Source organism: Marinoscillum luteum (assembly GCF_044005705.1).
Taxonomy (GTDB): domain Bacteria; phylum Bacteroidota; class Bacteroidia; order Cytophagales; family Cyclobacteriaceae; genus Marinoscillum; species Marinoscillum luteum.
Genome location: NZ_JBIPKE010000018.1, coordinates 1 through 230,686 on the forward strand (window position 1 = coordinate 1; position 230,686 = coordinate 230,686).

Genomic DNA, 230,686 nt, shown 5'->3' on the forward strand with positions numbered 1-230,686 from the left:
TTCCATTCCGAACAGAGAAGTTAAGCCCACCAGCGCTGATGGTACTGCCGTAACAGGTGGGAGAGTAAGTCGTTGCCAGTCTTTTATTAACCCTTCTCATTTACTTGGTAAGGGTTTTTTTATGCCTAATTATGAGAAGCCGAGGAGAGGTTAAGAATCAGTCATAAAGTTCAGGGGAGATTGCATTCAAGATGGATGGGGAGGTAGTGATTGGTACTTTAGATGCCTCAATCCAATTGATTGACCACTTACCTTCATTTTCTTTGCTTGCCCCGGGCCGCGCAGGCAAAGAAGACAATTGGTGTCCCACAAAATGGCACCAACCTGGCCGGTCGAACCAAAAGCTTATCCTACATATTGTGTGAGGTCTTTCGGCGCCAACTCCTATTTCGCTAGCCCTTGTGCTTGTTTGGATTTGCAGGTATTCTAAAAGGTCAAGTGTTACTTTCTTGTGCTGCCACTAAAAGGGGCTCACTTTGCACCGAACTGACGTGGAATGCTATATTATGAATTTCGCGGCTTGTGAGGAGATCATCATAAAAAAAGCTGCTTCACATCGTGAAGCAGCTTGGATTTCGATAGGAGGTGTTTTCTTACTCTCCTTTTTTCTTGGTGCTAGACCCGCTTTTTTTGGTTCCTGATCCGGCAATGGATTCGCGCATATCAGTATCTGCCTGGATATTTTGGAACTTGTAATAGTCCATTACTCCAAGGTTTCCACTTCTAAAGGCTTCAGCTATGGCCTTAGGGATTTCTGCTTCGGCCAAAATCACTTTGGCTCTTGCTTCCTGCGCCTTAGCGACCATTTCTTGCTCTTCGGCAACAGCCATTGCTCTTCTTTCCTCCGCTTTTGCTTCCGCTACCTTTAAGTCAGCGGATGCTTGATCTGTTTGTAGCTTGGCACCGATGTTAGCTCCTACGTCTACGTCTGCAATGTCAATAGATAATATCTCAAATGCAGTACCTGCATCCAGACCTCTTGCAAGGACTAGTTTTGATATTTTATCTGGATTTTCCAGCACTTCTTTATGGCTGGCAGCAGAACCAACAGAGGTTACAATACCCTCTCCTACTCTGGCCAAGATAGTGTCTTCTCCGGCACCACCAACCAATTGTTGAATGTTGGCTCGAATAGTAACTCGGGCTTTAGCGACAAGCTGAATGCCATCTGCTGCAACAGCAGCGACCGATGGAGTGTTGATTACTTTTGGGTTCACTGAGATTTGAACAGCTTCAAACACATCTCTTCCAGCCAAATCGATGGCAGTGGCTTGTTTAAAAGTGAGATTGATGTTGGCTTTGTCCGCTGAGATCAATGCTCTGATTACCTGAGGAACATTTCCACCTGCCAGATAGTGTGTTTCCAGATCCTGAGTCTTCAGTTTTCTTTTTAGTCCAGATTCATCCTCAGTAATGGTTAACCCGGCCTTAGTAGCTGTGATCAAAGCATTTACGACGGCTGATGGTGGCACTTTCCGGATTCTCATAAAAACGAGCTCCAATAAGCCGACTCTAACGCCGGAGAAAATGGCTGTAATCCAGAGGTTGATTGGTACGAAATACAGAAAAACGAAGAAAGCTATTATACACGCAAATAGAATAATTACTGTGGTGATCATATGATACTAGTTAATGGGTTCTACAATTATTTTGTTAGGCTCAATACGAATGATTTTTATCTGTTGATTCTCATTAATGAATCCACCGTTTGATCTGACTTCCAGCTCTTTTTCATTAAACAATGCTTTTCCGCTTGGCTTTAGGGAGGAGATGGTTTGGCCCTGATCTCCTACCGAGAGGGTTACTTTAAAATCATCATTAAATCTCCCGGTATTTTCATCTTTCAGGGAGAAACGTTCCCACGCCCTGGATTTAAAGGCATAAATCATCACAACAAGCAAGAAACTGCTCGAGACTATGAGTATAGTAGTACCTGTGGTGCTGTCAAAGTAATCATACCCAAGGTATACACCGAATCCGGAACAAATGAACCCGGCGATACCAACGATGGTGGTTCCGGGTATAAATATCACCTCTATGATCAAAAGACCAATGCCAAATAATATTAATCCGATGACGGTGATCCACTCCATGATTTAGTACGCTTTTGCAAAGAGAACTCTTCCTTTGGAAGGTTTCCCACTATAGATGCAGGTTCCTTCTTCCTGGTTTGAATTTAGTGGAATACAGCGAATTGTGGCTTTGGTTTCTTCTTTTATTTTCTCTTCCGTTTCGGAAGTTCCATCCCAATGTGCATACACAAAGCCACCTTTTTTCTCAATTACCTCTTTGAACTCTTCGTAGGAATCTGCCTGATGGGTATTTGCTTCCTTGAAGGAAGCAGCTTTTTGGTAGATGTTTTTTTGAATGTCATCCAACAGCGTTACAATATGTTCGACGGTTTCACCCTGCGCAACAAATTGCTTCTCTTTGGTATCCCTTCTCGCAATTTCTACGGTGCCTTTTTCCAAATCTTTTGGCCCGATCGCAATTCGCACTGGAACACCTTTGAGTTCATATTCCGCAAATTTCCATCCAGGCTTGTGGGTGTCTCTTTTATCGTATTGAACTGAGATATTTCTGGCTCTTAGCTCTTTGGTAAACTTCTCAGCCACTTCTGATATTTTCTCCAATTCCTCATCCTTTCTATAGATAGGAACGATCACAACCTGAATAGGGGCCAGGTTTGGAGGGAGAACAAGACCTTCATCATCAGAATGAGCCATGATCAGGGCTCCCATGAGTCTGGTGGATACACCCCAGGAAGTTCCCCAGACATACTCTTCTTTACCTTCTTTATTGGCAAATTTTACATCAAAAGCTTTGGCAAAATTTTGACCCAAGAAGTGTGAAGTACCTGCTTGCAGTGCTTTGCCATCTTGCATCATTGCTTCGATGCAGTAGGTTTCCACAGCTCCCGCAAAACGTTCGTTTTCAGTTTTAATACCTTTGGTAACAGGAAGTGCCATGAAATTTTCAGCGAATTCTGCATACACGTTCAGCATCTGCACCGTTTCTTCTTCGGCTTCTTGTCTGGTGGCATGGGCTGTATGCCCTTCTTGCCACAAAAACTCAGCAGTTCTGAGGAAAAGTCTGGTACGCATCTCCCATCTCACAACGTTTGCCCACTGGTTGATCAACAACGGGAGGTCGCGATATGACTGAATCCAGTTTTTGTAGGAATCCCAGATTACCGTTTCCGAAGTGGGCCTAACGATCAATTCTTCTTCCAGTTTAGCATCCGGATCTACCATCACGCCACCATTCACTTCATCATTTTTCAAGCGATAGTGCGTCACCACAGCACACTCTTTTGCGAAGCCTTCTACGTGTGAAGCTTCTTTGCTAAAGAAGGATTTGGGGATAAAAAGTGGAAAGTAAGCATTAGAGTGGCCAGTCTCTTTGAACATTTTATCAAGCGTCTGCTGCATTTTTTCCCAGATAGCAAAACCATATGGTTTTATGACCATACAGCCTCTAACAGGGGAATTTTCGGCCAAACCGGCCTTCTTAACCAGCTCATTGTACCACAGAGAATAGTCTTCGGATCTGCTAGGTATTGCTTTACTCATGCTAGATTTAGTGTTTTGGTATAGTAATTGCTTATTTTTCTTCTGAAATCTGGGTCACAAATATAGGTGGACAAAGCGGAAACTCAGACCCGGGTTTCATTGTAATAGTAATAAAACGTAGGAATTATGGAAGCTTTTAAACAACTCTCTCGAATATCAGGCCTTTTGGTGATGATGGTAGTGTCTAGCGGGGCTTTAGCCCAGGAGTATGATGACCTGTACTTTACGTCCAAAGACAGAAAGCAGGTGAAGGAGGAGCCGAAGGTGGAGAACAAAAGCGCGAGCACCTATCAGTCCTACACCAACAACACCTACACAGATAACTATTCTGCTCATGAGGTGAATCCAGAATACATTGCGAGATATCAGGCTAGTAAGGACTATGGTACTGACAGTGACTATGTAGATCAGGTAGATGATAATGCCACCTACAGCGAGCCTTCCTATTCCAATATTTCCTATTACCCTGAATCTTATGTGGATGACCAGCCTGGTACCACAGTAATTAATAATTATTATAGCAACAGTGCCGGCTATGGCAATGGATGGAATAACAGGGGATGGAACTCTGGAGCTAGTCTATGGTATGATCCATGGTTTGGGTGGAACACCGGATTTAACATCTCATTTGGATATGGTAATGGGTGGGGAGGATACTATACCCCCTGGTATAATTCATGGGGGTACCCGGGCTATGCGGGTGGATTTTATGATCCGCGGTATGGATGGTCTAGCCCATACTATGGCGGATGGGGCTGGAGCAGATGGAATCGATACAATTACGCATACACATCAGGATTTTATCACGGTCTATATCATGGCGGGTATTACTCAGACAATGGATATGTATCGCCACGAGGCAGAGATGTAGTGGTGGGCAGCAGGTACTCCAGAGGTGGTACAGTGGCTAGTGGAACAAGAACCAACAGTAGAGTGAATGCGCCATCCTCGGCCAGTGGACGGGCTGACGTGTCAACTGCTGATCGCAGGGACTACAGCCGAACCCAAAATGAGTATTTCTCCAGGTCGAGAGCTGGTGTATCCGGTACTAATGTCTCCAATTCATCTGCAACTTCGAGCCGAAGTAGGGTCACTACCGTTACAAATGGGAATAGTCGAAGTACCCAGCCAACATATAGTTCTCGAAGTGGGAATAGTAACTCTGGAGGTACTTTGAGAAATTCGGGATCTACATCTGGCACAAGGAGGTATAACAGTGCTGCAGCGAGCAGCTCAAACAGTAACTCGAACTATAGCCGATCAAGATCATCTGGTAGTAGTTCATCGTCATCCTATTCCTCAGGCTCTACCAGAAGCAGAAGTTCGAGTAGTTATACTCCAAGCAGAAGTAGTAGCTCATCGAGCAGGTCGTCTTTTTCTGGCTCTAGCAGCAGCGGATCTTCGCGATCCAGCAGTGGGGGAAGTAGTAGTGGACGTTCGTCCGGTGGTGGCTCCAGTTCTTCTCGTTCGAGAGGTGGTGGCAGATAATACAGGCAGTTAAAAAAATCTAAATCTATGAATCAGTTCAAATATATCATGTTTGCCGGGATAGCTATATCCGCATGGTCAGCCAGCGCGCAGGTGGCAGATGGGTCATTGGGTTATTATCAGGATGCCAGAATCTTTAGCCAGACTAGTCCGGTTTATGGGAGCACTGCCAGGATGCAAGGGCTTGGAGGCACTCAAATTTCTTTAGGTGCAGATATGAGTTCCGCCGGATCTAATCCGGCCGGGTTGGGATTTTTCAATAGGAGCGTTCTTTCGTTCACCCCCAGCATGACCTTCAATAATTCGGATGCGAGCTATTTTGGGAACACCATTTCTACTTATAAGAATAATTTCAATTTTGCGAATCTCGGGATGGTATTTAATTCCAATAAGGGTGATTATACCAATGAGAAATTCAAAGGGGGATCTTTTGCGATTACGTTTAACAGGAGCAACAACTTCAACAGCGAGGTTTTTTATCAAGGAAGAAATACCTCCAATTCGATTGTGGATAGTTTTGTAGAGGGTGCAAACAACGATCTCTCTGATGCTTATATCGATTACGCCTTTGGTCAGTTTTTGATCGAAAATGCGGACGGATACCTCTACGAGAAGGGTGCTGATGGAAGAACATATATTTATCCTGATGGAGACTTTGATGGGTATACCTCCCTGGTGGGAGCCAATAGCTATGATGGGTATTTACCACGACAGATTGAGCGAATTACTACCAAAGGAGGACAAAGCGCCCTGAATTTCGCCTGGGGCGGAAACTATGATGATCGGGTTTATTTTGGAGCAGGCTTGTCCTTTGAGTCAGTACGGTATAGCAGAATCAGGACTTATACCGAAGATTCGTTTCGGGATGTAGATGGAAACCAGGATGATCTCCTTTACAAAATTCAAATCCAAGATGAACTCACCATAGATGGCAGTGGGGTGGGCTTCAATGGAGGGCTTATAGTTCGTCCGGTGGATTTTGTGACATTGGGGCTGAGTTATAAATCCCCCACGTACTATAGCCTGAACGATGAGAGTGGTTTCACTTTTGCTACTGACTGGAATGAGAATTACTCCTACTACAATGGTACCAATAGTGAGGGTGATTCAGTCTTTTATGACATGGGTTCTTATAAGGAAACCAGCGATCTTACCATGAGTCAATACAACTTGAAGACACCTGGAAAACTCTCTCTGGGAGCCACCTTCTTTCTGGGTAAAGTTGGTTTCATTTCCGGGGATGTGGAGTTTGTGGACTATACCAGGAGCCAGCTGAAATCCAATGATTTCTCTGTGGTAGCAGATAATCAGACCATTAAAAATTTATATACAAACACCATGAACTTTCGGATCGGATCAGAATTTCGGTACGATGATTTCAGGTTTAGGGCGGGATATGCCTTTTTCGGAGACGCCTTTGCCAACAATGATTCTTTTGATGGTAGAAGTCAAAACGTATCGTTTGGGTTAGGATACAGATCCCGAGATTATTTCATCGATCTGGCAGTAGTGAATCGAAAGTCTTTTGATGCCTACTCACCCTATCAGATCAGCACCGGTACTCCCATTGCAGATATAGAGCAGCGGACCAATACAGTCTCCGCAACGATTGGTTTCAACTTCTAAAGTGCCTTAATCGCAGCTAATAAAAGGTCTACATCTCTATGTTCAATAGAGATGTGGGCGCTTCTATATATGGGGAGCCGGGCTTTTAGCAGTTCGTCCACCCTATTTTCAACATCGCCCTGCATGAGCGGCCGATGGTCTTTCCTAGCTATTCTCTCTATGAGAAGATCCCTATCGGCTTCCAGAAAAATGGTGATTCCATGACCTTTCATGTATTCCATTCCCTTATGAAAACAAGGAGTACCTCCCCCCGTGGAGATGATTGCTCCAGGATATTTTTCCGAAAGCGAGACAAGCATTTTACTTTCTACTTTCCGAAAATGGGCCTCTCCTTTTTCGCTGAAAATAGCTGAAATCTCCCTGTCTTCCTGTACCTCTATTTCATGATCCAGGTCTACAAAAGGGAATTCTACGGAACTGGCCAGCTGCTTTCCAAAATAGGACTTTCCCGATCCGGGCATACCTATCAGATAGATTTTACCAAGCTTCATTATGGCAATAATCCGTTGATTTCAGAAACATCTGGAGTGTCGTTGTGATGCCATTTTCCTACTACGGTGCCATTGGAAAGGAGCATCACTCCGGGATTTGACCGGATCATGGTTTTCAGCACAGTGGCGTCCGCATAGAAATAAGGTGCCGCCAGCTGTACATCATGCCTGAAGGCTTCAAATTCTTCGTATCCTGATGCGGTGAGTACCCAAACATCAGCATTTTGAGTTTGAGAGCTTAGTGTCTTAATAGCTTCGATGTTTGTTCGTGAGGCTTTGGTGGCATCGTAAATGATGATCAACAGTTTGTTTCCTCGTAGCAATTCTTCAGTGAATTCTCCTTCATCATTCCATACACTCAGGTCGGTGATTTTGGGCTGGGCTTCGGGGTTGATCAGCTCCATGGCTTTGAAGGTGTAAGCTTTGTCAGTTGGGTATGTATCCAGGATTTCTTCCTTACCATCCTTCTCCATCACATACTGATAGCGCAACTCCTCAGAAGGCTCCATGAGTGAAGGCAGGTGGTTACCCACCGCATAGGCTCTAAAATCCAGAAATGGAAGATGGGCAATGGCATAGTAAGCCAAAAGTGTGAAAACTATGGCTGATCCGACCACTTTGAAGAAGCCAAATTTTTCAGAAAACCAGCTACCATATTGATGTCTGTTTTTGAAAATGGCAATGATCAGAACCAGCAGTATGAGGTCTTTGTAAAATGACTGCCATGGCGTAAGCTTAATGGCGTCACCAAAGCATCCGCAATCAGTCACTTTATTAAAATAGGCTGAGTAAAAGGTAAGAAAAGTGAAAAAGACAATCATTAGCAGAAGTGCCCAGCTGGTTCTTGGCATTTTGAAACCAATAATCAGTGCAATGCCGAGTACTACCTCAAGCACACTGAGCAGTACTGCCAAAAAGAGTGCTGCAGGCACAAACCACTCGAAAAATGGAGCAAAATCATAAGCGAAGACTTCAAAGTACTCCTGAAGTTTGATGGCTGTGCCAATGGGATCATTGACTTTGATGACACCAGAAAAAATAAATAGTGCACCTACCAGGTATCTGGCGATATCGAATAAAATTTTCATGCCTTTTCTTCTTTGAGTTTGATCATACAAAACACTGAGTAGTTTATCATATCCTGATAATTGGCGTCAATGCCCTCAGAGATAATTGTTTTACCCGCATTGTCCTCTATTTGTTTCACGCGGAGGAGCTTCATCAGGATGATGTCTGTGATGGAGCTGATCCTCATTTCCCTCCAGGCCTCTCCATAGTCATGATTTTTGTTGGCCAGTAGCTGAAGCGTGGCATCAGCCGCCTGGTCATACTTTGGCTCCAGCACCTCATAGCTGATTTCCATTGGGTCATCCTTGGACAGCTCCATTTGTATCAAGGCTATGATGCAGTAATTGATGATACCGATAAACTCTGATTGAATATCCTCCCCTACTTTCTGAGATCCCTTCTCCTGAATGGAACGGATGCGCTGGGCTTTGATGAAAATCTGATCAGTGATCGATGGAAGCCTGAGAATCCTCCAGGCAGTACCGTAATCTTTGGTCTTTTTTGCAAATATTTCTTTGCAGGATGCGATAATTTCGCGGTATTGATGGATCGTACGGTCTTTCAATTTCTGAAATAAGTTATATTGTATGCTGACGTTCGTTCGCGACAAATCTAACACATTGACTGCTCAAAAATCTATAAATATCAAGGGAACCCTGCTGGACTTGTCTGTGCCGAAAGTGATGGGAATTCTCAATGTAACGCCAGACTCTTTTTATGGGGGTAGCCGACAGCAGACAATGGCTGACTTGCTACATTCAGCGGACAAGATGCTCAATGAAGGTGCCACTTTTTTGGATATAGGTGGGTACTCCACACGGCCAGGAGCAGAGGATATTGACATAAAGGATGAGATCAAAAGGGTATTGGAACCTATCAGGCAGGTAGCATCCAGATTTCCGGAGGCGATTATTTCTATAGACACTTTTCGCTCAGAAGTAGCCAGTGAGGCCATCGGTGCCGGGGCACATATCGTTAATGATATTTCTGCGGGAATGCTGGATGATCGGATGTTGGAAAGAGTGGGCAGGATGGGAGTGCCTTATATTGCCATGCATATGCGGGGGACGCCCCAGAATATGAAGCAAAAGACCGGATATGAAGACCTGCTTGGAGAGATGACCCACTATTTTTCAGAGCGCATCTTAGCGGCAAAGACCGCCGGAATCAAGGACGTGATCATCGATCCTGGTTTTGGATTTGCCAAGACTGTGGAGCAGAATTTTTATCTATTGAATCGCGTTGAGTACTTAAAACATCTCGGCCATCCGCTTTTGATTGGGGTATCCCGCAAGTCGATGGTTTATAAAACACTAAATATTGAAGCAGAAGCCGCGTTAAATGGCACAACTGTATTAAATACCGTAGCTTTGTTGAAAGGCACTTCAATACTCCGAGTACATGATGTGAAGGAGGCGGTAGAAGCAGTAAAACTCGTTAATCAAATTATAAATTGATCTTAGGTTTTTATATCGGATTTCTGGAAATAGGCTGGGTGGATATCATCGATATCTTCCTGTTTGCCATTTTGCTATATCAGGTATACAAACTGATGAAGGGCAGCGTGGCTATCAAGGTTTTTTTGGGCTTTCTGGTGCTTTATCTTATTTACCTGATGGTAAAAGCCGCGGAGATGGAGCTGATCAGCAATGTGCTGGGACAGTTTATGGGTGTGGGAGTTTTGGCTGCCATCATTCTCTTTCAGCAGGAGATTCGAAAGTTCCTACTCTTGCTCGGGCGTACGTCCATTTTTAATGAAGGGAATTTATTCGATAATTTCAAGTCCATCTGGTCCAGCAAAGGGAATTATCAGAAGGCAGATGTAACCCCACTGATAGAAGCGGCTAAAACCCTTGGAGGTACAAATACCGGAGCGCTTATCGTGATTTCAAAAAACTCCGAGTTGAAATTTTTTGCAGAGTCCGGTGATCGGCTGGATGCTGTGATCTCGAAGCGACTGCTAATGGCTATTTTCAATAAGTATAGTCCGCTGCACGATGGTGCCGTGATTATTTATAACAATAAAATCATTGCAGCACGCTGTATTTTACCAGTGACAGAGCGGGAAGTTCCTGCTCAGTTTGGTCTGAGGCACCGCGCGGGTATTGGAATGTCCGAGAACACTGATGCCCTGGTAGTAGCGGTGTCTGAGGAGACAGGCCAGATTTCTACCATGCGAAATGGCGAGATTTTTCATAACCTCTCCACTCAGGAACTTCGTAAGACCATCAATGAATACCTATATGAGGATGCCAAGGAAACGACGAGCTCCGAGAGTGTATTGAAGAAGGCCAAACAAGAAGGCTCCACCAAAAAGGAGGAGCCCAAAAAAAAGGAAGATTCCAAGAAGGAAGAGCCAAAGCCCCCGGTGAAAGAATCAGCTAAGGCTAGCTGATTACTCCAAGTTCTTTTCCTACCTCCGTAAAAGCTTTGACTGCCTTATCGAGATGAGCCCTGTCATGTACCGCAGACATTTGCACTCTGATCCTGGCTTGTCCTTTGGGCACTACCGGGAAGTAAAAACCAATGACATAGATTCCTTTCTCGAGGAGTTTCCGAGCCATTTCCTGAGACAGCACAGCGTCGTACAGCATGATGGGTACTATGGCATGCTCCCCTGGCTTGATGTCAAAACCGGCAGCGGTCATTTGTTCTCTAAAATAGTGGGTATTGGCTTCCAGCTTATCTCGCAATTCGGTGGTTTCTGAGAGCATATCGATTACCGCTATCGATGCACCCACTATGGAAGGTGCCAGTGTGTTTGAAAACAGATATGGTCTGGATCTTTGTCTCAGGAGCTCGATGATTTCCTTTTTTCCTGAGGTGAAGCCTCCCGATGCACCACCCAGTGCTTTCCCCAGCGTGCCTGTGATAATATCTACCTCGCCCATGACACCTCTGTGTTCGTGCACTCCACGTCCGGTTTTGCCCATAAACCCGGTGGAGTGACATTCATCGGTCATGACCACAGCATCATATTTTTCTGCCAGCTCGCATATCTTGTCCAACTGGGCAATGGTACCGTCCATAGAGAACACGCCGTCCGTGACGATCACTTTCACCTTAGCCTCTGATGCCGCAATTAGCTGGGCCTCCAGGTCTGCCATGTCATTGTTTGCATAGCGATATCTTGCCGCCTTGCAGAGCCTTACACCATCGATGATCGAGGCATGGTTGAGCGCATCCGAGATGATGGCATCTTCTGGCCCCAAAAGAGGCTCGAATACGCCACCATTGGCATCAAAGGCTGCCGCATACAGGATGGTGTCCTCAGTGCCCAGAAAGGCGGAGATTTTTTCCTCCAACTCCTTGTGGATATCCTGAGTACCACAGATGAAACGCACTGAAGACATTCCAAATCCATGGGTATCAATGGTTTTTTTAGCGGCTTCTATGACCTTGGGGTGCGAAGACAGCCCCAGATAGTTGTTTGCGCAGAAATTGATGACTTCCTGCCCATTCTGGAGTTTGATGACGGCATCTTGTGGGGTAGTGATGATTCGCTCTTCTTTATAGAGCCCGGCTGCTTTTATTTCCGCTAGTTCGCTTTCGAGTTTAGTTTTGAGTGCGTTGTACATTGGGGTTGTTTATTTTAATCTAGGAACAATCTTTGGCTTCACCTTTTTCACCTGCTTTACGATGTTTTCTTCAGGTTCTTTTTCCAGCCTGTATTTTCTTCTCAATTTATTGATCAAAAAGAGCTTTTGCGCCGTGAAGCTATCTGGATGCATCTGCGAGAAAATGATGTTGAATGACTTATAAAGGTCACTTTCATTGCTTTTCAGGCGATCGGGATCTATTTTTTTGCTGATAAGGTAAGCTCTTAAATTCATGAGAAAACAAATTTAGAAGGATTCGAGGTTATAGTGGCGAGAAATATCAAATTACTACTTTTGCCCAGAATAAACGACATAACCCCCTTCGATGAAAAAAATACTTGTCATAGGTGCCTGTGGGCAGCTTGGTACGGAGTTGACCCTGAAACTCCGTGATCTGTTTGGTGTTGAAAATGTGATAGCATCTGATCTTCGCGAGGCGGTAGATCTGATCAAGGATGGACCTTATGAACAGCTGGACGTGATGGATAAGTCCCGGCTAGATGAGGTAATCTCTACCCACAATATTGATCAGATTTATCATTTAGCAGCTATTCTTTCGGCTCGGGGCGAGCAAAACCCAATGCTTGCCTGGGACTTGAACATGACTAGCCTGCTCAATGTACTGGAAACAGGAAGGGACAGGATTTCAAAGATTTATTGGCCAAGCTCCATTGCGGTATTTGGCCCGGATACACCGATGGTGCAGACGCCACAAACTACCGTCATGAACCCCAACACGGTTTATGGCATTAGTAAACTAGCGGGAGAGCGGTGGTGTGAGTATTACTTTCAAAAATACAAAGTAGACGTTCGTTCTATGAGATATCCCGGGCTCATAGGCTATAAGGCCAAGCCAGGAGGCGGTACCACCGACTATGCGGTGGATATTTTTTGGAAGGCTATCCTCGACAATAGCTATGAATGTTTTCTGAAGCCTGATACACTGCTACCGATGATGTATATGGATGATGCCGTGAAGGCGACCATTGACCTGATGCAGGCAGATCCCACCGCGCTGAAAGTGAGATCCAGCTACAATATCTCGGCTATGAGCTTTTCGCCGGATATGATCTATAGGGAGATATGTAAACGATATCCGGATTTTCAAATAGAATACAATCCCGATTTTAGACAACAGATAGCAGATAGCTGGCCTGATAGCATAGCTGATGATCAGGCACGTGAAGACTGGAATTGGAGCCCTTCATTTGATTTGGCAAAAATGACGGAGACCATGCTGGACAATCTTGAAGTACAATTGGTTTCCACAAAATAATATCGAAGCAAAATGGGCTTTAATAGAATAAGCATTCAAATGCCATTTGAAAATCGTCCTTATTGCGTAAATTGTTTGACTTAATCTGATTTTTAATTTTTCTTTCGACTTCATTAGAAATCAATCAACCTATGGCAGACCTGCAAAATCTTTCTCTATCGACCAACGGGAGTATTCTCACCGTGACCATCAATAGGGAAAGTAAACTCAACGCACTCAATACTGATACCATAGCCGAACTGAAAGAAGTGATTCAGTCGGTCTATGATGACAAGGATATTAGTGGTGTCATTATCACTGGTGCCGGAGAAAAGGCCTTTGTGGCCGGTGCGGATATTGGTGAATTCTCCGAACTGAATGAGATGAACGCCCGAAAGTTCTCCGAGGAGGGCCAGGAGGTCTTTCAACTGATCGAGAACTGTCATACTCCTGTCATTGCATTGGTGAATGGGTTCGCCCTTGGTGGGGGCTGTGAGCTGGCGATGGCCTGTCATATGCGTGTGGCCACGGCCAATGCCAGATTCGGGCAGCCAGAGGTGAATCTTGGCATTCTTCCGGGATATGGTGGTACACAGCGCCTTACACATCTTATTGGTAAGGGCAGAGCCTTTGAGTATCTCATGACCGGAGATATGATGGATGCCAACCAGGCCCTGAGCTATGGATTGGTGAATTATACGGAAGTGGATAAAGAAGCCGCGATGGCTAAGGCCAATGATATTTTAGAGAAGATTTCTTCAAAAGCCCCGATCGCTATAGGACTGGTAGTAGACTGTGTGAATGCGGTTTTCAATCAGGATGAAAATGGTTATCAGACAGAGGCTAATGCTTTTGCGAGATGTTGTGGCACAGACGATTTCAAGGAAGGTGCTGCCGCGTTCATGGAAAAAAGAAAACCTGAGTTTAAGGGAGAATAGTGGGGCAACTCAGGCAGCTTGCCAGCCAAACGGTGGTTTACGGAGCCAGCAGCGTGCTGGGGAGGGTGTTGAATTACCTTCTGGTACCACTTTACACAGCAGTTTTTTCACCAGAGGATTATGGAGTGGTAACAGAGCTATATGCTTTCGTGGCCTTTCTCAATATTGTGTACACCTATGGATTTGAAACTGCTTACTTCCGGTTTGCTACTAAAAGCAACGATGCCCGGCATTACTTCAATGTAGCCCAGACCTCTCTCATTATTACTTCTGTCCTGTTCAGTGCTACCCTTGTGCTGTTTTCGCAGAATATTGCCTCCCTTTTGGAATATCCTGGCCAGGGTAAATATGTGGTGTGGTTGGCACTGGTGCTGGCCATAGACGCGGTAGTAGCTGTACCTTTTGCACGCCTCAGATTGGAGGGAAAGGCGTTGAGGTTTGCCACATTCAAGCTGAGCAACATTGGGTTAAACATTGCTCTTAATATCTTTTTCCTGGTTTTTTGTCCCTGGTGGCTGGCTCAGTTTCCAGCATCATGGGTAGGGCTGGTATATTTTCCTGAGCTGGGTGTGGGGTATGTTTTTATATCCAATCTCATAGCCAATGGGTTTTACCTGCTGTTTTTCGCGCCGTGGCTGGTCCGGTTAAAGTTGTCGATGGGGCGGGACTGGAAGCTGATGATGCTCTATGCGACTCCACTTCTGGTGATGGGTTTTGCGGGGGTCACCAACGAAATGCTCTCGCGGGTGCTTTTGAAATACTCGCTACCAGAAAATTTCTATCCGGGACAGAGCAATCAGGAAATTTTGGGTGTTTTCGGGGCTTGCTATAAGCTTTCGGTATTCATGACGTTAGCTGTTCAGGCGTTCAGATATGCTTTTGAGCCTTTCTTTTTCTCGAAATCTGCCGACAAAAACTCACCGGAACTTTTTGCTAAGGTGATGCACGGCTTCATCATTTTCGGATCATTCTCCTGGTTGGTCATCTCTCTGGTCTTACAGGATTTGGCACCCATTTTTCTGAGGCAGCCAAGCTATTTATCTGCATTGGATATTGTCCCCTGGCTGTTGGGCGGAGGACTATTTCTTGGGGTCTACTTTAACCTTTCCGTATGGTACAAACTCACCGACCAGACTAAGTATGGGGCTTGGATCACGATCATCGGTTCTTTGGTCACTATCGGGCTCAACTTTGCGTTGATTCCTGTGCTAGGCTATATGGGGAGTGCTATGACCACTTTTTTTAGCTATCTGCTCATGGTATGCCTGAGCTATGTCATCGGTCAAAAGCATTACTTCGTCCCTTATAAAACCGGGAAAGGCCTTTTTTATATGGCTTTGGCTGGCCTTTCCATATTAGCGTTTTATTTTTGCGACCTTTGTCAGGAATATAAGTATTTCAGTGCCACTGGGTTAATCGCCTTGTATGTGGTGCTGGTATGGTTATTGGATTTCCGAAAACAGACTTTCAACAAGTAGAATATATGAACCTCATCGTACCCATGGCAGGTATGGGCAAGCGGCTTAGGCCACACACCCTTACCACCCCGAAACCGCTTATTCCGATCGCCGGTAAGCCCATCGTGCAGCGGCTGGTGGAGGATATTGCGGCGGTCACACCAGAGAAGATTGAGCACATTGGGTTTGTGGTTGGGGATTTTGGTCCGGAGACCGAAGTACAGCTTTTGCAAATAGCACAGGCTGTGGGAGCCACTGGTCACATTTTCTATCAGCAGGAAGCCCTGGGTACAGCTCATGCGGTGCACTGCGCACGTGAAGTGCTTCAAGGCCGGGTGACGGTAGCCTTTTCTGATACCTTGTTCAAGGCGAATTTCACACTGAACACTGAGGATGACGGGATTATCTGGGTGAAGCGTGTGGAAGATCCGAGTGCGTATGGAGTGGTCAATCTGGACATAGAGGGAGTAATCACGGAGTTTGTGGAGAAACCAAAGAACCCTGTTTCTGACCTGGCCATCATCGGCATTTACTACTTCAAGGAGGGCGAGAAGCTCCGGGATCAGCTGGATTACATCATCGAGCATGATATCCGAGCCTCGGGTGAATTTCAGCTTACAACTGCACTGGAAAATCTCAAAAAAGAAGGGGTGCGTTTTACCACAGGTGCTGTGGACGAATGGCTTGATTGTGGTAATAAAAAGGTCACCGTACAGTCTAATAGTCGCTATCTTGGTTTTCTGGACGAGAACATCATTTCAGATTCTGCTGTGATAGAAGGCACCGTGATCATACCACCTGTATATATAGGTGATGGGGTCAAAATAACCTCATCGGTCATTGGACCCAATGTCTCAGTAGGCGCTGGATCTGAGATTCGGGATAGTCGTATTAAGGATTCGTTGATCCAGAACCATGTCAATTTAAAAGACATTAATTTAGTTAACTCCATGATTGGAAACTGCGTTATCATGGAAGCAAAACCAGCTGAGGTTAGCCTGGGTGACTTTACGGAATGGAAGGGATAATATGAGAGCTCATTATTTTTTGTGGATAGGGATGTTGTTGTGCTCACTGGCGGGCTACAGTCAGAAAAACAATCAGGGTGGAGATTTTGCGCCACTTGATGTCACTGAGCTGTCAGAAGGAGAGGCGCTCAAAGCTGAGACCATGCTGATAGATGCTGAGCGCGAGCTCATCCTGGATAATGAATACAAAGCTTTGGAACTTTTCAAGGCTGTGCTGGAGATTGCCCCCAATAACCCTGTCGTCAATTTTAAAATAGCCGAAATACTCATAAAAAATGGAGAGAGTCGCGAGGCGCTTCCATACGCCACCAAAGCGATGAACCTCGACAAATCCAATAAATACTACATTCTGCTTGCCGCAGAGGTGCACAAAGCCCTGTCTGATTTTGACGAAGCAGCCCGGTTGTACCAGCAGATGATAGATGAGATACCCGGCACTGAAAGCTACTTGTTTGATCTGGCCATCATCTATCAATACCAGGGGAAAAACGAAAAGGCTTTAGCTACTTATCGGCAGGCCGAGGAGATTTTTGGCATGAATGAGATGGTGTTGCGCGAAAAACAGAAAATATATCTCAAGAAGCGTGACTACCCATCACTCATTGCGGACTGGGATAAGCTGATTAAAGAAAATGCAGATAACGACCGGTATGCCATCGAACTTTGTGAATTTTTGATCTCTCAGAACCTGATGGATGAGGCCAAGGAGCGACTGCAAAACCTGAAGAACAACAAGCACGCAGATTTGCTAATGAGCGAAATCGCACTGAGCGAAGGGAATACTGCATTGGCCATGGACCTGTCCGAAAGCACAATGGGCTCTTCGGATGTTGACTTTCAGGCAAAACTTCAGGTATTGAATCGATTTTTGGATTTTGTGATCACTTCTGAGGAGTTTGACAAGGTGAGCCAAATGGCAATGAGTCTGGCGACAGATTATCCTAATCAGTATGAAGTCCAAGCCTTCACCGGAGATGTGATGTATCGACTGGAGAAAAAAGAGGAGGCCAGAAAGTTTTACCTGAAAGCGATCAAATTGGATCCGACCAACTACGGTGTATGGCAAAATATCCTCAGTGTAGAATCGGACCTCAATCAGTTTGACAGTGTGATTGTACATGCTGAGCAGGCCATGGAGTACTTTCCAAATCAGGCAGCGCTCTATTATTTTGCTGGCACAGGATACCTCATTACCAAAAACTTCAAAAGATCGGTACAAGTGTTGGATCAGGGTAAGAAATATGCTACTGATCCTAAACTTCTAACCATTTTTTATGGGCAACTGGGCGATGCCTACAATGGCATGAAGCAGTTTGACAAGTCCTATAGTGCATATGATGACGCTCTGAAGGCCGATCCGCAAAATGATCATGTGCTGAATAACTACAGCTATTTTTTGAGCCTTCGCAATGAAAAACTGGACAAGGCACTTGCCATGTCCACCAGGCTGGCAACGATGCATCCGGATAATCCTACCTACCTCGATACTCACGGGTGGGTGCTGTATACCCTTGGACGATACGAGGAGGCACTGATTTATCTAAGAAAAGCGGCTAATTTGCAGGATGATGGGACGGTCATTGAGCACTATGGTGATGTATTGTATAAATTGGGACGGATAGATGAGGCCATCGACCAGTGGAAACGCGCCAGCCAGTATGAGGATGCCTCCAAAAACATTGAGAAGAAAATTGCAGACAGGAAACTATACGAATAGCTGGTTAGGTGTATTATTGATAGCACTCATTCTACTTACTGGCTGTAACAAGAAATTCTCAGGCATTTTTGATCGAAACAGCACCAGATTAGTGGTGAATGACGCCAAGTTTGATTTTTTGTCTTCCAAAGCAAAAATCAATTTTGAGTCCGAAAAGAACAATGTATCCGGTTCGGCAAACATCCGCATTCGGAAGGATAGTATTATATGGGTCTCCCTGTCTCCCGGCTTGGGCATAGAGGCTGCCAGGGTGCTTATTACCACCGATTCTGTGACCGTACTGGACAAAATCAATAAAGTATACATGAAGTATAGCTTTGCTGAATTGAGTAAAAAACTGGATTTTGATCTCAACTACAGCCTGGTAGAATCAGCCATGCTGGGCAATTTGGTGTACCCCTACGATCGGGAGCGGCTCGTCAGAACGGCAAGTACCTATGCCTATAGTCAGCAACACAGTAGCTATCTCTTCGAAAACTTCATTGGCACAGAGTCTATGAAGTTGGAAAAGATCCAGGTGTTGGATACGCTTTCGCGAAATACAATTTCTGTAAATTACACTGATTTTCAGCTCGTTGACCAGGAGGTTTTCCCCTTTCAGATCAGCGCTATTTTGGAATATGCCAAAAAGGGAACTGATCCGGTGAAGGTAATCATCGAGTTTAAGCAGACTGAAATCGAGAAAAAACCGTTAAAATTTCCCTTTAACATCCCACAGCGATATGATCGTAAGTAAGCGATTGGCATTTTTTAGCTTTTTTGTTTTGCTGTTGGCATCTGGAGTTCATGCTCAAAAAACCAAATCTCAGCTGGAGCAGGAAAAACGGGAGAACCTGAGCAAAATCGCTGAAGCAGAGAAAATCCTCAGCGATACTGAATCAGAGAAAAAAGCCACACTTGGTCAACTCAGAGCACTCAATCAGCAGATAGAAGCCCGTGAGGGGCTTATCAGTGCCTTAAATCAGGAGGTGGGACTCCTCAATGGAGAGATCAATGATTTGAGCATTGTGGTCAATGCCCTTCAGAGTGATTTGAAGAACCTGAAGCAAGAATACGCTGCGATGATCTACAGCAGCTACAAGGCTAATCATGGCTATTCCAAGCTGACTTTTCTGTTTTCTGCCCGCACCTTCAATCAGCTCTACATGCGATTGAAATACCTCGAACAATATGCCGATGCCAGGAAAATTCAGGCCCGGCAAATAGAGGAGGTCTCCAGGGAGTTGGATGCTCAAAGAAATCAGGTAGAGATCAAAAGGTCCGAACAAAAGACACTCCTCAATCAGCAGTTGGCCGAAAACCGAAAACTGATTAACCTGAAGACCAAACAAAGTGGCCTGGTGCAGGAGCTTACCAAAAAGGAAAAAGAGCTCAAAAAAGAGCTGGCAGACAGAAAACAGGCAGTTGACCGATTGGATAATCTAATTGCTGAAATTGTGCGCAAAGAACTGGAGCGATCCAAAACTCTTTCTTCCACGGCCATAGCCAACGAGGATGAAATTTCTGCTTCGTTTGAGTCCAATAAGAATAAACTGGCGTGGCCAGTTAGTTCAGGCTTTATTTCTTCGAAATTCGGAAAGCACCCACATCCGGTCATGAAAGGCATCATGCAGGACAATCCTGGCGTGGATATTCAAACCCAAAAAGATGAATCCGTCAAAAGTGTATACGATGGGAAAGTCATTCAAATTGCCTACGTACCCGGTATGTACAATGTGGTAATTCTACAGCATGGTGAGTACTATACCGTTTATTCTCGCCTGAAAGAAGTGAATGTAAAGAAAGGAACTCTTGTTAAAAGAGCACAACCATTGGGAGCAGTGCATACAGATACCAATGGTGTATCAGAAGTACATTTTGAAGTTTGGAAAAACTACGCGAAACTTAATCCGGAGCAATGGCTTTCTCCCAAATGATTTTTTGGTAGGCGGGTTTTATAGCTATCTTTGGAGTCAATTTTAAACACAACCACTATGAATACGGTGTTAGCATTTGGAATGCCAGGAGGATGGGAACTCATTGTGATCATTTTATTTGTGATCATATTTTTCGGAGCAAAGAAGATACCGGAGATTGCCAGAGGAATGGGAAAAGGGATCAGAGAATTTAAAGATGCCACCAAGGAGATCAAAAACGAGATCGACGAGAGCGCAAAAGCAAGCCCTAGCGAGAAGAAAACAGATTAAGATTTGCGTGCTCAATCCTCCTTTTCAGAAATTAGGCAGCAACTCGATGCGGGTAAAATATCTTGTGGTCAGATAGTTGACCATTACCTGAAGAACATCCGGGAGAAAAATGGCAAGTTGAATGCCCTCCTGTCTGTATATGATCAGGAAGCCAAGGAGCAAGCTCATCTGATCGATCAAAAGATCAAGTCCGGTAGTGCAGGCAAACTGGCCGGACTTGTCGTTACCATCAAAGACGTACTTTGCTACAAAGATCACCCGCTACAATGTGGGAGTAAGATTCTTGATGGATTTCAATCACAATTTACTGCCACCGCGGTACAGCGGCTGCTGGATGCCGATGCCATCATCATAGGGAGAAATAACTGTGATGAATTTGCTATGGGATCTTCCAACGAGAATTCGGCTTTCAGTCCGGCAGTTAATGCCGACGGACACAATCGGGTGCCGGGAGGCTCATCAGGAGGCTCTGCAGTGGCTGTGCAGGCAGATATGTGCGCAGTGTCCTTAGGCACCGACACAGGTGGATCTGTGAGGCAGCCCGCATCATTCTGTGGAATCGTCGGGCTCAAGCCCACTTACTCCAGAATATCAAGACATGGATTGGCAGCCTATGCCAGCACCTTCGATTGCATTGGTATTTTTTCCAACAACGTCAAAGACAGTGCCCTCGTGCTGGAAGTAATCTCCGGAGAGGATGAGTATGACAGTACTGTTTCCCAAAAGGAGGTCCCTGCTTATAGTGAGCATCTTGAGGCAGGTAAGAGATATAAGATTGGATACCTCAAAGAGACTATAGACAATGAGGCCCTAAACTCAGAGGTTAAGGCGGCGTTTGCACGGCAGATTGATGAGTTGAGAGCACAGGGACATCAGGTGGAAGAGATTTCTTTTCCATTGATGGAATACACTCTATCTACCTACTACATTCTCACAACTGCAGAGGCCAGTTCCAATCTATCCAGATATGATGGTGTGAGGTACGGTCACCGTACGTCCGAAGCCAGTAACCTGGAGGAAATGTACAAAAAGTCGCGCTCCGAAGGGTTCGGTGAGGAAGTCATCAAGCGAATATTGCTGGGGACTGCTGTTCTTTCTGCCAGTTATCATGATGCCTATTACATCAAGGCGCAAAAGGCGCGAAGAATGATTCAGAACGAATTGAATGAGCTTCTGGAGCGTTTTGACTTTATCATTATGCCCACGGCGCCTACCACAGCGTTTGAGCTCGGGTCGAAAACGGAGAACTCTATGGAGATGTATCTCGCGGACTTATTCACCGTACAGGCGTCTGTGGCCGGTGTTCCAGCTATATCCATACCTATGGGTAGAGATCGTCAAGGCATGTCTATTGGCTTGCAGATTTTGTCCAAAGCATTCGAAGAGCAAAAATTATTGGCCTTCTCAAATTACCTTTTAGATAATTAATCTGATAGATTTACCGTTATGAAGCGTATGAGGATATTTTTCCTTGGATTGTTTGTATTCAGTGTGGTAGTCGCCACGGCTCAGTCTGACTTTGGTTACGACTATATACCTGATGCCTCCTATGAGGAAGTTGCAGATCGTATTTCGTGTATTGAGTCGGAGGTTTCTCTTGAATATAATGAAAAGGTGAAGTCATTCATTGATTACTTCACCGTGCGCGACAGGCCGTACACCCAGGAGGTACTCAACAAAACAGCACTTTTCTTTCCCATTTTTGAAGAGACGTTGGCCAAATACAATCTGCCCGATGAACTAAAATTTTTGTCCATCGTAGAGTCCGGCTTGCGACCAAACGCCATTTCCCGGGCCAATGCTGTTGGTTTATGGCAGTTCATGTCCTCTACTGGAAAAATGTATGGTCTCAACAACGACTGGTATCTGGATGACCGGATGGATCCTTATGCTTCGACGGACGCTGCGGCCAGGCACCTGCGTGATCTTTACAGCATGTTTGATGACTGGGAGCTGGCTCTGGCAGCTTACAACTGCGGCCCCGGCAATGTACGGAAGGCCATTCGAAGAAGTGGATACAAGAAGAAATTTTGGGAGATTTATCCCTATCTCCCGAGAGAGACCAGGTCTTATGTCCCGCAGTTTGTGGCCATTTGTTATACTTTCAACTATGCACCGGAGCACAATCTTTTTCCAGAATCGCATCAGATTTTCCCTCGCTTCGACACCATCATGATCAGTCAGTACTTCCATCTGGAGACTTTTGCCAAGCAACTGAACGTTTGCCTCGATGATCTTCTAAACCTCAACCCTAACATCAAAAGGGGAGCCATACCCGAGGGGACCAAAAATTTTGCATTGAGAATTCCCGCTGACCTGAAAGATACGGTCGTTAGTAATCGTGCTTTTTTCTATGACGCAGCAGGAAAGGTGGGCAAGGAGCAGCTGGAATACCTGGCCAGAAATACTCCGGGGAGCACCTATGGTCGGGAAAAGCAAGTATATCGCGTTCGAAGTGGCGACGTGTTGGGGACCATCGCTAACAGGTATGGCGTGCGCGTGACTGATATTAAGTCCTGGAACAACCTGAACAGCAACATGATCCGAGTAGGTCAGTACCTTCAGATATGGGTATTGCCTACTTACAATAGCTCCACGAAAGATCTATATGCGAGCTCGGCACGAACTGAAAATAAAGCGGTCGTTCTGGAAGGAAAGAAGGTACATTATGTGCAGAATGGAGACACCCTCTGGGAAATAGCCAATACTTACGCTGGTCTTTCCATTGAAAAAATTAAGGCGCTGAATAACCTGACCTCCAATACCATCAAGCCCGGGCAGCAGCTCATCATATCTTCCGAATAGTTTCGTTAGTAGTGTAATCTTCTATTTTTGTAGGAGTCCCAAAACCTAAAAAGTTATGAGAACATTATTTCTATTTTTCCTTGCCCCAATCTTAATTTTTACCAGTTGCAAGAGCGCCACAGATAAGGTGAAGGAAGATTTTATGCCACTGGCACGAGGAGAAGCAGATGAGATCATCCTGGTCATAGACTCTGCACAGTGGGAAAGCGAACTTGGCAATACACTTCGGGACATGTATCAGCAGTATATGCGGGTACTCAATCAGGATGAGTATGAGTTTTCGCTCAATAAGGTGAATCCGAGAAAGCTCAATTCTGTGCTCAAGCATGCACGCAATATGATTTTTGTAATGACGTTGGACTCACGAACGCTTGAGAGCAAAACGATCAGGGAAAATTTTACAGACAATTCTCTGAAAATGATCCAGCAGGACAGTTCACTCTTTTATACAGTACGGAAAGATGAATTTGCCAAGGGGCAGATAGTGCTCTATCTCTTTGGTCAAAGTGAAGAGCAGCTGGTAGAGCAATTGAAGGATAATAAATCCAGTCTGGTTGCACTGTTTGAGTCAGCAGTGAGAGAAAGAACCCGTGAGAAAACACTCAAGAAAACCAAGCCTGAAATGATGGCTGCTATTACAGAGAATCATGGGTACAGCATTCAGGTACCTTTCGGTTGGGACCTTGCCAAGGATGTCAAAGATTTTATCTGGCTGAGGAGGCTGGAGGCAGATTCTGAGCTGAATGTCTTCGTCTACGAAGGAGATTATAAGGATCGCAAAGTATTTGAGCATGTGGATGAGCTAAGAGATGAGATTACAGGCACCTACCTCAGAGACTCTGAAAAACCGGACCTTTATATCCAGCGACAGGATATCATTCCCGTGTATACAGAACGGGTTACCTTCAATGGTAAATTTGCCGTGGAGGCTCGCGGGCTGTGGAAGATTAACAACAACTCAGCCGGAGGCCCCTTTGTCAGCTACACCTTTGTGGATGAGAAAACCCAAAAACTTTACTATATAGAGGGGTACGTGTATGCTCCCGGTACTAAAAAGAAACCATTGGTACGGGAAGTAGATGCGATCTTGTCTACCTTTAGGACTTCTTCCGAGGTGGGAGATCCAACCTAAAAAATTATCCCCAAGTAAAAACAACTACCGACCTATGTGTGCCAAAATAAGAAGACAAGAGGCGCTGGACTTTCATGAGTCGAAGCCTGCCGGAAAAATAGAAGTAACTCCCACCAAACCCCTCAGCAGCCAACATGATCTTGCGCTGGCTTATTCTCCCGGAGTGGCTGAGCCATGTCTGGAGATTGCTGCCAACAAAGAAGATGTATACCGCTATACAGCCAAAGGGAATCTGGTGGGTGTCATCTCCAATGGTACTGCGGTACTTGGGCTGGGAAATATCGGTCCGGAGGCTTCTAAGCCTGTGATGGAAGGGAAGGGTGTTTTATTCAAAAAATTTGCGGGGATCGATGTATTTGACATTGAAATAGACGAAACCGATCCTGATAAATTCATTCAGATTGTCAAAAGCCTTGAGCCGACATTTGGAGGGATCAACCTGGAAGACATCAAGGCTCCTGAAAGTTTCAAAATAGAAAAGGAGCTACGGGAAAAAATGAGCATCCCTGTGATGCATGATGATCAGCATGGTACTGCCATCATTTCCTCCGCAGCGCTTATCAACGCCCTGGAGGTCTGTGGTAAAAAGATAGAAGAGGTGACCATCGTGGTGAGTGGAGCGGGAGCAGCGGCTATTGCCTGTACAGATTTATATACCTCTCTTGGTGCGAGGAAGGAAAATATCCTGATGACTGACAGCAAGGGGGTCGTGAAGAAATCACGTGGTAATCTGGACGAAAGTAAGGCGCGCTATGCGACTGACCGTGAGGATGTGGATACCCTTGAGGATGCCCTTGTGGGAGCTGATGTTTTTCTCGGGCTCTCCATTGGTAACATTCTGAAACCCGCCACTTTGAAGAAGATGGCCAAAGATCCGATTGTTTTTGCTTTGGCCAATCCCGATCCGGAAATAGCCTACGACCTGGCTATGAAGACCCGGAAAGATATTCTGATGGCAACTGGCCGATCCGATCACCCCAATCAGGTGAACAATGTATTGGGCTTTCCCTACATTTTCCGGGGGGCACTGGATGTACGTGCCACAGCCATCAATGAAGAAATGAAATTGGCCGCCGTGAAAGCAATTGCCAACCTGGCTAAGCAAACGGTGCCAGAGATGGTGCTCAAGGCCTATGGCCAGAGCAACTTGAAATTTGGCAGAGAGTACCTGATACCCAAACCCCTTGATCCAAGACTGATCACCACCATCTCACCGGCTGTGGCAAAGGCAGCCATAGACAGTGGAGTCGCACGAATTGAGATTACGGATTGGGAGAAATATGAGTTGGAACTCCAGGAAAGAATAGGTATCGATCAGCGCCTGATTTCACGTATTGTGACAAGGGCCAGGAGAAACCCCAAAAAGGTGGTCTTTGCAGAAGCGGATGACGTGAACATTCTAAAAGCTGCTCAAATGTCCATGGACGAAGGAGTGGCCATCCCTATTCTCCTCGGCAACGAAGAAAAAATTATCTCCCTGATCAAAGAAAATGAGCTTGAGGGCTTACTGGATTGTAAAATTACTGATCCCTATAAGGAGGAACCCAGGGTAAATCAGTACGCGGAGGTTTTTTACAAAATGCGTCAGCGCAAGGGAATGACCCTGAAGATGGCCCAGAAATCCATGATGAGGAGCCGAAACCACTTTGGAGCCATGATGGTGCAGTTGGGTGAGGGTGATGCCCTTATCTCAGGGTTGTCCAATGACTACCCTAAAACGATCCTGCCTGCACTCCAGATCATCGGGGTAGAGCCTGGTATCAATCGGGTGGCGGGCATGTACATCATTAGCAATAACAAGGGTAATTTCTTTTTTGCTGACACCACAGTCAATCTCAACCCAACGGCAGAGGAGCTGGTAGACATCATCGGGCTTACTGCCAGGGTGGTGAAGTTTTTTGATACCGAGCCTCGTATTGCCATGTTATCCTACTCCAACTTTGGGTCCGCCCGTGGTGAGGTGCCCGAAAAGGCCGCCAAAGCGGTGAAACTGGCCAAGGAAAAATGGCCGCAGTTGGTCATTGACGGAGACATCCAGGCGAACGTTGCCTTAAATAAGGACCTGCTTCGTGAGAATTATCCTTTCAGTGAACTGGCTAAAAATCCAGCCAATACCCTTATTTTTCCTGATCTTGACTCAGGTAACATCGCTTATAAATTGTTGATGGAACTGGGAGGTGCTGAGGCCATTGGTCCTGTACTTATGGGAATGAATAAATCTGTACATGTATTGCAAGTAGGCAGCTCAGTCAGGGATATATTCAACATGGTGGCTATAGCGGTAGTGGATGCTCAGCTGAACGAAAAAAGAGAAAAAGTAAAATGATCAATTACCTGGAGGGCAAACTGGCTGTAAAAGACCCGACCTACGTGGTGGTGGATATCAACGGTATTGGCTACGAGGCAAAAATCAGCCTTATCACCTTTGCAGCAATCAAAAATCTTACGGAGACTAAGCTTTACACGCACCTGCACATCAAGGAGGATGCCCATACCCTGTTTGGGTTTTCTGAGGAGTCTGAGAAGCGCAGGTTTTTGGAACTCATCTCTATCTCTGGCGTGGGGCCAAGTACGGGGCTCATGATATTATCTTCGTTGTCTCCACAGGAACTACAGCAGGCCATTTTGAGTGACGATGTACGCACCATCCAGTCGGTAAAAGGAATCGGGCTGAAAACCGCCCAGCGGATTATTCTTGAGTTGAAAGACAAGATGAAGAAAGAAGGTCTTTTGGAAAAAGGTTTGGATTTTGTGCCTTCTGCGAGCAATAGTTTGAGGAGTGAGGCGTTATCCGCCTTGACCACATTGGGGATAGGCAAGCCCGCAGCAGAAAAAAGTATTGATTTAATTTTGAAACAAAACGGACAGCAAATTAAACTTGAAGAGTTGATTAAGCTGGCTCTGAAGAGAGCATAGGTATTATTCTTGTTTGAAGAGGAAAACGTATTTGAAGAGGAAAACTTACATAAAACATTTGGTAAGTGTGATATCGCTTTGCCTTTGGGTATCCCTACCTGAAGCAACGTTTGTATCAGCTTCTTCGAGCGTCCTTATTTTTCAGGATACCTCTCGTCAGGACACCGTCCGTACAGACACTATTCCTCCTTATACGCCAACAAAGGCTCCAACGTTTCAGCCAGCCTATCGTTTTGGTGATCCTTTTTCAAATAGAATAAGTCCGTCACCCCTGCTACTGGCCGATCCTTCTTCTATAGACCTGGAAGTTGATTTTGACTCCACAGTGAACTATTCGGTTTCAGAGCGGATCGGAGATGTTAATTTCCGACCCGTCACCACCATGACTTTTGAGGAGTATGACCGGTACAACGATAAGCAGATTACCAAGGAGTATTTTCAGGAGCGATCCGCAGGCCTGGATGGGGAGAGTGCCATTAGTGGGCGCTCACTGATCCCCAGGTTGTATATCAGTCCGGTATTTGACAGATTGTTTGGTGGGAGTTACGTAGATATTCAGCCCAATGGATTTGTCAATCTTGATTTTGGCGGTCGATTTCAGCGGGTAGACAACCCGGCCATCCCCATTCGGCAGCAGCGCAACGGAGGGTTCAATTTTGATCAGCAAATCTCACTCAATCTGGTGGGTAAAATTGGTGAGAAGCTGGCCGTGACGGCCAATTTTGACAACAACAACACCTTCGATTTTCAGAACAACCTTAAGGTAGAGTATACCGGGTATGAGGAGGATATTGTCAAGAAAATAGAGATAGGAAACGTAAGCATGCCCGTTTCCAATAGCCTCATGACGGGCGCACAGTCGCTGTTTGGGTTGAAAACCCAGCTTCAGTTTGGTAAGCTGTATTTAACAGGGGTGGTCTCACGTCAGCAGGGCAAAAGTGATGTCATCACGGTGGAAAGTGGCTTTCAGGGAAAAGAATTTGAAGTACGGGCCTCCAATTACGATGAGAACCGACATTTCTTCCTGGGACATTTCTTTCGTGAAAACTACGAAAAGTGGCTGAAGACTTTACCCCAGATTACCTCGGGGGTCAACGTAAACAGGGTGGAGGTCTATGTGATCAACAGAAACAATGATACCAAATCAACAAGAGAAGTTTTAGGACTGATGGATTTGGGAGAAGGTCAGCGGATATACCAAAAAGGCAATCCAAAAGTGGGGTCTGGAGACGGCAATGTGCCAACAGATAACGGAGCGAACGATCTGTTTCAGTCCATTACCAACACTCCTAATTTCAGAAGTAGCGACCAGGTAACCAATACCCTTGAAAATGACTTTGGATTTGTTAATAGCACTGATTTTGTAAAAGTGGGGACTGCCAGGCGGTTGGACCAGGATGAGTTTGTGATCAATACCCGCCTGGGGTATATCACCCTTCTGAGAAAGCTGCAGAATGATGAGATGCTCGGTGTGTCCTATACCTATAGCTACGATGGAAAGACCTACCGGGTAGGAGAGCTCACAGAAGACTATTCGGGTCTGGCAGATGATCAGGTGATTCTCCTGAAGATGCTCCGGCCCAATAAGATCAACACCAAGGTACCAACCTGGGACCTGATGATGAAAAACATTTACAACCTCAACGCAAGCCAGATCGAACGCGAGGGATTCACGCTGAGGGTGCACTATCGGGATGATGCCACGGGGATTGATAACCCCTCCCTGCATGAAGGCAGGTTTACCAAAGATCAACCTCTGGTTGAATTGCTGGGCTTAGACCAACTCAACCAAAACAACGACCGTCAGCGAGATGGAAATTTTGACTTTATCGATGGAGTCACAATCGACGTAAGGAATGGCAATATCATTTTTCCGGTACTTGAGCCTTTCGGAGCCACACTGGAGAGCAAGTTTGCAAGTGATGAAGTTTCACTAAAGGAGAAGTATGTCTACGATACACTGTATCACACCACCAAGGCAGATGCGGAGCAAGTAGCCTCTAAAAACAAGTTTTTCATCCTGGGTAAGTTCAACGCCGGATCATCCAACGAAATAGCCCTGCCAGGGATCAATATTGCCGAAAACTCGGTCATTGTTACTGCGGGAAATACACCCCTCACGGAAGGCCTTGACTACACGGTAGATTATAACCTGGGTCGGGTTCGCATTCTGAATGAAGGAATTTTAAGCTCGGGCAAGACCATCAACATTGCCTATGAGAAGGCGGACCTCTTCAACTTCCAGTCGCGATGGCTCTATGGTGCACGGGCAGATTATAAGTTCAGTGAAAACTTTAACATAGGAGCCACCATCCTTCAGCTGAATGAACAGCCAGGTGGTGTTTCCAGATACACGATCGGAGATGAACCCACACGAAACACTAAGTACGGGTTTGATCTCAACTTTCAGGATGAGGTTCCCTTTCTTACCAAATTCATGGATTTTCTCCCACTGGTGAGCACTAAGGCACCGTCTTCCATCACTGTGAATGCAGAGTTTGCCCAGATGATTCCTGGTACTTCCAATCTTGTGGATGGGAAGGGAACTTCCTACATCGATGATTTCGAAAGTGCCGTTACACCGATCAACCTGGGAGGCTGGGCGGGGTGGGACCTGGCCGCTACACCAAAGACTACCGATCGAAAGTTTGACAAGAGTACGGAAGCGGGTTCCACACTCGGATTGAACTATAAGCGGGCCAAAATAGCCTGGTATACAGTAGATCAATCTGTTTTTTACAGAACAGGAGGGCCCAATAAACCAACCAACATTACCGACGAAGATTTGCAAAATCACTATGTGCGTCCGGTTCTACCCCAGGAGATTTTCAGGCAGCAATCCAGAAACCTGATCGTCACCCCGGAAACGCTTTTTGATATTGCCTACTTCCCCAGCGAAAGAGGACAATATAACTATAACCCCAACCTGACAAGAGACGGTCTACTACCAGACCCAAAATCCAACTATGGGGGGATTACACGAGCCATTACCAATGAGGTGGATTTTGACAAGACCAACATCGAGTACCTTGAATTCTGGATGCTTGATCCTTTTATTGATACTCCCAGGGGTCGGGTGATGGATGGAAAATTCAATACCAATAATACTACGGGAGGTGATCTTGTTTTCAACCTTGGTAGTGTTTCTGAGGATGTGGTTCCTGATGGACGTCACGCTTTTGAAAGTGGCCTTCCGGCAAATGGTGACCATGCGCAGACCATTGCCAATGAGTGGGGCCGGGTACCTTCAGAGCCATTTCTTACCAATTACTTTGAGAATTCAGGATCAGCCAGGGCCAATCAGGATATTGGACTGGAGGGATTAAAGGATGAAGAAGAACTTACCTATTTTGCTGATTTCATCAATCGTGTATCTGTCTCCACAGAAGTATTGGATCAGCTAAAGAGCGACCCTTCGGGTGACAATTTTCAATATTTCCTGGGCAGTGATCTGGACAATCAGGATTTGAAGATACTGGAGCGATACAAGAACTATAATGGGCTGGACGGAAACTCGCCAGTGAATAGTGGTAATAGCATTACCAGAGCCTCTACTACCACCCCGGACAACGAAGATCTTAATCAGGACAATACCATTTCCGACCTGGAGGAGTATTATGAATACCGCCTTTCACTAAAGCCAGGGGAACTTGAGGTAGGCAAAAATCACATCGTGGATGCGGTGACTGATGATAGTAGAGAGGCCACCTGGTATCTCTTCAGAATCCCGATCAGAAATCCTGACAGGGTGTATGGAGGGATTAGTGGGTTCAAGACGGTAAGGTACCTGCGTATGTATGCTACCAATTTTCAGCAGCCCGTGGTTTTCAGGATGACCAAACTACAGCTGGTAGGCAGCCAATGGCGTAAGTATCAGGAAGCACTCAATGAGCCAGGGCTGAATGAAATTCCGGAAACCTCCTATTCTGATTTCAATGTATCGGTGGTCAATATAGAAGAGAATAGCATGGGTGGAGAGAATAAGTCACCGTACGTGGTACCCCCGGGAATCAACCGCGACAGAGATAATACTACCATAATCAATCGACAGCTCAACGAGCAATCTCTGCAGGTCTGTGTGGATAATCTTGAAGATAAGGATGCCCGGGCAGTCTACAAAAATGTCACCTTTGACCTGATCAACTACGGGCGTCTACAGATGTTTTTACATGCTGAGGCTCACAATGGGGAAATGCTGCTGGATAATGAGATCAATGCGTTTATAAGGTTTGGTACGGACTTCACAGAGCACTACTATGAGATAGAGGTGCCGATGAAAGTAACCCCTACGGGACTTGATGCAAATGGTGGCGATAATATCGCCCGTCTTGTATGGCCCCTCGAGAATGAGATTGATTTGTCCATTGATGAGTTACTGGGGATAAAATCCGAACGGAATAGAAATGATTTTGATGAAAACGTTCCTTACAGCACTCCTTCCAACAATGGACAATATAAGTTGACCATCAAAGGGCGGCCCGATATCAGTTCTGTGCAGGTTCTGATGCTGGGAGTTAGAAATCCGGAGTCCGACGACCGAGCTACAAAATCTGTTTGTCTTTGGGCTAATGAACTTCGGGTCACGGACTTTGATACCAAAAAAGGTTGGGCAGCCAATGCCCGGGTAAGTACTAAACTGGCCGATGTGGCTACCGTTTCCGCTTCCACGAGGTATACGTCTATTGGATTTGGAAATATCCAGCAAACGATCCAGCAGCGCACACGAAACGAGACTATCCAGTATGATATTTCAGCTAATGTCAACGTGGACAAGTTTCTCCTTCCAGAGAAAACAGGCCTAAAAGTGCCCATGTTCGTGAGTTATGAAAAATCCAGAATTACTCCGCAATTTGACCCACTGGATCCAGATGTGCCATTGGAGGCTTCCTTGGCTACCATGGATTCTGACGAAGAACGGGAGCGATACCGAAGGATCGTGGAAGATCGAACGGAAAGGCGCAGTATAAACTTCACCAATGTGCACAAGGAAAAAGTAAACCCTGAGGCCAACAGCCATTTCTTCGATGTGGAGAATCTCTCCTTTTCCTATGCCTATAGCGATGTGATGACCAGCAATGTGAATACAGAGACCTATTTGCAGAAAAAAGTAAGTGGTGGTGTGGCTTATAACTATGCACCCCGAACCATCTCTCTGGAGCCGTTTGCCAAAATGGAAGCCCTCAAAAGTCCCTATCTGAAATTGATCAAGGACGTTAACCTGTCACTTCTTCCGAGTAGTTTGGCATTTAGAGCCGATTTGGACCGGAGTTTCCGAATGACGCAGCTCTATAATGATAAACTTGAGGTGTCTCCCGATTTGGCCCCTTATTACGAGCGACTTTTCACCTTCAATAGAAACTATAACCTCCGCTGGAATCTTTTCAAAAGCCTGAACCTCGACTATACCGCCCGGGTGAATGCAGTGATTGATGAGCCCGATGGGATCATAGAGGGGGACATTACCACCCAGGAGGAGCGTCAGTATGTCTGGGAAGAAATCAAGGACCTTGGCAGGATGAAAAATTTTGCGCAGGACATATCCGCCACCTATAAAACGCCACTGGATAAACTACCACTGACCGACTGGCTGAGTGCAGATATCAAGTACGCTACAGGATATACCTGGACGGCCGGATCACAGGTGGAGCATGATTCCCTGTTTTTTGGAAATACGATTGAAAACAGAAGAGAGCAGGGACTTTCCGGTAAGGTGGATCTGGTGAAGCTGTACAACAAAGTTGCCTTTTTGAAGGAAATCAATTCACCACCACGAGCGAAGGCCGGAGAAGAGGCACCCGGATTCAACATTGGCAAGAGTTTTTTGAGGACGGTGATGTCCTTGCGTAATATCAATGTGACCTACAGCGTGAGAGAGGGCACAACCCTCTCCGGCTATTCGCCACGGGCCTTCCTGATGGGGATGGACAGTGGCTTCAATGCACCAGGTTGGGGGTTTATCCTGGGGAGTCAGGATCCCGATATTCGATTCAGGGCTGCTGACAATGACTGGCTCAATAAAAATCCGGATTTATCATCACCATTTATGCAGACCTACACCACCGACCTTGGTCTGAGAGCCTCCATCGAGCCCGCCAAGGATTTGAAAATCCAGCTAGATGCCAAGCGAACCAATAATGCCACATACGAGGAGCTTTTCAGGTATTCAGACGAACAAACAGAGAATAACGGATTCAGCTCTCTCACACCCTCCAGGAAAGGAAGTTACAATATCTCATTTATGTCTATCAGTACTGCATTTGACAAGCGGGGCCCTGGCAACACGTCAGAAGCCTTCGATACTTTTGCAGAAAATATCGAGAAAATCCGAATCAGACAGACCGCCCTGAACAATGAAATTGGTTTTTACGACTCCTTGTCTCAGGATGTGCTGATACCAGCATTTATCTCTGCTTATTCAGGTCAGAGTTCCTCAGAGGTGAGCCTTTCGCCGTTCCCCAAAATTCCATTGCCGGGATGGCGGGTGGATTATAACGGACTGTCCAAAATCCCAGTGTTGGCCGAACTCTTTTCGTCCATCACCCTTACCCATGGTTATCGTTCATTGTACAATGTGAATGATTACAACTTTGACAATGATACTTATGGGGACCTGCTGGGGAATGACTTAAGCGTGACCCTCAACAGCAACGTGCTGGACTATCCTCAGGCTACCGACACCACAGGTACCGGGCGATATGCACCGGTCTATATCCTCAACCAGGTGACCATTTCGGAGCAGTTTGCTCCGTTGATCGGAATCAATTTCAGGACCAAGAGTAATATTTCCACACGTCTGGAATATAAAAAGGACCGAAACCTTTCCCTGAGCCTGGCCAATGCTCAAATCACCGAGACCACCAGCAATGATGTGACACTGGATTTTGGATACACCAAGGAGGAGTTTAAGCTGCCTTTTAAAATACAAGGACGTACCATTACACTGGACAATGCCGTGACCATGCGCATAAGTATGACCATAAGAGATGCTGAGACGATCCAGCGTAAGCTGGAGGGTGAAAACAAGGTGACCACTGGTAATACTAACTTTCAGTTGCGGCCCTCATTTACCTATAAACTCAACGACCAACTGGATCTGACTATGTATTTTGAACGCAGTGTAACGGAACCAAAAGTCAGTTCATTCAAGACAGCTACCACAGCTTTCGGAACGCAGCTAAGATTTAGTCTTGCGCAATAGTGCAAAGTCTGAGTTTTAAGTATTTTTGGGCGTCAAAAAAATAACAACATGAACATTCCAGAAAATTTACGCTATACAGAAGATCACGAATGGGTGAGAATAGAGGGTGATGAAGCCATCATTGGCATCACTGATTTTGCCCAGGGTGAACTCGGAGATATCGTCTATGTAGAAATTGAGACCGAGGGGGAATCACTGAATTCAACAGATGTCTTCGGTTCTGTGGAGGCTGTTAAGACGGTTTCTGACCTTTTTATGCCACTTTCAGGCGAGATTATTGAAGTCAACCCCAAATTGGAAGCCAACCCCGAGCTCATTAATTCAGACCCTTATGGAGAGGGTTGGATGATCAAAGTGAAGATCAGCGATCAGGGAGATAGTTTGCTTTCGGCCGAATCTTATCAGGAACTAATCGGAGGTTAATCTGAAACCAGGAACCACTTTCATCAAGGCAATTTGTCTGATATGGTCAGGGGTGATGTTATTTCTTTTTCTCTCCCCTGGGAGCCCCAAGGCTGATACTTGGTTTTTTGTGGGGGAAGATAAGGTGGCACACTTGGGTATATTTCTGATTTGGAGCTTTCTGGTCGTGTGGAGTTTTGAACGCTCACATCTTAGTTTGAAGGCTTTTTTTTGGGTACTTTCGGGTGCTTTGATTTTTGGCCTTATGACCGAATGGATACAAGGATATGTCCCTTATCGGTCTTCAGATCTGATGGATTTTATGTTTGATGCAGCAGGTGCGGTATTGGGCTTATTTCTGGCTTATTTTATGAAAAAGGAACTAAACCTTGCTGATAAAAAGTTTGATAAGTAATATATTTGAGATTACTCTTGATTTAAGGATTAAAACATAATTTATGGAACCAAAGAAAAACCCTAATGTAGACTTGACCAGGAAGTCCGGATTGTTCATGAACATCGGATTCACTGTGAGTTTGCTGTTGGTTATCCTGGCGTTCGAGTGGAGAACATACGACGACTCTGGTCTTGTAGACCTTGGTCAAGTAACGGATGACTTTGAAGATATCATGGAGATACCTCCTACAGAGCAGCCACCGCCGCCGCCACCGAAAATTCAACTTCCTCAGATCATTGAGGTTCCCGATGAGGAAGAAATCGAAGAGGATATTGAGGTGGAGTTAGATGTGGAAGTAACGGAAGAAACTGTTATTGAAGACATTATTTTCGAAGAAGCACCTGAGGAAGAGGAGATCGAAGAGGTTTTCACCATTGTGGAAAACCAGCCTGAGTTTCCCGGAGGGATGGCAGCATTCTACAAGTATGTTGGAGATAACATGGACTACCCTTCTCAGGCCCGAAGAATGGGTATAGAAGGAAGAGTATACGTTCAGTTTGTGGTTGATAAAGACGGTACGGTTACAGAAGTAAAAGCTGTAAAAGGTATCGGTGCAGGATGTGATGAAGAAGCAGAACGAGTACTGAGACAAGCACCAAAATTCAAGCCGGGTAAGCAAAGAGGCCGGGCTGTGAAAGTAAGAATGGTGCTGCCTATTATCTTTAAATTGAGCAATTAATTAACAATCTTATTCTATAAGTGAAAGCCCTTCAAATTTTTTGAAGGGCTTTTTTTGTATCATTGAGGCGATATGCTATTGAGATCAGGGCTTATTGGGGCCATCACCTTTTGTATCGTCTGCTTTTTAGGTTGTCAGTCTGGGGACAAGCCGAAGGGTACAGTATCGGTGCCTGGTGAGGATGCCTGGACATTTGTCAGCATCCCTGATTTCCTGAATGTGGACACCGAGTACCCACAACCTGGCTGGGAAGAATCTCTCGGAATGATCCTAAATGAAGTGAAAAGTGAAAATCCTGATTTTGTGCTGGTGCCGGGCGATCTCGTGATGGGCCATTGGGACGCTCCTTCGTGGAATAGTACTGACTCAATCACGAAATATTCCGGGCTGTATTACTCTGCCTGGAAAGCCAGAATGCAAGCCCATGAGTTGAAATTTTATGCTGCCATCGGGGATCATGAAATAGGGGACAACCCCTGGATTGATTCGGCGAAAGTCGCTGTGATTCCGGCCTATAAGGAGGCTTTTGCTACCCATCTCCAGATGCCCCAAAATGGCCCTGCTCATATGCGGGGAACAGCCTACTGGTGGCGTCATAAAAATGTCTTGTTTGTATCGGTGGATGTTTTTGAAGAAGGCGAAAGTGATGAAGGCAGCATCAAACCCGGGGTGTCCGGAGAGCAGTTGGCCTGGTTGGAGAGTGTACTTCTGGAAAACAGAGATGCACGCCACAAAATCATCATGGGGCATACCCCCGTGCTCGGATCTGTCCGTAGGTGGAGTACCAGTGGTCTCAAAGTAGCTGAAGGGCGCCAGTCAGGATTTTGGCAAACCATGAGCAAACATGAGGTAGACCTGTACCTGTGTGGGGAGATGCATGCCATTACCTGCACCAGCCGCGATGGTGTGATGCAGGTGGTACATGGAGGCCTCATAGGGTATAACCGGCGCACTAGCTATCTGACGGTACAGGTGACTGATGATCAGCTGTATCTCACGCTCAAAGAGTTAGAAATGTACCCTTCAGGCGATCACCTATGGCAAACAGGTGATAACAGACCTTTGGAGAGCCTCTCTGTGGGTACGGATGGATTTGACGTGGTAGGTACGGTAGTAATAGATAAATCGAAGGGACGATCCCTTTTGGAACCCAGGGGATATTTTAAGAAGAAGTTTGAAAAGAGTGATGAGTGGGCCGCCGCAGTTTTTCGAGAGGGCGTATCTACCGAAATGACTAAAATTTCATTGGATGACTGATGTTATCGTAGCCATCAAGCGGATTGTCAAGCGCCTTATTACGAGACGTTCAGATCCTCAATTTAAAAGGACTGACCAACAGGATTACCTGGATGCCTATGCGGAATTCGTAAACAAGCGAGTGGCCAGGGATCCCCATGAAGCCATCGGCGGATATTGGGAAGAACTGGGCGCACTACAACTTCAGTTCTTGAAGGCCCAGGGACTACAGGCATCTCATACCGTACTGGATATAGGGTGTGGTACATTGAGAGGTGGTAGACTTCTGATTGATTTTTTGGAACCGAAAAAATACACGGGTTATGACATTTCTCAAGCTGCCGTATCCTTTGCGCGGGAATTGATAGCGAGTGAGGGACTTGAAAATAAGGACCCGAGGGTGTTTTGGAGTATGAAGGGATTAGCAGATCCCGAGCTGAGGAGGATGAAATTTGATGTGCTCTGGGCACAATCGGTTTTCACGCATTTGGAACCAGACTATATTGAGCAACACATGGCCCAGTGTGGCGCGCTTATGCATGAGGAGAGTAAGTTTTTCTTTACCTATGAGGAGGCTGATCAGTTCAGGGTAGAGCGGGAGGTAGACTTTGCCTATCCCTATTCATTCTTTGAAGAGTTGGCCAAACAGTATGGTTTCCAGCTCAGGGATTTATCAGCCCAATATCCCCACCCCAGAGGGCAGCGGATATTGGAGCTTAGACGATCTAAATGATCAACCCGAAATCTTCACCCACCTTAGTGGCTTCTTCATATCCGGCATCATGGTGTCTGAACACGCCCATGGCAGGATCATTGTACAACACCCGCTTCAGGCACTTTTCTGCTCTGCTAGAGCCATCTGCCAGTACCACCATACCTGCATGCTGTGAATAGCCCATACCTACCCCGCCACCATGATGGAAGGATACCCAAGTGGCACCACCAGAGGCATTGGACAGTAAATTGAGCAGTGGCCAATCAGAAACCGCATCGCTGCCATCCTTCATGCCTTCTGTTTCCCTGTTCGGTGAGGCCACTGAGCCACAGTCCAGATGGTCTCTGCCTATCACAATCGGGGCTTTTACTTTTCCTGTTTTGACCAGGTCATTGAAAATGAGGCCTGCTTTTTCGCGCTCGCCCATACCCAGCCAGCAGATCCTGCATGGCAGACCCTGGAAGGCGATTTTTTCACGGGCCTGAGTGAGCCAGTTGATCAGATGTGTGTTTTCAGGAAAGGCCTCCATCAATGCCTTGTCAGTGGTATAAATGTCCTCCGGGTCTCCGGAAAGTGCAGCCCATCTGAATGGGCCTTTGCCTTCGCAAAAGAGGGGCCGGATGTATTCGGGCACAAAACCTTTGAAGTCAAAAGCATTGGGCTCTCCCCCCTGACGGGCAAACTCACGAAGGTTGTTGCCATAGTCAAAGGTAATGGCGCCCTGTTTTTGCAGATCCAGCATCAGTCTTACGTGCCGGGCCATGCTCTTGAGCGATAGGTCTTTGTAGGTCACCGTATCGGACTTTCTAAGGGCCTCTGCCTCTGCCAGAGACATCCCGTTTGGTACGTATCCAAATACCGGGTCGTGTGCTGAGGTTTGATCGGTCAAGACATCCGGCACAATGCCATCTCTTTGTAGGTTGGCCAAAAGGTCACCTATGTCACTTACTAGTCCTATGGACAGGTTCTCGCCTTTCTCTTTGGCTTCCAATGCCCAATCTCGTGCCTCTTCATAGCTATGGGTCATCTTATCGATGTAGCGTGTCTGAAGTCTTTTTTCTATTCTTTTTGGGTCCACATCTGCGCCCAGGAAGGTGGCTCCGGCCATGGTAGCCGCCAGTGGCTGAGCGCCACCCATGCCTCCCAGCCCACCAGTTACCAGTAGCTTGTGTTTCAATGTGCCTCCAAAATGTTGCCTCGCACACTCTGCAAATGTTTCGTAGGTTCCCTGAAGTATTCCCTGGGATCCTATATAGATCCAACTACCGGCGGTCATCTGACCATACATCATCAGTCCGCGTGACTTGAGGTCCTCAAAATGCTCCCAATTGGCCCAGGCGGGTACCAGGTTCGAGTTGGCTATTAACACACGTGGTGCTTCGGCGTGCGTACGCACGATGCCTACGGGCTTGCCGGACTGCACGAGCAGGCTCTGGTCATTTTCCAGTTCCAGTAAAATCTTAATGATTTTCTCCAGGGATTCACGATTTCGGGCGGCCCGTCCGGTGCCTCCATACACCACCAGTTCGGCCGGGTCTTCCGCCACTTCGTCATCCAGGTTATTGAGGAGCATTCTCAGTGGCGCCTCTGTTTGCCAGGACTTAGCGTGAAGTTGTGACCCGGTTGGGGCTTTGTAATGGGGGTGTTTAGCGTACTTTTCAAGAAATTGAGAATAATTCATACAAATCTCCTTTAAGGTTAATGTTGTTTTGTTGGGCGGTTTGATAGGCAGCGTCAATGATCGATTCATTGACGATCATGTCATGGGCTTTTTCAATGTCATCGGCAAAAATCCGATCTTCCTCAGCATGGTCGATCCTGCCGCGAATGACCTCATGACAGGCGTCCAGAATTTTACTGGATTTCATGGGTTTGCGATAGTCAAAGGCCTGCGCAGCGCAGATAAGCTCTACAGCCAGGATATTTTCCAGGTTGTCGATGACCTGATTCAACTTGCGCCCACTGATGGAGCCCATACTGACATGATCTTCCTGACCCAGAGATGTTGGGATGCTATCGGCACTGGCCGGGAAACAAAGCGACTTATTCTCACTCACCAGAGCTGCTGAGGTGTATTGCGGAATCATAAACCCGGAATTGATCCCGGTATTTTTCATCAGGAGCTTTGGCAGCCCTTCAATATCTCCCTCCAGTAGCAGGTAAGTTCTTCGGTCAGAAATATTTCCTAACTCTGCCGCCGCCAGCGTGGCATAGTCCAGAGGCATGGCTAAGGGTTGTCCATGGAAATTTCCACCGCTGATGGTGTCCGTACTGCTAAACACGATAGGGTTGTCGGTCACACTGTTTAGTTCTACGTTCACCAACTCCTTCAGGTGATGCCAGGCGTTTCTGCTACTCCCGTGAACCTGCGGCATACATCGGATAGAATAAGGATCCTGCACCCGGCCACAGTTTTCGTGAGATTCTACCATCTGAGAATTTTTCAGCAAGGTTCTTAGCCGATGTGCTACATGAAGCGAACCCTGAAAAGGCCTTAATGCATGGAGTTTTTCCTGAAAAGGAGAAGCGGAACCCAAAATTCCCTCGAGTGACATGGCGCCGATGATATCGGCTAGCTCCAGGCAGTTGTGAAGCCTGACAAGCCCCCTTACAGCATAGGCCAGTATGAACTGTGTGCCATTAATCAGGGCCAGCCCTTCTTTGGGACCTAGTGCAATGGGTGCTTTACCAAGCTGCTGCAATACGTCACCTGAGTCTTGTATTTTACCTTTGTAAGTCACCTTTCCCAGACCGATCAGGGGAAGAAAAAGATGTGCTAATGGGGCCAGGTCACCAGATGCGCCGACCGAGCCCTGTGTGGGGACCATCGGAATGATGTCCATTTCCAAGTGCCATTTGATTCTTTCCAGGGTTTCCAGAGCGATGCCAGAGTAGCCAAAGCTCAATGCCTGCAATTTGGTCACGAGCATCAGTTTGGCGATTTCCAATGGCACATAAGCTCCAACCCCTACACTATGGCTTCTGAGGATGTTTTCCTGAAGCTTGCGGGTTTGTTCTTTGGAAATAATGGTGGTGCAAAGCGGGCCAAAACCAGTATTGATGCCATAGACCACCCGATCGCCATTGGCAATCTCAGCTACGTCGGCATGACTCTTTTTGATTTTGTTAATGGTGTCATCAGCAAATGTACTAGTTTGCTGGCCACGTGCTATTCTCAGTGCGATGCCCGGGGTGAGGGTATCCTTGCCGAATTGAAAGGGGTGTTTCATATCCATAAAAGCTCTTGCAGGGTTTAATCCTGCAAAATCTAAAAAATTATCCTACCAGGGACCGGAAGCCTCCAGTGCTTTTTTCTTATCCAGGTACTGCTGGTAGAAAAGCTGGTAGTCATTTTGGGTTGTTAATGTTGTTAGTTTCTGCAGGGCATCATTGGCATAATTTTCAAGTCCCATTTCCAGGGCTGCCATGATGTACTGCTGATGCAAAGCTACACTTCTTGGGTTGAAATTGATGGCATTGACCAATACATCATAGGATTCGGAGAGGTGTGTGGCGCTGAGAATCCTGCTGATGGCCAGCACCAGTGGTTCGTTCAGCGAGTTCATGCTTGCCAGGTTTACCAATGCAGCTGTCTGCTCGTTTTGGTCTTTGAGTGCCAAAATTTCTGAAAGATAATGACCATTCTGAGGCACCCCCCCATCCACCAGGGTCAACAAGGCATCTGGTTCTTCAAAATATTCCGACGGCAGAAGGGAATTGAAAACCGCGCGATAGGTCTTGAGCTGGTCATAGTTTTGTTCCTCCAGTTGCTCATTGGCTACTTTGGCCCATAGGGATCGTATATATTGTTCATCGGCTTGAGACAGCAAGGCGTTGATCTCTCCCGCACTGTAAGTTCGATAGAGGTAGTACAGGCGGAAAAGTTGCTGGTCAGGCGTGAGGCTTTCAGTGTTGTTGATGTTGGTGATATCCTTTTTGAGTGCAGCATAACCAGAATCCAGAGAGACCAGGTAAGTAGCCCACTCCGTGGCTTTTGAGAATTCACCCAGTTCCAGCAAGCAGGCGGCTTTGTTCAGCAGGGCATCTTCAAATCCAGCCTGTATGGCTTGATCAAAGTAATCAAGGGCTACCTTCGGAGCATGCTGAGAAAGGGCAATTAGCCCCATTTGGTTCAGGTATTTGCCAGACTCCCGGGTAGGCACTTCAGTCTTCAGGTAATCCAGTGCCTGCAGGGCACTGTTGATCTGGCCGGCTTTGAAGTAGCTCATGACCATGGCGTTTTTGCCAGCCCAGTACATGCGTTCATCCAGCTGACCTGAAAGTGAATGATCCAGCCATAGCGCTACTTTTGCATCTTCAAAATACCAGGCGGCATTAATAAGGAAGGCCAGCCTGTGAAGGGGGTAGGATGGGAAAAGACTGGCTGAATCAAAGGACAGTGAAGTCTGCACGTTCGCATCCATCAGGGCGCTGAGTATATTGGCTTTCACTGCCAGATTACCCGCTTCATAGTCTTGTTCGGCTTGCTCCGAATCGACTTCCCGTACTTTCCACAGGTTGACCAGGGCGGCGTTTGTCCATTGACTTTTGGGTTGCGCCTGTTGTAGCGTATTCACAGCCTCGTGGGTTTTGCCCATGTCTGCATAGGTAAGCCCCAGGTTATTGAGCAATTGATTGTTGTCGGGGAATGCCCTCAGTCCGTTTTGTAAGCTGATCAGGGAGGGCGTGGTTTCACTGCTCATGGCTGCCGTGGCAGATTGATTCACAAAGGTCTGAGGCGATGGGTACCGCAGCGCCGCTCTCCCAAACCGATAGTTGGCTTCTGAGATATCCCCTTTTTGGAGTTCCCGGTAGCCAATTTTGTAGTTGGAAAAATGGTTGTCATAGCCATAAATACTGCCTTCGCGATAGTACTCCGCAGCCAGTCTGTCCTGGCCCTGTGCTTCGGCTTGTGCACCCAGGTAGTTGTAATGGCCTGCCCTGAAGAGCAGGAAGGGCTCCTTATTGGCCAGGAAAAAGAAGGCCGCAATGGCGGCAAGTCCGGCAAGCCGGGCACTTACATATGGAAAGCTTTGCGATTTATAGGCGATTTTATAGACCTGCATTCCCTGACCCAGTGGTGAGACGAAGTTCCAGAGCAGGTAGAGGAAAAACATGGTGCCGAAGGCCAGGTGCGTATAGATGATAAAGTAGTGAAGTCCTTCATACACGGAATCATTGCCGCGAGAAAAAGCGAGCGTTATAAACCCGATCACCACCATCCCCAAGCTGCAATAGAGTATCTGAGCATATCCCACCGAGATGAACCCTTCGAAGAGCGATCTTTTATATTTCAAACTCCACAATGCGACCAGGGCACTGAGTGCCAGCAGCAGATAGGGACTGAAAAAGGCAATGTCCAGGTTCCAAAAGGCGGCTTTTTTACCATAGTGGGCAAGGAGAATACCCAAATAGACAAAAGAAAACACGGAGAAATGGACGTGATTGCTGCGCCCACCCTTGGACTGTGTGATCAGGAATAAAATGCCAAAAACATTCTCCTCTGCTATGAGAAACAGAAAAACAAGCGCCAGGGCGATCATACCAAAATAACTACCGGCAATAAATTGCTCCTGCAAGGCAACCGTTTCTACTCCGGAGAAAAAGACAATACCGGCGGATAGCAACACAAAGGATAGCAGGCGCCAGCCAAAATCTACACCTTTGATAAAGGCATGGAAAAGGTAGGCCGGAAGCAGGTAAATGATCAGCACGATCACTACAGCTACCGATGATCGCTCCCCAAACCCAAAGAGCCTTACTTCAGGCAGGTGTAGGGTCATGATGAAAAAAATGAACAGCCCCATGATACCGATAAACCACATTCTGGACAGGTAGGTGGTCACTGTAAGGATCAGGCACAAGCCCAATAAAATGACAGAAAGGATGATGGCATCCGTGGTAAAATGACGTTCAATAGGTCCTGCTGAGAAATTTTCAGCCAGCGTATATTTTTCACCCTGGAAGCTAAACTGGAAAGGGCCTTTTTTAAAGGGAAGGGTATAGAATGCTTCTGATTCGGCTGTGGTGGTCACATTCCACCCAATGCTGGAATCGTAGCCCTGAGAATAGGCGAAAATAAAAGCGAGGACAACAGCTATAAATAGCGCAACAAGTGCTTTGGGTAAATACTGAGTCATGCGATCCATGGGAATCAATCAAGCACTTTAGGTACTCTGAAATAATCATCATCCTTTTTCGGAGCATTTTTCAACGCACGCTCGTGATCCAGTGGCTCCTTTTTGACGTCTTCCCGCAGGGCATTCTCTTCAAAGGACATGTTGGTGAGTGGCTCCACTCCTTCGGTGTCCAGTTCATTGAGTTTTTCTACCCAGGTGAGGATTTCCTCCATGTCTTTGATGTAGCCATCGGCTTTGTCCGGGTGGATCTCCAGACGGGCCAGATGAGCGATTTTTTCAAGCGTTTGATGGTCTATTTTCATAGAAATTCTTTATTCAAAGCAATATTAGCCAACCGTCCTGACTTTATCGGGATGATGTGCCAGAAGTTCGGCCTGGATAATGGCAAAGGTTTCTGCCTTCAATCTTTTCACTTCCTCGTCATCACTTGTTTTAGGGAAAATGGGTTTGTGTACAATTATTTTGCACCTATGGTGATGAAACCGGACGGGGGTTTTGTCGGGAAGCAGCAAAAAATTGTAGGGCATGGTGACCGGGATGATGGGAATGCCTTTTTCGATGGCCAGTTTGAATGCGCCATCCTTGAAAGAAACCATATAAGGGAGGTTTTCTTCCTTTACAAGCACACCTCCTTCTGGAAAGAAACAAAGGTTGAAACCGTCATCAATAGCCTCTTTGGACATCTTCAAGCTTTCGGCACGGCTTCTCATGCTGGACCTGTTCACGGGGATGTGCATATTCCGGAAGAAAAACCCGAAGAGGGGGATTTTAGCCAGCGAGCTTTTTCCAATGAATTTGGCAGAATAGAGCAAACAGAAAGCGGGAATGTCGAAGAACGAGAAGTGATTGCAACAAAAGATGTATTGGTGATCTGATCTGAGGTGTTCTTTGCCCTCAATGACCACCCGGATGAATGCCATCCGGCAAAAACTCCAGGCCCAATACCAGTGAAGTTTCAGGGCCAGTCGATGACATTTTTTGTAAGGAGACAGCAGGGCGATGAGTGGCACAAACACCAGACTGGTCATCAGAAAAATGAAAAGCGCGTAGAGGGTATAAGGTAGAGGTGAATGCTTCAATAGGGTAGAATATTTATAATTTGGGGCAGAAACTTCTTATCAAGTGTAATAAATTCAGGTTAATAAAGACTAAATCACCGTAAACTAAAAAAGTTAAGAATATTGGAACTACTACGTGTTGATAACATCAGTAAATCCTACAGCAGTCACCAGGCCTTAAGCAATGTGAGCATTTCTATCCCGAAAGGGAGCATTTTTGGTCTTCTGGGCCCCAATGGAGCGGGCAAAACTACGCTGATCAGGATTATCACCAGAATCATCGAGCAGGACAGTGGCGAGGTGTATCTGGGCGGCGAGAAAATCACCCCGGAGCTCGTGCGTAAGATTGGATATCTGCCGGAAGAGCGGGGGCTTTACAAAAAAATGAAGGTGGGGGAGCAATTGCTTTACCTGGCCAGACTCAAAGGTCTCTCCAAGGCAGATGCCACTGCCAAAATCAAAGCCTGGCTGAAAAGACTGGAGCTGACCGGATGGAGTGGCAAAACCATAGAGGACTTGTCTAAAGGAATGGCCCAGAAGGTACAGTTCATTGCTACAGTGATGCATGAGCCGGAATTGATCATTTTGGATGAGCCTTTTTCCGGATTTGATCCGGTGAATGCCAACCTGATCAAGGATGAGATTTTCAGACTCAGAGAAGCCGGCGCTACGGTCATCTTCTCTACCCACCGAATGGAGTCTGTGGAGGAGCTGTGTGACCATATTGCGCTGATCAATAAGTCGGAGAAGATTTTGGACGGCCTGAAACTGGACATCAAAAATGACCACAAGGATGGCACTTACATCGTGACCCATGAGGGCCCGCTGGCCTCCACAGACCACTACGACCTGTTGAGCACGGGTACTACGGAGGATGGGCTTACCGAATCGATCCTCAAGGACAAAACGGAGGGTGGCCCCAATAACCTGCTGAAGGTGCTGATCGGGGCTGTGGAGATTCATTCGTTCATAGAAAAGATCCCCTCCATCAATGAAATATTCATCAGTAAAGTGAAAGGAGACAGCCATGCATAACATCGGATTGATCATTGCCAGAGAGTACTTATCCCGGGTAAAGAAGAAGTCGTTTATCGTAATGACCCTTTTGGCACCCTTGCTTTTCGGAGGCTTCTTTTTCTTCATTGCCTGGACCGCCACCAAGGATGTGGACACCAAAACCATACAGGTGGTGGACAAGAGCGGCATGTTCAGTGAGATATTCATCGATGACAGCCAGATGGAGTTTAGTTATTCTGACAAGTCGCTGGATGCGGCCAAAGAAGATGTGCTGAATGGGGACTTTGACGGGCTACTGTATATTCCTGATATCGATGTGGCTGCCCCGGCAGGGGTGGTGTTTTACTCCCCCAATAACCCCAGCGTTTCCATGGTGCATGACCTGAGTCGTAAGCTGGAAGGTGAGATTGAAAACATCAAACTGCGGCAGTCAGGGATTCAAAAGGAAGTGCTCGAAAGCCTGAAGGCCAATGTAGACATCAGCACCATCAACCTCTCCGGATCGGGTGACGAAAAGGAGAGCAGCTCCATAGGAGCAACCGTGGTGGGCTACGTGGCGTCATTCCTGATATACATTTTCATCTTCGTCTACGGTACCCAGTGTATGCGTGGCGTGGTGGAGGAGAAGACCAGCCGGATTGTGGAGGTGATTATCGCATCGGTGAAGCCTTTTGAGCTGATGATGGGCAAAGTGATAGGCATAGCCGGTGTGGGATTGTCGCAGTTTATCCTTTGGATCGTGCTCACTACCACCATCAGTACGGCTGTAGGTGGGATCTTCGCCAATCAGGCCATGGATGCACAAAAACAGCAGACTGAGCAGATGGATGCGATGAATTTACCTCAGGATGAAGCAGCCCAGCAGATGGAGGAGAGCCTTCTCGGCAGTATCAGCTCGGCGGTAGAGTCTATCAACATGCCCATGGTCATCGTGGCCTTCTTGTTTTTCTTCCTCACCGGGTACCTGCTGTACGGAGCGCTGTTTGCGGCCATCGGTTCGGCGGTGGATAGCGATGCAGATGCCCAGCAGTTCATGTTTCCGGTCACCATGCCGCTGATTCTGGCCATTGTCATGCTCAGCGCCGTGCTGAACGACCCCAACGGGTCACTGGCGTTTTGGATGTCCATGATCCCGTTCACCTCCCCGGTGGTGATGATGATGCGCGTGCCTTTTGGGGTGCCTGTATGGGAGCTGGCTCTTTCTATGGTGCTGATGATTGGCGGGTTTGTGTTCACCATCTGGTTTGCCAGCAGGATTTATAGGATTGGGATCCTGATGCACGGCACCAAAGTGAATTACAAGGTGCTGGCCAAGTGGATCATGATGAAGAATTGATTGGAAAAAGAAAGCCCACCCACCATATGATGGTGGGTGGTTGTTCTAAAAATGCGCAAAAAACACTTTCCTTCCCTGCTAAATTTGATTTTCTGCTAAATTACCGAATGGAACAACCTCGTTTCTGGCAGTGAGTGCATACCGAGAAGAACCTACCATCAGTCTTTATTCCAATCGCTCCAGCTTCAAGTGGGTGGTGCTGGGTGTGGCGCTGATCATCAGTGCCGGGTCTATCGTCTATACCAATGAGCTGGTGAAGCAAATCCGCGACCGGGAGCGGAAGCAGATAGACCTCTATGCCAGTACACTGGAGTACCTGGCCAATGAAAATGATGCGCCCAACCTCATCTTCGTCATGGAGGAGATCATCCAGGCCAATAACACCATCCCCGTGATCCTCACCGATGAGTTTGGCAAGCCGGAGCACTACCGCAATATCCCGGCAGCAGACAAAATAGACAATGACCGGGTCCGGAAGCGGTTTCTCCTCAATGAGATCAAGGACATGATGACTGAGCGGGAGCCCATCATGGTCACCCTGACCGATGACAACAACCAGATCTATGGTTACAAGAACATCTACTACCGCAATTCATTCCTGCTCACCCAGCTGAAGTATTATCCCTATGTGCAGTTGTCCATTATCGCCATCTTTGGGCTCATCATCTTCGCGGTGTTCAACTACTCCCGCACGGCAGAGCAAAACCGGGTGTGGGTGGGCCTGGCCAAAGAGACCGCTCATCAGCTGGGCACCCCTTTGTCCTCCCTGATCGCCTGGGTGGAGTATTTCAAGGAGACCTTCCCCGATCAGAAAGATGTATTTATAGAGCTGCAAAAGGATGTGGATCGGCTGGAGATGATCACCGAGCGCTTTTCGAATATCGGGAGTGTGCCGCAGTTGCGTCAGGAGCGGGTCTTTGATCTGGTGTCTGAGGTGGTGAAGTACCTGGAAAAAAGAATATCTACCAAAGTGAGCATGACGGTGCAGGCCTTCCCCAATGAGGAGATAACCTGTAGCATCAACCGGCCGCTGTTTGCCTGGGTGGTGGAGAATATTGTCAAAAACGCCGTGGACGCAATGGTGGGGAAAGGTGCCATCACCATCAAAATCATGAAAGTGAGTGACGGCAGGGTGGCCGTGGACATTTCCGATACCGGAAAAGGAATCGCGAAAAATCGCCTCACGCAGGTTTTCAAACCCGGGTACACCACCAAGAAGAGAGGCTGGGGGCTGGGACTGGCGCTCACCAAGCGAATTGTAGAGAATTACCATGGTGGAAGGATTTTTGTGAAGGACTCTGAGCTCAATAAAGGGACTACCTTCAGAATATTACTGAAATCGTGAGCAGTTTTCGACTACCTGCTTTTTCTCTTAACCAATTTTAGATTAATTTCGCACTCGATTCGAGATACGCTTATTTAAATCAAATTGAATAATGGCTAATAAAGGCAAAATCACCCAAGTAATCGGTCCAGTTGTGGACGTTAGTTTTGATGCTGAGGGCTCAAAACTCCCCAACATCATGGATGCGTTGAAAATCACTAAACTGGACGGTACTGACGTAATTTTGGAAGTACAGCAGCACCTGGGAGAAGATACCGTGCGTACCATTGCGATGGACGCTACCGACGGTATGATGAGGGGAATGGAAGTAGAGGACCTGGGTAGCCCCATACAGATGCCCATTGGAGACGACATCAAAGGTCGTCTTTTCAACGTTGTAGGGGCAGCGATTGACGGAATTCCACAGCCGAAAGGTGGTCAGGGATTACCAATTCACCGATTGGCTCCTAAATATGAAGATCTTTCTACCTCTACTGAGGTACTTTTCACAGGGATCAAAGTTATTGACCTGATTGAGCCTTACGCCAAAGGGGGTAAGATTGGATTGTTCGGTGGTGCCGGTGTTGGTAAAACCGTATTGATTCAGGAATTGATCAACAACATCGCCAAAGCGTATTCTGGTCTATCGGTATTTGCCGGTGTGGGTGAGCGTACTCGTGAGGGTAACGACCTTTTGAGAGAGATGATTGAGGCGGGCATCGTAAACTACGGTGAGAACTTTAAGAAGTCTATGGAAGAAGGCGGATGGGACTTGTCTCAAGTGACTCCTGAAGACCTTAAAGAATCTAAAGCAACTTTCGTATTCGGACAGATGAACGAGCCTCCGGGGGCACGTGCTCGAGTGGCACTTTCTGGTCTGACGATCGCAGAATATTTCCGTGACGGAGATGGCACTGGCAAGGGACGTGATATCCTTTTCTTCGTGGATAACATCTTCCGATTCACTCAGGCGGGTTCTGAGGTGTCTGCACTTCTTGGACGTATGCCATCAGCGGTGGGTTACCAGCCTACACTGGCCACTGAGATGGGTGCCATGCAGGAGCGAATCACCTCTACCAAGAATGGCTCGATCACTTCCGTACAGGCCGTATATGTACCTGCCGATGACTTGACTGACCCTGCTCCGGCGACTACTTTCTCTCACCTGGATGCTACCACCGTACTTTCCCGTAAGATTGCTGAGTTGGGTATCTACCCTGCCGTGGATCCTTTGGATAGTACTTCCCGAATCCTGAGCACAGAGATTCTGGGCGCTGAGCACTACGACTGTGCGCAGCGTGTGAAAGAGCTTTTGCAGCGATACAAAGAACTTCAGGACATCATTGCCATCCTGGGTATGGATGAGCTTTCTGATGAAGATAAAGAAGTGGTACACAGAGCCAGAAGGGTGCAGAGATTCTTGTCTCAGCCTTTCCACGTGGCAGAGCAGTTTACAGGCCTCAAAGGAGTACTTGTAGACATCAAAGACACGATCAAAGGATTCAATGCCATCATGGATGGTACATATGATCATTTGCCTGAGGCAGCATTTAACCTGGTAGGAACCATTGAAGATGCAGTGGCCAAAGGAGAAAAATTATTAGCAGAAGCTAACGCATAAGCGCATGTTTTTAGAAATAGTAACTCCAGACGAAAAGGTATTTGAAGGGGAAGTAGAAAGTGCTACTTTTCCGGGAAGCGACGGGTCATTTCAGGTGTTGAGTGATCATGCCGCTATGATTTCCACCTTGGGAGATGGAGACATCAAATTTACCAGAGAGGTCAACAAGAAGCCTGAGGAAACACACATCGCTGTAAGTGGCGGAGTGGTAGAAGTACTCAACAATAAGGTGACCGTACTGGCTGAGAAGATCATCAAGGAGTAATCCTTAGATATATGAAAATAGAAAAGGGAGCATGAGCTCCCTTTTTTTATTTTAGACCTCCAGTAGGATTCAAGAAATAGGATTAAGATCCACCCTTACCTTCACTCCTCCTTCAGATAATCCACCGGATTCATTCGGGAGGCTTTGAGGGTCTGAAAGCTCATGGTGATGACCGCAATTAGCAACATGAGCACGCCAGAGGCTACCAAGGTAAATACCGAAATAGTGGTGCGCATAGGGAAGCTCTCCAGCCATTGAGCCATCAGGTACCAGCTGAGTGGTGTAGCGATCACAAAACCAATCAGCAGCAGCCTGCCGAAGTTGCCCGAAAGGAGTATCCAGATGTTGGTAACCGAGGCGCCGAGGACTTTTCTGATCCCGATCTCCTTGTTTCGTTTCTCTATCACAAAAGCGACCAAACCGATCAGTCCCAGACAGGCAATGAATATGGCCAGGGAAGCCAGGGCTTTCAGGATGTGGCTAAACCGAATGGTTTCCTTGAAGAACTGGAGAAATTCCTGATCCATAAAGGTGTAGTCAAAAGGTGCAGATGACTGAATGAGGTTCCAGTTGGATTCAAAGTCTGATAATAAGTCCATGGTCTCATCTGCGGTGAGGTCTCTCACCAGGCTCACCGTAAGCTCCGTTGAGGGATCTCTGAAGATAGGCGCACTGGCATCGAAAATGGCCGTAGGATAGATCTGATCCGAAAGGTTGCTATTGAAATCGCGGACAATGCCAATGATCTTATAGTCCACCTCATTGTAAGTGATGGGCTGATTCAGGGCATCCTCGGGGGTGTCAAACCCAAAGGATTTGGTCAGGGATTCATTGACGATGATGTGATGTGTTTCGGTGAACTCACGTGAGAAGTTTCTGCCCATCATGAGACTGAGTCCGTACACCTCCAGAAAATGCTCGTCGCTGGTCAGGTAGTTGACGGAGATGTTTCTTTGCTCCTCTCCGTTCCGCACAAAGTTGTCAAAATCAAAGATCATGGGTGGGGTATCGGAGGAGTGTGAGACACGCTCCACCAGTGGGTGCTGCAATAGCATGTTTTCGTAAGCCTCCACTGAGGTGCCCAGTCGCTCGGCATGCTCAATGATGATTTTGTTTTCCCGATCGAAACCCAGATCAGCGTTTTTCCAGAACTCTACCTGGTCCCGCACGATCAGCGTGCAGGTGATCATGGCGATGGAGATGGCAAACTGAGCAGCCACCAATGTATTTCTTGTACGGGTACCACCGAGTCCCTGCATGTTTTTGCCTTTGAGTACCAGTGCGGGCCTGAAAGAAGACAGGTAAAAGGCAGGATAGAGTCCACTTAACAGACCGATCACCAGCGTGAGCACGAAGAGGACGAGAATAAAATCCGGGGAGAATAGCTGGGTAATGGAAATGCTTTTTTCGGTGATGCCATTGAAGGCAGGCAGGAGAAACTCTACCAGAAACAAAGAGACGATCACCGCACCTACCACGTAGATGAACGACTCTACCAGAAACTGAGCAATCAGCTGTTTTCTTGCCGAGCCGATGACTTTTCTTATTCCCACTTCCTTGGCCCTGGTGGTGGCCTTTGCGGTGGATAGGTTCACAAAATTGATCATGGACAGGGTGAGGATGAGCCCGGCGATCAACCACAGTATATAGAGGGTATTGATGTCTGAGACTTCATTTAACCTGGAATACACGTGCGTGGAGCGCAGGTGAGTATCCAGAAAAGGCTGGATGTAGAGGTTCCATTCCTCGCCAGAGGCCAGAAACTCCTCATAGCTGATCCCTCTGTATTTTTGTAGAAAAGCCTCCAGGTATTTGCCGGGTACGGCTGCCACTTTCTGAGCCACCACGTCCGGATCTGCATCTTCCCGGAGTAGCCCAAAGGTCACAAAGGTGGTCCACATCCAGGAGTCAGCTGATTTTTTAACCCTGGGAAAGGACGACATGGAGAGGAGGAAGTCAAACTGAATGTGTGAATTGGCAGGGACATCCGCTGCCACACCCGTGATCAGGTAAGACTGCTTATTGGGTTGCTCGCCGAGTTCCAGCTGCTTGCCAAGGGCGTTTTCATTACCAAAGTACTTCTGAGCCATGCTGGCTGTCAGCACAATGCTCTTAGGGTTGATGAGGGCAGTCTTTGGGTTACCCTGAAGCAGCGGGAAGGTAAAGATTTCCAGAAAATTGGAGTCTACAGCCAAAAGGTGTTCTTCTTCGAAGACCTGTTGCTCACCCAGGGCATTGCTATGTGAGATCAAAAAATTACCCGGCGTGTGCACTCGGGTCATGCTTTCAAACTCTGGCACCTCGCGCCAGAGCGCGCCCATCACCGCAGGGCCGGTGGAGCCGAAAAGCGCATCGTCATCTCCCCAGATAAAGGTCTGATTGATCCTGTAAATCCGATCTCCCTGCTCATGAAATTGATCAAAGCTAAGCTCCTCATTGGAGTAAAGCCATACGAATATGCAGGACATCAGGCCGATGGAGAGCCCCAGTATATGGAGTAGGGTGAGTGAGCGCTGTCTTTTCACTCGTCTGAGTGCAATAGTAAGCAGGTTACGGATCATAGGTTGTTCGGTTTGTGGCTATTGATGCCAAATGCTTGCCAGAAAGGGTAAGTTATTGAAAATAAGCAGATTGCTTTTGACCTGTACCTCAAAAATGGTCGGTGACGGACACTCTTTGTTCGCTTCTGGCTGTGTAGTCCACTCAGGAAGACCACACCGTTGCGTGTTTCACGCAAAGTTTAAAAATACGGATATCCCTCTGATATAACGGGATGATATTGAGCAAATTTGTAGTGCCATAAAAACTAAAGAAAGCAATGAAAACTTAAATCCAATAGGTGGCTAATGCCTGAAATATCTCCCACTGCCAGATTACAGCTATGATCTGGCAGCCAACTCACCGGAGGGTCAAGGGCTAAACGTCATCTTAACACTCACAAATTAATATTAAGAACATGATTACTCACTACGCTACAGACACCACTCACCTCCACGGGTTCATTCCCAAGTGGACCTCAAACCTGATGCTGGACTCCACAGGAACTACTCCCTTTGTGAGCTATGATAAGGAGACGAAATTCCTGATTATCAAGGGACATGCCAGCGATCCTCATATACAGGAGTTTTTTGATTCTATCTTCTCGGCTGTAAAAAGAGATACTGTTGACTCCAAAAACCTGAGGGTCTACTTCTACTTCAAGTCGATGAACACGGGTACGGTAAGGGTTTTATTTGACCTGTTCAAATATTTGCGGGTGCGAGTGGCAGCAGGCACCAAAGTACAGGTGGTTTGGGGTGCTGATGCCTGTGATCATGAAATGATGGAAACCGGGCGCGAGCTCTCAGAGCTATATGATTTGAATTTTAGATATTTGGCAGCCTAGGCGGTTAGGAAATTGGCGGCCAACAGGTGAAAGGTGACTCGGGATGGGTCACCTTTTTTTGTGTCTTTTAGAAAAAATCCTGCTAAACCGTTGCTCTGGAGATCGCCCAGTGCGTGATTCACAGAGTGACTCTACGCATATCTGACTCGAGCGGATCGCACTGTCCGAAATGCGCATAAAAGCTATTCCAATAGATCATAGGCCTTATTTTCACCAGATTGAAAAGGGTTTTTCCTCCCTGTTGACTGATGGCATATTGCGGATATCCGCAGAGATGGAAGGAGAATGTTGCGCAAAACACCCATTTTATCCAAATACTTGATTCCCTCTTATATGGGGTCAGCAGGTATGGCATCTTTGTATTGTAGTTATTTGATAAGCACCCTAAAATTAAAAGCCATGACAGTAAATCAGCATTCCTCTCGACCTTACAACCTGGACGCCCTTTCACTCATGGTGTCACACTTCGGCACACGGGTGATAGAGCCTACTTCCAAAACACCTTTCGTTTGTTACGATGAGTTCAATCAGGTGTTGATGGTGAAAGGAAATTCGACAAAGCCGGATATGCAGAAGTTTTATCATGAGATACTGACTGATGTGAAAGCCAACCTGGAGGAGACCGACCAACTGACCGTGAGCTTTTACTTTCAAAACATTAATACCAGTACGGCCAAAGTACTCTTTGATTTTTTCAAATACCTGAGAAGTATGCGCGCTTTGGGTAAGCGTATACACGTCATCTGGAGTGCCGAAGCTGATAATGAGATGATGGAGACAGGTAGAGACTTTGCGGAGATTTATGACATGGATTTTCACTACCTGGCTGCCTAAGGAATAACAGCCAGTTAATAGACCAACCAGCAAGGTGGCTCCTGTCAGGAGGCACTTTTTTTATGCATTTTGGCCAACAGTTACTACCAAACCGTTTGATGGGAAGAGAGCTGGCTACGTAATTCACGGAGACGAGATTCAACGACGCTCCTTTGCACTCACATTTCCATAAAGGCCCTTATTTGACTTTAATGGCGATTTATGTGCCAAATGAAGATTGAGCACTGAATTAATTTGATCCTGAATAGGTGCTGTCCGCCTGTCGAAAGTGAGCGCCTACGCAAAACACCTATTTTTCCCAATTGGTGGTTTCCCTCTTATATGACGGTAGGATGTATGGCATCTTTGTATGGTATTAGAAACCAAACAATAAAATGAAAACCTAAATCCATCAGATGACCAATGCCAGACGCCTCCCTTTGCAAAATCCAGCTATGATTGAGCACTCTGAAAGTATCACCAAAGGCATTGCATCACATAGATTTTAAAACATTAAGACATGATTACTCACTACGCCACAAATGCCACACTTGCCCACCAGTTCATCTCCAAAAGATCAGAACTAACCATTGAACCTACCGTCAATACTCCGTTTCTACGATACAGCTGCGCCCATCAACTGCTGATGATCAAAGGGAGCTCCGTGAAGCCAGACATGCACGAGTTTTACCATAATGCACTGGAGACTTTCAAAACCGAGCTTCGCGATAGCGGCAGACTCAAAGTATATCTGTGTTTCAAAGACCTGAACACCAGCACCGCCAAAGTATTATTTGACCTGTTTAAATACCTGAGAACGCGTGCCTTGCGAGGTACGGATGTACAGGTGGTGTGGGGTGCGGAAGTCACCAACCAAGAAATGATAGAAACAGGAAGAGACTTTTCAGAAATTTATGAATTGAAATTCAGGTTTCTGACGGATTTAGATTTTTAACCAGCGTGGACGAATAACAGCGAGGTGGCCCAAATGGGGTCATCTCAGCTGTTTATCCCACGGACTTCACTCACGGGAAGTTCACTTTCCCCCAGGTCTACCATAGCATTGACAAGACTTACCTTTTCAAATGACCTGAGGTCGTCTATGGTCATTTCTACCTCCTTTATTTTACCCATACTGATCAGCTGCTGCCTTCTCACCCCATTGAGTAAATACGTCTTGGGGGTCCACCAGGCCTCTCCATCCCAGAAGACCACATTGGCAAAGTAGCTGTCGGTCAGGGCTCCCTTTTTCACTATCAATATTTCGTCTGCTGATCCGCGCTGTTCAAAGAGCCTGGTCAGTGCCTTGCGGTTTTCGTACTTGTAGGTGTAGCTGATGGAGTCATCGTGCACGAGCTGAATGCGCTTCAGCGCGCGGAGTGTGTACTGAGAAAACTCCACTTCGGTCAGCTCGGCATCATACACCACGCGCACCTTGTAGCGCTCCTCAAACGACAGTGCCGGCAAGGTGTCGGTGAGCTGATGAGGGGGCATACCCGGAAAGTGTTGCTTGAATGTTCTGTCGACCCGCTGCTGGTGCCATGCCAGCAAGGGATAGGTTCCTTTTTCAAAACAGATGGTTTCAATGAATCGGCTCATTGGGTACAGCACATCGCGATTGGTTTGAGCGGGTTAATTTAAATGAAGATTGAGGAAAACTTGCGCAATGAGGCAACAAACACCCGGGCACCACCTCTGCGGAGGCAGAGGATGCATCCGGAAAGCGCTCCATCAAATAGGCAGATAGATCTTATCAATGATCTCCTGGTACTCCCGGGCTTCATCGCTAAAGGAGGTGATGCCGCCGCCACTTTTGTAGCAGAGTTGGTCGCCCTCTTTCTCAATAAACCGGATCATCACACCAGTGTCCAGGTCTTTGCCATCAAACAGGCCACACACCCCGGTGTAGAAGCCGCGATCATAAGTCTCAGCAGTCTCTATAATGTGGAGGGTCTCTTTCTTAGGAGCCCCGGAGATACTGCCAGCGGGTAGCAGCTGAAAGAGCATGCTCCCCAGAGATCGGTGATAGTCGGCAGGGAGCTTTCCGGTGATCTCGGAGCTCACCTGCAGGAGTTTCTTTTCGTGGGTTTTCACTTCTGAGATAAACCTAAACCGTGACACCTGCACCTCACTGGCAATCTGGCTGAGGTCGTTTCTGATCAGATCCACGATGGTCACATGCTCGGCCGTTTCTTTCGGGTCGTTGAGGATTTGCGCCTCGGCATTGGGTATGGAGGCGTCTATCGTTCCCTTCATGGGGTAGCTGTAGATGCGCCCGTCTGCTATTTTCACGAAAGTTTCGGGAGAAAAAACCACAAACTGGTCTTGATAAAGGAGTTTGTATTTGGCCCTGCTGAGTTCGTAGATGTCGGCAAGTGTGAGGTTGGTTGCTATGGGAGTTTTGAATGTCAGGTTCACCAGGTAGGAGTTGCCATAGTTGATCTGCTCCACCACATAGCGAAACGGCCCGTGAAACTGGGCCTGTGTCAGGGGGTGTTTTTTGAAATGAAAAGCCGGCTTCCGGTCTTTGGCGGCAGGTTGGTCGATGGCAAACCTCAACATCGATGGGTTGATTTCGTCCAATGGCTGGATGAGGCAGCGGTGACCCAGAAAGTCGGTGAAAAAGAAAAAGGGGATGCCACGGGCACCCAGTTCATTCATCCGCGCTATTGCTTCTTCCCGTTCAAGCATTGTCTTTTTTGCCAGTCAGTCGTCTAAACATGCGTTTTTCAAATGCCCAGAAAAAGCGGAACTGGCCGAATACAAATCCATAAAATAGCAGAATAAGATTGTAAATGGGCAGGATGAGGATGTAGTAAGCCAGCGAAAACCAGATGTTTTGCTCACCATCAGCAGTGAAAAAGGAAACCACAGGCCGCTTGAGGAAGAGCACCGTGAAGCCGGTGCAGGCAAAAACGATCAGCACGATGAACACCTGAAAGCTGCTTTTTAAGTTCCAGCGGGCTTGCAGTCGGTCAAGCCAACTCATGGATGATGGATTTGAATTCATTCCAATGGGGTAATGAAGTGAAAGTAACAGGCTCTTTTTTTACAGGGTGCACAAAACTAATCTGAAAGGCGTGTAAGTGAATGCTTTTGTCGGTATTTGGGTCAGCGTAGCCATATTTTAAATCTCCCTTGATGGGGCAGCCCATTTTGGAGAGCTGCACACGGATCTGGTGAGGTCGTCCGGTTTTGGGGAGTACTTTCAGCAGCGAATGTGCTTTTTCTTTGGCCAGGAGCTGATAGTCCAGCTCGGCTTCTTTGGCCCCTCCTTTGGCTTTGGTATAAGCTTTCACCATGTTTTTAGCCCCGTCTTTCTCCAGCCAGTGGATGAGCTTGCCGGATTCGTGTTCTGGCTTGCCTTGTACCACAGCGAGGTAGGTTTTTTGGATGTTATCCTCACGGAAAAGCTTATTCATGCGCTCCAGTGCTTTGGATGTACGCGCAAAAACGGTGATGCCGCTCACGGGCCTATCCAGCCGGTGACACGGGTGTAGAAAAACGTCCCCGGGCTTCTGGTATTTCTCCTTGATGTATTCACGCCCCCAATCCGTGAGCGTTTTATCCCCGGTTTTATCTTCCTGTACCAGCCAGCTGGTGGGTTTGCTGAGGATCAGCAGGTGATTGTCTTCAAATAATACGAATGGTTTACTCAAGTTCGTTAAGGTTTTTTACCAAAGGCATCCACCCAAAAGATGGACAAAATACAAACAATAGAGCCCCAGTAGGAAGAACCTCCCTTAAAACTCACTGATAAAGTGAAACTCTACCTCCGGGAAGTTATCCTGCACCATCTGCAACCAGGCTTTTGACTCGGCCATAAACACCAGTTTGCCTTCTTTGTCTTTGGCAATATGGCGGTACTTGTCCTTGATAAAGGCATCCAGCTTAGCTTCGTTTTTACTACTGATCCAGCAGGCTTTGTAGATGTTGACATGGTCAAACCGGGCCTTGGCGTTGTACTCATTGAGGAGACGGTACTGCAATACCTCAAACTGCAGTGCACCCACGGTGCCCACCACTTTTCGGGCACCCATCTCGAAGGTAAAGAGCTGAGCCACGCCCTCATCCATGAGCTGATTGAGACCTTTTTCCAATTGCTTGGACTTCATGGCATCCAGGTTGATCACCTCTCTGAAAAGCTCAGGCGAGAAGGAAGGAATTCCTTTGTACAGTCCTTTTTCCCCTTCGGTGAGGGTGTCCCCGATCTTCAGGTTGCCGGTATCGTAGAGTCCTACGATATCTCCCGGGAAGGCCTCATCCACGGTTTCCTTCTGCTGGGCCATGAAGGCCGTGGCATTGGAAAACCTAAATTGCTTGTCGTGGCGCACATTGTAGTAGCTGGTGCCGCGATGAAAGGTGCCTGAGCAGATTCGTGCAAAGGCGATACGGTTTCGGTGCTTGGGATCCATGTTGGCATGGATCTTAAAGATAAACCCTGAAAACTTGCGTTCGTTGGGCTCGATCTTTCGCTCCTCTGTTTCTCGTGCCACAGGCGGAGGAGCTATTTGTATGAAGCAATCAAGCAACTCACGCACCCCGAAGTTATTGACCGCACTACCAAAGAAAACAGGAGCTACTTCACCGTTGAGGTATTTTTGGACATCCAGCGGATCATACACACCATTCACCAGCTCTATTTCCTCACGCAGGGTTTTCACAGCTGAGGCTGGGAGTCGCTTGTCCAGTTCAGGATCATCGATGCCCTTGATTTCCACCACATCGGTGACTTTCTTGGTTTTGCTGGGTTCGTACAGGTTCAGGTTGTTTTCAAAAATATTGAATACGCCACGCAGGGATTTACCCATGCCTATGGGCCAGCTCATGGGCCGCACATTAATCCCCAGCTTTTCTTCTATTTCGTCCAGGAGTTCGAAGGCATCCCGGCCTTCACGGTCCAGCTTATTGATGAAACAGAGTACCGGGGTGTTTCGCATCCGGCATACTTCCATCAGCTTTTCTGTCTGGCGCTCCACACCCTTCACACAGTCTATCACCATGATCACACTGTCCACGGCAGTGAGCGTGCGGTAGGTGTCTTCTGCAAAATCCTCGTGACCAGGGGTGTCCAGGATGTTAATTTTTAAGTCTTTGTAATCAAAACCCATGACGGAAGTGGCTACCGAAATACCCCGTTGTTTTTCTATCTCCATCCAGTCGGAGCGGGTGCCCACATCAATCTTGTTGGATTTTACCGCCCCGGCTGTTTGTATGGCACCCCCAAAAAGGAGTAATTTCTCCGTAAGGGTGGTTTTTCCGGCATCCGGGTGAGCGATGATTCCAAAGGTGCGGCGTTTCTGTATTTCTTGTTCTAAGGTCATTCCCTGCGAGTATTTCAGGGCGCAAAGTTAGTGATCTTTAGCGGATGAACACATGCCCTGCTTTTGGCTTTTGCCTAACCCTTCAATATTCTGTTTTTCACTTCAGACTGGTAGTTGCGCCCGATGGGCAGGTGCTTGCCTCCGATCTCCACCTGATTACCATTGATGGCTTTGATTTTCTCCAGTGAAACCGTATAGCTGCGGTGTATGCGCATGAAGTCTTCCTGGGGTAAGAGATCGGTGAAGGAGTGGAGGTTGTGATGAACGATGAGGTCTTCGGCAGTGGTGCGCACCATCACATAGTCCTTGAGGCTCTCCACGTAGAGGAGGTCCTTCAGGAATACCTTCACCATCTTTTTATCTACTTTCAGAAAGAGGTGGTCTATTTTCTCTGTCTCACCGGCAGCACTGCCCGGGCCCACGGGCTTGATGCTCAGTCGGTTCATTACTTTTTGTACCATCCGGAAAAAACGAGGAAACTCAATGGGCTTGACTAGATAATCTACCACGTCATAGTTGTAGCTCTCCACGGCATAGTCGCGGTAGGCCGTGGTGATCACCACCTGTGGCGGATTTTTCAAAGTCTCCAAAAACTCCATGCCGCTGAGTTTGGGCATATTGATGTCCAGAAAAATAAGGTCTACAGCTTGCTCATTCAGGAAGCGAATGGCCTCCAGGCCGTTGGAGCAGTTTCCTACGCATTCAAAGTCATCCACCTCTTCGATGTATTTCTCTACCACTTTTACGGCCAGAGGTTCGTCATCTATGATCAGGCATTTTACTTGCATAACTATTGATTTAAAGGGAGCACCAAATTAACCATATGTTTTTGACCGTCCTGGCTTATGTCCAGCTGGTACTTATTCTGATAGAGCAACTTAAGCCGTCGAATGGTATTTTGAAGGCCTATGCCCTCACTTTTATTGAGCCGCTGTACTTCTTTGGAATCCTGATAATCCTTCAGACAGTTATGTACCTGGAAGTGTAATTTATCTTCTTCCACGTTCAGTTTGATCCAGATGTCGAAGGTGCCTTCAGGAGACTCTCCACCATGTTTCATGCTGTTTTCCACAAAAGGGGAGAGGATAAGTGGCGGTATTTTCTTGTCGTCCAGTTTGCCGGTGATCTCAAAGTCCACCTGAAGGCGGATGCCAAAGCGGATTTTTTCCAACTCAATGTAATTCTTCATGTGGGTTACGGTTTCCATGAGGGTCACCTCATCCGCTTTGGCCCGGTAAATAACAAAACTCATAAGGTTAGACAGCTTCAGGATCGTGTTGGGGGCCAGGTCGGATTTTTCCAGCGTGAGTGCATAGAGGCTATTGAGCGTATTGAAAAAGAAGTGTGGCTGGATCTGACTCTTCAGGTAGGCAAGCTCAGTCTCGAGGCTGTTTTTTTCCAGTTCCCGCTGGGCATCCCGTTCACGAATGTGGTCAATGGTCAGTTTGATGGCCGCAGTAAGCCCAATAATGTACAATTCACCAATGAACACGGTGATGATATAGCTCAGCCCAAACAGGTCAGTTTCGGGTTTGGCGGATTCCGGCCAGATGTTGGTGGTTACCAGGCCATAGGTCAGCAGGATTTTGACGAGTGAAAACGCAAGTGTGGCACCAAAGAGCGATAGCACATAGAAGAGGTATTTCTTTTTGGAAAGCAGACGCGGCACCAGCCAGTATAGGTTGAAGTATACCAGAATGATGTGTATTGGGAACTCTACCAGGTTGGACTTGATCGAATATATATAGTCACCAAAGTAGTGACCCCACCTTACACTGTTGAAAGAGAAATAGCCTACCCAGAAGAGGATATGGAAGAGTACTGTACGGTGTTTTCTGATCTGTTTCAATGCCGGTTATTTATTCTTAATGGCTTTTTATGGGCGATACTGCATATACTAGATAGCCAAATTTCCTAAATAAGTGAACGGACAGGCCCTAAATTATACCAACAGCCCTGTTTTGCCAATGAACAGCATTGGTGCTATTCATAGCACCCCCAATGTCATCTAGCGATAAAAGCTCGTCGTACTGCGAATAAATTTCCTCAGATCATACCTAGTTGCTTAATTGGGTACCGTGACTGAAAAAAGGCGGTCACAAAAGTCCTAAACCAAAAAGTTTAATTCTATGAAGAGAATACTACCATTTTGCATGTTAATGCTGATGGGCATCGTCGTACTCGGACAGCAAACTGTCTCGGGAACTGTGAGTGATGCTCAATCGGGGGAGCCTATACCTGGTGCCACCATCCTGATCAAAGGGACGGACACAGGGACTACTACGGATCTGGATGGAAAATTCAGGATCCAGATTGAAAACGAAACGGACGTTCTCGTCTTTTCATCCATTGGTTTTTCAGCCGTGGAAGAAGTTGTTGGCTCACGAGCCATTATTACTGTGTCCATGGATGCTGACATCACTCAGCTGGGAGAAGTGGTGGTGACGGCTTTGGGTATCGAAAGAGATTCAAAAACACTCGGATATTCGGTTTCCAGAGTGAAAGGAGAGCAGTTTACCAAAGCACGTGAGATTAGCGTGGCGGACAACCTGGTAGGCCGAGTAGCAGGCCTCAACAGCAGTGCGCCTTCCACCGGCCCTGGGGGATCTTCGCGTGTGACCATTCGTGGTAACTCCTCCCTCTCTTTCAACAACCAGCCACTCTATGTAATTAATGGTATCCAGATGAACAATGACAACCTGGGTAGTGTAGGCAAATGGGATGGTGCCGATTTCGGAGATGGTATCTCCAGTATCAACCCGGATGATATCGAAGACATCACAGTACTGAAAGGTGGTGCTGCGGCAGCACTGTATGGACAGAGAGGTCGTAATGGGGTGATCCTCATCACCACCAAGTCGGGTAAGTCCAGTCAGGGATTGGGCGTTGAGTTCAATAGTAATGTGGCCATCTCCAAGATCAATGACTTCAGGGATTTTCAGGAAAAGTATGGTCAAGGCACGCTCGGTGTAGCACCTACGGATCAGACCTCAGCCCTCAATACCGGGCTTACCTCCTGGGGCGCTCCGCTAGATGGTTCTATGGTTACGCTTTTTGATGGAAAGCAGCACCCGTACTCTGCAGTGAGCGGGGACAACCTGACTGATTTTTATGAGACCGGAGCCACCTATACCAATTCTTTGGCGATCTCCGGTGGCGGCGAGTCTGGTTCTGTCAGATTGTCTTTAGGTGATTTGCGAAATAGCTCGGTATATCCGGGTGCTGATTATAAAAGGCAAACAATCAACCTGGATGCTTCTTACAAGTTGTCACCACAGCTGACGGGTAGTGCCAATGTGAACTACACCAAAGATGGTGCGAGCCGAACCAAAGTAAATGATGCACCGGGTAATGGTAACTATGCCATCATGTTCTTGCCACCCAACGTGGATGCCGAATACCTGGCTCCGGGCTATGATGAGTTGAAAAATGAAATCCGATTTGGCAGTGATGCCTTTACTACCAACCCATATTTTGCAGCCAACAGGTTCATCACGGAGACTTCCAAAGACCGGGTGTTGAGTGTGGCTAGTTTGCGCTATGCTCCACTGGAGTGGTTATATGTGCAGGCACGTATTGCCAATGACTTCTATGCGTTCAATGCCACCCAAATCACTCCAACAGGTACCGCGTACCGGCCTACTGGAGGACTGGACTTGCAGCGCACGGTAAACTACAATGAAACCAACGCTGATTTCCTTGTGGGGATCAATAAAGATGTGAGCAGAGACTTCTCCATTGGGGTCACGCTGGGAGGTAACCTGCTGAAAATGCAGCAGAAGACTGTGGAAGTGAACGCCAGTGGTTTTGCGTTCCCATTCCTCTATAACCCGGGTACAGCTACCACCAAAGGTGCCAACGTGACAGAGCCACAAAAAGAGGTGCACTCGCTTTATGGTTCGGTTGAGCTTGGATTCAGAGACATGCTGTTTTTGAACATCACGGACAGAAATGACTGGTCGAGTACCTTGCCAAGTGGTAATAACTCGTACAATTACCCATCGGTCAATCTTTCTTATGTATTCTCTGAGTCATTGAATGTGCCTTGGATGAACATGGGTAAGATCAGAGCGGGATATGCGCGTGTGGGTGGTGACGCTCCTGTGTTCGCCACCAGCTTATACTATGGCACCCTGGGCAACGCCATTAATGGTGTGCCGCTCGGGAACGTAGATAACAACGTGCCAAATCCTCAAATTGAACCACTACAGGTGACCGAACTGGAAGTTGGAGGTGAAATGGAATTCTTACAAAAGAGACTGTTTGTAGACCTGGCCTGGTATAAAAAGCAAACCCTCAATGACATTGTGAATGTGGGAATTTCGAGAGGGTCTGGTTATCAGACGGCTGTGGTGAACATCGCAGAGATAGAAAACACGGGTGTGGAATTCCTTTTGGGAGGGGTACCTGTGAAAACTCCGGCACTTACCTGGACCACTACTTTTAATATTTCCAACAACAAGAATACTGTGATTGGCCTGGCAGAAGGTCAGGATAAACTTACTGTGGGTGAGTCCAGAAACGGGCGGGCGTTCATTGAGCATGTAGTAGGAAAACCATTCGCACAGGTGATGGCCTATGACTATATGCGGGATGATGCCGGCAACCTGATATTAGGTGCCACAGGTCTTCCTCAGGCAGCTTCAGAGCTCACCTCGCAGGGAACAGGCGTACATCCGGTCACGGGAGGATGGAGCAACGATGTGAAGTTCAAGAACCTTACATTGTCCTTCCTGATCGACTTCAAATATGGAGGGGTGATCTACTCCGGTACCAATGCGATTGCCTATGGCAATGGTCTTCATAAAGCAACGCTGGAAGGCCGTGGGGATGGAATCACCGTCAGTGGAGTGGATGCTGAAGGAAATGCTATGACTTCTACTGTCACAGACCAGAACTATTACGGAGCTCTGGCGGGCATTTCCAAGCTGCAGGTATATGATGCAGATTTCATCAAATTCCGTTCGTTGAGTCTTACTTACAACTTCCCCAACCTCGGGAACATCAAGGGACTGAGCATTTCGTTGGTGGGCAGAAATCTTTTTTACATCAAAAAGAGCACGCCAAACATCGATCCGGAGTCCAACTATACCAATGGCAATGCTCAGGGAATCGAATACCTGGGACTCCCAACATCCAGGACTTATGGTATCAACCTTGGTATTAAGTTTTAATCATCTAAAGAAACAGACATGAAGAATCTATTATATATCGTTCTTACGACTGTCGCGGTGGCTTTTACCGGATGTACATCCGACTTTGAGGACATCAACACAGACAAAAACAAGGTGGCTAAGGAGAGTTATGTGCCTGGTTATCACCTTTCGAGGGCTCAGCTGGAGTATACAGGAAATAGTGATTTCAGCTATGATACCTGGAGGATCAATATTATCTATTCGAGTATGATGACCCAGCAACTTGCCAATGCGAGTTGGTATGCAGGAGATAAGTACATGCAAAACGATGGTTGGGCCAATGCGTCATTCGACGTGGCTTACAATGATCAGGTAAAATACATCGTGGACTTATTGAAAATCACAGAAACAGATCCGCTCTATGCTAACCTGCATCAGATTGCCAGGATTATGAAAGTGATCATTTTCCACAGGCTTACAGATTTGTATGGAGAGATTCCATACTCTGAAGCTGGTTTGGCTTATCACGAAGGGATTTATGCCCCTAAGTATGACACGCAGGAATTTATCTACATGGACATGCTGAAGGAGTTAAAAGAAGCGGCTGAAGCCCTCAATGCTAATGGTGACTTGCCTGGTTCCGGCGATTTGATCTACGGATCGGCGGCAGACCCTATTGGTCAGTGGAAAAAACTGGCGTATTCCATGATGCTCAGACTTTCTATGCGACTCACAGAAGTGGCGCCTACAGTAGCCAAGCAATGGGCAGAAACGGCAGTAAATGGGGGAGTATTTACCTCCAATGCTGACAATGCTTTCATTATGCATGATGCAGCCGGTGGCCGAACCACGGTCAACAGAAACAGCAACATCCTGGCAGGAGAATGGAATGCGACCAACACCGGAGAGGTGTTCCTGAGCAAAACCTTCGTGGATTTTCTTTCTGACACCAACGATCCGAGACTGGGTCTTTTTGCCAGGATACAATCTACAGGCGATACAGACCCGGCCAATCAGATCGGACTTCCTAACGGGCTCGATCAGAATGGAGGAGCGTTTGACGTGAGTACAGATCCTGATTTTCCCGGGGACATTACCAATTATTCAACCATTCGTGATGATGTATTTCTTAGCCTCTCAGGCCCCACTTTCGTGATCAACTATGCGCAGGTGGAGTTGCTGCTGGCAGAAGCAGCCTTGAGGAATTACAATGTGGGTGGTACCGCAGAGTCGCACTATACGGCAGGGGTGACTGCTGCCATGCAGTTTCTCACTCAGTACAACTCCACCGCAGAAGTGCCTGCGGATGAAATCACTACCTATCTGGCTGCCAACCCTTTTGTGGTGGCAGATGGAATGGAAATGATCGGAGCGCAGTATTGGGTAGCATCATTCCTTGACTGGTATGAGGTATGGTCCAACTGGAGAAGAACAGGCTACCCTGAACTGGTACCGGTCGACTATCCTGGAAATGCAACAGGAGGAGTGATCCCAAGGCGAATGATTTACCCTTCTCATGAGGCGTCCAACAATTCAGTGAATTATGCAGAAGCCATCAGCAGACAGGGCACCAACACGTTCCTGACCAAAGTGTGGTGGGACGCGAGATGATAAATTGTGTTTATAAGTGGATGAAAGGCCTCCTCCGGGAGGCTTTTTATTCCTTCTTTGAGCACACAAAGAGTGTGCGGGTTGTTGTGAATTCGACGATGAAGAGCGTCTGGGCCGTTTGAAGGCAGGCCTGGGTTGTTGGTCGATGAAATTGATCCAAACCGCTAATAAATTTTTTTCAGGTGCCTTGGGCACTTTATTTAGAGTACGGGCGATGGTCGAATGGTGAGTCCATTCTGGGTATTCGCTCTGGAAGTTTTAAAATAATCGTAACTTATAGTCATAATGACATTAAAGGTATCCGGCATGTTTTCAGGCCCTATTCTTCTACCCCAACTCAGTGTGATGATGAAAAGATTTTTTCAATACCAGCTAACGCTCCTTTTTTTACTATTTGGGCTTAGCCTGAGTGCTCAGGAAACCGCGCTAAATCTCATGCCCGTGCCTGAGCAAATAGAGACGGGAGAAGGACAATTTGTTATCACGAAGCGTTTTTCTATTTCTCTCACCGGCGACTATCACGAGCGACTTGCTCATGAAGCTACCAGATTTTTGCGCAGACTGGATCAGAAAACCGCATTGTTTTTTGACCAGCACAAGGTAAGTGGTGAGCGGACAAACGCCAGCCTCACCATCACCGTGGAGCGCCCGGGAGAGATCAGACTGCACGAAGAAGAGAGCTATCAGCTACGAGTAGGTACTGAGTCCATTGAGATAAGCGCACAGACGGATATAGGTGCCATCAGAGGATTGGAAACCCTCCTTCAGTTGACAGGCGCCACCAATGGCCAAAGTACTTTCCCTGTACTCACCATCAATGACTCGCCGCGTTTTCATTGGCGGGGATTGATGCTGGATGTGGCTCGTCACTTCATGCCGATGGATGTGCTGTATAGAAATCTGGATGCCATGGCTGCCGTGAAGCTGAACGTGCTTCACCTCCACCTGGTGGATGATCAGGGTTTCAGGTTTCCTACCAAAGCCTTCCCTGAGTTGTTGGAGCTTTCTTCGGACGGTCAGTATTATACACGGGAGGATTTGGATGACATTATTGCCTATGCACATCAGCGGGGGATTAGGGTAATTCCAGAAATAGACGTACCAGGACACGCCACGGCCATTCTGGTGGCCTTCCCCGAGCTCGGCAGCAAGGATACTACCTATACATTGGAGCGCTATTCAGGCATATTTGACCCTACGTTGGATCCTACCAACGATGCAGTATATGATTTTTTAGATCAGTTGTTTGCTGAAGTGGCTGAGGTTTTCCCCGATCCATATTTCCACATCGGGGGTGATGAAAATCTGGGGCGCCATTGGAACGAAAACAAGGATATTCAGGCTTTCATGAAAGCCAATAACCTGGCTACCAATCACGATTTGCAGACCTATTTCAACATCAGGGTGCAAAAAATACTCAACAAGTATGGTAAACACACCATGGGCTGGGATGAGATCATGACACCTGAAATGCCCAAAAGTGCCATCATTCATTCATGGCGAGGCAACTGGGAAGGCCTGGTGGCCAAGCAGACTTTGTACGATGCAGCCAGAGCGGGTTATGAAACTGTACTCTCCAACGGATATTATCTCGATTTGATGATGCCTGCCAGCCAGCACTATCTGGTGGATCCGGCGCCCGCCGATATGGATCTTACCCCAGCAGAGAGAAGCCGTATATTGGGTGGTGAGATGTGCATGTGGAGTGAGCTCGTCGTCCCTGAAACCATCGATAGCAGACTATGGCCAAGAGCCGCGGCTGTGGCGGAGCGATTGTGGTCACCTGAGGAAGTCCAGGACGTACAGGACATGTACAGGCGCCTGGCCATCATCAGCCTCCAATTGGAGCAGCTCGGCCTGAAGCATATTTCGTCCCGAAACGTCATTCTCAGGAAGTTGGCTAAAAGCAAAGACATAGAGCCACTAAAAGTACTGGTGGAGGTGGTAGAACCCATGAAAGGCTATACCAGAAATACGAATGGCACATTGTACACCACATTTTCCCCTTTCATGCTTTGGGCAGATGCTGCTACTGCCGATGCCACCGTGGCGAGGGTATTCAATGAAGACGTAGAGCGATACCTGTCGGGCAGTCTGGAAGCCAACCAGCTGCGAACACAATTGGACCTGTGGAGTAAGAATCATAAGAAAGTACTGCCCATCATCAATCGATCTCCGGCACTTTTGGAGATCGAATCACTTTCAGAAAACTTTTCCAGGCTCGCTGTGATTGGCCTTGAGGCCATTGGGCTGATTGAGTCGGGCGGGAAGCCATCATCCGGATGGGTGACTCAGTGTCAGCAGGTGCTGGAGGAGGCCAGGGAGAGTGGTGGGCGCACGGAGTTGCAGGTGATTAGTGGAATAGCCATGCTGGTGGATGAGTTGAAAGGTCTTTGAGCCTGGGATCCATCCTTTTTAAGGAATTGATCTTATTTTAGCGCCATGAAAAAGCCCTACAGGTATGCGCTGTACTTTGGTATTGGCGTGCTCATCTATTTTGCCATGGATGGAGAGAACAATCCCGAATCTCTGGAGGAGGTACACAAAATGGCCCCGGCGCTGATCATTGGTGTGGTGGTGCTGCTGTTTCTGGTGCGCTATATCATTAGTAAGAAGGAAAAAGATTAATGCAGACATAAAAAAACCTGCCGAGTACATACTCAGCAGGTTTTTTTATGTCTTTTAGCAGGTGTTAGCCAAGTGCAGCCACTTTAAGGTCCTGAGTCTTGGAGTGTCCGCAGTAGGTACATTTGTAATGCTTCACAATCAGACCCTCTTCGCTGGCACTGGCTTCTTTCACCACTTCTTCCCTCAGGTCTCTCATGGTTCGGTAATTACACTTCTCACATACCAGCGCATGAAAGAGCATGTCGTATTTCTCCACGACTTTTTCCCCGGTTTTTTCATCTACCCAGATGTCGTAATCCGCAATGTGATTGTCTTCCTCTTCAATCATCGCAGGAGTCATATACTCATCTTCTTCTTCTTCGTTTAGCAATCTCATGGGATTGCCGGCCTTGGACTTCATTGGCTTAAATCGAATCTTATCGAGGCGCTTTTCCAGTACGAATGGGTAGTAATACTTTACAATGGCCCAAAAAGCATAGCCAAATGCCACACCGATGATAATGGAGAAAAATCCGGCCCCGAAAATGTGATAAATCGCTGCTTTTCCGATCCAGTTGATGATGGCATAAAAGGCAAAAAAGACTAAACCAAAGGCCACAAAGCGAGTGGCAATATCAAAATAGACGGTTTCTTTAGCCGAAGCGAAAATAAATTTTTTGGTTCTTTTGCCGGCAGTTGCCAGCATGAAGAAATAGGTAATGGTGATCAATACGGCGATGGCAAAAAAAGCAAAACCAATCGTAGGGAAATTGGACAGCCATTCAGGAATTTTATTTTTCATGATCGTTTAGTTAAGACGCTAGGAAGTGTTTTTATGATTTAGTGCATTAAGTTAAAAAAAAGCGCTCTGGAATCATGCGAATTTTATGATAAATAAGTTTAAAAGCCAGTTACCTGCACAAATGTGTCCGGTTAGAGCGTCAGTTTACCGGGGTAGTTCTGACAATCTGTCATAAATCGGCTGTCATTTTCTTGTTGGCACAACCATTGATAAAAGGATAGAGAACGAAAAAAGAATTTTCAAGACTTTAAATAAATAGTTAACAATGGGAAAAATTATCGGCATAGACTTAGGTACTACCAACTCATGCGTGGCGGTAATGGAGGGTAACGAGCCTGTAGTGATTCAGAACAGTGAAGGGCGCAGGACCACACCATCTATCGTGGCATTTTTGGATAATGGTAACGGAGAAAGAAAAGTTGGAGACCCTGCAAAACGTCAGGCCATCACCAATCCTCAGAACACCATTAGCTCAGTGAAGAGATTCATGGGTAAGAAGTATTCTGAGGTGACAGAAGAAAGAAAGAATGTTTCATATGGCCTGGAGGCTGGCACTAATGATACCGTGCGGGTAAAGATCGGCGATAGAAATTACACTCCTCAGGAGCTTTCGGCTATGATCCTTCAGAAAATGAAGTCAACGGCAGAAGACTTTCTGGGACAGGAAGTGACAGAGGCGGTCATTACCGTGCCTGCTTACTTCAACGACGCTGAGCGTCAGGCTACGAAAGAAGCCGGACAGATTGCAGGCCTGGAAGTGAAAAGGATCATCAATGAGCCTACAGCGGCGGCATTGGCTTATGGTCTGGATAAGAAAAATGCGGACATGAAAATCGCGGTGTATGACCTTGGTGGTGGTACATTCGATATTTCTATCCTTGAGCTGGGTGATGGTGTGTTTGAAGTAAAATCTACCAATGGTGATGTTCACCTGGGTGGTGATGACTTTGACGGGGTAATTATCAACTGGCTGGCTGAAGAATTCAAGAAGGACGAAGGTTTGGATCTTAGAAAAGACCCGATGGCCCTTCAGCGATTGAAAGAAGCAGCTGAAAAAGCGAAAATAGAATTGTCGAGTTCGTCTTCTACGGAGATCAACCTGCCATACATCATGCCGGTAGACGGTGTGCCAAAGCACCTGGTAAGAACACTTTCCAGAAGCAAGTTTGAGCAGTTGAGCGAGGATTTGGTGAGAAGATCTATGGAGCCTTGCAAGAAGGCCCTGGCAGATTCAGGTCTTTCTGCTTCTGAGATCGATGAGGTGATTTTGGTTGGAGGTTCTACACGTATCCCCAGAATTCAGGAAGAAGTAGAGAAGTTTTTCGGAAGAAAGCCTTCTAAAGGAGTGAACCCTGACGAAGTAGTGGCCATAGGTGCTGCGATTCAGGGTGGTGTATTGACCGGAGAGGTGAAGGACGTTCTGCTTTTGGATGTGACGCCACTTTCTTTGGGAATTGAAACCATGGGCGGTGTGATGACCAAACTGATCGAGTCCAACACCACCATTCCTTCAAAGAAATCTGAGACATTCTCTACAGCAGCTGACAATCAGCCTTCTGTGGAAATCCACGTGCTCCAGGGAGAGCGACCAATGGCGAAGGACAACAGAACCATCGGTAGATTCCACCTGGATGGTATACCACCAGCACCAAGAGGAGTGCCTCAGATCGAAGTGACTTTTGACATAGATGCCAACGGTATCCTGCAAGTGTCTGCTAAGGACAAAGGCACTAACAAAGAGCAGAAAATCAGGATTGAGGCTTCTTCCGGCTTGACCGACGAGGAAATCGAGAAAATGAAGCAGGAAGCTCAGGCCAACGCAGAGTCTGATAAGGCTGAGAAGGAGAAAGTAGAGAAAGTGAACCAGGCCGATTCGTTGATTTTCCAAACAGAGAGTCAGCTGAAGGAGTACGGCGAGAAGCTTTCTGAGGGCAACAAAACTGCCATTGAAGGAGCCTTGGCCAAGTTGAAAGAAGCGCATGCTTCCAGAGACATAGCTGCCATAGACGCTGGCATGGAAGCACTGAATGCCGCATGGCAGGCAGCTTCTCAGGAGATCTATGCGGCACAGCAGGCCGCAGGTGGAGCAGAAGCAGCGCAAGGTGCTGATCCGACTGGCGGAGCAGATGCCGGCAATGCTGACTCTGATGTGTCAGATGTAGAGTTTGAAGAGGTAGACGAAGAGAAGAAGTAGTCCTTACGGACCCACTTCAGGCCTTCCATTTAGGGGAAACCCGGGCCCGTGCTGGCCAAGCGTCAGTAGTGTTCTTGTAGTCACCCTACAGAGATAGATTGAAAACCCTGATCTTGTTAAAAGGCCAGGGTTTTTTTGTGGATTGTTATGGAAATAGGGAATACTTTGTAGTTATAATTTTGTAAAACCAAATTAATGAATTTGAAAGAAGATGAAAGTAGAAAGGTAAGACCGTAATGGAGGGCGGGGCATCCAAGGCAAGTGTGAATCATTTTGACTCCAATAAAATTCAAAAAAAAGGCTCAAATACGATGAGTTAAAATGATTTTTTGCGTTGGTGCCTTTTCTTTTGCTTCGTTTTCTTTGGGCAAGCAAAGAAAATGAAGGGTAAGTAGCCAATCAATTGGATTGAAGCATATTAAGGTATCAGATAGCAACCTCACCATCCATCTTTAATGCAATCACTGGAACTCAGTGTGATCTTTTTTTTCGTCAACGGTTATAAGGTAGAAGTGGATGAGCCACATTGCCCAATACTCTCTTTCGGTAGGCAGCTTATCTATTTACCAGTATGAATAACAAGTCCAATAAAGTGAGTATTGTCGCTAGGGCTGCTTGATTGGATTTCGGTGTTGACGGTTGAGCTGGTAGACACTAGATATTTATTGATTCTAACTCAAAGGACCGCTTTGATTTAAGCATTCTTTTGAATTTTACATGTTCGTATCCAATTCTTTCAAAGTTTAGCTTCTTCAGTTGAGTGTTCGATTCATATTGACAACCAAAATATACTTCTGAGACAGCTGAGGTTGAAAATGGCATTAATCCCTCCGAATCCATTTCATCTGCTTTTTCGGGAGTTGTCAAAAGTCGAATCTCTTCTTCATAATCCCACTGAATGGACTTAGTTGAAAACAAATGTTGAATTGCAGCCAGTTCGTCTTTACACATGTCTGATTTATCGAATTCCTGTGTGTAGTTTACTTTGAGAGCTATGATGCCCCTTATTTTCATTAGTTCTGAGACATTGAATCCGATGCACGCTCCAGTGTGCTTGTTGGCGTAGTGTGACCACATTAATATTTGTTTATTTGTAAGACTGAAACAACTGAACCGATATTTATTCAGGATTATCTCAAAGAGAGCATTGATGTCAGTATTACTATGATTGTAGTATTTACTTTGGACATGTGGTATTAAGTCTTTAAGGGGCATATTTGGCTCTTCTCCCTCTAACACCAAAATTCCCTTTTCTATGTGGGAAGTTAAGAAAGACTCAGTGACATTGAACGATATCAGTTCAGGATAGCAATCAAATGGATCATTGAATCTTTTTGCAATTGAAAACTTTAGGTTCTTATTATTTAGAATTAGATCAAGGTCTTCAGCCGATACGTACTTGTAAATGGTGGTTTTTTTAGTCACAACTTGGTCAAAATGGTGGGTATGAAGTTAGATAAATCCGTGCTAAGTCACTTAGGATATTTCTATCATACTTTTCGGATCAAACTACCACTTCAAACACTTTCATAACCTTTGCCAAATAGGTCATGTTCCCTTTAAATGACTGAGATGCCTAAAAGGAAAAGTCTTCGATATTTGTTATTTTACTCATACTCTAAACATTAAGTATGAAGATTATGAGAAAAATTCTACTATTAACCCTTGCAGTAATTTCCTACACCTCGTGGGCTCAGGTCAACATATCGGGCAAAGTAACCGATGACTCTGGGCAGGAGGTAGTGGGAGCGACCGTTCTGGAGAAGGGCACCTCAAATGGTGTCATTACCGACTATGAAGGCAAATTCTCCCTTCAGGTGAGCAGCTCAAATGCCGTGCTTACTTTTTCCTTTGTGGGATTTAAGTCCCAGGAAGTGGCAGTAGCCGGACAAACTAACCTCTCCGTGACCATGCGCGAAGGCCTGGAGCTGGGTGCCGTGACGGTGGTAGGTTCCAGAAATGAAAACCGGACGGAGCTCAGCACCCCGGTGCCAGTAGATGTCATTGATCTGGCAGAAATCCCTTCGCGAAATGGACAGATCGAGATCAACCAGATTTTGCAATATGCGGCACCTTCCTTCAACTCCTCCAAGCAGTCGGGGTCTGATGGTGCTGACCACATAGATCCGGCCACACTCAGAGGCCTCGGTCCTGACCAGACGCTGGTGCTTATCAATGGAAAAAGAAGACATCAGTCTTCATTGATCAATGTGTTTGGAACCAGAGGGCGTGGTAACACCGGGACTGACCTGAACGCCATCCCTGTAGCCTCTATCAAAAGAATAGAAATCCTGAGAGATGGAGCCTCCGCCCAGTACGGGTCTGATGCCATCGCAGGTGTGATCAACATTGTGCTGAAAGATAACACAGGAGATATTAGCGGCAACGTGACTTATGGTGCTTATAGCACAGCGGCAAAGGGAACCTTTGATCCGGGGACGGCCAATGCGGACGGCAAAAACAGACTCTATGATGACGATAGAAGCTTCGATGGCAATACGGTACGGGCTTCTCTTAATTACGGTCTGGACATTGGTGATGATGGTGGGTTTGTGAACTTCACTACCGAATTTGTCAATAAAGAAAAAGTACTCCGACCCGGGGCTTCTTTTCGTCAGGGCTATGGTGAAGCAGGCATTCAGGGGTTCAACTTCATGGTGAATGCTTCGGTGCCAGTAGGCGATAAGACAGAATTTTACGCGTTTGGTGGTCGAAATTTTAGAAACACAGATGCCTACGCCTTTTCACGAGATGCCGAATCTGGTCGTAATGTGTCTTCTATCTATCCTAATGGGTTCACCCCCAGGATCACCTCCATCATTTCTGATGCATCGGTATCCACTGGCTTCAAGCAGATTTTGCCGAATGGCTGGAAAATGGATGTGAACAACAGTTTCGGTAAAAACGATTTTCATTATTACATCAAAAACACTGTGAACGCTTCGCTGGAAGAGGCTTCTCCCACAGACTTTGATGCCGGTGGACACAGCCTGGCAATGAATGTGACCTCTGCCACCCTGACCAAATACTACGATGGGTTTTTGTCAGGTACCAACCTGGCCTTCGGGATGGAATACAGAACGGAGACTTTTGGTATTTTCAGTGGTGAAGAGGGCTCTTATGCTACTTACGATACGTTGGGACTGGCCATTACCGGCCCTGATCAGCAAGCTCCTGAGTATAACGACGAGCCACGTCCGGGTGGATCACAGGGTTTTCCCGGGTATAGCCCGGCAAACGAAGTGCTGAGAAGCAGATCCAATCTGGCCTTGTATGTGGATACCGAATTTAATATAACAGAGCAGTTTCTCTTGGGAGCAGCAGTTCGCTATGAGAACTACTCAGATTTTGGTGAGACGTTTAACTACAAGCTGGCTTCCAGACTTGAACTGACCGATAATCTGGCGCTGAGAGGTTCCCTTTCATCAGGATTCAGAGCACCATCATTGGCGCAGATTTATTATAACCTTCGATTTACCAACTTTATTGGTGGTGAGGCTCTGGAGGTTCTTTTGGCGCCCAATAACAGCCCCGTGACTCGTGGGTTTGGCATAGAGCAACTGAAGCAGGAAACAGCCAAGAATGCGAGCCTAGGAGTGACACTGGGAGCTGGTAATTTCACCGCTACTGTGGATGGGTATTACATCACCGTGAAGGACAGGATAGTACTGACCGACTACTTTGATGCCTCTTCTTTGAACATCAACGTGGTGGATGCTCAGTTCTTCGCCAATGGGCTGGATACTAAAACCACTGGTGTGGATATGGTATTGAACTATCGGGCGCAATTGGGTGCCAACCGACTCAATGTGGCACTGACCGGAAACATCAATGATATCTCTATTGAAAAAATCAATAATGGCAACCTGGATGCGGATGTGTTTTTTGGGCCAAGGGAACAGTACTTCTTGAAGGCTTCTGCCCCACCGTCCAAGTTTGGTCTGAACATCGGCTACTTCACCGACCGGTTTGACGTATCTCTGGCGTTCACCCGCTTCAGCGAAATCACAGTGCTCGACTGGCAGATTTATGAGGATGATGCCGACTATGGTGGGTATCAAAACAAGCTCAATGCCTCCAAAGATGTGTATGAGGCAGGAGTGGTTACTGACCTGAGTGTTAGTTTCCAGGTGACAGATGGGCTGACCTTATCTCTCGGAGGAAATAACATTTTCAATGTCTATCCATCACAGCAGGATGACTGGACCGATTCGGGAGGGTACTGGGATTCTGTGCAAATGGGTGTAGGCGGTGCTTACTTCTTCGGTCGCATAGGGTTTACTTTTTAAGACTTAATCAAAATGAGAAAAAGCCCGGTGAAGATTCTTCACCGGGCTTTTTTAGTGCTTCTACCCCTTGATTTGGGTCAATCCAAATGCTGTAACCACTCGATCAGCCGGTCTGTCCAGCTCGCCAGGTGTCCCCGACCAATAGCCAGGCCAAACCCATGTCCGCCGGCAGGGTACAAGTGCATCTCTGTGGGTACGTCTGCTTTTCTCAGGGCTTCGTAAAATCGCAAGCTGTTTTCCACAGGTACTACCTGATCATCCATCATATGAAGAATGAAAGTTGGTGGGGTATTGACTTGTACCTGCAGTTCGTTGGAGTATAATCTCACCAGCTCTTCTGTTGGGGTTTCACCGATCAGATTTTTTCTGGATCCCATATGAGTGATCTCAGTATCCATGGAAATAACAGGATAGATCAGTGCCATAAAATCGGGGCGAGATTCGTCATCAAAGTGGGTGCCGAGGGTGGAGGCCAGGTGGCCCCCTGCCGAGAATCCGATCACCCCAACTTTGTCGGGATCGATGTTCCATTTGTCGGCATTGGCTCTTACCAACTTCATGGCTTGCTGTGCATCCATGAGTGCAGACTGATGAGGTACAATGTTACTTTGAGATTTGGGCAGGCGGTATTTCAGTACAATCCCTGCAATGCCCTGACCATTCAGGAGCTTGGCTATATCCGTTCCTTCCTTATCATAAGCCAATATGGAATACCCCCCTCCCGGGCAGATCACTACGGCCTGGCCTGTGGCTTGACTTTTACCAGGGAGGTATACCTCGATGGTGGGATTTTGCACATAGGCTATTCGCACTGCGTCAGTGGTGTCGCGGGATTCCACTTCTTTGGTTTTCTGCTGGTTGGGCACCTGATCTTTCCAAAGGGGGAGCAGGTAGTTTTGCCCGTGGGCGAGGTGGATGGAAGAAAGCACAATGAAAGTAAAAAGTAGTCTCATGGGATTTTGTATAAATCAACTCAAATATTGATTAGTTAGCCGGAATGGCCAACAATGCAACCAATAAAAAAGGGGCAAGCGCCCCTTAATTTATTTTGCTGTATCGTTTTTTGGAGGATCATTGGCCTCCTTTGGCTTTTTGGGTTCGTTTTTCTTTTTCACCTCGCTGGCCAGCTTTTGAATCTCTTCGGTAGACTTCCCTTTCAGATAATCCGGGAGCTCCATACCGGCCATGCCAAACATCTCCTGAAGTGGTGGTACAGACTTATACAAACCGGAAATAAAGTTGGCCGTAGAGGATTTTTCGTTCTCCCCATTGCCACTGTCCCAGACGGTGATCTTATCAATTTTGATATTTTTGATGGCTTCAGTTTGCAGTTTTACCAATTCATTCAGTTTATCGGCAATAATCAGCAGCACCGCATCACGTGAGTTATTGCCAGCGGCACTTACTATTTGTTTGAACCCTTCGGCCTGCTTGGTCAATACTTCATAAATACCTTTGGCTTCAGCCTCTTTCATAAACAGGATGGCGTCTGCTTCCCCTCTGGCTTTTCTTCTGATCATTTCAGCCTCCGCTTCAGCAGCTATTTCCACTTTTTCTTTGTCAATCTGTGCGGGTATCACCACATCAGCTGTTTGGGTGGCTTTATCTCTTCTCGCTCTGGCATTTTCAGCCTCCTGCTCTGCGGCATAGGCTTCTTCCAGTGCTTTGGCAGATTGTACTTTCTCCGCCGCGATGGCAATTTTCTGTGCTTCGGCCTCTTTTTCTCGTCTGGCAGCGTCCGATTGTGCGATTGTGATCTTGGCGGTATTTTCCCCTTCCACGGCCATGGCATCGGCTGAAGCTACTTTTACCCGCTGCTCCTGATGAGCATTGGCCTCACCAATAGATCCGTCTCTTACCTTCTCAGCTACACTTTTTCGGGCATCGTTGATGGCTTTGGCTGCAGCCTCTTTTCCCAGTGCTTCTATGTATCCAGACTCATCTTTGATGTCTGTCACGTTCACGTTGATCAGCTTCAGACCAATCTTTTTAAGCTCAGCTTCCACATTGGAGGCCACATTGGCAAGGAACTTATCTCTGTTGCTATTGATCTCTTCAATGTCCATGGTCGCAACCACCAGGCGCAGTTGTCCGAAAATAATGTCTTTGGCCAGGTCATGAATACTCTGCTGTGACTGACCCAGCAGGCGCTCTGCGGCATTGTTCATGACACCTTCCTCAGTAGAGATACCCACGGTAAACCGTGATGGCACATCCACGCGGATGTTTTGGCGAGAGAGGGCATTCGTCAGCATCACTTCAATAGAAATGGGTGTCAGGTCCAGAAATTCATAATCCTGAATGATGGGCCAGATAAAGGCGGCACCCCCATGGATACACTTGGCCGACCGGCCCTGGTCATCGGCGCCTTTGCCGACTTTTCCATAGACTACCAATATTCTGTCTGAGGGACAGCGCTTATAGCGTTGAAAGAGACCAATGAGTAGTACAAATACGAATACGACTACTGCGGCGATGATAAATAAGAAGGTACTCGACATTGAATTATTTAGATTTAGTAACGATTAATGTGTCATTGCTGGTGATGTCTGTGACGGTCACCACGGCGCCTGTTGGCAAATCCTGATCATCATCGGTGATGGCGTCAAGCTCCCGCAGAGATCCCTGCACTTTGATGCTCACCTTCCCGATATTGCTTCGGCCTGATAGGATGGGCAGATAAACTTCTCCGATTCCCCCGATCGCATTCTTAGCGGACATATTGCCAGAGTCTGTCAGCTTGCTGAAATAATAAAAAATTGCTGCCATAATCACCATCATCAGGATACCGGCCCCAATGGAAATGACCACTGAGAGTCCTCCTGACAGCCCTGAATCCAGACAAGCGATGCCTGTCCATGAGAAAAGCGTAAAAAACCCTACAAAATTTTTGATGGTAAAAAACTGGAAGCCAGCACCATCATCGGTTTCTACGTCAAAGTCTGCCGACCCGTCTGTATCCATATCGCCACCCACAAAAGTCATGATCATCTGGAGCAGGAAAATCAGGGAGAAAGGGATGGCAAAGCCCCAGTAAATTTGTTGGAGGGTGGTGAGGGAGTTCCACCAATCTGAAAAATTGAAATCCATGGGTGAGTTATTTTGACCTTAAAATATCACTTTTTTCTTTTCCATGTACGTGCTTTGCCTTTTTCTCTTAGAAAATTAACCGTTATTTTGACTACTTGTGTGATATTCTCTCAGAGTGATCCTTTATGAGTAAAAAAATATTGCTTACCGGCTTTTTCGCACTGGTATTCTTAAGTGCACTTTATGGGCAAACTCATTGGCTGGGTTTGGGGCCATCGGTGCCGTTGGCAGACTTTGGAGAGGCAGACGTAGAGCACCCGACCAGCGGGATGGCCGCCACGGGAATGGCCCTTGGGTATGAATTTATAGGCCCGACAGATAGTGTGGGACTGGCGATTTTTTTCAATGCCTCCTTTATTTGGAATCCCTTCGACGAATCTTCCGAAGCCCAAATAGAATCCTCGATGAGGAGCCCACCGGAGAACTTAAAGTATTCACACTACTTTGGACTGCCCATGGCCGCCGGGGTTAATTTTTCTCCTCGAAATACTTGGCAGGTGTCAGCGGGGGGAGTAATCAGCTTTTTTAAACCTTCTGCCATGGTGATGGGGCGGGATGTGTACAAAATAAAAGGAACCACAGGTTTTGGGTTGACCCTGGGCGCTTCCTTGCACATCGGTTCGCGCGTGGCACTCAAAGCCCGGTATTATTGGCTGACTAACCATCGGTTGAAAAATGGATATTACCGATACTATAATTCACCGGAAAACAAGGTGCAGAACGTCAACGAGCTTACTGCCATGCTGGCCTTTAGGCTAGGAGATTAATTCCGTTCCTTAACAAAACGAAACAATATTCTTTTGTCGATTTTCAAAAGACCTACACTTTCTCCTACCTTCGTAGCTTCATTTTCAGCGTATGCGACAGAAACTACTTAGGGAAGGGGCCAACGAGCTTTCTTACGAAATTCGTGGGATTGTGAAGAAGGCAGAGCAGCTTGAGCAGCTTGGGTATTCTATACTATGGGAGAACATTGGAGATCCTATTCAGAAAAATCACAAGCTGCCGGCATGGATGAAGGAGATCATAGCAGGATTGCTCTATGAAGACAATACCTATGGGTATAGCCACTCCAAAGGCGTGCTGTCTACGCGCGAGTTTCTGGCAGATTTAAATAATAAGCGTGGAGGTGCTCAGATCCTGCCACAGGACATTACCTTTTTCAACGGACTGGGGGATGCCATTCAGAAAATCTATCAGTACCTCTTGCCCACCTCACGGGTGATTGGTCCCTCACCGGCGTATTCTACCCACAGTTCTGCGGAGGCGGGGCATGCCAACCATCATCCGATCACCTACAAGCTGGATCCGGATAATAGCTGGTACCCTGACATGGATGACCTGTACAATAAGGTGAAGTACAACCCGAGCATCGTGGGGATACTCATCATCAACCCGGATAATCCAACCGGCATGGTTTACCCCAAGGAAATATTGGAAAAGATGGTGGCCATCGCCAGGGAGTTTGATCTCTTCCTGATCTGCGATGAGATCTATATGAATATTGTCTACAATGGCGCAAAAACCTGCACGCTTGCCGAGGTGATAGGGGATGTACCTGCCATTTCGTTGAAAGGAATTTCTAAGGAGTTCCCCTGGCCAGGCGCCAGATGTGGCTGGGCCGAATATTACAACCGTACCAACGATCCGGAGTTTACCAGACTATGTGAGACCATAGACAATGCCAAGATGATCGAGGTGAGCTCGACCAAGCTGCCACAGCTTTCCATTCCCAGGATCATGAAGGATCCTCGTTATCCGGAGTTCATCAAAGAAACGAGGGATAAGATCGGCAGGCGAAGTGCCTATTTGAATGAGGTATTTAGTGATGTGCCCTATGTGAAATTCAATCAGACCAACGGGGCTTTTTACAACACCATGATTTTTGAGCCGGGTGTGCTGAATGACAAACAGACCCTGAAGATCACTGATCCAAAGGTGGAAGCGTTGCTGGAATCCTGGATGAAGGCCAATCACATGACGCTGGACAAGCGGTTTGTGTATTATCTGCTGGCTGCCAAAAATGTGTGTATCGTCCCGATCTCCTCGTTTTCATCAGACCTGCTGGGCTTCCGGCTTACGCTGCTTGAGGAGGATGAAAGCATCATCGAGAAGACCTTCAAGCTGATCAAAGAAGGCGTGATGGAGTACTGTCAGTCGGTTTAATTATTTATTCGTTAATCAAAAATCACTGTTCGATTATTGTGCACCAGGGCCTTGCGTTGCAGGTGTGTCCAGATGGCCCTTGAGAGTACGATCTTTTCCAGGTCTTTTCCTTTTCTGATGAGGTCCTCCACGGAGTTTTTGTGGGAGATTTTCACTACATCTTGCTCCAATATGGGGCCGGCATCCAGGTCAGCAGTAACATAGTGACTGGTGGCACCTATCAGTTTCACTCCCCGCTCATGCGCCCGGTGGTATGGCTTGGCGCCAGCAAATGCCGGGAGAAAAGAATGGTGAATGTTGATGATTTTATTGGGATAGGCATTGATGAACTCATCGCTGAGTATCTGCATGTACCGCGCCAAGATCAAAAAGTCAATGTTGAGCTCCGAGAGCAGTGACCGCTGGGCCTGCTCCATTTCCTGCTTGTTGTCTTTGTTGATTTCAAAGTGATAAAACGGGATGTCATATCGCTCAGCGATGGTCTGATGTACGGTATGGTTGGAAATGATGGCCGGAATCTCAATCTCCCACTCACCTGAGTAGTGTCGCGACAGGATATCGTAGAGGCAGTGGGAAGATTTGGAGACAAACACCGCCATTCTGGGCTTTTTGTCTGTAAAATGTAGCTGCCAGTTCATGTCGTATTGGCTGGCTATTTTATCCTGAAAGGTGCCATGAATATCCTCTTTGGGGATGGTAAATCCGTCGAGTTCCCATTCTGCCCGCATGAAGAATACTCCTTCTGTTTTTTCCACATGCTCATCCAGGTCGATGATGTTGCCATTGTGCTCAAACAGGAAATTGGTAATGGTACTGATCAGGCCTTTGCGGTCCGTACAGTGGATCAGTAGTATGGCATGGTTTTTTAAGCCCATAGTTATTCGGTTTGTATCAAAAGTGGGGCTGACTTTTTGGGTGGGTAAAAGTAATAAGAATCGGTTATGATAAAAGGGGCAATTCCCAATGATACCTGACAGCCAGCACTCTGAAGGAAACGATAAACCCGGCAGTGATCAGAATGTTGAGAAATTGCTCTACCGCCCAAAAATCCAGAAGGATGAACACGATGCCTCCGGCGATACACGTGAGTGCATAGATCTCTTTGCGGAAGATGAGCGGGATCTCATTGCAGACAATATCCCGGATTACCCCACCAAAAACCGCAGAGATCATGCCCATCATGATGCCAATGATAGGAGAGACACCAAAGTCCAGGGCTTTTTGCAGACCCAGAATGGTGAATACGGCGATGCCTATCGTATCAAACAGGAAAAAGGTTTTTCTGAGCTTCTGGACTGCCTGCCGAAACAAAATGGCAATGGAAATGCCTATGAGGATCATGAACAGGTAATTGAGGTTTTGCATCCATGAGACAGGAGTGCTTCCCAGCAGCACATCGCGGAGTGTACCACCGCCCAGCGCCGTGATAAAAGCCACTGCTGAGATGCCGAAAATATCCAGCTTTTTGTCAAACGCGGTGAGTGCTCCACTGATGGCAAATACCATGGTGCCGAGGAGGTCTATGAAGTAGAGGATATTCAAAAGTGCTTATTTTTCTGGCGAAGGTACTAAGATGAGGGATCAGATACCACTTCAAAACTTCGAGAGGCGGAGTTGCCCTGTTCGTCCAAGATGGTGATCATATACGCTCCTCTTGGCAGCAGGAGTGATTGCTTATGCTCCCCATGGGTGCTCCCAATATAGCGGTCGTTGAGGTGCCAGAAGAGCTCTGCATTCGGGTTTTGATGGGAGCCTTCCAGAATCACCTCACTTGACTGGCCTTGCAGCTCTTTGGGGATAAATATTTTGGCATTAGCCGATGGATAATTGATCGCCAGGAGATTTTCCACTTGCTGCTCACATCCCGGGTATATGGGCGGTCTGCCTGAGTAGTCGGAGTGATTCTTTTGATAGTAATAGCCTTGCTTCGGGGGGAGTACAAACACTGACCGCAGGGAAGCCTTGTGCATGTCATAGCAGGAATGATTGACTATGTAGGTGTTACTCTCGTCCATCCAGAGTCGTTGATGATAGGTACATAAGCCGGATTGTTCCGCTTGAGGCCCCAGCTCCATGGTTTCGGTGTGTTCGCATGCCGGCCCGGCCAGCATCCCGGAGGCGGTGCAGGTTTGATGGGGAAATGAAAAAGGCCTGAGCTTTTCGAGCCATTGGCTATCGTATTCTCCAAGCCGGATAAGCTCTGTGAGGATGGGGCCTGCAGATGAAGCGCCCGAGAGACCAGCACGGCCCTCGCCATCGGCATTTCCTACCCATACACCCACCAGAATGTTGCCGTTCAGTCCAATGGCCCAGGCGTCTCTAAAACCGAAGCTGGTGCCTGTTTTCCATGCGATCAGCTGGCTGGAGCTGAAGTTTTGCCAGGAGTGATCGGCTCCAGGCCTTGTGAGCTCGGTCATGGCCTGAAAGGTATGCCAGACATTGATTTCGCTGAGCTCCACATCCGGAATTTTCCGAGAATCAGGAAGGTAGCTGATGCTGAGATTATCCTCGTTGGCCAGCTTTCTGTACAGACCAAAATACGCCTGGGCGAGATCCCAAAGTTTGACCTCTGCCCCACCCAGAATGATGGAGAGACCGTAATGCCCCGGTGGCTGAGTGAGGGTGGTGATCCCAAATTTTTGAAGGTCCTGATGAAAAACCTCATAGGTATATTCCTGCAGGAGATGGGTAAAAGGGATGTTCAGTGACATGGACAGTGCCTCATTGGCTTTGACCATCCCTGCATATCCCAGGTTGAAGTTTTTGGGAGTATACCCACCAAAGAAGCTGGGCACATCGGGAAGGAGGGTTTTTGGCAGCATAATGCCTTTTTCCAGGGATCTGGCATAAAGCAAGGGCTTGAGGATGCTACCCGAACTTCTGGGTTTTTGGATAACATCCACCTGATATCCATCCGCGGTGGGATCGGTGGTGTTACCTACATAGGAGAGCACCTGGCCATTCCGAAGGTCTACCACCATGACGGCCAGGTTGTCGATGCCACTGGATTTTAACCACCGATGCTTACGCTCTGCCACTTCCGTGGTTTTCTGTTGCCAAAAAGGATGAAGAGTTGTAGTCTGGGTTCGTCCCTCGGCATTTTCACGTAGGGTTGTAAGGAGGTGGGGGGCGCGCTGTGGAATATCAAAGGGCTTGTCGGGAAGTGGTTCCTCCAGGCTTAGTGCATAAGTGAGGCTGTCAATGTCAGCGCTCAGATAGAGCTTTTTCAAAAGGAAATCGCGCTTGTACCTCAATGCCTCCATGGAAGTACCAGGGTAGATCGCTCCGGGTTGATTGGGCAGTACGGCCAGGGTGGCACTTTCTGACCAGCTGAGGAGGTGGGCAGGCCTCCCGTAGTATCGCCATGAGGCAGCATCGATGCCTACCACATTGCCCCCGAATGGAGCCAGGGAGGCGTAATGTCGCAGTAGATCCTCTTTTGAATACCAGAGCTCCATTCTTAGGGCAATGCCCACTTCCCGAAGTTTTTGGAAGAAGGTGCGCTTCTCGTTTTGGAGCATTCGCGCCAGCTGCATGGTCAGGGTACTGGCACCGCTGACAATGCGCTGTTGTTGGATGTTTTGCCGAATGGCCCTTAAAACAGAGAGGGGGTTGACACCCGGATGATAGTAGAAGTATTCGTCTTCAAAAAGCAATATGGATCGCTCCAGTTTGACAGGCACGGAATCGCACAAGGGAAATCGCCATTGTCCGTCCGCAGCGATCGAGGCACTGAGCAAATGACCATTGCGGTCATTCAACACAGTAGAGGTGGGTCTGTCGCCCAAGCTGGGTGGGATCGCCAGATAAATACCCAAAGCCAGCAGTGGTGATAGCCAGGCGGCCCACTTGATTTTTGCACGACGATCACCACTGCCTGAAAGCATTTGAGTAGATAAATTATTTGGTTATGTAAACCCATTTCCCGGCAGTTTTCGCCGAGATAGAGGCCTTGTACATGGCTTCCGCCTGTATACCCGGCATATAATATTTACCCGGGTAGGCAGCCGTCACACTTACTTTGAATACTTTCTGACTGTTTTGACTCAAGTCAAAATACGTATAGACTCGGTCGTCACGAATGTCCTGATAGTCGAAAGCACTGTATTCACTGGTTTCCTGATCCGTGAGTCGGTCATTCTGGATTTCCCAGCCAGAGGGCAATATGTGCGTAAGGGCTATGTCTTTCACGCTACCGGCAGCATATTCGTTTTTCACAGTGATCAGTATATCAAAGCTCTGGCCCAATTTCAGGCTATCGGGAGAGAGCGATCTGCCGGATGGATCCAGGTAACGAACACTCACGGCCAGGTCAGACTGTGCGACTGGCTCATCGCCGGGCTTTGGAGTGCCAGTGATAGAAAGTGTCACAAAGAAATTGGACTCGCCTTTGTTGTCAATCTTGAGTGACTGTATGGCGTCAATGGGTAACTCGGATTTGTAAATGGCTTTATCCGAAGACCAGGTGGTGTTTTTTCCGCCATAGGAAATACCCGCTTTCATGCCTTTTTCTGTTTGGTTGGCAGTGATGTATTTGCTGATTGCCAATAATGAATAGGCCGTGGTTTGAGTGCTCATCCAGCCGTCTGCGGACAACCTCTCGGAGATTTCCTGCAAGATTTTATAAGCTTCTGCTTTGCTGTCCATGTACACATAGGTCTCCAGCAGTAGTGCCAGATCCCGCTCAAAGGAGCCGTAACTGTAGTAATAGTAGCTATATCCATAGTCTTTTACTTTTGAGCGACCGAAATCCTTCATGAGTGTCTGTGCTGCTTCTTTCTGACCGATGATGGCATAGGCAGCAGCAAGTTTATGTACAGACTGAACAGACTTGTCGGAGGTATTTCTGAGCCTGTTCATTGCCCCTATTTCTGGATATCCGGCCAGTGCCAAAGTGAAAAGTCGATAAGCCTGGATCAGGTCAGAGTCCCGATGGTCTACAGACTTGCTCCAGTTTCGGGCCTTATTCCTTTGGTAGCTCAAAATCTTTTCAATCAGTTCTCCTGGAACGGAGTACCCCTGTTTTTGGGCTTCTATCAGAAAATGATAAGCATAGCTCGTTCCCCAGCTGTTGGGATTGTCATAGCCAGGCCAGTAGCCAAGCCCTCCGGTAGGCACCTGAAATTTGGAAAGTCGTTTGATGGCCGTCTTGATGTTGTTCTCGATTTTCACGTGCTCCTCCACCGTCAGTTCGGTGATGTTTTTGAGGAAAAGCTGAGGGAATACCGAGGAGACCGTCTGCTCGATGCATCCATGTGGATAGCGGATCAGATAGCTGAGCCTGTGCTCCAGGTTGATCGGTGGGATGGATGCCACCTCCAGGGTTACTTTGTTGGTGCCCTCCATGCCGAAAAGCTTTCCACCGGGAGTGACTGCCTGGCCTGCTTCCACGGGAAGTACCTTCACGATGGTTTGTGCGGAGTTGGGTGACCTGGACTCAATGTTGATGTCGTGCCTGGCCGACTCACTGCCCGAGGAGGCGGTGATGGTCACTTTACCCGGCCCCAGCTTTTCGGCTACAGCCAGATCAAAATACAGGGTACCATTGGATTCTCTGAGCTCGATGGTCTGTTTATTGGAGCCCCTGAGGCTGAGTACTCCGGAAGTTTCTACCGTGATGGTGGCGTTTTTGATGTCCTCTTTGTATTTGAATACGTTCACAGGCAGACTCACCAGTTCACCGGGGCCTACCACGCGTGGCAGTGTGCCCAGTACCATCAGGGGTTTGATGACCGGAGTGCTTTTTTCGGCACTTCCATAAGCACCACCCAGCCCTGCTACCACCATGGTTCGCACGGATCCAATGTATTGGGGCATGGTGAAAGTATGTTTTTTAGATTGCCCACCCTCCAGGTAAAAAGGTCCCATAAACTGAACCACTGGTTTAAATCGGTTTTCCTCCTTCTTTTTGGAGTCGTCCAGACCTCCCTCACCACCACCAATGGCGAGCAGTCTCTCCAGACGACCACCATACGCTCCAATCACGTCATTGTAAAGATCCCAGGTCTTCACCCCTATGGCTTCTTTGCTATAGAAGTGATCCCACGGAGCAGGCGTTTTGAAATTGGTGAGGTCCAGCAGGCCGTCATCTACTACCGCCAGTGTGTAGGCCATAGGCTTTCCGTTTTTCTCAGTCACAGTGATCTCCACTGGCTCGTTGGGAGCCAGCTCATTAGCCATTCGGATGGTGGGTTCCAGTCGGGTTTCTTTGTCATAGACCTGAATGGAGGCAATCCCATAGAGTCTGATGGGAAGGTCATTGCTGGTCTGACCGTGCGGTTGTAATAAGGAGGCGTGCAGGTAGACATTGGGTGCCATTTCGGGGGTTACGTCCACCGTGAAGGAGGTCCATTCCTTTTCGGTTTTGATCCAGAAATTTTGGACTACTGAGCTGCCATTTTCTATGCTGATGAGTGCCTGCCCTTCATAACTTCCACGCATGGTCACATTGATCTTTTCGCCTACTGCGTACTCAGCTTTGTCGGTGCTCACTTCCAGCGAGGTAGCGCCGATGGCATTGCCACCCGATGAGCCATACCAACTGGTATAAAATACCTGACTGGATGAATGTCCCGATACCGGATCCCTGGCCACGACGATAAACCGCCCCCAGTTGGGGCTTTTGATGGTAAAGTTGATTTTACCCTTACCTGCGGTGGTGTTGATTTTTTTGGATTCGATCAGTTCGGCATAGCTGGAGGAAACATAGTTGGTACTGTAGTCATCCGACTGATCCCACCACCAGCGCCAGTTGAGTTTGTAGATTTTCACCTCCACGCCGGTTCGGTCTACGGGTTGCCCATTGGCACCAAGTGTGATCAAGTCTACCTGCTGAGGTTTATCGCGCTCGATACGGCTACCCTGATCTGCAGAGGAGAGGTTCACCCCCACAAACGAACTATAGGGGAGGTAGGTCACAGCTTTGGAGTTGACACTGAAACCGGCTCCCGGCTCAAATACTTTGGTGTTGAAAATGGCTTTGAGCGCTCCCGGGGAGTTAGGTTTTGATGGGAGTTGCAGGTTGATGGTGGCATCCCCATTTTGGTCTACTTCACCACTAAATATCTGCTTTGGGTCGTCATAGAAGCTTTTTCCCGCATCATCAAATTCGTATTGGGCGTAGCCATTAAAAGTGGTATTGGTTTCCACTAGTCGCAGTTCGGTCTCGGTTTTCAGGTTGCCCCCTGTGAGTCCTGTGAGCCATTTTACATTGAGTTTTCCTTTCACGGCCCTGTTTTCATAGGCAATCTGATCGCCCCCCAGATCCAGGTTGATTTTCAGGCGGTTGGGTTTTACAGTTTCTACCTTCACTGTTTTGGCGAAACTATTGTTTCCTACCGACACGGTTGTCCACCAGTTTCCGGTCACATCATCCGGACTTGTTTTGGTCTGAAAAGTGTAAAGTCCTTTTACGCCCTGTGTGACTACCTGCTTGTCCTTAATGTTGCCACGGGGGTCGCGTAGTTCCATGACTACCGGGTGATTATCGGGGATTTGTTTTTCGGGATCCTCCAGCATGAAACTGAGGAAAATATCGTCTCCGGGACGCCAGACGCCTCTTTCGCCATAGACCATGCCTTTGATATTGCCAATCACCCGGGTGCCAGACACATCAAAATTGCTGAGCGAGAGGGATTCATTGTCTTCCAGCCTCAGGTAAGATTTTTGACCCTGAGCTTCTGCAATAATGAGGAATGGCCTTCTTTCCGGTTTGATAGTGGCGAAGCCCTGGGCGTCGGTCATGCTGGAGCTCATTTCCTGAAGCTGATAGTCCAGCACTTTGATAGTGGCCTGGACGGGTTGTGCGTTTGTCATGTTGGTGGCGATCACCTTCATGGTATTGTCGCCCCCTATTTTGGCAATCAGCCCAATATCGGTGGCCAGCAGGCTGGTGGACACAAAGCGATTGGAATTGTAGTAGGAAACGTGGCATGGGTTATCACGCTCCTTCCAGGTATACCCGTCGGGGTAGCGGTAGTCCCAGAGATTACCCCATTCGTAAAAGTTGTCATCCTGGTGGATGCTCCATGATTCTTTGTCTGAGGGATTGTCTTGTACTTCAAAGACCTGATCACAGGGGTAGTTGGTGTATTCTGGAAGAAAACCAATTCTGACCTGATACAGGGCCCCTCTTTCGGCTTCAAAAAGGGTAGAAAGATCTAATGTAAACCGGTTCCAACTGCTGAGGTCTTCGGCCTTGGCGGAGAGGTCGATCTTGCGGCGCATGATTTTTCGACCTACCCGGTTGATCTGATCCTCACCGGAGAGATTGTTCACCTGAAAAAAGGCAGGCATATTGGCTTCAAATATTTTCACTACCTCCACCTGAACGGCTTTGAGATTGACGGATTCGAAGGGTAGCACCAGCCCGGAAGTAGAGGGTAAAATGGTGCCATTTCCTACTAGTCGGAGCTGGGGTTTTTCCGGCTCAAATGGGATGTAGCTGGTGGTGGTTTTACCCAGGGCCTGCCCTTTGGAGTTTTTGATCCCTTCGAAGATCTCCAGCTTTTTGCTGCCGGTCATGTTTTGAGGTACGTACACCTTCACCTGATTACCTTCGATGACCATGCCCGGATTTCGAACACCCTCCAGATTGATGAGGCCGGCAAGACTCTGGGCAGGATCAAGAGGATCAGAAAAATAGATGGCTACAAAGGGGTCTCCCGAGTTGTCCACCTTGGTGGAAATCATGGAAAAAACTGCTTGAGATGGAACTTCTATTCGCAGATCTTCGGATCGTTTCACCCCTATTGGGGCACCACTGGCTTTGATCTGGATGGTTGTTGGGTCCTTGGTGCGGGTGATCCCCGTCACGGCAAATCGATGTGAGGTCCCGCTGCGATGCTGCCAGGCGATGGGGAGGCTGCCTTCCATCTGAATCATTTTTTCTACCGCCTCGTTTTCGGCAAAGTCTGCGGTGTTCACGGTACCTTCAAACTGGAGCTGATCAGGGGTGGAGGAGTCGGGAGCCAGCATTTCACCGAGGATCACTTCAAAGTTTTGCTCGATGATGGAAATTTCGAACTTAAACTGCCCGAGTTCTTTTGGCACTTCTATGAGTGATTGGAGGTTCAGGGTGAATATGAATTTTTGCCCTGATTTTAAAGGCGTCTCCGGGGAAATGGTGATGGCGTGCGGGCCGGTTTTCACCAGGGTTCCTTTGATGGACGGGGAAATAGAAAAAAGGGTGTTGAGCTGCGGGTCATCAGGGATCGGCACGAGATTCGTAAACTGTACGTTGATGTTGTCCTTTTGCGAGATGGTGCCGCTGGTGTAGCCACTGATGTACTCGCCGAAACGAGCGTCATTGATGATGGTGCCAGATGATCCACTGTTGTCGCCACCGCAGGCAAAGAGGAGGCTCAGGAGTGTGAGGAGGGGAATGTGTTTTATTTTCATGATTTGGGACTTAAAAAATAACGATGCCATATTAAGCAACCCAACGCAGAAAAGCAGGGGTTAAGTGTTATTTTTTAGGAAAGAAATATTCCGTTTGAGGCCTTCGTATTTGGTCCGCTTTACGGCCGATTTCTTAAATACTTTGCTGAAGACTTCCTGGGTCATTTCTTCCCAATCCTGAGCGGAAAAATCTTCCCAGCCCTGTGGCTGGAAGGCGGGTTCGTTGTGGGGTGTGGAGAACCGATTCCAGGGACACACATCCTGGCAGATATCACACCCGAAAGCCCAGTTTTCCATTTTACCTTTAAACTCCGGTGGAATGCTCTCTTTGAGTTCGATTGTCAGGTAGGAAATGCATTTGCTCCCGTCCACCACATAAGCCTCTGAGATGGCATCAGTGGGGCAGGCATCCTGACAGGCGGTACAGGTGCCGCAGTAGTCTTTCATAGGACCATCAGGTTCCAACTCCAGGTCGATGATGAGCTCCGCCAGGAAGAAAAAGCTTCCCATCTGCCTGTTGAGTAGGAGGGAGTTTTTGCCAATCCACCCCAGTCCACTTTTGGCGGCCCAGGCCCGCTCGTGTACGGGCGCCGAGTCTACAAATACTCTTCCCTCCACAGCTCCAATTTTTGCCTGAATCTGATTCATAAAAACCTTCAACTTGTCCTTGATCACATGGTGATAGTCCTGACCATAGGCGTACTTAGCCAGTTTATAGTTTCCGTCGGTGGCCTGGTCTTTTTCGGGATAGTAGTTGTAGAGGAGAGAGACCACAGACTTAGCACCAGGCACCAGTTTGGTGGGGTCCAGTCGCTTGTCAAAATGGTTTTCCAGATAACCCATTTTTCCCTGATATCCGCGCCTGAGCCATTCTTCCACTTTAGGTGCTTCGCCCTCTAGAAATCCCGCTTTGGAGATTCCACAGAAACTGAAGCCCAGCTCAGTGGCCAGCGATTTGATCAGTGCGGTATGCTGCTGTGGGTTCATGATTTGGTAGTGATGATTAGGTGGAGGGCGCCAAGGGAAATGGCGATGACCAGAAACAACGCTGGGAAACCGCCAAGCACGGAGATCATTTTGATCCCTTCTATGCCCGAGTAGGAGATCATGATCCAGGCCAATGTCCCCACGATAGTCCCCCAGATCACCTGAATGAAAACCGGTGATTCCTGATGTTCGGTGGTGATCCCTTTGGTGCAAAGATTACTCATGGCGGAGGTGTTGGAGTCAGCCGCGGTGACATAGGAGATAAAGGTAATCAGTAGAAAAATGATGCTGATCAGCCGGGTAAAAGGTAAGGATTCAAAGATAGCGTAGATCACATTTTCAGGCCCTTTATCGTTCAGGATTTGAAATAGCGCACCATTACTCAGGGTGTCGAAGTGAATGGCCGAACCACTAAAGATCATCATCCAGAGTCCTCCGAAAATAGATGGAAAGACCAGATTGACCAGGATAAACTGACGAACGGTATATCCTTTGCCGAGCCGACCAAGGAAAAGAGCCGTGATGGGTGCCCAGGCCAGCCAGTTGGCCCAGTTGAAGACGGTCCAGCTCTGAAACCAACTTTGATCAAGGGCGTGGTTCCAGTTGACGCTGCGGGGAAGAAAATTTTGGACGTAAGCGACCACCGCCGAGCTTCCTGTTTCTAAAATAGGCATGGTGGGGCCGAAGCAGAAAAAGAAAATGGCCAGGAGAATAAATGCTTTGATGTTGTAGTCGGAAAGCACACGAATACCTTTCATCAGCCCACTGCTGGCAGAGGCCACGAAAGTGCCTACAATGGTTATGGTAATGACCAGCAGGAGAAAACTGGAAGGAGGAATACCCAGAAAAAGGCGCAGTCCTCCAGAGATGGTAAGAATGCCAGCTCCCAGGGAAGCTGCCATGCCTGCCACCAGTCCGTATAAGCAAATGATATCGGTGAGGTGTCCAATGATTCCGGAGGAGCTTTTACCAATGAGGGGAAAGAGGGTAGCGCTTACCTCAAAAGGGCGCTGGAGGTTATAAAAACAATAGGCAAAGACCAGCGCTGCCATGGTATAGATGGCATAGGGGCTTAGGGTCCAGTGAAGGATCATCGTAGCCATAGAAAAATTCCGGGCTTCTACGCTGGCGGGGTTGATGCCCAGGCTGGCGGGTGGCTGATGAAAATGAAAGAGTGGCTCTGCGGTTCCCCAAAACAAAATGCCAGTGGCAATGGTGGTACAGAGGGTAATCGAAAACCATTTCCATTTGGAAAGTAGCGGGGTAGCTCCCTTCCCCCCTATGGTGATCCGACCGAATGGGGAAATGTAAATGACGACAAGGAGCAAAACGAACAACAAGACACTCCAGCTAAACAGCCAACTGAAGTGCTCCAGAATCCAGGTGTTGATAGACTGAGCTGCAGCCAGAAACCCCTCTTTATCCAGCAGACTGTAGATCACTGTGCCCGTGAGGAGAATGAGTGGCGGCCAGAATTTAATAGGATTGAGTTGCTGCATCAGGCTGCAAACTAAAGATTAATCTGATTTCTTGTCGGAATGGCCAAGGCTTTTGTCTGGAGCGATGTGATCTCTCACAAGTTGCTTCAGTTCGGTGATTTCCGGGAATCGTCCCATTTCTTTTCTGGAGAAGATCAGTGTCCCGTTGGCGTAGATATCAAAAATGCCACCGGTGCCCTGCCTTAGGGTTACTTCGTCCAGTTCTTCGCTGAAGGTGGTGAGCAGCTCCTGACTCATCCAGTGGGCGCGCATCATCCAGCGACACATTTTACAATAGATGATGGTGACATTTTGCTCGCTCATGCCTTAAAGGTAAATAGTGAGGCCATATCTGATGGGGTTAGTTGAGGAGAATTCATATCTTTTTGGAAAATTTGAGCGGATGAAATGGACAGAAGATTTGGTGGCTATTGCCACGGGCGTATTAATTCTTGGGTTTGCCCTGGTGGTATTTGTGATGGCTCCATATGGAAATGCCAGCGAACAGGCCATCACCGGATCTGTGGAGATAGAGCAGACTACATTGACAAGTCATCTTCATCTCATGACTGCCAAGCTGCAGAAGTGGGAGTATAACCCACTCGATACCTTTGCCGGAAAAAACTACGGCTGGGGGTTGATGAGTCTGCTGCTGGTTTTCGCGTCTGTTCTGGGAGGCGGAGCGGTCATGATGGGCACGCCCCTCAAAAAGTTTTTGGGTGGTTTTGTGCTGGTATTTTTGGTGGGACTGGCGGCATATGTACTGCAGTCTCAGGTCAGTTTCAAGTCAATTGGTCTGGGTTATGCCCTTTGGGCGATCGTTCTGGGGATCTTTATCAGCAATACCTTTGGAATACCTGACTGGCTGAGACCCGCTCTAAAGCATGAGCTGTTTATCAAAACCGGTCTGGTTCTGCTGGGAGCAGAGGTGCTGTTTGGTAAGATCATGGCCATTGGGCTTCCTGGTATTTTCGTGGCCTGGGTGGTCACCCCCATTGTGCTGGTCACCACTTTTTGGTTTGGTCAGCGGATTCTGAAGATGTCTTCCAAAACCCTGAACATCACCATCAGTGCTGATATGTCTGTTTGTGGCGTGTCTGCGGCCATTGCCACTGCTGCCGCCTGCAATGCCAAAAAAGAGGAGCTCACAACGGCCATCGGGCTGTCCATGGTTTTTACCTCTGTGATGATGGTGGCTTTGCCCGCCTTTATCAAAGCAGTGGGGATGCCAGAAGTTCTGGGCGGTGCCTGGCTGGGTGGCACCATAGATGCCACTGGCGCGGTAGTAGCTGCGGGGGCTTTCTTGGGGGATAGTGCGATGAATGTAGCTGCTACCATTAAGATGATTCAAAACATCCTCATCGGGGTGATTGCCTTTGCGGTGGCCGTTTACTGGACCACCAAAGTGGATCGTGCACAGGGTAAAAAAGTATCCGCTTCTGAGATATGGACCCGCTTCCCCAAGTTTATTCTGGGATTTATCGGGGCCTCCATTTTCTTTTCCCTTCTGCAGGCGACCCTGAGCCCCGAGTTATCAGAGGCACTGATCGAAAAGCAGTTGTTTGGGTTTACCAAAGAGATCCGTGGGTGGCTGTTTTGCCTGGCTTTTGTAAGCATTGGGCTCTCTACCAATTTCAAAGAGCTCCGAAGCCAGTTTTCTGGGGGTAAGCCTCTGATTCTCTACGTCTGTGGTCAATTACTCAATTTGGGGCTCACCTTGCTCATGGCATGGCTGATGTTTTACAAAGTATTCCCTGAAATCACCTCGGCGATATGAAGCGCGTGATTAGAAACATCGTTTTGTTGGTACTCATACTGGTGGGGTTGGAGCAGGGAATCGTTTTTTTGAGCCAATACTCAGAAACGTTCAAAGCCCAGCAGCACATCATCAGTGAGGAGCATATGGATCCGGCGGCTTTCTTCTATACGGAAAGCGAACATGTACTTCGGGCAGAGAAGAAACTGAGGCAGACTTTGAAATAGAAAAATAATTGTCACGGATTTCAAACAAGCAGCGTCATTAAACTGGATCAAAGACTTCAGACAAAGATGCATGCTAACGAAAACCCACAGGATACACTTGAGATGAGCGAACTTCAATATCCGGAAAATGAGATTGAGCGATTCAGATCTACGCTGCTGCCCTATGCTTATAACATCATAGGGACTATGGAACCAGCACGGGACGTAGTGGAGGAGGTGCTGGTGCCTTTTGTCCTCAAAAAACACCCGGAGGTTCAAAATCCCACCGGGTATTTGGTAAAATCTGTGATCAACCGGTCGATCAGCCATAAGAATCTTCTGAGAAGCAGGCTTGAGCATTATCCTGATCATTGGCTGCCAGAGCCTGTGATTACCGAGGAGGGTATCTATCAGGGTGTGGACAAGGAGCGGATTCTGAGTTATTCCCTGCTGGTGCTTATGGAGAAACTTAGCCCGCAAGAGCGGGCGGTTTTTATCCTGAAAAATGCCTTTGAATTCTCACACAAAGACATAGGCGAGGTACTCGGGGTTGAAGAAGAGCATTCGCGGCAACTTTACAAAAGGTCAAAAGACAAGATTCACCTGAAAAGAGGAAAGAAAAAGGCTCTTTCGAGCCAAGACAGTGACCTCCTGAATGAGTTGATCGGGGCGATGCGATCTGCTGATTTGCCCAGGATCAAGCACTTGCTCAAAAATAAAGTGGAAAGCCGCTCAGATGGCGGACCAAATAACTCAGCGGTGCGTAAGGTACTCCGAGGGAAGGACCATGTGTCCAAATTGCTACGGGCCATAGGTACCAAATACTATTTGGAAAACACCCAAGTGGAAGTGATCTCTGTTAATCATCAGCCGGCTATTGCCTACTTGCAAAATGATGAAGTGTATCGGGTGATGATCCTGGAGGTGGAAGCGGACAAAGTCACCGGAGTTTTTGTGGTGATCAATCCGGAAAAGCTGATGGACTTTCGAATCAATCAATAACTCAAAAAAACTGTCACGTATTGGGCTGCTGGCCAGTCATACTACCATAAACCAAATAAATGTATGACAATGGAAAGAATAACAGCAAAAGAACTCCCAAAAGGCTGGTTTGATACCATGCTGAATACTGAGGGCTATTTAAAGAAAGCAGGCATTGATCAAATGATCTACCACCTGGTGAAGTTTCGGGCTTCGGTCATCAATGGGTGTGGCTATTGTATGGACATGCACGCCAAAGAGGCGGCCAAAGATGGTGAGACCGCCCAGCGGCTCTATCTCTCGCAGGTGTGGCGCGAAGCTACCTGCTTTACTCCTGCTGAGGCTGCCGCGCTGCACCTCACAGAGGCATTGACCGCAATAGATCAATCCGATTTGGAAAGTGCATATACCCATGCATCGGAGCATTTTAGCAAAGCGGAGATCGCTAATCTTGTCCTGCTGATTTGCCAGATCAATTCATGGAATCGCATCGCTATTACCTTTGGGTATGAGCCGGGTTCTTACAAGGGCTAAGGGATGATTCTCAAGCTGGCAAATCCATTTGCCAGCTTGATTTTTTCATTCAATGGGTTATCTGATCAGAATTTGACGGCTGATGGTCTGCTGTCGGGTTTTACATCTGACTACATACACTCCCTGTGTCAATGCCGAAACATCAATCCTCGATTGGGTAGTGGAGATGACCTCTTTTCCGTTGATGGAAAAAATGCGAATGTCCATTTCCCCAAAGGTGTGTTCATCGGTTTGTACAATAAGAAAATCATCTGCCGGGTTGGGGTATATTTCAACTTTGAATGACGGGAAAAGTGACAAAGGCTCCTCTACCGGATCGGTATTGGGTGTTTTGAAATCCCGGTCATAGACTGCATGAATGGCTCCTGCGGTGTATACCAGCGGCGCATTCCAATTGATCGTGATTTCATTGGTGGAGTAGCTGCAAAAATCATCTACGTAGCATTGGGCGGCAACGAGGCTGGGGTACTTGCTGGCACCACAGTCGTCATTTACATTCTGTGGGTTTGGGCCACCCGCCAGAAATCCCGGCACCGGTGCGGCCACATTGTCAGCGCCAGACTGCCGGTGGTGAATATCTATTGGTGATACAGTCCCAAAACCTGTCACAAAGCAATATTTGGTGGCATTTCGCCCCAGGAGATAATCCACGGCTCCTATGGCAGCATTCAGGTAGTCCACGTCATTCGTCAGCTCATAGGCATACATCAGCAGCATCCCCTGATTGCCGGGGATACTATTACTTCCCCAGTAGAAGTCATTGTTTGGAATGAGGTAAGGGGAAGTGTTTTTCTGGTAATCCTTGATGTCATCCGTCATATTGATCAGGATGTTTTTAATGGCCGTGGTATCGGCAGCTGCCGTTAGGGATTTTCTATGGGTGATGAGCGACAGGATACCCAGGGTTTGCACATTGGGCCAGCCTGGTATTCCAAAGTATTGAGAAAAGTTGAGGGTGGAAAAGTAGCTGTCATCTTTGGTGCCGATGTAGAGTTCGACGGCAGCCCAGAAAAATTCATCGCTGAAGTTGCCATCTCCGTAACCACCGGTATGAACTGCCGGATAGCCATCTTGTGCTCCAGGGTTGTTATACGATACATTAGGGTTGGTCTTGGCCCAAGTCCAGGCTAATTCAGCCTTGGCCAGACATTCGTCAGCAAAGTCGGGCAGGTAGGGTTTGTAAATTCTGTAAGCCATGGCCATTACAGCGGCAAAGTCGAGTGCAGCTGCTGTGCCCTTGGCCACCACATACCGGGTGGCGGTAGCCTTGTGTGGCATCACCACTCCCTGAAAGTTGGCAGTAGTGGTCTTGTTATACACTCCACCGTCATTTGGGTCTTGCATGGTACTCATCCACTCAATGTTCCAAAGGGCCTCATCGAGGAGGTCGGGCAGTGCATTGCCGCTTTCGGGGATGTTCAGGTCAAGGGTGTCGTAGAATTCAGGATAGTTTTCATAAGCGGCGAGTAGGGTAAAGGTGCTGATGCCTGAGTTTACAATGTATTTGTTGTAGTCACCGGCATCATACCAGCCTTTCGGGGTGGAAATGACGGTGCCTGCGGGACGCTCATCGGAAGCTGCCGAAGGCAGAACTACCACCGCATTGTCCGGGTGGCCCAATGGGCGATTGTAGACACCGGCAAACTCCTCGGTGAGCTCCATGGAAGCGCGGTTGTAGTAATAGGCCTTGATGGTGGCGCTCGTTAAATCCAGGAGTACATCATCGGCTATTTTAAAAGGATGGGAGAGGTCCCCATTTCCAAGTTTCAGTCTATAAGTTCCTCTGGTTTTGAAGTCTGAAAAGTCAGCGATTTTCACATCTTCTTCGGATTTACTCCAATATTTGGATGCGGACAGCGTACCGGAAAAAACCACTGCCGAGTTACTGTTTTTGATGACTTCAAAGGCCGATTGGCTGGAGCCAACAACCACCGCGATTTTCTGAGCTTCTGGCAGGAACCCTACCTGATTGAGGCGTATGTTACCCGGAGCAGTTTGGGCAAGGCTTTCCAGGAAATAAAGTAGTAGGAGTGGGACTAAGATCTTTTTCATTTGCGTTTTGCTATAGTCCTAAAAATAGGATGAAAAGATCACCTCCCGCTATTTTTACCTTTTGATATCCGGGGAAAGAACATTCACAGCACCAATGTGATACATATGATGCCGTGAAGTCGATTTTGGGTCTTCTTAGAAAAGCCTTCCCATCTCTTGCGGAGGGATGTGACCAAGGTGCTGATAGGCGCGTTCTGTGGCTTGTCTACCTCTGGAAGTTCTTTTGATGTAGCCTTCCATGATCAGGAAAGGTTCATAGACTTCTTCTATGGTTTCAGCCTCTTCACCACAAGCTGTGGCAATGGTAGAAAGCCCCACAGGCCCACCTTTGAATTTTTCGATGATCGTAGCCAAAATCCTGTTGTCCATTTCATCAAGTCCATGGTCATCCACATCCAGTGCTTTGAGGGCCATTTTAGCAATGTCCAGTGTGATGGCACCATCTCCCTTGATCTGCGCAAAGTCACGGGTTCGGCGGAGGAGGTTATTGCTGATACGAGGGGTTCCTCTGCTTCTGCGGGCTATTTCGTAGGCGGCTTCCTGATCGATGGGCGTCTCCAGAATATCTGCTGATCGACCCACTATGGAGGTGAGCAATTTGGCATCATAATATTCCAGTCGGGAGTTTATGCCAAAGCGTGCACGCAGTGGCGAAGTGAGCAAGCCCGAACGGGTAGTAGCTCCGATCAGCGTAAATGGCTCCAGGCTGATTTGTACCGATCGGGCATTGGGTCCACTGTCCAGCAGGATATCGATGCGGTAATCCTCCATGGCAGAGTAGAGGTATTCTTCCACTACCGGATTGAGTCTGTGGATTTCATCTATGAATAGTACATCGTGAGCTTCCAGGTTTGTAAGCAAACCAGCCAGCTCGCTGGCCTTGTCCAGTACCGGGCCGGAAGTCACTTTGATGCCAGCGCCCAGTTCATTGGCGATGATGTGCGAGAGGGTAGTCTTCCCCAGTCCGGGAGGGCCATGTAGCAGCACATGGTCGAGCGGCTCAGAGCGGAGCTTTGCAGCCTTCACGAAAATCTTCAGGTTTTCAACCACTTTATCCTGTCCGGCAAAATCATCAAACGAAAGAGGGCGCAGGGCTTTTTCAAACTCTTTTTCTCCAGAATCCATCTGCTCATCATCACCTCTCAGGTAGTCTTCTCTCATGCTTTGTTTTCGATCTTGGACAAAGATAATGTTAATGAAGGTTAGTAATAGTGTATGCCTTAATATTGCGTAAAATATCCAAATATGAGTCGAAAACTAGTGTTTAGGGTCATCCTGGCGGTGGTTGTGGTAGTGGCGATTTATCGGGTTTTTATGGGTCAGCCCAAATTTCAGCTGACACATATTACGGGTCAGACCATGGGCACAATCATCTACAATGTGAAATACCTGGGTGACGATGTACCCGGTTACAAGACCGAAATTGACTCCATTCTTCAGGCTTTCAATCAGTCGCTGTCCACCTACATTCCGGATTCGGAAATATCTCTGCTCAATAGAACGGACAGTATACTTTACCCCACGAAAATGTTTACTGAGGTGCTGGAGTCCAGCCGGCTGGTTTTTGAGCGTACCAATGGGGCGTTTGATCCTACCGTGGGTCCTTTGGTCAATGCCTGGGGTTTCGGTCCGGATAAGTCAGTCACAGTGCCCGATAGCAGTGTGATTGATTCTTTGAGATCTATGGTAGGGTTTGAGCGAATCATCACCCAGGGGAGTCAGGTAAGAATGGATCCTGGCATGTATCTGGACTTTAGTGCCATTGCCAAGGGCTATGCTGTAGACCTGGTGGCAGAGTTTCTGGAGGGAAGGGGATTCGAACATTACATGGTGGAGATAGGTGGGGAGGTGCGCACCAGAGGGCAGAATCAGGATAACGAGACCTGGAAAATTGGGATAGAAGATCCGATGGTAGCCAGGGACCAGCAACGTCTGTTAGCAATAGTGCAGCTAGATGACTTATCCATGGCTACTTCCGGGAATTACCGTAATTATTATCAGGTGGGAGATCGGATCATCGCACATACCATAGATCCCAGAACAGGCTATAACACCAGTCATAATTTACTTAGTGCCTCTGTATTTGCTGAGGACTGTATGACGGCAGATGCCTACGCCACGGCGTTCATGGTGTTGGGTGTAGAGGGAGCAAAAGAGATTTTATCCACCACAGAGTTGGAGGCATTTTTGATTTATCAGGATGATGAGGGTAAATTGAAAAGTTTTGTGTCTTCGGGGCTGCAATCCCGAATAGAACGCAACAACATTCAATGATTGTAATAAAAATTAATAAAAGTTCAGCTCCAGGTGAATTTTCTTGAAAGGAATTGCATTATCCGTTCTATGAAGTTGCAGCGCCCGCGCAGGGAAATGCTTCACCGCTATAATATCGCCGATCGATGGTTTTAATGATTCTTATTTTGTTCTTATCCGCCGTACTGGGGGGTGTTTCTTCTAAATTTTTTGGTCATCACACCCAAAGTATCCGGTACCCGCTCATCTTCGCAGGGTCTTTTCTCTTCTCCGTCACCATTATACACATTCTTCCTGAAGTCTTCTCATTGTCAGAAGACCCACTGGAGGTTGGTTTATACATCCTCTTTGGTTTTTTCTTTCAGCAGCTGCTGGAATATTTTACTTCTGGTATTGAGCACGGACATACGCATGCTCATGATGAGATCACCGGAACGTCCAAGTTTGGTCTGTTGATCGCTTTGGTGATTCACTCCTTTCTGGAGGGAGCACTGCTTACCCACGATTCTCCATTTCATGAGCGGCATGAGTCGTATTCTCTACTCGTGGGAATTGTCCTTCACAAGATGCCAGCGGCATTTGCTCTGGTGACTACTCTTCGGACAAGTAAGGGATTCGATGGGCGACTGTGGGGTATACTCCTCATCTTTAGCATCTCCTCACCGGTTGGATTTCTCATGAGCGACCAGGTGCTCAATCTTTCTCCAGAGGTGCTTCTTCTGCTTTTTGCCTTTGTGTCTGGTAGTTTCCTGCATATTTCCACTACCATTTTTGTGGAAAGCAGCCCCAATCATCACTTTGGGCTCAAAAAGTTTCTGATAAGTCTGTTTGGGGCGTTTACGGCCATTGCGACAGAATATTTTCTATGAAAAAATCATTTTGAGTTAGGATTAATTCTTTTCAGGAAGGTAAAATCATATATCTTTCAAGGTTAAGTAACTAATCCAACCATGAGTGAAAATACAATGAAGCGGTACTGGCGCAGAAACGTCAGGTATTTGCTAATTCTCCTGACTATTTGGTTTGCAGTCTCGTTTGGCGCCGGCATCCTGCTGGTGGACCTACTCAACGAAATTCAGTTTGCAGGCTTCAAGTTGGGCTTTTGGTTTGCCCAGCAAGGATCCATCTATGCGTTTGTGATTCTGATCTTTGTGTATGTCCGCTTGATGAACAAGCTGGACAAGGAATTTGATGTAGACGAAAAGTAGGATCTTCATGGATGTACAAAGCTGGACTTTCCTCATCGTAGGATTCACTTTCGCACTTTATATAGGGATTGCCATATGGGCCCGGGCAGCTTCTACTAATGATTTTTATGTGGCTGGAGGTGGCGTTTCTCCCCTGGCCAATGGTATGGCTACGGCAGCAGACTGGATGTCTGCGGCTTCATTTATCAGCATGGCCGGACTCATTTCTTTTATGGGCTATGATGGCTCGGTATACCTTATGGGCTGGACAGGTGGGTATGTCTTATTGGCGCTGCTTCTGGCTCCGTACCTTAGGAAATTCGGAAAGTTTACAGTACCTGATTTCATAGGAGATCGGTATTATTCTAATGTGGCCCGTACGGTGGCGGTGATTTGCGCCATCATCGTGTCGTTCACCTATGTGGCAGGTCAGATGCGCGGTGTGGGCGTGGTGTTTTCACGCTTTCTGGAGGTGCCGGTGAATGTAGGTGTATATATAGGCATGGGCATTGTCTTCTTTTATGCGGTCCTTGGCGGAATGAAAGGGGTGACTTATACGCAGGTGGCTCAGTTCTGTGTTCTGATTTTTGCGTTTATGGTGCCGGCTATTTTCATCAGTTTTCAGCTCACAGGAAATTATATTCCGCAGTTGGGCTTTGGGAGCCAGGTAGCGGATGGTACTTATCTGCTGGATAAGCTGGACAACCTTCACAAGGAGCTGGGTTTTGCAGAGTACACCGGCGGTACCAAGTCCATGATAGATGTTTTTGCCATCACATTTGCCCTGATGGTAGGTACGGCAGGTCTGCCCCATGTGATCGTCAGGTTCTTTACGGTTCCGAAGGTGAGGGATGCGCGTCTTTCAGCCGGATGGGCGCTGATTTTCATTGCCATTCTATATACCACTGCTCCTGCCATAGCGGCTTTCGCTCGGACCAACCTCATTGAGACGGTTTCCAATCAGGAATATGAGCAGGTACCTCAGTGGTTTTCTAATTGGGAGTCTACTGGTCTTATCGCTTTTGAGGATAAAAATGGAGACGGGAAGATTCAATACGTGGCTGGAGAGAAGAATGAACTTACGATAGATCGTGACATCATGGTGCTGGCCAATCCTGAAATAGCCAATTTGCCCAACTGGGTGATCGCTCTGGTGGCAGCGGGAGGACTGGCCGCAGCTCTGTCTACGGCCGCAGGTTTACTGCTGGTGATTTCAGCCAGTATTTCACATGACCTGATCAAAAAGCAATTAAAACCTAACCTTTCTGATAAGGAGGAATTGATTTGGGCACGGGTAGGGGCACTGGGTGCCGTATTGGTGGCTGGATATTTCGGCATTAACCCGCCCGGGTTTGTAGCGGCGGTGGTGGCACTGGCTTTCGGGCTGGCAGCAGCGTCGTTCTTCCCTGCGATTATTTTGGGCATTTTCGATAAGCGAATGAATAAGGAGGGTGCTATCGCTGGTATGGTAGTCGGCATCTTACTGATGCTGTTTTACATGATCAAGTTCAAATTTGATGGATTTGGAGGAGGCACTCAGGCAGACTGGTGGTTTGGAATCTCTCCGGAAGGTTTTGGCACCATGGCCATGCTGGTCAACTTTGCCGTTTCATTCGGGATTTCCAGGTTTTACCCTGCGCCCCCAGCCGATGTGCAGGAGATGGTGGAGCAAATCAGGTACCCAAGAGGGGCCGGAGGAGCCACTCATCATTAGTATGGGTTATAGGTTCGAGGCGATGGTGAAGTAGAGCTTTTCAGAGTCGAAAGGCTTGGACATAAAGTCATTCATACCCGATTGCAAGGCTTTTTCTTTCACCTCGGGAAATACGTCCGCTGTTAGCGCTATGATGGGGATTCGTTTCATGTGAGAATCCTTGTGGTTTCGGATGGCTCTGGAAGCCTCAAACCCATCCATTTCCGGCATTTGCAAATCCATCAGAATCACATCATATTGGTTAACTGCCAGTAAGTCCAGGGCGATCAATCCATTATCAGCAATGTCTACTTCACAGTTCCACTTCACCAGGAATCTTTTGGCGACGATCTGGTTGATCTGGTTGTCTTCAGCCAGAAGAACCCTGACACCAGAGAGGTCTCTTTTTTGGTCATCCGGTGTGGGATGCTGCGCAATTCTCTGGGTCGATTTGGGAAACGAGAGCTTGAAAAAGAAGCTGGACCCCTTTCCGGGGGAGCTGTCTACTTGAAGGTCACTTCCCTGAAGTTGTAGGAGTTTTTGACAAATGGACAATCCAAGTCCTGTTCCCGTCCGCAGATGAGTCTTTCCATAGTTGTCAATCTGCGTAAAGCGGTGGAAAATGCGTTCCTGATCGGCCTGCGCAATACCTGTTCCCGTGTCAATAACCTTGAACTGCACATTGACTGAGTCATTGGACGTCCCCAGACACTCCACACTTAGTTCTACTGAGCCCTCATCCGTAAATTTAATGGCATTGCTAATGAGGTTATTCAGGATCTGGCCAATGCGCACGGGGTCTCCTATGAGCCCGGGTATGGGTTGATGGAGGTTCAGAGTCAGGTTGATTCCTTTCTCGTCTGCCATTTGCATAAACGTGGAGATGGTTCGGTTGCACAGTTCCTGGATGGAGAAGTCACGCTGATCAAATTCCACATGGCCTTCTTCCAGTTTGGAAAGATCAAGGATGTCATTCAATATCACCAACAAGCCCTTGGCAGAGTGTTTCATCATTTTCAGAGATTCCCGCTGATCTTCCCTTGGATTCTCTGACAGTAAGTACTCAATGGTACCATACAGGCCGTTCATAGGGGTGCGTATCTCATGACTCATGGTTGAGAGGAATTCTGCCTTGGTTTGAGAAGCCTTTTGCGCTTTGTCCCGGGCATCCATGAGTTGCTTTTCGTAGCGCTTTCGGTCTGAGATGTCTCTGATAAAAGACGTGAAAATAACCTCATCACCAATCTGATTGGCACCAATGGATAGCTCCAGGTCAATGAGCTTCCCCTCTTTTGAAAGCCCCACCAACTCAAATCTTCGGTTGATGGTGGGCATTTTTTGTCCTTTAAGAAAGAAATCCAACCCTCTGTCCAGGATCTCTTTTCGGTCTGGCGGTACAATGTGCTCCGAGAATTTCTTGCCAATGATCTCCTCACTTGACCATCCAAAAATGGTCTCAGCCTGATTGTTCCAAAAGGTAATCCTCCCGGAAGCATCCAGCAGAACCACTGCGTCCATGGCATTTTCCACTACAGTGTAGAGCCTTTCAGCACTCTGAGCCAGCTCCCGCTGAATCTTCTCCCGCTCGGCGATTTGTATCTGAAGTTTCTGGTTGGTTTCTTCCAGCTTTTCGGTTTTTTCCAGCAGTACACCGTGAATTTGCTCCCGGCTCAGCTGGCTCAGCTGCTGCTCATTCAGGAGGGGCTCGGGAAGAATGCCAATTAGGAGTGAAAAGCCATCAAGAAACTGATAATTGTCTGCCAATAGCTGATAAGCCTCCTGGAGCCACTCTGATATTTTGGCCTGGCCCATGGAGAGGCAGAGGTACTCATAAAGCCTGGACACTTCGTACTTTACCGTACTCCTGAATTCACTTCTGTTGAGCTGGTTAAATTTCAACTGCTCCGCAGCTTTATCCACCTGATACTTGTAGTTTTTGAGGAGCTCGTTTTTGGAGTTGCCCACCATATCGGTGTATTTGGACCATACCAGATCCACAATCAGATAAGCCAGGTCACGCTCCTGATTATTGACTGAACTAAAGATGATTCTGAAAAACAACGTGTCCACCAAATTGGGAAACCGGCCCCGCATCTCTCTTCTCAGCTGAGTTTGATATTTGGATGGATTTTTTTGTTTGTAAATAAAGGAATGTTCGAAAAGGAGATAGAGTCCTGCGGATCTGTTAAGCTGACTGTCAAAGCTTTCCTTGGCCAGGCTTTTGATCCTATTGTCCAGGTTTTCGTTCCAAATCCCTTGCGCTTCAAAGGATTTAATGTATTCGATAAAACGGTTGTGCTCTTCACGCAAGAGGTTCCCATGGGGTCGGGAACTCAATCTTTTGTAAAGGGACTTAAACATCAGGATTTACTTACCTTCCAAATCTGATAAAACCCCCACCCGGAAAGTCCCCATGTGAGAATAAGTGCAATAAACCAGGCGATAAGACCACCACTTTCACCCAGCAGGGTGTTAAATAAGTTAAACCCAAAGTGATAGTCGATCTGCATGTGAAGGTGACCCACGGCCATCACCAGAAATCCCCAGGCCAGGTAGGTCATTCCTGTCCCAAATTTTCCTCCCTTGAGGTTTTTTGCATTGAGGAAACTAAAAACAACAGCCATGATCAGGAATGGGAGTTCCAGAAGTCCAAGTGTGATATTGAAACTACTAGAGGACATTCCATCCATACTGTAAGCGGGTACATTTACGGCGAATAACGCCAGAGTGGCAATTAGGAGCTTGTTGGTCTTCATGTCTGGATTTGGTCAGTTTCATAAATATAGTCATTGGATGGATAATACGCATGACCATATTGCACGATTGTTTTCGGCCTGTCCTTGATACGACTATGAATGAAGTAACCTCTCACCAAGGATGAATAGCGACGAATGGAATATTCTTTTGGCCGTTAAGTAAATGCCGGTAAAATATTTGGCCTTTGCTTTGGGGTGGACCTGATGGAGCATTGTCAAATTGGGAATTTCACATAGGAATTGTAAGTGATATCCATGATATTTGAAGGCCTATCTAACGTTAAATTATCAAAAACATAAAAATTCAAAACACATGAGTCACAAGATTCAAACCCTGAGCGGTTATATCCATGAATATCAGAAAAGCGTTCTCCAGCCCGAAGAGTTTTGGGGGAGAGTGGCAGAGTCTTTTCATTGGAAGAAGCCATGGTCAAAGGTATTGAAGTGGGATTTTGATGGGCCAGATGTCAACTGGTTTGTAGATGGGAAAATGAACATCACAGAAAATATCCTCGATCGTCATTTGTTCATCATGGGGGATAGGCCGGCCATCATCTGGGAACCCAATGAGCCGGGAGATGAGGTCGTCACCCTTACCTATAGGGAGCTCTATCATCAGGTTTGCCAGTTTGCCAATGCTCTCAAGGCACAGGGAGTGCAAAAGGGTGATCGGGTGATTATCTATATGCCCATGGTGCCTGAGGCTGCTGTGGCTATGCTCGCGTGTGCCCGGATCGGGGCGGTACACTCAGTAGTGTTTGCCGGATTTTCCTCCACAGCTGTAGCAGATCGAATCAACGACTGTGAGGCTAAAATGGTGCTGACCTCAGATGGAAACTACAGAGGAGCCAAGAGCATAGGAGTAAAAAGTGTGGTGGATGAGGCCCTGGAAAAGTCTACCTCAGTGGAGAAAGTGATTGTATTCAAAAGAACAGGTACCGAGGTGACCATGAAGGAGGGACGGGATATTTGGTGGGATGATGCCATCAAGGGCCAGCCCCTGGATTGCCCGGCAGAGGAAATGGACGCAGAGGATATGCTCTTTATCCTTTATACCTCCGGATCCACAGGTAAGCCCAAAGGGGTGGTGCACACCTGTGGTGGCTACATGGTCTATACCTATTACTCTTTTGTGAATGTGTTTCAGTATAATGTGGGTGATGTATACTGGTGTACAGCAGATGTCGGGTGGATCACCGGGCATTCTTACATCGTATATGGCCCGTTGTTGGCTGGTGCTACCACACTCATGTTCGAAGGAGTACCTACCTATCCGCATGTTGGTCGTTTTTGGGAGGTCATCGATAAGCACAAGGTCAACCAGTTTTATACAGCGCCTACGGCCATTCGTGCGCTGCAGGCCTACGGGTTGGAGCCGCTGGAGCCGTACAAGATGGACACTCTGAAGGTGATAGGATCCGTAGGGGAGCCTATCAATGAGGAGGCCTGGCACTGGTACCACGATCATGTGGGTAAAGGAAACTGCCCCTTGGTAGACACCTGGTGGCAAACGGAAACCGGAGGTATCATGATAGCGCCCATCGCTGGTGTGACCCCCAACAAACCCGCGCATGCCTCATTGCCACTGCCTGGGGTGCAGCCAATCATTGTTGATACCGAGGGAAAGGAGCTTCATGGAAACAATGTGGAGGGAAACCTATGTATCAAGTTTCCATGGCCCGGTATGATCAGAACAACCTATGGGGATCATGATCGATGCAAACAGACCTATTTTTCCACTTACAAGGGACTTTACTTTACAGGAGATGGAGCCAAGAGGGACCATGATGGCTATTTGAGAATCCTGGGTCGTGTGGATGATGTGATCAATGTGTCCGGTCACAGAATGGGTACTGCCGAAGTAGAAAATGCCATCAATGAGCATCCTAAGGTGATCGAGTCCGCTGTGGTGGGCTACCCTCATGATGTGAAAGGTCAGGGGATTTATGCCTACGTGATCTGTGACATGGAAGGCCGCTCAGAAGAGAGTTTGAAAAATGAAATCAGGGAAACCGTGAGCAAGATTATCGGGCCAATTGCCAAGCCTGATAAGGTGCAGATAGTTCCCGGACTGCCTAAAACCCGCTCTGGTAAAATCATGCGCAGGATTCTCAGAAAGGTAGCTTCAGGAGAAGCAGATCAGTTAGGTGACACTTCCACCCTGCTCAATCCTGAGGTGGTAGAGGCCATTGTCAAAGGAGCAAGTAAATAAATTGATGGAAAGGAGCCGGATTCCTTTTTGGTTCTGGTTTTAGCATATAGATTTGAAGTAACCACGGGGTGCCGTTATTCGGCTGAGATGATACCCGTTGAACCTGATCTGGGTAATGCCAGCGTAGGAATATCGGTTGACTCGTAGTAAGATTATAAAGTCATTAGTATAAACCGTATTGTCCACGCATGCCTGGACGGTACGGTTTTTTTTATTCCATTTTTTAAAAATGATGAGATGGCTTTTGATGAGTTAGTAAAACAGAACCTGACCAATTGGCAGGGCAGAAAAGAGTGGTTTTTCAACCGCGAACACACCGATACCTATGAGCTCTGGTACGAGGGGCGGTATAAGCGTGCTGAGATTTTTCAGAAAAAAATTATTGCGGATCGGCTTCAAAAGGACCCCAGGGTGAAGACACTTCTCGAGTTTGGATGTGGGACCACACGATTCACCAGGTGGTGGCACGAGATTGGGATAGAGGCTACCGGTGGTGATTTGAGTCCCTTCATGCTGGCTCAGGGCAGACAGCTCTTCGGAGGTGACCTGGTGCTGGCAGACTCTCATCACATGCCCTTTCGTGACAACACCTTCGATGCGGTGGCCTTCATTACCACTTTTGAATACTATAAAGACCCGGTGAAGGTGATTAGGGAGGCAGCACGTGTAGGCAAGCACGGGATAGTATTCGGGATGATGAACCGAAATACGCCCAAATATGTGCGCCGCAGGATGCAGCAGATGGTTGGTAAGAATCCTTTTTATGTAACAGCCAATTTTTACACTCCAAAATCATTGCTCAAAGTGATTGATATAGCACTCCAAGGGGAAGATTATACGGTAGAATGGCAGTGTACAGGATTGCCCAAGTGGTTTCCCGTACAGGAATGGCATGTGCCAGTAGGTGATTTTTTTGGTGTTTATGTCAAAAGGAATCAACCATGATTTCAGGATTTCCGGATACGGGCAAAATCCAGGAGGATTTTCTCAAAAGTCACGTTTTCCCATCCACCGGGGCTGTGAGACAGGAGGTGGTAAGCGGCCCTCAATATGGTGTGGATGTAAGTGTCATAGCGCTTCATGGGGGGCAGTCACTCGTCACGGCTACTGACCCTGCCACTTTAATTCCAACGCTCGGGTTGCAGGAATCGGCATGGTTGACGGTTCATTTGGTGGCATCAGATCTGGCCACAGCAGGGTGTTTGCCTCAGTACGCTCAGTTTTGTCTCAACTTACCGGAAACCCTCACAGCGGCTGAGTTTCACTCCTATTGGAACCACATCAGTACTTATTGTGATCAGCTGGGAGTGGCCATTACTGGAGGGCATACGGGAAGGATCACTGGACAAAATATCACCATTTCAGGAGGAGTGACCATGATGAGTACTATGCCCTCGGAAGAGGTTTTGTTGAGTCGGATGGCTCGTCCTGGCGATAGCCTCATTCTGGTGAAAGAGCCAGCCATTATCAGTACCGCCATCCTGGCCCTTAGCTTTCCCGAAACAGTACTGAATAAATGTGGCAAGGAGGTATTAGAGGCTGGTCAGGCACTCTTCTATGCATCATCAGCGGTAGATGCCGCCATGTCAGCTATCTCTGTCGGGATTCACTCGGAGGGTGTGCGGGCGATTCATGACATCACAGAAGGAGGTGTGATGGGAGCCATATGGGAAATGATGACGGCTGCAGGGTGTGGAGTGCAGGTGGATGTAGCAGCCATTCCCCGGGGGTACGCTCAGGACAGTATTTGTGGGGCCTTTGGTATTGATCCCCTTTGTAGTGTAGGTGCAGGTGCGTTGCTTCTGGCGGTAGCTCCGGGGCGGGTGTCCGGGATTATTAATCAGTTGCATCAGGACGGCCACCAGGCGGTTAAAATTGGGGTAGTTACGGAGGAAAAGGCCGGCAGATGGCTGGCTGGAGAAGTACTCAGTCCATTGACTCCCCCGGGTGTTGATCCTTATTGGGCGGCTTTTTTAGACGCTCTAAATCGCGGATGGAAATGAAGCCGAAGCTAAAGGGAGTTTATTTAGTGCTGGATCCTGCTGAGGGGTTTGACGCCCTGGAAAACAGATTACTCCATATTCTGAGTGGAGGCATAGGTGCCATCCAGGTGTGGGATCACTGGCATCCGGATCAGGATCGTCACGAGTTTCTATACAGGTTGCAAGCGGTGTGTGGTCAGGTACCTATTCTGATCAATAACAATCTGGAGCTGGCCTCCCTACCGGGCATTCAGGGTGTCCATTTCGACAGGGAGGAGGATTTACCGAGCCCGGAATGCACTTTCAAAAAGATAATTGGTCTTACAGTGGGTGCACATGCCGACTGGGTGACCCTCAGAAAAAAAGGGGTAGACTATATCAGTTTTTGTGCGATGTATCCCTCCTCATCGGTGGATACCTGTGCGCTGGTATCCCCAGATGTCGTGCGGGAGGCCTGTCAGCATTTTGATGGTTCGGTATTCGCATCCGGAGGGATCAACCTTGAAAACGCCGGAGAAATAGCATCGATTGGAGTGTCAGGAGTTGCCCTGATATCCGCATTGTGGAAAGCAGAAAATCCGCTTGACACGACCTTAAAGTTTAATCAAATCATATCAAAACCATGAAGAAAGCATTTTTCAAGAAATTGTGTTGCCCTTTTGATAAGAGCGATCTGGAAATAAAAGTCATCAAGGAAGGCAGTCAGGAGATACTCGAAGGGCTCATGACCTGCACCTCCTGTGGCAGGTATTATCCCATTGTACATGGTATCCCGATCATGTCGCCTGATGAATACCGTGAGCCGGCCCTGGAAACTCCGATACTGGAGAGATGGGGACTGGAAAAGGGAGAAGTCACCAATTTCCGGCTCACCGAGAAGGTAGAATCGTAGTGTTTTTTTTAGCTTCGAACATATGGAGTACAGAATGTTCGGAGAATCAGGGTGCAGTGTATCATGTACAGGGCTAGGCCTCGCGGCGCTGGGCAGGCCCGGCTATATCAACCTGGGTCACCATGAAGACCTTGGAAATGAGTATGATCCATCTAAAATGGAAGCTCAAACACATGCGATGCTTTCCCTGGCCAGAGCCCAGGGGATTAATTATTTTGATGCTGCTCAATCTTATGGAAAGGCGGAAACTTTCCTGAGCACATGGCTTATGGCCCACCCTCGGGAAGAGGTGGTGGTCGGTTCAAAATGGGGATACTACTACACCGCGGACTGGTCTGTGCAGGCAGATAAGCATGAAGTGAAGGAGCATACACTGGAGCGTTTGAATCTGCAATGGCCGGAGAGCGAGCAGCGTTTGGGCACCGCGCTGAAAATTTATCAGATTCACTCAGCCACCCTGGAGAGTGGTGTGTTGGAGAAAAGGGCGGTACTGCAGCGCCTGGAGGAAATTCGTGAGATGGGTTATTTGATCGGACTTTCTCTGAGCGGCGTTCAGCAAAGTGTGGTGTTGGAGAAAGCCCTTGCGGTGAAAGTTGGAGAAAAGCCACTTTTTGGCTCAGTGCAGGCCACCTATAATTGTTTGGAGCAGTCTGCTGGCGAGACCTTGCAAAAGGCCTTTGATCGGGGATTGGGAGTGATCATCAAAGAGGGACTGGCCAATGGCCGGTTGACAAGCAGGAATACCGGGGCTTATTTAAAGACCCTCACAGATATGGCCCAGAGCTATCAGGTTACCGAGGATGCCGTTGCATTGGCTTACGTCCTGAGCAAGCCATTTGTGTCAGTGGTGCTGAGTGGTGCGGCTGTTCCGGCACATCTCATTTCCAATGTTAGGGGTTCTGAAATCAAACTCTCCCAGCAAGACATCAGGGTATTGGATGGCCTGAAGGTGAAGCCAGATCATTATTGGGCTGAGCGAGCCAGCCTGGCGTGGAACTAGAAAAACCGACCCAGAGGGCCGGTTTTTACAAACTCAGGAACACATTATTTTAAAATTGCTCCACTTCAGTGCTTCCCTCCATGGCTACGGTGGAAGCCCTTCCTTGCTGTACGGTATTCTGAATGGCGTCAAAATAACCCGTACCCACAAAGGCTTGATGTTTCACGGCTTTGAAACCTGAATCCAGCAGCGCAAACTCCCGCTCCTGAAGCTCGGAATACCCGGCCATACCACGCTCCTTGTAAGCTTTGGAGAGCTCAAACATGGAAGTGTTGAGTGCGTGGAATCCTGCCAGCGTGATAAACTGAAACTTGTATCCCATTTCCGCAAGATTTTCCCTGAAGGTAAACATCTCGGATTTAGTCAGGTGTGCTGCCCAGTTGAACGATGGTGAGCAATTGTAAGCCAGCATCTGATCAGGAAACTCCGCTTTGATGGCTTGCGCAAATTCTCTGGCCAGACCCAAATCCGGGTTGGATGTTTCCATCCATAGGAGGTCTGAGTAGGGCGCGTAAGCCAGTCCTCTGGCAATTCCGGCTTCTACTCCATTGGTCACCTCAAAGAAACCCTCATTGGTGCGACCTCCTGTCAGGAACCGGTGGTCACGCTTGTCAATGTCAGAAGTAATAAGCGTGGCGGCATCTGCATCCGTCCTGGCAATCAACAGCGTTGGTGTGTTCATCACATCTGCGGCCAGGCGAGCTGCTACCAGCTTGTCAATGGCCTCCTGCGTGGGTACGAGTACCTTTCCGCCCAGATGGCCACACTTCTTGGCTGAGCTCAGTTGATCTTCGAAGTGGACACCCGCAGCTCCGGCTTCTATCATGGCTTTCATCAGCTCAAAGGCGTTCAGGTTTCCTCCGAATCCGGCTTCTGCGTCCGCAACGATGGGCGCGAGCCAGTCAATGCTGCTGTCACCAGTCAGGTTTTCGATCTGATCTCTTCGGAGTAGGGCATTGTTGATGCGCTTAACGACACTGGGAACAGAGTCAGCCGGGTAGAGTGACTGATCGGGGTACATGGCTCCGGCGAGGTTAGCGTCCGCAGCCACCTGCCATCCACTGAGGTAGATGGCTTCCAGGCCAGCGGCAATTTCCTGTACCGCTTGGTTGCCGGTGAGGGCGCCCAGCCCGGCCACAAAGGGTTTGTCATTCAGCTTTTTCCATAGTTTTTCGGCCGTAATTCTGGCGATGGAATGCTCTATTGGGACAGATCCCTGTAAGTTGACCACTTCTTCCGCGGTATATGGGCGATGGATGTTTTTCCACCTGGGGTTCTCGTCCCAGTCTTTTTGGATTTTTTGGATTCTTTCGGTTTTCATGATCATCTTAGTTTAAATAGGTATAGGCGTTAATAGTTAAAAATTCTTCAAGGGTGTTATTCTTCACGAGGCGGTCGAAGATCTCTATGGCTTCTTCAAATCGGCCGGAGTGATAAGTCTCTTCTCCCAGCATTGCTTTTATCTTCACCAATTCCTCTCGCTTGAGTTTTTCATACAGATCCACAGTGATGGCTACTCCACTCACGGTATAGCAGTGGCGGTGAATCCACTGCCAGAGCTGGGAGCGTGAAATCTCCGCAGTGGCGGCATCCTCCATCAGGTGGTACAGCGCTGCTGCACCGACTCCCCTGAGCCAGCTTTCCACGTAGAGAATTCCCACGTTGATGTTGGTGCGTATTCCCTCCTCGGTGATGGTACCGGTGGGGGTTTGCACCAGATCCTTAGCAGTCACATCCACATCGCGGCGCAGGTTGTGAAACTGATTGGGCCAGGGCATGTGCCGGTCAAAGACCTCTTTAGCCACCGACACCAGTCCCGGATGGGCCACCCAGGTGCCATCATGTCCGTTCATGACTTCCCTGAGTTTGTCCAGGCGTACTTTTTCCAGGGCGGCAGTATTGGCTTCCGGATCGTCTTTGATCGGAATCTGTGCGGCCATTCCGCCCATGGCATGGGCCCCGCGCTTGTGGCAGGTCTGGATCACCAGGTCAGAATAGGCTTTCATAAAAGGCACCGTCATATTGACCTGATCTCTGTTCGGCAAAATTTTATGGCGATTGTTTCTGAATTTTTTGATGTAGGAAAAAATGTAATCCCAACGACCGCAATTCAATCCGGCAGAATGATGCTGCAATTCGTGCAGGATTTCATGAAGTTCAAAGGCTGCAGGGAGCGTTTCTATCAATACAGTGGCTTTGATGGTGCCCTGGGGAATGCCGAGATAGTTTTGTGCGAACACAAATACTTCATTCCAAAGGCGTGCTTCCAGATGGCTCTCCAGCTTAGGCAGATAGAAATATGGACCAGATCCCCTTTTGATCAGTTCTCGTACATTATGAAAAAAGTAGAGTCCAAAGTCTACCAGCGCTCCGCTAGCGGGTTGCTCATCTATCTGGAGGTGCTTTTCCTCAAGGTGCCAGCCTCTGGGGCGCACGAATAAGGTGGCCGTTTCTTTGTTGAGCTGGTAAGTTTTCCCGTTGGGGTTTACGAATTCAATCTCTCTGCGAATGGCGTCCCGGAGATTGATCTGACCTTCCATGTTGGTGGACCAATAGGGCGCATTGCTATCCTCAAAGTCTGCCATGAATACCTTGGCACCAGAGTTCAGGGCATTGATGACCATTTTACGATCTACCGGGCCGGTGATCTCCACACGTCGGTCCCAGATGTCTTCAGGGATGGGTGCCACTGTCCAGTCTGACTCTCTGATATCCTGGGTTTCAGGTAGGAAATTGGGCATGACCCCTGCATCAAAAGCTTCCTGACGAATGACCCTATCTCTAAGGAGCTTCTTGCGTCGCTCATTGAAACGCACGTGGAGTGCCTGTAAGAACTCGAGTGCCTCAGGAGTGAGGATCTCCATGTAAGGGGCCGGTGTGGCTCCTTTTATCTGGATTCCCAGGGGTGTTTGGGTTTCCGGGATGTGTGCTTCTGTGATCATAATAAGATGATTATCTGATTAAACATGATCAAATATAGCGAAATATATTAAATAGCGAAATTTCGCTAATACTTTTATTTCGCTTTTTTTGAATTATTTTTGGCGAATGCCCAAAGAGATATTTGAATTCAAGCTCATTTTCGGTCTCAAACTCAAGGAAATCCGAAATGAAAAAGGGATATCCTATCAGGAACTGCGTGAGAAGACCGGCCTGTCACTGTCTTACCTGAGTGAGATTGAAAATGGAAAGAAATACCCCAAAGGAGATAAAATCATGATTCTGGCTAAAGCCCTCGGCGTAAGCTATGATGAGTTGGTATCGCTGAAGGTGCCGAGGAAACTCGAACCCATTGTGAACCTGATTCAATCCGATTTTTTTAAAGCCTTCCCTCTGGAGCAGTTTGGCCTGAATCCTCAGAAGCTGGTTGAAATCATTTCTTATGATCCCGAGAAGATCAATGCTTTCGTCAATACTGTGCTCCAGGTGTCTCGCAATTTTGAGCTGAAGCAGGAAAGTTTCTATTATGCAGCCCTCCGATCCTATCAGGAGCTGCATCAGAATTACTTTGCCGATTTGGAAGAGGCCGTAGAGGAGCTTCATCTGGAATTTCCGGAGCTCAAGGATATTCCTTTCAATGAAAAGCTGCTAACGGGTATTTTACTGGAAATAGGTGTTCGCATGGGGATGGATGAACTCCAGAAATACCCTTCCTTGCGCAACGTGCGCTCTCTGTATGATGAAAAACAACGCCTGCTACATATCAACCGGGGGCTCAACTCCGGTCAGATGAATTTTCTTCTGGGTCGTGAAATTGCCTTTCAGTGGACTAAGGTAAAGAACAGGCCAATGAGCACACCACCTTATGGTGACCATACGTTTGAGGAGATTCTTAACAATTACAGGGCTTCCTATTTTTCAGCGGCACTCATGATGCCACAGGAGGAGGTCGTAAGGGACATCAGGGCGGTGGGCGATATGAAAGTATGGGATCCGAAGGTGCTGCTGGGTTTTTTGGATAAGTACGATGTGACCCCCGAGATGATTATGCAGCGCCTCACCAATATCCTTCCTGCGGTGTTTGGTTACGAGAATTTGTTCTTCCTGCGATTTGTGGGGAAAGGATCGGATTATTTTACTTTGACCAAAGAGCTGCACCTCACGCGCCTTCATAACCCGCATGGCAATGAGCTGAACGAACATTATTGTCGACGATGGATTTCATTGGATGTTATTCGGGATCTATATAAAGCACGAGAATCTGATCCGGACATCAAATACCTGGCGGGTATTCAACGATCATTTTACCATGGCACCACCAATGAATACCTGTGCCTGTCCATCGCATTCCCCAATGTGTCTAACCCTGAGGAGGCTGTAAGTGTGACCATTGGTTTTCTGGTGGATGGCGCCCTCGAGCGAAGAATTAAGTTTTTGAGGGACCCCAACATCGTGAGGCGTGAAGTCAATACAACTTGTGAGCGCTGTCCCATCATGGACTGTAAGGAGCGTGCGGTGGAGCCTTATGTACATGCTGCCAAAACGGAAGAGCACTTGATTCAGGAGGACATTTCAACGCTACTGGGGATAGAGAAATAACTTTGAGGCAGGCGATATAATTCAGTTGAAATAGCATTTATCTTTGTGTTAGTTACTGACATACAAAGCTTTATGAGGCCTACAGTTTGGATTATTTTGCTGTTTTTCCTGGGTTCTTGTGATTTGAGAAAGTGTGCCTCTCGTCCTCCGGATGTTTTGGTGCAGTTGGATTTTAGCCAGGAGGATTCATCATACCTTGAGTTTTTGAGTTGGGAGCTGACCGCAAGTGACGGAGCGGATTTTCCTTATGAGATCAGGAATTTTTCTGACAGTATGGTCTCGCTTTTTCAGGTGACATTGATTCTGGTAACTGAGAGCAATGAATATTATCTGGATTATGGGAATGAGGATGTGGATACGCTCAGGGTATTGGTACATGAGGAAACGGCCGGGTGTGACCATACTGTCATTGATCTGGTGGAGATGAATGGCGAGCAGCTGACGATGAATACTGATTCCTCTTACTTCTATCAAAAGAAGCCTTGATTGCTGGCCATGGGACATAAAAAAAGCCCCACTTTTCAGTGAGGCTTCGATTATCAAAATAGCAAATTTTTAACTTCCGCACATCTCGCATCCTTCTGGATCATCGAGGGAGCACTGCATGGCTGCCTGATTTTGAGTTTTATCAGCGTCAGGGTCTGCCGCAGGCTTTGATTTTCCTTCGGGCTGAGCTGCGCCTTCTTTTTCCAGCGTAAACTTGATGGCATCTGTGGCAGCCTTGGTTCTCAGGTAATACATACCCGTTTTCAAACCTTTCTTCCAGGCATAGAAGTGCATAGAGGTCATCTTACCGAAGTTGGCGTCCAGCAAGTGGATGTTCAAGCTCTGGCTCTGACAGATGAATGCACCTCTATCTGCTGACATGTCGATGATGGACTTCTGTGAAATCTCCCAAACGGTTTTGTAACGCTCTCTGATGTCTTCAGGAATCTCAGGAATGCCCTGCACAGATCCATTGGCTGTCATGATGCGGTTTTTCATTCTATCATCCCACAAGCCCAGGTTGATCAGGTCAGTCATCAGGTGTTTGTTCACCACGATAAACTCACCAGACAAGGTTCTTCTGGTGTAGATATTGGAGGTGTAAGGCTCGAAGCACTCATTGTTTCCAAGGATTTGTGAAGTAGAAGCCGTAGGCATAGGTGCCAAAAGCAGTGAATTTCTCACGCCGTGCTTTCTTACTTTTTGCTTCAGGTCATACCAGTCCCATCTGCCTGAGTCGGGAGTAATGCCCCACATGTCAAACTGGAAGATGCCTTTGGATACCGGTGATCCTTTGAAGGTTTCGTATGGACCTTCTTTCTGAGCCAGTTCCATGGAAGTCTCCATAGCAGCATAGTAGATGGTTTCGAAGATCTCTTTGTTGAGTTTTCTGGACTCAGGGGAGTCAAATGGAAGCTTCATCAACATGAACGCATCAGCCAATCCCTGCACACCGATCCCTATAGGTCTGTGTCGCATGTTGGAGGTTTTGGCCTCCGGCACCGGGTAGTAGTTTACATCGATCACCTTATTCAGGTTTCGTGTAGCTACTTTGGTGATTTCATAGAGTTTTTGGTGATCAAACTCACCTTTCTCATTGACGAACTTGTTCAAAGCAATGGAAGCCAGGTTGCACACCGCTACTTCATCTTTGGAGGTGTACTCCATGATTTCAGTACAAAGGTTGCTCGACCGAATGGTGCCAAGATTCTTTTGGTTTGACTTTTTGTTGGCTGCGTCTTTGTAAAGGATGTAAGGTGTGCCAGTTTCTATCTGAGATTCCAGAATTTCGAACCAAAGCTCCTGCGCTTTGATGGTTCTTCTGGCTCTGCCTTCCTTCTCGTATTTTTCGTAAAGTTTTTCAAATTCATCTCCGTATGATTCATACAGGTTGGGTGCTTCATCTGGGCTAAAGAGTGACCATTCGCCATTTTCTTCCACTCGTTTCATGAAAAGGTCAGGAATCCAAAGTGCATAGAAAAGGTCTCTTGCGCGCAATTCTTCTTTTCCGTGATTTTTCTTCAGTTCCAGGAAGTCAAAGATGTCTGCATGCCAGGGCTCCAGGTAGATGGCAAAGCTTCCTTTGCGCTTCCCGCCTCCCTGATCCACATACCTAGCAGTCATGTCGAAGTTTCTGAGCATAGGCACGATACCATTAGAGGTACCGTTGGTGCCTTTGATGTAAGCGCCTGTAGCCCTTACGTTGTGAATGCTGAGGCCTATACCACCAGCTGATTGTGAGATTTTAGCGCACTGTTTAAGGGTATCGTAGATACCATCGATGCTATCATCCTGCATGGTGAGCAGGAAGCATGAGGAAAGCTGTGGTTTGGGAGTCCCCGCATTGAAGAGCGTAGGTGTGGCGTGTGTAAACCACTTTTCAGACATAAGGTTGTAGGTTTCTATCGCTGCGTCGATATCATCCATGTGAATACCCACAGAAACCCGCATCAGCATGTGCTGAGGTCTTTCTACAATTTTTCCATCCAATTTGATCAGGTATGATCTTTCGAGGGTTTTGTACCCAAAGAAGTCATAATTATAATCCCTGGTATAATCCACTGCTTCATCCAATCGCTTGGCATTGGCCCTGATGATGCCATATACTTCGGTAGATACCAAAGCTGCATTTTCATCTGTTTTAGGATTTACATAAGTATACAGTCTTTTCATGGTGTTTGAAAAAGACTCTTCAGTCACCTTATGAAGGTTAGATATAGATATGCGAGCGGCAAGCTTCGCAAAATCCGGATGACGGGTGGTCATCGTGGCAGCGATCTCGGCAGCCAGGTTGTCCAACTCAATGGTGGTCACTCCATCATACAGACCATCAATCACCTTCTTGGCGATCTCCACTGGTTTTACAAAGTCCGAGTTTAAACCATCACAGAGTTTTTCAATTCTGGCGGTGATTTTGTCAAATTTTACGGATTCACGTCTTCCGTCTCTCTTGATTACTAACATTTCTTATAAGGCGATTTGGGATGGAAAATTACGGTTCATTAAAAGTCTTCGTCTAAACTGAATTTGGCTTTATCGTCGTTGTTGCCAGTGCCACTGTCCATTACTCCGGCTTTCTGGTATTCACCTACTCTTTTCTCAAAGAAATTGGTTTTACCCTGGAGGGAGATCATATCCATAAAATCAAATGGATTGGTGGAGTTGTACACTTTGGAGCAACCGAGCTCCATCAAAAGTCTGTCTGCGACAAACTCTATATACTGACACATGAGGTCAGCATTCATCCCGATCAGTTTCACGGGAAGTGCGTCGGTTACAAATTCCTTTTCTATGATCACAGCATCTTCTATAATGGCTGTGACTGTCTCCTTAGGTAACTTGTGTTTGATGTGATTATTATACAGCAGACAAGCAAAATCGCAATGAAGACCTTCGTCTCTTGAGATCAGCTCGTTTGAAAAAGTAAGTCCGGGCATGAGGCCTCGCTTCTTTAACCAGAAGATGGAACAGAAACTACCGGAGAAGAAGATGCCCTCCACGGCGGCAAATGCGATCAGTCTTTCCTGAAAGTTTCCTTTATCGATCCAGCGTAGGGCCCAGTCTGCTTTTTTCTTCACACAGTCCATCGTATCTATGGCGTGGAAAAGTGAGTCTTTTTCTTTAGGGTCTTTTACGTAGGTATCTATTAATAAGGAATAGGTTTCTGAGTGGATGTTTTCGATGGCTATCTGAAAGCCGTAGAAGAACTTGGCTTCTGTGTACTGCACATCAGACACCATATGCTCGGCAAGGTTTTCGTTGACGATGCCATCGCTGGCTGCAAAGAATGCCAATACATGTTTAATGAAATGCCTTTCACCATCATTGAGAGAAGCCCAATCTTTAGGATCCTGGCTCAGGTCGATTTCCTCTGCAGTCCAGAAACTTGCTTCGGCTCGTTTATAAAATTGCCATATATCATTGTGCTGTATGGGGAATAAGACGAAGCGATTAGGGTTTTCTTTAAGTAATGGTTCTACTGCTTGGCTCATAGGTCACTTAAGTTATTCAATGTTTATCCACTAGACAAGTTGAATACGCACAATGTTATCCACAATCAAAACTAGTTATCCACACCGACAAAACATTTGGGGGTCGATTTATCGAAATCGCCCTTTTTGAGTGTTTTGCTAAGGTTTGGGATACAGCCCGAAGCGAAAAGTGGTTTATTTTTTTCTAGCTGCGTTTACAAATGTGTAAAAAGTCCGTGGAAAAATCAAGCGCCCCGGGGATGGGAAAAGAGGGGTGAAAAAAAAGATAAAATATTTGATAACTGGCTGTTAAAAAGATGTTTAAGTTATCTTTGGCCAATCAAAACTTCATTAAAAAACGCTGCAAAGGGGCATTTAGAAAAGTGAAAAAAAAGTGAATTTTTTTTTAACCTATATTTATGCTAAAGGATAGTTTGATTATTAATATACAAACCCATATCTTTGCATTCCTTTTTGAAAAAGCAAACAAAAAACATGTACGCAATAGTAGACATAGCCGGAAAACAATTCAAAGTTGAGAAAGACAACTTTGTGTACGCACCGTTACTTGAAGGAGAAGAAGGAACTAAGGTTGACTTTGATCAAGTGCTGTTGGTAGACAATGACGGTAAAGTAAAAGTAGGAGCCCCTACAGTAAAAGGTGCCAAAGTATCCGGTACTATCCTGGGACACGTGAAAGGCGATAAAGTAATCGTATTCAAGAAAAAGAGAAGAAAGGGATACCAGAAGAAAAATGGTCATCGTCAGAATTTCTCTAAAGTATTAATAGAAGATATTAAAGGTTAAAGAATCATGGCACACAAGAAAGGTGTAGGTAGTTCGAAAAACGGAAGAGAGTCAGAAAGTAAACGACTTGGTGTAAAAATATACGGTGGCCAGAAAGCAATCGCAGGGAATATCCTTGTGCGCCAGAGAGGCACTAAGCATCACCCAGGTGAAAACGTGGGCATCGGTAGAGACCATACTTTGTTTGCGCTGATCGATGGTACTGTGAGGTTCCGCAAAGGAAGACAGGACAGATCTTACGTTCATGTAGACCCGGCTGCAGCAGCTGAGTAATAACTACTTCAAAGAAATCTAAGAACCCGTTTCGATCATGTCGGAACGGGTTTTTTTGTGCCCTTGGGGTTTGGGGAGTCAAAGCAACTCTCTGCCCTTGTTGGTCACGGGGCCCCAAACGCGGGGGTTGCAAAGTCCGACTGACGGACGATGGTTGGACGATAGTCTCCATCAAGACCCTTATCTAATTTAAGTATTTAGGCCTATATTTTAATGAGCAGTCATGTTATTTAAGTTTTTGTGCTTTTTCTTAAATAAGGATCAAGCAGTAAAGTCGTGGGGAGATTGCATTAAAGGTGGATGATGAAGTAGTGACCTGATACCTTATATACCTCAATCCAAGTGATGGCTACTTACCCTTCATTTTCTTGCGGGCCCTTATGCAAAAAAAATGGTCCTTTATCTGCATAAAGGACCATGTGCTTTTTTAACCGGCAACGAGTTCTTTTTCCTCTTTGGCCTTCTTAGGTCTGCCAGGCAATACAGTGTCGGGCTTGAATCCGTTTTTGTATCTTTTCTTTCTGGTTTTCCATACTTTGAAGTTGTCTTTGTTGCCCACTTCAAACTGCCATTTCATATGATCTGAAGCACTCACCCATTTCAGGTTATCGGCCTTGTTGTTACGAGGATTGTTGTCCTCATGGATGATCATGTTGAGTGTTTCAGGATCGTTGTTTTCCAAAAATGCCTTAGCTACTTCTTTGTGCGGATAGACTGTACGTCTTCTCTTTTCGTCATCGATCAAATCCAGGAAGTAACATTTGCACATTTTGTTCCAACGTTGCTTCATCAATTTGCCTTTGATGGTCATGTTGGTTTTGCTCCCCTTGTGCCAGGTTTTGCGTGTCTTGCTTCTAATCTTTCCCTTATTAGAAATCTCATAATTACTGAAACCATCAATAGGATTCCAGATTTCGTCTGTTTGGTTTGCCATGGTGCTTGTTAGTAAATGTGTTTAAAAACAAGCTGGTTCTTAGTGAGATTTTTCGCTTAATGAATGGTAAAAATAATTCTTTTCTGATAACTGTAATGAGAAGTGGGTGTCTTTTCGGTGAATGGTCAATATTTGCTGAGGAAACTGCTATTTTTTTCTTCTAATGGTTTGATCCTCTTTTGCTTCATATTTTTTTGGTGCGTACAGGAATCCAAAGGCCTCAGCGTCCTCTTTGGTGTGGGTTTCGTGATGCACGTAGTGAGCCTTCATGATTCGCTTCATGTACTTGTTTTTGGCTTTGTATGGGATATTGATGCGGCGGTGTACAATGATATCATGAAAAACAAAATAGAACAGACCATAACCCATGATGCCAAACCCCACATACTTTAGAAACGCCCACCCAGGGAGCTCAAAGCCTGCAACGATAAGGAGTATGGAAGGGACACTAAAGACCAATGCAAAAAGGTCATTCCTTTCCAGTGTATGCGGATGTTTTTTGTGATGTGACCGGTGCCAGCTCCACAGTGGACCATGCATCACATACTTGTGAGTGGCCCAGGCCACAGCTTCCATCAGGAGAAAAGTGCCGACAACCAGGACAGTATGGATGAAATAATTCATTTCTAATAAGTGTTTAGCTCATCACGAACATCTTCCATCAGCCACATGGGCGTGGAGGTGGCTCCACAAATACCAATGCTGCTGTGCTCTGTAAACCATTCTTTTTGTAGTTCAGTTTTGTTACTGATGAAATAGGTCCGTGGGTTGTTTTCCTTGCAGATATTGTACAGCACTTTTCCATTGGAGGATTTGGTGCCGGATACAAATATGATGTGATCATATTGTTGAGCAAAGGCTCGAAGTTCTTTGTCTCGGTTGGACACCTGCCTGCAGATGGTGTCGTGGGTGTTGAGTGTTACCCCTGCTGCCTCTAGCTTTGCTTTGATTTCGTAGAATGCGTCTGTGCTTTTGGTGGTCTGGCTATAGAGTGTGATCGATTTCGGTAATGTGTCCAGATCCAGCTCTTCGAGACTCTGAAAAACCACCGCCTCGTCATTGGTCTGCCCCAATAGCCCGATCACCTCTGCATGACCATGCTTTCCATAGATGTAGATCTTGTCTTTTTTGTCAAAGGAGTTCTTGATCCTGTTTTGAAGCTTCAGTACTACGGGACAGGATGCGTCGATCAGGGTCAGGTTGTTCTCAATGGCCAGTTGGTAGGTGCTGGGCGGCTCCCCATGGGCTCTGATCAGCACATTGGCGTCACGCAGGCTCAGAAGGTCATCATGGCTGATGATTTTCAGTCCTTTGGCTTCCAGTCGTTTCACTTCTTCATCATTGTGCACAATGTCCCCAAGGCAATACAGGTGACCCTCTGCTTCCAGCATGTCTTCGGCCATCTCTATGGCATAAACCACTCCGAAGCAGAATCCCGAATTTTGATCTATTTGTACCTTTAGGCTTAACATGCGACTACAACTGTGTGTTGATTATTTATGTTTGATGCGTATGTAATATTTATTTAAGACTTCATAGAACGTGATATTCATAAGTAATAAAAGTAAAGCATAAACAAAATCCTCGATAGGAATGGTGAAGATTCTGAAGTACAGGTTTTCCCTGTTATTATACCAAACAACGGGTTGCTCAAGAAAGCTCCCGGTCAATATTCCGTTGATGAAAAGAAAAGGGATGAGATGTATGCTGTAGGCCACCCAGAATTTGCCTAACCAGTGTGGGTTCATGAGCGCGACCAGGATGAGAAATGAACCTGCAAAGATGAAATTCCAAAAGGTGTAGGCCTTCTGATCGTTTATCACGGCCATCACCAATAACAAAAAGGCCATCGAAACTGTAAGGATCCGGAAGCTTCTGCTGGTTTTGATCCCGGGTAGAAAGTACCTGACACACTCATAGATAAACACACTGGCGAAGGGCACACTTATGAAAAAGAGCCATTCTTCCAGCGGGAGGCCCCACAGGAATACTCCTATTAAATAATTTTCATTGAAGCCCCAGACCCCTTTTTGAGTGAAGATGATATCCCACGTGATGAAGAATGCGGCTGTGATGAATATCGCTGGAAATAGGGTCGGCCATTTTTTGGCATACTGAATACGTGGCTCGAACGAGCGAATGAGCGGAAACGCGAGGGTGAAAATGTGCAGCAGCAGGTAGAGCGATTTCATCTCAGAAGTTTGAGGCGGTGCATAAGGAGTGTTTTGCTCAGCAGGACCATTTTCTGGAAATCAGGTACCCGGATCCGCTCAGAGAGTATTTTGGAGGCTGATAGTTTTCTAATTTTCTTAAATAGCTGCAAATAGTAGATATAGGCAAGATACACACCGGCACGGGCTGGTGGTGGCAATTGTTTGATGCCGATCAGGGCGGCTTTGAAGTCCTGTTCTATATCGGTTTCGATTTTCTTTTTATCCTCCTGACTGAAATCGGAAAAGTCCACACCGGGAAAATAGATCCTTCCCCGTTCTTTGAAATCGCTCTTGATGTCTCTTAGAAAATTCACTTTCTGAAATGCCGCGCCCAGGTGTTTGGCGGAAGGTTGCAGTCGGTCATACTCTGCATCGTCACCATCGCAAAATACCCGCAGGCACATGAGGCCTACCACTTCTGCAGAGCCGTATATGTATTCTTCATATCCGGCCTGGTTGTAGGATTCACCTTGCAGATCCATCTCCATGCTATGCAGAAAGGCTTCGATGAGGTCATGCCCGATGTGATATTGATTAACGACGAGCTGAAAAGAGTGCAAGACAGGATTCAGACTTATTTTTTCGTCAATGGCCTGGTACGTGTCCATCTTGAAACGGGCCAGGAGCTGCGCTTTGTCAAAATCATGGAAGGTGTCCACAATCTCATCTGCATACCTGACAAACCCATAAATGGCATAAATGGGCATGTGAAATTTCTTATGTAGTGTTCGTATGCCCAGAGTAAACGAAGTGCTGTAGTTTCTGGTGATAACCTTGCTGCATTGAAGGGCCGTGTGGGTGTATAGATCCATTATGCTAAAATTACTTAAAATCTTTAGCTATTTCCCGGGCTACTACCTCGCCGGAGATGATGGAGGGAGGCACACCTGGCCCTGGCACGGTGAGCTGGCCGGTGAAATAAAGGTTGGTCAGCTTTTTACTTTTCATGGCCGGCTTCAGAATGGCGGTTTGCAGCAGGGTATTGGCGAGTCCATAAGCATTCCCTTTATATGAGTGGTAATCGGCTACAAAATCATTGTGCGCATAGCTTTTTTTCACCACGATATGGTCCCGGATGTTGGTTCCGGTAAACGCTTCCAAACGATCCATGGCAAGCTGAAAATATTTTTCTCTGATGGCTTCAGTGTCCTCAAGGTCTGGAGCCACCGGAATGAGAATGACCAGGTTTTCATGACCGGCCGGGGCCACGGTATCATCTGTTTTGGAAGTGACGGATGTGTAGAGGAGGGGTTTTGAGGGCCACTTGGGATCATTGTAGATTTCGTGGGCATGTTGTTTGAAGTCTTCATCAAAAAACAACACGTGGTGCTTCATATTGGGAAGCGGCTGATCCACCCCAATATAAAACAGCAGGGAAGAAGGGGCCATGGTGCGGGTGTCCCAATACTTGGGGGAGTAATTGCGATAGCCCTCTGGGAGAATGTGCTGATCCAGATGATGATAATCGGCACCCCCTACTACTATGTCTACAGCATGTGATCCCTTTGAGGTGACCAGGTGGGTGATGTTTTTGCCCGCAATGTTCACGCTTGTCACTGCTTCGTCATAATGAAATTTTACGCCCAGGCTTTCTGCCAGCGTTACCATCCCCTCCACTACTCTAAACATTCCTCCCTTGGGGTACCAGGTGCCCAGCTGAATGTCGGCGTAGTTCATGAGGCTGTAAAGAGCAGGGGTGTTTTCAGGAGTACTGCCCAGGAAAAGCACTGGAAACTCCATGAGCTGAATCAGCTTTTCGTTTTTGAAAAATTTGCGGATGTGCTTACTCATGGAGGTGAGCACGTCCATCTTCAGCAATCCTGTGAGCAGGCGCCTGTCGGCAAATTCCATGAGTGATCGGCTGGGTTTATACACCAGGTCGTTGATACCCACTTCGTATTTAAAGGCGGCCTGTTTCAGGAATTTCCTAAGTGCCAGACTGCTTTCGGGTTCTATTTTTTCAAACAAGGCTTCCATTTCAGCCATAGAAGCCGGGAGGTCTATAGACTCCTTTTCAAATCTTACCCTATAAGAGGGATCCAGTCGCTGCAGTTCATAGTAATCGGATGGTGTTTTCTGGAAGTGCTCAAAGAAACGCTCAAATACATCGGGCATCCAGTACCAGGACGGCCCCATATCAAAAGTAAAGCCAGACATTTTTAATTGCCTGGCTCTGCCTCCCGGAGTACTGTTTTTCTCCAGAACAATTACCTCATTTCCGGCTTTGGCCAGATGGCAAGCGGCCGACAAGCCCGCAAAACCTGAGCCAATAACACCTATTTTTTTACCCATTAGTTCTTATTGCCGTAAACCTTCAGTTTGGTCTTCAACTCTTTTCTGGCAATATGGATTCTGTTTTTGACAGTTCCAATGGGAATATTCAACTTATCTGCTATTTCGTGGTATTTAAATCCCCTGAAGTGCATCATGAACGGTACTTTGTAAGAGTCCTGCAGCTTGTCTACAGCGCCATTGATGTCACGCATGGCAAAATCCGTATAGGCGTTGTTCTGGATGGTGCTGCCTGTGGAGTTAATATAATGCAGGTTCTGTGTGGTATCTATGAAGGTGTTTCTCCGGACCATTCTTTGATAGTTGGTGATGAAGGTGTTCTTCATGATGGTATACATCCATGCCTTCAGGTTAGTCCCTTCGGCAAATTTATCTCTGTTAGTGAAAGCCTTTAGAATCGTTTCCTGAAGGAGATCATTGGCATCCTCCATGTCTCTGGTAAGCTTCAGAGCGAATGGCTTTAATGAGCTGGTTAGTTGATCTACTTTATAACTGAATTCAAGAGCTGTCATAGTCGTCTTTCGTTTTGTTTAATTCAAAGATACAAAAAGTTAAACAGAATTTTATCCTTTTGTTTAAGTTTTTTCTATAAATACATAAACATTATTACGTGTATAGACATCAAATGGTTTCCGAAAAACGCATAAAAAAACCCTTCATGGATATGAAGGGCGCTTTTGTTTAGATAGTGTGAACGAATTTAGCGTTCAAATATTGTTTAAGATTTTCTCAAAAATGTGAATCTTTTTTAAAGATTCGACAATGTGAGAGTATGTGATTCCACAAAATCGATCATCTGATCAAACCGGGAGAAAAAAGTGACGTTTTCCGGTGCCTGCACATCCTGGCCAATCACCTGATAGCCGGTAAGCAAAATCTGACAGTCAGAAAATTTTTCGGATAGGTGATCTACGTAACCCTGCACGTCACTGGGGCCCGGAACCGTGGTGAGTACGGATAGCAGGTAGTCCGGTTTGTGAATGTCGCAAACAGCTTCCAGATCCATAATGGGGAGTGACTGCCCCAGGTAGATGCTTTTATTATTGCGTGATTTGATGAGGTAATCCGCAAACAGCAGGCTGAGCTCGTGAAGCTCTCCTTCTGGCAGGTAGAGCAAATATTTTTTGGACTTATCCGCCGGCACGGTGTACTGACCGTCGATGGCCACGATGAGCTTTTGCCTCACAAGGTTAGAAATAAAGTGCTCCTGGGCGGGGTTGATGGCTCCGGTTTGCCAGAGGATACCTATTTTATTCAGGAAGGGATAGATGATGTTCATCATCGTTTTCTCAAATCCCAACTTCAGGATATTGGTAGAGATGATTTTTTCAAACCGCTCTTCATCAATGTCCACCATGGAGATGGTCAGTGCGTGAATTTGCTCCGGGTAGCGGAGGTTGAGTTCTGTGAGCTTCAATACTTCACGCTGCATATCACCATGGGTCATCTCGGCAATCTTGGAGATCTTGACGCCATTTTCTTTGAGCAGGGCTACATTCAGAATAAGTTTCAGGTCCTGGTCATCATAGAAGCGGATGTTGGTGTCCGTCCTTTTGGGCTTGATGAGCTCGTATCTCTGCTCCCAAATCCTGATGGTATGGGCTTTGATTCCAGATAAATGCTCTAAATCCCTGATAGAAAATGTACTCATTCAAGTAATAATTTTTCCCTGATCAATATAGATATGGGTATGGTCTGATAACCCCGGTCTTTTCCAAAGTGTTTAAATTTTGGTAAAAAAGATGGCGGAAAAATACAGAATTTGTGACAGGATTAATGTGACGGATACCGGATTCATTAGTTTCGGCTGATGCCTATGCATCACCAGGGCCATCACCAGAGCCATCACAAACCACGACAGATAGTTTTGTATGGGAATGTCCCCCCCGGCCCACGACCAATAGCCCAGATGAATTGCCACGGGCTCGATGAGTAGATCCATCAAAAGCATCGCGAGTGCGGTAAAAAGGATTCTGAAGGCAGGTTTTTTGAAGAGGTTTCCTATAGAAAAAAAAGCATAAATAAGGAGGAACCAATTGACCCCAATGACGAGGGGTACCTCCAGTAGTTTCCACCCCAGCACCGGTCCATAAGCATACCTGCCAAAGGGGAATCCGGTATGTACTCCCAGTACCTCCACACCAAAACCCACCAGAACACAGAAAAGCAGGGGCGGAAGAACGGATCTGAGTGCACCCGGATGGCAAGCCAGCAATATCCCCGTAGAAACGATGAGGTTCACAGGGGTAAGGGCGACGACCAGCTCGCTGGTGAGGGGCAGGAGCGTACCCGCCACACCTACTATGTGGAGTAATATGATAAGAAAGTGAGGCAGAAACTTTTTGGATAGCGCTGGCATTGGCGTAGAAAACCCTTTTACTTTGGAGAAGGTTTGGTCAAGTAAATGAAAATATATGATCGTTTATAATGTTACAGTAAATATAGAAACAGAAGTAGAGTCTGATTGGCTTTCCTGGATGAAGCAGACTCACATTCCTGAGGTGTTGCAGACGGGCTGCTTTACAGAGCATCGTTTTCTGAAATTACTGAATGACGACCCGGAGGCAACCGGCACCACTTACGCCGTGCAATACTTTGCTCCCGGGATCACCAGCCTGAACAACTACCTCGATAATTTTGCTCCGGGGCTTCAAAAGAAAGTCATCGACCGATACAGTAATAAATTTGTGGCCTTCCGTACCTTTTTGGAAGAGGTTTAAAAATTTAGATTACAGTTCAGCCAGCCGTCTTCTATGTTGGCCTGATATTTTTTGTAGAAGTTAATGGCAGGTTCGTTCCAGTCGAGTACCTGCCACATCATGCCGGTGGCTCCAGCGGCCTTGCCGATGGCAATGGTCTCTTCGAAAAGCAATTTCCCGATTCCGGAACCCCTTTTGGCCTCTGTGACAATGAGGTCCTCCAGATAGATGCGCTTTCCTTTCCAGGTGGAGTATCGCCAGTAGTACATGGACATCCCATGGATGGTTCCGGCTTCCTCTGCCACGATGAATCCAAAAATCGGATGTTCGCCAAAGCCATCGTTTTCCATCATCTCCAGAGTGTTGGTCACTTCATCTGGCGCTTTTTCATAAATGGCGAGCTCCCGGATTAGCTCCAGTGCTCTGGGAAGGTCTTCTTTGGTGCCTTTTCGTATGATCATGGCTCTAAATTATAAAAGTCTGAGCAGAACGGGCTTTTCGGATTTGATCATCGGGAATAGGTTATTTGTGGATAAATCATACATTTGTCAAAATTCGTCAATCGAATTACCTTCAGAAATAATCTAAACACCGCCAATTGATTCAATTTAGATATTTTTCGGGGCTGGTTTTACTGTGCTGTATGCTTGGGTTAAGGGCACAGTCGGTAGACAACGGCATACTTGATCTCCGACAAGTTGGGGATGATTTTTCAGAAGTTGAACTGGACGGAGACTGGTTTTTTTACTGGAATGAGTTGGTCTCGCCAGACAGTACCGATTTCTCCAAAGCCGGATTGGCGAGATTCCCAGGCCTGTGGAACCACATGGAGGAAACGGGATATTCTCCAGAGGGGTATGCAACCTACCAACTAAAGGTTCTGATCAATCCTGATCGGAAGTACGCCATCTATACTCCGGCGGTCTACAGTGCCTACCACTTTTATATCAACGATGAGCTGATCACCAGCAATGGCGTGGTAGGTGATAGTGAAGACAACTCATCGCCGCACTGGATCCAGCTGGTGGAGCCCATAGAGCGTGGTATTCTCAAAGATACCAACGTATTCACCCTTCAGATTTCAAATTTCCGGCATTCCAGGGGTGGGCCTATCGATAGTATTGTGTTCGGAAAAAAATCGGCTTTACTATCTTATCGAAATTACCTTTTTACCATAGATGCGCTCCTTACCGGTGCGTTGATCATGGGTGGGTTGTTTTTTCTAGGTCTGTTTCTTTTCGGTCGAAACCACAAGAGCATATTGTATTTCTCTCTTTTTTGTATGGCTTTCAGCTATTACATTTTTGGCAGTGGCAATTACATCATGCACTGGTTATTTCCTGATATTCCCTGGATTGTTACCATCAAGCTGGAGTATGCCACTTTGTATCTGGTGTGCATACTGTTTACAAAGTATACCTACCATACCTATCCTCTGGATGCACCCCGGCTGGGTGATAAGATCATTATAGGTGTTTGCCTATTATTCCTGGCCATTGCTATTCTTCTGCCGCCAGCTCTGTTTACCCGCTTCAATCAGTACTTTCTAATCTTCATTTTTGGTGGTATTGCACTCGGCTTTTATATCTACCTCACTGCATTGCTCAATAAGCGCATTGGTGCAGTTTATGCGTTCATTAGTGCTAGTATGATTTTGGTGGTTTTAACCCTGAAAAATCTGCACCAGTTTGAAATTGTAGATCTACCACTATTCGTATTGCCAGCCGGCTATATGTTTTTTTTCTTTTTACAATCCGTCACTACGTCACAGCAGGTGGCTTTGTCATGGCGCAGGGCCAAGGAAAACGCCGAGGCCTCACTTCAGGTGAAGTCAGATTTTTTGTCTACCATGTCTCATGAGATCCGCACTCCTATGAATGCGGTTATCGGCCTCACACATCACTTACTGGATAGCCACCCGAGAAACGATCAAAAGAATACATTGGACATCCTTAAGTTTTCATCGGAGAACCTACTGCGATTGATAAATGACGTTCTGGACTATAGCAAGTTGGAATCCGGTAATTTGGTGCTGGAAGAATCGCTCCTTGACCTGAAAAGTTTGGGAAACAACCTGGTGGATGGCTTTGCCACCATAGCGGAGGAGAAAAAGAGTAAAGTGGTTTTCAAGTATGATCCGGAACTTCCCACCATGTTTCTGGGGGATGGAGGGCGTTTGACCCAGGTGCTTTCCAATCTGATCAACAACGCCATCAAGTTTACCACAGAAGGGAAAGTGACTTTGAGTATGACCCAGGAGCAAAGACAACCGGAAGGCATTTTCATCAGGTTTGCTGTGGAGGATACCGGGATTGGCATTTCCAATCATGATAAGGGAAAGATTTTTGAAAAGTTCAATCAGGCCAATACATCAATCACCCGTAAATATGGTGGCACAGGTCTGGGGCTGGCCATTACCAAGAAAATACTGGAGTTGCAAAATGTTAAGATTCAGCTCATCAGTGAGCTGGGCAAGGGCTCTACCTTCTATTTCACACAGTACTTCAAAATAGCGAAGGGCTTCAGAAAACAGATGGTGCGCCCGAGTGTCCTTGTGGATCCCCTCAAGGATAAGCGGGTGTTGCTCGTGGAGGATAATTCTGTGAATGTGATGGTGGCCAAACGGTTTCTGGAAAAGTGGCACTGTGCCATTGATATCGCTGAAAATGGTCTGGAGGCCCTCAAGCAGTTTGAGGAGGATAAGTATGATCTCATCTTGATGGATTTGCAGATGCCAGAGATGGATGGCTATGAAGCCACTCGCCAACTCAGGGCAAGGGGGGCCGTACTGCCTATTATAGCGCTCACTGCCGCAGCCCTCAGCGATGTGGAGAAGAATATTCTGGAGGCTGGTCTGGATGATTTCGTAGTGAAACCATTTCATCCCGACCACCTCTATCAGAAGCTGATCAAGTATATGGTGGAGAAGTAAAGACCACCTCTCAGCGAACTTAAGGCCTTTTGATCATATCAAACCCTGTGTACTGTCGGAGTACTTCAGGAATGCGGATGCCCTCTTCCGTCTGATTGTTTTCCAGTAATGCTGCCAGAATCCTGGGTACCGCAAGGGCTGACCCATTCAGTGTGTGAGCAAGCACTTTTTTGCCATCCTTGTCCTTGAATCTAAGCTTGAGCCTGTTGGCCTGGTAAGTTTCAAAGTTGGAAACAGAACTTACCTCCAGCCATTTCTCCTGGGCGGCTGAATACACTTCAAAGTCATAGGTGATGGCTGACGTGAAGCCAAGGTCTCCTCCGCACAGTCTGAGAATTCTGTAAGGCAGCCCCAGGCTTTTTACCAGATGCTCCACATGTGCGACCATGCCGTCCAGTATTTCATAAGATTGATCCGGGTGAGCGATCTGCACAATCTCCACTTTGTCAAATTGATGCAAACGATTCAGGCCTCTTACGTGAGCACCCCATGAACCAGCCTCTCTTCGGAAGCAGGGCGTATAACCTACATTTTTCACAGGCAGACTGCCCGCATCCAGAATCACATCCCGGTAGATGTTGGTAATAGGTACTTCGGCTGTTGGGATCAAATACAGGTTGGTACCAGTGATGCCATACATCTGGCCCTCTTTATCAGGCAGCTGGCCGGTGCCATATCCAGACTCTTCGTTGATCAGAATAGGAGGCTGCACCTCCATGTAGCCGGCTTGCTGTGCTTCGTCCAGAAAATAGTTGACCAATGAGCGCACCATGCGTGCTCCCTCTCTCTTGTAAAATGGGAAGCCCGCACCAGTTACTTTGTTGCCAAGGTCAAAGTCTATAATGTCATACTCCGTGATGAGGTCCCAGTGCGGTTTGGCACCATCATACAGGGCAGGGAGGTTCTTGTCATCCAACTTCACCACTTCATTGTCAGCTTCACTTTTGCCGGCAGGCACCAGTGGATTGGGTATGTTGGGAATGCTGTAGAGTTTGTCCAGCAGTTGGTTTTCGATGGAGCTGAGTACCTCACTCAGCTGCTTGCTTTCTTCTTTGAGTTGGCCGGTTTCTGCCTTGGCAGCATCAGCCTCTTCTTTTTTGCCTTCCTTATAAAGCTGTCCGATTTTCTTGGCCAGAAGATTGGAGTTGGCCAAAATGTCATCAAGGGATTGCTGGGTTTTCTTGCGCTCGTCATCCAGCTGAATGAGCTCATTGAGCTGCTCCTCGGCATTCTGAATGCCCCGTTTTTTCAGTCCATTGACGAAATTCTCAAAATTTTCCTTTACTGCAGTTACTTGTAACATCGGTGCTTGATTTTTGAAGTGGCAAATTTAAAAGGCATTGTGCCAATAAAAGGAAAAGCATCCATTATTTATTAACAGCCCCATCGCCAGAATTATATGCGTATATTTGTGAAATATTCACCGTTAGCATATACTTGTGGTGCAATTCAAGTGGTCTCCACTTAATTTTTATCCATTTCGATATTTATTTCAAAAAAATTCCGCGCGTTTCATGCAGCGGATCCAGTTATTAAACCCACAACTTATTTATGTACACTTTAGACGATTTGAGTGTAAGGCTCCTTTCTGAACTAAGAGAGATAGCCGAAAATCTGGGCGTGAAAAACGCCAAAAAAACTGCTAAAAAAGACCTTATTTACGAAATTCTTGACAAACAGGCCACTTTGCCTGATAGTGAAATCCAAAAGATCAAGAAAGAAGAAAAAAAGCCGGAAAGCAAACCTGAGAGCAAACCCGAAAGCAAATCTGAAAGCCGGCCTCCAAGACCCGCTAACAAAAAGCGCGAGAATGTAAAGGAAAACAAGCCCACAGAGAAGGCCGAGGCGAAAAGCCCGGAAGATCTACTGAAATCATTGGACATAGAGATAGAAACTGAGTCATCAGCAGAAGCTCCAGCGGCCAAAGGGGGAGAAGCCAAAGAGCAAAAGCCAAGAGAAGGAAAATCAGAAGGGCACAATAAGCCCAATAAGCGAAGAGAAAACGAGCGATCTGAGGACCGACCCAAGTCTGAGGACCGTGAGTCTAAAGAGAGAAAAGAGCCTCGCAACGAGCACAAAGGCAGAAAGGCACAGTTCAACGAAGACATCAAGGAATTTGACGGTGTGATCGAGAATGAAGGCGTACTTGAGATCATGCAGGATGGCTATGGCTTCCTGAGGTCAAGTGACTATCATTATCTGGCCAGCCCGGATGATATCTACGTATCGCCATCTCAGATCAAATTATTTGGCCTGAAAACCGGAGATACCGTGAAAGGACAGATCAGACCACCAAAAGATGGTGAGAAGTATTTTGCCCTGCTGAGAGTATCCAGTGTCAATGGAAAAACCACTGAAGAAATCAGGGATAGAATTGCTTTCGAATACCTGACACCTTTGTTTCCAGAGGAAAAACTTAACCTGTGTACCAAGGCAGACAATTACTCCACCCGTATTTTGGACCTTTTCGCACCGATAGGAAAAGGACAAAGGGGGATGATCGTGGCTCAGCCAAAAACAGGTAAAACGGTGCTGTTGAAGCAAATAGCGAATGCGATTGCAGAAAATCATCCTGAAGTTTACCTGATGATTCTCCTGATCGATGAGCGTCCTGAAGAAGTAACAGACATGGCACGTTCGGTAAAGGCAGAGGTGATTGCTTCTACTTTTGATGAGCAGGCAGATAAGCATGTAAAAGTATCGAGCATCGTGCTGGAGAAAGCCAAAAGAATGGTGGAATGCGGACATGATGTGGTAATCCTGTTGGATTCTATTACCAGACTGGCCCGGGCATACAACACTGTGGTACCATCTTCGGGTAAAATTCTTTCTGGTGGTGTGGATGCCAACGCATTGCACAAGCCTAAGAGATTCTTCGGAGCGGCCAGAAACGTGGAGAACGGTGGTTCATTGACCATCATCGCTACCGCACTGATCGAAACCGGATCGAAAATGGACGAAGTGATCTTTGAGGAATTCAAGGGTACTGGTAACATGGAACTCCAGTTGGATAGAAAACTTTCCAACAAGCGGGTATACCCTGCCATCGACGTACCGGCATCTGGTACCAGACGTGAGGATCTCCTCATGGATGCGGAAGAGCTTAAGCGTGTATGGATCCTTCGTAAGTTCATGTCTGACATGAATAGCAACGAAGCAATGGAATTCCTACTCAGCAAGATGAAAGGAACCAGAAACAACGACGAGTTTCTGATTTCCATGAATGGCTAATCGGCCCTTCGTATTTTGAAAAAAACTAGCCAAAGGATTTCCTCCTTTGGCTTTTTTCTTGCCCTTTAAAGTGTTCAATGACCGATTACATAAAATGCCGCTCATCAAATAGTGTTCGCGGGTACTTGGCTTGTTTCGTATCTATAAACAACCAAACCTTTGCAACATCATGAATAAGCTAATCAATCAACAATTACTTTTCTTGAGTTTGTCATTGCTGCTGGTGGGAGGAGCTGCAGCTCAGCTGACTACACCCAGGCCCAGCCCTGCGGCAGAGCTTAATCAAACCATCGCGCTTACTACCATCACTGTGAACTATTCGCGACCATCAGTGATCAGGGGAAACAACGACCGTACAGGTCAGATATGGGGCTCACAGGTGCCCTGGGGACTTGCTCCCAATGCTTTCGGCAACCAGAAGCCTATGCCCTGGCGGGCCGGAGCCAATGAAAATACGACTATTTCGTTCTCCACACCAGTGCTCATAGAGGGAGAGCAGCTTGGGGCTGGTACCTACGGGCTGCACATGATCCCGGAAGAAAGCGGAACAGTGACCATCATCTTTTCGAAAAACACATCCTCGTGGGGAAGTTTCTGGTATGAGCAGGCAGAAGATGCGCTGAGAGTGAAGGTTCAGATGAAGGATGCACCATTCACCAATGTTTTGACCTATCAATTTACAGAGGTAGGACTCACCTCCGGCACGTTGGCGCTGATGTGGGAAAAGAAGCAGATTCCCATCAAACTTGCAGTGAGTCAGGAGACCATTTTGGCCAAATTCAGAGATGATCTGAGGGGAGTGCAGGGATTTGGCTGGCAAGGGCCACTTTCTGCAGCAAATTATTGTCTTCAGAACAACATTAACCATGAAGAGGCCGTTAAATGGGCTGATCAGGCAATCGCCGCAAACAGAACCGGGCAAACACTCGGAATGAAAGCAGCCTTACTTTTTCAGAAGGGAGATATCGAAGCAGGTGTAAAGACTGCTGATGAGGCTAAGGAGATTGCCACAATGAATGAATTGAACACCCTGGGTTATCAGCTGGCTGGCGCCAATCAGTACGAGAAAGCCGAGGAGTTTTTTAAACTAAATATTAAAAGAAATCCAAAAGTGGCCAATGGCTACGATAGTCTGGGTGAGTGCTATGTGGCGATGGGAAAGAATGACGAGGCTATAAAATTATTTAAAAAATCACTTTCAATGGATCCTCCACCTAACGTGAAGTTGAATTCCATTGCCAATCTCAAGAGGTTGGGAGTCGATTACTCCGAGTGATTTAAGAGTTTGAATTAGGTTGAAAAGGCCTTGGGATTTTCCCAAGGTTTTTTTATGCCCTGTCCAAACACGCCTTGAGGCTCTCCCGCCAGTAGGGGATTTCTATTTCAAAGGTTTCCCTGAACCTGCTTTTGTCCATTACACTGTAATGAGGCCTTTTGGCCGGAGTGGGATACTTCTCTGTTGGGATCGGATTCACCCGGGTGTTTACCTTTCGGTACTCAAAAATGGCTTTGGTAAAATCGTACCAGGAAGCTACCCCTTCATTGCTGTAGTGGTAGAGCCCGTAGGAGGTCGATTTTGCGGAGATGATCAGGAGAATGGCCCGGGCCAGGTCTCTGGCATAGGTGGGTGTGCCAATCTGATCAGCTATGACATTCAGCTCATCCCTGGTCTGGGAAAGCCTGAGCATGGTTTTCACAAAGTTCTCACCGTGGGTGGAGTAGAGCCATGAAGTCCTGAAGATAAAGTGCTTCTTCAGCGTATTTTGTATGGCGCGCTCACCTTTGAGTTTGGATACACCGTAGTAATTGACCGGGTCGGTCAGGTGGGATTCCTTCAGTGGTACGGAAGCCCCTCCGTTGAAGACAAAATCTGTGGAGATATGGATGAGCGTGACATCATATGGCTTACAGGCCTTCGCCAGGTTCAGGCTGCCGGTGAGGTTAATTTTGTCAGAAGCCTCGCGCTCTGTTTCGGCTTTGTCCACGGCGGTATATGCCGCACAGTTAATGCAATAGTCGTATTTGTTTTGTTTGAACAGGTCGCTCACGAGGCTCGCATTGGTAATATCTAACTCCGGGTAATCTGTAAAATCAAATTGGAGTTCGGGGAATTCGCTCACGAGATCCTGAATCTCTGACCCTAACTGACCTCCGGAACCTGTGACAAGAATTTTCATTTCAGTTCGCCGTTTACATAGTCTCTCAGATACTCATAGACCGGGGTAAGATCTCCACCCGCCGTGATGGTAGCACGTTTGATTACTTCTCTGCTGTCATCACTCAGGAGCTCAGGAAGTACGTTATTGAGCAACTCATTTCCGAAGCTTTCCGACGCATCTCTGGGAAGCTCGCAGGGCAGGTTGTCTACGGCCATTACTGTGATATTACCCTCATCGGTAAAAGCACTTTCCACTTCATTATCACTTGGGTTGTAGTCGTACACCGGGTCTTCAATGGTACTTGGTTTCTTGGTGGAAGGGATAGAGCCCTCAATGTCGCAAGTGATGTCAGCCACAATGTTGATTTTAAAATCATTTTTCAGGATGTCTTCGCGTTTGAAAAGCACGGGTGAGTTGGGATCCCAGAAGGCTGCAGCGATCAATAGGTCGGTCACTTTAGCGTATTTCAGGAAGTCCGCATCATATAGCTCCGGGTTGTCATAAAACTCGTGTCTGCTAAATTCTCCCCCATCCTTCCGGACGTGGTAGTCCCGGGTATTGAGCTGGGTGAAGACCGGGTAATCAAACTGCTCCTCGATGAAAGCCGCCGGGGTGACCTTGCGAATGTTCATCCCATGCAGCACTTCCATGGCTCCTTTGGCCACTCTGCCACCACCTGTCAGGGCGATTTTGATGGCAGGTAATTTCACTTTTTCATACTCGGTCTTGAGATCCTCCAGATCAAAACACTCCGAAGCACGTCTGATATCGAAAAGGTTGTACCGCTTGCCAAACGTCCAGATGCCATTGTAGGCACCCACAATACCCGCCCATCTGCCAAATGCAATGATCCGCTTGCCGGTTTCGTCTGTGAGGGTTTCATAGTCGATCAAGCGGATTTTTTTGGAGATAACCTCCCTGATCAGCGGCTGATTGTAGGGCTGCTTTTTGATGGTGTGAGAAAAGAAGAAATAGGTTTTATTGGCAATGAGGTTGGGAATGGGCACCTCTTTGACACCTAGCAAAATATCACAATCATCCACAGTATCCACCACGTGAATGCCTTCGTTGAGGTAGTCCTGGTCTGTAAAACATCGGATGTCTGAGGTCTGGGCCACCAGGTCCACTTCAGGAAATCTTTCCATTACCTGTCTGGCCTGATAAGGAGTGAGTGCCACACGCTTGTCTTTTGGAACCTTCCCCTCTTTGATCAGTGCTATTTTGATTTTTCCCATTTTTTTGGTGTTAACTTGATGGGCGCAAATTTAAACTTTTTGACGAGGTAAAATGGATTATCTGATCATTGGTGGGGGCTGGGCGTTATATTTTGCTCTCCATAGCTTGTTAGCATCGGAGCGGGTGAAAAGAACAGTGCGCAGCAAGGCACCGGTCATTGCCCGTGGCTATCGCTTTTTTTACTCACTCATCAGTACCGTGGGGCTGTTGTGGCTGCTGTACCTCATGGCCATCACCCCTTCTGCAACGCTTTTCAGTTCGCCGGGGTATGTGCGGTATATCGCCATGATTTTGGCCTCCTGGGGGGTTATTTTAGTGATTACGTCGTTCAGGCATCTTTCGGGTTGGGCCTTTTTAGGATTGAAAAAGGAGGAGAAAAAAGGGCTGATCAGAAAGGGTACGCATGCCTATGTGCGACATCCCATTTATTCAGGAATCATTCTGATCGTCATCGGGATGGCTTTGTACACACCCACAGATATAGTAGTACTGTCTGCAGTATGTATACTGGCTTACCTGCCAGCAGGCATCTATTTTGAAGAGCAAAAACTGATCGCAGAGTTTGGGGATGATTACCTGACTTATCGTCGGGAGGTACCTGCTATTTTCCCCAAAAAGCCTTAGTCCTTTTTTCCTTTCTTCAGCTCCTCCAGATCGTCCCGGTCGCGTAGCTTTTTGTCATCCACAGATTTATTCAGAAACTGATTGATCTTATCAATGTCTATGGTCGATTTGATTTCCCCGAAAGGGTCAATCCTGATGTCAAAACCTTCAAGCTCTTTATTCACTTTAGGCTTGTGATCGTCTTCTGATTTTTTCTTTGTCATGGTCCCTCAGTTAAGTGTCTACTACTTTAACTGATCTACGGAGTATTTGATTCGTTCGGCCACTGCTTTTCCTCCCATGAGGGCAATGATGGCCATGAGATCGGGGCCGGAACCCGCTCCGGTAATGACCATTCTGAGTGCCTGCATGTTTTTACCTGCTTTGATTCCGTTGGTTTCCATCAGCGAAAAAAACAGCTCTTTGGCCTCTTCGGCATTGATGCTTTCTTTGGTGGCAAGGGCCTCTGCGTAGAGTGATACGGCTTGCTCGGCTTCCTCATTCCATTTTTTGCTGGTCACACTCTGGTCGTACTCAGTGGGGTTTCTGAAAATAAATAAGGCATTGGGAGCCATCTCATGTGGAAATGTCACCCGCTCTTTCAGCAGGTCCACGATGACCAGGGCAGTTTCCAGACTGCTGTCTATGGCATAGTGGTTTTTGAGGTCGGTGCGTACTATTTCCGCCAGTGCCTTCGGATTGGTAGACTTTAAGTACTGCTGGTTAAACCATTTGATTTTGTCCAGGTCAAATTTGGTACCCGCTTTGTTGACTTTTTCCAAACTGAATACATTCGACAATTCCTCTAAGCTGAAAATCTCCTGCTCGGTGCCGGGGTTCCAGCCCAGAAATGCCAAAAAGTTTACCAGGGCTTCAGGAATGAAACCTTCTTCTTTAAATCCTTTAGAGGTTTCACCCGTTTCCGGATCTTGCCAGTCGAGCGGGAATATGGGGAAACCGGCCTGATCAGCGGCTCTCTTACTCAATTTCCCGTTGCCATCGGGCTTCAGAATGAGGGGTAGGTGGGCAAACTGAGGCATCGTGGATTCAAATCCCAGGTATTTGTAGAGCAGTACGTGCAGCGGTGCTGAGGGCAGCCATTCTTCACCACGGATCACATGGGTGATTTTCATCAGGTGATCATCCACTATGTTGGCCAGGTGATAGGTAGGCAGGCCGTCAGACTTCATGAGTACTTTGTCATCGAGGGTGGAGCCATGCACGTGCACCCAGCCCCTGATGATGTCATTCAGCCGAACTTCTTCCTTCGGGTCTATTTTGAAACGGATCACGTAAGGTTCTCCGCTGGCGATTTTGGCGGCCACTTCCTCAGCGGGCATGGTGAGTGAATTTTTCATGGTCAGCCTCACTGCCGCGTTGTAATGCGGTGTGGCCACCCCGGCCGCTTTCAGTCGGTCGCGCATGGCATCCAATTCCTCAGGCGTGTCAAAGGCGTAGTAAGCGTTGCCTTCATCGATCAGCTTCTGGGCGTAGGACTGATAGATCTCTTTGCGCTCCGACTGTCTGTAGGGGCCGTACTCACCCCCCGTCCAGGGACTTTCGTCGGGAGAGATGCCGCACCACTCCAGCGACTGGCGGATGTAGTCTTCAGCACCGGCTACAAACCGGCTCTGGTCAGTGTCTTCTATTCTTAAGATGAAAGTGCCGTTGTTTTTTTTGGCAAAGAGGTAGTTGAACAGGGCTGTTCTGACTCCACCTATGTGCAAAGCGCCTGTCGGGCTGGGGGCAAATCTTACTCTTACTGAATCCATTTATTGGGGGATATTTTTTTGGTGTGCAAAGCTATCAAATACCCAATACTAATGTGAAGGACAATTGCTTTTATTCCCCTTCTTCTGCCAGAATCCCCTGAATCTGGTGGATGGTTTCGCGGGCTTTCTGATGAAAGCTGAGCGTGAGCACCAGATAGTTGGCCAGGGCGATGAGCAGCGCGGTGATTACGGCGAGGGTAAGGGAGGAAAGGGTCAGAAATACAGCCGCTATCAATACGCACAGGGTGGTGGAAAACCACAAGTAAAGGCGAGCTCCTGGAAACAGACATAGCCGGAGAAATATTAAGGATCCGCGGGAGGTGTTTTCCACCCGACCGATGGTCAGGGGGAGTGCATTCTGAGCAGAGCGGATGACCAGCGAAATCCTGAACCCCTCCGGAGAAACAGCCCCATTGAACACCGGCCGATTGACCACCACCTCCGAATCGATCAGGCGGGTTTTGAGGGCAATCCTCCTCAATACCTCGTTTTTAGAGTGGCTCGATACCAGGGTTTGCCGGAGAAAGGGCCAGAGGGACATCAGAGCTGAGCGATGCAGCTAATCTCCACGCTGACATCCTTTGGCAGGCGGCTGACCTCCACTGTTTCTCTGGCAGGCGGGTTTTCGGGGAAGTACTCACCATACACCGCATTGATCTGCGCAAACTGTCCCATGTCTTTGATGAAGATGCTGCACTTCAATACATTGGCAAAACTGGCTCCGGCGGCTTCCAGTATGTAGTTGAGGTTTTTCATTACTTGCCGGGTCTCATCCTCTATAGAGGTGCTGACCAGCTGGCCGGTGGCCTGATCGATGGGGATCTGACCAGATACGTAGAGCACGCCATTGGATAGCACGGCCTGACTGTATGGGCCGATGGGGGCAGGAGCTTTGGGGGAGTTGATGATGGTTTTCATGTAACTGCAGGTTTGAAATTCATTAATGTTCCCTGCAATTTAATCGGATAATGGCGGAGATGAATTATGGGGGATAGAAAAGTGGAAAACTGGCCAGGAGTTGCTCAGCTGAAAATCAGATTAATGCTACGTCCTCCAGTGATTAAGTCTCTTCTTGATTTCCATTTGCAGTTTGATATTATTAATGTACATCAAATTGTTGGTAGTGAGTTGATCTAGCTTCTTGTGTGCCGAAGATTTTGAAAGAATACTTTTCCCAACCAATTCATCAAGTATCCAGAGCATTCCATGCCTGTCAATAGCTCGTTTCTCCGCAAATTTTCTGACTGGCCCATCACTTGTCAAGAGGATAGCTCCCAATTTATCGGCCATATAGACCACTGATTTATCTGGTTCTGAAAGGGCCCTGGGAAAAGCAAATGTTTCCATTTTCTCAAAATCTTCAGGTTCAAGAATGTGAATGGTGAGTTTGCCAACTGACCTGTATGTCTGAAGAATTGATTGCTGTTCATGAACAATCTCATTCCAAACCTCAATGGTTGTATGAATATCAAGATTCAGTTCAAAAAATTCTGCCGTTATTTCAAGATCCAGTAAGTCTATGAATATACAGGCATCAGTTATGGCAATGGTCATCAAATAATCATGTTTTCCTTTCGGAAATCAGCCAATTTTTGATTGTTAAGCGCCGCCGCTTTGCTCATAGAAATTGCCTCCTCCACTAACCCGCGGAAGAGCAACTGAGAAAAACGATTGGACTCTTCAAATCCTTTATATGAATACGGCTCATTGTTCCGATAGCCTAATCTATTAAACATGAAGTAAAACTGTTTGAAGGTGCTTTGATTAATTACTCCCAGTTCCTTAGCACGGTACATAATGGCCTGCATGGATATGCCATATTCTTGCTTGAGCATGCCTAATTCTTTGAAGGATAATTTGCTTCGAGAGCGTCCTAACTCGGTGTATATTCTTTCTTTGGGGAAGAGTAAGGCTCCAGCAAAATAGTGACAGAAGCGCTCTTTGGTTTTATCGTCATGTTGATCGAGCTTGAGCAGTATGTGACCTAATTCATGCATTGCCGAGAATCTCTTGCGATCAAGGTTATGGTCAAGCTTGGCATTGTTCAGAACAACTAATGGCTGGGCACCGTTGATTTTGGTGGCGAAAGCATCTAGCTTAACGTCTGAAATGATCTCTACAACCTTGATCCCATGTTCTTCTAATAGCTCGATAGTGTTTGGGATCGGGTTTTCACCAATGTCCCATTCCTTTCTTAGTTCTTTGGCTGCATCATCAATGTCATCAATAGTATTAATCGGAAACCCCTCAAGAGGATTCTTAAATTCAGTCTGTAGGTTGAGAATCTGCTCAAGCTCCAAATATCGACGCACTTTGTCTTTTACCACCTCTTCTATCCTATCTCTTTCCTTGCCCGGATAGGTGCTGAGCTTCCTGAATTCTATCTCCCCGAACTCTACCAAGGTTGCATTTGAGAAATAATCAGGCCTTACGCCAAGTGCCTCACAAAGGAACCCAATCATTTCACTATTTGGAGTGGATTCGCCCTGCTCGTACTTGTTTAAGGCCTGCTTGGAAATTGATTGGCCCAGCTCTTTAAGTTGATCTGCCAAGCCTTGCAGGGAAAGCCCGTTCATGATCCTGGCGGACTTGAGTCGGTCTGCTATAAATGCCATTTCCGTAGTTGTTTGGTTAGGTTTATAACACGAATTTATTAGATTTAGTTGGTATATAAAATACTTTTTGTCAATTGAATATGACAACTTATAAATGGTAGTTATGAAGAATAATGTAATTAACTAGTGATTTATCTATAGAGAAAGACTGAGTTTTTTTGATTGACATTGTATATATACAATATGGATTTGTCAACTAAAAAGAGATAGTATAAATGGTAGAAGCGAACTCTGAAAGGGCTTATATGGAATATTGTTTACGTGGGCTATCGGGATGGTGAAACAGCACCGACTACTTCAAAAAATCTTTGGGGCTCAATCCGGTATTGAACTGAATGTCTGACCAAATGACGGAGATCCAGGGCTCATCACTTACCTGGGCATCCCAGGTGGATTTTTTATACCTTCTTTGGGTAGGGATCAGCAGGTCCTCGATTTGCTCGTACTCCAGCTTCATTAGGTAGGGCGTTTCCATCACACCGAAATCTGCCACGGTAAAGAGAAACTGATCCACTAAAGCCGTTTTCTGATTGATGTACAGCTGATAAACATCGGTTGGCTTGTCGTCAGGGGTATGAAAGGTGATTTTCACTACATCGTAGACCGTGTCATCGATGGTTTCTTCCCCCAGGTATTCATAGTTTAGGCCCGGATCCATCAGTTTTTGGAACATGGCAAACCAGTAAAAATTAGTGGGTCGATTGAAAGCGACCCTTTTCAGGCGGTTGGTGTCGTTTTGGATCTGTCCATTATGCTTGAGCCAGTATTCCTGGCCATCGAAGCCCTGTTCAATAGGCCCTTCCAGGTCCGGGAAGGTCCGCTCATGGGTTTGATACAAGCCATAAGACAGTTCTCCCTCGAACAGGTATTTTTCCGTTGAAATGTCAGCCTTGCTGTCGGGAGTGCGGTAGGTATAGGTGTAAACCACATCTTTCTTGTTCCAAAGCGTTTCATAATCGCCCACCTTTTGGGTCATCTGGTAGATCAGTTCGTGCCCCTTGTTTTGAAATTGCGGCAACGCCTTTTCCTGCCGGGCTGTTTGATCAGTGCCTCCGCAGGACGAAACAATGATACCCACGAATATTGCGATGACTTGATTGTACTTCATGCTGGATTGCTTTACGATTTTGAGTTGGTAGATCCACACAGCGGTGAACCCAACTGGTTAAGAAAGCACTCCTAACACTACCTAAAGGGGCTGAGTTCCCCAAAGACCAAACTAATTGCCCAAATCTTCATGCAGCTTACGCTCCATTTGCCCGCCGCACTATTTTGACGATGCGACCATAGAAGATCTCCGCCAAATTCCAGTTATATCCATCAAAATTGGTGGTATTGTTAAATTGAATCACCACCGTATCAATGTCTTTGTGGTATTTGGCAATACTCTGATAGCCCACCAGCAGACCGGTATGTTCATACTCGTAGATGGAGGAGTAGATGTCCTGCTCCCCTTCATTGAACACGGAGCCCTCATTTAAGGCCCTGATGAATATGCCCACATCCTCAGCCGTGGCCAGCATTAGGCCCGTATTCTCAGTCTTGAAGTCTTCCTCCACACCGACATAGTAGCCGCTCATCACATCATCTAGATTCACTTCACTAAGCGAGCCAAACGTGTTTTTCAGCCCCAGGGGTATCAAAATCTCCTCTTTGATGTATTGCTGATGAGGATAGCCCACCACCTGATCTATCAGGTCAGAAATCAGCATATAGTTGGTATTGGAATAACCATAATCTTCACCCGGTTCGAAATCTGCTGGTAGGTCCAGGGCGTATTCAAGGGTTTCTTGTTTGTTTTTGGGTGGTTTTGTCCAGAAATCAGGGTGGTCTACAAAGTTGGGAATGCCACTCCGATGCTGCACCATCATTCTCAAGGTGATCCGATCAGCATATTCAATCCTTCCGACAAGTTCCGGAAAGTATTCAGCGAGCGTTTTGTCCAAAGACAAACGCTCCGCTTTGACCAGTTTGGCCACCGCCACCGCCACATAAAGCTTGGTGATACTGGCTATCTTGAATAAGGCCTGCGGGTAGGCAGGAATCTTGTTCTTGCGGTCATGCCAGCCGGCAGCATAGTACTCCGGTGGCTTACCGCCCTGATCCACGTACGCGATCATTCCATCAAATCCATACCCCAGACCTTCCTCCAGCTGCTCCTGAACCGTGTCGGGCAGTGGTAAGATCCAGGCTTTTACCAGTATCCAGGGCACGAAGTACAAAGAGCCTATGCTTGCCAGTATAAAGGCTATTCTGAGTATCTTTTTTGTTTGTTTCATGGCTATACTATTTCAGCGATGTTCTTTTTTATAAAATAACTACCTGTGGGTATGATTATACCTTCAACCCAAAAAGTGGTCGTACAAACCGGATTCTCCGCACTACCAACTCGTAGGCTGCAAAGCACCCTATAAAGGTAAGTAATATCACCAGCGCCAGCTTAAACGGAGCGGGCATATCCAACGGAAACAGCAGCCAAGAGGCGAGGTAGAGGAAGATCATGTGCAGGATATAGATCGGGTATGCCGACTGACTTAAGTAAGTCAATGCTCCACTCGGTTTGTTGAGGTATCGGTGTCCAAAACCAAAGACCGTGAATATCCAAAGGTTGGACTCAATGGACTTTAGGTAAAGAGGTGCAATAAACTCGCCCTCCAGCAAGCGGAGCGTGTATAGAGTGGCAGCAATGGCCAGCATCAACCACCTCCATCGGGTGACGGTGCTCCAAAAAGCCTGCCCGCTGTAGACACACAAAAAACCTGTGAGGAATGCCAGCATGCCTATCCAGAATCCATGGGCGTTCATGGCGTAGTATTCAAAACTGTCTGGGTGTAACAGCTCTGCTTCCGCAACAAACGGGATCATCAATAGTAGCAAACCAGCCGGATGGCTCAGTAGCTTGCTCATGATCTGCTGAAACTTGCCATTTGGGTGTTTTTTCAGATAGAAAAACAATGGGGTAAAGATCAGTACATAGACGAAGATGTTGCCAAGAAACCAAAGGTGCATCGGGCTAAGGGCGAACTCCATGTCCTGATGGTAATAGTTCTTCCAAATCCATACATGCAGCGGCACGATCGCGAGTAATCCAAAAATGTAAGGGACAAGTATTCGTTTGGTTCGCTCTATTAGGAGTGCTTTCCAGTCGCGCCTCTGGATAGCAAAATACACCCCCATACCTGAAACAAAGAATAGCAGTGGAATGCGCCACACATTCAGCATGGCCATGGGTGTCCAGATCCACTCTACGGTTTCACTGTTTTGAATGAATCCGAGGAACACTCCCCAGGGCTGAAAGCCAATGGCTATATGGTATATCACCAATAAGCCGATGGCGATCACGCGTAACCAATCAATGTCGTATCTTCTGTTGTCGAGCATTGTCTTTATTGATTGTTGCTGTAGGTTTCAATCATTTCAGCAATGACCGGACGGGCCTTTTCCAGCTGCTTAAAGTCTAGCTTCAATCCGAAAGGACCAAGGTCTTTGCTCATTTGGTCATAGACAGGTTTCATGTCAGCAAATGGAGCAGACACAGACTCGAGGGCTGTAGCATTGTAAGTGTTTCTGATCGTCACATCGGCCTTGTTTTCGAGCAGGGCTTTTACAATGTCTGTTCGCCCAAAGAAGGCTGCAGTGTGCAAGGGTGTGGAGCCATCGGCACTCGTTGAGTTCAGGTCAGCCCCACCTGATATCAGTAAAAGAGCGGCTTCAGTTTTGCCAAATGTCGCGGCGATGTGCAAGGGAGTAGACCCATAAGCGTCTTTCTCGTTGAGATCAGTTTTGGCTGCAATGTGGCCTTTGATGGCGTCAAGATTACCAAAGAAGGTGGCTTCCTGTAAGGTGGTGCTGGGCGCTTCTACACTCGTCTCTTTAGAGGCTTTTTCCTGTGTCTGGTTGCAGGCAGCCGTGCCTAAAAAGATCATGATCAGACTTAAAGTCATCCATTTTTGTACTGTTTTCTGTGTTAAAGATTTCATCTTGTTTTGTTTAGGGTTTTAATATTTATTTCGATGATACAAAGGTGAAAAGAAGGCCTGGGCGCCACTAAACAACCATGCGGCAAGTAATGTGAGCTATGCGTTTTGAATAGAAATTATGATGATGGGCTATAAACTATGACGCAAAAGGCTGAATAAGACCTGTTGCGAGTGGTCTTTAAATTGCCGATTATTGCACCTAATCACTGTATGATATGTCAGATTTTCAAACCTCCAAAAGTGTATTTCTTCAGAAAATAGTTGCGGTAATTGAAGAGAATCTGGCAAACGAGCACTTCGGAGTAACCGAATTGGCCGAGATCACCAACATGAGCCGCTCCAACCTGCTGCGAAAGGTGAAGCAGGAAACCGGAGGATCAGTGAGTGTATTGATCAGAAATGTCAGGCTGCACCACGCAAAGCTTTTGTTGGCGGATGACTCTCTCACCGTTTCTGAGATCTCTTACAAAGTGGGTTTTAGCAGTACCTCGTATTTCACCAAATGCTTCAGAGAGCTGTACGGTTATACACCGGGAGAGGCTGGTAGCCGAGCCCGGCTGGCATCAGAGGAGGTAGCAGCTGATGCACCTGATACAGGGGGAGGAAGGGGCAGAGTTCTGGTACTGGTAGTTTTGGCTCTGGTGGTGGTACTGTCCATTGTTTTATTCAGTTTCCCTGAGGAGGAAGAAGTCACTCCAAAAAGTCAGGGCAAATCCCTGGCCGTACTCCCTTTCAAAAACGACAGTGCTGACAGCACCAATATTTACTTTATGAATGGCCTGATGGAGGCCATTTTAGATAATTTCCAAAAGATTGAAGACATCCGGGTGACGAGCAGAACCACCGTGGAGAAGTACCGCACCCTCAACAAAACCATCCCCGAACTGTCCAAGGAGCTCAACGTGCGCTATTTCATAGAGGGCAGTGGGCAGAAGATTGGCAATGAAATCCTGCTGACCATCCAGCTGATAGAAGCACCAGGCGACAAGCACCTGTGGTCGCGGAGGTATAAGCGCGAGCTCAAAGATGTCTTTGAGTTGCAGTCAGATGTGGCCAAGAGTATTGCCAAAGAGATCAATGCCATCATCACACCAGAAGAGCAGGAGCGCATTGAAAAAATACCTACCCAAAACCTGGTGGCTTATGACCATTACCTGAAAGGTCTGGCCCTGCTGAATGATAGATCGGGAGCGGGGCTTGCAGAAGGGGTTGAAGAATTTAAGAAGGCCATCCAGGAAGATGGTCAGTTCTCCAATGCCTATGCCTACATAGCCATCTCCTACTACTATCTGGATATTTTTCTGGCGGAGCCTAAGTATACACAGGAGCTGAAAGAGTATGCCGACAAAGCCATGCTGCTGGATGGAGAATCAGGCGAAAGTCTTATTGCCAGGTCATTGTATTATATGCAGATCCGGGATTTTAAGAAAGCCGTTGAGTCATTTGAGGAGGTTTTGGAGTACTATCCAAACACTGCCTGGGTGCATAATTTCCTGTCAAACATCTATGGGGTGATTCTGCCTGATACAGAAAAGTACCTCACGCATGCCCTGCAGGGCATTCAGGCGGCAGTAGCGGATGCAGACTCAGTCACTACGAGCTTTACCTATCTGCATTTGAGCAATGCTCTGGCGCAAACTGGTTTTTTCAATGAAGCTGAAACCTATGTACAGAAGTCGTTGGCCTTCAATCCTGATAATTTGTATTCGCAGTATTTGTATGTGTATATCAGGCAGGCACAGCATCTTGATCTGAATCGTGCGAAACAATCGTTGATGACCATTTTGCAAAAGGATACCACCAGGATAGACGTGATACAGGAGATCGCCAAGGTGTGCTACACCATGGAGGATTATGAGCAGGCATGGGTGTATTATGAGAAGATGCTCCACATGAAAGCAGCCCTGAAACTTGATATCTATCAAAATGAGGGCAGCAGAATAGGCTTTGTGCTGGAGCAGCTCGGGAGAAAGGAGGAGGCGAAGCAATATTATGAGAGTTTCCTTGCCTATGCAGAAAAAGATCAGTCACTCTACAAGGACCTGCTTTATTCCTCCTACTATGCGGTGACCGGCCAAAGAGATAAGGCCGTCAAGTACCTCAAAGCTTTTTCGGAAAAGGACAATTATCAATACTGGATCGTACTCTTTCTGGACAAAGATCCTGTTATCCGAAAAATGGCCGGACATCCCGATTACGAGCGCACGCTCAAGAAAATCAATGACAAATTCTGGGCGAAGCACAAGCAGATCAGAAAGATGCTTGAAGCGGAGGGCATTACCGTGCCGGTGCGCAGTAATTTATAAGAGGCATTATATCAGGTCGCGATTTGAGGCCATACACTCAAAGGGCACTCAGTGTGCCCACACATCCACGTATTATAGGGCCATTACCACCTGGTCAAATATTTTCTGCTTTTTCTGCTTTTTCTGTTTTTGGCTCCGGGTCTCAGGAGAGACATGATATTTAGTATGACAAAGATCATCTTTTTCCATTTCGGATATCATTATCCGAAATTATCTCGGGAACTACATTTGTCCAAAACTCAGTGACAAAAATGTTTTCGAAAGCTTGTGAGTATGCACTAAAAGTCATGATTTATCTCTGTTCTGTCACGGAAGCGGGGAAGTTGGCTGGTTTGAAGGACATAGCCGGAGCAATAGATTCTCCGGAGGCCTATACAGCCAAAATATTGCAGCAACTGGTAAGAGCAGGCTTATTGGAGTCATTGAGGGGGCCGAATGGAGGCTTCAAAGTGGCAGGCCGTGACATTACCCTAATGGAAGTGGTAACGGCCATAGACGGTGAGCACCTCGTGAAAAGCTGCGTACTGGGCCTTAAGGAATGCTCAGGAGAGCACCCTTGCCCGGCACATGATAAGTTTATCGCCATCAGAGACCATTTGAAAGGTGTATTGACAACAACCTACCTATCGGACCTGAAAGGTGGAGTAATTGAAGGAAATCGGTTTTTGAGGACATAAAAATTTATTTCAATAAAGGATAAAAGAGTCTTTAAATCTCAAATATGAAAAATCTAGCAAAATCAAAAGTGGGGGTCATCGTAGCATCTAACTTCAGAACCTCCCGGGTATTCTCTTCGCACCACATAGATTTCTGCTGTGGCGGGGGTATCTCTCTGGAAGAGGCCTGCACCAGAAACAATGTGGATTTGGATAGGGTGCTGGAGGAGTTGGAAGCGACCTTCCAGACCCCAGATACTATGAACTATCAGGAACTAGACCTTGATAAGCTCATTGACACCATTGTGAGCATGCATCACAGTTATGTTTGGGCTACTGTGCCGGCGCTCAGGGCTTATTTGGAGAAACTGTGCACAGTGCACGGTGATCGACACCCAGAGCTGCATTCGGTCAATGATTTGTTTGCCAAGGGCTCCCAGGCATTGCTCGATCACATGACTAAGGAAGAGCAGATACTCTTTCCTTACATCAAGGCGATGGTACAGGCAAAGGCAAAAGAGTTTCCCTTATCAAAGCCTCATTTTGGAGATATTGAAAACCCCATTCAGATGATGGAGCAGGAGCACGAAGAAGAGGGCTTCAGGTTTCGTCAGATTGCAGAATTGACCGGTGGTTATGAATGTCCTCCGGATGGATGTCAAACCTACAAGGTGGCATATGCCATGCTCAAGGAGTTTGAAGAAGATTTACACAAGCACATTCACCTGGAAAACAACATCTTATTTCCGGAGGCCAGAAAACTGTTCAGGGAATTCTCATTCAGTAATTCATAAACCCCAATAATCATGAAAATTCTAAATCAATACCTTATTGCCGCTTCGTTTTTGGTGTTGCTTTCGGCCTGTGGTGGCGGAGGTAAAAGCCGGATTGAGCAAATCAAAGAGCAATCGAAAGTGGAGCCATCCGATCCATACGAAAACTGGAAGCAATTTCACGGAGTAGGTCCTGTGAAGGCATTCACACTGCCCACAGAAGTAGACCAGCAACTGGTAGCCAAGGGCCAGGAAATATTTGAATCTAAATGTACTGCCTGCCACAAAGTGGATAAGAAGTTCATTGGTCCATCACCTAAGGACATTTTGTCTAGAAGAAACCCCGCCTGGGTGATGAACATGATCCTGGATCCGGGAAAAATGGTTCAGGAGGACGCCATCGCGAAGAAGTTATTGATGGAATATAACGGGTCTCCTATGGCCAATCAAAACCTATCGGAAGAAGAAGCAAGATCCGTCCTGGAGTACTTCAGGACATTGTAGCAACTAAATCATATGATGATGAAAACTAAATCAATTATGTCAATGATGGCCGTACTGGCCATGGGAGTGATGCTCTCCTGTTCATCAGGTAATACTGAGCGTACAGACGATCAGGCCACTTCGGCAGCAACGAGTCATCCTAAAGGACAAGCCTCTGTCTCGGATAATGTTTCAGACAGGAATATCCTACAGGTAGCCGTAGCTTCTGATGCGCATACCACGCTGGTAGCAGCTGTGGAGGCTGCCCAAATAGAGCATGTTTTGGTAAATGCCGGTCCCCTCACAGTTTTTGCACCTACCAATGAGGCATTCAACTTATTGCCGGAAGGGGTGGTAGAAAACCTGCTGAAGCCTGAAAACAAAAGCGATCTGGCCACTACCCTCACACGGCACGCCGCACCAGGGTCTTTTGACCTGGAAGCGCTCAAAAGGGAGGCAAGTAAGGGGAGAAAAATTTACATGGCCACCGGAGACTATCTGGAGGTAAAAGTTGACGGTGATAATGTATCAGTGGGGGGAGCCAATATTCTGGCCACTATATCCACCTCCAATGGGATCATACATGTCATTGATAAAGTGATTGCGTCTAACTAAAACAACAGATTAAAATGAAAACTATATCAGTATTATCCAATGTCTTTATAGTTGGTGCCTTCATATTGATCACCTCATGTGGCCAATCGGGTAGCAATGGAAAAAGTGCCCTCAGCAGTAACGTAGCTGAGAAGGTGTACATAGCCCCGGGTGAAAGGGACGAGCAGTATGCCTTTTTGTCTGGTGGATACAGCGGCAACCTGACCGTGTATGGATTGCCATCGGGCAGAATGTTCAAAGAAATCCCTGTCTTTTCACAGTTTCCCACTTCCGGGTATGGGTATTCAGAAGAGACCAAACCCATGCTGAACACTTCGTTTGGTTTTGTACCCTGGGATGATTTGCACCATCCGGATATTTCACAGACTAATGGTGAGCTGGACGGCAGGTGGATTTTTGCCAATGGAAACAACACACCCCGAATTGCCAGGATCAGTCTCAGTACTTTTGAGACCGAGGAGATCATAGAAGTACCCAACAGTGCGGGTAACCATAGCTCCTCTTTTATCACTGAAAATACCGAGTATGTGGTGGCCGGAACACGTTTCTCTGTTCCGGTACCTCAAAGGGACATACCGATCAGTGAGTACAAGAGCAATTTCAAAGGGGCATTGACCTTTATATCAGTTGAGCCGGAGCATGGGCACATGGAGATAAAATTTCAACTCTTAATGCCGGGATTTAATTACGATTTATCTCACCCGGGAAGAGACAAATCTCACGGTTGGTTTTTCTTTTCTACTTACAACACAGAGGAAGCAAACACCCTGTTGGAAGTAAACGCCTCGCAAAATGACAAGGACTTCATAGCGGCGGTGAACTGGAAAATGATAGAAGCATATGTGAACAACGGAGGAGGAAAGAAAATGTCTACCAGGTATGCCCACAATGTGTATGATGAATCTACACACACGGCTACTTCTACCATGAATAAGGAGGTACTGACCGTAGACCCCGCAGAAGTACCGGGAGCGATCTATTTTTTACCAACCCCAAAATCACCACATGGATGTGATGTGGACCCTACTGGCCAGTACATTATTGGCTCGGGTAAGCTTTCAGCGGATCTTACTGTTCACTCTTTTGATAAAATGCTCGCGGCTATCAAAGCTGAAAAGTTTGATGGAGAAGCATATGGCATCCCGATTTTGAATTACCAGGATGTGCTGGCTGGTACCGTAAGCAGCGGAGGCCTGGGGCCATTGCACACAGAGTTTGATGGTCGGGGCAACGCCTATACTACCTTCTTTATTTCTTCAGAAGTGGTGAAATGGAAATTGGGAACCTGGGAGGTCATAGACAGAAAGCCTACCTACTACTCTGTGGGGCACCTGATGATTCCTGGAGGAAACTCCCGAAAGCCACATGGCAAGTACCTGGTGGCGATGAACAAAATCACCAAAGATCGATACCTTCCAACGGGTCCTGAAATGGAACACTCTGCGCAGATATATGACATCACCGGGGAAAAAATGGAGCTGCTGTATGATTTTCCGACTCACGGTGAGCCTCACTATGCGGCAGGTTGTAATGCTGAGCTTTTGGTGAACAACTCCAAAAAGATCTATCGATTGGATGAAAACAATCACCCTTACGCTATAAAGAGCCCTGCTGAAGCCAGGGTGGAAAGAACCGGAAACGAGGTGCACATTTACATGTCTACCATCAGAAGTCACTTTACACCTGACAATATAGAAGGCATCAAAGTAGGTGACAAGGTCTACTTCCACATCACCAACCACGAGCAGGACTTTGATGTGCCACATGGTTTTTCTATGATCGGTCAGGGTACATCTGAAATACTGATCATGCCTGGTCAAACCAAAACCTCGCTTTGGGAGCCTAAGCGTGTGGGTGTATGGCCGTTCTATTGTACGGACTTTTGCTCCGCACTGCATCAGGAAATGCAAGGCTACGTGCGTGTTTCTCCGGCAAATTCCGATCTCGAGTTAAGCTGGTCTTTAGATGATTGATTAAAAGCGAGTGGTTAAAATGGACGATTCAGTTGATTTTAACCACTCGTCTTGATCACACAATGAGTACTTGCAAAAAAGCAACAAAATGAAGAAGGCAAGCATATTAATGATTATTGGAAGCGTGATGTTGTTGGGGCTATTCGTTTTTCCCATGTGGAACATCCGGCTGGGAGCACCACAGTATCCTGAACCGCTGGGCATAGATATTTATGTCAACGGACTCCAGGGTGAAAGTGAGTTTGACATCCAGAACATTGATGGTCTTAATCACTATATAGGCATGAAGACACTGCCTAAACCTGAAGAGATGTGGGAGTTTTCGGTTTTTCCCAAAGTGGTGATGGCCATGGCTTCTCTGGGGGTATTGATAGGGCTGCTGGGCTTCCTTGGAAAAATAAGACCGATATGGTTTCTCATCTGGTTTCTCACTATGAGTGCGTTGGGAGCCCTTGGTATCTACGATTTCAACCTGTGGCTGGTGGCATACGGTACGGACCTGGATCCCAATGCGATCTTAAAACTGGTCAATCCGGATGGAACACCCATGCAATACAATCCACCGCTCATTGGACATAAGAAGCTGCTCAATTTCGATGCTTTTTCTTATCCGAGGCTCGGGGGTATCCTACTGGGAATAGGCATGACGCTAGCGGCTGTGGCTTACTTTGTAGGGAAAAAGTCAAAGTCTAAGCGCTATTTGGCGGCTCTGAAAAACTCGGCATTGGTCGTGTTGATTTTTCTCGTTTCGCAATTGCTCAGTTCTTGCCAACCGGGCCCTGAGCCTATTCATTACGGACAGGATGCTTGTGATTTTTGCAGGATGACCATTGTGGACAAACAGCACGCTGCACAAATGGTGACTGAGAAAGGGCGTGTATATAAGTATGATGCCATAGAGTGTATGCTGAATGATCTGAAGGATTGGGACCGACCGGCCATACAATATCACCTCGTGGCTGACTACCAGAATCCTGGCAAGCTCACCGATGCTATAAAAGCCAGTTACCTCATTAGTGATAAGATTCCAAGTCCGATGGGAGCCTACCTGAGTGCTTTCTCGACCACCCAATCCAGGGATAAAACTCATCATTCAGTTGGTGGACAGACCCTGGAATGGACCCAACTCCAAAACCAATTCGAAATATCAAATTGAAATGCCATGATTCGCTCCTTCTTTTTACTGATATATCTGATGAGCACTGTGGTCTTTGCTCAAAGCGTGAACATTGATCAGGATTTGTGCAAACACTGCGGCATGTTGATCCGGGACCGAAGCTTTGTTGCACTCGCTGTGGATGCTGATCATCGAACACAAACCTTTGATGCGATCGAATGCCTGGTGAATTATTTGAAAGTGCATGATGAAGCGTCTTTCAGCCAGCTTTTGGTTACGGACTACTCCAGATCCAATGGGTGGATAGAGGCAAAGGATGCTTTTTATATAAAAAGTAGTGCCATACCAAGCCCAATGGGTGCTTACCTGTCTGCTTATTCGAATTTGCAGGAGGTCCAAAACATCCAGACACAGATGGGAGGGGATATTTTCACCTGGACCGAGCTCTTACGGCAGTTTGAAGGTTCGCGATTTGGAGTGATCAATCACCCAGACCACCATCATCGGGGAGATGCATACGGTCCCATCGGTGTTATGGGCGACCATGTGCATCATCAAGGTGGCTGGATGGTCAGTGTGCGCTCCATGTTTATGCAAATGAGTGGAAACCAGACAGGAACGAAATCAGTCAGCAATGAGGAGGTTTATACTCAGTACCACGCCGCCCCTCAGCAAATGAGGATGAGCATGTACATGCTAGGTGTGATGTATGCCCCCACCGATCGGCTGACCCTCGCCATGATGCAACCATTGATCTGGCGTGAGATGGACATGAATGCCATGAACCATCAGGCAATGCCTATGTCAGAAATGAGCTATCAAACCAGGAGTTTCGGGTTGGGCGACCTGAAACTGTCAGCCCTTTACAGCCTGATTGCCAAGACTGGTTCATCGCTTCACCTCAATATTGGGATAAGCCTACCAACAGGGTCTTATGATCAATCGGATAACACGCCAATGTCCGACAATATGAAACTCCCTTATGCCATGCAAATTGGCTCAGGAACCACCGATTTGAATCTTGGTGCTACGTATAAAGTGGCGTTTGAAAAGGTAGGTTTGGGTGTTCAGCCTATGGCCTTGCTGAGAATCGGAGAAAACAGATCCTCCTACCGGCTGGGCAATCAGTATGGTCTGAACAGCTGGTTTGTTTATACTCCGGATAATTGGTTGGGTTTGGTGGGCCGGACGGAGCTTATTCTCCAGCATAAGATATCCGGGATAGATTCAGATCTAAATCCGATGATGGCTCCACCCTCCAATGTGGAGAATTCCGGCAGTGAACAGGTCAATGTTTTCGCAGGAGTTAACGTTGGTTTTCCAGCGTCGGTCACCTCTTTAAAAAACGTAAAATTGGGAATGGAACTAGGAACCCCGATTTATAGAAGTGTTCGGGGGATTCAAATGACCGAATCCTTCACCATCAATTCAGGAATCAGATACATGTTTTAATCACAGTAACACATGAGACGAGAACGTTGTATCATGCTAATTATCCTATTCACTTCTCTGGTGAGTCGTGCGTCTGTTACGTCGGTTTGTGGTGATTGTGCCATTACCAGTGTAGCGGAGGCAGTAAGGCATGCCAGGGCAAAAGATACGGTGAGGGTTCAGCGCGGGACATACGTTTGCAAAAACCTGACCATCGATAAACCCATTACGTTGATTGGGGATTCGGGAGCCATCCTTGATGGAGCCAATGAAAGTTATGTGCTCAGGTTATTGGCTGATAGCATTGTGGTGTATGGTTTTACCATCACCAATTCAGGAAGGAGTTACACCAAGGACTTTGCTGCGATTTATGCTTATAATACTTCGGGTATTTGGATCGAAAATAATCAGGTGAGCCAGTCATTTTTTGGGATACTGATAGAAAAATCAACTGGAGGAACCATACTAGGAAACAAAGTGACAGGAACGGCCACTCAGGAAGATCAGTCCGGCAATGGAATTCATCTTTGGAATTGTGATCACATGCAAATCGAGTCAAACGAAGTAAAAGGGATGCGGGATGGGATTTATCTGGAGTTTGTAGATGAGAGCTATGTGACTGATAACAAAACACACTTCAATGTTCGGTATGGTTTGCACTTTATGTTTTCAAATCATGATGAGTATAGGGGCAACACTTTTCAGCATAATGGGGCAGGTGTAGCGGTGATGTTTTCCAAATGGATCAGAATGGAGCAAAACAGGTTCATGGATAACTGGGGAACCGCCTCGTACGGACTGTTGCTCAAGGAGATTTATGATGGGGAAGTACAGAACAACACCTTTCAGGAAAATACCATTGGGGTATATGTGGATGGATCGGCGAGAGTAACGTACTCGGGCAATACCTTTAAGCAGAATGGTTGGGCAGTAAAAGTGTCCGGGGGCTGCTATGCCAATGCATTTACTGCCAACAACTTTATTGGCAACTCCTTTGATGTGTCGTACAACTCCAAAATGAATGACAATACCTTCAATGGTAACTTTTGGAGCGCCTACAGCGGCTATGACCTGGACAAAGATGGGAGTGGAGATGTGCCGTACCGTCCCGTGAAGCTATTCTCTTATGTGGTGAATAGAACTCCGGAGACCATAGTGCTGCTCAGAAGTCTTTTTGTGGACATCATCAATTTTTCGGAAAAAGTCTCTCCGGCTTTTACTCCCGCCGACCTGGTAGATCAGACACCTTCAATGCGAATATTCAGATGATTACAGTGACCAATATTAGGAAGTCCTTCGGTAACCTTCAGGTACTGAAAAACCTCAACTTTGAGATCAGCAAAGGCGGGATAGTTGCAATCCTGGGGCCGAATGGCTCTGGAAAAACCACATTTTTAAAGATTTTGCTTGGCATGGTGATTCCTGACGGTGGCCATATCTTTTATCAGCAAAAAGATATAGCGGGGTCTCATGCATACAGAAAGCATATTGGTTATCTGCCGCAGATTGCTCGTTTCCCGGATAACCTGAAGGTAAGAGAGATACTGGCGATGATCACTGACATTCGCAACGAACCCGCCAGCCCGGAGCCACTGATTGAACTCTTTGGGATGGAGAAATTTATGGAGAAGAAACTGGGAGATCTGTCCGGAGGTACCAGGCAGAAGGTCAATATCGTATTGACCTTTATGTTTGACAGCCCGGTGATCATACTGGACGAACCCACAGCAGGTCTTGATCCGGTCTCACTGATCCGGTTGAAGGAACTCATCAATAAGGAAAAGTCAAAGGGTAAGCTCATTTTGATCACTTCTCACATCATGAGCCTGGTAGAAGAGCTTGCCGACGAAGTGGTGTTTTTACTAGAGGGCAATATCTACTTCAAAGGGACCGTCACAGACCTGAAGTCCAAAACTGACAGTGTAGATTTAGAACACGCGATAGCGAGAATTCTGGAACCATGATCAAGATTTTAAAATATAGTTTTTCTGATTTGACGCGGAGTAGGTGGAGTTTTATATACCTGGCTTTTTACCTACTGCTGGGGTCTGTGCTTCTGTTTCTGAACAACGATCTGTCCAAAGGCATCATCACCTTGATGAATGTGATAGTGGTGCTCACACCCATGATTGGGACCATTTTTGGGGTGATGTATTTTTACAATTCCAGAGAGTTTACAGAGCTTTTACTTGCCCAACCTGTGAAGCGTTCTGTGATTTTTCTGGGGCAGTATTTGGGTATATCCATTTCATTGTCACTAAGCCTTGTCCTAGGGTTGGGTCTTCCTTTTCTGGCCTACGGTATTTTTCGCTCTGGCGAAATAGCCAATTTTATCCTATTGCTCACTTCTGGTACTTTGTTGACCTTCATCTTCGTGGCCCTTTCTATCTGTATTGCTCTGTTCAATTCTAACAAGATTAAGGGCTTTGGCTGCGCCATACTGATGTGGTTGTTTTTTGCGGTGATTTATGATGGTCTGGTGCTCTTGTCCATGATGGTGTTTGCAGAGTATCCTCTAGATAATTTTGCTTTGATTGCGAGCTTTTTGAATCCAATTGATTTATCCAGAATCATGATCTTGTTGAAGTTGGATATTTCAGCCTTGCTGGGTTATACCGGAGCTTTGTTTCAGCGATTTTTTGGCACCAGTTTGGGGTTGATTGCTTCCTGGTGTATGCTTTTGATTTGGACCATCGTTCCTACGGTTCTCCTGATCAGAAAAGCTCAGAGGAAGAATTTCTAAAAAGTGGTTTGGTGGTTTTCAGGTGGTCCTACTAATCATCCGGTAGATTAGATGCTGTATGTCAAATTTTGAATTGTTTAGGATAATCCTGCTTCATTACTTTTCTGTATCTGATGAGGAACTCGTTATACTTGATTAAGGCCTCATCTCTTCTTTCCATGTTTTGTAGGGACTTTATTTGATACTCCAGGGCCACATCGCTTAGTGGGTCTATTTCAAACAAAGCCTTGGATAAGGCGATGCTCGTCAGGAATAACCCGGAAGAATAGCTTTTTTCGATCTCCACAATCAGGATTGGTTCCAATTTTCTTTCGGTAGATGTCTTAAATGAATCAAATATTGGTTCATTAAGGTTGTTTAAGAACTTACCGCGAGAAACGATTTGGGCAAAAGACTCCTGATGTTCGGCTAACTTATTGGAGGAGAGGATTTCCACAAAATTGATATAGTCACAGTGTAGTTCTGGAGTATGTGTGAGTCGGTAGTATCCATTTTCATAGATCAATTCTATACCATCTAGTTCCGAGAGCACTTTTCTCAAATTATTGATGGTCACCCCTCGTGAATTCTTCAACTTCTCACCCTCCTTGTCTGGCCAGAGCATGTTGCTCAGGTTTTTTGAATTGATACCCTCCTTCACACTATGTTGGAGTATGAGGCAAAACATTTCTGTTAGTCGGGAGCTAAACATGTAGCTGATATCCTTACCACCCCTATCAAAAACCGTGAAATTACCAAACAGGAATATTGAATTGGGTTTATGCTCATCAGTGGGGGAGGTTCCTTTCTCCGACATCTCCCGAGACCCTCTCTGTTTTATGGACTTTGCTCTTTTCTTCAATAGAAGGTAGCCCAATATCACGATGAATAGCATACTGAGCAAAAGGATGATCAGCTTCGTGGCCACGGAGCTATCTGATTTCGCCTGAGTCATCAGTTTGTCCACTGTCACGGCGGGAAACGCGATGGAGTAGATTTTCAGCTGTGAAGCAATATCATCATCTTCAAATTCCTGTACCAGTGCGTAAAGTGTTTGCTCACTGCTGCTATAATATATGTTGGCATTGGTATTCATTTTATCCGAGTGGATAGGGATAGAATCTCCCAGAATCTTGAAGACCCCATCTTGTAATGAGTACTGATAAAGCTTGAGAAATGAATCTGTATAATGCTCCGGATAGCATAAGGTGTAGAAGCTGGAGTCCATAATCACCATACTTCGTACAGGCACCATTTCTATATTATCCCAGGGAATATCCCAGAGTTTCGATGTTCTCTTTGTTTCCAGGTTCACCTCATAGAGGTCATGCATGTATTTCCTACCCACAATCTGGTCCCCGGATTTATTGCCCATGCCTCCAAAGATGTATATGGACTGTTCCTGCTCCACATAGCTAATACTGGCAAAGTATCGTGGGGAAATAAAATCTCCTTCCAGATCAGTTAGAATTTCCTCCCAGTCCTTGGTGGTCGTGCTGTAGCTATAAAAAGAGTTGCTGTAACGTTTGTCCCCAAACCCTCCGAAAAGCACAAATCGATCACGCTTAGCGTCGAAGAAACGCCCATGATGAAATAACCTCTTTTGAAGTTTGTCATAGCTTTCTGTTTTCCATTCGAAGCTGGTTAGATCGAGACTTGCCACTGAGGGCTCGTTGGTGTTGGTATACACCTCATACACATATAATTTATTGTTTTCAGCATCAATGAAGCTGGTGCCAGTGGTAAAGTTGATTGGACATTCATTTTTGAGGACGATGACATTGGCCCTGTCCGTTTTGGTATTGTATTGGAATAAGGTGTCTTTATTGAAGTAATAAATTTCATTATTAGTAGGGTTATGACACGATCCGGCTACTGCCCTGGATTTGAATGAATGCTTTAGACGCCAGAAATAGGCATCGTTGATCAGCCAATCCGGATTTTCTACCCATCCGATGGCATTACCCTCCTCATCATGCACAGCTTTGCCACGACCTTCGCTTAACTGAAATGTGTATTTGTTGCCATCTCCTATGGAGAGGTCTCTGATGGCGAAAGAAGGCACTTCTATGATGTAGTCACTTTTACCAAAGATCACTGTAGGGTGGTAGGTATCCGGCAGATCTAATTTCTCGATGGTATGGATTTGATCCTGTATGGATAGCTTCAGCTGGTTTTGTTGAAGATTAAATGATATCCCTACATGAATCCATCTGGCCTTATTTAAAATGTCTTTGTCAAGTCTTGCAGTAACAAGACTGCTTACCCCTTCTTCATTAAACTTGAAAACAAGGTCATCATTCTGCTCTTCAAAGAAGAGGTTGTAAATCGTACTGTTTTTGGCGTCTTTGATGCGGAGGATATAGCCTATCTGATGAGTAGAGTAGAGTGATAGATCAAACTCTATGGAAAAATGACCTGAAAATTCTACGGATTGATCATTGAAGACATTATAGGAAGTCCGCTCATCGATCGGGTGGGTATTGTCCTTGAACCTCAATCCCTGTGTAGGATTGGTTTGGATAGAAATTACCGATAGAAGTAACAGGACTAAATGATTCATTCAAGGAAAATTAAGATATAAGGCACTAACAATGGAAATCACTTCGGAAGATAATTTATTGAAGACTACCAAAGGCTCACCAACGAGTCTTATCTGGCTGTAAAAGTAGCAATAGCTTCAAAAAGGGGGCAGAAATATTGAGGTAATTGCGCTTGCACAGAATTCACTTCATTTTTCTCTTCTCTGCACATTCCGAGGTAATTCTCCCATTCATGGTAATTGATCAGGTTGTTAGATGCACCGCGGCCCTCAGATTGCAAAATTGTCAATAATAAGTGGAGTAGGTTAATAAGATATTTCATGTTTTAACCCCTAATTAATCGCCTGGTTAACCACCAGCATACATTTTTGACATGTTTGTTCGATGCGAATTCCTCAATAACAGTAGCTGAGAACACTATTAATTTTTCAAAAATGATAACCAAAACAACTTAAATTATGAGAAATGAAATTTTACGCTTTGCTACATGTATGCTGATCGGGCTGGTGTTTCTATCATTAAGCTCCTGCGATAAAGATGAAACTCCTCAAGCCGCAGAATTGGGGTCAATAACTGGCGTGGTTGTCGATGAGGGCGGGCAGGCCGTTGCAGATGTCAATGTGACGGTTGCGAGTCTGAATGAAGAGGATATTTCCTTAACCACCGGGGCTGACGGAGCATTTCTTGCTGAGAACCTTCCATTGAAAGCGCACACGATAACTTTTTCCAAAACAGGATGGCTTACTGTAAGCATCACTGTGGGAGTAGATAAGTTTGACGACAGTAACGTGGCTACAGCAGATGTGACTATGGTAAATGCTTCTGCAAAGATTAGCGGTACAGTTACTGATTCTAAAAACAATGATGCCCCAATAGCAGGTGTAAGTGTAAGCACCGGATCGGAGACCGTCACTACAGGAGAGGATGGTACCTATGCCATCGAGAACCTGGTGGAAGATGACTATACCATTACCTTTTCGAAAGATACCTATGTGACAGTAGTGAAGGAAATAACTTCATCAGACTTTGTGGATGGTGTGGCTACTGTGGATGCCAAACTGGGAGCAGATGAACTCCTGAGGGGTTTTACGTCAGAGGATCTGCTAAATGCAGATAAGTGGTACTACAATGAATACCGCGGTGGTCGCAACGCAGATGCCTATCCACATTGGGACTGGGCATGTGATTACATGTCCACACTGGACTTTCAGGGAGCATGGCAGGAGCAAAACGAGGGTACTACCTTGCAGATCCGCAATGGCGAGGAGGATCAGGACAATCCAGCAGATCTTGATGTTTTCGATTCGTTTGTCTATGGTAGCAAGCTGATCACAGAGGATAACAAAATACTCTCCATCAGATTGCGCACCCACGATGCGGATGAAACAGCTCCGGCTCATTATGGCGTGCAGGTAGTTGATCTTTCCGCGGCTCAGCCGGCTGCAGTAAAAGTGGGCGGTAATAAGACTTATGGTTCTGGAGATTATGCAGATATTGATTTCGATTTGAGTGATTATGTGGGCAAGGAGGTAATTATAGCTATTGGTATCTATCGTGAAGCTACTGGTGACTACTGGAAACAACTCGTACTTCGGGCCATCAGGTTCTCTAATCAAAAAGTAGAAGGAACAAACTGGCTACCGGGTACAGAGGTAATCGAAGGATGGAAGCTCACTCAGGAAACAGTACGTTCAACCATGCCTCACACCAAGTCATCATTTACAGGTATTAGCCCTGTGAGCGGCAACAGAGATAACTATGTAGACGCATACCGCGCCTGGAGAGATGTTGACCACATAGGTGCCGAATGGTCTTTTGTACCGCTCAAGAAAGATCCTGAAGTATTTGCTTCTGAAGGGTACATCATCAAAACCCGAAATACAGCTGAGGTGAGTACTACAGTACCCGAGGCCTATATGTATGCCAAATTTTCTATTGCTTCCGGCAGCAATCAAATGACACTGAATACGCGTAATTTTGGTGATAACCCCACGTATTTCAAGCTTACCGCCATCCAGGACAATGGTACCGTCACTCACATAGCGCCCACGTCTAATACAGCCCAGGAAGCCAGTGCAGCCGCAGACGGTTGTTGGACTTTCAAACATGGAGATGGAGGTGCTGATAATCCTGAAGGCTACGCTTCTTTCGTTTACGATTTGTCACAGTTCGATGGTGAGGATGTTACACTTGCGTTCGGGGTCTATAATGGAGTTGCAGACTCAGGTGAGAACAAGCTTGTTTTCTACAGCATTGAATTGAACTAAAATTGAATAAGAGCACGATGCTAACATTTAATAAGATAATATCTATCTGTTGTTTTGTTTTACTCATCACCATGGTCGCATGTGGTGATTCGGGATCTAATCCAGGTCCTGATTCAAAGGAGGAGTTGAGCTTATCTGAGCGAAACCTCCTACGCGCCATGGAGCTCACTGACAGTGCCATCTCTGCCCACTTTTCGGGGGCAGGGATGGCAATGGCCAGGTATTATAACCCTTATACCGACGTGCGTTCAGATGAAATCGGAAGTATATGGATGTATACCAGCGCCATTGAAGCAGTGAACGCAATTCTGCACAGCCTTGAGCGCCAAAAGGGAGGGGGTAATTCGAAACTGTATGACGAACACTTCAACAGATATGCGGAGGTGTTATCCAGCCTGTATGAAAATGCAAAATTTTATCAGGGCACTTTCGAGCTTGTCTCTTATACTCAGACCAAAGAGTGGACCATATATGGGGTGAACCGTGGGGCAGGTAAAGGAGCTGCGAGTGTGGCTGGTATCATGAATGTGTATGATGATCAGATGTGGTTTATTCGGGAGTTGGTGGAAAGTTATAAACTGACCGGCAACGATGCGTACCTCCAGGAGGCTGAGTATTTGACAGAATATGTATTGGATGGATGGGATTGCACCATAGATGACAATGGGGAAGAACTGGGCGGCATTACCTGGGGCCCCGGGTATGTGACCAAGCATTCTTGCAGTAACGGCCCCATGATTAGTCCATTGGTGTGGCTGCATGAGATATACCAAGGCAAATCGGATCAGATTACGCATCGCTACATTGATGCGCAGGATAAAGAGACCAGAAGAACGGTACAGGTGACTAAGAGTGATTACTACCTGGACTTTGCAAAAAAAATCTATGCATGGCAGGAAGAGCGCTTGCTGCGATCTGATGGGGTATATGATGACCTGATGGGCGGTTGCTCCCCTGGAGGACCGGAAACAGAAACCGTCAATGGAAAGACTTACCGCAAGGGTATCAGGTGTAGAGAAATGGCCGGTCCTGCCATTACTTATAACAGTGGTAGCATGCTCTCAGGAGCAGCTGATCTGTTCAGAGTCACAGGGGATGACCAGTACCGCAAGGATGCGAGTAATTTGTCTGACGCCAGCTTTGAATATTTTGCCAATCCGGAGCAAACCAAAGAGGGGTATTATACCTGGGATATCAGTGGATTCAATAACTGGTTCAATGGTGTACTCATGAGGGCATATGTAGATGCTTACCCGGAACACAAGCCCGTAGCTGACTACATTGATTCCTTTCAGAAGAACCTTGATTACGGTTATGAAAACTTCTTGTACGAGGGGTTTTTACCTACCAATTTGCTGGTAGGTTGGAGCCAGACCAATAACAACAACAGGACAGAAGGCATGTTCAATTTCGCGTTTGCAGCAGAGTATGCCGTATTGGCGAGATACGAACTTGAAAAATGATAAACTGACTTAACCTATGCCAAATAAATACAAGCAATTGTCTGTAAGACTGTTAAAGTATTCCGTACGTGGGATGCTTGTTCAGTGCCTGTTTTTAGCTTCCGCTCTCGTGGCGGAGGCAAGCACTGAGGAGAATGTGAATTATACTGTTGCGGCTGATTTGCAACAGGAGTTGACAGTCACCGGAAAAGTGACTTCAGAGGATGGAGAAGGCTTGCCGGGTGTGACCATCAAAATTAAGAGTACCGGTCAGGGAACTACCACCAATATCGATGGGACGTACAGGGTCAAGGTGCCGGATGAAGGTGCTGTTTTGGTCTTCTCATTTATCGGTTATAAGCAGCAGGAAATTACCGTAGGAGCCAGCTCGGTCATTGATGTGGCTTTGGAGCCGGACATTCAGCAGCTGAATGAAGTGATAGTGGTTGGGTATGGTACCCAGGAGAAAGTTACAATCACAGGATCTGTGGCCAGTATCAAAGGTGAAGAAATGCTTCAAACCAGAAACGAAAATCCACAAAATATGCTAACCGGCCGGGTGGCGGGTGTTCGGGTATGGCAAAGAAGCGCAGAGCCGGGAACGTTCAATAACAATTTTGATATACGTGGTTTTGAGGGAAGTCCCTTGGTGGTGATAGATGGAGTGCCTCGTACCATGGCAGATTTTCAACGGTTGAATCCCAATGACATAGAGGACATTTCTGTACTCAAAGATGCTTCAGCAGCCATTTATGGTGTTCGTGCCGCCAGTGGAGTAGTGTTGGTCTCCACTAAAAAAGGATCCGCAGGTAAAACCAAAATTTCCTATAACGGATCATATACCCTACAGAAACCATCGCGTATGCCGATGCTCGCTGATCCATACGAAACCATGACCCTCTACAACGAGAAATCGATGAATAATATCAGTGGGGGCACGATCATCTATGATGAAGATGATTTCGAAGCATTTCGTACGGGCAGGCGCAGAGCCGCAGATTGGAACTCGTTGTTGCTATCGGACTACTCTCCTCAGACGCAGCACAACATCAGCATTACCGGAGGATCCGACCAAACCCAATACTTCATTGGTGGTGGATACTTGTTTCAGGAGGGATTCTTCAAATCCGGGGATTTGAACTATGAGAAATTCAACCTTAGGTCCAATATTACCACAGAGCTCACGGAAGGGTTGAAGTTTAATATCAACCTGGCAGGGGTGCTGGATCAGCGCAATTCTCCTTATTCCAGTTCGGTAGATATCATCAGAAATTATTGGAGACAAGGGGTTTTGTTTCCTGCTTATGCAGATCCGGAAAACACATTGCTGAATTATCAGGGGCTGGATCTGGAGCAAAACACCGTGGCCATGATGACTTCCGATATTTCCGGATACCGTCAATACAATCAGAGAAACTTTCAATCCTCGGCATCTCTGGAATACGATATGGAAACACTCGCCAGCGCATTGAAGGGGCTATCTGCCAAGGCGATGATTAGTTATGACTATCGGTTTGATGATAACAATTCCTATCGCAGAGAATACTATCAGTTCATGTATGATGAAGCGACCGACTCGTACGCTTCTAAGCTTTATAACCTGAGCTCTCCAAATCAGATCAGGCGCGAAATGTTTAACAGGCAGCAGGTTTTGGGGCAGTTTTTACTGAACTATAACCGAACATTTGATTCCAAACATGATGTGAAAGCCCTACTCGGCTGGGAGAGTCAAAGAAAAAAGGGGGATAACTTCTTCGCCCGAAATGATCTTGCTTTTGCCATGGATCACCTGGTGGGAGGCACCACCGATAACATGGTGAGCGGCATGCTCGGAGACCCGGATAATTTATATGTCATTGCCAACGCAGCTGCTTTAGGAAGGCTGAACTACTCGTTTGCAGATCGATACATCGCTGAGTTTCAGTTTCGCTATGATGGTTCCTCCAAGTTTGTGGAGGATAACCAATGGGGTTTCTTCCCTTCGGGATCAATCGGCTGGCGTATTTCTGAAGAGCCGTTTTTTAATTCCGTTTCAGCTTTGTCCTTTATTGACCAGCTCAAATTCAGGGCCAGTTATGGTATGACAGCCAATGATGGTTCGCTGAACTATGAGTGGTACCCGGGATATATTTATCCATCTACCAGTGGCAATGCAGAGAATGGATATTACAATCAGTATGCGCCCGGTTATGTGTTTGGTGGCGAATTTGTCAATGGAGTAGACCTGATTGTTGCCAATAGTCACATCTCCTGGTGGAAAGCCAAAACATTTAATGTTGGGGTGGATTTTGAAAGCTGGAATGGTTTGTTTGGCTTCTCAGCGGACTACTTCGACCGCCGCAGAGAGGGGCTTTTTGAGCGTCGTTCAGGGGATGTACCCACCGCAGTAGGTACCGGAGCTCCCCTGGAAAATGTGAACAGCGATCGTCAGTTTGGTATCGACCTTCAGCTCTCACATTTCAATAGAATCGGTCAGTTTTCATATAAAGTGAAAGCGATTAGTACCATTACTCGAAGGAAATGGCTTACGGCTGTTCAAAATGGCCCATATGCCAATTCTTATGATCAATGGCGAAATGACAACCTGACTGACAGGTACCAGGGGGTACAATTTGGGTACGAAGAGGCAGGGCGTTATGAAGATTGGGAGGACATCTGGTCATACCCCATCTATAAGGATCGGGACATATTGCCGGGAGATTATAAGTATGAAGACTGGAATGGCGATGGCGAAATCAACAGTTTGGACGAACATCCTTTTGCTTTTGACCAAACTCCGTGGATGAACTTCAGCTTATCGTTTGATGGCTCCTACAAAAATTTTGACCTGAGCTTCCTCTTTCAGGGTACGGCCATGGGGTCTATGCAATATCAGGAACCACTATACGGTATCTGGGGAACAAATGGAGGCGGTACTTTGACCCAATACCTGGACCGCTGGCATCCGGTAGATCCGTCAGCAGATCCCTACGATCCTGAGACCGACTGGGTAAGCGGATACTATGGGTATACCGGCAACTATCCCTTTGGAAATTCCGATTTCAACCGTGTCAGTACGGCTTACCTGAGGCTCAAAAGTATAGAGGCGGGCTACACGCTCAAGCCGAAGCAGTCATCTTCTATGAATGTGCGTGTATTTGCCAACACCTATAATCTATTCACGATCACAGGGGTCAAATTTGTTGATCCGGAACATCCTGATAGCGACCTGGGCCGATTGTATCCGCTCAGTAAAACATACACGTTGGGAATTTCAGCCTCATTTTAAGAAATGGTTACTGTGAAACAACGAACTGAAAATTTGATGATGATATGAAAAGGATATATATATTATTTCTGATAAGCTTACTCACCATCTCTGCTTGTGCAGACCTGGACATACCACCGCCAAACGTGGTGGGTGATGAAACGCTCTTGACCAGCGAATCCGGAATGAAGGTTTATCTGGCGCGCATGTATAGCCGAATGCCTTTTGAGGACTTCAAATACATGCCCCAGTGGGGCTTTGAGTACAACGGATGGCTTAATGCCCTGGGAATAGCCGGCACCGGCGAAGCATTGAATCGAGATGGGATTTGTGCGGCCTTTACCGGTGAACGTACACCCTACTGGGGTCAGGCATTTACATTGCTGAGAGATGCGAATTACCTGATTGAAACTTTGCCGGAGTATCAGAGCTCATTTCCAAGTGTTACTTACAATCACTATTTGGGAGAGGCATATTTTGCCAGAGCGATGGTGTTTGCTGCTATGGCTAGACGCTTCGGGGGTGTTCCGCTGGTAACAAAGCTGATCGAATATCCTGCAGATGCTGCAGAAGCGGATATACCACGGGCCACAGAAGAAGAGACATGGGATCAGGTGTTGGCGGACTTTGACCAGGCCATTGACCTGCTGCAGCCCACCAGTCAGGAGCGTGGCTATGCCAACAAGTACGTGGCTTTGTCATTCAAGTCTGAGGCTATGTTGTATGCGGGGAGTGTAGCCAAATACAATGAGACCGTTCCCGGACGTCTGACAGGTTTTGGATTGAAAACAGGCGTGCGAGTGATTGGCTTTGACGAGGACTCATGGCAGACAGCATCCATCAGATACTTTAGAGAAGCCTATGCAGCTGCACAAGAGGTGATCAACAGTGGGGCATATTCACTTTATATGAACAAATGGGTAGAAGGTGATCCTGAAGCTCAGTATCAGAATATGGTCGATATGTTTAGTGACCTCTCGAGCTCCGAAAATATCTATGTAAAGGAATATGTCTACCCGACAGTAACTCATGGATACGATGCTTATAGTGCTCCATTTATCTTTAAGGCACCACTGGCATCAGGGGTTTGTCCTACCGCTGATTTTGTGGAATTGTTTGATGGTTTTGATCGGTATCCGAATGGTACCCTCAAGGTAACCACAGGCAATTCCAACACGGAAGGGGACTACCTGATGTATGATTCACCAATGGATTTTTTCAGCAATGCTGAGCCACGTCTGCGCGCCTATGTGATCTTCCCGGGGGATGTATTCAAGGGTAAGGAAATAGAAATCAGAGCTGGAGTATATACGGGATCAGAGCCTGTAGAGCCCCTTTTCAACGACTACTCATTTGCGGCGGCGGAGACTCGCTACCAGCAGCTGAGTGAGTACACCCAGTCACCAAAGTCGTTGTTTCTTAGCTCCAGAGAAGGAAATGGCCAGGAAACCGTGAATTATAATGGAGCTGAAATGACTGCAGCAGGCGCCAATGGGCCATTCTATGACAATGGTGAAGGGTGTCTTACAGGGCTTTACGGACGTAAATGGCTGAATGATGACCCTTCGTTTGATGCGGGCGAGGGCAGGTCAGATCAGCACTTTATCCTTATGCGATATGCAGAGGTATTGCTCAATGCCGCCGAAGCGGCTGTAGAACTGTCTCTTGCCGGAGAGGCCGCACCTGATGGGTCAGATCTGATGCTTACAGCTACTTCTGCTGTGAACCAAATCCGAAGACGGGCAGGAGCCACTTTGCTGGCAGGCAATATTACTCCGGACATTACAGGTCGTAACATCGTGCGCAGGGAACGACGAAAAGAGCTGGCCCTGGAGCACAAGACCAAATGGGATGTGCGCAGATGGCGGGTACAGCACTACGAAGGCAGAGATGGATTTTGGGGCGAAACCCGAGATGCGGATCAATTCAGTAACAACTCTCGCTATCGCTTCCGGGGGCTTTATCCCTTCTTTTCTACAGAGAGCGGTCAGTACTTTTTTGATGCGAGGTTTCAGTGGGTAAGTCTGAAAACCTTCGAGTACAATGTGGTGGACTACTATTTCGCCATTCCTGGCAATGAAGTGGCCAAAAGCTCGATGATTGACCAACAACCAAACAGATAAGGAAATGAGCTTAAATAAGAATATTCAGAAAATGATAAGAATCCCGAATTATGCTGCTATGCTGGTGCTGATTTTACTCAGTGCCTGCAGCTTGTTTGAGTTGGATAACTATGACGCGCCCGCCGAAACCCTAAAGGGTGAGGTGGTAGATGTAGCCACTGGAGAGCCAGTGCTCACCGATCAGGGTAGCGAGGGAATCAGGGTACGTCTGACTGAGCTCAGCTGGGGAGATAATGTAGCTCCAAACCCGGACTTCTTTTGTATGCCCGACGGTACTTTTCAGAATACAAGGCTCTTCAAAGGCACCTACAACATTCAGGTGGATGGCCCATTCATTCCCTTGCTAAGGGAAGATGATCGAGGTGTTCCTCTTGCCAACGAAACCCAGACAATGGAAATTGAAGGGGTAACGAAAGCAAGGTTTGAGGTGCAGCCTTTCCTCAAAGTGGAGTGGGTAGGTTCACCTACAGTGGTCAACGGCAAGGTAAGGGCGCAGGTCAAGGTGATCAGAGGTGTTTCCGAGGAGGATTTCCAATCCAAAATTGAACCTATGGGTGGTTACAGTGATAGTTTCTTCAATGTGACTGATGTTCAGCTTTTTGTGAGCTATTCATCTTCTGTTGGCTACCGAGCCAGGGATACTCGTTGGTCCAATGCGATCGAATACTCCGGGGCTTCATTTGACGGTCTGGTAGGAGAGACTATTACCATCGAGTCCACAGGCACCATACCTTCCGGCAGGGCGGTGTTTGTACGGGCAGCAGCTCGTATCAACTACGATACACCCAGAGGAAGTGGAATCCGAAGATGGAACTACAATGAGGCCACGCAGGTCTTGATTCCTTAGGATATCCAAAGGCTTAATACCCTCTCGGTATGATGGTATTAAGCCTTTCAATTTTAATGCAGATCCTCCCTTTTTGGCGTCTTAGATAGCTCAGGTTATCTGCCAAATGACAAATGGAATTAGCCGTTTGTGTGAGGGTGGTTTGCTCTTTTTCTAAATGAAGATTGTTAAGATAAATGCGAATAACCACAGTGATAAACCTTTTCCTGATCATCGTTTTACTCTCTTGTAGCGATGCTCAGGACCAACGGGCGGAAGATCGTCCTAAAGAAAAGACCGTTTTTCAAACCTCAAATCCGTGGAAGCCTGTGATCGATGTGCGGGCGGATGTGGCCATTGTGTACAGTGTAAAGGATCACCATGAGAACGGTGGGATGACTTTTGAAGAGCGTGTTCAGTCCTGGAGGGACAGGGGCTACACTACTCACTTTATGTCGGGGATAGCATGGGGTGAATATCAGGATTATTTCACAGGTAAGTGGGATGGCAAGTGGCACCTGGATGAGGGGCAGGTCACCCAGCAGGGAGATACGATCTGGCATGGTCACATGGTACCATACATAGTCCCTTCCACCAACTTCATTCAGTACATGAAGGAGGCGGTCATCAAACGGGTGATAGATGCTGGCATAGATGCGATATACCTGGAAGAGCCGGAGTTTTGGTCACGATCAGGCTATAGCGAAGCATTTAAGCGGGAATGGAAAGAATACTATGGGTTTGACTGGAGACCCCAACACGAGTCTGCCGAAAATACCTACCTCTCCAATAAGCTCAAGTATCACCTTTACTACAGGGCTTTGAATGAGTGCTTCACTTATGCCAAGGCGTATGGTAAAAGCAAGGGAATGGATGTTCGTTGCTATGTGCCCACACACTCCCTTGTCAATTATTCTCAATGGATGATTGTAAGTCCTGAGGCCAGTCTGGCTTCATTGCCATGTGTAGACGGGTACATTGCCCAGGTATGGACGGGTACGTCCCGCGAGCCCAATTATTTTAAAGGAGAAAGGAAAGAACGGGTTTTTGAAACGGCTTTTCTGGAGTACGGATCCATGGAGTCCATGACCGCCCCTACCGGCAGAAAGTTATTCTTTTTAACCGATCCAATAGAGGATTGGCCGAGGGATTGGGCGGATTACAAAAAGAACTACCAGGCTACATTCACCGCTCAACTTCTCTACCCGATGATCGCCAATTATGAGGTGATGCCATGGCCCAACAGGATTTATCAGGGCCTCTACAGGACCAGCGCTGATAGTGATGAAAAAGAGCGAATTCCGCGATTTTATTCTACGCAAATGCAGGTCATGATCAATGCCCTGAACCACATGCCTTTATCAGAGAATAAAGTGAGCGGCTCTCAGGGCATTGGCATTTTGATGGCCAACTCTTTGATGTTTCAGCGATTTCCTACACACGCGGGCTACGAAGATCCGCAACTCTCTAATTTTTACGGTCAGGCATTACCCTTACTGAAGAGGGGCGTACCTGTGAAGACCGTGCACATCGAAAATGTTTCTTTTCCGGAAACACTGAAGGACATCAGGGTATTGATCATGTCCTACTCCAACATGAAGCCAATGGAAGAGACTGCTCATGGGTACCTGGCTGAGTGGGTGAAATCTGGCGGCACTTTGGTGTATAGCGCCAGAGATGAGGATGTCTTTCAGCGGGTGCAGGACTGGTGGAATACCGGGGAGAATGATTTCAAAGCGCCCTCAGATCACCTGTTTGAGAAACTCGGGCTTGATGTGCCTTTGGAGGCAGGAGAATATCAGTATGGCGAGGGGCTGGTTCGGGTATTGCGCAATGACCCCAAGGAGTTTGTGCTGGAAGCCGGGAGTGATGATGACTTTGTGAGTGCCATAGATGCACTCTACCGAAAGACCACCGGTGAAGGGTTAGCATTTAAAAACAATTTCACGCTTACCCGCGGACCTTATGAGATTATTTCGGTAGTGGATGAAAATGCCGATGCGACTCCTTATACCCTTGAGGGGATGCTGATCGATTTGTTTGATCCGGAAATCCCCGTGTTGACCACCAAGGTGATCAACCCTGGAGAGCAGGCCTTACTCTTCAATATCGATAGAGTGGACAATCGTGATATACCCCAGGTGATAGCCACGGCAGCCAGAGTTTACGATGAGGAAATAGCGGAGCACTCCTATGCATTTCTGGTGAAAAGCCCATTGAATACCACCAATGTGATGAGAATTCTACTCCCGAAAAAAGTGGCGGATATCAAGGTTATCGATCATTTTGGAGAGGCCATGAAAGTGGAGTCCTCATGGGATGAGGTAAGCAAGACGTGCTTCCTGAGGTTTGAGAATAATCCTGAAGGGGTACATGTGAGTGTGAAGTGGTGAGTGACACCGATTAGACAAATTGAAAATAAAGAGTAATTAAGAACTTAAGTGAATCATAATGAGAATGAAAATTTGGATTATCAGAGCGTTTTTTCTGTGCAGTTTGGTACTGGAAGGGAATGCACAGATCAATGATCCGGTAAGCTATGTGAGTACAATGGTGGGAACGCAATCCAAGCATTCTTTATCCACTGGTAATACCTATCCGATTATTGCCAGGCCATGGGGTATGAATTTCTGGACACCACAAACCGGGAAAATGGGTGATGGCTGGCAGTATGTATACACGGAAGATAAGATACGTGGATTCAAGCAGACACATCAGCCAAGCCCCTGGATCAACGATTATGGTCAGTTTGCGATCATGCCGGTGACCAATAAGTTGGTTTTCAATCAGGATGACCGTGCGAGTTGGTTTTCACACAAGGCAGAAACAGCCCATCCTTATTACTACAAGGTTTATTTGGCTGAGCATGATGTGGTTACTGAAATAGCGCCAACATCGCGGGCATCTGTCTTTCGTTTTACGTTTCCCGAAACGGATCAATCCTATGTCGTGGTTGATGCCTTTGACAATGGATCGTCCATCAAGATCCACCCTGAGAGAAACATGATCACGGGCTATAACACCAAGAATACCGGAGGAGTACCGGCTAACTTCAAAAACTACTTTGTAATCGTGTTTGATAAGCCCTTTGAGTACCAGGCAGCCGTGGAAAGCAACGAGATCAGGGAGGGAACCACTCAATGGACCGGTGACCATGCCGGAGCGGTGATTGGCTTTAAAACCACCCGGGGTGAGGTAGTCCATGCACGGGTTGCATCATCATTTGTTAGTCCGGAGCAGGCCTTGCTTAATCTGAAAGAGGTGGAGGAAAAGTCTTTTGACCAGGTAAAGCAGGAAGGCAAAGCCGAATGGAACGACATCCTTGGCCGAATAGAAATTACGGATACCAACATTGATAACATCAGGACTTTCTACTCATGCCTGTATCGTTCGGTATTGTTTCCAAGAACCCTGTCAGAGATCAACGCAAAGGGTGAGGTGATCCATTACAGCCCATTCAATGGCAAAGTGGTAGCTGGCGAGATGTTTACCGATACCGGGTTTTGGGACACCTTCAGAGCCCTGTTTCCATTTCTCAATCTGGTGTATCCTTCCATGAATGCCAAAATGCAGGAAGGTCTGGTAAATACCTATCACGAAAGCGGCTTCTTGCCAGAGTGGGCCAGCCCGGGACATAGGGATTGTATGGTAGGCAACAACTCCGCTTCTGTGGTGGCGGATGCCTACGTGAAAGGACTTACAGATCATGACATAGAGGCACTGTGGCAGGCCGTGGTGAGTGGTGCCAACTCCAGACATCCACAGATAGGATCCACAGGAAGATGGGGTTACGACTATTATAACAAACTGGGCTATGTGCCCTACAATGTTGGGATCAGGGAAAATGTGGCCAGAACACTTGAGTACGCTTATGACGACTGGTGTATCTATCAGCTAGGTAAGACATTGGGTAAACCAAAGTCAGAGATAAATGTGTTCGCTAAGCGGGCCATGAACTACAAAAACGTATTTGATCCTGAGCACAAGCTCATGCGAGGCAAAAATGAAGATGGGACTTTCCAGGCACCCTTCAATCCACTGAAATGGGGAGATGCCTTCACAGAGGGCAACAGTTGGCATTATACATGGTCGGTTTTTCATGACCCACAGGGACTGATCGATCTCATGGGGGGCTATGATTCCTTCAATGGCATGATGGATTCAGTGTTCAATTTGTCCCCGGTTTTTGATGAGAGCTACTATGGCGCGGTGATCCATGAGATCAGAGAAATGCAGATCATGAACATGGGTAACTATGCGCATGGCAATCAGCCGATTCAGCACATGATCTATCTCTATAACTACTCCGGGCAGCCCTGGAAAGCTCAAGCCAGAGTACGCGAGGTAATGAGCAACCTTTACAGTGCTGCTCCTGATGGATACTGTGGCGATGAAGACAATGGGCAGACCTCTGCATGGTATGTTTTTTCGGCACTCGGATTCTACCCGGTATGCCCCGGATCAGATCAGTATGTGATAGGGTCACCACTGTTTGATCGTGCAGTGATACATCTGGAAAATGGCAAAAAGATTGAAATAAGTGCTCAAGGCAATGGTGAAGACAAAGTGTACATTAATGAACTCACTTTGAATGGCGCCACTTCCAGTCAAAATTATCTGACCCATGAGGACCTGCTGAAGGGAGCCAAAATCAATTTTGAGATGAGTGAGAATCCCAATAAAAGCCGAGGCACAAAGAAAAAAGATTTTCCTTATTCATTTTCAAACGACAGGTAAATCTAAGTTTAAGATTGAATGAAACACGTAGTACTTCTTCATATGGTTATTTCCCCGGGTATTCTGAAAGCGAGTACCCGGGAATTAACTGCGGCTACCTCGTGCATTCCGTTTTACAACTTTGACGCACTCCGTGACCAGTTAGATCACCACCATTAAAACACTATTGATAAAATATCGACCAAAAGCTAAAATTATGTCCAATACATTTTTAAACCGTTTATTAGTATTTGCAATCACAGGCCTTGTTCTGGCTGCTTGTTCAAAGCCGGCTGAGCCACCAAAAGAGGAGGCGGGCCTGGAATTCAGAGCACCTGCTTATCCTTTGATCACTATTGACCCATACACCAGTGCCTGGTCTACTTCAGATCAGCTTTTTGACAGTCCGGTCAAACACTGGACAGGAAAAAACCACTCCCTGATCGGTGCAGTGCGTGTAGATGGCAAGACCTATCGCTTCCTCGGCAAAGAGGAGATTCCTTTGCAGCCTGTGCTCGCCAATGCCAAATATGAGGCATGGGATGGCACCTATGTGAACGAGGCACCCGCGGCTGGGTGGGAGCAGCCGGAGTTTAATGATGCTTCGTGGAAGTCTGGAAAGGGTGGTTTTGGAACCCCAAATACCTACCATGTAAAAACCGACTGGTCCACCAGAGAAATCTGGGTCCGTAGGGAATTCACACTATCCGATTTAGGTTCCGGGAAGCTATACCTCAACTATTCACACGACGATGATTTTGAACTATACATCAACGGTAAGGAGGTGGTGAACACTGGCAACCGCGCGAAGCAAAACATCACAATAGCGCTGGATAAGAGTCTGTTGAATGTCAATGGCAAAAACGTGATTGCTGCTCATTGTTTGGACAGAGGAGGCCTGGCTTATGTTGACTTTGGAATCTTCAAAGACAGTGAGAGGAAGCCGGTTTTCGGTCAGGTAGCTCAGCAGACGGGTGTGAAAATGACTGCTACACAAACTAAATATAGTTTCACTTGCGGGCCAGTTGACCTTTTGGTTGAGTTTGTGTCACCTTTGGTGATCGATGATCTGGATTTGCTTTCCCGACCGGTTAACTACATCAACTATCAGGTGGTGGCCAATGATGGCCAGTCTCACGATGTGAAAGTATACCTGGAGGCTACTCCGGAGTGGGCAGTGAATGAACTGAACCAGGAAGTGACCATCAATTCGGGCAAGGTGGGGAACGTAAACTTCCTGAAAACCGGAACAACAGAGCAATCAGTGCTGGGTAAGAAGGGTGATGATGTACGTATCGATTGGGGGCATTTTTATCTCGCGTCAGAGCAATCAGCCAGTAAAACATTTGCATTTGGTGATTTTTCAGAAGTGAAAAAAATCTTCTCCGAAACAGGAGAAATTCAGCCTTCAGGTTCAGAGACCAAAGCAGTCATGGCCCAATCAATGCCTGTATTGGCTTTCACCGATGATTTGGAATCGGTATCCTCCAGCCCCGTGAGTGGCTATGTGATGCTTGCCTATGACGACATTGAATCCATCCAGTACTTTGGTGACAATCTGAAAGCGTGGTGGACAAAAGACGGTCAGGTGAGTTTCGATCAGGCGTTGACCTCAGCGGCTACGGGTCACGATCAAACGATGACTACCTGCGATGAATTGGATGCTAAAATTTATCAGGATGCCAGGCAGGCGGGTGGTGAAAACTATGCCAGGCTATGTGTGCTTTCTTACCGTCAGTCCATTGCGGCTCACAAGCTGGTAAAAGATACTAAAGGTGAAATTTTGTTTCTTTCCAAAGAGAATTTCAGCAATGGATCTATTGGTACGGTGGATGTGACATACCCATCTGCGCCATTGTTCCTGGCATACAACCCTGAATTGCTCAAGGGAATGTTGAATCCTATTTTCTATTACTCCGAAAGCGGCAGGTGGACGAAGCCCTTTGCAGCGCATGATGTGGGGACATATCCGCAGGCAAACGGCCAGACTTATGGTGGTGATATGCCAGTGGAAGAAAGTGGCAACATGCTCATTTTGGCTACCGCCATTGCCAATGCTGAAGGGAATGCAAAGTACGCGGAGCAGCATTGGGATGTATTGACCACCTGGGCTAATTACCTGCTGGAGAATGGGCTTGATCCGGAAAATCAGCTATGTACGGATGACTTTGCAGGACACTTTGCGCACAACGTCAACCTTTCGGCAAAAGCGATTATGGGCATAGCGGGTTATGGAAAACTGGCCGAAATGCTGGGGAAGAAAGAGATTGCCGAAAAGTATACGGCTCAGGCCAGGCAGATGGCCCAGGAGTGGATCAAAATGGCTGACGATGGGGATCATTTCAAATTGACTTTTGACAAGGAGGGAACCTGGAGCCAGAAGTATAATTTGGTTTGGGACAAATTGCTCAATCTGGGCATTTTCCCCGCTGAAGTAGCTCAGAAAGAGATTGCCTATTACTTAACCAAGCAAAATGAGTACGGCTTGCCGCTAGACAATAGGAGAACCTATACCAAGGCTGACTGGGTGATTTGGACTGCCACTCTAGCCAATGATCAGGCGACTTTCCAAAAGTTCATCGATCCGGTGTATGATTATGTGACCGAAACGCCAGATCGTGTGCCAATGAGTGACTGGTACGAGACACCTAATGCTCATCAGGTGGGCTTCCAGGCCCGGTCTGTAGTAGGCGGTACATTCATCAAAGTGCTGGACAAATAATTCGGTTAATCATTCTAGAATCCAAATACATGAGTAATAGAAGAGATTTTATAAAGACGGGCACCATAGCCATGTCTGGATTGGCCATGGTGCCTCCTAACAGCTTGTTTGGGATGTTTCAGGCTAAGGAATGGACGACCAACCGGCCCCCTTTGGCAGAAAGAAACTTTACTTCTAAGATGGTGGATAGGACCATTTTGGAGACCAAAAAGAAGATCAAAGACCCTAAGTTGGCCTGGTTGTTTGAAAACTGTTTTCCCAACACACTGGATACCACAGTGGAGTATGCCGAGAAAGATGGAAAGCCGGATACGTTTGTCATCACCGGAGATATCCACGCCATGTGGTTGCGGGATTCCACGGCACAGGTTTGGCCCTATCTCTCGCTGGCCAGGAAAGACAAGCACCTGCAGAATTTGCTGAGGGGTGTTATTCATCGCCAGACACAGTGTGTGTTGCTGGATCCATATGCCAATGCTTTCAACAAAACGACGGAAGACGAAGTGCACTGGATGAGCGATGATACGGATATGAAAGCAGGTCTTCATGAGCGCAAGTGGGAAATTGACTCGCTGGCCTACACCGTTCGTCTGGCTTATCATTACTGGAAAGTGACTGGTGATGATTCTGCTTTCGATGGGGATTGGCAGCAAGCGGCAAAACTGATCGTGAAGACATTTAAAGAGCAGCAGCGAAAAGCGGGTGTCGGGCCGTACAGATTCCTTCGTAAAAGCGAACGGCAGTTGGATACCCTCTCCAATGAAGGTTTAGGACGTCCTTTGAAGCCTGTTGGATTGATTAATTCGTCATTCAGACCGTCAGATGATGCCACTACTTATGGCTTTCTCATTCCTTCCAACTTGTTTGCGGTGGTGTCTTTGCGACAAATCGCCGAGATCAATGACCACATCAAGGGGGCTGCATCCTTCGGTCAGGAGTGTAGAGCTTTGGCTGATGAAGTGGAAGGAGCCATTAAAGAATATGGGGTGGTCAATCATCCCAAATATGGGAAAGTATATGCTTTTGAAGTAGACGGGTTTGGCAATCACACTTTTATGGATGATGCCAATGTACCTAGTTTGCTGGCACTGCCGTATTTGGGGTTGGTAGAAAAGGATGATGTGATCTATCAGAATACAAGGAAATTGATCTGGAGCACGGATAATCCTTATTTCTTTAAAGGAACTGCCGCTGAGGGGATCGGTGGACCACATGTGGGCTATGATATGATCTGGCCTATGAGTATCATCATGCGCGCCCTTACCAGTGCAGAGGATGATGAGATCAGGTGGTGCCTGAGGACCCTTCGTGATACCGATGCGGATACGGGATTTATGCATGAGACCTTTCATAAGGACAACCCAGAGAAATTTACCCGATCATGGTTTGCCTGGGCCAATACCCTCTTTGGGGAGTTGGTGCTCAAGCTTGTGACTCAGGGTAGAGAAGACTTACTGTTGGTTTGATTGTTAGGTAGGTTTGAGCTGTCGGGTCACTTCTGCTGATCTGGCAGCTCTTTAAACCCTTTAATGCTGAGTGCACGATCGCACATTTTTCATACTCAACTAATAGATCAGAAAATCCGTGCTTCACTGGCCGGAAATATCAATCAACTATGATAGAAAGGAAGTCACGTATAGTGATGGGAATGGATGTAGGCGGATCACATGTGACAGCCGCTTTGGTGGACCTGGATGCCCATGTTTTCCTTCCGGATTCACAGTGCAGATTGGACCTGGATTCCCAACGCCCTGCCGATTACATTTTGGAAGATTGGCAAAAGGTAATTCAGACGTGTTATCGTCAATACCCGGATTTGGAGCGGCATATTGGGATGGCCATGCCTGGGCCTTGTGATTACGACTCAGGTGTCTGTATGATCAAAGGACTGAATAAATACGGTAATCTGTATGGGTTAAACATTCCCGAGGCCCTGTCGCAGACTTTGGACATACCGGATGAAAATGTTGTAATGACCAATGATGCGGCTTGTTTTCTCCAGGGGGAAATGGCTATGGGAGCAGCCCGGGATAGCCAAAGCTCCATCGGTGTGATACTTGGCACCGGCTGTGGTACTGCCAGGCTGCAAGGGGGGATAGGTTGTGATGCAGCGCTGTGGCAGTTGCCCTTCAAAAATGGGATTGCAGAAGATTATCTATCCACTCATTGGTTCAAAACCCGGTACAGGGAGTTGGGTGGAGCGGATATTGGCGGAGCTAAAGATCTGGCACTTAGTTATCAGGCTGATCCCATTTCCAGAACCGTATTTGAGGAGTTTGCTCAAAACCTGGGTGATTTTTTAGGCATTTTCGTCAAAATGGAGCGTGCTGATTCTATTGTGTTGGGGGGTAATATTATGAAAGCGGGGAATTTGTTTTTCCCTGGTGTAAAGGATAGGCTTGCATCTCTTGGTGTCAATATACCCATACACCTATCCACCCTTGGCGAAGATGCACCCGTCGTAGGCGCGGCTGTGGCCTACGAAAAGAAAACTGTTAATCATTTTAACTATCAACCATGAAAGGAAAATTAATATTTGCGGCGCTCGCTGCGTCATTGTCGGGATTTTTGTTTGGATTTGATACGGTGGTCATTTCAGGGGCGAACCTCCCTATCAAAGAACTTTGGAATACTTCAGAGTGGTTTCATGGCACTTTCATTATGTCGATGGCGCTGTGGGGTACTGTGGTCGGGGCGTTACTGGCGGGGTTTCCTACTGATCGTCTGGGAAGACGCTCTACGTTGATATGGATAGGCGTGTTGTATTTTGTATCTGCCGTGGGGAGTGGTCTAGCTCCTGATCCGTATACATTTTCACTGTTCAGGTTTATTGGAGGATTAGGTGTGGGAATCTCCTCTATTGCAGCACCTACTTATATATCGGAGATCTCTTCGGCGAGCAACAGGGGCAGGCTTGGTGCGCTTTATCAGTTCAATTTGGTGCTGGGGATTCTGGTGGCTTTCATTTCCAATTACCTGCTTCAGGGAGTGGGAGGCGAAAACGACTGGCGATGGATGCTGGGGATAGAGGCGCTACCAGCGCTATTCTATACCATCATGGTGTTTGGGGTACCCAGAAGTCCTAGATGGTTGGTTTTGTATAAAAACAATACCACCGAAGCGTTCGAAATCCTGAAGGGACTGACAGGATCAGAGGAGCGTGCCCAATCTATGCTGAAGGACATAGAGGAGGATCATCAGCGTACCGCACATGATACCTCTTCGGTCTTCTCTGCCAAATATAAACGCCCGCTGATTTTGGCTTTTCTGATTGCCTTCTTCAATCAGCTTTCGGGGATCAATTTCATCCTCTACTATGCTCCGGAAATATTGGTGAAAGCAGGGTTCGGAGCTTCGGATTCATTGCTGAGCTCTATTTCCATTGGGGTAATCAATTTGATATTCACTTTTGTGGGGATGTCCCTGATTGATCGGGCAGGAAGAAAACAACTGATGTACATTGGATCTGTAGGTTACATCATTAGCTTGTTTATGGTGGCTTATGGTTTTTACACAGACTCCAGTGCCATTTTCAAACTGGTATTTATCCTGACGTTTATTGCGTCTCACGCCATAGGCCAGGGTGCTGTGATCTGGATATTTATTTCTGAGATTTTCCCCAATCGCGTGCGGGCTTATGGTCAGGCCTGGGGCAGTGGAACCCATTGGGTTTTTGCAGCTTTGATTACCCTTTTCGGATCAGTTCTGATCAATTCATTTGCTCCCTGGGTCGCTTTTGTATTTTTCGGGTGCTTTATGGTCTTGCAGTTGCTTTACACACATTTTATGATGCCCGAAACGCGAGGTAAAAGTTTGGAGAAACTGGAGGAAGAGCTAGTCAATTGACCGTTATTTCAGCTAATAGTCCGGGCACTTCCCTAGAAAGAAGTGCTTGGGCGCTTCAGATTTTTTTATCAAATAGGACTTTTAACCCGCCCTTTCTTGGGGTCAGATATCCAGAGATTTATCTGATGCACTTGCCCGCTCGCGCTGAAACTCCTTGGGGGTCATGCCAAACTCCGCTTTGAAGCACTTGGAGAAGTATGAGGCACTGGAAAATCCCACTTTGTACATGGTTTCAGAGACGTTCCCTTCATTGTTTTCCAGGAGCAGAGAGGCTTTTTTGATACGGTATTTTTTGATAATGTCCTGAGCAGAGAGATTGGTCAGAGCCTTCAGTCTCCGATAAAGATGTGTGGAACTCATCCCTATTTCCTTGCTGATGTTTTCTACTCCAAAGTCAGGCTCACTGATGTTGGCCTCTATGAGGTCCATCACTTTTTTCAAAAACTTATTGTCCTGATTGTCTTTGGTTTCGGGCGTGTCCTGACTGACTACCAGCTCATTGCGAAAGTAGCTCGTGAGTTCCTTTTTTCTGTGGATGAGGTTGTTCACGTGTGCCTCCAGTAGTTCTATTTCGAAGGGCTTGGTGAGATACACATCTGCACCTTTTTTTATCCCTTCCAGGCGATTAGATGGCATACTCTTGGCAGTGAGTAAGATGATGGTAATATGGCTCGTTTTGGGGTTTTCCTTCACTTTTTCGCATAAGGTCAGTCCATCCATCACTGGCATCATGATGTCTGAGATAATGACCTCAGGCATGAAGTTGTTGGCTTTTTGCAGTCCTTCTTCCCCATTCTGTGCCACTACAAAATTGAATTTGTGTCCCAGGCTTGTGCGTATGAAATCAATGATGTCCGTGTTGTCCTCAATGATTAGCACCATGGGCTTGTCAGAGTCCAGGTCCAGATGGTATGGCTTGGCCCCTTCCTGGTGGGCATAGAGTGAGCGTGTGGCCCTCAGGTTGATCTCTTCATCCTGCACAGAATCTATGGGGAAGTGTGTCTTGCCAAGCGGAAGCTGCACGGTGAAGGTAGTACCTACTCCCAGCGTACTTTCCACAGTGATGGTGCCGTGGTGCAGGTCTACATACTCTGCGGCCAGTGTGAGCCCTATGCCCGTGCTGGCATCCATTTTTCTCCCTGCCTTGGTCTGGTAAAACCTTTCGAATACTCGTGTTTTGTCGGCTTCTGAAATGCCCACACCCGTATCACTCACTCTGAATTCAAAAGCTCCTTCCTTAAATGGAGGTGAGTCTTCCAGTATCCTCAGCTGGAGCGTAATGGAGCCTCCCGCGTGGGTGAATTTGAAGGCGTTGGAGAGGAGGTTGAAAAGTACGGTCTCAATCTTTTCAGCATCTACCCAGACCCGGTGCTCGTCATGTGAGCTTTCGAAAGAAAAGTGGATTTGCTGTCGTTCGGCCTGGTCGGTGAAGAGCACGAACACCTCCTGGCAAAACTTGACCAGATCCACCGGGGCCACTTTGATTTGCAGGGTTTCATTTTCGAGTTTATTGAAATCGAGTATTTGATTGACCAACCGAAGCAGGCGCACAGAGTTCTTTTCAGCCAGAGCGATGAGTTTGGTGCTTTGGGTATCCAGATGACCTTTTTTTTGAATTTCATGAATGGGTGGCAAAATCAGGCTGATCGGTGTTCTCAGTTCATGAGAGATGTTGGTAAAAAACTGCTCTTTAGTTTGTTCTATTTCCTCCGCGTGCTCTTTTTCCATTCGAATGATCCTGAGTTCGTTTCTCAGATGTACCCTGCTGGAATAGAACCGCAGCGAATAGAAAATGGCCAAACTCCCCAGAATGACATACAACACAAAAAAACCAGTGCTCAGCAGGAGTGGAGGCTTTACGGTGAGTCCCAAACTGGCCATGTGGGTACTTTCCACGCCATAGTTGTTGGAGCCTTTTACTTTGAAAGTGTACTTTCCGGCAGGGAGGTTTGAGTACACGGCAAAGTTTTTCAAGCCTGATACGTAGTTCCATTCTTCATCAAGCCCTTCCAGCTTATAGGCAAAGACATTCATCGCCGGCTGCCAGAAGTGAAGGGATGAAAACTCAAAAGTGACCGATCGCTGCTCATATTCCAGGGTAAGGTCCTGAGTAAACGCCACATCACGTTGTAGCAGCACTTCCCCGTCTATTTGGTCATTGATGCCTACACTTCGGTTGTTGATTTCAATGGCGGTGATGTATACTTTGGGGTCAAAAAGATTGGGATGGGCTTTTCCCGGAGCAAACCGAATGTAACCATTGTCCCCACCAAATATGATCTCCCCATTTTGGGTCCTGGCAGCGCATCCATAGTAGAAGCTTTTCAGCGGCAAATCTTTGTCCAATGGGTAGTGTTCTATCTCTCCTGTGGGTGGTGAAAGCCTCTGCAGTGAGGTGTTAGTGGTGCTCCAGATGTTACCTGCTTCGTCTTCAATGATGCTGCTAACGATCTCGTCACTGCCTGTCACTACCTGATGAAACACGCTCCGGTTTTCTTCAGGTATGTATTGCACCAGTCCGTTGAGTGTTCCTGCCCATAGGTGTCCTTTTTTTGAAAAATAAACACTGTAGATGGTTTGTTTTCCGGAGGCTTCACTAAATGTACTGATGTGCTCTTTGGTAAGGGAAGCGGTATCTGCACGAAAGAGTTCGTCGTATTCGATCACCCATAGGGCACCATTTCCAAATACATTCTTGGCTGATCCGGCTTCCAGGTCAGGTATGGGCCTGAAGAGTAATTCCTCAAGGGTTTGAAGGTTTCCATCAACCTTGTAAAGACCGCCTTCCCAGGCACTCACCCAAAAGGCACCATCGGCACCTTTGGTAAACTTACCAATATAGTTAGAGCTCAGTCCATTGTGCTGATTGGCGGTGATTGCATGCATTTGTTCATTCGCCTCATCCCAGATGTTGATGCCCCCGGCAGAGCCTATCCATATATGGCCGTACAAATCTTCCTCAAGTGCAAAGACATTGTTCAACAGGAGCCGGTGTTTGGAGTTGATATCTAACACTTTTTTGGTGCCGCTTTCCGGATTGATGCGAATGACGCCATCCTGAGTGCCCAGCCAATAGATACCCTTGGAATCTATCAAAATGGTTTTTACCTGGTTGCCGATGAGCTGATCCTCTACTGTGTGCGAAATTTCCTGATATTCATAGAAGCTACCATACTGGTTGATCCGGCTGAGGCCATTGGAGGTCACCAGCCAGAGCACCCCACTTCGGTCTTCAAATATTTGCCAGATCACATTGTTGGCGATGGAGTACGGAAGCTGGGGATTGTGAAAATGTACGGTATTCGTTTCATACTCAGGGTCGAAAATATTCAGGCCAAAATCAGTGCCCAGCCAGAGGTGATTATTCTGGTCAGTAAATATGCACTTGATGACATCATTGCTGAACTGGCCCTGCCCGTTGTACCTTTCTGCCTTTCTGCTGGCTATGTTCACCTGAAAAAGACCGGTCTCTGTGCCTACCCACAGCAGAGAATCCGGATGTGCTTTCTGAACCTGAATGTCCAGGATCAGGTGGTTTTTTATGCCCGGTATATTTTTTTGCGGAAGAGGGATAGTGATAAACTGATCCTTACCTTTTGGGAGGATATTGAGCTGGTCATACGTGCCCACCCAAAGGGTCCCGTGATGATCCTCGTGGATCGTACGGACGGTATTATGACTTAGTCCATTCTGTTGGTTGTTATAGACCAGGTACTGCTGGCTGGTGGGGTCATATCGGATAAGTCCATTGCCTGTGCCTACCCAAAGTGCATTGTCTTTACCCTTGAAGAGTGCCCGGATGGCTGCAGGCTCCCCAAGGTTGATCCTGGTGATCTCAAAGGTTTTGATGTTGATTTTGCAAAGGCCACTCCAGGTGCCTACCCAAATATGTTCTCCATCTGCCAGCAAAGTGCTCAGTTCGTTTGAGGGTAGGGAATTACTAAGCTCGGTTTTTTTGAATACCCTAAACTTATAGCCATCATATCTGGCCAACCCAGATCCGGTGGCCACCCAGATGAAATCGTGCTGATCCTGTGCGATGGAAGCAATGATGTTAGAAGGAAGGCCGTCTCGCATGGAAAGGTTTGAGAAAAATGAGATGGTCTTTCCGTGCGCGTTTATTGGAAGGATTGCCAGGAGGGCAATACTTATCAGAATATGAAAGGCATATAGAAGAGGTCTACTTCGAGTCATAATCCGGTGCCGGAGTTTAGTCGTATTTTCCAAATCTCTTAATAAACAAGTCTATCGCACTTCGTTTTTGACAAAACATTAAAATGATGGTCGAAATTTAATGGTATTTGCAAGATGGTTGTTCAGACGTGATAGGTGATCAGGATAATTTTATTCCCATCAATTCTATACTATAAACCAAACAACCAAAGACCATGAAAACAAGTTTTACAACTTTACTAACAATCCTGATCTATTTGAGTGTGAATGCTCAGACCTTTTACAAAGGTGTGGATCTTTCGTATGTCAATCAAATGGAAGACTGTGGGGTGATCTACTATGATGCGGGCACTGCCGGAGATCCCTTTCAGATCATGGCGGACCATGGAGCGAATATTGTCCGGGTTCGCTTATGGCACACTCCCGAAGCATGGGCATCTTTTCCTTCCTCATATTCTGGCTATAACGACGTGGTGACTACCATCACCCGAGCCAGGTCCAGCGGTATGAGCGTGCTCCTGGATTTTCACTATTCCGATACCTGGGTGGATCCGGGTAAACAGGCGATCCCTTCTGCCTGGGCTTCACTGGTCAACAATACCTCTGCGCTGGAAACCAAAATGTATGATTATACTTTTCAGGTATTGAGTGATCTGGATCAGCTCGGTCTCATGCCGGAATTTGTGCAGGTGGGAAATGAAACGAATGGGAGTATGTTGTTTCCGGAAGGTGCCAACATCTATCCTATAGATTGGAACAGGCAAAGTGCCATCATCAATGCTGGGATAGCAGGGGTGCGTGCTGCCGGTAATAATTCTACAATCCAACCCAAGGTGGTACTCCACATCGCCAACCCTGTGCACGGTGATGGCTGGTTTGGGTCAGCAGTCGCCAATGGTGTTACAGATTTTGACATTATGGGATTCTCGCTTTATCCGGAATGGCATGGTGGTAATATTGGACAGACGGGAGACATAGTAGAGTATCTGCGCACCACTTACAACAAGGATGTGATGCTGGTAGAAGTAGGCCTGCCCTGGACAGATGCTTCTAACGATGCTGCTGGCAATATACTGAGTCAGATGCCAAGTGGCTATGGAGTGCCCAGCCCGGCCGCTCAGAGAAATTGGCTGGTGGATATCACCACTGAAGTGCATAACAGAGGTGGAATAGGAGTCATCTACTGGGAGCCGGCGTGGGTATCCACTGGCTGCGATACAGAGTGGGGTACAGGATCACACTATGAGAATGCCACGTTCTTTGATTTCAATAATGAGTTGATAACCGATGGAGGGGTGCAGTTTTTGGAGCAAAGTTATGGAGCCGGGGTGAACAATGTGACGTTCTCAGTAGATATGACCGGAGTAACAGGCGCCAATGGCGCTTATGTGACTGGGAACTTTACAGGCAGTGGCAGCTGGCAGATCATCCCGATGGTGAATGAAGGAGGAAATATCTATACCTATTCTACTTCCATACCAGTGGGTACCATCGGAGCCTATTATTTTTTGAAGAACAATACATGGGGTGATCGGGAGACTGTACCTGCTGAGTGTGCTTTGCAATGGGGGACTGATCGGGAGTATACCATTCAGGCAGGTCAGAATGTATTGGCTTTCCCATGGGGGAGTTGCACCCCAATGACTGAACGAACTGTTACTTTTCGAGTGGATATGACGGGAGTGAATGGAGCTCAGGGCGCCTATGTGACTGGAGACTTCACCGGTGCCAGTTGGCAGATACTGAGCATGACCCATGAGGGAAACAACATCTACTCCTACACCACCACGATGGAAGAGGGTGCCACCGGGGGTTATTACTTCCTCAAACGAAATAAATGGAGCTTTAGGGAAACAGTCCCTTCAGAATGCGCTTTGGCTTATGGCACAGACCGACAGTATACCATTACTGGCACCAACAATACATTTGCATTTGGGTGGGGAAGCTGTGACCAGGCATCAGCCAGAGTGGTGACTGGCATTGGGCTTCCATCAGAAAACCAGGAACTCAGCGTATATCCCAATCCGGTGGCGGATGTTCTCTATTTGAAAAACAGCAGTTATCGGCAGTATAGTCTTATGAATTTAAGTGGCGCCACTTTACTTTCAGGTACCTTGAGCAGGACTGATCAGATCAGTATGGATGGCTTGCCCAAGGGAATATATATCCTGCGGCTGACAGGTGTAGACACTGAGGTCATTAGAGTTGTTAAAGAGTAAGCACCGTAAATCGGAGTGTTCAAAGAGCCAGGTGAATTGTTCATCTGGCTTTTTTTTAGTTCGTTACGCCCATGTTATTGAGTACACCGAGTTGGTCTGGAGATGACAAAATGATTAAACCATTTCAAAATTGAATTTTCCAGTTTTCGAGTGATACATTGTCAAAGTATCACCGGCGAAACTTATCCAGATCGCTCTAATTATAGATTATTCAATGGGATGTATGGAAAGTGCTAGTTTTTGTAAGATGATTTTTCCTGCGTCACTAGCCCTCCATCTAAATTTATCGAATCGAAATCAATCTAAAACTGAAAACATTCTTACCTAATTGATGGCCTATGAAAAAGTATACACTTCTAATTATTGTTACACTGGTGAGTTGCGCCACACTCTGGGCCCAGCAGTCAGTCTCCGGGCAGGTGAAAGATGCCGATGAGGGATTTGGCCTGCCAGGGGTGACAGTGCTGGAAAAAGGGACTAATAATGGAACGATCACGGATGTTGATGGCTATTATACAATCACGGTGGCAGAGGGTGCCGTCCTTACCTTTTCATTTGTGGGGTACCAAACCCCGGAAGTAGCAGTAGGTAATCGCACAAACATTAGTGTGAATATGGAGACTGACCTTACTGAGCTTTCGGAAATTGTGGTGATCGGGTACGGTCAGGTTCAGAAGTCTGATCTTACAGGGGCTGTGGCTTCTGTGCAGGCCAAAGACTTCAATAAGGGCGTACTTACTTCCCCGCAGGATTTGCTTGTTGGGCGTATCGCAGGTGTGCAGGTGACTACCAACAGCGGAGCACCGGGTAGTGCTGCTACCATCAGGATCAGGGGCGGGTCCTCCTTGAGTGCCAGCAATGATCCGTTGATCGTGATCGATGGGTTTCCGGTGGATAATACCACCATTAGCGGACTTTCAAATCCGCTCTCCACCATCAACCCAAGCGACATTGAGTCCTTTACTGTACTAAAAGATGCTTCTGCTACAGCCATCTATGGAGCCAGGGCTTCCAACGGGGTGATCATCGTCACAACCAAAAAGGGCCAGAGCGGAAAACCGAAGTTTAGTGTGAGCAGTCGCACCTCGGTCAGCACACCTATCGCCTATGTGGATGTACTTGATGGAGATGAGTATCGCACACTGGTGAATGGTCTTCATGAGGAAGGCTTCAGCGGGATCAACGATGCAGCACTTAATAGATTAGGCACAGAAAATACAAATTGGCAGAAAGAAATCTATCAAACTGCGATCTCTCAGGATGTGAATGTGAATGCTTCAGGAGCAATCAAGGATATCCCTTTTCGGGTATCCTATGGGTATACGGATCAGGAGGGTATCCTGAAAACGACGTACATGAAACGCCACTCTATCTCGGTGAATACGAATCCTTCGTTTTTCAACGACCAACTGAAAGTAAACCTGAATGTGAAGGAAACACTGGCCAACACGGGATTTGGAGATCAGGGTGCTGTGGGTGCGGCAGTCAATTTTGACCCGACTCAGTCTGTCTATGCGGATAATACCAAATATGGGGGATACTTCGCCTGGACTACAGAAAACCTGCCCGATGGCACTATGGATCCTGATGGTCCGGCCAATACCTTCAGCAGTAACCCTGTGGCACTCTTAAAGCTCCGGAACAATGTCGCAGATGTCAACCGACTGATCGGGAATATTCAGTTTGACTATGCCCTGCCATTTTTGCCTGGGCTCAGTGCCAACCTGAACCTCGGGATGGACAGATCCAATACAGATGGCATTGATGATGCCCTGCCGGGCTCCACGTGGACCTACCGCGACTACACGGGGGAAAATGGCCGCTTGTTGGACTATGACGCCACCAATTCTTCTGAACTCCTGGATTTTTACCTGAAGTATAAAAAGGACTTTACGGATCATCAACTGGAATTGACTGGTGGATATTCATACCAGCATTTTCAGCGGGAAGGATCCACGTTTAATAGAAACGGAGATCAAACCCAGGTGGTAGAAGATTCACGATATATCAATGAAAATTTTCTGATCTCCTTTTTTGGTCGGTTGAACTACATTTTCAAAAACAAATACCTGTTGACTGCTACATTGAGAAATGACGGATCTTCCCGATTCACAGGAGAAAATCGTTGGGGACTGTTTCCTGCCTTGGCAGCTGGCTGGAAAATCAGCGAAGAAGGTTTCATGTCTGCGGTTCCTGTAGTGTCCAATCTGAAACTGCGCCTGGGCTATGGTGTTACCGGTCAGCAGGATGTTACTTCCAATCAGTATCCGGCACTTCCTATTTATCGCGAAAGTATTGGTGGAGCTTCCTATCAGTTTGGGGACACTTTCGTGAATACGCTCCGGCCGGATCCTTATGATGCCAACATCAAATGGGAAGAGACTACTACCTACAACGTGGGCGTGGATTATGGCTTCTTTGATGACCGGGTTTACGGGTCGGTAGAACTTTACAAGAGAGAAACCAGAGACCTGATCAACAACATTCCCATTGCGGCCGGTAGCAACTTTTCAAACTTCCTGATTACCAATGTGGGGAATTTGGAAAACGAAGGAGTGGAAGTGACTCTGAATGTACGCCCTGTACTGAAGCCTGATTTTACATGGAATATAGGTGTAAACTTTACTCACAATACCAACCAGATCACCAAACTCACCAAAACGGACGATCCTGATTATCAGGGAGTGGCTGTAGGTGCGATCAGTGGGGGTGTGGGCAATATGATCCAGATCCACACCGTTGGCTACCCTGCCAACTCCTTTTACGTCTTTCAGCAGGTATATGGGACAGATGGACAGCCGTTGGAAGGACTCTATGTGAACCGAACAGGGGAAACAGGTGCAGTCACCAGCAATGAGCTCAACAAATACCATTATTACAGCCCGGCTCCTGAGGTACTGATGGGATTCAATTCCCGTGTGGCTTACAAGCAATTTGATTTTTCATTCTCCAGCAGATTGAGTCTGAATAATTACGTCTATAACAATCTGCAGTCCGGAGGGGTGCTGAGCGGGCTTTATACCACTTCAGGTGGGGGATATTTCAATAACATCACTGCCTCTGCGGCGAATCGGGGATTTACCAATCCGCAGTATTGGTCAGACACCTTTGTGGAGAATGCCTCGTTTTTCAAAATGGATAACATAAGCCTTGGCTACAGCCTGGATAAGCTTTTCACGGATGCGATTAAGCTGCATGTGAGCTTAACGGTACAAAACGCATTCATCATTACCAACTATGATGGTCTGGATCCTGAAGTGAGCGGCGGAATAGACAATAACATCTATCCGCGCCCACGTACATTTCTTCTGGGTCTAAATCTGAGTTTTTAATCTAAAGCATTTACGAAATGATGAAATCATATCATAAAATATCAATACTTGCCCTGCTCACGATCATGATGTCGGGCTGTTTAGGTGATCTGGAAGTGGAGCCGATAGATTCCAATCTGATCACATCTGCCAATGTGTACAAGACCACTGCTGACTATAAGAAAGGTCTGGCAAAACTTTATGCAACGTTTGCCCTCAGTGGTCAGCAGGGTCCTGCAGGCCAGCCGGACATTGCCGGAATTGACGAGGGATTCGGTAACTACCTGCGTCAGTATTGGAACTGCCAGGAATTAACCACCGAAGAGGCCGTGATCTCCTGGAATGATGCCACGATCAAAGACTTCCATGCTCAGACCTGGTCTCCCACTGATGTATTCATAGGGGCCATTTATTCCAGAATCATGTATACCGTGGCGCTGAGCAATGAGTTCATCAGGGCTACTGATGGTAATTCCGATCCTGATATTAGCAAATTTCATGCTGAGGCCAGGTTTCTACGGGCACTGGCATATGGTCATGCGATAGATATGTTCGGCAACCCTTCATTTGTTACCGAAGCAGATTTGCCTGGGGCTTTCTTTCCGGAGCAGATTTCCAGAGCAGATTTGTTTGCTTATGTAGAGTCTGAGCTGATCGCCATAGAGTCTGATTTGGGAGATCCAAAGTTTGAATATGGGCGTGCCGATAAGGCAGCGGCCTGGATGCTACTGGCCAAACTGTACCTCAATGCCGAAGTGTATATAGGGGAACCCAAATTTACTGAAGCGATAACCGTTCTGACCAAAGTCTTTGGGGGCCCTTATTCGATATCTGATGATTACAGACACAATTTTGTGGCGGATAATAACACCAGCCCCGAGCTTATTTTCCCAATTACTTATGATGGCAATAACACCCAGTCGTTTGGGGGAATGGTCTATCTCATACATGCACAGATAGGTGGGACTATGTCAGCTTCGGAGATGTTTGGCACAGGAGATGCCTGGGCGGGACTCCGAACTACCTCAGCCTTGGTCAATAAATTTGATCTGGACAATGACGCACGGGCCTTGTTTTGGACTGATGGCCAATCTCTGGAAATCAACGACATAGGAGTGTTTTCAGATGGGTATGCCATTACCAAATTTCGAAACCGGAAATTGGATGGCAGTCTCTCCGAGTCCAACCACAATGTGCACGTAGATACTGACTGGCCTATGTTCAGACTGGCGGATGCCAACCTGATGTATGCTGAAGCAGTACTCCGGGGGGGCACCGGAGGCTCAAGAGCAGAAGCGCTTAGCCTTGTGAATGAGCTGAGAGAGAGAGCTTATGGGGATGCCTCAGGCAACATCACTGATGCCGAATTGACCCTCGATTTTATTCTGGATGAGCGTGCTCGTGAGTTGTTCTGGGAAGGTCACAGAAGAACCGATCTGGTTCGGTTCGGCGTATTTACCGGAGGCAGTTACTTGTGGCCATGGAAAGGCAATGTAAAGGAAGGCAGAGCCACTGAGACACACCGTGACTTGTTTCCGATCCCATCAGCGGAGTTAGGGGCCAATCCGAATCTTGAACAAAATGATGACTACTGATCTAAACTGAGAAAATCATGAAAAATATTAAAATATTAGTCGCTTTTCTCATGGTCTTCATGGGCCTCACTGCTTGTGAAGAGGAGATGGAGAAGGCGATGATCAAGCAGGAGATTACTGCCAATTCGCTCAATGAAATGTCTTCGGCAGACTATACCCTCACTTTCGAATCCAGGAGTGAAGTGTTTGAGGAATTTGCCTGGACAGCACCCGATTTCGGGTTTGAGGCTTCTATCACTTATACACTCCAGATGGATACCGCAGGTGGAAGTTTTGCGAAGCCTTTTAGCTTCCCTACTACCCAGGCACTCACCGTATCACCTACGGTCAATGCCGTGAATGCGGCCCTGTTGGGTATGGGGCTGGACCCGGATGTTGCTGCTGAAGTTCAGTTTAGAGTGATGTCCAGTGTCAATCCAAATGTAGCTCCTGTTTATACCAATGTGGTATCAGCAAATGTTACACCCTATTTGGCCACATTTCCTCCTATCTATATCATAGGAGATGCCCAGGGATGGAATCTGGGTAATGCGCTCGAGGTTACCAGCACAGGTCCCGGCACATACGAAGCTGCCGGTTTATTTCAGGCGGATGGCAAATTTCGATTTTTTGCTACGCCCTCCTGGGATGCTGAGCAGTGGGGCTGGAGCTTTTTTGAAGGGGGTACTGTAGCCAGTGAGTTGGCCAGTGGAGAAGATGGGGACTCAAACTTTCTGTTTGGAGGAACCACTGGTGTTTACAAAATATCGGTCAACCTTAACGCGAAAACCATTACCCTGGAAGAAGGTGAATTACCCACACTCTTTGTGATAGGAGATGCTCAGGGCTGGAATCTGCAGGCGGCACTGGAACTTACCTTTCTTGGCGGTGGTAAGTTTGAAGGCACAGGTACTTTTCAGGATGGCGGGTATTTCCGTTTCTTCGAAAAAGCAGACTGGGCAGCCACCCAGTATGGGTATAGCTACTTCGATGGAGGTACCATACCGGCAGAATTCACCGATGGAGGTGATGGCGATTCCAACTTTATTTTTGCGGGCTCTACCGGCGAGTACACTGTCTCCGTGGATTTGAATAGTAAAGAGATTAGCCTGGAAGTCGCTACACAGTATCCAGCGGCCCTATACCTGGTAGGTGATGATCAGGGGTGGTCATTTGCTAATTCGCCTACTTTCACCAATTTGGGTGGTGGTGTGTACGAAGCTGAGGGCGTAAACTTTACCAAGGAATCTACTTTCAGATTTTTTGAAGAAGCTGACAACTGGTCAGATGATTTTGGTGCAGGATTCTTCACAGGTGGGATAGATGATGAACTTGCGGCAGTTGGCGATAATGATGACAACTTCTCGTTCGTAGGAGAAAGTGGTCTATACACGATTACGGTCTCTTTAAGTGATATGAGCATTGTGGTAGAGCCTTATTCTGCTTATCCTTCTTCACTCTATCTGGTGGGCGATGACCAGAGCTGGACCTTTGCCAATTCACCCGTATTTAGCTCATCCACTCCAGGTGTATTCGAAGCGACTGGCGTGACTTTCACGAACGGGTCCACATTCAGGTTTTTTGAGGAGCTGGATAATTGGAGTGATGATTTCAGGTATGCCTATTTCACAGAGGTGTCATCGGACCTGGAGGCAGCAGGCGATAATGATGATAACTTCAAATTTATTGGGACAGACGGGGCTTTCAATATCACAGTAGACCTCACCACCAAATCAGTTCAATTATCACAGTAAAGAATACCGAGCCACTCCGGAGTGGCTCGGTAATCATGAGATTAAATTAGTATGAATACAAACAGATTAGCCATGCTCAGTATTATCTTCTCTTTCATCGCATTGGTCAGTTGCAATACCGATGACCCACGGCGTGGCGTTGATCCCGATCCGGAAAACAAGGATTCGGTGATCGTTGAACAGTTTTATTTTGGAGCTGACCTCTCATATGTTAACCAAATATTGGACCATGGGGGCCAATACCGTGATGTAGGTGAGGTGCGCGATCCATACAAAATCTTCAAAGATCACGGCGCTAATCTGGCCAGATTTCGCCTTTGGCACAATCCACAATGGACTCGGGAGGTCTATGGAGATGCAGGCACGCAGCTGTACAATGACCTTTACGATGTAGAAAAATCTATTCGTCAGGCCAAAGCTCAGGGCATGGAAGTGTTGCTTGATTTTCATTACTCAGATACCTGGGCCGATCCGGGAAGCCAGCGGGTGCCTGCTGCCTGGCGGGAGATTACGGATATTGATGTGCTGGCTGACTCTGTGTATGACTACACGCTAAAAACCCTGAACTATCTGAATCAAAAAGGGCTCATGCCCGAGTTGGTTCAGATTGGGAATGAGACCAACTGTGGGATGATGCTCACGGGTGGTGTGGATGGCTTCCCCGCATGCAATGTATGTGATGGCAACTGGGCCAATATGGGCGCAGTGCTCAACAGTGGTATACGGGCCGTGCGTGCTGTGTCTGTCGATTCGGACATCAAAACCAAAGTGATGCTGCATGTGGCCGATCCGGTCAATGTGGACTGGTGGTTCGAACAGGCCACTTCCGAAGGAGGAGTTACTGATTTTGAGTTTATCGGATTTTCCTATTACCCCATATGGCATACGGGCATCTCGCTCGACCGCCTCCAGGAAACAGTGGCTGGGTTTGTGACAAAATTCAAACGTGAAGTGGTCATACTGGAAACCGCCTACCCATGGACGGTACAGGGCAATGACAATTATAACAACCTGTTCGGAGGAGAGCCGCCCCTGCCTGGCTACCCTTATACACAAGATGGGCAGCTGAGCCTGATGAAAGCAATCACACAAAAGTTAGTGAGCGCCGGTGCATCGGGAGTCATTTATTGGGAGCCAGCATGGATAAGCTCTGATATGAAAGATAAATGGGGTACAGGCTCTTCATGGGAAAACAATGCTTTTTTTGATTTCGATGGCAATACCATACCGACCATCGACTATATGAACTACGAATATGACACTAATGACTAAAGGGTGTACTAAAATATACTTCTTCATATTTCTGTTGACGATATCTTCTGAGCTTCTGGCTCAGAGGTCGTCACGGGAGCGAATTAATATTGATACTGACTGGCGGTTTGCACTTGGCCATGCGGCCGACCCGGTACAGGATTTTAATTTTAAAGTCGCCAATATTTTCTCTAAAACCGGAAAGGCCGAGGACACTCCCATCAGTCCCAAATTCAATGATAGTACCTGGCGTCAGTTGGATCTGCCACATGACTGGGTGGTGGAGCTTCCGTTTGAGAATGTGGACAATTTTGACCTGATGGCGCATGGCTACCGGCCCGTAGGAGGGCTGTTTCCAGAAAACAGTGTGGGTTGGTACAGAAGGAATATTGAACTCACTAAAGCAGATTCCGGCCGGAGATTAGCAGTTACTTTCGATGGTGTTTTCCGGGATGCCATGGTTTGGATCAATGGATTTTATCTGGGGAACAACGAGAGTGGCTATATGGGGGTCACCTATGATATTACAGACTATGTGAATTTTGACGGGAACAATACATTAGTTGTTCGGGTAGACGCCACACAGGCGGAAGGGTGGTTTTATGAAGGCGCCGGAATCTATCGGCACGTATGGCTTCAGAAATATGACAACTTGCACATTGCAGAAGGAGGCCAGTTTGTATATGCTGAGGTAAAGGAAAATGTTGCCAAAATATTTATTGAAACAACAGTAGAAAATCAAACTCTAGGAAACGCTTCCGGGCAGGTGTCGGCATTCATTACCGACAGAGATGGGAAGAAAATGGGCTCAGCAAAATCGGTAGAAGTGACCCTGGCACTCAATGGGCAAACTACGGTGAAGCAGGAGATTGTACTGACCGATCCCAGGCTATGGTCTCTGGAGGATCCTTACCTCTACAGAGTCACCTCACAGGTAAGCAATGGCTCCACGATTTTGGACCATCTCACCACCAGATTTGGGGTACGCACCATTCTGATCGATGATAAGAAAGGGCTCTCCATCAATGGAAAGTTCATCAAAGTACAGGGAGTGAATTGCCACCAGGATCATGCGGGAGTGGGGAGCGCCCTGCCTGACTACCTGCAGTATTACAGGATTCAGTTATTAAAAGAAATGGGTGTGAATGCCTACCGTGCCAGTCATAACCCACCAACACCAGAATTACTGGAGGCGTGTGATAGTCTGGGCATGCTCGTATTGGATGAGACCCGATTGCTCAATTCAAGTCCCGAACATATGGATCAATTTGAGCGACTGATCAAACGAGACAGAAACTACCCGTCCGTTTTCCTCTGGTGTATAGGAAATGAGGAAGGGTATGTGCAGACAACCAGCGTGGGAAAAAGGCTGGCGCTCACTATGCTGGCCAAGCAGCGTGAGCTGGACCCTACGAGGACAAGCACTTATGCTGCTGATTTAGCCAATGTGTTTAAGGGGATCAATGAAGTGATCCCGGTCAGGGGATTCAACTATCGCGAAAAGGGCATGGTACCCTATCATAATGACCATCCGACTCAGCCTGTGATTGGCACGGAGATGGGGAGTACGGTGACCACACGGGGTATTTATGAGGTGGACAGTGTGAAGGGCTATGTTCCGGATCAGGATATTACCCATCCGTGGTGGGCGTCTTTGGCAGAAGACTGGTGGCCCATAGCTGCAGATAATGACTGGCTGCTGGGTGGTTTTGTCTGGACCGGTTTTGATTACAGGGGGGAACCTACCCCGTTTCAGTGGCCCAATATTAACTCCCATTTTGGGATCATGGATGTATGCGGCTTTCCCAAAAACATTTACTACTACTATCAGTCCTGGTGGACAGACAAAGATGTACTTCACATTTCTCCTCACTGGAACTGGGCTGGAAAAGAGGGAGAAATCATAGATGTATGGGTGAATTCCAACGCGGATGAAGTGGAACTTTTCCTCAATGGGAAAACCCTTGGAAAGAAAGTGATGCCCCGAAATAGTCATCTGCAGTGGCAGGTAGCCTATGAGCCCGGAAGCCTGAAGGCCATAGCAACTAAGAACGGACGGACGTATGAGGCTGTGATGGAAACTACGGGTGAGGCTCATCAGATTGTACTCACTCCCGATCGGAATATCGTCACCGCAGATGGTAAAGATGCTACGGTGGTGAATGTGACTGTGTTGGATAATAGAGGCAGAGAGGTGCCTACCGCAAATCATTTGGTTGCCTTCTCACTGGAGGGCGATGCCTCGATCATTGGGGTTGGTAATGGAGACCCCTCTTCTCACGAACCCGACAAAATGGACGTGGGGGATTACAGACGGTCACTCTTCAATGGGAAATGTCAGATGATCCTACAGGCGGGAAATGATCCCGGTAAGGTGATGGTCAATGCCACATCTGCAGGCCTTAAGTCTGCCACCGTCTCAATTCAATTAGTCAAAACTAACAACAATTTACTAGGTAAGCGATGATCAAATCTGTGGTATTAAGTCTGGCCCTAACCCTGGGCCTTGGGATAAGTGCGTCCAATGCGCAGAACAAGAATGTGTATGTGGATGATTCGGGGATCATGCGCTGGGGAGATAGTGATAAAGAAGTTCAGGGCTTCGGGGTGAACTATACAGTGCCATTTGCCCATGCTTACCGGTCAGCAGAAAAACTCGGCGTGGATAAGAAGGAAGCGATAGATAACGACGTTTATCATTTTGCCCGGCTGGGATTTGATGCCTATCGGATCCATGTTTGGGATACTGAGATCAGCGATTCTCTGGGCAATCTTTTGGAGAATGACCACCTGGATTTGTTTGATTATATGGTCAAGAAGATGGAAGATCGGGGGATGAAGATGTTAATCACTCCCATTGCTTTTTGGGATAACGGCTGGCCCGAGCCAGGGGAGGATACTCCGGGGTTTTCCAATAAGTACGGCAAAAATGCCTGCCTGACTAACGAGGACGCCATTGCCGCACAGGAGAATTACCTTTATCAGTTTTTGAACCATACAAATCCCTACACAGGCCTGGCTTACAAAAATGATCCGGCAGTTGTGGCATTTGAGATTAGTAATGAACCACATCATAGGCAGGAGGCCGACTCTGTCACACGCTATATCAAAAAGATGTTGACTTCCATGCGTAACACGGGATGTGAGAAACCCATTTTCTACAACATTAGCCATAGTATTCACCTGGTCAACGCGTATTTTGATGCCGGAGTACAGGGGGGCACTTTCCAGTGGTACCCGACAGGTTTGGGTGCAGGCGAGGAGTTGGAAGGTAATTTTCTGCCCAATGTGGACCTTTATGAAATTCCCTTTGCCAAAAATTCAAAATTCAAAAAAGCGGCTAAAGTGGTGTATGAATTTGATGCGGCAGATGTCGGGCGTTCTTACATCTACCCGGCCATGGCCCGGAGTTTTCGGACTGCGGGCATTCAGTGGGCGACGCATTTTGCCTACGACCCTACCTATTTGGCTTATGCCAATACCGAGTACAATACCCACTATATGAACCTGGCATATACCCCACAAAAGGCACTGAGCCTGAAGTTGGCAGGGGAAGTGTTTCACAGAGTGCCAGTATACAAAGACTTTGGCGCATATCCGGAAAACACTCAGTTTGATGGGTTTAGGGTAAGCTATGAGGAGGACCTGGCAGAGCTGTTGACCGAGAAGAAATTCATTTATACCAACACGACTAAATCGATACCTCCTTCACCGACCAGGTTAAATGAAGTGGCGGGGTATGGAAATTCAAGTGTGGTTCAGTATGCAGGAGCCGGAGCCTATTTTCTGGATCAACTTGAAAAAGGGGTGTGGAGGCTGGAAGTGATGCCGGATGCTGTTTGGGTGGAGGATCCCTTTGGTAAAAATAGCCTCCAGAAAAAGCTTGGCGAAATTCGTTGGGGGGAGTGGCCCATGACCATAGATCTTCCGGATCTTGGAGCGGACTTTGTCCTGAAGCCTATCAATGAAGGGAATGGCTGGAGGCCGGCAGTAGCCGGAAAGCGATTTATCATCAAACCGGGCACCTATCTGATCGCTCGCAGTGGGGTGAAAACGAAGCTACAAGGTGTTGAGAAATGGAAAAACATCACCCTGAATGAATTTTCGGCACCAATGAGTACATTGGAAAAACAGTATGTGCTTCATGAACCCGCTGCGCAAATCTCACAAGGTTCACCCTATGAAATCAGCGCTACTATTTTGGCTCCATCTCAGCCAGAGAGGGTTGAGGTTTTGGCCTATATCGGATGGCGACCCAAAACCTATGTGATGGAAAATAACGGGTATTCATATATGGCCACAATTCCTGCGGAAGACATCAAAGCAGGATTCTTTAGCTACTTCATTACCGTGATGGGGCAGTTGGGTACTCAGACCTACCCTGGAGCGGTCACCGGTTTGCCCGGAGATTGGGATTTTGAAGCCAACAATGCTTATGTGGTGAAGGTGCTATCGAATGATTCCCCTGTTTATCTTTTTGATGCCCTTGCAGACAATGATAAACTATCTAGGGCATGGAGCCCTCAATCATCCTTTGTTCCGCTGGCTGAGCCAGGAAAGGCCGAGATCAGAATCAAGGTAGCCAGGCTCAAGGAGGTGGACGCTGAAAATCCAAATGGCGAACAGGTAGCTGATTACAGTATGCGGTATGCTTTTAGAGAAAAGGTGAGTGGCAGAGTGGCAGATTTGGCGGACAAAAAGGAATTGGTCTTGACAGGCAGGTCATTGACAGATGAACCTGCTGCGGTGCAGCTGGCGCTGGTCGCTGCTGACGGCAAGACCTACGGAGGTTTGCTGGAACTCGGTCCGAAATTGGCGGATTACAGGTTGTCCCTTGATAAGCTGAAAGAAGTGAAAATGGTCACCTTACCAAGGCCTTATCCATCCTTTCTGCCTTACTATTTTGAGGGAGCTTCAAGAGCCGTATTTGATATTCGTAAAGCCGAGGTGCTGCAGATTTCTGTTGGTCCGGGGATTCAGGATGTGGAAAAGCCACAGGCGCTGGCCATAGTGAGTGTGAGATTGGAGTAGATTTAGTCCTTTTCCAAATCGTATACTTCTCCACTGGCTGCCCTGGATACACTCGCGTTGAACTCAAAACCAAGCAGTAGGATAAAGGACATCAGCCACTGCCATACCATGAGGGCGATGATGGCTCCAATGGAGCCATATACCTTATTGTAGGTGCCAAAATTGGCGACATAGAAGGAAAAGCCCACCGATACCAGGATACATAATATCGTAGCCAGGGACGATCCGTAGGAGAAAAATTTCCACCGGTCGTGAATGGCCGGACCCCAGTAATAGATAGAGGCGATGGCCAGATAGAAGGCAATGTACACCACAATAAATCGGAGGAGCAGGATGATATAGTACAGGAAGTCTTCGGAGAGAAGTCCGGCCTCCAGCAGCCAGTCCAGCACCACTTGTCCTATGATGATAAACAGGATCGAGAAAATCAGTGCAAAGGCCAGCAAAACAGTAAGAAAGAGCGCAATAAGCCTGGTTTTGATAAAGCTGCGGTTTTCAACTGTCTTGTAGCTCATGTTGAAAGTTTGCATCAGGGAGTTGACTCCATTGGTCGCCAGAAATAGTGCAAACAGCACACCAAAGGAAATTAGCCCCTCTCGTCTTATCTGTAAGGTGTCGTAGATGGTTTCGGCCGTAATCTCAAAGACACTTCGGGGTAAAATATCCTGTAAAAAGTGAAGAATTTCCCCCTGGCTGATGGAGGGGATATACTCGTGAATGAATGGAATCAGGGCAAAGAGAAAAATGATGGAGGGGAACAGCGACAGAGTGAAATTAAAGGCCACCCCGTAGGCCTTTTCGAAAAGCTGATTGTCCCCTACTTTGTCAATGAAAATGATGAGCGCGCGGTATAGTGAGGTTTTTCCACCGGATATTCTGATGCTCTTCAGGAAGCTAATCATTCTCACATACCAGCCTGTATAGCTCAGGTGCCGATGAATGATCGTTCGCTTTCTCAATGGAAGTGGGGTTGTATAAGTTTATCCATAACCTCGGGCAGTCTTACCGGTCGTCCGGTCTCCATTTTGATGAAAACCAGCTCGGTCGCTCCCGTATTAATTAGTTTTCCCGCCTCATTAGTAACCTCGTAGTGAAATTTTATTCTAGCTCTTGGTCGCTCAGGGATACTCACCAGGATGGTGAGGAGGTCATCGTATTTGGCTGGCTGGTGGTAATTTACGTTCAGCGAAAGCACCGGCATCCCGATCCCCATTTCCTCAAGTTTTTTATAAGGGAAACCCAGCGAACGAAAGGCTTCTACCCTGGCTACCTCATAGTAGGTGGCATAGTTGCCGTAGTACACATACCCCATTTGGTCTGTTTCAGCATACCGTACCCTGATCTTTACTTCTTGCTGGTACATCTCTATCTGTAAATCCGCTCCATATTAAGTGCTCGCTGAAATCTCGCAGCGTTGACGTTGTGCTCTTCCAGGGTTTTTGCGAATGCATGATAACCTGAAAAATCGTCTTTTGCACAAAAATAAAGATAACGATGTTCTTCCGCATTCAAAACCGCCTCCAGAGCGGCGATAGACGGCATGTTGATCGGGCCGGGGGGTAATCCCCGATACTTGTAGGTGTTATAGGGCGATTCGAAATCCTTGTCTTTGTTGAGAATTCGTCGAATGGAGAAGTCACCGATCGCAAAAACAAGCGTGGGGTCGGCCTGGAGTTTATACCCTTTTTTCAGTCGGTTGAGATACACACCCGCAATGGTCGCCGCTTCGTCCATTTTATTGGTTTCGGCATCCACTATGGAGGCTAGCGTGGAGGCCTCAATAGGAGTGAGACCCAATGCTGCTGCCTGGGCTACTCTGGTGTCATTCCAATACCGGTCGTATTCTTTTTTCATCCGGTCCAGTATATCCTTTGGGCTGGCTGTCCAATAGACTTCATAGGTGTTAGGCAGGAACATGCAGATGAAGGTATTGGCATTTAGTCCATAGGCCTGAGCCACACTATCAGACATCAGGAGAGGCGCGATATCCGCAGAGTCTATCTGGAGGGGAAAAGTGAGCTTGCTTGCCAGCTCTTCTATTTTTCGGGCGTTGTTGAAAGTCAGCTTTACGGGGGTCTGTATCCCGGCCCTTAGCATATTGATGGCTTCCGTATTGCTCATGTCTTTTTTGAACAGATACATGCCGGGTTTTATTTCCCTGTCGAATCCTTTGACCTTAGCCAGAAAACTGAAAGAGACCAGGTCATTGACAATGCGCTGATCATATAGCTTATTTTGGAGCTCCTTGAAAGTAGTACCATCTTCAATGGCAAACATCCGATCTTCCTGATCTACCAGTATATTTGGGGTATAAAGCACCTGATAGCCATAAAATGCGAAAGACGATAGCATTACGGCAAAAACGATCATGAAAGCAGCGATAAAATTTTTCTTCTTCATCAATTAAAATGGATTCCCAAAGTGAAAAGTCTGGCAAAAATAACTAAGTTTTCTACTCGTTTGACTCATAGTGTGAGATCTGTTGATTTCTTCATCATAACCCCATAAAAATATGTCTGCAGAACTGATAAAACTCTACCCGGAAAATCCCGAGGAAAAGAAAGTCCGACACATTGTGGATGTCTTGCGCAATGGAGGGCTGGTCATTTATCCCACAGATACTGTCTACGGTATCGGGTGCGATATTTTCAACAGTAGGGCGCTTGATAGGCTGAAGATGCTGAAGGGGATCAAAGGAAAAGACCTGAATCTTTCTTTTATCTGTTATGATCTGAGCCAGTTGTCAGAATACGCCAGACATGTAGAAACCCCCGTTTTCAAGCTGATGAAAAAGTGTTTCCCCGGTCCCTATACATTTATACTGGAGTCGTCCAGTAAGGTGCCCAAGATTCTGAATGCCAAGAAGAAAACCGTGGGGATCAGGGTGCCGGATAATAACATTCCAAGGGACATTGTGAAGATTTTAGGCAATCCCATCATTACCACTTCCATTCACGACGAGGATGAGATTGTGGAGTATTCCACTGACCCCAGCTTGATCTATGAGGAGTTCGAGGGGCTCGTGGATGTGATCATAGATGGAGGCCCTGGGGGGAATCAGCCAAGTACAGTGATCGATTGTACGGGTGCCGCGCCGGTGGTGATACGCCATGGTATGGGTGATATTGCGCAGTATTTGTAGATGGCAGAACTGATTATTGAACCCCATTACCTGGGCAGTCTGGAGTATTTTACTCAGCTGATAAATAGCGAGCGTGTCTTTCTGGAGGTGCACCAGCATTTCTCCAAGCAAACGTTTAAGAACAGGTGCTATTTGCTCAGCACCAGAGGCGCCATGCCATTGACCGTGCCTGTGAAGTTCACCAACCGAACACCCTTCAAAGAGGTGCAGATAGCGCATGATCAGAGCTGGAAAAGAGCGCATTGGGGTGCTTTTTATTCTGCTTATGGGAAGGCCCCTTTCTTCGAATTTTTAGCGGATCATTTTAAGGACATCTGGGACAGAAAGCATCGGTTTCTTCTGGATCTCAACTTCGAAATGATGACATTGTGTCTTAAAATCTTACAAATTGACATACCGATAGAAATTACCGAAAGCTATCAAAAAAAAATAAATACCCCTCTTATCGACCTCAGGGAGCATATTGTGCCCAAAAAGCCTTTTGAAGAACGACATTTATATATACCTTCCCCGTATACTCAGATATTTGGCAGCAAATTTGTCCCTAACCTGAGCATTATTGATCTTCTGGTGAGCGAAGGCAGCAATGCTTTAGAGGTTTTAAAAAAATCTTCTTATCCGACAGGTGAACAAATCTGAAAATCAATGTGTTTCTAAAACTCATTCTTTGTGAGGTTTTGACTCACAGAAGTTTTAAATTTACTTACTAACGCACTATCATAAATCCATTTTATGGAAGCTAAATTTTCAAACAGAGTAAAGGAGGTAATCTCTCTCAGCCGTGAAGAAGCTTTGCGACTTGGGCATGATTATATCGGCACCGAGCACTTGCTTTTGGGCATGATCCGCGAGGGAGAAGGTGTTGCCGTCAGTTTGCTGAAAAAACTTGGGGTGTCTCTGGAGGAGCTAAGGTCCGCCATAGAGCAGGCCACCAAGGGCACTGCCACGAGCAATGTGAAGAACCTTGCCAACATACCTTTGACCAGACAATCGGAGAAAGTACTAAAAATAACCTATCTGGAGGCCAAGATTTTCAAAAGCCAGTTGATAGGCACAGAGCATTTGCTCCTCTCTATCCTGAGAGATGAAGACAATCTGGCTACTCAGATTCTGGATAAATTTGACGTGAGCTACGACGTGGTGAAGGAGCTGCTGGAATACCAGACAGAAAATCCTTTGGCTCAGTCTGACACTGACGATGGAGATGAAGATACCGGAAAGATCTTTGGAGGATCTTCTTCATCAGGAGGCTCGGGGAGCCGCGAGTCCGGCAAGGCAGGTGGCGAGAAGTCACGAACCCCTGTGTTGGATAACTTTGGCAGAGACCTGACCAAACTGGCGGAGGACGATAAGCTCGATCCGATCGTAGGTCGGGAGAAAGAAATAGAGCGTGTAGCTCAAATCCTGAGTAGAAGAAAGAAGAACAACCCAATCCTGATTGGTGAGCCTGGGGTCGGTAAAACGGCCATCGCTGAAGGGCTGGCACTCAGAATTATTCAGAAAAAAGTTTCCAGAATCTTATTTGGAAAACGTGTGGTTACGCTCGATCTGGCATCTTTGGTGGCAGGCACCAAGTACAGAGGGCAGTTTGAAGAGCGGATGAAGGCGGTGATGAACGAAATCGAAAAGTCACCTGACGTTATTCTCTTTATAGATGAGCTTCATACCATCGTAGGTGCTGGCGGAGCTTCCGGTTCATTGGATGCGTCCAATATGTTCAAACCGGCCCTGGCCCGTGGCGAGATACAATGCATCGGCGCCACGACGTTGGATGAGTACAGACAGTACATCGAGAAGGATGGGGCTTTGGCCCGACGTTTCCAGATGGTAATGGTGGATGCTACTACCGCAGATGAGACCATTCAGATACTCGACAACATCAAGGATAAATATCAGGATCACCACCACGTGAACTATACCCCAGAGGCGATAAAAGCGTGTGTGACCCTTTCTGATAGATACATTAGCGACAGGTACCTTCCGGACAAAGCCATAGATGTAATGGATGAGGCGGGTGCCAGGGTGCACATCAATAACATCAGTGTGCCGAAGCAGGTGATCGAGCTGGAAGAGCAGATAGAAGATATCAAAAAGGAGAAAAATCGTGTAGTGAAAAGCCAGAAGTACGAAGAGGCGGCTCAGTTGCGCGACAGAGAGAAGAAACTGCTGGCACAGTTGGATGAGGAAAAGAACAAGTGGGAAGAGGAGACACGGACCAGGCGCTACGAGGTGGATGAGGAAAATGTGGCAGAGGTGATCGCCATGATGACTGGTATTCCTACCAAAAGGATCGCACAGAACGAAAGCGCCAAACTTCTCAACATGAAGGAGGAGTTGAAGAAAAAAGTGATTGGCCAGGAGGATGCGATCATGAAGTTGACCAAATCCATCCAGCGAACACGAGTAGGACTGAAAGACCCTAAAAAGCCAATCGGATCATTCATTTTTCTGGGCCCTACCGGGGTAGGAAAAACCGAGATGGCCAAAGTGCTCTCCACGTTCTTGTTTGATAAAGACGATTCGCTCATCAGAATAGATATGAGTGAATACATGGAGAAATTTTCTGTATCCCGACTGGTAGGAGCACCTCCCGGATATGTGGGATATGAAGAAGGCGGTCAGCTGACTGAAAAAGTCCGCAGAAAGCCATACTCCGTGGTGTTGTTGGATGAGATAGAAAAGGCGCATCCGGATGTATTCAATATCCTGCTGCAGGTGTTGGACGATGGAATCCTTACAGACGGCCTTGGCCGTAGGGTGGATTTCAGAAATACCATCATCATCATGACGTCAAATATTGGTGTGAGGGATTTGAAGGATTTCGGCGCGGGCATTGGTTTTTCTACTTCCTCTAAGCGTGACAATGCTGAGGATGTGATGAAGTCTACCATCCAGAGTGCGTTGAAGAAAGCGTTTAGTCCTGAGTTTTTGAATAGACTGGATGACGTGATAGTGTTCAATACCCTGGAGCGTGAGCACATCCATTTGATCATAGACATCACTTTGGATAAGCTCTTCAAGCGTGTAGTTGATCTTGGATATCACGTGGAGCTGACCAAAAAGGCGAAGGATTTTATTTCGGACAAAGGATACGATCCTCAGTATGGTGCCCGGCCACTCAATAGGGCCATTCAGAAATATCTGGAAGATCCTGTGGCTGAAGAGATCCTCAAAGGAGAAATCCAGGAAGGAGACACTTTGGTAGCTGACTGGGATGGAAAAGCTGAAGTACTGCACCTGAAGCTCAAGAAGAAGAAGGTGAAGCAGGAAGACAAAGAAAAAGAGTAATTGAAGGGCCCATGAGGCCCTTTTTTTATGCAAGCCTGTCATTGACTGAGTCGTTATTTCCCTCAGGAGGATCAATTCCAGCAGTGTGACGCAACCTTTTTATGGTAAACTAGTTTATATTATAAACTTAATTATCTTTACATCAAAAAGATCTGTCATGTCTGAACAAACACTAACAAACAAAGAAAGCCTGGCGCTGATCACAGAGATGATCGGACAGGCCAAAAAGAACTACCGGAAGGGAGGAAGCTTTCATTTTCTGCTCTGGGGATGGGTGGTGATGCTTGCCAACTTAGGCCACTATTATCTGGAAGGGTTTACGGACTATCCTCACCCCTATCTGGTTTGGGTGATCACTTTTCCCGCCGGGATCATCTCTGGCTTGTATGGTGCTCGTCAGAGTAAGCAGGCAACGGTAGTGAGCCATTTGGATCGTTTGTATGGTCAGGTCTGGATCGCAGCAGGAGTGGGCATAGTGATTACCTTGATATTCATGCGAAACCTTTCCTTCAATCACGGTGCTATGATCCTTTTGTTTGCTGCTATGGGTACTTATCTTTCTGGTCAAATGTTGAGGTTTAAGCCGTTAATCCTCGGAGGACTGGCCCTTGCGGTTGCAGCGGTGGTTTGCTTCAATGTTTCGGTGACAGATCAGTATCTGGTAAGCGCCATTGGTATATTTCTGGGATACATTGTTCCTGGATACCTTCTCAAGAGTAAGGAAAAATGAATGATTTCAAGCCATTAGATCCTTTATTGCATTCTCAGCTTCGACTGGCCGTGATGAGCCTTTTGCTTAGTGTGGAATCTGCCGAATTCACCTTTATTAAGGAAAAAACTCAGGCGACAGCCGGCAATTTGAGTGTGCAACTGGATAAGCTTTCAGAGGCTGGTTACATCCGGGTGGAGAAAGCTTTTAGAGGAAAAAAGCCGGTGACCACCTGCCAAATCACTGAGCAAGGACTGGAAGCATTCGAAAGGTACGTCAATGCACTGAAGGGCTATATTGAATAATTTTTTTAGGTATTTAGTTTATAAAATAAAGTAGTTTATCATGAAAGAAATAAGAAGATTTTTACTGATCCTATTGGGAATAGTGATCAGTCTGGTGGCTTTTACTCAGGATTTTAAGGCCATCACCCAGAAAGAGATGAAGAAAATGAGCTTTATGATTGGGGAGTGGCAAGGTGAGGGATGGGTAATGACCCCTGAAGGCATGGAGACCAGTCGTGTGAAGGAGACCATTTCTTATGACCTTGACAATACGGTTCTCAGGCTACGTGGAGTAGGTACCGCAGACAAGGATGGGGTGGAAGTTAAGGTACACGATGCGCTGGGTGTTTTGTATTTTGATCCATTTCGGCAGCAGTTCGGAATGAGCTCCTGGATCTCTAAAGGAATGCATACGGATGCCAATGTAGAGTTGCTGGGTGAGGGCAGGCTCAAGTGGTGGTTTGAAGCGGGACCTGCTGGCACCATTCGATATACCCTGAAAATTGAAAATAATGTATGGGAGGAAATAGGCGAAATGTCGCAGGATGGCGAGACCTGGAGGCAGTTTTTTGAAATGAAATTAGAAAAGAAATAGCGCTACTCATCTAAAACCGGCCTTTTGGTCGGTTTTTTTACTAAAAAGCGCCCAGATATTTTCTTAGAAACCACTCGGTGCCCAACAGACCGGCAATGAGTAGAACTACCCATATGCTGTTGATCAGTGGAAAGGTTTCTTTGCTGGTCCTGATGATGTTTTTATAGCCTTTTCCGATAAGGTCCTCACTCACCTGGCTGGCTTGTGAGAAAGGGTAAAAACGGCCATCATTCTTTTCTGCTACAGCCCGGAGCATGTTGTGGTCTGCAGTAAGGTTGATCCCCTCCAGTTGGATATCACGTATGGCAAAAGACCCGGTCTCTGAAAAACCCTTTCCTCCCAAAGTGGTAGTTGCCTTGAATTGGTAAACTCCCGCTTCCAGGGCTCCCAGGTTAAAGCTGCTGTTGACCGGGCTATCCACCATTTCATAAGAGGTTTGGTTTCCACTTTCATCGGTAATTACCAGTGGGATGGTATTTCCATAGGCCCTCTCGTAGATTTCATTGTATACCTCGGCATCCATGAATACCCGCTCACCGATGTGGTAGTTGGATTCTCTTGGCTTCACCACAAAACGATCTTTGTTCACCTTTATACTCAGATACTGCACAGTCTTCAGGATCAACTCTTCAAATAATTGAGAGTTTTCTTCACTCCCCGCTTCCTGAAGCCTCCACTGCCAGATGCCGGCACCCGGAGTGACAGCAGACTTCTGGGCACCATCATCGAAAAACACCAAAAGCGGTCGCTCAGTGTTGATGCTGCCGATCTTTTGGTATAAAAGGACTTCTGTTGGCCCCACCAGCTGATACTCGCCGAATGGTACTTCAATGGGTGGGTAATTCTGAATCCGGTCGGTTAAGTCTTCAGAGATTTTGAATTTAGTAAAGTTCTGGTTGTAAGCACCCCTTACCTTGTCCTTACCGTTTCCCTTCAGATTGATGCTGAGGTAGGTGATGGTCTGAGCCATGTTTCTCACATTAGAGGAGTTGCCCATGATGTACCATTTGCCTGTGGCCTCAAAGTCTCCGTATTGGTGGCCAGAGAAGGCCTGATGTTCTATGATGGCATCAAATTTTTTCTCTTTGGGTCGCTCATGAATCCCTGGTATGAAAAGAACAGACTCGTAGTTGGTGGTTGCATTGAGAACGGATCTGATGGCGTTGATGTCCGGGTGGGGGGCAGGAGCCAGGATCAGTATTTTGTCTTTCCCTTCTATGATGTCTATGTATACGTCTTGCTGGTTGTTGACATACGAGGATTCCCCCGCTTTTTCTCCAACAGCGATGGTGAGCCGGCGGATTCCTGGTGAGTTGGCATCCAGCTGAAAGTTAACTTCCTGAGCGTTCGGTTGAAGTGTGATTTCCTGAGCCGCTATCTTTCTTCCATTTTCGATTATTTCTACTGGCAGTGGCAGGCCATCATAGCCTTTTTGCGAAAGCAAAATGCTGATGGGAAATTGGTTTCCCTGGTAGGCCACCTGGTTGTTTCTGACATTGCGAATGGCAATGTCCTTTGGTGGGATGGTATCTCCCAAACCAACGGTAAATACCGGAAAGCCATAAGTCTGATAGGCCGGAGACCGGCCCTCATTGATGATTCCGTCTGAAAGCAGTACCACGGCGCCTATGTTTTGCTCTTTATAAACATTCTCAATCTTTTTGAGGAGGGCACCGAGATTGGTTGTCTTTTGGTCGAAAAGGATGGTGTCTTGCCTACCGGAAAGTGTTTCTACCATCGGGGTGTAGCTATTTTCAAGCTCCCTTTGGACATTGTTTATCCAGTTCACCACTTCTGGAGGAGTCGCTGCTTCTGATCGTAAGCCAATTGATTCGGAGTTGTCCACTGCAATAATGACCAGAGGTGTGTCCGTCTTGTTTACATTGAATTGAAGGAGCGGGTTGATCAACAGGAGAAGGATCAGGAAAACAGCACTTAGCCGAAGGAATCCCAGGAAAATGTTCCAGGATTTACTCCAGGGCGCCGTTTTTCTGGCATACAACAAAACTGCTACACCCAGCGCTGTGATGAGCGAGGCAAACACCCAAACAGGGGAAACATCAAAGGAATACCAGCTATTGTCCATAGAAAAGAAGAAAGCCGTTTGTCACCCGCGTGCAAGCTAAAACGGCTTAATTGTATCTTGTTTGATTGATTTGATCAGGTAAGCATGCCGCCATCTACCTGCAGCACCTGGCCGGTCACATAAGATGACATGTCTGATCCCAGATAAACACAGGCGTCAGCTACATCTTCCGGCTGTCCACCTCTTTTCAGTGGTATGGCATCTCTCCAGCTCTGCACCGTTTTTTCATCCAGCGCATCTGTCATTTCAGTTTCTATAAATCCCGGAGCGATGGCATTGCATCTGATGTTTCTGGAGCCAAGCTCAAGTGCCACCGATTTGGTGAACCCAATGATCCCGGCTTTTGATGCTGCATAGTTGGTTTGCCCGGGATTTCCTTTTACGCCCACCACAGAAGACATGTTGATGATGGATCCTGACCGCTGCTTCATGAATGTTCTTGCAGATGCTTTTACGGTATTGAAGCATGACTTCAGGTTAATATTCATGATTTCATCCCATTGCTCTTCGGACATTCTCATGAGCAGATTGTCTCTGGTAATACCAGCGTTGTTGATAAGAATATCCAACGACCCAAAATCCGCGACTACTGCGTTGATCAATTCTTCGGCTGCCTTAAAGTCCGAGGCATCAGATCTATAACCTTTGGCTTTAACGCCAAATGCTTCCAGTTCTTTGGTGAGGGCCTCCCCCTTTTCTACACTGGAAAGGTAAGTGAAAGCCACATTGGCACCCTGTTCGGCATATTTCATAGCCACAGCCCGGCCAATTCCCTTGGAGGCTCCGGTGATCAATGCAGTTTTTCCTTCGAGTAATTTCATAGGTATTGATTTATATTCACAACGTTAAATTTCGTGCGTCAAAGGTAAATCTAATGAGGTCTTTTCAAAGAAGGCATTCTCGTTAACTTCTTACGACTTAAATTTGCCAACCAAAACTATTAAAATATAAAAAACATGGCATCAAAATATGACTTGATAGTAATCGGTAGTGGACCCGGTGGATATGTGGCGGCCATTAGAGCATCACAACTTGGCCTGAAAGTGGCTGTTGTAGAAAAAGCTGAGCTCGGTGGTATCTGTCTCAACTGGGGGTGTATTCCTACCAAAGCATTACTGAAGAGTGCTCAGGTATTTGAATACATATCACATGCGAAAGACTATGGCATAGATGTGAAAGATGCTTCGGTAGACTTTGGAGGAATGGTGAAGAGGAGCCGCGAGGTAGCCGGAGGCATGAGCAAGGGTATTCAGTTTTTGTTTAAGAAAAACAAAATTGAGGTAATTAACGGTTTCGGTAAGCTTCAGAAGGGTAAGAAGGTAGAGGTGACAGATGAGGCTGGAAAGAAAACTGTGTATGAAGCTACCAGCATTATCCTGGCGACAGGAGGACGGTCACGCGAGTTACCATCTATGCCTATCGACAATGAGAAAATCATCGGCTACCGCAAGGCCATGGTGATGGATAAGCAGCCTAAAAAAATGATCGTAGTGGGCTCAGGGGCTATTGGGGTAGAGTTTGCCTATTTCTATAAGTCCATCGGTACGGAAGTGACCATAGTGGAGTTTATGGACAGAGTGGTGCCGGTAGAGGATGAAGAAGTGAGCAAGGCGCTTGAAAGAAATTTCAAGAAGAGTGGTATCAACATCATGACCAGCAGTGAGGTAACCAAGGTGGATACCAAAGGCAAGGGTTGTAAAGTGACAGTAAAGACCAAAAAGGGAGAAGAAATACTAGAGTGCGATGTGGTATTGTCAGCAGTTGGTGTATCTACCAACCTGGAAGGCATTGGCCTTGAAGAGACTGGCGTGAAAACCGAACGCGGTAAGGTTATAGTTGACGATTTTTATAAAACCAATGTAGATGGCGTCTATGCCATTGGTGATATCGTACATGGTCCTGCCTTGGCACACGTAGCTTCGGCTGAGGGTATTATCTGCGTAGAGAAAATAGCCGGTGAAAACCCACAGCCATTGAATTATGGAAACATACCGGGCTGTACTTACTGTTCGCCCGAGATAGCATCCGTAGGGATGACCGAGAAGCAAGCCAAAGATGCGGGATATGAGATCAAAGTGGGTAAATTCCCATTCTCAGCCTCTGGTAAGGCAAGTGCTGCTGGTCACAAGGATGGTTTCGTAAAGGTGATTTTTGACGCTAAATATGGCGAATGGCTGGGATGTCATATGATCGGAGCCAATGTGACGGAGATGATTGCAGAGGCAGTGGTGGCCAGAAAGTTGGAAACAACAGGTCATGAGATAGTGAAGTCTGTGCACCCACACCCTACCATGAGTGAAGCCATCATGGAGGCAGCAGCCGCTGCATACGATGAGGTGATTCACATTTAATAGTCAGAACATTGTAATATTATACAGAGAGCCGGACAGCATGTCCGGCTCTCTTTTTTGTTTTGGGGAGTTGTGTTTTTTTTGTTTAGAATATTGACTATATTTGTCAATATTTTTATTGTCATGATTAGGAATCTGCTGAGAAATGGGCGTGTAGAGAAAAACCTGAAGCTAAAGGAGCTGGCAGCCCAGGCTGATATTGATCAAACACTACTCAGCAGGTTCGAAAAGGGAAGCCGTATGCCCACAGAAAAACAGCTTAATGTTCTGGGGGAGATTCTTGGGCTGGATATGAGAGCAGCTCGGGTGGAGTGGATGGCCGACAAGCTGGTGGGAATGGTACAGTATCATCCAGAAGCAATGGAGGCCCTTCGAGTGGCAGAATCCAGGGTGGAGTATCTGACCAGCAAAAAGGTTCTTGACTCACCAAGCCTGTCTGAGGGTCTGGCTCTCAAACTTGAAAAACTGGATGCACTGAAGGCTCAATGGGCCGCCCGTCCGGTGCTCAGCCCATCTCAGCTTCACCGAATGCACGCTTTCTTTGATGTGGAGTACACCTACGAAAGCAATCGAATAGAGGGAAATACCCTCTCACTGCAGGAAACTGCCCTGGTGGTGAATGAGGGGTTGACGATCGGGGGTAAGTCCATGCGTGAGCATTTGGAGGTGATCAATCATTCGGAAGCCATTGCGTTCGTAAGGGGGATCGTGGAGCGAAAGGAGGATTTGGGGAGGAGGTCTCTCATGGAGATTCACCGACTGATACTGAAGGAGGTGGATACTGCCAATGCCGGAAGGTACAGGCAGGTGCCTGTTAGGATTTCAGGGAGTGAAACAGAACTACCTCAGCCTTACATGTTGGATAAGTTGATGGAGGACTATTTTGAGTACTACGAAGTGCACAGATTGCGTCTTCATCCCGTGATTTTGGCAGCGGAGATGCACGAGCGCCTGGTAAGTATCCATCCCTTCATAGATGGTAACGGGCGTACAGCCAGGTTGGTCATGAATCTCATTCTGCTGAGAAATGGATATACAAGGGCCAACATCAAAGGCAACACTGAAAGCCGTATGCATTATTATCGTGCTTTGCAGTCTATTCAGGAAGACAACAATCCTGAGCCTTTTTACCAATTGGTGACGGATGAGTCGCTGAGGTCCATACAGGCTCATCTAGAGCTCATTTAGCAACTGCCCCTTCGGGGGTAGTTGACTTTTAAAATTTCGCACCTTTGAAGTACCTGACTCTTAGCGGGAGTTTTCTCGCAGAGTATCCTATAAAGACAAAGCCTGTACTGGTCACAGCATCGCGCAGCTTCAGGAGGTTTGGGCTCTCTATTTCAGCAATGAGCCCAATGGGTTTTGGCTCCAGCGTATGGTGGATGGATTCCAGGTAGTCAAAAGAACTATGAACCAGTTTGATAAAGAGTCCGGGTATTCGATACTGTGGGTCCAGCAAACTCCTGAACGCTAACAAATGATTGCCCAGCTGCTCCACTCGGAGGTTATAAGCAGTAGAAATGCCCACTATGCCCCTTTTCTCATTTCTGATTAGGAAAACGACTTGTCTGGCTCGTTTTTCCGGAGATTCATTGGGCGGTATCACCCCCAGGGATTTCCACTTGTTGCTAATTTCTTCGATGAGGGCAGGGGACTTCTCTCCCCATACATTTTCAAAGGTCAGTTGTTCCATAATCAGTTATTAAGATCTCGATACCATCAGGGAGGTAACGCTCTGGATAGTTAGTTTTGTTTTGGCAGGAGGAGGCACGGCAATAGAGAGTTGGTCTACAAAAGGTAGCATACTTTTAATGAGTTCTATTGCTTCAATCTGTGCCATTTGCCTACCCAGGCAGTGGTGTATTCCGTATCCAAAGGCCAAATGATCATATTTATTGCGATTTAGATCCAGTTGATTCGGATTTGGAAAGTGTGCAGGATCACGATTGGCAGACCCTATGCACAATGTGAGCGTGCTGTTTTCGGGAATTTCTACTCCAGAAAGCACCATGGCCTGTGTGTTGGTCCGTCCTGTGAGCTGGACGGGTGTATAGAGCCTGAGCATCTCCAGAACGAAACGTTCTATCAGGTCATGATCGGCTCGAAGTTGTGAGGCCAGCGATTTTTCTTCGATGAGTTGCTTTAAGCAATAGCTGATCAGCGCGGAGGTGGTTTCGAAACCAGCGATGAATAAAAAGATCATCGGACCTATGGCGTCCTCGCGATCTGGATACAATGTTTTGATGGCACCCGAAAGAGCATCTGCCTGAGGGTCTACTTTCTCAAGGAATTGATGAAAATATCGATGCAAGTGACTGGCAGCGTTTTCAATTTTTTTCAGGTCTTTGATCGAAAGGTACGGGTCCAATAGCTGGACCATTTGAAAACCATCATCTATGAGATTCTTTCCATCTTCTCTTGGGATACCCATCAGATCACAGATCATGAAAAGTGGGAGTTTTTTAGAGACTTCTGGCACAAGGTCAAATGATCTGGTTGGGAGGGAACCCACTATGTCGGCACAGATGACAGAAGCCATGGCACTAAGGCTTTCCTTATCCGGCCAGTGTTTGCTCAAGGCAGCTCTCAGAGCAGTGTGTACCGGGGGATTCATCTGAATGAGCATACCGGCCATTCCAGCTGCACTTTTGCTGTAATCCATTCCGCGGGTAGCACCATATTCCCTCATTTTTTCGGTCCATTCTGCCCGGGCTCCGGACCGACAGGTCTTGTCCAGCAGCACCTGTTTGACATCCTCATAGCTCAAAACAACATAATCACCCGTAATTGCCTGAAAGACCGGTGATCGATCCAATAGTTTCGTATACCGAGAGTAAGGGTCGGCAATAAAATCCGCATGAGAAGGTTGCCAGATGTCAGGTGCGGTCATTTTGTAGCTCATTGATATAGGCAGAAAATGACGCGATGGTCGGGTTGTCGTAGAGGCTTAAAGGATCTATATCCAGGTTTAAAGTCTCCTCCAAATCGCCAAGTAAAAACAGTGAATTGACAGAGTCCAATCCCAACTGATGAAAGGTTGATTGACTGCTAATGTCGGACAGTCTGGTACCTGTTTCTTTGGAGATCATTGCTTTGATCAATTCTTCTATTTCTATAGTGCTGGTCATTCTTTTGGCGATAGGATTTGTTCATAAAGATCACTCCAGCTTTAATGGATTGTCTTCATGATTCCATCCAAATTTAAAGGTTTTATTGTCAATGATGAAGCAACTAATATTTATCGAACAGGTGCTTTGTATCGGTAGTTGAACCGGGTAAATCTCCTTTCTGTCGAAAGTCTCTTTAGAAAAAAGTTATTTCGGAGCAAATTTGATGCCTTGAGTTTTAAATTTCCTCATTCTATGTAATTGTGCTTTTTTTGGTTTTCTTGTGGTGCCTTAGTTTACTTGATCGATTGAAATTCAAAAGCCTTTTTTGTATTCTGGCCATATGCTCATGGTCGGTAGTATTCGGACAGTCTGAAGTGATAACATTTCAGAAATGGAATGTCGAAGACGGCCTCTCTAACTCCATTATTCGCAATATAGCGCAGGATTCCGCTGGCTATTTGTGGCTCGCCACTGAGCATGGCCTTAATCGGTTTGATGGGTTACAGTTTAAACACTATTTCAGTGTGCCTGGTGATTCTTCAGGCTTGTCCCATAATTCCCTTTTCGGGCTTGGAATCGATGCCTCCGGTATGGTGTGGGTGGGTAGTGATTATGGCTTGAATCTCTTGAACCCCGAATCAGGTGAGGTTCAGCATTTCTTCTATGACTCTCTTGATGAAAACAGCCTGAGTGATAACTACGTGAGGTGCGTTTTTGTAGATTCCAGGAATCGGGTGTGGGTGGGGACTCAAAACGGGCTAAACCGCTATCAGCCTGTGTCGGGAGATTTTTTCAGATACCCGGAGCAGCGTGAGTTTGATGACGCAAATCGGAGAAGAATCCATTCTTACAATAGAATTAATACTGTATTTGAAGATAATGATGGGGCTATTTGGGTTGGTACCGATGGTGGAGGAATAAAAATATACAGATCGGAGGGAGAGGAGTTTGAGGAGTTTTTTATTCCCGGGGAAGATGTGAAACGCCAAATTATCCGAAAGATTTACCAGGATACGGTAGGAGATTTTTGGTTTGGTACAGATGGAGGGCTGGCTTACTTTCAGGTGGAAACCCAGCAGTTTGACTTTTATTCAGAGAATGGGCCTGAAGGCTTGTCTAACCAGTTTGTATGGGGGATTTTGGAGGATCAGGATGGCCTCATTTGGGTAAGTACTTACAGAGGTGGGATCAGTCTTTTTGATAAGAAACTGGGGCAATTTGTGGCCCATCTGAATGAGGGTACACCCGGGAGCCTTTCTAGTGAGATGATCTGGACATTGTTTCAGGATCGGGATGGAGGCATATGGGTAGGCACGGATGGACAGGGCGGGCTCAACTACTGGAATCCGTTAGCCCAAAAGATGAGACATTACCTCGGGGTACAGCCAAATGAAAGCAAACATGTTGTAAAAGATGTGTTGGAGTTGACTTCAGACATCCTTCTGGTGGTTTCTACACAGGGCTTTTTTGCATTTGACGGGAGGGATCAATCTGTGGGGTTTCTGGAGGAATGGTCGCTTGAGCCCATGGTGCGCTTGTTGTATAGAGAGTGTGAAGCTCTGGTAGTGTCTGGTGATGCTGTGACGGTAATGGATTCATTGCTGAGCCCAAGGAAAACTTATAAATATGGAGATGGGGTAGATCAAAAGCATCCAACGACGTTGGCGTTGGAAGGGGAAATTCTCTGGATTGGAACTCTAAGCGCGGGTTTGCATCAGCTCAATCTAAAATCCGGCGAGACGAAATCTTTTTTTTCAAATGGGAGCACCAGTTTGTATCAGGATTCCAGGTCCATCAAGGCGCTACTGAGCAGAAATCAGTCTGAACTTTGGGTCTCATCAGTTCGCAGTGGTCTTTTTCGGATGAATACAGAGACAGACGAGATCAAACAATTTTTCTATCACACAAAGGACTTCTTTGAACCAACCATCACCTCTATAGTAGCGACTTCTGACAGTGTTTTGTGGTTAGGTACTCAGAATGAAGGGCTCATTAAATTCAATACGCGTGACGAGTCGTATGAGTCTCTGGTGTCTGAGGGTACATTGACCAATGAAATCACCGCCCTGATTGCTGAGGAGAATGGAAAATATATCTGGCTGACCTCTAAGAATGGCATGGGGAGATTTGATATAGAAACAGGCCAGTTTCATGAGTTTACCATAGAGGATGGCCTGCAGAGTAGGGTGTTCAATCAGGTATCCCATCAGGGCAGGAGCGGTGTGTTTTACTTTGGTGGTGTGAATGGGATCAATGCATTTAATCCGGATGAAGTAATCCTGAACCCGATCAGACTCAAGGTCTTTTTTGAGGATTTTATGATCAATGAGGTGAGCGATCCCGAACGTCTCAGGCTTGCCTCACAGGGTCCAGTCAGTCTCTCTTATGATGAGAATGATTTATCATTTTCGTTTGTCGCTCCTGCTTTTCTTCATGCGAGTAAAGTGAGCTATGCGTATCGCCTCTCCGAAAAGGAAGACTGGAGAGATCTGGGAAGCAGGCGCAATTTGAATCTTCCGAAGCTCTCGCCAGGGAAGTACCATCTGCAGGTACGTGCTACTAATAATGACGGCTTTCCAGGGGGCGCATCATCAATGTTCTTAGAGATTTTACCTCCGTGGTGGCAGACGTGGTGGTTCAGGCTCTTGTTTTTCCTTGGGGTAATGATCTTGCTGGGGAGTGTATTTGTTTATCGGGTCAGGAGAATCCAGAAGCAAAAAATCGCATTGGAGCATATCGTGGAGGAGCGAACTACTGAGCTCAAAGCAGAGCGGGATAAGGCAGAATCTGACAAAAGGGTGATTGAAAAACAAGCAGTTAAGCTCCGGGAGCTCGATCAAGTAAAGTCAAAATTCTTTGCCAATATCTCGCACGAGCTGAGGACTCCTTTGACTTTAATCAATGCCCCGCTGGAGGCCATGCTGGATGGTGACTTTGGTCCTGTGGACCCTAAAATGTTGAAGGCGCTGGAGACAGCCCGGTCCAATGGAGGGAATTTGCTGGTGCTGGTTGAAGAAATTCTGGATCTGGCAAAGCTGGAAGCGGGGAAGCTGAGGTTGATTAAAAACCCCGTTCTGATACGTGAACTTATTGATCAGCTTTTTGCTCCATATGCTTTCGGGTTTGCTCAGAAGAAAATAGCGGGTGAAATCACGCTCGATATACCGGAAGGCCTCACACTGATGATCGATGAGAAAAAATTCAGCAAGATCATCAACAACCTCCTTTCTAATGCATCAAAGTTCACATCCGCAGGCGGTAAAATCCATCTATTGGTGAGATACCAAAGCCAGGACGGCACTATGCATATCTCTGTTTCTGATACAGGAAGTGGTATCCACCCGGATGATCTTCCTTTCATTTTTGATCGTTTTTATCAGGCAGAGAAAGATGATAAGGCACGGGGAGGCACGGGGATTGGCCTGGCGCTTTCCAGGGAGTTGGCGCATTTATTTGGAGGGCAATTATCTGTCAGTAGTGTGCAAGGCCAGGGCACTGAGTTCATTTTTGATTTTCCGGCCGAGCTGTCTGAATACAGGCTAGCGGAGGAGGTTTCCGAGGATGAGACTTATAAAAAGGAAATTCTCCAGGGCCTAGTCCAAAGTACGCGCGTATATTCAGAGTACTTTCAGGTGGACATGCCTGCTGTGCTCATAGCCGAGGATAACGACGAAATGCGCTCCTTTATTCATGGCATTTTTCAGCCCTATTTCGGCGTGACCAATGCCAGCGATGGTCAGGAAGCCTGGGATCATTTGGAGTCGGGAAGATTTGATATCCTTGTTTCAGATTGGATGATGCCCAGACTGGATGGCTTTGAGCTGATGAATAAGATTAAAGAAACGCCTGAACTCGGTGGCCTCTCTATAGTGATGCTTACGGCCCGATCTTCGGAGGAGGATAAACTCCAGGCCCTTACTGCGGGCGTAGATGATTATCTGACCAAACCATTCAATAAGTGGGAACTGCTGGCCAGGGTGAAAAACATACTGCAAAATAGAATGGCCAGGAAGGATAAGGAAAGTGTCAATCAGCCACTTTCGGTGGATCAGGAGTTTATGAACCGTCTCCAAGGCATCGTTTCAGCCGAGCTGAAAAGTGGGTTACTCTCTGTGAGTTATCTGGCCTCTGAGCTGGCCATGAGTGAGCGACAGCTCCAGCGCAAAATCAAAGCCATTTCCGGTCTGAGCCCTCAGCAGCTGATCAAGGAAGTGCGACTTCAAAAGTCCAGGGCAATGCTGATGGCAAAGCGTGTGCACACCGTTGCTGAGGCTGCCAATTTGGTAGGCTTTGACAAGACGGAATATTTCTCCTCTCAGTTTACACAGCGCTTCGGTAAGCGCCCTTCAGATCTTCTCAAAGGCTGATTTCATTCCCCTGGCGTGCTTTTGTCCGATTCTTCGGGGTAATATGTCGGGCATGGGGGGTGACCCTCATGATACATTTGGGTGTTACTATCCGGCCTGAGGTCGGGTCAGTTTTGAATCACACCAAACCGCTAACATCATGAAAGTACATTTCTATTTTATTCTAATTGTCACCCTATTACTGGGGCGGGAAGTTGCCGCCACCGAACTGCTGGTAGTAGAAACCTACTATTGGATTGGTGGAGCAGGCAACTGGAATGACGGTGCCCACTGGTCAGCTACCAGCGGGGGAGAAGCAGTCAATAGCCTCCCGGATGAGACCATCAACGTCATCTTTGACGATAACTCAGGAACGGAAGACTTTACCGTGACCATAGATGACCCCTATAATGTAAGGGATATCACCACCAGTGCCACTGCACTGGACATTGTGTTTGACAATACTCATTATTCTCAGGATTTTCTGAATATCTATGGAAATATATCCCTGAATAGCCATGTTAGTTTCGAGGATGTCTATATCCTGACTTCAGCGAGCGACTCTGTTACTGTCGGTTTCAATGGAGCCAACATGAAGGAGGATATTTTCTTCGCAGGAGAGGGGGCCTATATCATTATTTCTGATATGACTACAGGTAGGTTACAACACGAATCCGGCCGTCTATACCTGGATGATGGGCTTACTTTGACACTCAATAGCCTATATGAGAAAGGAGGTGAAGGTGATAAGCTGGATCTGGCCGATGCAAGCATTAATATTTATTGGGCTTATGACTTCCGTGCCACTTCAGGCTTTGAGTTTGTAGCGGGCACCAGCGTGATAACCACTGGTTCCAATTTGGGAAATTTGCGGTTTGATGACGGAGATATTGGTCCTGTGTATCATACTTTTATTATAAGTTCAGAGGTGATTCCTCAAGGTTTGCGTTCTGCTGTCTTTGAAAATTTGACTCTCGGAGCAGGGAGTAATTTGACTTTCCTCTTTTCTGCAGGTGATGCTTTGACGATTACCGGAAATTTGGCTCTGAATGGCACCCCGGAGAATCCTGTTAAACTAAGAAGTTATTACCCTGGCTCACAGGTATCACTGATCATGTCTGATGGAGCGGAAGTCTCGGCCGATTGGGCGCAGCTTACGGACATAAAGATTACGGGCGAACAAACCTATGAAGCCACCAACTCCATCGATGGAGGGAATAATTCCGGGTGGAATATTATTGCTCCAGAGTTTGATGACTACTACTGGGTGGGTGGATCCGGAGCGTGGGAGGACTATGAAAACCACTGGGCCACCTCATCAGGGGGTACCACTTTTCATACCTCCGCTCCTGGCCTCTATGACAATGTCTATTTTGACGAGCAGTCTACTGCGGGAGAGACCGTAGTCTATACGGACTCTGCGGAGCTGTACATGGGGAGTTTAATGATCAGCGATCTGACGGGCCATCTACAGCTCTATACCACCCATGAGTTTTCATCCTTAAGCCAGCACGGAGCACTATATATCAATGGATCCTTCCAGTCGGATCCATTGTTTGAGACTAACCTCACCGATCTTCACTTTTTGGGTGCTGGTGATCAGACCATCCATGCAAATGGTGACTTGCAGGATTCTTATGAAGTTTTCATAGAGGGGATTGGTACCTATGGTTTGTTGTCAGATCTTGTCTTGAAAGATTTTTCTTGGGGAAGAACGGACGATCAAGGCTTGATGACCCTTGACGGATTTTCTCTCGAAACAGAGCGGTTACAACTTAATTCTGAGTCTGGCTATTTGGATATCTCCAATTCAGCGGTAAAAGCGAGCTACTTGAAAGTATATGACGGATCAAAACTCATTGATAATGATCAGTCATCTGTGGAAATATACAATACGGGATTAGGAGGGACACTGGATGGTTATCTGAACTATGATGATCCGGCGATCAATCACTTAATATTTAACGGAGATGTGAGGGTGGTGAACGTGGACGATATGTTTTTTGATACTTTAGAGTTCAAGCCGGGATCCAGTGTTCTTTTTGATAACTATGCCTCCCGTGACATTACCGTCAATGAATTCATGGCCGACGGATCATTGCAGCCGATTTCTATTTTTGGAGAAGCAGGCATTAATATGGTGAAGGCTTCTGGCTCCGTGTCAGCCGAGAGCGTGATCGTGAAGAACATCAATGCCACCGGCGGAGCGGATTTTACAGCCACCAACTCTCTTGATTTGGGTGGCAATGCTGGTTGGATTTTCGATGGAGCATTCGTTCCCACAGATTTTTATTGGGTAGGAGGTTCAGGTGATTGGGATGATTATGAACATCACTGGGCGGCATCTTCGGGAGGTGAAGATTTTCTGATGCGCTTACCTTCTCGTTACGACAATGTCATTTTTGATACCAACTCATTCAGTGAGGATAATAGTGTGGTCACTCTTTCTTCGATAGTGAAAATCAGTGACCTGTCCATGGTTTCATTATCCAATACCATGACCCTAAAAGGTGAAGGGCAAAAAGGGCATCTGCATCCTGTGAGGTCACTGGATTTTGACCCAAAGGCCCTCATCGATCTCAAGATGTATTTTGAATCGGACTCTAATCAGACACTCACGGCAGATGGGGCTCAGTTTGGGGAGCATGAATGGTACATATACAAAGAAGCTGGTACGGTGGAGATCGTCGGGGACCTGAATGCTCCAGACGTGAATATAGACCATCAGCGGGGAGGAATTGTGTTCAATGATGGAGCCGAATGGACGGACATAGTCCTCAAAGAATATTATACTTATAATAATACCACAGTTGATTTGGGTAAGGCGAATATTATAGCCGAGAACTTCCTGTTGTCCTGGTATTCATCGGGTACGCTCACCGAAGGGAATGCTCTGATCGAGGTTACTAACAGATATTCTGATCGGAGGAATCATGGTGTCTATACCCTCAAGTTCAATGGTGAGGTAAACGTGGAGTCGGATGTTACAGCAAGGACGCTGAGTATTACTTCTGGAAGTGAAATTACCTTTTTGGCAGGCTCCACCATCGACATTCTTCAAAACCTTTCGATGTACAGTGTGACTACAAACCCCAGTGTGATCAAGAGCAGCATCCCGGGAACCCAGTATACTTTCTCCATGGCGTCTTACGGAAGTGTCAGTGCCAATGGTCTGATCTTGTCCGATTCTGAGGCCACTGGAGGTGCAACTTTCACCGCCAATGCAAGTGAGGATGCAGGTAATAATACCGGCTGGACCATCAATAGCATAGAACCCCTGGATTTTTACTGGGTGGCACCAACCAATGGAGCTCAGTGGGGTAACCCTGCCAGTTGGGCTACTACATCGGGTGGGTCGGAGCTCCATACAAGGGCTCCAGGCCGTTATGACAATGTATATTTTGATGCAGAGTCCTTTGATAGTGAAGGCCTATTGGGGGTAATAGTTCATCCAAATGGGCATGAGGTGGCCAATCTGGATATGAGTGGCATGGATTCTCCTGTCAGGTTTATGTCCTATTCATCTTCAGACGTCCTGAAGCTAAAGATTTTCGAATCTGCTGTGCTGAGTGATAAAGCTCAATTTGAGATACAAGAAATCTACCTCTATGATGCGCACACTTTTGATGTGAATGGTGCCACCTTCAATAAGCCGCTCACCGTATATGCTGAAAGCGTTGACGATAATGTCCTGAGCATTCCCGAAGGTCTGAACCTGGAGTCCCTTGAGGTATACGGAGGAGGGATAGACTTTGGAGCTGATGACTTTACCATAGGGGATTTACACCTGGATAATATGACTTCCACCGTGGATCTTTCTGGCGCGAGCTTTGAGATTGGTGAGTCTTTCTATGTGGTTTCGGATGAAGCCGTCCTTGGTACAGATTGTTCCATTTCGATGCCCTCTGGTGGTACTTTTGGAGGTAGCGCCTGGGGTAGTGTCGGGCAGGTTACTTTGAGCGGAGAGGTAGAGGTTGGTACCTATTTTCATATCAACGAACTCATCCTGGATGGGGGCGCAGACCTGACTGTACTGTATAAAAGTCATTTATCTTTTGATACACTCATTGCAGAAGGTGGCTCTCAGGAAGATCCTATTACCTTGTCGAGAGGGGATGAGCATCCGGTACCTTCCAGTATTTACTCCGATGCTGAGACCATTGAACTGAAATGGGGTGAGCTTTATGGTATTGAAGCCAAGGGTGATGCTGATTTCATTGGAGTGGCCACTTTAGATTTGGGAAATAATCCGGGATGGACTTTTACCAAGCTTGATCCAGAGCTTGTTTTTTCGGAATTGGAAAGTGTGACCTATGGTGACGAAAGTTTTGAACTGAATGCTGCCATCGACGAAGGGCTGCAGGTACTTTATGATACCGAAGACATAGACAAGATAGGAATAGATGGGTCTTCAGTGTCGATAGAAGGAGCGGGCCAGGCCGACGTAAGGGCTTATTTTGACGGGAATGACTACTATGAGGCAGCCGAGATCATCCAGCCTCTCACCATCAATAAGGCTTTGCTCACAGCAAGTCCAGCACCCAAAAGCAAGGTCTATGGTGCCGAACTGCCAGAATTTACACCTCTCTATTCGGGATTTGTCCACGAAGATGATGCATCTGTGATTGATACTCCCCCTACTGGTAATACTGATGCCACCTTAGAGAGCGAGGTTGGAGAATACGAAATATCTCTGTCGGGTGCTGAAGATAATAACTACACTTTCGAATACGAACCAGGAACACTTACGGTAAACAAGGCGACGCTTACAGTCACCGCTGAAGATAAAGTTATGACCTATGGCGGAGCAGAACCAGCCTACACATTCACTTATAGTGGCTTTGTGCTGGATGAAACAGCAGATGTGATCAATGAAGAGCCGTCTGGAGTTTTTGTTTCGGAAACGCCAGGAGATGCTGGCGTATACAGTTTATCGGTGGAGGAAGATGGCAATGATGACAACTATGATTTCGTTTATGTTGATGGTGAGTTGACCGTTGAGAAGGCGCCACTGACCGCTTCTGCAGATGAGAAGACCAAGGTTTATGGAGCGGAAAATCCACAATTTACCATCACCTATTCCGGATTTATGAATGCAGATGGCCCTACGGATATCGTGGAGCCAACAGCCACCACTAGCGCCACGGAACTGAGCGGAGTGGGCACTTACGATATTATCTTGACAGATGGATCTGCGGATAATTATGTGCTGACTCTTGAGGATGGTCTCCTCACAGTATCTCAAAAGGAGCTAACGGTGACTGCCGATGATCAATCTAAAACCTACGGCGAGGAGAATCCAGAGTTGACCATCACTTACTCGGGTTTTGAAAATGGGGATGATACCGACGATCTGGAAGAGTTACCGACTATTACCACAACTGCCACCCTGGAATCAGATGCCGGTACTTATCCCATTGAACTATCAAACGGGGCAGGGATCAATTATGCGGTTACCCTGGTAAACGGACAACTGACCATTAACCAGGCCGGTCAGGAGATTTCCATGGAGGAAATCCGGGAGAAGAAGATCATAGATGAGCCATTCCAGGTGACTGCTACAGCTACTTCTGGGCTGGAGATAGCATTCAGTATAGATGGTCCGGCTACCTTGTCAGGCAATACAGTGACCCTGAGCGGCGCACCTGGTACTGTGGTGATCTATGCCGATCAGGAGGGAGACAACAATTACCTGGCGGCTGAAACACAGTCCATCCTCTTTGATGTGCTGGATACCACCAGAATGAAGCAGGAGATCACCATAGCGTCTATTTCTGATAAGGTATATGGAGCAGCACCTTTTTCCTTTTCGGCTTCCACCAGTTCGGGGTTGGAGCTGACCTTTACGACAGAAGGCCCAATAGCTATTGAGGACGAACTCATCACCATTAGTGGGGTAGGCA

General features: G+C 46.9%; 176 protein-coding genes, 1 rRNA gene and 1 riboswitch (1 of these 178 cut by a window edge). Of the genes, 103 read left to right on the forward strand and 74 right to left on the reverse strand.

Features of this window, described 5'->3' with window-relative positions:
• Positions 1 to 81, forward strand: a 5S ribosomal RNA gene (gene rrf / locus ACHKAR_RS21800); the annotation flags it as partial.
• Between the two features lie 512 nt (positions 82 to 593).
• Here the strand turns inward: rrf and floA are convergent.
• From floA to proS, 3 genes are read right to left on the reverse strand one after another with little or no spacing between them, the layout of a single operon-like run.
• Positions 594 to 1,619 carry a flotillin-like protein FloA gene (floA, locus tag ACHKAR_RS13715; protein ID WP_395417865.1) on the reverse strand — a complete coding sequence of 342 codons (1,026 nt, stop codon included), beginning with the start codon at positions 1,617 to 1,619 and terminating at the stop codon, positions 594 to 596.
• Between the two features lie 6 nt (positions 1,620 to 1,625).
• Entirely contained in the window at positions 1,626 to 2,093 is a 468-nt protein-coding gene (locus ACHKAR_RS13720) for an NfeD family protein (RefSeq protein WP_395417867.1), read from the reverse strand.
• 3 nt (positions 2,094 to 2,096) lie between these two features.
• Complete coding sequence (gene proS, locus ACHKAR_RS13725; RefSeq protein WP_395417869.1) at positions 2,097 to 3,572, reverse strand: proline--tRNA ligase; 1,476 nt, start codon at positions 3,570 to 3,572, stop codon at positions 2,097 to 2,099.
• A 126-nt stretch (positions 3,573 to 3,698) separates the two neighbouring features.
• Here proS and ACHKAR_RS13730 point away from each other — a divergent pair, with 126 nt between their 5' ends.
• Positions 3,699 to 5,060, forward strand: a complete 1,362-nt coding sequence (locus tag ACHKAR_RS13730) for a hypothetical protein (protein ID WP_395417871.1) — start codon at positions 3,699 to 3,701, stop codon at positions 5,058 to 5,060.
• A gap of 27 nt (positions 5,061 to 5,087) precedes the next feature.
• The gene (locus tag ACHKAR_RS13735) at positions 5,088 to 6,686 is read left to right on the forward strand and encodes an OmpP1/FadL family transporter (RefSeq protein ID WP_395417873.1); all 1,599 of its coding nucleotides are present in this window, start codon (positions 5,088 to 5,090) and stop codon (positions 6,684 to 6,686) included.
• Here the strand turns inward: ACHKAR_RS13735 and ACHKAR_RS13740 are convergent.
• From ACHKAR_RS13740 to ACHKAR_RS13750, 3 genes are read right to left on the reverse strand one after another with little or no spacing between them, the layout of a single operon-like run.
• A complete protein-coding gene (locus ACHKAR_RS13740; RefSeq protein WP_395417875.1) occupies positions 6,683 to 7,177 on the reverse strand; it encodes a shikimate kinase in 495 nt (164 codons plus the stop codon). The two genes, ACHKAR_RS13735 and ACHKAR_RS13740, sit on opposite strands and share 4 nt — an antisense overlap.
• On the reverse strand, positions 7,177 to 8,265 hold the full coding sequence (locus tag ACHKAR_RS13745; RefSeq protein ID WP_395417877.1) for a BT_3928 family protein: 1,089 nt from the start codon (positions 8,263 to 8,265) through the stop codon (positions 7,177 to 7,179). Before ACHKAR_RS13745 ends, ACHKAR_RS13740 begins: the two co-directional genes overlap by 1 nt.
• The gene (locus ACHKAR_RS13750; protein ID WP_159582254.1) at positions 8,262 to 8,810 is read right to left on the reverse strand and encodes a DUF1599 domain-containing protein; all 549 of its coding nucleotides are present in this window, start codon (positions 8,808 to 8,810) and stop codon (positions 8,262 to 8,264) included. Before ACHKAR_RS13750 ends, ACHKAR_RS13745 begins: the two co-directional genes overlap by 4 nt.
• A gap of 22 nt (positions 8,811 to 8,832) precedes the next feature.
• Here ACHKAR_RS13750 and folP point away from each other — a divergent pair, with 22 nt between their 5' ends.
• A complete protein-coding gene (gene folP / locus ACHKAR_RS13755) occupies positions 8,833 to 9,702 on the forward strand; it encodes a dihydropteroate synthase (RefSeq protein WP_159582255.1) in 870 nt (289 codons plus the stop codon).
• Positions 9,699 to 10,640 carry a diadenylate cyclase CdaA gene (gene cdaA / locus ACHKAR_RS13760; protein WP_159582256.1) on the forward strand — a complete coding sequence of 314 codons (942 nt, stop codon included), beginning with the start codon at positions 9,699 to 9,701 and terminating at the stop codon, positions 10,638 to 10,640. The genes folP and cdaA overlap by 4 nt, the downstream gene beginning before the upstream one ends.
• On the opposite strand, the gene kbl is transcribed toward cdaA, so the two are convergent.
• Both kbl and ACHKAR_RS13770 read right to left on the reverse strand, forming a co-directional pair.
• Positions 10,633 to 11,823 (reverse strand): glycine C-acetyltransferase, encoded by a 1,191-nt coding sequence (gene kbl / locus ACHKAR_RS13765; RefSeq protein WP_395417879.1) that lies wholly within the window; start codon positions 11,821 to 11,823, stop codon positions 10,633 to 10,635. The two genes, cdaA and kbl, sit on opposite strands and share 8 nt — an antisense overlap.
• A gap of 9 nt (positions 11,824 to 11,832) precedes the next feature.
• The gene (locus ACHKAR_RS13770; protein WP_395417881.1) at positions 11,833 to 12,078 is read right to left on the reverse strand and encodes a hypothetical protein; all 246 of its coding nucleotides are present in this window, start codon (positions 12,076 to 12,078) and stop codon (positions 11,833 to 11,835) included.
• A 91-nt stretch (positions 12,079 to 12,169) separates the two neighbouring features.
• Between ACHKAR_RS13770 and ACHKAR_RS13775 the strand changes: the two genes are divergently transcribed.
• The 19 genes from ACHKAR_RS13775 to ACHKAR_RS13865 all read left to right on the forward strand — a co-directional run bounded on the left by ACHKAR_RS13775 (position 12,170) and on the right by ACHKAR_RS13865 (position 37,983).
• The gene (locus ACHKAR_RS13775; protein ID WP_395417882.1) at positions 12,170 to 13,120 is read left to right on the forward strand and encodes an NAD-dependent epimerase/dehydratase family protein; all 951 of its coding nucleotides are present in this window, start codon (positions 12,170 to 12,172) and stop codon (positions 13,118 to 13,120) included.
• Between the two features lie 131 nt (positions 13,121 to 13,251).
• A complete protein-coding gene (locus tag ACHKAR_RS13780) occupies positions 13,252 to 14,037 on the forward strand; it encodes an enoyl-CoA hydratase/isomerase family protein (protein ID WP_159582260.1) in 786 nt (261 codons plus the stop codon).
• Positions 14,037 to 15,515: an oligosaccharide flippase family protein gene (locus ACHKAR_RS13785; protein WP_395417884.1), complete on the forward strand. Its 1,479-nt coding sequence runs from the start codon at positions 14,037 to 14,039 to the stop codon at positions 15,513 to 15,515. The genes ACHKAR_RS13780 and ACHKAR_RS13785 overlap by 1 nt, the downstream gene beginning before the upstream one ends.
• 5 nt (positions 15,516 to 15,520) lie before the next feature.
• A complete protein-coding gene (locus ACHKAR_RS13790) occupies positions 15,521 to 16,522 on the forward strand; it encodes a sugar phosphate nucleotidyltransferase (RefSeq protein WP_395417886.1) in 1,002 nt (333 codons plus the stop codon).
• A gap of 1 nt (position 16,523) precedes the next feature.
• A complete protein-coding gene (locus ACHKAR_RS13795; protein ID WP_395417888.1) occupies positions 16,524 to 18,239 on the forward strand; it encodes a tetratricopeptide repeat protein in 1,716 nt (571 codons plus the stop codon).
• Positions 18,202 to 18,975, forward strand: coding sequence for a DUF4292 domain-containing protein (locus ACHKAR_RS13800; RefSeq protein ID WP_395417890.1), 774 nt, complete (start codon positions 18,202 to 18,204; stop codon positions 18,973 to 18,975). Before ACHKAR_RS13795 ends, ACHKAR_RS13800 begins: the two co-directional genes overlap by 38 nt.
• Entirely contained in the window at positions 18,962 to 20,155 is a 1,194-nt protein-coding gene (locus tag ACHKAR_RS13805) for a murein hydrolase activator EnvC family protein (RefSeq protein WP_395417892.1), read from the forward strand. The genes ACHKAR_RS13800 and ACHKAR_RS13805 overlap by 14 nt, the downstream gene beginning before the upstream one ends.
• A gap of 57 nt (positions 20,156 to 20,212) precedes the next feature.
• Complete coding sequence (locus ACHKAR_RS13810) at positions 20,213 to 20,425, forward strand: Sec-independent protein translocase subunit TatA/TatB (RefSeq protein WP_159582266.1); 213 nt, start codon at positions 20,213 to 20,215, stop codon at positions 20,423 to 20,425.
• A 3-nt stretch (positions 20,426 to 20,428) separates the two neighbouring features.
• Complete coding sequence (gatA, locus tag ACHKAR_RS13815) at positions 20,429 to 21,853, forward strand: Asp-tRNA(Asn)/Glu-tRNA(Gln) amidotransferase subunit GatA (protein ID WP_395417893.1); 1,425 nt, start codon at positions 20,429 to 20,431, stop codon at positions 21,851 to 21,853.
• A 27-nt stretch (positions 21,854 to 21,880) separates the two neighbouring features.
• The gene (locus ACHKAR_RS13820) at positions 21,881 to 23,230 is read left to right on the forward strand and encodes a lytic transglycosylase domain-containing protein (RefSeq protein WP_395417895.1); all 1,350 of its coding nucleotides are present in this window, start codon (positions 21,881 to 21,883) and stop codon (positions 23,228 to 23,230) included.
• Positions 23,231 to 23,285: 55 nt separating this feature from the next.
• Positions 23,286 to 24,362: a DUF4837 family protein gene (locus ACHKAR_RS13825; RefSeq protein ID WP_395417897.1), complete on the forward strand. Its 1,077-nt coding sequence runs from the start codon at positions 23,286 to 23,288 to the stop codon at positions 24,360 to 24,362.
• A gap of 34 nt (positions 24,363 to 24,396) precedes the next feature.
• Positions 24,397 to 26,688, forward strand: coding sequence for an NADP-dependent malic enzyme (locus ACHKAR_RS13830; RefSeq protein WP_395417898.1), 2,292 nt, complete (start codon positions 24,397 to 24,399; stop codon positions 26,686 to 26,688).
• Complete coding sequence (gene ruvA / locus ACHKAR_RS13835; protein ID WP_159582271.1) at positions 26,685 to 27,278, forward strand: Holliday junction branch migration protein RuvA; 594 nt, start codon at positions 26,685 to 26,687, stop codon at positions 27,276 to 27,278. Before ACHKAR_RS13830 ends, ruvA begins: the two co-directional genes overlap by 4 nt.
• 67 nt (positions 27,279 to 27,345) lie before the next feature.
• Positions 27,346 to 34,476 carry a T9SS outer membrane translocon Sov/SprA gene (sov, locus tag ACHKAR_RS13840; protein ID WP_395417900.1) on the forward strand — a complete coding sequence of 2,377 codons (7,131 nt, stop codon included), beginning with the start codon at positions 27,346 to 27,348 and terminating at the stop codon, positions 34,474 to 34,476.
• A gap of 48 nt (positions 34,477 to 34,524) precedes the next feature.
• Positions 34,525 to 34,899, forward strand: coding sequence for a glycine cleavage system protein GcvH (gcvH, locus tag ACHKAR_RS13845; RefSeq protein ID WP_159582273.1), 375 nt, complete (start codon positions 34,525 to 34,527; stop codon positions 34,897 to 34,899).
• Between the two features lie 55 nt (positions 34,900 to 34,954).
• Positions 34,955 to 35,293, forward strand: coding sequence for a VanZ family protein (locus ACHKAR_RS13850; RefSeq protein WP_395417903.1), 339 nt, complete (start codon positions 34,955 to 34,957; stop codon positions 35,291 to 35,293).
• A gap of 43 nt (positions 35,294 to 35,336) precedes the next feature.
• Positions 35,337 to 36,014, forward strand: coding sequence for an energy transducer TonB (locus tag ACHKAR_RS13855; protein WP_159582275.1), 678 nt, complete (start codon positions 35,337 to 35,339; stop codon positions 36,012 to 36,014).
• A gap of 72 nt (positions 36,015 to 36,086) precedes the next feature.
• Positions 36,087 to 37,271, forward strand: a complete 1,185-nt coding sequence (locus tag ACHKAR_RS13860; RefSeq protein ID WP_395417905.1) for a metallophosphoesterase family protein — start codon at positions 36,087 to 36,089, stop codon at positions 37,269 to 37,271.
• The gene (locus ACHKAR_RS13865; protein WP_395417907.1) at positions 37,264 to 37,983 is read left to right on the forward strand and encodes a class I SAM-dependent DNA methyltransferase; all 720 of its coding nucleotides are present in this window, start codon (positions 37,264 to 37,266) and stop codon (positions 37,981 to 37,983) included. Before ACHKAR_RS13860 ends, ACHKAR_RS13865 begins: the two co-directional genes overlap by 8 nt.
• Here ACHKAR_RS13865 and hutU read toward each other — a convergent pair.
• The 5 genes from hutU to ACHKAR_RS13890 are packed head-to-tail and all read right to left on the reverse strand — an operon-like array spanning position 37,976 to position 45,184.
• Complete coding sequence (gene hutU / locus ACHKAR_RS13870) at positions 37,976 to 39,646, reverse strand: urocanate hydratase (RefSeq protein WP_395417909.1); 1,671 nt, start codon at positions 39,644 to 39,646, stop codon at positions 37,976 to 37,978. The genes ACHKAR_RS13865 and hutU overlap by 8 nt on opposite strands.
• Positions 39,624 to 41,195 (reverse strand): histidine ammonia-lyase, encoded by a 1,572-nt coding sequence (gene hutH, locus ACHKAR_RS13875; RefSeq protein ID WP_395417911.1) that lies wholly within the window; start codon positions 41,193 to 41,195, stop codon positions 39,624 to 39,626. The genes hutU and hutH overlap by 23 nt, the downstream gene beginning before the upstream one ends.
• Positions 41,196 to 41,246: 51 nt before the next feature.
• Positions 41,247 to 44,105, reverse strand: a complete 2,859-nt coding sequence (locus ACHKAR_RS13880; protein ID WP_395417913.1) for a hypothetical protein — start codon at positions 44,103 to 44,105, stop codon at positions 41,247 to 41,249.
• 14 nt (positions 44,106 to 44,119) lie between these two features.
• Positions 44,120 to 44,407 (reverse strand): Asp-tRNA(Asn)/Glu-tRNA(Gln) amidotransferase subunit GatC, encoded by a 288-nt coding sequence (gatC, locus tag ACHKAR_RS13885; RefSeq protein ID WP_395417915.1) that lies wholly within the window; start codon positions 44,405 to 44,407, stop codon positions 44,120 to 44,122.
• A gap of 24 nt (positions 44,408 to 44,431) precedes the next feature.
• On the reverse strand, positions 44,432 to 45,184 hold the full coding sequence (locus ACHKAR_RS13890) for a lysophospholipid acyltransferase family protein (RefSeq protein ID WP_395417917.1): 753 nt from the start codon (positions 45,182 to 45,184) through the stop codon (positions 44,432 to 44,434).
• A gap of 102 nt (positions 45,185 to 45,286) precedes the next feature.
• On the opposite strand from ACHKAR_RS13890, the gene ACHKAR_RS13895 reads away from it, so the two are divergent.
• The 5 genes from ACHKAR_RS13895 (at position 45,287) to atpC (ending at position 50,726) form a co-directional block, all read left to right on the forward strand.
• Positions 45,287 to 46,198, forward strand: a complete 912-nt coding sequence (locus tag ACHKAR_RS13895) for an ABC transporter ATP-binding protein (RefSeq protein ID WP_395417919.1) — start codon at positions 45,287 to 45,289, stop codon at positions 46,196 to 46,198.
• Entirely contained in the window at positions 46,191 to 47,516 is a 1,326-nt protein-coding gene (locus ACHKAR_RS13900; RefSeq protein ID WP_395417921.1) for an ABC transporter permease, read from the forward strand. The genes ACHKAR_RS13895 and ACHKAR_RS13900 overlap by 8 nt, the downstream gene beginning before the upstream one ends.
• Positions 47,517 to 47,646: 130 nt before the next feature.
• Positions 47,647 to 48,861: a sensor histidine kinase gene (locus ACHKAR_RS13905; RefSeq protein WP_159582288.1), complete on the forward strand. Its 1,215-nt coding sequence runs from the start codon at positions 47,647 to 47,649 to the stop codon at positions 48,859 to 48,861.
• Between the two features lie 91 nt (positions 48,862 to 48,952).
• A complete protein-coding gene (gene atpD, locus ACHKAR_RS13910; protein ID WP_159582289.1) occupies positions 48,953 to 50,461 on the forward strand; it encodes a F0F1 ATP synthase subunit beta in 1,509 nt (502 codons plus the stop codon).
• Positions 50,462 to 50,465: 4 nt separating this feature from the next.
• Positions 50,466 to 50,726, forward strand: coding sequence for an ATP synthase F1 subunit epsilon (atpC, locus tag ACHKAR_RS13915; protein ID WP_159582290.1), 261 nt, complete (start codon positions 50,466 to 50,468; stop codon positions 50,724 to 50,726).
• Positions 50,727 to 50,827: 101 nt separating this feature from the next.
• On the opposite strand, the gene ACHKAR_RS13920 is transcribed toward atpC, so the two are convergent.
• A complete protein-coding gene (locus ACHKAR_RS13920) occupies positions 50,828 to 53,287 on the reverse strand; it encodes an ABC transporter permease (RefSeq protein ID WP_395417924.1) in 2,460 nt (819 codons plus the stop codon).
• Between the two features lie 395 nt (positions 53,288 to 53,682).
• On the opposite strand from ACHKAR_RS13920, the gene ACHKAR_RS13925 reads away from it, so the two are divergent.
• The 3 genes from ACHKAR_RS13925 (at position 53,683) to ACHKAR_RS13935 (ending at position 55,879) form a co-directional block, all read left to right on the forward strand.
• Positions 53,683 to 54,111: a SiaC family regulatory phosphoprotein gene (locus tag ACHKAR_RS13925; protein ID WP_395417926.1), complete on the forward strand. Its 429-nt coding sequence runs from the start codon at positions 53,683 to 53,685 to the stop codon at positions 54,109 to 54,111.
• A 399-nt stretch (positions 54,112 to 54,510) separates the two neighbouring features.
• Positions 54,511 to 54,945 (forward strand): SiaC family regulatory phosphoprotein, encoded by a 435-nt coding sequence (locus ACHKAR_RS13930; protein WP_395417928.1) that lies wholly within the window; start codon positions 54,511 to 54,513, stop codon positions 54,943 to 54,945.
• A gap of 499 nt (positions 54,946 to 55,444) precedes the next feature.
• Positions 55,445 to 55,879 (forward strand): SiaC family regulatory phosphoprotein, encoded by a 435-nt coding sequence (locus ACHKAR_RS13935; RefSeq protein WP_395417929.1) that lies wholly within the window; start codon positions 55,445 to 55,447, stop codon positions 55,877 to 55,879.
• 44 nt (positions 55,880 to 55,923) lie between these two features.
• Here the strand turns inward: ACHKAR_RS13935 and ACHKAR_RS13940 are convergent, their stop codons facing one another.
• The 7 genes from ACHKAR_RS13940 to ACHKAR_RS13970 form a co-directional block, all read right to left on the reverse strand.
• Entirely contained in the window at positions 55,924 to 56,523 is a 600-nt protein-coding gene (locus tag ACHKAR_RS13940; protein ID WP_395417931.1) for an aminotransferase class IV, read from the reverse strand.
• A gap of 132 nt (positions 56,524 to 56,655) precedes the next feature.
• Complete coding sequence (locus ACHKAR_RS13945) at positions 56,656 to 57,615, reverse strand: aminodeoxychorismate synthase component I (RefSeq protein ID WP_395417932.1); 960 nt, start codon at positions 57,613 to 57,615, stop codon at positions 56,656 to 56,658.
• The gene (locus ACHKAR_RS13950; RefSeq protein ID WP_395417933.1) at positions 57,608 to 57,913 is read right to left on the reverse strand and encodes a DUF6787 family protein; all 306 of its coding nucleotides are present in this window, start codon (positions 57,911 to 57,913) and stop codon (positions 57,608 to 57,610) included. Before ACHKAR_RS13950 ends, ACHKAR_RS13945 begins: the two co-directional genes overlap by 8 nt.
• On the reverse strand, positions 57,900 to 58,583 hold the full coding sequence (locus tag ACHKAR_RS13955) for an RluA family pseudouridine synthase (RefSeq protein ID WP_395417934.1): 684 nt from the start codon (positions 58,581 to 58,583) through the stop codon (positions 57,900 to 57,902). The genes ACHKAR_RS13950 and ACHKAR_RS13955 overlap by 14 nt, the downstream gene beginning before the upstream one ends.
• An 84-nt stretch (positions 58,584 to 58,667) precedes the next feature.
• Entirely contained in the window at positions 58,668 to 60,248 is a 1,581-nt protein-coding gene (locus ACHKAR_RS13960; RefSeq protein ID WP_159582299.1) for a peptide chain release factor 3, read from the reverse strand.
• 74 nt (positions 60,249 to 60,322) lie between these two features.
• Positions 60,323 to 61,036, reverse strand: coding sequence for a LytR/AlgR family response regulator transcription factor (locus ACHKAR_RS13965; RefSeq protein ID WP_395417936.1), 714 nt, complete (start codon positions 61,034 to 61,036; stop codon positions 60,323 to 60,325).
• A gap of 2 nt (positions 61,037 to 61,038) precedes the next feature.
• A complete protein-coding gene (locus tag ACHKAR_RS13970; protein WP_395417938.1) occupies positions 61,039 to 62,097 on the reverse strand; it encodes a sensor histidine kinase in 1,059 nt (352 codons plus the stop codon).
• Positions 62,098 to 62,377: 280 nt separating this feature from the next.
• Here ACHKAR_RS13970 and ACHKAR_RS13975 point away from each other — a divergent pair, with 280 nt between their 5' ends.
• From ACHKAR_RS13975 to ACHKAR_RS13990, 4 genes are all read left to right on the forward strand, one after another.
• The gene (locus ACHKAR_RS13975; RefSeq protein WP_395417940.1) at positions 62,378 to 65,422 is read left to right on the forward strand and encodes a SusC/RagA family TonB-linked outer membrane protein; all 3,045 of its coding nucleotides are present in this window, start codon (positions 62,378 to 62,380) and stop codon (positions 65,420 to 65,422) included.
• A gap of 18 nt (positions 65,423 to 65,440) precedes the next feature.
• Positions 65,441 to 66,994: a SusD/RagB family nutrient-binding outer membrane lipoprotein gene (locus tag ACHKAR_RS13980; protein WP_395417942.1), complete on the forward strand. Its 1,554-nt coding sequence runs from the start codon at positions 65,441 to 65,443 to the stop codon at positions 66,992 to 66,994.
• Between the two features lie 345 nt (positions 66,995 to 67,339).
• Complete coding sequence (locus tag ACHKAR_RS13985; protein WP_395417944.1) at positions 67,340 to 69,391, forward strand: beta-N-acetylhexosaminidase; 2,052 nt, start codon at positions 67,340 to 67,342, stop codon at positions 69,389 to 69,391.
• Positions 69,392 to 69,436: 45 nt separating this feature from the next.
• Positions 69,437 to 69,622, forward strand: a complete 186-nt coding sequence (locus tag ACHKAR_RS13990; protein WP_159582305.1) for a hypothetical protein — start codon at positions 69,437 to 69,439, stop codon at positions 69,620 to 69,622.
• Positions 69,623 to 69,686: 64 nt separating this feature from the next.
• Here ACHKAR_RS13990 and ACHKAR_RS13995 read toward each other — a convergent pair whose 3' ends face one another.
• Complete coding sequence (locus tag ACHKAR_RS13995) at positions 69,687 to 70,403, reverse strand: hypothetical protein (RefSeq protein WP_159582306.1); 717 nt, start codon at positions 70,401 to 70,403, stop codon at positions 69,687 to 69,689.
• Between the two features lie 265 nt (positions 70,404 to 70,668).
• Between ACHKAR_RS13995 and dnaK the strand changes: the two genes are divergently transcribed.
• Positions 70,669 to 72,597, forward strand: a complete 1,929-nt coding sequence (gene dnaK / locus ACHKAR_RS14000) for a molecular chaperone DnaK (protein ID WP_395417946.1) — start codon at positions 70,669 to 70,671, stop codon at positions 72,595 to 72,597.
• 654 nt (positions 72,598 to 73,251) lie between these two features.
• On the opposite strand, the gene ACHKAR_RS14005 is transcribed toward dnaK, so the two are convergent.
• A complete protein-coding gene (locus ACHKAR_RS14005; RefSeq protein ID WP_395417947.1) occupies positions 73,252 to 74,022 on the reverse strand; it encodes a DUF2971 domain-containing protein in 771 nt (256 codons plus the stop codon).
• Between the two features lie 215 nt (positions 74,023 to 74,237).
• Here ACHKAR_RS14005 and ACHKAR_RS14010 point away from each other — a divergent pair, with 215 nt between their 5' ends.
• Positions 74,238 to 76,886, forward strand: coding sequence for a TonB-dependent receptor (locus ACHKAR_RS14010; RefSeq protein WP_159582308.1), 2,649 nt, complete (start codon positions 74,238 to 74,240; stop codon positions 76,884 to 76,886).
• A 77-nt stretch (positions 76,887 to 76,963) separates the two neighbouring features.
• Here the strand turns inward: ACHKAR_RS14010 and ACHKAR_RS14015 are convergent, their stop codons facing one another.
• The 3 genes from ACHKAR_RS14015 to ACHKAR_RS14025 form a co-directional block, all read right to left on the reverse strand.
• Positions 76,964 to 77,839: an alpha/beta hydrolase gene (locus ACHKAR_RS14015; protein ID WP_159582309.1), complete on the reverse strand. Its 876-nt coding sequence runs from the start codon at positions 77,837 to 77,839 to the stop codon at positions 76,964 to 76,966.
• Positions 77,840 to 77,929: 90 nt separating this feature from the next.
• Positions 77,930 to 79,387, reverse strand: coding sequence for a flotillin family protein (locus ACHKAR_RS14020; RefSeq protein ID WP_395417950.1), 1,458 nt, complete (start codon positions 79,385 to 79,387; stop codon positions 77,930 to 77,932).
• Positions 79,388 to 79,391: 4 nt separating this feature from the next.
• A complete protein-coding gene (locus ACHKAR_RS14025; protein WP_159582311.1) occupies positions 79,392 to 79,976 on the reverse strand; it encodes an NfeD family protein in 585 nt (194 codons plus the stop codon).
• A 125-nt stretch (positions 79,977 to 80,101) separates the two neighbouring features.
• On the opposite strand from ACHKAR_RS14025, the gene ACHKAR_RS14030 reads away from it, so the two are divergent.
• Together ACHKAR_RS14030 and ACHKAR_RS14035 are read left to right on the forward strand one after the other, a co-directional pair.
• Positions 80,102 to 80,743 (forward strand): outer membrane beta-barrel protein, encoded by a 642-nt coding sequence (locus ACHKAR_RS14030; protein ID WP_395417952.1) that lies wholly within the window; start codon positions 80,102 to 80,104, stop codon positions 80,741 to 80,743.
• A 91-nt stretch (positions 80,744 to 80,834) separates the two neighbouring features.
• Positions 80,835 to 82,142, forward strand: coding sequence for a pyridoxal phosphate-dependent aminotransferase (locus ACHKAR_RS14035; protein ID WP_159582313.1), 1,308 nt, complete (start codon positions 80,835 to 80,837; stop codon positions 82,140 to 82,142).
• An 11-nt stretch (positions 82,143 to 82,153) separates the two neighbouring features.
• Here ACHKAR_RS14035 and purU read toward each other — a convergent pair whose 3' ends face one another.
• The 7 genes from purU to ACHKAR_RS14070 form a co-directional block, all read right to left on the reverse strand.
• A complete protein-coding gene (purU, locus tag ACHKAR_RS14040) occupies positions 82,154 to 83,017 on the reverse strand; it encodes a formyltetrahydrofolate deformylase (RefSeq protein ID WP_395417953.1) in 864 nt (287 codons plus the stop codon).
• A 64-nt stretch (positions 83,018 to 83,081) separates the two neighbouring features.
• The gene (locus ACHKAR_RS14045; RefSeq protein ID WP_395417954.1) at positions 83,082 to 83,684 is read right to left on the reverse strand and encodes a trimeric intracellular cation channel family protein; all 603 of its coding nucleotides are present in this window, start codon (positions 83,682 to 83,684) and stop codon (positions 83,082 to 83,084) included.
• Positions 83,685 to 83,710: 26 nt separating this feature from the next.
• Complete coding sequence (pbpC, locus tag ACHKAR_RS14050) at positions 83,711 to 86,029, reverse strand: penicillin-binding protein 1C (protein ID WP_395417956.1); 2,319 nt, start codon at positions 86,027 to 86,029, stop codon at positions 83,711 to 83,713.
• A 13-nt stretch (positions 86,030 to 86,042) separates the two neighbouring features.
• Positions 86,043 to 91,541, reverse strand: a complete 5,499-nt coding sequence (locus ACHKAR_RS14055) for an alpha-2-macroglobulin family protein (protein ID WP_395417957.1) — start codon at positions 91,539 to 91,541, stop codon at positions 86,043 to 86,045.
• A gap of 60 nt (positions 91,542 to 91,601) precedes the next feature.
• Positions 91,602 to 92,528, reverse strand: a complete 927-nt coding sequence (gene queG, locus ACHKAR_RS14060; protein WP_395417958.1) for a tRNA epoxyqueuosine(34) reductase QueG — start codon at positions 92,526 to 92,528, stop codon at positions 91,602 to 91,604.
• Entirely contained in the window at positions 92,525 to 94,027 is a 1,503-nt protein-coding gene (locus ACHKAR_RS14065; protein WP_395417959.1) for a BCCT family transporter, read from the reverse strand. The genes queG and ACHKAR_RS14065 overlap by 4 nt, the downstream gene beginning before the upstream one ends.
• Positions 94,028 to 94,045: 18 nt before the next feature.
• On the reverse strand, positions 94,046 to 94,330 hold the full coding sequence (locus ACHKAR_RS14070; RefSeq protein ID WP_395417960.1) for a SelT/SelW/SelH family protein: 285 nt from the start codon (positions 94,328 to 94,330) through the stop codon (positions 94,046 to 94,048).
• A 79-nt stretch (positions 94,331 to 94,409) separates the two neighbouring features.
• Between ACHKAR_RS14070 and ACHKAR_RS14075 the strand changes: the two genes are divergently transcribed.
• From ACHKAR_RS14075 to ACHKAR_RS14090, 4 genes are all read left to right on the forward strand, one after another.
• Entirely contained in the window at positions 94,410 to 95,783 is a 1,374-nt protein-coding gene (locus tag ACHKAR_RS14075; RefSeq protein WP_395417962.1) for a YeiH family protein, read from the forward strand.
• Positions 95,780 to 95,989 carry a hypothetical protein gene (locus ACHKAR_RS14080; protein WP_395417963.1) on the forward strand — a complete coding sequence of 70 codons (210 nt, stop codon included), beginning with the start codon at positions 95,780 to 95,782 and terminating at the stop codon, positions 95,987 to 95,989. The genes ACHKAR_RS14075 and ACHKAR_RS14080 overlap by 4 nt, the downstream gene beginning before the upstream one ends.
• A 66-nt stretch (positions 95,990 to 96,055) precedes the next feature.
• Positions 96,056 to 96,970 (forward strand): sigma factor-like helix-turn-helix DNA-binding protein, encoded by a 915-nt coding sequence (locus ACHKAR_RS14085; protein WP_395417965.1) that lies wholly within the window; start codon positions 96,056 to 96,058, stop codon positions 96,968 to 96,970.
• A gap of 69 nt (positions 96,971 to 97,039) precedes the next feature.
• Positions 97,040 to 97,483, forward strand: coding sequence for a carboxymuconolactone decarboxylase family protein (locus tag ACHKAR_RS14090; protein WP_395417966.1), 444 nt, complete (start codon positions 97,040 to 97,042; stop codon positions 97,481 to 97,483).
• A 57-nt stretch (positions 97,484 to 97,540) separates the two neighbouring features.
• Here the strand turns inward: ACHKAR_RS14090 and ACHKAR_RS14095 are convergent, their stop codons facing one another.
• Both ACHKAR_RS14095 and ruvB read right to left on the reverse strand, forming a co-directional pair.
• Entirely contained in the window at positions 97,541 to 99,535 is a 1,995-nt protein-coding gene (locus ACHKAR_RS14095; protein ID WP_395417968.1) for a glycoside hydrolase family 9 protein, read from the reverse strand.
• 135 nt (positions 99,536 to 99,670) lie between these two features.
• On the reverse strand, positions 99,671 to 100,696 hold the full coding sequence (gene ruvB, locus ACHKAR_RS14100; protein ID WP_159582324.1) for a Holliday junction branch migration DNA helicase RuvB: 1,026 nt from the start codon (positions 100,694 to 100,696) through the stop codon (positions 99,671 to 99,673).
• 84 nt (positions 100,697 to 100,780) lie between these two features.
• Here ruvB and ACHKAR_RS14105 point away from each other — a divergent pair, with 84 nt between their 5' ends.
• From ACHKAR_RS14105 to ACHKAR_RS14120, 4 genes are all read left to right on the forward strand, one after another.
• A complete protein-coding gene (locus ACHKAR_RS14105; RefSeq protein WP_395417970.1) occupies positions 100,781 to 101,809 on the forward strand; it encodes an FAD:protein FMN transferase in 1,029 nt (342 codons plus the stop codon).
• Between the two features lie 134 nt (positions 101,810 to 101,943).
• Entirely contained in the window at positions 101,944 to 102,657 is a 714-nt protein-coding gene (locus ACHKAR_RS14110) for a ZIP family metal transporter (protein WP_255465319.1), read from the forward strand.
• An 81-nt stretch (positions 102,658 to 102,738) separates the two neighbouring features.
• Positions 102,739 to 102,996: a DUF4212 domain-containing protein gene (locus ACHKAR_RS14115; RefSeq protein WP_395417972.1), complete on the forward strand. Its 258-nt coding sequence runs from the start codon at positions 102,739 to 102,741 to the stop codon at positions 102,994 to 102,996.
• Positions 102,997 to 103,003: 7 nt separating this feature from the next.
• Entirely contained in the window at positions 103,004 to 104,689 is a 1,686-nt protein-coding gene (locus ACHKAR_RS14120) for a sodium:solute symporter family protein (protein WP_395417974.1), read from the forward strand.
• A 6-nt stretch (positions 104,690 to 104,695) separates the two neighbouring features.
• Here ACHKAR_RS14120 and ACHKAR_RS14125 read toward each other — a convergent pair whose 3' ends face one another.
• Together ACHKAR_RS14125 and ACHKAR_RS14130 are read right to left on the reverse strand one after the other, a co-directional pair.
• Positions 104,696 to 107,029, reverse strand: a complete 2,334-nt coding sequence (locus ACHKAR_RS14125) for a hybrid sensor histidine kinase/response regulator (RefSeq protein WP_395417976.1) — start codon at positions 107,027 to 107,029, stop codon at positions 104,696 to 104,698.
• Positions 107,029 to 107,424, reverse strand: a complete 396-nt coding sequence (locus ACHKAR_RS14130; protein ID WP_159582330.1) for a hypothetical protein — start codon at positions 107,422 to 107,424, stop codon at positions 107,029 to 107,031. The genes ACHKAR_RS14125 and ACHKAR_RS14130 overlap by 1 nt, the downstream gene beginning before the upstream one ends.
• A 262-nt stretch (positions 107,425 to 107,686) precedes the next feature.
• On the opposite strand from ACHKAR_RS14130, the gene acs reads away from it, so the two are divergent.
• From acs to ACHKAR_RS14160, 6 genes are all read left to right on the forward strand, one after another.
• The gene (gene acs / locus ACHKAR_RS14135) at positions 107,687 to 109,636 is read left to right on the forward strand and encodes an acetate--CoA ligase (RefSeq protein ID WP_395417977.1); all 1,950 of its coding nucleotides are present in this window, start codon (positions 107,687 to 107,689) and stop codon (positions 109,634 to 109,636) included.
• Positions 109,637 to 109,690: 54 nt separating this feature from the next.
• Positions 109,691 to 109,786, forward strand: a riboswitch (TPP riboswitch).
• An 87-nt stretch (positions 109,787 to 109,873) separates the two neighbouring features.
• The gene (locus ACHKAR_RS14140; RefSeq protein ID WP_159582332.1) at positions 109,874 to 110,581 is read left to right on the forward strand and encodes a class I SAM-dependent methyltransferase; all 708 of its coding nucleotides are present in this window, start codon (positions 109,874 to 109,876) and stop codon (positions 110,579 to 110,581) included.
• Positions 110,578 to 111,639 (forward strand): AIR synthase-related protein, encoded by a 1,062-nt coding sequence (locus ACHKAR_RS14145; RefSeq protein WP_395417978.1) that lies wholly within the window; start codon positions 110,578 to 110,580, stop codon positions 111,637 to 111,639. Before ACHKAR_RS14140 ends, ACHKAR_RS14145 begins: the two co-directional genes overlap by 4 nt.
• Entirely contained in the window at positions 111,636 to 112,244 is a 609-nt protein-coding gene (locus ACHKAR_RS14150) for a thiamine phosphate synthase (protein ID WP_395417979.1), read from the forward strand. Before ACHKAR_RS14145 ends, ACHKAR_RS14150 begins: the two co-directional genes overlap by 4 nt.
• Positions 112,241 to 112,510 carry a Trm112 family protein gene (locus tag ACHKAR_RS14155; protein WP_395417981.1) on the forward strand — a complete coding sequence of 90 codons (270 nt, stop codon included), beginning with the start codon at positions 112,241 to 112,243 and terminating at the stop codon, positions 112,508 to 112,510. The genes ACHKAR_RS14150 and ACHKAR_RS14155 overlap by 4 nt, the downstream gene beginning before the upstream one ends.
• Before the next feature lie 22 nt (positions 112,511 to 112,532).
• Entirely contained in the window at positions 112,533 to 113,510 is a 978-nt protein-coding gene (locus ACHKAR_RS14160; protein ID WP_395417982.1) for an aldo/keto reductase, read from the forward strand.
• Positions 113,511 to 113,559: 49 nt separating this feature from the next.
• On the opposite strand, the gene aceA is transcribed toward ACHKAR_RS14160, so the two are convergent.
• Positions 113,560 to 114,831 carry an isocitrate lyase gene (gene aceA, locus ACHKAR_RS14165; RefSeq protein WP_395417984.1) on the reverse strand — a complete coding sequence of 424 codons (1,272 nt, stop codon included), beginning with the start codon at positions 114,829 to 114,831 and terminating at the stop codon, positions 113,560 to 113,562.
• Positions 114,832 to 114,838: 7 nt separating this feature from the next.
• On the reverse strand, positions 114,839 to 116,452 hold the full coding sequence (gene aceB / locus ACHKAR_RS14170; RefSeq protein WP_395417986.1) for a malate synthase A: 1,614 nt from the start codon (positions 116,450 to 116,452) through the stop codon (positions 114,839 to 114,841).
• 106 nt (positions 116,453 to 116,558) lie between these two features.
• On the opposite strand from aceB, the gene ACHKAR_RS14175 reads away from it, so the two are divergent.
• The gene (locus ACHKAR_RS14175) at positions 116,559 to 118,049 is read left to right on the forward strand and encodes a helix-turn-helix domain-containing protein (protein WP_395417988.1); all 1,491 of its coding nucleotides are present in this window, start codon (positions 116,559 to 116,561) and stop codon (positions 118,047 to 118,049) included.
• A gap of 72 nt (positions 118,050 to 118,121) precedes the next feature.
• Positions 118,122 to 118,535: a hypothetical protein gene (locus ACHKAR_RS14180; RefSeq protein ID WP_395417989.1), complete on the forward strand. Its 414-nt coding sequence runs from the start codon at positions 118,122 to 118,124 to the stop codon at positions 118,533 to 118,535.
• 69 nt (positions 118,536 to 118,604) lie between these two features.
• Here ACHKAR_RS14180 and ACHKAR_RS14185 read toward each other — a convergent pair whose 3' ends face one another.
• Both ACHKAR_RS14185 and ACHKAR_RS14190 read right to left on the reverse strand, forming a co-directional pair.
• Positions 118,605 to 120,998, reverse strand: a complete 2,394-nt coding sequence (locus ACHKAR_RS14185) for a ribonucleoside-diphosphate reductase subunit alpha (RefSeq protein WP_159582341.1) — start codon at positions 120,996 to 120,998, stop codon at positions 118,605 to 118,607.
• 38 nt (positions 120,999 to 121,036) lie between these two features.
• Positions 121,037 to 122,026 carry a ribonucleoside-diphosphate reductase small subunit gene (locus ACHKAR_RS14190; RefSeq protein WP_159582342.1) on the reverse strand — a complete coding sequence of 330 codons (990 nt, stop codon included), beginning with the start codon at positions 122,024 to 122,026 and terminating at the stop codon, positions 121,037 to 121,039.
• 474 nt (positions 122,027 to 122,500) lie between these two features.
• On the opposite strand from ACHKAR_RS14190, the gene rplU reads away from it, so the two are divergent.
• Together rplU and rpmA are read left to right on the forward strand one after the other, a co-directional pair.
• Positions 122,501 to 122,812 (forward strand): 50S ribosomal protein L21, encoded by a 312-nt coding sequence (gene rplU, locus ACHKAR_RS14195; RefSeq protein WP_159582343.1) that lies wholly within the window; start codon positions 122,501 to 122,503, stop codon positions 122,810 to 122,812.
• 6 nt (positions 122,813 to 122,818) lie between these two features.
• Complete coding sequence (gene rpmA, locus ACHKAR_RS14200; RefSeq protein WP_159582344.1) at positions 122,819 to 123,085, forward strand: 50S ribosomal protein L27; 267 nt, start codon at positions 122,819 to 122,821, stop codon at positions 123,083 to 123,085.
• A gap of 427 nt (positions 123,086 to 123,512) precedes the next feature.
• Here rpmA and ACHKAR_RS14205 read toward each other — a convergent pair whose 3' ends face one another.
• From ACHKAR_RS14205 to ACHKAR_RS14245, 9 genes are all read right to left on the reverse strand, one after another.
• Positions 123,513 to 124,019: an NUMOD4 domain-containing protein gene (locus tag ACHKAR_RS14205; protein ID WP_159582345.1), complete on the reverse strand. Its 507-nt coding sequence runs from the start codon at positions 124,017 to 124,019 to the stop codon at positions 123,513 to 123,515.
• Positions 124,020 to 124,166: 147 nt separating this feature from the next.
• Positions 124,167 to 124,643: a sterol desaturase family protein gene (locus tag ACHKAR_RS14210; RefSeq protein WP_395417991.1), complete on the reverse strand. Its 477-nt coding sequence runs from the start codon at positions 124,641 to 124,643 to the stop codon at positions 124,167 to 124,169.
• A 2-nt stretch (positions 124,644 to 124,645) separates the two neighbouring features.
• Positions 124,646 to 125,491 carry a 4-hydroxy-3-methylbut-2-enyl diphosphate reductase gene (locus ACHKAR_RS14215; RefSeq protein ID WP_395417992.1) on the reverse strand — a complete coding sequence of 282 codons (846 nt, stop codon included), beginning with the start codon at positions 125,489 to 125,491 and terminating at the stop codon, positions 124,646 to 124,648.
• A 21-nt stretch (positions 125,492 to 125,512) separates the two neighbouring features.
• The gene (locus tag ACHKAR_RS14220) at positions 125,513 to 126,211 is read right to left on the reverse strand and encodes a lycopene cyclase domain-containing protein (protein WP_395417993.1); all 699 of its coding nucleotides are present in this window, start codon (positions 126,209 to 126,211) and stop codon (positions 125,513 to 125,515) included.
• Entirely contained in the window at positions 126,208 to 127,047 is an 840-nt protein-coding gene (locus ACHKAR_RS14225; RefSeq protein WP_395418205.1) for a phytoene/squalene synthase family protein, read from the reverse strand. Before ACHKAR_RS14225 ends, ACHKAR_RS14220 begins: the two co-directional genes overlap by 4 nt.
• Before the next feature lie 7 nt (positions 127,048 to 127,054).
• Positions 127,055 to 128,524, reverse strand: coding sequence for a phytoene desaturase family protein (locus ACHKAR_RS14230; RefSeq protein ID WP_395417995.1), 1,470 nt, complete (start codon positions 128,522 to 128,524; stop codon positions 127,055 to 127,057).
• Positions 128,524 to 129,036 carry an RNA polymerase sigma factor gene (locus ACHKAR_RS14235; protein ID WP_395417996.1) on the reverse strand — a complete coding sequence of 171 codons (513 nt, stop codon included), beginning with the start codon at positions 129,034 to 129,036 and terminating at the stop codon, positions 128,524 to 128,526. Before ACHKAR_RS14235 ends, ACHKAR_RS14230 begins: the two co-directional genes overlap by 1 nt.
• A 236-nt stretch (positions 129,037 to 129,272) precedes the next feature.
• The gene (locus ACHKAR_RS14240) at positions 129,273 to 130,175 is read right to left on the reverse strand and encodes a MerR family transcriptional regulator (RefSeq protein ID WP_395417998.1); all 903 of its coding nucleotides are present in this window, start codon (positions 130,173 to 130,175) and stop codon (positions 129,273 to 129,275) included.
• A gap of 72 nt (positions 130,176 to 130,247) precedes the next feature.
• Positions 130,248 to 130,883: a carotenoid biosynthesis protein gene (locus tag ACHKAR_RS14245; protein WP_395418000.1), complete on the reverse strand. Its 636-nt coding sequence runs from the start codon at positions 130,881 to 130,883 to the stop codon at positions 130,248 to 130,250.
• A gap of 55 nt (positions 130,884 to 130,938) precedes the next feature.
• Between ACHKAR_RS14245 and ACHKAR_RS14250 the strand changes: the two genes are divergently transcribed.
• Positions 130,939 to 131,244 (forward strand): DUF4286 family protein, encoded by a 306-nt coding sequence (locus tag ACHKAR_RS14250; RefSeq protein ID WP_159582353.1) that lies wholly within the window; start codon positions 130,939 to 130,941, stop codon positions 131,242 to 131,244.
• Here ACHKAR_RS14250 and ACHKAR_RS14255 read toward each other — a convergent pair.
• Complete coding sequence (locus ACHKAR_RS14255; RefSeq protein ID WP_395418002.1) at positions 131,241 to 131,684, reverse strand: GNAT family N-acetyltransferase; 444 nt, start codon at positions 131,682 to 131,684, stop codon at positions 131,241 to 131,243. The genes ACHKAR_RS14250 and ACHKAR_RS14255 overlap by 4 nt on opposite strands.
• A 137-nt stretch (positions 131,685 to 131,821) precedes the next feature.
• Here ACHKAR_RS14255 and ACHKAR_RS14260 point away from each other — a divergent pair, with 137 nt between their 5' ends.
• Entirely contained in the window at positions 131,822 to 134,155 is a 2,334-nt protein-coding gene (locus tag ACHKAR_RS14260) for a response regulator (protein WP_395418004.1), read from the forward strand.
• A 19-nt stretch (positions 134,156 to 134,174) separates the two neighbouring features.
• Here ACHKAR_RS14260 and serS read toward each other — a convergent pair whose 3' ends face one another.
• Positions 134,175 to 135,458, reverse strand: a complete 1,284-nt coding sequence (gene serS / locus ACHKAR_RS14265; protein WP_395418006.1) for a serine--tRNA ligase — start codon at positions 135,456 to 135,458, stop codon at positions 134,175 to 134,177.
• Positions 135,459 to 135,706: 248 nt separating this feature from the next.
• Between serS and rho the strand changes: the two genes are divergently transcribed.
• Positions 135,707 to 137,386 (forward strand): transcription termination factor Rho, encoded by a 1,680-nt coding sequence (gene rho, locus ACHKAR_RS14270; RefSeq protein WP_159582357.1) that lies wholly within the window; start codon positions 135,707 to 135,709, stop codon positions 137,384 to 137,386.
• A 169-nt stretch (positions 137,387 to 137,555) separates the two neighbouring features.
• Positions 137,556 to 138,662 (forward strand): DUF2911 domain-containing protein, encoded by a 1,107-nt coding sequence (locus ACHKAR_RS14275; RefSeq protein ID WP_395418009.1) that lies wholly within the window; start codon positions 137,556 to 137,558, stop codon positions 138,660 to 138,662.
• Positions 138,663 to 138,714: 52 nt separating this feature from the next.
• Here ACHKAR_RS14275 and rfbD read toward each other — a convergent pair whose 3' ends face one another.
• Entirely contained in the window at positions 138,715 to 139,563 is an 849-nt protein-coding gene (rfbD, locus tag ACHKAR_RS14280; protein ID WP_159582359.1) for a dTDP-4-dehydrorhamnose reductase, read from the reverse strand.
• Positions 139,560 to 140,780: an NAD(P)-dependent oxidoreductase gene (locus tag ACHKAR_RS14285; protein ID WP_395418010.1), complete on the reverse strand. Its 1,221-nt coding sequence runs from the start codon at positions 140,778 to 140,780 to the stop codon at positions 139,560 to 139,562. Before ACHKAR_RS14285 ends, rfbD begins: the two co-directional genes overlap by 4 nt.
• A gap of 52 nt (positions 140,781 to 140,832) precedes the next feature.
• On the opposite strand from ACHKAR_RS14285, the gene ACHKAR_RS14290 reads away from it, so the two are divergent.
• Positions 140,833 to 141,405, forward strand: coding sequence for a methyltransferase family protein (locus tag ACHKAR_RS14290; RefSeq protein ID WP_395418011.1), 573 nt, complete (start codon positions 140,833 to 140,835; stop codon positions 141,403 to 141,405).
• Here ACHKAR_RS14290 and ACHKAR_RS14295 read toward each other — a convergent pair.
• From ACHKAR_RS14295 to ACHKAR_RS14340, 10 genes are all read right to left on the reverse strand, one after another.
• Positions 141,402 to 141,608 carry a hypothetical protein gene (locus tag ACHKAR_RS14295; RefSeq protein ID WP_159582362.1) on the reverse strand — a complete coding sequence of 69 codons (207 nt, stop codon included), beginning with the start codon at positions 141,606 to 141,608 and terminating at the stop codon, positions 141,402 to 141,404. The genes ACHKAR_RS14290 and ACHKAR_RS14295 overlap by 4 nt on opposite strands.
• A gap of 21 nt (positions 141,609 to 141,629) precedes the next feature.
• A complete protein-coding gene (gene gltX, locus ACHKAR_RS14300; protein ID WP_395418013.1) occupies positions 141,630 to 143,156 on the reverse strand; it encodes a glutamate--tRNA ligase in 1,527 nt (508 codons plus the stop codon).
• Between the two features lie 70 nt (positions 143,157 to 143,226).
• Entirely contained in the window at positions 143,227 to 143,637 is a 411-nt protein-coding gene (locus tag ACHKAR_RS14305) for a hypothetical protein (protein WP_395418015.1), read from the reverse strand.
• Between the two features lie 59 nt (positions 143,638 to 143,696).
• A complete protein-coding gene (locus tag ACHKAR_RS14310) occupies positions 143,697 to 144,074 on the reverse strand; it encodes a RidA family protein (protein ID WP_395418016.1) in 378 nt (125 codons plus the stop codon).
• Positions 144,075 to 144,200: 126 nt separating this feature from the next.
• A complete protein-coding gene (locus ACHKAR_RS14315; RefSeq protein ID WP_395418017.1) occupies positions 144,201 to 144,713 on the reverse strand; it encodes a hypothetical protein in 513 nt (170 codons plus the stop codon).
• Complete coding sequence (locus ACHKAR_RS14320; protein ID WP_395418019.1) at positions 144,710 to 145,771, reverse strand: helix-turn-helix domain-containing protein; 1,062 nt, start codon at positions 145,769 to 145,771, stop codon at positions 144,710 to 144,712. Before ACHKAR_RS14320 ends, ACHKAR_RS14315 begins: the two co-directional genes overlap by 4 nt.
• A gap of 292 nt (positions 145,772 to 146,063) precedes the next feature.
• Positions 146,064 to 146,879, reverse strand: a complete 816-nt coding sequence (locus ACHKAR_RS14325; protein WP_395418021.1) for a DUF6503 family protein — start codon at positions 146,877 to 146,879, stop codon at positions 146,064 to 146,066.
• A gap of 136 nt (positions 146,880 to 147,015) precedes the next feature.
• Positions 147,016 to 148,050, reverse strand: a complete 1,035-nt coding sequence (locus ACHKAR_RS14330) for a serine hydrolase domain-containing protein (protein ID WP_395418023.1) — start codon at positions 148,048 to 148,050, stop codon at positions 147,016 to 147,018.
• 55 nt (positions 148,051 to 148,105) lie between these two features.
• Positions 148,106 to 149,152 carry an acyltransferase family protein gene (locus ACHKAR_RS14335; protein ID WP_395418024.1) on the reverse strand — a complete coding sequence of 349 codons (1,047 nt, stop codon included), beginning with the start codon at positions 149,150 to 149,152 and terminating at the stop codon, positions 148,106 to 148,108.
• Between the two features lie 5 nt (positions 149,153 to 149,157).
• Complete coding sequence (locus ACHKAR_RS14340; RefSeq protein WP_159582369.1) at positions 149,158 to 149,751, reverse strand: ankyrin repeat domain-containing protein; 594 nt, start codon at positions 149,749 to 149,751, stop codon at positions 149,158 to 149,160.
• 215 nt (positions 149,752 to 149,966) lie between these two features.
• Between ACHKAR_RS14340 and ACHKAR_RS14345 the strand changes: the two genes are divergently transcribed.
• The 11 genes from ACHKAR_RS14345 to ACHKAR_RS14395 all read left to right on the forward strand — a co-directional run bounded on the left by ACHKAR_RS14345 (position 149,967) and on the right by ACHKAR_RS14395 (position 161,848).
• Complete coding sequence (locus ACHKAR_RS14345) at positions 149,967 to 152,057, forward strand: helix-turn-helix domain-containing protein (RefSeq protein ID WP_395418027.1); 2,091 nt, start codon at positions 149,967 to 149,969, stop codon at positions 152,055 to 152,057.
• A 251-nt stretch (positions 152,058 to 152,308) separates the two neighbouring features.
• Positions 152,309 to 152,734, forward strand: coding sequence for an RrF2 family transcriptional regulator (locus ACHKAR_RS14350; RefSeq protein ID WP_395418028.1), 426 nt, complete (start codon positions 152,309 to 152,311; stop codon positions 152,732 to 152,734).
• A 44-nt stretch (positions 152,735 to 152,778) separates the two neighbouring features.
• Positions 152,779 to 153,507, forward strand: a complete 729-nt coding sequence (gene ric, locus ACHKAR_RS14355) for an iron-sulfur cluster repair di-iron protein (protein ID WP_395418030.1) — start codon at positions 152,779 to 152,781, stop codon at positions 153,505 to 153,507.
• A gap of 12 nt (positions 153,508 to 153,519) precedes the next feature.
• Entirely contained in the window at positions 153,520 to 153,990 is a 471-nt protein-coding gene (locus ACHKAR_RS14360; protein ID WP_159582373.1) for a c-type cytochrome, read from the forward strand.
• Between the two features lie 18 nt (positions 153,991 to 154,008).
• Positions 154,009 to 154,584: a fasciclin domain-containing protein gene (locus tag ACHKAR_RS14365; protein WP_159582374.1), complete on the forward strand. Its 576-nt coding sequence runs from the start codon at positions 154,009 to 154,011 to the stop codon at positions 154,582 to 154,584.
• A 14-nt stretch (positions 154,585 to 154,598) separates the two neighbouring features.
• Complete coding sequence (gene nosZ, locus ACHKAR_RS14370; protein ID WP_159582375.1) at positions 154,599 to 156,557, forward strand: Sec-dependent nitrous-oxide reductase; 1,959 nt, start codon at positions 154,599 to 154,601, stop codon at positions 156,555 to 156,557.
• Positions 156,558 to 156,645: 88 nt separating this feature from the next.
• Positions 156,646 to 157,713 (forward strand): nitrous oxide reductase accessory protein NosL, encoded by a 1,068-nt coding sequence (locus tag ACHKAR_RS14375; RefSeq protein WP_159582376.1) that lies wholly within the window; start codon positions 156,646 to 156,648, stop codon positions 157,711 to 157,713.
• A gap of 6 nt (positions 157,714 to 157,719) precedes the next feature.
• The gene (locus ACHKAR_RS14380) at positions 157,720 to 159,126 is read left to right on the forward strand and encodes a nitrous oxide reductase accessory protein NosL (protein WP_395418033.1); all 1,407 of its coding nucleotides are present in this window, start codon (positions 157,720 to 157,722) and stop codon (positions 159,124 to 159,126) included.
• Positions 159,127 to 159,138: 12 nt separating this feature from the next.
• The gene (locus ACHKAR_RS14385) at positions 159,139 to 160,374 is read left to right on the forward strand and encodes a nitrous oxide reductase family maturation protein NosD (RefSeq protein WP_395418034.1); all 1,236 of its coding nucleotides are present in this window, start codon (positions 159,139 to 159,141) and stop codon (positions 160,372 to 160,374) included.
• A complete protein-coding gene (locus ACHKAR_RS14390) occupies positions 160,371 to 161,069 on the forward strand; it encodes an ABC transporter ATP-binding protein (RefSeq protein ID WP_395418036.1) in 699 nt (232 codons plus the stop codon). Before ACHKAR_RS14385 ends, ACHKAR_RS14390 begins: the two co-directional genes overlap by 4 nt.
• Positions 161,066 to 161,848: an ABC transporter permease gene (locus ACHKAR_RS14395; protein ID WP_395418037.1), complete on the forward strand. Its 783-nt coding sequence runs from the start codon at positions 161,066 to 161,068 to the stop codon at positions 161,846 to 161,848. The genes ACHKAR_RS14390 and ACHKAR_RS14395 overlap by 4 nt, the downstream gene beginning before the upstream one ends.
• A 61-nt stretch (positions 161,849 to 161,909) precedes the next feature.
• On the opposite strand, the gene ACHKAR_RS14400 is transcribed toward ACHKAR_RS14395, so the two are convergent.
• Positions 161,910 to 164,390 carry a Kelch repeat-containing protein gene (locus ACHKAR_RS14400; protein WP_395418038.1) on the reverse strand — a complete coding sequence of 827 codons (2,481 nt, stop codon included), beginning with the start codon at positions 164,388 to 164,390 and terminating at the stop codon, positions 161,910 to 161,912.
• A gap of 438 nt (positions 164,391 to 164,828) precedes the next feature.
• Between ACHKAR_RS14400 and ACHKAR_RS14405 the strand changes: the two genes are divergently transcribed.
• From ACHKAR_RS14405 to ACHKAR_RS14460, 12 genes are all read left to right on the forward strand, one after another.
• Positions 164,829 to 166,637, forward strand: a complete 1,809-nt coding sequence (locus tag ACHKAR_RS14405) for a carboxypeptidase-like regulatory domain-containing protein (protein ID WP_395418039.1) — start codon at positions 164,829 to 164,831, stop codon at positions 166,635 to 166,637.
• Positions 166,638 to 166,708: 71 nt separating this feature from the next.
• Positions 166,709 to 168,100 carry a glycoside hydrolase family 76 protein gene (locus ACHKAR_RS14410; protein ID WP_395418040.1) on the forward strand — a complete coding sequence of 464 codons (1,392 nt, stop codon included), beginning with the start codon at positions 166,709 to 166,711 and terminating at the stop codon, positions 168,098 to 168,100.
• Positions 168,101 to 168,116: 16 nt separating this feature from the next.
• Positions 168,117 to 171,347 (forward strand): SusC/RagA family TonB-linked outer membrane protein, encoded by a 3,231-nt coding sequence (locus ACHKAR_RS14415; RefSeq protein WP_395418041.1) that lies wholly within the window; start codon positions 168,117 to 168,119, stop codon positions 171,345 to 171,347.
• A 44-nt stretch (positions 171,348 to 171,391) separates the two neighbouring features.
• Positions 171,392 to 173,449, forward strand: coding sequence for a RagB/SusD family nutrient uptake outer membrane protein (locus ACHKAR_RS14420; protein WP_395418042.1), 2,058 nt, complete (start codon positions 171,392 to 171,394; stop codon positions 173,447 to 173,449).
• A gap of 4 nt (positions 173,450 to 173,453) precedes the next feature.
• A complete protein-coding gene (locus tag ACHKAR_RS14425) occupies positions 173,454 to 174,296 on the forward strand; it encodes a DUF3823 domain-containing protein (protein WP_395418044.1) in 843 nt (280 codons plus the stop codon).
• A gap of 176 nt (positions 174,297 to 174,472) precedes the next feature.
• Positions 174,473 to 176,668, forward strand: a complete 2,196-nt coding sequence (locus ACHKAR_RS14430; RefSeq protein WP_395418045.1) for a hypothetical protein — start codon at positions 174,473 to 174,475, stop codon at positions 176,666 to 176,668.
• 64 nt (positions 176,669 to 176,732) lie between these two features.
• Entirely contained in the window at positions 176,733 to 179,012 is a 2,280-nt protein-coding gene (locus ACHKAR_RS14435) for a GH92 family glycosyl hydrolase (protein ID WP_395418047.1), read from the forward strand.
• 18 nt (positions 179,013 to 179,030) lie between these two features.
• Positions 179,031 to 179,171 (forward strand): hypothetical protein, encoded by a 141-nt coding sequence (locus ACHKAR_RS14440; protein WP_395418049.1) that lies wholly within the window; start codon positions 179,031 to 179,033, stop codon positions 179,169 to 179,171.
• A 37-nt stretch (positions 179,172 to 179,208) separates the two neighbouring features.
• Positions 179,209 to 181,713 carry a glutaminase domain-containing protein gene (locus tag ACHKAR_RS14445; protein WP_395418051.1) on the forward strand — a complete coding sequence of 835 codons (2,505 nt, stop codon included), beginning with the start codon at positions 179,209 to 179,211 and terminating at the stop codon, positions 181,711 to 181,713.
• 29 nt (positions 181,714 to 181,742) lie between these two features.
• Complete coding sequence (locus tag ACHKAR_RS14450) at positions 181,743 to 183,179, forward strand: glycoside hydrolase family 125 protein (RefSeq protein WP_449566851.1); 1,437 nt, start codon at positions 181,743 to 181,745, stop codon at positions 183,177 to 183,179.
• 149 nt (positions 183,180 to 183,328) lie between these two features.
• Positions 183,329 to 184,234, forward strand: a complete 906-nt coding sequence (locus ACHKAR_RS14455) for an ROK family protein (RefSeq protein WP_395418053.1) — start codon at positions 183,329 to 183,331, stop codon at positions 184,232 to 184,234.
• The gene (locus ACHKAR_RS14460) at positions 184,231 to 185,559 is read left to right on the forward strand and encodes a sugar porter family MFS transporter (protein ID WP_159582392.1); all 1,329 of its coding nucleotides are present in this window, start codon (positions 184,231 to 184,233) and stop codon (positions 185,557 to 185,559) included. Before ACHKAR_RS14455 ends, ACHKAR_RS14460 begins: the two co-directional genes overlap by 4 nt.
• Before the next feature lie 102 nt (positions 185,560 to 185,661).
• On the opposite strand, the gene ACHKAR_RS14465 is transcribed toward ACHKAR_RS14460, so the two are convergent.
• A complete protein-coding gene (locus tag ACHKAR_RS14465) occupies positions 185,662 to 189,753 on the reverse strand; it encodes a hybrid sensor histidine kinase/response regulator transcription factor (RefSeq protein WP_395418054.1) in 4,092 nt (1,363 codons plus the stop codon).
• Between the two features lie 194 nt (positions 189,754 to 189,947).
• On the opposite strand from ACHKAR_RS14465, the gene ACHKAR_RS14470 reads away from it, so the two are divergent.
• The 7 genes from ACHKAR_RS14470 (at position 189,948) to ACHKAR_RS14500 (ending at position 204,872) form a co-directional block, all read left to right on the forward strand.
• Positions 189,948 to 191,951: a glycosyl hydrolase 53 family protein gene (locus ACHKAR_RS14470; protein ID WP_395418056.1), complete on the forward strand. Its 2,004-nt coding sequence runs from the start codon at positions 189,948 to 189,950 to the stop codon at positions 191,949 to 191,951.
• 338 nt (positions 191,952 to 192,289) lie between these two features.
• Positions 192,290 to 195,283, forward strand: coding sequence for a SusC/RagA family TonB-linked outer membrane protein (locus tag ACHKAR_RS14475; protein ID WP_395418058.1), 2,994 nt, complete (start codon positions 192,290 to 192,292; stop codon positions 195,281 to 195,283).
• Positions 195,284 to 195,300: 17 nt separating this feature from the next.
• Entirely contained in the window at positions 195,301 to 196,857 is a 1,557-nt protein-coding gene (locus ACHKAR_RS14480; RefSeq protein WP_395418060.1) for a RagB/SusD family nutrient uptake outer membrane protein, read from the forward strand.
• A gap of 17 nt (positions 196,858 to 196,874) precedes the next feature.
• A complete protein-coding gene (locus tag ACHKAR_RS14485) occupies positions 196,875 to 198,590 on the forward strand; it encodes a SusE domain-containing protein (RefSeq protein WP_395418062.1) in 1,716 nt (571 codons plus the stop codon).
• Between the two features lie 72 nt (positions 198,591 to 198,662).
• Complete coding sequence (locus tag ACHKAR_RS14490) at positions 198,663 to 199,862, forward strand: glycoside hydrolase family 53 protein (RefSeq protein WP_395418063.1); 1,200 nt, start codon at positions 198,663 to 198,665, stop codon at positions 199,860 to 199,862.
• Positions 199,855 to 202,308, forward strand: coding sequence for a beta-galactosidase GalA (gene galA / locus ACHKAR_RS14495; protein WP_395418065.1), 2,454 nt, complete (start codon positions 199,855 to 199,857; stop codon positions 202,306 to 202,308). The genes ACHKAR_RS14490 and galA overlap by 8 nt, the downstream gene beginning before the upstream one ends.
• A complete protein-coding gene (locus ACHKAR_RS14500) occupies positions 202,305 to 204,872 on the forward strand; it encodes a cellulase family glycosylhydrolase (RefSeq protein WP_395418067.1) in 2,568 nt (855 codons plus the stop codon). The genes galA and ACHKAR_RS14500 overlap by 4 nt, the downstream gene beginning before the upstream one ends.
• Positions 204,873 to 204,874: 2 nt before the next feature.
• Here the strand turns inward: ACHKAR_RS14500 and ACHKAR_RS14505 are convergent, their stop codons facing one another.
• From ACHKAR_RS14505 to mltG, 3 genes are read right to left on the reverse strand one after another with little or no spacing between them, the layout of a single operon-like run.
• Complete coding sequence (locus tag ACHKAR_RS14505; protein WP_159582401.1) at positions 204,875 to 205,831, reverse strand: YihY/virulence factor BrkB family protein; 957 nt, start codon at positions 205,829 to 205,831, stop codon at positions 204,875 to 204,877.
• The gene (locus ACHKAR_RS14510; RefSeq protein ID WP_395418068.1) at positions 205,828 to 206,235 is read right to left on the reverse strand and encodes an acyl-CoA thioesterase; all 408 of its coding nucleotides are present in this window, start codon (positions 206,233 to 206,235) and stop codon (positions 205,828 to 205,830) included. Before ACHKAR_RS14510 ends, ACHKAR_RS14505 begins: the two co-directional genes overlap by 4 nt.
• 2 nt (positions 206,236 to 206,237) lie before the next feature.
• On the reverse strand, positions 206,238 to 207,272 hold the full coding sequence (gene mltG, locus ACHKAR_RS14515; RefSeq protein WP_395418070.1) for an endolytic transglycosylase MltG: 1,035 nt from the start codon (positions 207,270 to 207,272) through the stop codon (positions 206,238 to 206,240).
• A gap of 112 nt (positions 207,273 to 207,384) precedes the next feature.
• Here mltG and ACHKAR_RS14520 point away from each other — a divergent pair, with 112 nt between their 5' ends.
• The 6 genes from ACHKAR_RS14520 (at position 207,385) to ACHKAR_RS14545 (ending at position 212,890) form a co-directional block, all read left to right on the forward strand.
• On the forward strand, positions 207,385 to 208,014 hold the full coding sequence (locus ACHKAR_RS14520; RefSeq protein WP_159582404.1) for an L-threonylcarbamoyladenylate synthase: 630 nt from the start codon (positions 207,385 to 207,387) through the stop codon (positions 208,012 to 208,014).
• The gene (locus ACHKAR_RS14525) at positions 208,015 to 208,653 is read left to right on the forward strand and encodes a WbqC family protein (protein ID WP_395418072.1); all 639 of its coding nucleotides are present in this window, start codon (positions 208,015 to 208,017) and stop codon (positions 208,651 to 208,653) included.
• A gap of 93 nt (positions 208,654 to 208,746) precedes the next feature.
• Entirely contained in the window at positions 208,747 to 211,302 is a 2,556-nt protein-coding gene (locus ACHKAR_RS14530) for an ATP-dependent Clp protease ATP-binding subunit (RefSeq protein ID WP_395418074.1), read from the forward strand.
• 157 nt (positions 211,303 to 211,459) lie between these two features.
• The gene (locus tag ACHKAR_RS14535) at positions 211,460 to 212,032 is read left to right on the forward strand and encodes a hypothetical protein (RefSeq protein ID WP_159582407.1); all 573 of its coding nucleotides are present in this window, start codon (positions 211,460 to 211,462) and stop codon (positions 212,030 to 212,032) included.
• The gene (locus tag ACHKAR_RS14540; RefSeq protein WP_395418077.1) at positions 212,029 to 212,316 is read left to right on the forward strand and encodes a winged helix-turn-helix domain-containing protein; all 288 of its coding nucleotides are present in this window, start codon (positions 212,029 to 212,031) and stop codon (positions 212,314 to 212,316) included. The genes ACHKAR_RS14535 and ACHKAR_RS14540 overlap by 4 nt, the downstream gene beginning before the upstream one ends.
• A gap of 40 nt (positions 212,317 to 212,356) precedes the next feature.
• Complete coding sequence (locus ACHKAR_RS14545) at positions 212,357 to 212,890, forward strand: hypothetical protein (RefSeq protein ID WP_395418078.1); 534 nt, start codon at positions 212,357 to 212,359, stop codon at positions 212,888 to 212,890.
• Positions 212,891 to 212,930: 40 nt separating this feature from the next.
• Here ACHKAR_RS14545 and ACHKAR_RS14550 read toward each other — a convergent pair whose 3' ends face one another.
• Together ACHKAR_RS14550 and fabG are read right to left on the reverse strand one after the other, a co-directional pair.
• Positions 212,931 to 214,976: a hypothetical protein gene (locus ACHKAR_RS14550; protein ID WP_395418079.1), complete on the reverse strand. Its 2,046-nt coding sequence runs from the start codon at positions 214,974 to 214,976 to the stop codon at positions 212,931 to 212,933.
• A 74-nt stretch (positions 214,977 to 215,050) separates the two neighbouring features.
• Positions 215,051 to 215,797 carry a 3-oxoacyl-[acyl-carrier-protein] reductase gene (gene fabG, locus ACHKAR_RS14555; protein WP_395418080.1) on the reverse strand — a complete coding sequence of 249 codons (747 nt, stop codon included), beginning with the start codon at positions 215,795 to 215,797 and terminating at the stop codon, positions 215,051 to 215,053.
• Between the two features lie 135 nt (positions 215,798 to 215,932).
• Here fabG and lpdA point away from each other — a divergent pair, with 135 nt between their 5' ends.
• The gene (gene lpdA, locus ACHKAR_RS14560; RefSeq protein ID WP_395418081.1) at positions 215,933 to 217,327 is read left to right on the forward strand and encodes a dihydrolipoyl dehydrogenase; all 1,395 of its coding nucleotides are present in this window, start codon (positions 215,933 to 215,935) and stop codon (positions 217,325 to 217,327) included.
• 123 nt (positions 217,328 to 217,450) lie between these two features.
• The gene (locus tag ACHKAR_RS14565; protein ID WP_395418082.1) at positions 217,451 to 218,515 is read left to right on the forward strand and encodes a Fic family protein; all 1,065 of its coding nucleotides are present in this window, start codon (positions 217,451 to 217,453) and stop codon (positions 218,513 to 218,515) included.
• 28 nt (positions 218,516 to 218,543) lie between these two features.
• On the opposite strand, the gene ACHKAR_RS14570 is transcribed toward ACHKAR_RS14565, so the two are convergent.
• From ACHKAR_RS14570 to ACHKAR_RS14580, 3 genes are read right to left on the reverse strand one after another with little or no spacing between them, the layout of a single operon-like run.
• Positions 218,544 to 219,020 carry a hypothetical protein gene (locus ACHKAR_RS14570; RefSeq protein ID WP_159582414.1) on the reverse strand — a complete coding sequence of 159 codons (477 nt, stop codon included), beginning with the start codon at positions 219,018 to 219,020 and terminating at the stop codon, positions 218,544 to 218,546.
• Between the two features lie 9 nt (positions 219,021 to 219,029).
• Positions 219,030 to 220,217, reverse strand: a complete 1,188-nt coding sequence (locus tag ACHKAR_RS14575) for a cytochrome P450 (RefSeq protein WP_395418084.1) — start codon at positions 220,215 to 220,217, stop codon at positions 219,030 to 219,032.
• Positions 220,204 to 220,455, reverse strand: a complete 252-nt coding sequence (locus tag ACHKAR_RS14580) for an acyl carrier protein (RefSeq protein ID WP_395418085.1) — start codon at positions 220,453 to 220,455, stop codon at positions 220,204 to 220,206. The genes ACHKAR_RS14575 and ACHKAR_RS14580 overlap by 14 nt, the downstream gene beginning before the upstream one ends.
• A 287-nt stretch (positions 220,456 to 220,742) precedes the next feature.
• Here ACHKAR_RS14580 and ACHKAR_RS14585 point away from each other — a divergent pair, with 287 nt between their 5' ends.
• Both ACHKAR_RS14585 and ACHKAR_RS14590 read left to right on the forward strand, forming a co-directional pair.
• On the forward strand, positions 220,743 to 224,804 hold the full coding sequence (locus ACHKAR_RS14585) for a hybrid sensor histidine kinase/response regulator transcription factor (protein ID WP_395418087.1): 4,062 nt from the start codon (positions 220,743 to 220,745) through the stop codon (positions 224,802 to 224,804).
• A 139-nt stretch (positions 224,805 to 224,943) separates the two neighbouring features.
• A protein-coding gene (locus ACHKAR_RS14590; RefSeq protein WP_395418088.1) for an MBG domain-containing protein crosses the window boundary here: on the forward strand, positions 224,944 to 230,686 show its 5' portion. The gene runs 2,507 nt beyond the window's last position; only the first 5,743 of its 8,250 coding nucleotides appear in the window; it begins with the start codon at positions 224,944 to 224,946; the stop codon falls past the right edge of the window.

What these genes read in the sequence shown, in the direction of transcription:
- ACHKAR_RS14110 (WP_255465319.1), top strand. Translation starts at nt 101,944, where the DNA reads ATGATTCTTATTTTGTTCTTATCCGCCGTACTGGGGGGTGTTTCTTCT.
- aceB (WP_395417986.1), bottom strand. Translation starts at nt 116,452, where the DNA reads ATGATCACAGAAGCACACATCCCGGAAACCCAAACACCCCTGGGAATC.
- ACHKAR_RS13920 (WP_395417924.1), bottom strand. Translation starts at nt 53,287, where the DNA reads ATGATCCGTAACCTGCTTACTATTGCACTCAGACGAGTGAAAAGACAG.
- ACHKAR_RS14545 (WP_395418078.1), top strand. Translation starts at nt 212,357, where the DNA reads ATGAAAGAAATAAGAAGATTTTTACTGATCCTATTGGGAATAGTGATC.
- ACHKAR_RS14085 (WP_395417965.1), top strand. Translation starts at nt 96,056, where the DNA reads ATGCATGCTAACGAAAACCCACAGGATACACTTGAGATGAGCGAACTT.
- ACHKAR_RS14235 (WP_395417996.1), bottom strand. Translation starts at nt 129,036, where the DNA reads ATGACAGCTCTTGAATTCAGTTATAAAGTAGATCAACTAACCAGCTCA.
- dnaK (WP_395417946.1), top strand. Translation starts at nt 70,669, where the DNA reads ATGGGAAAAATTATCGGCATAGACTTAGGTACTACCAACTCATGCGTG.
- ACHKAR_RS14345 (WP_395418027.1), top strand. Translation starts at nt 149,967, where the DNA reads ATGTCAGATTTTCAAACCTCCAAAAGTGTATTTCTTCAGAAAATAGTT.
- ACHKAR_RS14480 (WP_395418060.1), top strand. Translation starts at nt 195,301, where the DNA reads ATGATGAAATCATATCATAAAATATCAATACTTGCCCTGCTCACGATC.
- ACHKAR_RS14570 (WP_159582414.1), bottom strand. Translation starts at nt 219,020, where the DNA reads ATGGAACAACTGACCTTTGAAAATGTATGGGGAGAGAAGTCCCCTGCC.
- ACHKAR_RS13985 (WP_395417944.1), top strand. Translation starts at nt 67,340, where the DNA reads ATGATGAAAAGATTTTTTCAATACCAGCTAACGCTCCTTTTTTTACTA.
- ACHKAR_RS14400 (WP_395418038.1), bottom strand. Translation starts at nt 164,390, where the DNA reads ATGAATCATTTAGTCCTGTTACTTCTATCGGTAATTTCTATCCAAACC.
- ACHKAR_RS13780 (WP_159582260.1), top strand. Translation starts at nt 13,252, where the DNA reads ATGGCAGACCTGCAAAATCTTTCTCTATCGACCAACGGGAGTATTCTC.
- rho (WP_159582357.1), top strand. Translation starts at nt 135,707, where the DNA reads ATGTACACTTTAGACGATTTGAGTGTAAGGCTCCTTTCTGAACTAAGA.
- ACHKAR_RS14485 (WP_395418062.1), top strand. Translation starts at nt 196,875, where the DNA reads ATGAAAAATATTAAAATATTAGTCGCTTTTCTCATGGTCTTCATGGGC.
- ACHKAR_RS14015 (WP_159582309.1), bottom strand. Translation starts at nt 77,839, where the DNA reads ATGAGACTACTTTTTACTTTCATTGTGCTTTCTTCCATCCACCTCGCC.
- ACHKAR_RS14460 (WP_159582392.1), top strand. Translation starts at nt 184,231, where the DNA reads ATGAAAGGAAAATTAATATTTGCGGCGCTCGCTGCGTCATTGTCGGGA.
- ACHKAR_RS14290 (WP_395418011.1), top strand. Translation starts at nt 140,833, where the DNA reads ATGGATTATCTGATCATTGGTGGGGGCTGGGCGTTATATTTTGCTCTC.
- ACHKAR_RS14025 (WP_159582311.1), bottom strand. Translation starts at nt 79,976, where the DNA reads ATGGATTTCAATTTTTCAGATTGGTGGAACTCCCTCACCACCCTCCAA.
- ACHKAR_RS14475 (WP_395418058.1), top strand. Translation starts at nt 192,290, where the DNA reads ATGAAAAAGTATACACTTCTAATTATTGTTACACTGGTGAGTTGCGCC.
- ACHKAR_RS14070 (WP_395417960.1), bottom strand. Translation starts at nt 94,330, where the DNA reads ATGAGCGAGCAAAATGTCACCATCATCTATTGTAAAATGTGTCGCTGG.
- ACHKAR_RS14125 (WP_395417976.1), bottom strand. Translation starts at nt 107,029, where the DNA reads ATGTTTAAGTCCCTTTACAAAAGATTGAGTTCCCGACCCCATGGGAAC.
- ACHKAR_RS13805 (WP_395417892.1), top strand. Translation starts at nt 18,962, where the DNA reads ATGATCGTAAGTAAGCGATTGGCATTTTTTAGCTTTTTTGTTTTGCTG.
- ACHKAR_RS14350 (WP_395418028.1), top strand. Translation starts at nt 152,309, where the DNA reads ATGTTTTCGAAAGCTTGTGAGTATGCACTAAAAGTCATGATTTATCTC.
- ACHKAR_RS13790 (WP_395417886.1), top strand. Translation starts at nt 15,521, where the DNA reads ATGAACCTCATCGTACCCATGGCAGGTATGGGCAAGCGGCTTAGGCCA.
- ACHKAR_RS14120 (WP_395417974.1), top strand. Translation starts at nt 103,004, where the DNA reads ATGGATGTACAAAGCTGGACTTTCCTCATCGTAGGATTCACTTTCGCA.
- ACHKAR_RS13850 (WP_395417903.1), top strand. Translation starts at nt 34,955, where the DNA reads ATGTTATTTCTTTTTCTCTCCCCTGGGAGCCCCAAGGCTGATACTTGG.
- ACHKAR_RS13740 (WP_395417875.1), bottom strand. Translation starts at nt 7,177, where the DNA reads ATGAAGCTTGGTAAAATCTATCTGATAGGTATGCCCGGATCGGGAAAG.
- ACHKAR_RS14090 (WP_395417966.1), top strand. Translation starts at nt 97,040, where the DNA reads ATGGAAAGAATAACAGCAAAAGAACTCCCAAAAGGCTGGTTTGATACC.
- purU (WP_395417953.1), bottom strand. Translation starts at nt 83,017, where the DNA reads ATGGGCTTAAAAAACCATGCCATACTACTGATCCACTGTACGGACCGC.
- ACHKAR_RS14275 (WP_395418009.1), top strand. Translation starts at nt 137,556, where the DNA reads ATGAATAAGCTAATCAATCAACAATTACTTTTCTTGAGTTTGTCATTG.
- ACHKAR_RS14525 (WP_395418072.1), top strand. Translation starts at nt 208,015, where the DNA reads ATGGCAGAACTGATTATTGAACCCCATTACCTGGGCAGTCTGGAGTAT.
- pbpC (WP_395417956.1), bottom strand. Translation starts at nt 86,029, where the DNA reads ATGCTTTCAGGCAGTGGTGATCGTCGTGCAAAAATCAAGTGGGCCGCC.
- kbl (WP_395417879.1), bottom strand. Translation starts at nt 11,823, where the DNA reads ATGTACAACGCACTCAAAACTAAACTCGAAAGCGAACTAGCGGAAATA.
- ACHKAR_RS14490 (WP_395418063.1), top strand. Translation starts at nt 198,663, where the DNA reads ATGCTCAGTATTATCTTCTCTTTCATCGCATTGGTCAGTTGCAATACC.
- ACHKAR_RS13945 (WP_395417932.1), bottom strand. Translation starts at nt 57,615, where the DNA reads ATGCTTGAACGGGAAGAAGCAATAGCGCGGATGAATGAACTGGGTGCC.
- ACHKAR_RS14215 (WP_395417992.1), bottom strand. Translation starts at nt 125,491, where the DNA reads ATGTTAAGCCTAAAGGTACAAATAGATCAAAATTCGGGATTCTGCTTC.
- ACHKAR_RS14365 (WP_159582374.1), top strand. Translation starts at nt 154,009, where the DNA reads ATGAAAACTAAATCAATTATGTCAATGATGGCCGTACTGGCCATGGGA.
- ACHKAR_RS13965 (WP_395417936.1), bottom strand. Translation starts at nt 61,036, where the DNA reads ATGCAAGTAAAATGCCTGATCATAGATGACGAACCTCTGGCCGTAAAA.
- ACHKAR_RS13860 (WP_395417905.1), top strand. Translation starts at nt 36,087, where the DNA reads ATGCTATTGAGATCAGGGCTTATTGGGGCCATCACCTTTTGTATCGTC.
- floA (WP_395417865.1), bottom strand. Translation starts at nt 1,619, where the DNA reads ATGATCACCACAGTAATTATTCTATTTGCGTGTATAATAGCTTTCTTC.
- ACHKAR_RS13825 (WP_395417897.1), top strand. Translation starts at nt 23,286, where the DNA reads ATGAGAACATTATTTCTATTTTTCCTTGCCCCAATCTTAATTTTTACC.
- ACHKAR_RS13810 (WP_159582266.1), top strand. Translation starts at nt 20,213, where the DNA reads ATGAATACGGTGTTAGCATTTGGAATGCCAGGAGGATGGGAACTCATT.
- gltX (WP_395418013.1), bottom strand. Translation starts at nt 143,156, where the DNA reads ATGGATTCAGTAAGAGTAAGATTTGCCCCCAGCCCGACAGGCGCTTTG.
- ACHKAR_RS14210 (WP_395417991.1), bottom strand. Translation starts at nt 124,643, where the DNA reads ATGAATTATTTCATCCATACTGTCCTGGTTGTCGGCACTTTTCTCCTG.
- ACHKAR_RS14360 (WP_159582373.1), top strand. Translation starts at nt 153,520, where the DNA reads ATGAAAATTCTAAATCAATACCTTATTGCCGCTTCGTTTTTGGTGTTG.
- ACHKAR_RS13720 (WP_395417867.1), bottom strand. Translation starts at nt 2,093, where the DNA reads ATGGAGTGGATCACCGTCATCGGATTAATATTATTTGGCATTGGTCTT.
- gatC (WP_395417915.1), bottom strand. Translation starts at nt 44,407, where the DNA reads ATGAAAATAGACCATCAAACGCTTGAAAAAATCGCTCATCTGGCCCGT.
- ACHKAR_RS14470 (WP_395418056.1), top strand. Translation starts at nt 189,948, where the DNA reads ATGAAAACAAGTTTTACAACTTTACTAACAATCCTGATCTATTTGAGT.
- galA (WP_395418065.1), top strand. Translation starts at nt 199,855, where the DNA reads ATGACTAAAGGGTGTACTAAAATATACTTCTTCATATTTCTGTTGACG.
- ACHKAR_RS14055 (WP_395417957.1), bottom strand. Translation starts at nt 91,541, where the DNA reads ATGAAAATAAAACACATTCCCCTCCTCACACTCCTGAGCCTCCTCTTT.
- atpC (WP_159582290.1), top strand. Translation starts at nt 50,466, where the DNA reads ATGTTTTTAGAAATAGTAACTCCAGACGAAAAGGTATTTGAAGGGGAA.
- ACHKAR_RS13990 (WP_159582305.1), top strand. Translation starts at nt 69,437, where the DNA reads ATGAAAAAGCCCTACAGGTATGCGCTGTACTTTGGTATTGGCGTGCTC.
- ACHKAR_RS14380 (WP_395418033.1), top strand. Translation starts at nt 157,720, where the DNA reads ATGATTCGCTCCTTCTTTTTACTGATATATCTGATGAGCACTGTGGTC.
- ACHKAR_RS14140 (WP_159582332.1), top strand. Translation starts at nt 109,874, where the DNA reads ATGGCTTTTGATGAGTTAGTAAAACAGAACCTGACCAATTGGCAGGGC.
- ACHKAR_RS14410 (WP_395418040.1), top strand. Translation starts at nt 166,709, where the DNA reads ATGGTCGCATGTGGTGATTCGGGATCTAATCCAGGTCCTGATTCAAAG.
- ACHKAR_RS14430 (WP_395418045.1), top strand. Translation starts at nt 174,473, where the DNA reads ATGCGAATAACCACAGTGATAAACCTTTTCCTGATCATCGTTTTACTC.
- fabG (WP_395418080.1), bottom strand. Translation starts at nt 215,797, where the DNA reads ATGAAATTACTCGAAGGAAAAACTGCATTGATCACCGGAGCCTCCAAG.
- ACHKAR_RS14035 (WP_159582313.1), top strand. Translation starts at nt 80,835, where the DNA reads ATGCGACAGAAACTACTTAGGGAAGGGGCCAACGAGCTTTCTTACGAA.
- ACHKAR_RS14395 (WP_395418037.1), top strand. Translation starts at nt 161,066, where the DNA reads ATGATCAAGATTTTAAAATATAGTTTTTCTGATTTGACGCGGAGTAGG.
- ACHKAR_RS14285 (WP_395418010.1), bottom strand. Translation starts at nt 140,780, where the DNA reads ATGGGAAAAATCAAAATAGCACTGATCAAAGAGGGGAAGGTTCCAAAA.
- ACHKAR_RS14530 (WP_395418074.1), top strand. Translation starts at nt 208,747, where the DNA reads ATGGAAGCTAAATTTTCAAACAGAGTAAAGGAGGTAATCTCTCTCAGC.
- ACHKAR_RS14250 (WP_159582353.1), top strand. Translation starts at nt 130,939, where the DNA reads ATGATCGTTTATAATGTTACAGTAAATATAGAAACAGAAGTAGAGTCT.
- ACHKAR_RS14405 (WP_395418039.1), top strand. Translation starts at nt 164,829, where the DNA reads ATGAGAAATGAAATTTTACGCTTTGCTACATGTATGCTGATCGGGCTG.
- ACHKAR_RS13880 (WP_395417913.1), bottom strand. Translation starts at nt 44,105, where the DNA reads ATGACTCAGTATTTACCCAAAGCACTTGTTGCGCTATTTATAGCTGTT.
- ACHKAR_RS13855 (WP_159582275.1), top strand. Translation starts at nt 35,337, where the DNA reads ATGGAACCAAAGAAAAACCCTAATGTAGACTTGACCAGGAAGTCCGGA.
- lpdA (WP_395418081.1), top strand. Translation starts at nt 215,933, where the DNA reads ATGGCATCAAAATATGACTTGATAGTAATCGGTAGTGGACCCGGTGGA.
- aceA (WP_395417984.1), bottom strand. Translation starts at nt 114,831, where the DNA reads ATGAAAACCGAAAGAATCCAAAAAATCCAAAAAGACTGGGACGAGAAC.
- ACHKAR_RS13795 (WP_395417888.1), top strand. Translation starts at nt 16,524, where the DNA reads ATGAGAGCTCATTATTTTTTGTGGATAGGGATGTTGTTGTGCTCACTG.
- ACHKAR_RS14575 (WP_395418084.1), bottom strand. Translation starts at nt 220,217, where the DNA reads ATGACCGCACCTGACATCTGGCAACCTTCTCATGCGGATTTTATTGCC.
- ACHKAR_RS14445 (WP_395418051.1), top strand. Translation starts at nt 179,209, where the DNA reads ATGTCCAATACATTTTTAAACCGTTTATTAGTATTTGCAATCACAGGC.
- ACHKAR_RS14095 (WP_395417968.1), bottom strand. Translation starts at nt 99,535, where the DNA reads ATGAAAAAGATCTTAGTCCCACTCCTACTACTTTATTTCCTGGAAAGC.
- ACHKAR_RS14520 (WP_159582404.1), top strand. Translation starts at nt 207,385, where the DNA reads ATGTCTGCAGAACTGATAAAACTCTACCCGGAAAATCCCGAGGAAAAG.
- ACHKAR_RS13865 (WP_395417907.1), top strand. Translation starts at nt 37,264, where the DNA reads ATGACTGATGTTATCGTAGCCATCAAGCGGATTGTCAAGCGCCTTATT.
- ACHKAR_RS14565 (WP_395418082.1), top strand. Translation starts at nt 217,451, where the DNA reads ATGATTAGGAATCTGCTGAGAAATGGGCGTGTAGAGAAAAACCTGAAG.
- mltG (WP_395418070.1), bottom strand. Translation starts at nt 207,272, where the DNA reads ATGAAGAAGAAAAATTTTATCGCTGCTTTCATGATCGTTTTTGCCGTA.
- rfbD (WP_159582359.1), bottom strand. Translation starts at nt 139,563, where the DNA reads ATGAAAATTCTTGTCACAGGTTCCGGAGGTCAGTTAGGGTCAGAGATT.
- ACHKAR_RS14010 (WP_159582308.1), top strand. Translation starts at nt 74,238, where the DNA reads ATGAGAAAAATTCTACTATTAACCCTTGCAGTAATTTCCTACACCTCG.
- ACHKAR_RS14320 (WP_395418019.1), bottom strand. Translation starts at nt 145,771, where the DNA reads ATGGCATTTATAGCAGACCGACTCAAGTCCGCCAGGATCATGAACGGG.
- ACHKAR_RS14205 (WP_159582345.1), bottom strand. Translation starts at nt 124,019, where the DNA reads ATGGCAAACCAAACAGACGAAATCTGGAATCCTATTGATGGTTTCAGT.
- atpD (WP_159582289.1), top strand. Translation starts at nt 48,953, where the DNA reads ATGGCTAATAAAGGCAAAATCACCCAAGTAATCGGTCCAGTTGTGGAC.
- ACHKAR_RS13775 (WP_395417882.1), top strand. Translation starts at nt 12,170, where the DNA reads ATGAAAAAAATACTTGTCATAGGTGCCTGTGGGCAGCTTGGTACGGAG.
- ACHKAR_RS13735 (WP_395417873.1), top strand. Translation starts at nt 5,088, where the DNA reads ATGAATCAGTTCAAATATATCATGTTTGCCGGGATAGCTATATCCGCA.
- ACHKAR_RS14415 (WP_395418041.1), top strand. Translation starts at nt 168,117, where the DNA reads ATGCCAAATAAATACAAGCAATTGTCTGTAAGACTGTTAAAGTATTCC.
- ACHKAR_RS14295 (WP_159582362.1), bottom strand. Translation starts at nt 141,608, where the DNA reads ATGACAAAGAAAAAATCAGAAGACGATCACAAGCCTAAAGTGAATAAA.
- rpmA (WP_159582344.1), top strand. Translation starts at nt 122,819, where the DNA reads ATGGCACACAAGAAAGGTGTAGGTAGTTCGAAAAACGGAAGAGAGTCA.
- ACHKAR_RS14255 (WP_395418002.1), bottom strand. Translation starts at nt 131,684, where the DNA reads ATGATCATACGAAAAGGCACCAAAGAAGACCTTCCCAGAGCACTGGAG.
- proS (WP_395417869.1), bottom strand. Translation starts at nt 3,572, where the DNA reads ATGAGTAAAGCAATACCTAGCAGATCCGAAGACTATTCTCTGTGGTAC.
- folP (WP_159582255.1), top strand. Translation starts at nt 8,833, where the DNA reads ATGCTGACGTTCGTTCGCGACAAATCTAACACATTGACTGCTCAAAAA.
- ric (WP_395418030.1), top strand. Translation starts at nt 152,779, where the DNA reads ATGAAAAATCTAGCAAAATCAAAAGTGGGGGTCATCGTAGCATCTAAC.
- ACHKAR_RS13935 (WP_395417929.1), top strand. Translation starts at nt 55,445, where the DNA reads ATGATTACTCACTACGCCACAAATGCCACACTTGCCCACCAGTTCATC.
- ACHKAR_RS14130 (WP_159582330.1), bottom strand. Translation starts at nt 107,424, where the DNA reads ATGAAGACCAACAAGCTCCTAATTGCCACTCTGGCGTTATTCGCCGTA.
- ACHKAR_RS14150 (WP_395417979.1), top strand. Translation starts at nt 111,636, where the DNA reads ATGAAGCCGAAGCTAAAGGGAGTTTATTTAGTGCTGGATCCTGCTGAG.
- ACHKAR_RS14340 (WP_159582369.1), bottom strand. Translation starts at nt 149,751, where the DNA reads ATGAAATCTTTAACACAGAAAACAGTACAAAAATGGATGACTTTAAGT.
- ACHKAR_RS14550 (WP_395418079.1), bottom strand. Translation starts at nt 214,976, where the DNA reads ATGGACAATAGCTGGTATTCCTTTGATGTTTCCCCTGTTTGGGTGTTT.
- ACHKAR_RS14510 (WP_395418068.1), bottom strand. Translation starts at nt 206,235, where the DNA reads ATGTACCAGCAAGAAGTAAAGATCAGGGTACGGTATGCTGAAACAGAC.
- ACHKAR_RS13925 (WP_395417926.1), top strand. Translation starts at nt 53,683, where the DNA reads ATGATTACTCACTACGCTACAGACACCACTCACCTCCACGGGTTCATT.
- ACHKAR_RS14240 (WP_395417998.1), bottom strand. Translation starts at nt 130,175, where the DNA reads ATGAGTACATTTTCTATCAGGGATTTAGAGCATTTATCTGGAATCAAA.
- nosZ (WP_159582375.1), top strand. Translation starts at nt 154,599, where the DNA reads ATGAAAACTATATCAGTATTATCCAATGTCTTTATAGTTGGTGCCTTC.
- ACHKAR_RS14435 (WP_395418047.1), top strand. Translation starts at nt 176,733, where the DNA reads ATGAAAATTTGGATTATCAGAGCGTTTTTTCTGTGCAGTTTGGTACTG.
- ACHKAR_RS14580 (WP_395418085.1), bottom strand. Translation starts at nt 220,455, where the DNA reads ATGACCAGCACTATAGAAATAGAAGAATTGATCAAAGCAATGATCTCC.
- ACHKAR_RS14310 (WP_395418016.1), bottom strand. Translation starts at nt 144,074, where the DNA reads ATGAAAACCATCATCAACTCCCCCAAAGCTCCTGCCCCCATCGGCCCA.
- ACHKAR_RS14190 (WP_159582342.1), bottom strand. Translation starts at nt 122,026, where the DNA reads ATGAGCCAAGCAGTAGAACCATTACTTAAAGAAAACCCTAATCGCTTC.
- gcvH (WP_159582273.1), top strand. Translation starts at nt 34,525, where the DNA reads ATGAACATTCCAGAAAATTTACGCTATACAGAAGATCACGAATGGGTG.
- ACHKAR_RS14425 (WP_395418044.1), top strand. Translation starts at nt 173,454, where the DNA reads ATGAGCTTAAATAAGAATATTCAGAAAATGATAAGAATCCCGAATTAT.
- ACHKAR_RS14080 (WP_395417963.1), top strand. Translation starts at nt 95,780, where the DNA reads ATGAAGCGCGTGATTAGAAACATCGTTTTGTTGGTACTCATACTGGTG.
- ACHKAR_RS13770 (WP_395417881.1), bottom strand. Translation starts at nt 12,078, where the DNA reads ATGAATTTAAGAGCTTACCTTATCAGCAAAAAAATAGATCCCGATCGC.
- ACHKAR_RS14420 (WP_395418042.1), top strand. Translation starts at nt 171,392, where the DNA reads ATGAAAAGGATATATATATTATTTCTGATAAGCTTACTCACCATCTCT.
- ACHKAR_RS14335 (WP_395418024.1), bottom strand. Translation starts at nt 149,152, where the DNA reads ATGCTCGACAACAGAAGATACGACATTGATTGGTTACGCGTGATCGCC.
- ACHKAR_RS14330 (WP_395418023.1), bottom strand. Translation starts at nt 148,050, where the DNA reads ATGAAACAAACAAAAAAGATACTCAGAATAGCCTTTATACTGGCAAGC.
- ACHKAR_RS14540 (WP_395418077.1), top strand. Translation starts at nt 212,029, where the DNA reads ATGAATGATTTCAAGCCATTAGATCCTTTATTGCATTCTCAGCTTCGA.
- ACHKAR_RS14020 (WP_395417950.1), bottom strand. Translation starts at nt 79,387, where the DNA reads ATGTCGAGTACCTTCTTATTTATCATCGCCGCAGTAGTCGTATTCGTA.
- ACHKAR_RS14030 (WP_395417952.1), top strand. Translation starts at nt 80,102, where the DNA reads ATGAGTAAAAAAATATTGCTTACCGGCTTTTTCGCACTGGTATTCTTA.
- ACHKAR_RS14500 (WP_395418067.1), top strand. Translation starts at nt 202,305, where the DNA reads ATGATCAAATCTGTGGTATTAAGTCTGGCCCTAACCCTGGGCCTTGGG.
- ACHKAR_RS13730 (WP_395417871.1), top strand. Translation starts at nt 3,699, where the DNA reads ATGGAAGCTTTTAAACAACTCTCTCGAATATCAGGCCTTTTGGTGATG.
- ACHKAR_RS14105 (WP_395417970.1), top strand. Translation starts at nt 100,781, where the DNA reads ATGAGTCGAAAACTAGTGTTTAGGGTCATCCTGGCGGTGGTTGTGGTA.
- ACHKAR_RS13900 (WP_395417921.1), top strand. Translation starts at nt 46,191, where the DNA reads ATGCATAACATCGGATTGATCATTGCCAGAGAGTACTTATCCCGGGTA.
- ACHKAR_RS14245 (WP_395418000.1), bottom strand. Translation starts at nt 130,883, where the DNA reads ATGCCAGCGCTATCCAAAAAGTTTCTGCCTCACTTTCTTATCATATTA.
- ACHKAR_RS13980 (WP_395417942.1), top strand. Translation starts at nt 65,441, where the DNA reads ATGAAGAATCTATTATATATCGTTCTTACGACTGTCGCGGTGGCTTTT.
- rplU (WP_159582343.1), top strand. Translation starts at nt 122,501, where the DNA reads ATGTACGCAATAGTAGACATAGCCGGAAAACAATTCAAAGTTGAGAAA.
- ACHKAR_RS14375 (WP_159582376.1), top strand. Translation starts at nt 156,646, where the DNA reads ATGAAGAAGGCAAGCATATTAATGATTATTGGAAGCGTGATGTTGTTG.
- ACHKAR_RS14465 (WP_395418054.1), bottom strand. Translation starts at nt 189,753, where the DNA reads ATGACTCGAAGTAGACCTCTTCTATATGCCTTTCATATTCTGATAAGT.
- ruvA (WP_159582271.1), top strand. Translation starts at nt 26,685, where the DNA reads ATGATCAATTACCTGGAGGGCAAACTGGCTGTAAAAGACCCGACCTAC.
- ACHKAR_RS13820 (WP_395417895.1), top strand. Translation starts at nt 21,881, where the DNA reads ATGAGGATATTTTTCCTTGGATTGTTTGTATTCAGTGTGGTAGTCGCC.
- ACHKAR_RS13995 (WP_159582306.1), bottom strand. Translation starts at nt 70,403, where the DNA reads ATGAAAAATAAAATTCCTGAATGGCTGTCCAATTTCCCTACGATTGGT.
- ACHKAR_RS14535 (WP_159582407.1), top strand. Translation starts at nt 211,460, where the DNA reads ATGTCTGAACAAACACTAACAAACAAAGAAAGCCTGGCGCTGATCACA.
- ruvB (WP_159582324.1), bottom strand. Translation starts at nt 100,696, where the DNA reads ATGAGAGAAGACTACCTGAGAGGTGATGATGAGCAGATGGATTCTGGA.
- ACHKAR_RS13930 (WP_395417928.1), top strand. Translation starts at nt 54,511, where the DNA reads ATGACAGTAAATCAGCATTCCTCTCGACCTTACAACCTGGACGCCCTT.
- ACHKAR_RS14455 (WP_395418053.1), top strand. Translation starts at nt 183,329, where the DNA reads ATGATAGAAAGGAAGTCACGTATAGTGATGGGAATGGATGTAGGCGGA.
- ACHKAR_RS14230 (WP_395417995.1), bottom strand. Translation starts at nt 128,524, where the DNA reads ATGGGTAAAAAAATAGGTGTTATTGGCTCAGGTTTTGCGGGCTTGTCG.
- ACHKAR_RS14155 (WP_395417981.1), top strand. Translation starts at nt 112,241, where the DNA reads ATGAAGAAAGCATTTTTCAAGAAATTGTGTTGCCCTTTTGATAAGAGC.
- ACHKAR_RS13960 (WP_159582299.1), bottom strand. Translation starts at nt 60,248, where the DNA reads ATGACCTTAGAACAAGAAATACAGAAACGCCGCACCTTTGGAATCATC.
- ACHKAR_RS14175 (WP_395417988.1), top strand. Translation starts at nt 116,559, where the DNA reads ATGCCCAAAGAGATATTTGAATTCAAGCTCATTTTCGGTCTCAAACTC.
- ACHKAR_RS13950 (WP_395417933.1), bottom strand. Translation starts at nt 57,913, where the DNA reads ATGAGTTGGCTTGACCGACTGCAAGCCCGCTGGAACTTAAAAAGCAGC.
- ACHKAR_RS14115 (WP_395417972.1), top strand. Translation starts at nt 102,739, where the DNA reads ATGAGTGAAAATACAATGAAGCGGTACTGGCGCAGAAACGTCAGGTAT.
- ACHKAR_RS14390 (WP_395418036.1), top strand. Translation starts at nt 160,371, where the DNA reads ATGATTACAGTGACCAATATTAGGAAGTCCTTCGGTAACCTTCAGGTA.
- ACHKAR_RS14450 (WP_449566851.1), top strand. Translation starts at nt 181,743, where the DNA reads ATGAGTAATAGAAGAGATTTTATAAAGACGGGCACCATAGCCATGTCT.
- ACHKAR_RS14180 (WP_395417989.1), top strand. Translation starts at nt 118,122, where the DNA reads ATGAGGCCTACAGTTTGGATTATTTTGCTGTTTTTCCTGGGTTCTTGT.
- ACHKAR_RS13830 (WP_395417898.1), top strand. Translation starts at nt 24,397, where the DNA reads ATGTGTGCCAAAATAAGAAGACAAGAGGCGCTGGACTTTCATGAGTCG.
- hutH (WP_395417911.1), bottom strand. Translation starts at nt 41,195, where the DNA reads ATGAAACACCCCTTTCAATTCGGCAAGGATACCCTCACCCCGGGCATC.
- ACHKAR_RS13975 (WP_395417940.1), top strand. Translation starts at nt 62,378, where the DNA reads ATGAAGAGAATACTACCATTTTGCATGTTAATGCTGATGGGCATCGTC.
- ACHKAR_RS13745 (WP_395417877.1), bottom strand. Translation starts at nt 8,265, where the DNA reads ATGAAAATTTTATTCGATATCGCCAGATACCTGGTAGGTGCACTATTT.
- serS (WP_395418006.1), bottom strand. Translation starts at nt 135,458, where the DNA reads ATGTTACAAGTAACTGCAGTAAAGGAAAATTTTGAGAATTTCGTCAAT.
- hutU (WP_395417909.1), bottom strand. Translation starts at nt 39,646, where the DNA reads ATGAATTATTCTCAATTTCTTGAAAAGTACGCTAAACACCCCCATTAC.
- queG (WP_395417958.1), bottom strand. Translation starts at nt 92,528, where the DNA reads ATGAACCCACAGCAGCATACCGCACTGATCAAATCGCTGGCCACTGAG.
- ACHKAR_RS13940 (WP_395417931.1), bottom strand. Translation starts at nt 56,523, where the DNA reads ATGAGCCGATTCATTGAAACCATCTGTTTTGAAAAAGGAACCTATCCC.
- ACHKAR_RS14185 (WP_159582341.1), bottom strand. Translation starts at nt 120,998, where the DNA reads ATGTTAGTAATCAAGAGAGACGGAAGACGTGAATCCGTAAAATTTGAC.
- ACHKAR_RS14075 (WP_395417962.1), top strand. Translation starts at nt 94,410, where the DNA reads ATGAAATGGACAGAAGATTTGGTGGCTATTGCCACGGGCGTATTAATT.
- ACHKAR_RS14385 (WP_395418034.1), top strand. Translation starts at nt 159,139, where the DNA reads ATGAGACGAGAACGTTGTATCATGCTAATTATCCTATTCACTTCTCTG.
- ACHKAR_RS14065 (WP_395417959.1), bottom strand. Translation starts at nt 94,027, where the DNA reads ATGCAGCAACTCAATCCTATTAAATTCTGGCCGCCACTCATTCTCCTC.
- ACHKAR_RS14325 (WP_395418021.1), bottom strand. Translation starts at nt 146,879, where the DNA reads ATGAAGTACAATCAAGTCATCGCAATATTCGTGGGTATCATTGTTTCG.
- ACHKAR_RS14160 (WP_395417982.1), top strand. Translation starts at nt 112,533, where the DNA reads ATGGAGTACAGAATGTTCGGAGAATCAGGGTGCAGTGTATCATGTACA.
- ACHKAR_RS14220 (WP_395417993.1), bottom strand. Translation starts at nt 126,211, where the DNA reads ATGAAATCGCTCTACCTGCTGCTGCACATTTTCACCCTCGCGTTTCCG.
- ACHKAR_RS14440 (WP_395418049.1), top strand. Translation starts at nt 179,031, where the DNA reads ATGAAACACGTAGTACTTCTTCATATGGTTATTTCCCCGGGTATTCTG.
- ACHKAR_RS14145 (WP_395417978.1), top strand. Translation starts at nt 110,578, where the DNA reads ATGATTTCAGGATTTCCGGATACGGGCAAAATCCAGGAGGATTTTCTC.